Here is a 229,372-nt window from a genome sequence, read left to right as displayed (position 1 = left end):
GAGCACCACCCCGACCGCGGTGACGACCAGCCACAGCAGCCCAACCGTGAGCCGGTGCCGGGTCACCCAGGTTGCCAGTCTTTCCATCAGATCCTCCGTCCGGACACCTCCGGGTGGGTGTCCTCTTCCAGGTCGTTCGAACGGTAGGAAGCGGAAGCTTTCCGATCGCTTTCACCGGTGCCGCCGTACGACGGTGCTGCTGCACGACGCGCACTGCACCTCCGCCACCGGCTCGTGGCGCACCACCCTGGCCGCGCTCCCCGGGCTGCTGGACCACTGCCGCTCTCGGGCCAGGTTGTAATCTGGTCCCTCTACGAGGGGCGGCGATGTGACCAGGCAGGAGGGCGCGACGGCCGGGCGACGCGCACCGGGTGAGCTGGAGAGCGAGGTGCTCGCGGCACTGTGGGCGGCCGGTGAGCCGGTCGGTGCGGGCGCCGTGCGCGAGCAGGTCGCGGGCGATCCCGCCTACACCACCGTGCTCACGATCCTGACCCGGCTGTACGACAAGGGACTGGTCACCAGGAAGCGTGCAGGGCGCGGCTATCTCTACTCACCCGTGCACGACGAGGCCGGGCACGTGGCGGCCGGGATGCGGGATCTGCTGGAACACGGCGGGGATCGTGCCGCGGTGCTGGCACGCTTCGTCTCCTCGTTGCCGGACGAGGACGAGAAGCTGTTGGAAGAGTTGCTGCGGGACCACCTGGTCGATCCGGGCATCTCCGAGGTCGCCACGCGCGTTCCCGGCACGCGGGACTGACCATGACGGGCACGAACGGTCACGCGGCCGGGCGAGGGGTGTTGGGTCGGCGCCGCGGCTGTCCGGGCGGTGCGCCGCCCGTACCGGTGCGGACGGTGCAGACGTGAGCGACATCGGGATCGGCCTGTGCGCGCCTCTGATGGTCGGCGCGCTTCTGGCGCTGATCGCGCCGCGGCTCCGCGACCTGCTGCCGCCCAGGTCCGCGGCGTGGCTGCTGGTGTCGGCCGCCGTCGTCTCGACCGGGGTGTGGGTCGCGGGCCTGGCGATGATCGGCTCCACGATCGTCGGCCAGATCCCCGAGGTGGCCGAGGCGGGGCGCTGGTCCCCGCACACGCTGGCCGCGCACGCCCCCTTCGACCGGCCGGTGGGCACCGCATGCGCCCTGGCCCTGGTCGCCTGCGCCACCGCGCTCGTCGTGGCGTCATGGCGCCGGGTCACCGGTCTGGTCGGCATGTGGCGCGAGTGCCGCGACCTGCCGACCACCGGGGATGTGACAGTCGTGGACGACCCCGCACCGGCCGCCTTCGCCCTGCCCGGGGCTCCCGGCAGGGTCGTGGTCTCCTCCGGGATGCTCCGCGCGCTTGCCCGGGACGAGAGGCAGGCGCTGCTCGCGCACGAGCGCGCCCATCTCCGGCACCACCATCACGTCTTCCTGCTCGTCCTCCAGATCTGCGCGGCGGTCAACCCGATGCTGCGCCCACTGGCAAAGGCGGGCGCCTTCACGCTGGAACGCTGGGCCGACGAGGAGGCCGCCGACATCGTGGGGGGCCGTCCGCTCGTCGCGCGGGCCATCGCCCGGGCGGCCTTGGCGGCCAAACGCCCGCCGAAGCAAACTCTCTCGGCCACCTCCGGCCCGATCCCGCAGCGCGTCACGGCCCTGCTGGCACCGCGCCGGCCCGCCCGACGTCCGCTGGTTGCCACCGTCGCGGTCCTGATGACGGCCTGCTGCGCCAGCACCGCCCTTGCCGCTCAGGACGTCGACGCCCTGTTCGACGCGGCCACCTCGTCATCCCGTCCTGTCGCCGCCCGCCACTCGCCCACTGCGGCGGACCTGCCGGAGACGGCGTACGGGACACCGACCGCGACGTGGACGACGTCGGCGGCCGTCGTGCCGGACACACCCATCCCGGCCTCAGCGGTCCAGTACGGCCACGCCCGGGAGCGCACCTCGTGGAATTGCGCCACCAGGGCGGCGAGGAACGCCGCGAACCCCAGCAGTACAGCGAGCGGCGCGGCCATCATGCCCACCAGGTAGTCGAACACCGACTCGCCCATCGCCGTCGACGGCCCCTTGGCCGGCCGGAACACGGCGGTGATGTGAGGGGCACGCATGACGTCCGTAGCGGTGCGGCTGGGACGGGAGTGGCGTGCGGAGGACATTACGGGGATCCCTCGCGGGGCAGGGCCACGAAGGGGGCCGCCGGTGATCATGCGGTCCGCCGTGATACTACAACTCGTAGGAAATGGTCGCGAACGGGTCGCGCCCGCGTAGTACCGCGGTACCACGGCGGCCGCACGGTTCAGTCTCCGGTACCACGGAATCGCCGCGGCCGGGACCTAGCGTTGCAGGTGAGGCTCCGGACCTGCGGACGCCGAACCCTGACAGGAAGGGCGCCGATGATCGACGCACGGCAGCTGACCAAGCGTTACGGCGAGAAGACCGCCGTCGACAGCCTCGACTTCACCGTCAGGCCCGGCACGGTGACGGGCTTCCTCGGCCCCAACGGCGCGGGCAAGTCCACGACGATGCGCATGATCGTCGGCCTCGACGCCCCCACCGGCGGCTCTGTCACGGTGAACGGCCGGCGCTACGCGCAGCACCGCGCGCCGCTTCAGGAGGTCGGTGCCCTGCTGGAGGCGAAGTCGGTCCACCCGGGACGTTCCGCGTACCGCCACCTCAAGGCGCTGGCGCTGACCCATGGCATCCCGCAGCGCAGGGTCGTGGAGGTCATCGAGATCGCCGGGCTCGGCAGCGTGGCCAGGAAGCGGGCCGGCGCCTTCTCCCTCGGCATGGGCCAGCGGCTCGGCATCGCCGCGGCCCTGCTGGGCGACCCGCAGACGGTGATGCTGGACGAGCCCGTCAACGGTCTCGACCCCGAGGGCGTCCTATGGATCCGCAACCTGCTGACCTCGCTCGCCGCCGAGGGCCGCACCGTCTTCGTCTCCTCGCATCTGATGAGCGAGGTCGCGCTGGTGGCCGACCATCTGATCGTCGTGGGCCGCGGGCGGTTGCTGGCGGACACGACAGTACGGGACCTCGTCCGGGCCGCGGGCGGCGACACCGTGCAGGTGGCCACGCAGGACCCGGCCCGGCTGAGGGACGTACTGGCTGGTCCGGGCGTGGACGTCACCGGGCGGATAGGGTCCGAGGAACTGCAGGTCACGGGGCTGACCGCGCGCGAGATCGGTCTGAAGGCCGCCGAGCACGGGATCGCGCTGTTCGAGCTGAGCAGCCGCCAGGTGTCGCTGGAGCGGGCCTTCATGGATCTGACCAGGGATGCCGTCGAGTACCACGGCTCCACCACCGGCACCGAAGCCGCCGAGTCCCTCGGGAGGACGGCATGACCACCCTCACCGCGACCGAGCGGACGCCCCCTGCGGCTCCTTCCCGCCCCGCATACCGCGTGACCGGGCGCCGGGTGCTGGCCTCGGAGTGGGAAAAGCTCTGGTCTCTGCGTTCGACCTGGATCACCCTTGGGCTCGGCCTGCTGTTCCTCGTCGCGTTCGGGCTGATCGCGGCCGGACGGTACCAGTCCACGTACGGCTCCCCCCACCTGGACCACGACTTCGCCACGTCGACCGCTGTGAGTCTGTCGCTGTTCGGCACCAATTTCGCCCAGCTGGCGCTCGGCGTCCTCGGCGTCCTCGTCACCGCGGGCGAGTACTCGACCGGGATGATCCGCTCCTCGCTGGCGGCGGTGCCGCGCCGGCTGCCGGTCCTGTGGTCCAAGGCCGCCGTGTTCGGCCTGGTGGCCTTGGCCGTCGCCCTGGTGGGCGTTTTCGTCGCCTTCTTCTTCGGTAGCCATATCGTCTCGGGTACGCCCGCGGCCATCGGCTTCTCGCACGCCGGTGTCGTCCGCAGCCTGTTGGGCGCTGCGCTCTACCTGGGCCTGGTCGGGGTGATCGGCACGGCGCTGGGCTCGCTGCTGCGGTCGGTCGCCGGCGGCATCTCCGTGCTCGTTGCCGCGCTCATGCTCGTGCCCGGCCTGGCCTCGCTGCTGCCCTCTTCGTGGCGGGACGACGTCACCCGCTTCCTGCCGAGCAACGCCGGCGAGTCGATGTTCGCCCTGACCCACGACAGCACCAGCCTGTCGCCCGGCGCCGGCCTGCTGGTCTTTCTCGGCTGGACAGCTCTCGCCCTGGCCGGCGCCGCCTACCGGCTGCTGCGCAGCGACGTGTGAGGACCCGCAGGATGAGGAGGTGCCCCTCATGACCTCCCGGGCCGCCCTCACCGGCGCGCTTGCGGCAGATGCCTCCCCGGCCGCTGCCGCCTCCCTTCCCGCCACTTCCGTGGACGTCGGCGTGATGGGGCCGCTGGTCGCACGGCTCTCCCGGGCCGGTCGGTGGCTGCGGCAGGCTGACCGGGCGCACCCGTGGATGCTGGACACCGCGCTGCTGGCGCTGGTCTTCCTCGCGTTCTGCCTGCCCGACCTGCTGCACGGGGACGACGGCGACGGGCCACGCCGCTTCCGGATGGCGTTCGCCCGGCTGCCCATCGCCGGGATGCTCGCCCTCCAGGCCGGGCTGGTCGTACCGCTGCTGTGGCGGCGGCGCCACCCTGCGGTGGCCTTCGCCGCCGTGACCGGCGCCTTTGTCCTCCAGTTCGGGCTGGGCGCCGCGCTGCGCGCGGACGTCGCGCTGTTCATCGCCCTGTACAGCCTGGCTCTGCACGGGCTGTTGCGGCAGCTGCCCTGGGCTTGCGGGGTCACGGCCGCTGCCATGGTGCTGGTCGCGGTACGGTCGTCGGCCGCGGTGTCCATCGGGGACGCGCTGTTCTTCCTGTTCAGCACGGCGACCGCGGCGCTCGCGCTCGGTCTCATGGTGCGGGTCCGGCGGGCCCAGCTCGCCGGGTTGCGCGACCGCGCGGCCAGGCTGGAGATCGAGCGGGACCAGCGCGGCCGCCTCGCCGCCGCAGCCGAACGCGCCCGGGTGGCCCGCGACATGCACGACATCGTCGGCCACAACCTGGCCGTCATCATCACCCTCGCCGACGCCGGCGGCTACGCCGGCGTTACCTCCCCAGAACGCGGCAGGGAGGCCCTCCACCTCATCGGCGAGACCGGCCGGCAGGCGCTCGGCGAGCTGCGGCGCGTGCTCGGCGTCCTGCGGGAGGACTCCAGCGGTCAGCAGGAGGGTCCGGAGCTGCGCCCGCAGCCTGACCTCGGCGACATCGGGGCCCTGTGCGAGGGCGTGCGAGCCGCGGGCCTCGACGTCGTCTACCGCACCGCCGGCGCTGTCGAGGCCCTCGACAGCGGGATGCAGCTCACGGTCTACCGCATCGTCCAGGAGGCCCTGACGAACTCCCTCAAGCACGCCGGAGCCGGCACCCGCGTGAATCTGGCGATCATCGCCGAGCACTCCCGGCTGACCCTCAGGGTCCAGGACACCGGTGGGGGCGGAGACACCCGCGGCCGCGAGCGGGTGAACGAGGAGGGGCACGGCCTGGTGGGCATGCGCGAGCGCGCCGCCCTCTACCGCGGAAGCCTCAGGGCGGGTCCCGACGGGCCGGGCTGGACCGTCGAGGCCGTGCTCGACCTCACCCCGCTGGAGGGCGCCGGATGACCACGGTGCTGGTCGTGGATGACCAGCCGCTGCAGCGCTACGGTTTCCGGCTGCTGCTCGGCTCCGTTGCCGGGACGCAGGTCGTGGGGGAGGCCGGGCACGGTGCCGAGGCGGTCCGCAAAGCGGCCGAACTGCGCCCCGATGTCGTCCTCATGGATGTCCGCATGCCCGGAATGGACGGCATCGAGGCCACCCGCCGGATCACCGCCACCGGCGACCGCTCCCGCGTCCTGGTACTGACCACCTTCGACCTCGACGAATACGTCCACGCGGCCCTGCGCGCCGGCGCCAGCGGCTTCCTCCTGAAGGACGCCCGCCCCGAGGAGCTGCTCTCCGGCATCCGCGCCGTAGCCGCCGGTGACGCGGTGATCGCGCCCGCCCTCACCCGCCGCCTGCTGCGCGAATTCGCCCACCTGGCACCACCCCGCCCCGGCGCCGGCCCGGGGCTGGACTCGCTCACCGCGCGCGAGCGCGAGATCCTCGTCGCCGTGGGCCAGGGCCGGAACAACGCCGAGATCGCGGCCCACTTCGTGCTGTCCGAGTCCACGGTCAAGACGCACGTCGGCCGGGTCCTCGCCAAGATCGGCGCGCGCGACCGCGTCCAGGCCGTGATCTTCGCCTACGACCACGCGCTGGCACGCCCTCATACGGAGTGAGCCGCAGACCCCCGCGCCCCGGGGAGGGTGACGATGAAGTGCGCGCCTCCCAGTGGACCGGCTGCCTTGGACAGGGTGATGTCGCCGCCCGCGTTTCTGGCCAGGCGGCGGGCCAAGGCGAGGCCGAGGCCCGCTCCGTCGTGACCGTCGCCGGGGTCGGCCCGGCACCCGGCCTCGAAGACCGCCGGGCCGAGGTCGGCGGGGACGCCGGGGCCGTCGTCGCTCACGTGGACCTGCGCTCCGCCCGGACCCGACAGGCACTCCACGAGAATGTGGTGCGAGCCGTAGCGGTCGGCGTTGTCGAGCAGCGGGGTCAGGATGCGTTCGACCAGCGCGGCCGGGACGTCGGCGGTGACCGCGTCCCCCTCGACGGTGACCGGGATCGTGTCCGGGGCGGCCTCGGCACGCCGCCGGGCCAGGGACGCCGCGACGTCGCCGGGGGCGCAGCGGCCGGGATCGGCCGACCCCGCGCGCGCGTCGGCGAGCAGGGCCTCGCAGATCTGCGCCATTGCGGCGGCGCTCGCCGTGATGGCCTCGTGGGAGGCCGCCTGCTCGGCCCGGCTGCGTGGGCGAGCGGTCAGCCATTCGGCCTCGGCGGTGATCCGTGCCAGCGGCGTGCGCAGCTCGTGCGACAGCTCGGCGGTGAGCTGCTGCTCGTGGCGGACAAGGGCTGCCAGCCGGTCCAGCAGCCCGTCGAGGTTGCCGGCGAGGTGCGCGAGTTCCCGCGGGCGCTGGTGTGTGCCGAAGCGCCGCGAGACTTCGTGCTCGCTCCACTCGGCCGCCTGGGCGCTCATCGCCCCCACCGGCTGGAGGGCGCGGCCGGCGACTACCCGGGCCACCGGGTAGACGCCGGCCAGCAGCGCGAGTGCGAGCCCTATCGAGCCGAGGAGTACGTACCGGACGGTGGACCGGTACGGGTCGAGCGCGACGGTCGCCACCACGGTGCCCACCTGGCGGCCGCCGGTCGGGGCCATGACGGGCAGGGCATAGAGCCGGTTCGCGGCGGGCTCCGCGGTGTCGGCGAACACCGCGGACCGGCCGGCCAGCCGGTCCGCCTGGCGCTGCAGCGCAACGGGTGCGGCGGGGCGCTCGACGGCGACCCGGCCTTGGTAGATCCACACGCCGATGTCCAGTGCCTGGTCGTCGCTGGGCTCGTGCACGACGATCCGGCCGTCGGCCCGTGCCTCGACCGTGGCCGCCACCGCCGCGGACCGCGTGCGCAGCAGGTCGTTTGCCTGACCGCGCAGTTGGGCGCCCAGGACCAGGTTGGCGGCGACCGTGAGCACCGTCACCCACACCGCGGTGGTAACGAGCGCCAGCAGGGCAAGCCGTCCGCGCAGGGTACGCGGTCGCAGCGCGGGCAGGGACGGCCGCCACGGCCGCCGCCCCGAAGGTCGTGCGGTCAAGGCCGATGCCCGGGGCCAGGGGAGGCGCCTCACGAGAGCCGGTACCCGACGCCCCGTACGGTGCTGATCGCCTGGCCGCCGCCGGCCTCGCGCAGCTTGCGCCGCAGTCGCGCCATGTACTGGTCGAGGGTGTTGTCGCTGACCCGGGCCCCCTCGGGCCAGGCAGCCCTGAGCAGGGCCCGGCGGCGCACCACGGTGCCCGGCGCGGCGGCCATCACGCAGGCCATCAGCCGGAATTCCGTCGGCGTCAGCGGCACGTCCCGCCCGTGCACCCGGAGGATGTGCGCCACCGGGTCGAGCCGGACGCCGGACGACTCGACGGCCGGCTCCCGCCCCGCTCTGCGCAGCGCCGCCCGGACCCTGGCGGCCAGCTCCACCAGGTGGAACGGCTTGGCGAGGAAGTCGTCGCCGCCGGCGGTGAAGCCCGACAGCCGATCCGGCAGCGTGTTGTGCGCGGTCAGGAACACGACGGGGACGTCGATGCCTGCCGCCCGCATCGCATGGCACACGTCCCGCCCGTCGGAGTCGGGCAGTCCGATGTCCAGGACGACGGCGTCCACCCGCGTCTGCGACCGCAGTGCCCGCAGCGCGCCCGCGCCGTCGCCGGCGGTGAGGACATCGAAGTCCTCCTCCCGCAGGCCGCGGGCGAGTATCGCGCGAAGGCCCGGGTCGTCCTCCACGACCAGGACGCGGTGGGACGTCACCGTACGATGGTCACCGATCCCAGCGCTTTCCCGGCGGCCCCTCCTGGGCCCCGGCGCCGATGATGTGCTCGCGCTCGTGGTCGTGCTCATGGGCCGAGGTTGGCACGCGTCACCTGAAAAAAACCTGACTGCGTGCTCCCGTCGTAGCCGCTCCGTGACACCTTGCAGTGGAATCCTTTCTCAAGGCCGTGACCTGCACGCACGTGCCAGGGCAGGTGCGGGCCGACCGGAAGTGGGAGTCCGCACCCGGCCCCCCGTCGCGCTTGTGTGCGCGCCCGCCGTGCGACCAGGGTGGAGCCGATATCCGGGGGCCAGGGCGGTCATGTCGTCGCCGCCGACGCGGGCGAACGCGACCCTTCGGGAGGCACGACAACTCCAGCCGGACCACGCTGCAATGTTAGCGACTACACGCTTGTAGACGCTAGCGTCGCGACATGACGACTCCCACCACTCCTGCCACTCCCGCGACCCGGGAGGGCGCCGCGGGAAGCAGCGCTCTGAACAAGGTGCCCGAGGTCACGCTCTGGTTCTGGATCATCAAGATCCTCTGTACGACGGTCGGCGAGAGTTTCGCCGACTACATCAACACCACACTGGGCTTCGGCCTGACCAACACCATGCTGCTGTTCACCGCGGTGTTCGCGGTCGTGCTGACCATCCAGTTCCGGACCAGGCGCTACAGCCCGTTCCCCTACTGGCTCACCGTGGTCGTGGTCAGTGTCACCGGCACCCTCTACACCGACATGCTCACCGATCAGCGACACGTTCCGCTGTGGCTCAGCACGACGGTGTTCTCGGGCCTGCTGGTCCTCGTCTTCGGGGTCTGGTGGCTGCGCGAGCGGACCCTGTCGATCCACAGCATCACCACCTTCCCGCGCGAGGCGTTCTACTGGCTGACCGTCCTGGTGACCTTCGCGCTGGGCACGGCCACCGGCGACTGGACACTCGAACTGACCAACTGGACGCCCGCCACGTCGGTACTCCTGCCGGTGGGCCTCATCGCGGCGGTCACCGGACTGTGGAAGTTCGGCGCCAACCCGGTGCTCTCCTTCTGGCTTGCCTACATCCTCACCCGCCCGCTCGGCGCCAACATCGGTGACTGGCTCGCCTCCCCGAAGACCGCGACCAGCCCCGGCGAACCCGTCGGGCTGGGCCTGGGTACCTTCGCCACGAGCCTGATCTTCCTCAGCGCCATTCTGGCCACCGTCATCTACCTGGCGATCAGCCGCAGCGACGTCGCCGAAACCTACGAACTGACCCACGGGTTGCCGGTCACCACCAACCCGCGCAAGGAGCGCATCGGGCTGGGAGGATTCGGAACGCTCGCCGTCGCCACCATCGCGCTGCTGGTCTGGGCCCATCACCAGCCGCACGTCACGTGCGACCCGACCGGTCGGAGCGAGACGCTGCCGGCCTGCCCGAAGGCTGCCATGACCGCCGGCCAGACCGCGGCGGCGGTGACGAAGTACGAGAAGCTGGTGCAGACGGCGATCGCGCAGGACAAGGCGGGAAGCGCCGCAGCCTCCCACGCCACCGTGCAGAAGATGCGCGACGACTGGGACGCGGACGCCACCTCGCTCCAGGCGGTGAACACCACCACCTGGACCCTGCTCGACAACCAGATGGACGAGGTCCTCAAGGCGTACGCCATCGACCACGGCAACATCAAGTCCGCTCCGGCAGCCGAGCAGGAAAAGCAACTCGGCGTGCTGCGGGGCGACTTCACCGGTCACCACTTCTGATCAGGCGACTCGCCCGGCGATCTCCCCGCGGGCCGGACAAGGAGCGTCGAAAGTGGAACCGCGACGGCCCGGCGACCTCGCAGAGTTGCTCCGGCAGGCCGAAACCCTGCCGGAGGCCAGCCGGCCTCGGCAGCGGCAGGGCGCGACACCGGCCACCGGCGCTCCGGGCGGCGCCGGAACCTTCCGCACAATCTTCGTCTACATGGCTGTAGACGAAGCTGCTAAGGTTTGCCTAAGCTAACGGATCGGCGTTGCGCTGAACCGGTCCGGGGAGGGCACCTTCATGTGGGACAACATGTTCCCCAACTTCCTGATAGGTCTGCGGGAAGGCCTTGAGGCAGGACTCGTTGTCTCGATCCTCGTGGCCACCCTGGTCCGCGGTGACAACAAGGACCGGCTGCCGCAGGTGTGGGCCGGTGTCGCCGCCGCGGTCGGCCTGTCGCTCAGCTTCGGCGCGGTGCTGACATTCAGCTCGCAGCAGATGGCCACCGCCGCCCAGGAGGCTTTCGGCGGCTGCCTCTCGGTGGTCGCGGTGGCCTTCGTCACCGTGATGATCTTCTGGATGCGCAGGAACGCGCGCAATCTGTCCGGTGAGATCAAGGAGAAGGTAGCCGCCGCGCTCACCATGGGCGCCGGTGCGCTGATCGTCACCAGCTTCCTCGCGGTCGGCCGCGAGGGCCTGGAGACCGCGCTCTTCCTGTGGACCAACGCGCAGACCGCGCACGGTTCCGGCGCGGGGCCGCTGCTCGGCGGGGCCGTCGGGATCGTGCTGGCGACCGGACTGTGCTGGGGGCTCTACCAGCGCGTCCTGAAGATCAATCTGACCAGGTTCTTCACCTGGACGGGCTTCGGGCTGATCGTCATCGCGGCCGGCGTGCTCGGTTACGGCGTGCGCGACCTCCAGGAGGGCAGGCTCCTGCCGGGCGGTGGCGCGTACCTGGTGGACGTCTCGGCGCACGTCGACGCGACCTCGTGGTACGCGCAACTCGTGCAGGGAGTACTGAACCTCACGACACAGATGACGTGGCTTCAGGTCGTGGCGTATGTGGCGTATCTGGCCGTGGTCACGAGTCTGTTCGTGCGGGGGCTGCGGCTCGGCCCGGCGACGAAGCCGGCGGCCACCGCCGCAGCGCCCGCGACCGCGGTCGCCACCCGGCGCGTGCCGCGCTGGACCGTACCGGTGGCCGTCGTCGCCATCCCGGCCGTCGCCGCCGGCGTCGTCATCGCCGCGTCCGGCGGGAAGAAGGCCGCGGCCTCGACCGTGAGCGTGTCGGGGGCGGACTGCGGCAAGGGTTTCACGGCCCCGCGGCCCGGCCGCCAGACGTTCCGCATGCACAACACCGGCACCAAGGCATCCGAGGTCTATCTCATCGACCCGGCCAGCAACGCGGTGTACGGCGAGATCGAGGGCCTGGCCCCCGGCACCACCCGCGACCTGGTCGCCACCGTCGGCAGCGGCGCGTACGCATGGCGCTGCGTGCCAACCGGCGGCAAGGCCGTGACCTCCGCGACGGTACGGGTCAGCGGCGGCGGTTCCGCCAAGCCCGTACTGCCGCTCACCGCCTCGGAGCTGGAGCCGGCGCTCGCGGAGTACAGGAGCTACGTGGACGCCGGGCTCGACAAGCTCCGGACGCAGACCGCCCGGCTCACCGCGGACCTCACGGCCGGCGACCTCCGCGCGGCTCGCACCGACTGGCTGACCGCGCACCTCACGTACTCCTCGCTCGGTGCGGCCTACGGCACCTTCGCCGACTTCGACGCGAAGATCAACGGCCGCAAGGACGGCCTGCCCGGCGGCGTCACCGACCCCGGCTTCACCGGCTTCCACCGCATCGAATACGGCCTGTGGCACGGGCAGTCCGCCGCGACCCTGCGCCCCCTCGCCGACCGGCTCATGAAGGACGTCACCGGGCTGCGCAAGGCGTTCCCCACGCAGCCCTTCGACCCGTCCGACCTGCCGCTGCGCAGCCACGAAATCCTGGAGAACACCCTCCAGTTCGAGCTGACCGGCGACACGGACCAGGGCAGCGGCAGCAACTTGGCCACCGCCGACGCCAACCTGGCAGGCACCCGCGAACTGCTGGATGTGCTGCGCCCGCTGATCACCCGCCGGGCGCCGCAGCAGCTGACCGTCATCGACGCCGACATCGCCCGGCTGCAGGGCCTGCTGGACGCCGCGCACCGCGGCGCCACCTGGACGCCGGTCGAGAGGCTGGACGTACCGGCACGGCAGAAGATCAACGGAGGGACCGGGCAACTGCTGGAGGACCTGGCGCCGGTGCCCGACCTCCTCGAGATCCGGAAGTCCGCGTGATGAGCACGCCCCGTCCGCCCGCTACAACGTCCGTCGGCGCCGAACAGGCGACCGACGAGCAAACCCGCGCTCCTCACGCGCCCACCCGGCAGCACGCCGCCCCCGAAGGGAACCCTCCGATGTCCGCCGACTCCCCTCCCCCCGAGGGCCATGAGGCCCCCTCGGCACCGCAAAGCACCTGCCCGATCGGCGCCGGGCGCAGGTCCGTCGTGAAGACCGTGTTCGGCGCGGGAGTCGGCGCTGCGGCGCTGGCGGGCGGCGGCTTCGCGTTGACGTCGGCGGCCGGCGGCGGCACCGCGCACGCCTCAGACACCGTGGAGCCGGGCCGCGCCCCCGCCGTACCCTTCCACGGCGCGCACCAGGCGGGCATCACCACCCCCGCACCGGCCGCGGCCACCTTCGTCGCGTTCGACGTGATCGCCGACAACCGGGCGGAACTCGCCGGCCTGCTGCGTACGATCACCGATCGGGCCCGTTTCCTGACCGCCGGCGGCACCCCGGCCGACCTCGGCGTCGGGGCCCCGCCCTCCGACAACGGCATCCTGGGCCCGACGGTCCCCGCCGACGCCCTCACCGTGACCGTAGGCGTCGGCGCGTCCCTCTTCGACGACCGCTACGGCCTGGCCGCCGCCAAGCCGCGCCGCCTGAGTCCCATGCGGATCTTCCCCAACGACAACCTCCAGGCAGCCGATTGCCACGGCGACCTCTCGCTGCAGATCTGCGGCGGCAGCACGGACACCGTGCTGCACGCCCTGCGCGACATCGCCCGTCACTCCCGCGGGGCGATGCAGATCAAGTGGCGCATCGACGGCTTCCAGAACGCCCCGCGCCCCACCGGAGCGCAGCGCAACCTGCTCGGTTTCAAGGACGGCATCGTCAACCCCGACGTGTCGTCCACTCGCGAGATGGACCGGCTGGTGTGGGTCACCGACGGCCTCGGCGAACCCTCTTGGGCCACCGGCGGCAGCTACCAGGTCATCCGGATGATCCGGATGCTCGTGGAGTTCTGGGACCGGGTCTCCCTCACCGAGCAGGAGAAGATGTTCGGCCGGCGCAAGGACACCGGCGCCCCCCTGGACGGCGCCGAGGAGACCGATTCCCCCGATTACCCCAAGGACCCCGCCGGCAATGCCATCCCGCTGAACGCCCACATCCGCATGGCCAACCCCCGCACCGCGAAGACGGACGACTCTCGCATCCTGCGCCGCGGCTTCAACTTCGACCGTGGCATCGACTCCGTCGGAAACCTCGACATGGGCCTGGTCTTCTGCTGCTATCAGCAGGACGTCGTGCGGCAGTTCGAGGCGGTGCAGACCCGCCTCGTTGACGAACCACTCGTCGACTACATCTCCCCAGTCGGCGGGGGCTACTTCTTCGTCCTCCCCGGCGTGCGCGACACGCGCGACTGGCTGGGACGAGGGCTGCTCGACGCGGGCTGACGCCGGCTGGCAGTCACGAACCCCTGGTAGCGGGGGCCGCAACGCCCGGGCATTGTCCCGGCCGGGCAGCGTGTCACAGACTCACCAAAAGTCCTGACGAACCGTGAAGACGCCCGCTGACCGACGATCTTCACCAGAGCCGTACGCCCACAACCAGGGCCTGTCCGGCGGCTCTTGTGAGCGTCTCATGATCGGTTCGTTGTGGTGGTCATGGGGCGGGGTGATCTGACGAGCGCGGAGTGGGCCAGGCTGGAGCCGCATCTGCCGGTGGCGGGTCTGCGTGGTGGCCGCTGGAGCGACCACCGGCGGGTGATCGACGGGATCTTGCTCCGGGTGCGGACCGGTGTCCCGTGGCGGGATCTGCCGGAGCGTCCCGGTCCACCGCGCCCTGGGGCAGATCCGGGTTGGCGTACACCGCCTTGCGCCACGCCGGCGGCACCAACTTGTGGCCCTCGGCGGGGTTCTCCTCCACGAGGCGGCGGCACGGCACGGGCTGACTCGTGTCGAACGGGAGCCCGGCCGGCATCCGGCTGAACGGCATCACCCCGGTGGTACCGCCACCGAGATGGTTGACGAATGGGAGGCTGTGACTCCTGGCACGGTCGAGCGGATGAGCGCAAGGATCCCGATGGGCGGGATGGGCGAGCCCCGGGAGATCGCCGAGGCGGCCGCCTGGCTGCTCAGCGACCGTGGGAGGTGTGTGCGTCGAACGGGAGCGCCGGACCGGGGCGGAATAGCGGCCGGTGCGTGACGGTTGTGCCGCCAGTGCGGGGTCAAGGCTCCCCGCATGTCCCCCTGGCCCCTGAGGAAGGACCGCCATGAGCGAGAGGTTCAACCGGTACCGTCCCAACGGCGAGGCCACCGCAGATCGCTGGGCGGGCGCTCTGCACATCTTCGATGACGCGGCCATCCGCGACGGTGGGCCCGTGATACGCGAGGAAACCGCGGCGGACCGCTGGGAGCGGGCCGAGCTGCTCTTCGAGGAGAAGAGCTATGCGGACGCGGCGAAGCTCCTTGTCGGCATCGTCGCCGAGTTCCCCGACCAGGTGGCGCCCCGGCTCCTGCTTTCCCGGGCGTACTACCACTCGGCCCAGTTGCGGCGCGCCGAGGAAGAGCTGCGCGCGGTGCTCGACCGCGATCCGGTCGAGCACTACGCCCACCTGATGCTGGGCCGTACTTTGGAGCGACAGGGCCGGGACGCGGAGGCGGTCCCCTGGCTGCGCATGGCAGGCGCCCTGTCCGGCGAACCCGCCTCGAGGTGAGCCCGATCCGGGTCGGCACGTCGCAGCGGCCGGGTGACTGGTGGACGAGACTCGCGAGTACGGCACGTGGGCCGACTGGCTCGGTGTGCCCCGGCATACCTTCGCCGCCGTGTTCGGTGCGGTCGTCGCGCAGGGCCGTGACTACCGTGACACGTTCCAGGTCTTCCGGCCCGGGTTCGACCTGTCCGAGGAACGCGAGCGGCGGTGCGGGGAGTGAGGTTGACGCGCTGGCTGTCGCTGACGGGCGCGCCGTTCGTGGTCCGTTCCGTCGTGCGGAGTGCGGCCCCTGCACGCCGGCCGATGGCGCCCCGCCCGCTTCCCGACCGGAGGGGGTGGGGGAGCGGACGGGGCGGCGGGGTTCAGATGGCCAGCTGGAGGCGGTTGTCGACGATCTGGGTGAAGTCGGCGTCCTCCGGGATCAGGTCCCAGGCCACCATCCAGTCGTAGGTGCGCTGGAACTCCTCGGCCGGGTAGGGGGCAGGCTCGGCGTAGCGGAGCCGGTCTCGGCGGAAGTCCGAGGGGTCGAGGTGGACGATCTCCTCGGGGACGTCGGCGATCAGGTAGTGGAGGTAGGGCTTCGGGTCTTCGTTGATCTTGTGGACGGCCTTGATGACGGCCCGCTGGATCGCCGTGAAGGTCTCCGGGTCCAGGTTCGGGTCGGCGATCTCGGCGCCGACGTAGTATGCCTCGGCGATCAGCTTGTAGCCGAGCTTCTCTGCCACGGTGATCCACGGCTCCATGACGGCGGCAGCTTCGACCTTGCCGTCGCGCAGCGCCTCGAAGCGCTCCTTCGGGCCGCCGACATGGACCACGTTGATCTCCTCCTTGCGGAGGAAGCCTTCCAGCGTCTGGATGCCGATGTAGTGGGAGCCGTGGTGGAAGTTCACGGCCACGGTGCGGTTCGCGAGATCCTGCGGGTGGTTGGCCGGGTCGTCGGGCCGGACGTAGATCGCCTGGCTGCCGATCGCGGCCCGCTTGCTGACGACCTGGCCGCCGCGCCCGCTGTCGTAGGACCGGCGGATCTGGCCCCATTCGCAGGCCCGGTAGAGTGACGCCTCGCCGTCCTCGAAGGAGGACTTGGCGGTGAACGCGGAGATCAGGTGGTGGTCCTCGACCGGCTTGATCACCACGTCGCGCTGGCCTTTGCGGACCAGCTCGACATCGAGTCCCTCCTCCGCGAAGTAGCCCTCGTCGCGTGCGACGAAGTAGGGCAGGGAGAAGATCGGGCTCGATGTCTCGCTGACGAGCTTCTTCAGCGTCATGGCTGCGTGCCTTTCTCGGATGTTCTCAGGGATGTGTCTCGGGGTGGGCTGACCGGACCGGGCTGGGGCCGGCCGGTGGATGTGGGGCTCAGCGCAGCACCTGCGCGAGCGTGGTGCCCTTGGGCAGGGGGCCGTAGGTCTGCTGGAGTTTCTGGTAGAACCCCTGCTTGTCTAGGGAGTCCACGTAGGAGTTGTCGATCAGGGGGGTCAGGTTCTTCAGCGACTGCCGTTGGGAGGCGGGCTGGTACTTGACGTACGGCGTGAAGTAGTCGGCGGAGCAGCGGCCGACGGGTGCCTGGACGGGCGGTAGGTAGGCGTCGAAGCTCTTGCTGAGAGTGGCCTTGTCCGCGGGCTTGGACGGGTCGAGGCCCAGGAACTTGCCCAGCGACGTCACCGCGTCGTCCTTGTGTGTCTGGTACGACCAGGCGCCGTCGGCCAGGCTCTTGAGGATCGCGGTCACGGAGTCGGGGTGCTGCTTCGCCCACTTGCTGTTCACCAGGTAGGGCGTGGGTGGGCCGGTGGCGTAGCCCAGGTCGGCCAGGTCTGCCTTGTCCGCACGGAAGTTGAAGGGGGTGGACAGCAGGCCGCTGTCGATCTTCCCGCTGGTCAGGGCGGTGAGCACATTCGGTATGGAGCCCAGTGGTACGAACTTGACGGCGTCGGCCTTCAGCCCCTTCGAGACCAGGTACGCCTCCATCGCGACCTGTGGGGCGCCACCCAGCGACGGCACCCCGACGTTCTTTCCGGCCAGTGCCGCCACGGAGGCCGTGCCCTTTTTCGCGTAGAGGTAGTAGCCGGTGGTCGTCGCGGTGCAGCCGATGACCTTGACGCCGACGTGCTTGGCGTACAGGTCGAGGACGTCGCCGCCCGCCAGTTGGTCGAAGTCGACCGACCCGGCCACGAAGGACGCCTTGAGCTGGCCCTCGGCGGACAGCGGAGTCGTCACCGACAGGCCGTTCTTGCGGAAGAAGCCCTGGCTGACGGTGTACTGGAACGCGCCCTGAGCAGCGGACACCGAACCGGCGGGCACGGTCAGCTTGGTGGCCGAGCCGCCGCCGGACGATGCGGAGCCGGACGGCGAACCCGAGCCGCAGGCCGCCAGCAGGACGGCCAGGAGGGCCGTGACGGCGCCCAGTTGCGCCCGCAGGAGGGTGTGGCGGCGGGCGCCGCGCGGGACGGGGGGAAAGCGCCGGCCGCGCGGGCGGTACGGCCCGCGACCGCGGCCGGGAGGCGGGGAGTGCGGGTCACGCATGGGGTTCGTCTCTTCTCGGTGTCGGGGAACCGGCGAAGTCCACCAGTTCCCGGGCGGAGGTGAGTTCGGAGGCATGTGCCTTCTCGTCGCTGCTGCGCAGCCGGTGGTAGACGCGGGCGCTGATCGCGGCCAGTTCCTCGCCGTGCTGGTAGTCCTCGTCCCGCGGGTGGGACCGGGCCACGGTGAAGGTCTCCACGATCCGGCCCGGCCGCTCGCTCATCACGGCGACCCGGTCCGCCAGGAAGACCGCCTCCCTGATGTCGTGGGTGACGATCACCGCCGCGGTCCCCAGGGCGTGCAGGCTGCGGGCCAGCACCCGCTGCAGCCGTTCGCGGGTGAGGGTGTCCACCGCGCTGAACGGCTCGTCCAGCAGCAGCACCGCGGGCTCGACGGCCAGTGCCCTGGCCAGGTTGACCCGTTGCTGCATACCGCCGGACAGCGCCGCCGGCCGGAAGTCGTGGAAGCCGGCCAGGCCGACCAACTCCAGCAGACGATCGGCGTGTTCCCGGCGCTCGGCCGCATCCAGCCGAGGGCGGTGAGCGCGTAGCCGCAGCCCGAACTCGATGTTCTTGCGCACGCTCCACCACGGGAACAGCGAGGGCTGCTGGAATACGTAGCCGGTGCCGGTGCCGGTGCCGCGGCCGGACCGGTCGCCGGGGGCGCGCCCCTGGACGCTGATCGTGCCCGCATCGACGCGCACCAGTCCTTGCAGCGCGCGCAGCATGGTCGTTTTTCCGCAGCCGCTCGGGCCGATGACGGCGACCACCTCGCCGCGGCCGACGGTCAGGTCGACCCCGCCGAGCACCGTCAGCGGTCCGGCGCTGGTCGGGTAGTGGGCGCGGGCCGCGCGTACGTCGATGACGGGCCCGTCGGATTCGGCCGACAGGTTCGGTGACGGGTCAGCGGCCGGGCTCTTCGTGCCTTCGGCCTCCGCCGGCGGGGACGGCTGGTAGGACTTGCCGAGGAAGCTCATCGGGCCTCTCCCCGGGCCGTGCGCGCGCCATGCACCCGGCGTTCGGCATACCCGACCACGGCGGTCAGCAGCAGTCCGATCAGGCTCAGCGTGACCACTCCCACGTAGACGTCGTCGGTCTTGAGGTTTTGCTGGCCGGAGATGATGAGGTACCCCAGGCCCTGGGTGGAGCCGAACAGGTCGGCGGCCACCAGGGCGATCAGGGACCGCCCGATGGCCAGCCGGATGCCGGTCAGGATGTGCGGCACGGTGCCGGGAAGCGTCAGGTAACGCAGCGTTTCGAGGGAGTTGGCGTGGAAGGCCCTGGTCACGTCGCGGAGGCCGCCGTCGATGACCGCGGCGGCTCCGGCCTGCGTGCTGATCACGATCGGGAAGAAGGCCGAGGCGACGACGATGGTGATCTTCGCGGTGTCCCCGAGGCCGAGCCCCACGATGACCAGCGGGGCCACCGCGATGACGGGGATCGTGTAGAGCACTGTCACCCAGGGGCCGATCGCTCCCGCGACCCACTTGCTGGTCCCGAGAAGCAGGCCGACGAGCACGCCGGCGACGACGGCGATGGCCAGTCCGGCGAAAAGCTGCTCCAGACTGGTGCCGATGTCAGGACCGAGGGTGCCGGCACGGAACAACTCCCGGCCGTCGCGGGCGATCTCGACCGGCCCGACCACGGCGAGCTTGTTGGGGTGGAGGACGCTGATCGCGGCCTGCCAAAGCGCCAGACCGCACACGATCGACAGGGGCGGCAGCACCAGCCTGCGGACTCGTCTGCCGCTGGACACACTTCCGTTCTCGACAGAAGCGGGCACGGATCTCCTCCAGTGCTTGGTACGGGGGTGTCACGGGAGCCGAAAGGCGTCGGCCGTGAAGAAGAAGGGGCCGTTCAGCCGGGACCCTGCGCGCCGGGCAGACCACATGCCGGGGAGCACACAGGACAGGTACGCAGTACGGGTCCGGGGCCGGCGGCCGGCTGCAGGGCGCAGGGAGGCAGTCCGGTGCAAGGCACGGCGGACGGCGTAAGAGAAAGAGGCGCGGCCCTCGATCAGGGCCGGTCGTGCGCATTCAGCGACAGACGGCCCCGTTGGTGAAGCAGAAGTCGAGGTACCGCCGCCGCGACAGGAAGTCACCGGCGCAGGTCATGTCGAGAAGTATGCGCACGGCGTTCCGAGGGTGTCAATGCATCGCATTTCATTGACATGGAAGTGTGCGGCACGCCACTGCCTGACGGATACCCAGGTCAGCGCGGAGCGTGGGGAGATGAGGGAGCGGCGGGGGAGGGGCGAGCTGTCGGCGGAGGGGGACCAGCTGCGGCCGACGCGGGCCGACGGAAGCCGGACACCTCCGGCTGGGTTCAGCGCGGGTCGGTGGCAGGAAGCGGTCGGCGGGTGCCGGGCCGGAGGGAACGGAGGCCGCCACGGTCGGCGATGGCGCGCTGCGAACTGACCGGCCGCCCGCCCGTGCGCTCCAGCCAGGCGCAGATCAGGTCGGTCCAGGCGTGGACGCGCGCGACCCCCGAGAGGTCCAGCGCCATCAGGCGCAGCAGCCGGTCCGTCCGTGCCTGGTTGCCGAAGGTGGCACGGCGTGTGCCCAGCCGGACGTCGAATTCGGCCAGCGCGGCGGGCACCGCGCGGCGGGACAGCCGCACTCCCTCCGACCGGACGGCGAACTGTCGTGCCGTCAGCGGCCCAGCCACCGACAGCCACCGGTCGAGTTCCGGCAGGCGGTACCGTCGTGCCTCCGCGGTGAAGCGGTCGAAGTCCTGCGGGGTGCGCCAGGCACGTTGCAGCAGCAGCCACAGCCGCAAGTCGCGCCGGTCCAGCCCCCGGTCGTGGCAGATGCGCCGGGCCTTGTCACGCAGCACGGCCTCGTCGGTCCACACCTGCGGCGCTTCACGGCCCCACACTTCGTCGACCGCGCGGGCCAGAGCCTCGGAGCCGTCGCCGACGATCCGCGCCGGCCGCCCGCGTCGCTCATCGGCCAACCCCTGCAAGAACGCCGTCCAGCACGCTGTCCCGGTGCCGGAGGAGGACCCGATCGCGAAGATCGCCGCACTGCCGTCGGGCCGGTAGGCCATCGCCACGAACACCGCGAAAGCCAACTTGTGGGCGCTTCCCCGGGCGCCCGCGCCTCCCGAACCTCCTGCGGTCAGCGGCAGCGCGCCCACCAGTACCGTCTCCGGCCACGCGTCCGCGTACGGGGCCTGCGCCTGCCACAGCGCCTCCGCGTAGACCTCGACCCAGTCCGACACCAGCGTTCCGTGCCGGCGTGATGCGGTGTCCTGCCCGTCCGTCCCCCAGCGGCGCGCGGCGCGCTCACGCACTTGCTGGCCGGCCCTGGCGTAGCTGGTCCCACGGCTGACCGCCGCCAGGCCGGAGGCGATCTCGTACGCGGTGAACTGGTAGTGCCGAGCGGACCTCAACTCCTCCGCGGCGCCGTCTTCGGGCCCTTCCGCCTCGGCGGACCGCTGCGCGGGCGTGCCCGATGGGGTCAGCGGAGCGGTGAAACGGTGTGTGGGCGCCGAGGAGCCCGGTTTGGCCATCTGGCACACGTACAACTGCCGTTGGCGGCCGGGCTTTCCGTAACGCCCGCCCAGGACGACCCTGCTGTTCTCGTGACCGGGAACCGGGCACCGCGGCATCACCGCCGCGGTCGCGTCGAGCGTCACCACGTCACCGATTACAGGTGGTCGGACCGCGGGCTGTCAAGCGCCGCCCCCGCGGCGCGGGCGTACCCACAAGGCATGATCACGAACGAGCAAGATCCACTTTCGCAACCGACCCTAGCCTCGGGCTTTCACCGCCAGGACAGCCGGGAGCGTGGTCACCGTCGCGAGAAGTACTCCTGGCCTGCAGGATTCGGGCTGGTAGGGGTCCTGGTGGAGTACGAGCACGCGATTTGGCGAGGTGCAGGGCTACGGCGGCAAGCCCCTCGCGGCCCCGCCGATGCTGGCAACTCCCTTGAAACCGCGGGGGCGTGAGCGCTGAGCCGGGGTTCTCTCCGGGATCGTGCTCCGCTCCACAGCGTCGCCGGAGCAGCGTCGGCTCCAAGCGTGCGGGCGGTGGCCACTTCGGCTCGCAAAGCGCGCAGGTCGCTCACGGGATCCGCATCCATGGATTGGCGTGGCGGAGTGCGCCAGGACCGATTCCATGACGCTCCGGCTGCCAACACAGGAGTGGCGACGATGCGACACGCCACCGCTGGACACAGCGAACGGGGCTTCGGGGAACGACCATGGACGGGGTGGGCGGCTCGCCACCGGCACACCCGCGGTCAAGCTCTGTGAGCACCACCTCACGTCATTGGGAGACGCTGTCCATGGCCCTCTCGGCACGACTGTCGGCTCGCTCGCCGGTTCTGTGGACCGCGGTGTTGACGGTCCTGGTGATGGTCATCGGGCCGACCCTGAACCGCGCTCCGGAGTTCGCGGGATTCCTGGTCTTCCTGCCCGCTGCGGCGGCAGGTGTGTGCACGGTCAAGCAGACGGCCTGGATCTCCGCCTGGACCGCCTTCGTCACCGTGTGCGCGATCGTCATCGGGCCCTCACCCGGGTTGGGGGGGAGCGTTGCACTGATCATGGTGGCGATCGGCTTCGGGGCGTTCGCGGTCTATCTCTGCCACTGGCGGCTGAAGCACGTCGCTGCCGCGGTTCGGTTGCAGAAGGCTGCCGACGCGATGCAACGGCACCTGCTCCGTCCTCTTCCGGTCCACGCCGGTCAGGCGACTCTCGCAGGCGTGCACGCTGCCCTGGGCGACGACGTGCTCATCGGTGGCGACATCTACGACATGGTCGAGAGCGCGCACGGAGTCCGAGTGATGGTTGCCGACGTGCAGGGCAAGGGCCTCGGTGCCCTCGGCTCGGCGGTCGCGGCCGTGGCGGCCTTCCGTGACGCCGTTCACGCGCATGACTCACTTGTCGCGGTCTCCGACGCCATGGAAAAGGCCGTGGACCTGCAGAACAGTTACTTCGCCCAGACGGGTGAGCCGGAGCGCTTCGTCACCGCCGTGATCCTGGGCGTGCGCCAGGACGGCGAGATCACCATGGTCAACTGCGGGCACCCTGCCCCCTATCTTCTCGACGCCTCCGGAGTCCGCCAGGCGACCTCCGAGCCGGCAGACGTCCCGTTGGGGCTGGGCGGACTGGCCGGGCCGCGCACGGCGACCCGGTTCTCGATGGACGCCCACCAGACGCTCGTGCTGTTCAGTGACGGACTGAACGAGGCGCGCGATCGCGACGGCGAGTTCTTCCCGCTCAGGGAGCGCCTCTCCACGCTGCTGAACGTCCCCGGCGACGAGGTGGCGGCACGCCTGTGGAGGCAACTGCAGGAGTTCACCGGAGATCGCCAGCAGGACGACACCACCGTCCTCACTCTGCGCACGGAAGGCGCCGCTCCGTCGGACGGCACCAACCGGCCGTGAGCCACGTCAGCGCGAACGTCATCACCGTCGGTCGACGAGCCACGGGTCGGCGTCGAAGATCTCGTCGAGCAGTCGCAGGGCCGGGGCGTCGTCTGCACGGGCGTCGGGCGCGTCACCCTCGAGAGTGACCTCCAGCCAGAGCCGGAACGCCGCGACGGTGCGCACCACCAGCAGGCGCGTCTCCAGCGTGGGCCCGGCGGCACGTCCCTGCCGGCTGGACAACTGCTGTGCCACGCGCAGTTCGTGGGCGGGCAGGTGCCAGAAGGCCGGGTGGCGCAGGGTGGTCGATGTGGTGATGATCCGGCGGTAGAGCTCGAGTTGTGACCGGTGCGTCAGCGTGTAGGTGGCGAGTTCCGTCATGGCGGCGCGCAGCGCCTGGCTGTCCGTGGCCTCGGGCGGCGCACCTTCCAGGGTGGCGGTGAGGCGCTCGCCCATCTCCCGGGCCGGAACCCCGAGCAGGTCTTCCTTGGTCGGGAAGTAGTGGAAGAAGGTGCGTCGGCCGATGTCGGCCGCCGCGCAGATGTCCGCCACGGTGACCTGGTCGTAGCCGCGTTCGTCGAACAGCCGGAAACCGGCCTCCAGGGTGGCGGCACGGGCCTGGGCGCTCTTACGTTCCCGCAATCCGTCGATGGCTGTCTCCCGGCCGCACCGTGTGTTGTTCCGTACTGCTTGCAGCATACCGATCACTCGTGGCACTCTGCGCAACGAGGCACTGAGTGCAACGAACTGGCGTGCTGGGAGCGCGGGATGAGCGAAGGATCCGAAGCGGCGGTCCTCGGGCAGGTGGGCGATGGGGAGGACGCGAAGGGGCGGTGGAATCCGTCGGAGATCGCCGCCTTGAGCGTGGTGGCGATGGCGGGGTTGCTGGCGGCGTTGACCCAGTCGCTGCTGATCCCGGTACTGCCGAAGATCATGCTGGACCTGGGCAGTTCCAGCGGCGGCACGCAGTGGCTGCTGACCTCGACGCTGCTGGTCGCCTCGGTGGCGGTTCCGGTGGCGGGGCGGCTGGGGGACCTGTACGGCAAGAAGACGATGCTGCTGTTCTGCGCCGCCATGCTGGCGGTCGGTTCGCTGATCTCCGCCCTGAGCGACAACCTGGCGCTGATGATCGTCGGCCGCGCCGTGGTCGGGCTGTCGTCGGCGGTGATCCCCCTCGGAATCAGCCTGTTGAGCTCGACGCTGGCGCCCAGGCGCGTCGCCTCGGGGATAGCCCTCGTCAGCGCCATGCTCGGCATCGGCGGAGCGCTCGGTGTTCCGCTGGCGGCCTGGATCGGTGAACACGCCGACTACCACGTGCTGTTCTGGATCACCGTGGTCGGTGGTGCCCTGTCGTTCGTGGGGACGTGGTTCCTGCTCTCCGAGCCCCCGGAGCGCGCGACCGGACGACTCGACCTCCCGGGCACCGTCGTGCTGGCCGTCGCACTGGTCTGCCTGCTGCTGCCGTTGAGCCAGGCGTCGGAGTGGGGATGGGGGTCGGCGTCCACGATCGGGCTGCTGGTCGGTGCCGTCGTGCTGCTGGTCGGATTCGTCGGGTGGGAACGGAGGTCGCCCTCGCCGCTGGTCGACGTCGTGGTCAACGCCCGGCCCGCGTTGCTGCTCACCAACGTCGCCTCGGTGTGTGTCGGCTTCGCCCTCTTCGCCACGTTGATCGGCACGGCCTCCTACGTCGAGGCTCCCGCGCGGACCGGCTACGGATTCGGCTCCTCGGTGGTCGTCGGCGGACTGTGCCTGCTGCCCTCGGGTCTGGCGATGCTGCTGCTCTCCCCGGTGTCGGCGGCGCTCACCAACAGGGTCGGGCCGAAGATCACCCTGGCGATCGGCGCGGTCGTCGTCGCGGCCGGCTTCCTCGTACGCATCGGGTTCGACGACCACCTCTGGGAGATCATCGTCGGGACCAGCATCGCCGGCGCCGGCTCGGGCATCGCCTACGCCGCGATGCCTTCGCTCATCGGTCTGGCCGCGCCGGCGTCCTCCCTCGCCGCGGCCAACGGGCTGAACACCCTGTGCCGTACGGTCGGCAGTTCCCTGGCCAGCGCCGTCGGCGGCACCCTGTTCGCCTCCCAGGTGGTCGATGTCGCAGGCCAGGCGTTCCCTTCGCAGGGCGCCTACCGCGTGCTGTTCGCCCTGTGCGCCGGAGCCGCGGTCGTCGGCGCGGCGATAGCCCTGACGGTGCCCACCCGGTCGGACGAGGACGATGCCGTCGCTGCCGCATGAGCAGGTGTCGTCGTTTCGAACCGGGCGCCTCGCCATGCCCCCGGCACAGCGTCATCGAGGCTCGGGCGAGCGTGGAAAGGCCGCTCCTCCAGCCGGCGTGAGGAGCGCCGTCCTCTCACCGCGATGACGGTGAATCCGTCCGGGTGCCGGGATGGACCAGGCCGGTCTCATAAGCGATCACGACCAGTTGGGCCCGGTCGCGGGCGCCGAGTTTCGTCATGGCCCGGTTGGCGTGTGTCTTGGCCGTGGTCGCGGTGACGAAGAGACGCTCGGCGATCTCCTGGTTGGAGAGACCGGCCGCCACCAGCCGCAGGACTTCGAGTTCGCGTGGAGTCAGCGCGCTGAGCGCCGAGGGGTCGGCCGGGCTGCCGGGCTCGGGCCGGGCCAGGAACCGGGCGATCAGGCCGCGGGTCGCGGCGGGCGACAGCAGGGCCTCGCCCTGGGCCACCAGGCGGATGGCGTCGAGCAGTTGCGCGGGCTCGACGCCCTTGCCCAGGAATCCGCTGGCTCCCGCGCGCAGCGCCTCCACGACGGACTCCTCGACCTCGAACGTGGTCAGGACGAGCACCTTGACCCCGGCCAGATCCTCGTCCTCGCCGATCATGCGGGTGGCGGCGATGCCGTCCATCCCCGGCATGCGGATGTCCATCAGCACGACGTCGGCTCGATGGGTCCGGGCCAGATCGACCGCCTGCCGGCCGTCGGCTGCTTCGCCGACGACCTTCATGTCCTCCTGGGCGTCGATCAGCAGCCGGAACGTGCCGCGCAACAGGGCCTGATCGTCGGCGAGCAGGACGCGGATGATCGTCATCGGGGCCCTTTCGTGTCGTTGGCGTCCCAGACGGTGGAACCGGTGGGTGCGGCGGGAGGAGCGGGTTCCGCCGGTGTCGCGGAGGGGTGGGAGGCCGCGGAGGGCAGGGGCAGTTCGGCCCGGACCCGATACCCTCCGGCGTGATCCGGCCCGGCCGAGACGGTGCCGCCGAGAGCGGTGGCGCGCTCGCGCATGCCGATCAGGCCATGGCCGGTGTGTCTCCCTGCGCCGGGACCGGTTTCCGGGTGGGCGCCCGCAGGCTGCCCGGCGGAGAGCCTGCTTGCCGCGGTCCGCGGGTGGACGCCGTGGGGTGCGTCGTTGGCCACGGTGATGTGCAGCGACCCGGCGCCGTACTCCAGCAGCACGCGGACGTGTGCTCCGGAGGCGTGCCGGCGGGCGTTGGTCAGCGCCTCCTGGACGATCCGGTACGCGGCCAACTGGACTCCCGTCGCGACGGGTACCGCGGTGCCCCGTCGACGCACGTCGACCTGGAAGCCGCTCGCCCGGAACGTACCGAACAGCTCGTCCAGGTCCGCCAGGCCGGGGAGCGGGTGCAACTGCGCGGGGTCGTCGTCCGGCCGGCGCAGCAGCCCGACGGTGGCGCGCAGTTCGTCCAGCGCGGCCCGGCTGGTCTCCTTGATCTGCCCGAGCGCCTGGTACGCGGCGTCGGGATCGGTGCGCATGAGGTGGTGCGCAACTCCGGCCTGGGCATTGACCAGCGTGAGGTGGTGGGCGGTGACGTCGTGCAACTCGCGGGCGATCCGCAGACGTTCTTCGGCGACCGCGCGCTGGGACTCCTGCTCGCGGGTGCGCTCGGCGCGTTCGGCGCGCGCCTCGACCTCGGCCAGGTAGGCGCGCCGGTTGCGTACCGTGTCGCCGAGCGCGGTCGCCAGGATCGGCAGGTCGAACAGGCCCAGGACGACGCCGGACGTCCCGCTCTGCCCGTGGACCACCGCGTAGACGGCGGTGATCAGCGCGGCCGAGGCGATCCCGACCGGCCAGGCCAGCGAGCGCCGCCGGAGCGTGGCCAGGGTGTAGAGCGCGACCACAGCGGCGGCCGGGGCGGTCCCGGCATGTGGCGTGACGATGATGCGCAGCACGTCGAGCGCCAGCGTGGCCAGCAGGACCGCGAGCGGCCACCGGCTGCGCACGACGAGCGGAAGGCAGGAGGCCACGGCGAGGAGCGTCGGGGCGATGTCCGCGCTCGTCCACCCGTGGGGGCCGAAGGCGGGTGCGATCACGAAGAGGAGCGCCAGGAGGACGGCCGGCGCCGCGTCGCGCACGCGGCGGTCGGCGCGCAGCCGCGCCGAGATCGTTCGCGTCGCGTTCATCCCCTCAACGGTACGGCGTCCGTACCGGGGCAGGACGTATCCCGCTCCGGCACGGACTGCGGCGTGTGCGTTCACTTCTCTGCCTCACCTGGTGCGATGCGATGCGAGGGCGGCCGGTCGAGGGGATCGAGGTCAGGGCGGGTGAAGGGGGGTGCGGGGCCCGTTGGCCCGCGGCCCGCGACGCGGAGAGCGCGCCGCGGGCCGCGGCCACGCCTACGACCGGCCGGTGACCGGCTCGTAGGCGGGTTCCGGGATCTCGGCGGCGGGCGGCGCTTCGATGTCGCCCTCGACCGAGAGGGAGGGCAGCGCACGGTCCAGCCATCGCGGCATCCACCAGTTGGCCCGGCCGAACAGGTGCATGAGCGCAGGCACGACCACCATGCGGATCATGAGCGCGTCCAGCACGATGCCCACCGACAGCGCGACACCGAACTCGGCGATCACGCGCGCGCCGCCGAACACGAACGACCCGAACACGAAGAACATGATCGCGGCGGCGACCGCGATCACCCGCCCGGTCTCCCCGTGGCCGACCCGCACGGCGCGGTGGTTGTCGCCGGTGTGCACCCATTCCTCTCGCATCCTGGAGACCAGGAACACCAGGTAGTCCATGGACAGGCCGAACATCACGCCGATGATCATGGGGGGGACGAACGACTCGATCGGTCCGCCCGACCCGGCACCGAGCAGGGAGACGCCGAACCCGTTCTGGAACACCAGCACGGTGGCGCCGAAGGCGACGCCGATGCTCAGCACGTTGAGTACCGCGCCCAGCAGGGGGATGAGCAGGCTGCGGAACGCGACCACCAGGAGCAGCAGCCCCAGCACGGTGATGACCCCGATGAACAGGGGGAGCTTGCCGGTCACCGAGGAGGCGAAGTCGTCGTTGTTCGCGGTGGTGCCGCCGACGTACGCCTTCATCGTGCTGCCCTGCTGGGCCTGCGGGATGACGTCGGCCCGCAGGTGGTCGATCAGGTCGGAGGTCGCCTCCGCCTCGGGCGAGGTCGAGGGCACTGCGACGATCTCGCTGACACCCTGCGCGGCGTTGACCGGCCGCTCGGTGACGCTGACGACACCGGAGGTGTGCTCGAGGGCAGTGACGAGCCGGGTCTCGGCTGCCTGGTCGGATGCGCCGTGCGTCTGCACGGCGATCTGGAGCGGGCCGTTGAAGCCGGGACCGAACCCGTCGGAGAGCAGGTCGTATGCCTGCCGATTGGTCGAACCGGCCGGCAGGTTGCCGTCGTCGGCCGCGCCGAGGCGCAGCGACAGGGCGGGCACGGCCAGCGCGATCAGCACGGCCAGCCCCGCCACCGCCAGCAGCCGGGGTCGGGCCTGAACACGGGCAGCCCAGCGGGGCCAGAACCCGGTCCGCGTGGAGCCGGCGGAGGAAGGATCCGCCAGGCGGCGGCGCTGGGCGCGGCTGAGGACCTTGGGACCGATGAAGCCGAGCAGAGCCGGCAGCAGGGTGACGGCCGCGAGCACCGTGAGCACGACGGTGACGGCGGCACCCTCGGCCATCCCGGTCACCACCCCGAGATCGAGCGTCGTCATTCCGAGCAGCGCGGCCACCACGGTCAGGCCCGCGAAGACCACGGCACGCCCGGAGGTGTTCAGGGAGGCGCCGATCGAGTCGCCCACGCTCATCCCCGCCGTGAGGTTCCCGCGGTGCCGGTTGATGATGAACAGCGCGTAGTCGATCCCCACGCCCAGGCCGATCAGCGCACCGAGGGTCAGCGCGGTGGAGGGGATCGTGACGACGTGGCTGAGCAGCATCACCGTCAGTGCCGCGGTCCCGACCCCGGCGACCGCGGTGATGATCGGGAGTACCGCCACCCACACGGCACGGAAGACCAGCAGCAGGATGGCGAAGGCGAGGACGATGCCGATGACGTCGGACGGACCGCCCGCGGCCGGCTCGGTACCGAACGCCTGCCCTCCCACCGTGACGTGCACGCTCGGGGAGTCGTTCGCCAGGGCCAGGGACTGGACGGCCTTCTGCTGCGGCTTGGTCGCGGCGTGCGAGAACTGCACGTTCGCGTAGGCGATGGTGTGGTCGGAGCTGACCTGTGCGGCCCCGCCGCTGCTGTAGGGGCTGATGACCGAACCCACGCCCGGCTCGTGCGCGATCTTGTCGAGTACCTCGGACATCTCGGCCTTGGCCGATGCGGCCGTGACCTTTCCGTGCGGCGTCTGCCACACGACGTAACCGCTGTTCCCCGACCTACCGGCGGAGGCGTGCTGCAAGAGGGCGGACGCCGTCGCCGACTCGGTGTGCTGCGATGTCTGGCTGCTGGTGAAGTTCGTACCCCCGACCCCCAGCGCCCCGGCGAGTGCGATCAGCAGCACCACCCAACCCAGCAGAACAGCGAGACGGTGCTGATGGCACCATCGGGCAAGGGCCGACATCGAGAGCCTCCAAGGGGCGGACGGAACGGGATGCACCGGGCTACCGGCTCCCTCCAAGGCTTCCCGACCCGCCCTCTGCCGTCGTTGGCCGAGCGCACACACTTGGGTCTACTGCGCTCGCAGTAGACGAGCGGTCCCGCCTACCGCGGACAACCGAGGCGCTCGATCCGCGGGGTCGCCGGTCGGCTCGCAACGCGTGGGCGCCGTAGCCGCTGTCAGCGGTGTCGACGGTCACGGTGGGCGCTGAAGTCGATACGACGTGCGGTCATCGGGACGGTAGCCCGCGCCCAACCCCCGTCGACCTCATTCTGACGACTTGAGCATCTCCTGAAGGATGCGCTGCAGTTCGGTGCGGTCCTGCAGGGTGATCCGTGCCAGCCTGCGGTCGTACTCCGCCGCGAGTGCTGAGAGCGCGCGGTCCCGCGCTTCCTTGCCCTCAGTGGTCGGTACGAGTCGATGGCGGCGCAGGTCCTCGTCGTCGATCTCACGCCTGATGAATCCCTTGGCGACGAGGTTGCGAACGTACACGGTCACGCTCGCTTTGGGGATCATCAACGCCGCCGCGATCTCGGCAGGGTACGGCGACGTGGCCACCTCGGCCAGTACGAAGAACTCCTTCGTCTCCAGGCCGAGGTCGGTCAACTCCCCTGTGCAGGCGTCCATCACGGCACTCAGCAGCTTCTGGTTCAGCGTCCACAGCTGCGCCCCGTCGGCCGTCATGAGCGCTCCGTTCCCTCAAGGTGGTACAGTTCTGAACTAGTTCGATACTGTACTAGCGGAATTTTGAACTGGATAACTACGGAACAAATATCTCACGAAGGGCCACAGCCATGCCTCGCCGCATCACGATCCCGCGCGGACCGATCGACCTGGCCGCAGACCTCTATCTGCCCGACGGCCTCCACGACGCGGCTACGCCGCGCACAGTGGTGCTCTCCACCCCCGGCAGCAGCGTGAAGGGGCAGATCGGTGCGAACTATGCGTTCCGCCTTGCCGCCCGCGGCATCGCGGCTCTCGTGTTCGACCCCGCCCATCAAGGACAGAGCGGCGGCGAACCCCGCGACCTCGAAGACCCCTACCGCCGGGGCGAAGACATCTCCTACGCGATCGACGCACTCACCACGATCTCCGGCATCGACCCGCAGCGCATCGGCGTCCTCGGCATCTGCGCCGGCGGCGGCTACGCAGTGCACACCGCCCGCACGGACCACCGCATCAAGGCGGTCGGCACGGTCGTCCCCAGCAACATCGGCACCTCGTTCCGCGGCTTCCAGCCGGACAGCCCAGCCGCCGCACTGGATGCGCTGGCCGACGCACGCACCGAAGAGTCCCGCTCCGGCGAGCCGACCCGGGTGAAGTGGCTGCCCGACACTTTGGAAGAAGCCGCGGCGGCCGGGCTGACCGACATCGACACCACCCAGGCGGTCACCTACTACCGCACCGAGCGGGGCAGGGACGAACGCTCCACCAACCGCCGCCTCTCCCGCAGCGACTCCCTGCTGCTGGGCTACGACGCGTATCACCTGGTCGATCAGCTCATGACGCAGCCGCTCCAGGTCATCCTCGCCGGACGACTCGGCAACACCGGCTCCTACGAGTCCGGCATGCAGTTGTGGAAGCTCGCCTCCAACCCTGCCGACCTCATGGTGATCGACGGCGCCGGCCACTACGAGATGTACGACGAGCCCGAGTACGTCGACGCCGCCGTCGACCGGCTGGTCAGCTTCTATTCGCGCCACCTCTGAGGTACGTCCCGTTCCAAGGAGTTCTCAGGGAGGGGTCCTCGGATCCGGGGGATGCGGGGCTCTGCGGCCGAGGCCGTGGGAGGCCGGCCCCGCCGATGCCGGCAACTCCCGCGAAGTCGCGGGGTCGTGAGCGCTGAGCGGCTGGTTCGAGCCGGAACCCCTGACCCTGGCGAACTACGAGGTCGCGCAGCTGCCGAAGCCCACCCTGCCGGGCGCCACCCAGACCCACCCGCACCAGGAGCCCGGCCACCGGCCGCACCCGCCCGGCCACTGACCCCCGGCACGCCGACGGTCCGGCCGCCCCATTCGGGCGGCCGGACCGACTCCCGCAACGCCGTGCGTGGCGGGTCCGAACCATTTCCTAGTCGCCGACGAGGGTCTCCCAGGTCTGCGGGCCTATCTGCCCGTCGACGCCCAGCCCGTGCGAGGACTGGAACGCCCGCGCGGCGCTCTCGGTACCCGCGCCGAACTGGCCGTCCACCGACAGGCCGTAGCCGTACTTGTTCAGTTCGAGCTGGGCCGCCTTGACGGCGTCACCGCTGGAACCCTCCTGGATCTGGACGATCAGCGAGCTCCAGGTCTGCGGCCCGACCTGTCCGTCGACGCCCAGACCGTGGGCGGACTGGTAGGCCTTCGTGGCCGCGAGGGTGTCCGCGCCGAACTGGCCGTCGGTGGCGACGGACGCGCCGTGGTCGTCCAGCAGGTACTGCGCGGCCTCGACGTTGGTGCCGGTGTTGCCCTCCACGACGTTCGGCCACGGCGGCACCCCACCGCCGGTGCTGCCGGACTCGTTGTTGTAGCGGTAGGGCTGGTACAGCGACGGCGAGGGGCCGCTGGTGTTCGGCCAGTACGGGTAGGGCATCGTCAGGTGGTGGACGCCGGCGTCACCGGAGTCCTCCCAGGCGTAGTACTGGGTGTGGCCGCTGTCCGCCCAGCTGTCGAAGAGCAGCACGTGGCCGGCGTTGCCACTGGTGCCCGCCCCGAGCACGCCGATGAGGTCGCCGGGCTGCAGGCCGGCCTTGCTGATCGAGTGCACCACGGACGGCAGGCTGACCGTGGTCAGGCTGCTGGACAGGTGCAGTGCCATCGACACGTAGCCGGAGCAGTCGGTGCGGTAGGCGATGTCGCCGCCGGGCCCGTACTTGTAGGCCGTGGTGCTGTACGGGGTCCCGTTCCAGGACGCCGCTCGGGACAGGATCTCCGAAGCCGAGATGCTGCCGTTGACCGACGAGTTGGGCGTGACGACGGCCGACGCCGCCGCCGTGTGGGGCGCGGCGTTCGCGGCGGTCGGCGCCATGGCGACGAGCACCGCGGCGGCGGCCGCGACGAACATCGCGGAACGTCTCTTGAGAGACATGGTCTCTTCCTCTCTGCGGGGAACCTCTGCGTCCGGGCAGGGCGAGGCGCCCCGCAGGACTGTCGTTGCGAGCCTTGGGTGGAGTGGGCGGACCGAGCGGAGCGGGCCGATCGAGCGGAGCGGTGGCCCCTTCCGTCGGGTCCTTCGGGTCCTGCGGGTCCTTCGCCGGCGGTGGCGCCCCGCCGATGCGGGGCGGGGCGCCACCGGTGACCGGGATCAGCAGTAGGTGGGCTGGTTCACCCAGTAGTTGAGCGCGGACCAGGTGTTCGGGCCGATGACGCCGTCGGGGTTGGTGGCGCCCATGCAGTGGATCTGGAAGTTCTTCGTCGCGGCCTCGGTGTTCGAGCCGAAGTCGCCGTCCACGGTGAGGCCGCCGTTCCCGCCGTTGCCGTAGTTGGTGGTGTGGCCGTACGCGTAGGCCCAGTTGAGCTCGCACTGAGCCTGCTTCACCGCGGTGCCCTGGGCGCCGACGGTGATCTCCGGCTGGGAGTTCGTGAAGCCGCAGTGACCCGAACTCGCGGCGTGCGCCGGCACGCTGGCCACCATCGTGAGGCCACCGACGGCAAGGACGCCGACAGCGGCGGCGGCGATGCGCCGGCGGAGCGGCTGAGCGGCTGAGCGATTCGCCATGGTTCTGTTCCCCTCTAGGAATGACGCTGTCTGTGACGCCTGCGAGGACCGTGCTCACGGTGCCGAAGCCGTCACGAAGACCATCCCGGAGCGTCGTGGCACCGCCGTGCGACGGCCGTGCGACGGCTGTGGCAGTCGCGTGGCAGGGAGCGAGCGAGCGGGCGGGCGACCGAAGAGTTCGGCGGACGGACGCGGGGACGCGGCATACGGACGCGGGGTACGAACACCGACGGGAGCGCCCCGGCAGCAGTGGTCCGCCGCCGGGGCGCTCCCGGGCCGTGCGTCGAGAGGATCGTCGAGGACGGTCAGGCCGCGCGGTCGAGACCCGGGTCGTCGCCGGACAGGATGCACTGGTGCACCCGCGCCATTTCCGGCCCGGGCTCGACGCCGAGCTCGTCGATCAGGGTGCGGCGTGCGGAGCGGTAGACCGCGAGCGCCTCGGTGCGGCGCCCGGTCCGTGACAGGGACAGCATCAGCTGGGCGCTGAAGCGTTCGTGCAGGGGATGAACGGTCACCAGGGCCTGGAGCTGTGGTACCAGCGCATGGTGGCGGCCCAGACGGAGTTCCGCGTCGAACCGGAACTCCATCAGCTGGAGCCGCAGTTGCTCCAGGCGCGGCACCACGTTCTCGTGGAGCAGCTGCGACGGCACGTCCAGGAGCGGCTGGGCCCGCCACAGCTGCAGGGCCCGTTCCGCCGTGTCGGACACCGCGGTCCAGGCACCGGCGCGGAAGTGCCCGGCCGCTTCCTGGCCCAGGGACTCGAAGCGGTGCACATCGAGTTCGTGGTGCGTGACCGCCAGCACGTAGCCGGGCGCCCGGGTCCGCAGGCCCACGGCGTCCTCGGGTGCGAGGCTGCGCCGCAGGCGCATGACGTGGCTGCGCAGGGTCTGCGCGTGGCCGGCGGGTGGGGCGCCGTCCCAGACCGCGTCGGCGAGCGTGTCCACGGAGATCGGGGTGTTGGCGTGCAGAAGCAAGGTGGCCAGCAGCACCCGCTGGCGTGGACCGGTGACCGGTCGCCATCTGCCGGCGACGTCGACGCACTCCAAAGGACCAAGAAGCCTGAACCGCATTGCCCACTCCCCCGATCGGGTGCGGGCGCGGCCACGGTGACCGTTCGCCCGCCGCGCAGGCCGTCCGTTGCTCCGCGGCGGCCTGCGACGTCCCGCCGTGCCGATTGTCACGACTTCGGGGGAGAGGGCCAAGCTTCCCCACCCCGCGTGTGACAATCTCACCGAAGTCGCGCCTGTGACCTGCGCAGTGAGACCGCGTCCCAAGCAGGTGGGGACGCCGCCGTAGGAGATGAACCGTGCCGTACTGGGCTTCACTTCCCGATGACCTGGATCCGGCCCATCGGCAACTCATCACCCGATTACGCGCGTTGAAGGACGAGCACCGGCTGACGTACAAGGACATGGGCCGGTTGACCCATTACAGCAAGGCGTCCTGGGAACGCTGGCTCAATGGCAAGCGCATGGTCACCCGCCCGGCGCTGGCCAGCCTCCTGGCGGCGACGGGCAACGACGACGAGCTCCTGCGGCTGCACGACATCGCCGCCGCCCCCGAGTCCGCGCCCGACGTGGCGCCCCCCACCGGCGCCGCCCCCGACCTCCCGGCTGTGGAGTCCTCGGCGGCGGCTTCCTCCCCCCGCGATGCAGCGGGCCGTGACGCAGCCCCGAGCCGGGTGCTGGCTCAATTGCCGCGGGACGTACCGGACTTCACCGGCCGAGAGGCGAGCGTCGCGGGCCTGTGCCGGCTGCTGGAGGAAGGCTCCGCCGACGGCCCGGCCCGGCCGGTGGTGGTGTCGGCCCTCACCGGCACCGGGGGAGTGGGCAAGACCGCGCTGGCCCTGCACGTCGGCCATCGCGTGCGGGGCGACTACCCGGACGGCCAGCTCTACGTCAACCTGCGGGGCACCGGCGACTCCCCGCGCGATCCGGCCGGGGTGCTCGTCGACTTCCTGCGGGACCTCGGCGAGCCGGACCGGTCCCTCCCGCAGGACGCGGCGGCCTGCGCGGCCGGATTCCGCTCGGTGACCGCGGGCCGCCGGCTCCTCATCGTCCTGGACGACGCGCTGGACGCCGCGCAGGTGCGACCGCTGCTGCCGGGAAGCGGCGCCTGCGGCGTCCTGGTCACCAGCCGGCACCGCCTTCCGGGACTGGCCGGCGCCGTGCCGCTGCACCTCGACGTCCTGCCGCCGTCGGAGGCCCGCGCGCTGTTCACCTCGGTGGTCGGCGCCGCGCGGGTCCGCGCCGAACCCGGGGCGGTCGAGGAGGTGCTGGGGTTCTGCGGCGGCCTGCCGCTGGCCGTCCGGATCGCCGCCTCCCGGCTGGCCTCAAGGCCGAACTGGACCGTCGCCGCGCTGGCGGCCCGCCTCGCCGACGAGCACCGCCGCCTCGACGAGCTGCAGGTCGAGGACACCGCGGTGCGAGCCAGCTTCCGGCTGAGCTACGCGAGCCTGCCGGACGCCGACGCTCCGGGCGGGTTCACCCCGGCCCGGGCGTTCCGCCTGCTCGGGCTGGTCCCCGGCCCGGACTTCGGCGCGCGCACCGCCGCCGTGCTCTTCGACCAGCCGCCGCGCCGCACCGAGGACCTGCTGGGAGTCCTCGTCGACGCCAACCTGCTGGAGGAGCCGTCGCCCGGCCGCTACCGCTTCCACGACCTGCTGCGGGTGTACGCCGCCGAGCTCGCCGCCGCCGCGGAGGGCCCGGAGCCGTCCGCCGCCCTGGACAGGCTGCTCGACTGGTACGTCCACACCGCCGCGGCGGCGAGCCGGCGCGCCCGTCCCTACGTCACGAAGCGCACGACGTATCTCGACCGCCCCGAGGTCCCCGGCCATCCGGCCCTCGCCTTCGACTCGTACGACCAGGCGATGGAGTGGTACGAGCAGGAGCGCGCCGGCCTCGTCGCGGCGGTGTCGCTGGCCGGCCGGACCGGACGCCACGAGGTCGCCTGCCAGCTCCCGTACGCGCTGTACGGCCTCCTCTACCTGCGCAACCACACCGCGGACTGGATCGCGACCCACCAGGTCGCCGTCACCGCCGCCCAGGGACTCGGCCACGGGCTCATCGAAGCCGCGACCTGGAACAACCTCAGTAACGCGTACCACACGCTGAAGAGGTTCGACGACGCCCTGGAGTGCTACGAGCGGGCCCTGACGATCTATCAGGACGGCGGCGACCGTCTCGGCGAGGCGAACACCCTGGCCAATCTGGGCATGCTGAACGGCGAACTCGGCCGGTACGACGAGGCGCTCGACTACAACAGGCGCTGCCGGGAGTCGTACGTGGAGCTCGGTGATCTGCAGGGGCAGGCGAGCGCCATGATCAACCTCGCCGAGGCGCTGCGCCTGTCCGGACGGCTGCAGGAAGCGGCGCGGACGGCCGCCGCGTCGCTGGTGTTCGTGCGGGAGCACGGCTTCCGCGGCGACGAGGTGTACATCCTGGTCACGTCCGGTGAGATCCACGGCGCGCTCGGCCGGGACGAGGAGGCGCTCGACGACTTCCGGCAGGCCGCCGAACGCGCGCACGCGGTGGGTGAGCGGCGGCTGGAAGCGATCGCCTCCGACCAGGCCGCCCGGCTGCTGGCCGCGTTCGGGCGGAAGGCCGAGGCCGCCGAGGCGTGGCGGCAGGCGCTGGCCATCATGCGGGAGACCGGCGATCCGGCGGCGGCCGACGTCGCGACCCGGCTGCGCGCGGTCGGCGGCTGAGCCGGGCCCGGCGGCAACTGGGCGCGGCCAGGAGGCAGGTGGAGGCGGGGCGGCGGCAACCGGGCGCGGCCAGGCGGCGACCGGACGCCGTACGGCAGCAACCGGACCCCGCGCGGCACCGGTTGGACAGCACGTGGCGCGGAGGACCGCCCGTTGCCGCTCAACAGGCGGGTCCGGCGCGCCCGGCGCCGAACGCCGGCTCAGGACTCCGCGGGCCGGCGGTACGCGCCGTACCACCAGATCCGGGCGAGCTCGCGGGCCAGCGCCGCGTCACCGGTGCCGTCGTCCACGCGGATGTGATGGGCGATCGCCTGGGCGCCGCCCCAGACGATGATCCTGCTCGCGGCGACGGCGTCGAGATCCGCGGGCGTCGCACCGGCGGCCTGCTCCGAGAGGAGGGTGCGGAGCACCGTCTCGTCGAACCCTTCGAGGTCGGCGGTGTAGAAGTCGCTCACCGCGGGCTCGTAGGCCGCCGCCTCGCGGACCGCGATGAGCACGCCCTGGTGGGCACGGTGGATCTTGATCACCTCCACGAAGAACCCGGCGAACCGGTCGACCCCGCTCCCCTCGCCGGCCGGCTGCCACTGCCGTGCCAGTGCCAGCACCTCTTCCCGCAGGTCGTCGCTGAGCCGGACCAGGACGTCGGCCTTCCCGGGGAAGTGCACGTAGAACGTGGCCCGGGAGACACCCGCCTCCTCCAGGATCCGCTGCACGCTGATCTCGGAGTAGGGCTCGCCGGCGTCGAGCAGCCGCTCCAGGGCGGACATCAGCTGCGCCCGGGTCGCGGCCGAGCGCGCGGCGTGGTGGTCGGCCTGGCGTCGGGTCACCGGTCTCATCGGGCACCTTTTCTCGGTTGTCGTCCGCGGACGGGTCCGCCGCGTCGCGCGGGGGCGGCGGGCAGGGGGCGCGGTCCGCGGCACCAGTTGATCAGAACCGCGCCCCGTTGTCCCCGCTGCCCCCGCCCGCCCCGGCCGTTCCCTCGTCAGTTGACCACCGCGAGGGCCTGGTCCCACAGCCGGTCCGCGGCGGCGGGGTCGACCGACCACTTCGCGACCCCCGCCATCACCTCGGGACCCCCGTCGACGACCTCCGACTCCTGGTTGTCCTCGAAGTACCGCCCGGTCACGCCGTCGAGCAGCGGTGACGCCGCCAGCAGCACGGTGGTGGCAGCCCCCTGGGCCGGCGTCTTGAAGAAGTCGGGGGTGACGAGGTTGCCGTCCGCGTCCATCGCGCCGAGCGCCTGCATCGTCGCCTGGTCGAGGTGGCGGGTGAGGTTGGTGTGGATCCACCCGGGCGCGCATGCGTTGGCGGCGATGCCGTCCTCCGCCCAGCGCCGGCTGATGCCGACCGAGAGCAGCACGTCGGCGGTCTTCGACTGCGCGTAGGCGACGAACGGGTCGTAGGGACGACGCGCGAACTGCGGGTCGTCGAAGTCGAAGCCCGCCCGCAGTTGGGCACCGGAGCTGAGCACGGTCACGCGCGGGTGGTCGGCCTCCCGCAGGGCGGTGTGCAGGCCGACGGCCAGCGCGAAATGGCCGAGGTAGTTGGTGGCGAGCTGCATCTCCCACCCCTCGGCGGTGACCTGCCGGGTGGGGAGCATCATCACGCCGGCGTTGGCGACGAGGCCGTCGAGCGGTCCGCTCCAGGCGTCGCAGAAGGCGCGGACAGAACCCAGGTCGGCAAGGTCGAGCGCGACGGCGCGGGTGCCGGGGAACTCCTCCACCAGCGACCGGGCCGCGGCAGGGTTCCGCGTGGCGACGGTGACCTGCGCCCCGGCCCCGGCGAGCGCGCGGACGGTCTCCACACCGAGACCGGAGGAGCCCCCGGTGACGATCATCCGGCGGCCGGTCAGATCGACTCCGTCGAGGACCTCGGCGGCGGTCGCGCGTATGCCGAACGACGTGGTTGTCAGTGTCATGCCTGCACCTGTCTTCGAAGAGGGGTGGTTCCCGAGAGGGGGTCGTTCCGGAGGGGCGACCTGCCGTGAACCTCCTGTTGCGGAGCCTCCGGGGTCAGCGCCCGCCAGTAACCATACAGCGTGTTCGGACATGACGAACGGACACGATGGACGGGCTCGCGCCCGCCCAGGATTCTGGACTTGCTGGTCCAATTTCATCCGCGCATGATGGCTGGACCACGTAGTCCAGAAAGGCCTGATCATCATGGACACCACCGAGCGCCTCGGCACCGTCGAGGACATCCGCCGCCTGATGGCCCGCTACGTCCGCTACGCCGACCACCAGCGCTGGCACGACCTGGCGGACCTGTTCACGCCGGACGGCACCTTCACCCCGTACAAGCCCGACGGCTCCGTGTGGCTGCGCATGGAGGGCCGGGAGCAGATCGTCGCGACGGTCGGCGCCAGCGGCGGCGCCGGGGTGGTCCTGGTCCACCACCTGTTCTCCGACGAGATCGACGTGGACTCCCCGACCACCGCCCACGGGGTGTGGGCGATGGAGGACATCGTCACCCGGCCCGAGGACGCGCCCGTCTCCGAGGCGGTCTCCTTCACGGGCATGCACGGCTACGGCCATTACCACGCGCGCTTCGTCAGGACCGGCGGGAGCTGGCGCATCGCCGAGCTGAAGCAGACCCGGCTCCGCCTCGACTTCACCTACTGAGCGGCGGCCGGCCGCTCATCCCCTTCACCGCGAGAAGCATCCGCAACGGACCATCCGCAACAGCCACCGGAAAGCAGGGTTGCCGTGACCGACGACAGCAGGACCACCAGCGCGCTGGAGCCGTACACCATCGATGTCCCCCAGGACGTCCTGGACGATCTCAGGGACCGCCTGAGGAAGACCCGGTTCTTCGACGACCTGGACAACGAGGAGGAGTACTACGGCATCAGCACCGCCTACCTCAAGCCGCTCGTGGAGTACTGGGCGGACGGCTTCGACTGGCGCGCCCAGGAGAAGCGGCTGAACACCTACCACCAGCACAAGGTCGAAGTGGGCGGCACGCCGGTGCACTTCGTGCGCGAGCGCGGCAAGGGGCCCGGGGCGATACCGCTCATCATCAACCCCGGGTGGCCCTGGCCCGGCGAGTTCAGCTACGGCCTGATCGGCCCGCTCACCGACCCCGCCGCCCACGGCGGCGACCCGTCGCAGTCGTTCGACGTGATCATCCCGGACCTGCCCGGGTTCGCCTGGTCCACCCCCGTCGGCAGGGGCGACCTCAACTACTGGAAGATCGCCGACATCCTGCACACCCTCATGACCGAGGTCCTCGGCTACGAGAGGTACGCGGTGGCCGGTTCGGACTACGGCGCCCTGGTCACCAGCGCGCTGGGCCACAAGTACGCCGACAGCATCATCGGCCTGCACTACGGCCACGACCTGCCCCCCGGCATGTTCGCCAACGAGCGGTTCTGGGACCTGACCGACGGCGCCAGGGTTCCGGAGGACGCCTCACCGGAACTGCGGGCGGGGCTGGAGAACCTCGTCTCCACCTACGTCTCGCACGTCGCGGTGCACATGCTGGACGGATCCACCCTCGCGCACGGCCTGAACGACTCGCCGGTCGGCATGCTCGCCTGGCTGCTGCGGCGGTGGAAGAAGTGGAGCGACAAGCGCGGCACCTTCGAGGAGGCGTTCCCCCGCGACTTCCTCCTCACCCAGGCGACCGTCTTCTGGGTCACCCAGTCCATCGGCTCGTCCATCCGCATGTACCGCAACGCGGTGCGCTATCCCTGGGTGCCCTCCCACGACCGCACCCCCGTCGTCGAGCCCCCGGCCGGCTTCACCTTCCTGCTCGGTGACGCCTACCCGGTCGCGGTCAACACCGTCGAGGAGCGCATCGCCGCCTTCGAGAACGGTCACACGCGGAGTTCCTTCAATGTCGTGAACGTCAACGCGCACATGAAGGGCGGCCACTTCGTCCACCACGAGAACCCCGAGGCGTTCGCGGCCGACCTGACGGAGACCTTCCGCAAGCTGCGGTGAGCACGCCGGGCGCGTGCCGTTCCGCGCGGCTCTGAGGGCCTGCTTCCGGAGCGAGCCCTCAGAGCTGGGATCCGCCGCCGTCGACGGCGAGTTCGGCGCCGGTGGTGAAGGTGGCGTCGAAGGCGAGGAAGACCACTGCCCTGGCGACTTCCGCGGGGTCGCCCAGGCGCAGCATGGGGTTCTCGGCCGCCATCTGCGCCTTGGTCTGCTCGGCCGCCTCCTTGGTCGTCGCCGAGCATCTGAACTTCGCCCGGGCGGCCGCGGCGCTGCACGTCGCTCAGCCCTCCCTCAGCCGCCAGATGCAGCGGCTGGAGGACAGCCTCGGTGTGCGCCTGCTGGAGCGCACCACCCAGGGCAGCCGTCTCTCCGCGGCCGGAGCGGCCTTCCTCCCGCAGGCGCAGAGCCTCCTGCACACCGCCGACCGGGCGGTGCTCACCGCACGCGCCGCGGCTCCGCCGCGCGCGATCACCGTCGGGTACGTCGAGGACCTCGTCATCACTCCCGCGGTACGCCACCTGCGCCGCCTCCACCCCGACGTCCACGTCCGCACCCGCCACCTGGACGTGGACGAGGCCCGCGCGCTGCCCGACGGAGTCGTCGACGCGCTCGTCCTCCGCACGCCCCTGCCGATCCCGGTCGACGGCCTGGAGGTGACCGCCCTCTACGACGAACCCCGGGTCCTGATCGTGCCCGTGCGGCACCGCCTGGCCGGCAGGGAGGCCGTCACCGTGGACGACTTCGCCGGCGAACCCCTGGTGGCCTGCGCCGGGATGGCCGCGTGGTGGACCGATTTCTGGCGCCTCGATCCCCGTCCGGACGGCAGCCGGGCGCCGCTGGGCCCCCTGCTCGTCGACACCTTCGAGGACAAACTCGAAGCCGTCGCCGACGGCCGGGCGGTCGCCCTCGTCCCCGCAGGCGACCCGCGCGGCGCGCTCCGGGACGACCTCACCACCGTCCCCGTCGAGGGAATCGAGCCCTGCCAGGTGGTGGTCGCCATCCGCAGCGGTGACGCCAACCCGCTCGCCGCCCGGTTCCGCGATGCCGCGAGAGAGCTCCTTGCCCGCGACGCCTGACGCGCTCCGCCGGGAGCCGTCCACGGGCGCCCGGTGGCACGCGTGCCCTGTCGGCCGGGCGGAGCACTCGGCCGGCCCGGGTGCGGCGGCGGGACCCGTAAGCTTTTCGCCGTGAACGTCCCCTCCTCAGGGCCGCTGCCTTCCGCCCGCATGTCGACCGCGGACATCCGCGAGGCCAACGTGGGCGCCGTCTGCCGGCTCCTGCGGGAGCGCGGCGGGCTCACGCGCGCGGAGCTGGGGCGGCTGAGCGGCCTGACCCGACCGACGATCCTGGCCGTGGTGCAGCAGCTCGTCGCGGACGGGCTGGTCGTCGAGGAGGGGCAGGTCAAGGCCGCGTCCGGCGGCGGGCGCCCCGGTTCGCTGCTGCACTTCCGCTCCCGCGCGCGGGTGGTGGCGGCCGTCCGGATGCGAGGCGCCCAGTTCGAGGTCACGATCGCGGACCTGGCCGGCGTGGTCCTGGCCGACAGCCTCGTCCCCGCAGTGGCCAAGACCGCGGACTGGACCGACGTGGTCGCGGCCTTCGCCGCGCAGATCACCGGACTGCGCGCGGCGCGCCCGGACTTCGGCCCGCTGGCCGCGGTCGCCATGACGCTGCCCGGCTCGATCGACCGGGCGCGGGGACTGTGGACGATGGCCCGGCTCGACGACTGGTCCGACCTGCCCGCCGCCGACGCGCTCGCGGCGGCCGTCGGGGTGCCGGTCGGCCTGGTGAACGTCGTCGCCGCCACGCTCATCGGGCAGCTCGCCATGGAGCCGGAGCCGGCCCGGTCGGCCACGCTGGTCTACCTGGGCCGCGGCGTCGGGAGCGCGGCGACCGTCGGCGGACGGCTGATCGACGGGGTGACCGGGAGCGCCGGCGAGCTCGGCCACTGCGTGCTGCCGGGGATCGACGAGCAGTGCCGGTGCGGACGGCGCGGCTGCGTCGAGAGCGTGACGTCGTCGCTCCACCTGAGCCGCGAGTTCGAGCGGATCACCGGCCGGCCCGCGCCGGCCACCCTGGCCGAGATGGAGGCGACCGGCGAGAAGGCGGTCCTCGCCCTGCTCGAACGTGCCGCGTGCCGACTGGCGTTGGCCGCCTCCTGGCAGGTCAACATCATCAACCCGGCCGTCGTCTACTTCGGCGGCAACTCCTTCGCCGACCGCAGCACCTGGTTCTTCGAGCGCTTCGCCGAGGAACTGCGCGCGCTCGCGCACGGGCCGAACTCCGCCGGCCTGGCCGTGCGGCAGCTCTCCTCCACATCGACCGTGCGGGGAGCGATCCAGGTCGCCTCGGAGATGCTCCCCGCGTTCCTGCGGCCGGCCCTGCGCGTGGTGCGCTGACCCGCGCGCGGGGCCGGCCGGCAAGTCAGCCCGCGAGCGGGGGGAAGAACGCCACCCGGGTCAGGAAGTCCCTGACCAGCAGCCGCCAGGCGTACCAGGAGTGGCCGCCGTTGACATAGTCGGGGGAGACCCCGACGCCGACCTGGGTCAGCGTGTTCACCTCGCCGGCGTGGTAGTAGTGGCTCGGGTCCTGCCAGCCGCCGCCCACCATGATGCCGACCTTCTTCATCGCCGCGATCTGCCCGGCGGTGAGCGACGCGGTGTCCGGGAGGGTGAAGTCGCCGTTGATTCCCGGGCTCATGACGCCGTAGTAGGCGAAGTGCGCGGGGTCGTCGAAGAGGAAGGAGTTCGTGATCGACGCGCCGTAGCCCAGACCGCCGATCGCCCGCTGCCCGGCGGAGGTGGACACGCGGTAGTGCGACTCGACGTACGGGATGGCGCTCGCGACGAGGTCGGCGTCGAAGGAGGCGTAGGAGTCCGACGCGGGAAAGCCCTCGGTGTTGGGCATGACCACGACCATCGGCTGGATCTCGCCCGTGCCGATCAGCTGGTCGAGGATGTTGCCGAGGTCGCCCTGGGTGCTCCAGTCCATCTCGTTGCTGCCGCCGCTGTTGAGGTAGACGGTCGGGTAGGGCTTGGCGCGCTTCGGGTCGTAGCCGGGCGGCGTGTAGACGGCGAGGTAGTTCTCTCCGGCCGGCGTGATCGAGGTGGGCGCCGGATACGTCACGTCCCGCAGCGTGCCGTGCTGCTTGCTCGGGCCCTGCCACGCCAGATCGGCGGTCCGGAACGCCGGGTCCGAGGGGACGTAGACCTGGCTGACCGACTCCACGGACCCGGTGGTCCGCGAACCGTGCTGGTTCCAGGGCGGGTCGGCCGGGTCGGACACCTCGGTGCAGCCGCTCTGCGTGGCGCTGCCGCAGTCCACGAAGAAGCCGTAGTTGAAGACGCCCGAGGGCAGCGGGGTCGTGTACGACCAGACCCCGGTGTGCTTGTCCTCCGTCATCGTGGTCACCGGCCAGTTGGCCGCGGAGGAGTTGGGCGAACCGATGGGGATGTCACCGGGCTGCCACTGCGCGGGCGTCGTGCCGGGGGTCTGGACGGTGCTGGTCGACGTGCCGGCGAGTGAGGACAGCTCGTACGGGTTCGCGAAGTACCACTCCCCCTTGATCTGGACGCTCGTGGCGGTGGGCGCCTTGAAGCGGAACGTGACCCGGTAGCCGGTGGGACCCGTCCCCGTGTGCACCACCTGCGGCGCCAGGGCGGTGGCGGCGGCCGGCGCCGAGGAGGACCTGGCGGGCCGCGCCGCCGGGCCGCTCGCCGACGCGTCCTGCGGCGCGAGGCTCAACACCGAGGCCGCGAGCGCGCACAGGCCGATGAGTGTCACACCGGTTCGTCTTCCGTGCCTGGCGTGTTCGGGCATGCCGCATCGTTCCTTTCCTCGGGTCCACGAGCCGCCGGGCGCACGACCCGGGCCGGAACGTGCCCCGGGGAAGAGGGCGGAGCCGCCCGTGACGGCGGCACGGCGGCCACCGGTCGGCGCCGCGCGGCACCGACCGACTGTCGCTACGCACAGTGAGAACTGACGGTCCGTCGGACCATGGTCAACCCCCTTGGTGCTCGTCAATCTAGGGTTACGTAATGAGGTTGTCAATATCCTGGGCCGGGCCGCCGAGGAGGTGTCCGAGACGCCCACCGGCCGTGGCGCCGCCTCCCGCACGGCAGTTGCCGGGGCCGGAGCGGCGGGGCGAGGATGGTGCGGAGGGGTGCCGCGCGAGGCGGTCGCCGATGCCGGAGCCCGGCCGCCGGCGGGTCGTGGGCGCTCGGGGTGCACCGGCAACAGGTCGACATCTCTTGAACGGAGCACGGAGCGCCCCGAGTCGAGCAGCCGCCGAACTTCCTGCCGTGTCCATTGACATACCGAAATCGCGGGCGTTAGATCTGCCGTGGCCGACGGGCCCACCGCCTCCAAGTCATGAACACGGGACGTGATCAGCCCGTTCGCCCCCAGGGAACCGTACGACCGCGCGACCGCATGTCAGGAGTGGTCGACGGCGGTCAGCGAACCCTGCGCCTCCACGCACGATCGTTGCCAGGTCGATCGAAAGGCGAAGCAGTGACTCCATGTCGTGAACTCCCCTCATCGCCCGGGACATCCGCACCGCGCACCGCGAGCCGGACCCGATCGGGGCCGGACCGGGGCAGGGCAGCGGCCTTGCTGGCCGCGACCGCGGTCCTCTCCGTGGCCTCGGCGCTGGCCGCGGGGCCCGCCCAGGCGAGCACCGGCGGCGCCCCGGCCAAGGCCGCCTCCCTGTCCCCGGAGGTGCGGCACACCGGCACCGGGCCCACCGGATACACCGTCACCTTCCGTTACCGCGACCCCGCCGCGACCCGCGTCCAGATCAAGGGCGAGTGGTCCTTCTCGGACGCCGCGCACTCCAGCCCCACCTCGTCCCAGGGCCTGCTGCCCTCGCAGTGGACCAAGGGCGACTTCCCGATCGCGTACCCCAACGCCACCGCCGCCAACTGGCCGGTGCTGGACCTGAAGAAGGGCGGGGCGGGCGTCTGGTCGCTGACCCTCCCGCTGCCGTCGGGCACCTTCACCTACGGCTTCTTCGTGAACTGCGCCAGCGACACGGGAGCCGGCTGCACCGAGCTGGCCGACCCCGCCAACCTGCCCTGGAACGTGGCGAACGGCGCCAGTACGGGATCGGTGGAGCCCGACAGCGAGGTCTACGTGCCCTCCGACCGAAGGTTCGGCAGCGCCGACTTCAGCTGGCAGGCGCCACTGGCCGGGAAGAAGCAGGGCCGGCTGGTCGACGTCTCCTACCCGTCCCCGCAGTCGACCTCGCCCGCGGGCACCCACCCGCTGGTGGTGTACACCCCGCCCGGCTACGACCCCGCGCGCAAGCAGCCCTACCCGACGCTCTACCTCAGCCACGGAGGCGGCGGCCAGGAGGTCGACTGGTCCACGCAGGGCGCGGCCGGGAACATCCTCGACCAGCTCATCTCTTCCGGCCAGGCACAGCAGATGGTCGTCGTCATGACGAACTTCAACGGCCTGGCCGACGGCAACGAGGGCTACGCCGACGACGTCGTCGACAACGTCATCCCCTACGTCCAGTCCCACTACAACGTCTCGCCGAACGCCGCCGACCGGGCCCTCGCCGGCCTGTCCGCGGGCGGTTCACGGGCCAACACCCTGCTCTTCGACCACACCGCCGAGTTCGGCTACTACAGCATCATGAGCACCGGCGGCGGGGTGCCCACCAGCGTCACCGCCGACCAGGTCACCGCCCTGCGCGCGCTGTCGGGAATCCAGATCGGCGGCGGCCTCCAGGACCCGATCCGCGCGAACACCCTCGGGGAGCAGTCCCTCCTCACCTCGGCGGGGGTGCCGTTCACCGACGACTCCGTCAACGGCGGCCACGAATGGTACGTCTGGCGCATCCTGCTGCACGACTTCGTCTCCCAGCAGGCGTTCAAGACCACCACCACCTCCCTGTCGTCCGCGCCCGCCGGGAAGGGCGCGACGGTGACGGCCGCGGTGACGGCCGTGAGCACCGGTCCGGCGGCCACGGGCACGGTCCGCTTCACCGTCGACGGCGTCGCCCGCGGCGGCGCGGTCCGGCTCGTCCACGGCGCCGCGACCCTGCGGGTCGACGGGCTCCAGGGCGGCGGCCACACGGTGACGGCGACCTACTCCGGGGACGCCCTGCACGCCGGCAGCCAGGCCACGACGCACCTGTGACCTGACGTCTCCGAACGGGACGTCCTCGTCCGGGGGTTCGACTCCCGGCGGGGACGTCCCCGCGCCGTCGGTCACGCGGAGGCTCCGATCACGCGGAGGTGCCGGTCACGCGGAGCCGGCCGCTCCGCCGAGGCCCCGGTCACGCCGCCGCGCGGATCAGGTCGACGACCTCCTCGGCCAGGTCGCTCAGCGGGGTGCGGGTACGGCGCAGTACGCCGACCGGCTCGGCGCTCTGCGGGACCGCGACGTCGAGGGGCGCCAGCAGGCCCCGATCGACGTCGAGTTGAGATGCGTGGCGCGAGGTGATCCACACCGCGTCGGACAGCAGGGTCACCGCGCGGGCCAGGGTGAGCGAGGCGGTCTCGGTGCAGCGGGTCGGGGCGTCGGCGCCGACCGACTGCAGGAACGCGTCGGCCTGCAGGCGCGGCGCCGTGCCGGGACCCGGCACGACCAGCGGGTAGTCGAGCAGCGCGGACGCGGGCACGGGCCGGTCCGGGCCGGTGGCCAGGGGGTGCTGCGGCCGTGCGACGACGGCGAGCGACTCGGTGTAGAGGAGCTCGAAGGAGATCCCGCGCATGGCGCCCGGCTCGGCCATGCGGCCGATCGCGCACTCGATCCGCCCGGCGGTGAGCGCCGCCACCAGCTCCGGATTCGACGCGGACAGCACCTGGACCCAGGCGTGCGGCCGCGCGCGGTGCAGCCGCACGAGCGCCCGCGGCAGCAGCCCGCCGGCGACCGTGGGCAGGGCACCGATGCGCAACGGCGCGATGCCCGGGGCGGATTCGCGGGTCAGCGCCTGGGACGCCGATTCCATGGCCCGGGTCACCTCCAGGGCGTGCCGCAGGAAGCGGGACCCGTCCTCGGTGAGGGAGGCCCCCGCGCGTCCGCGGTCGACCAGGCGGCGGCCGGCGACGAGTTCGAGTTCGGCCAGGGTCTTGGACACCGCCGGCTGGCTGAGGCGCAGCCGCGTCGCCGCACCGGCCAGGGTGCGCTCCTCGGCGATGGCCACGAAGCACGTCAGGTGGCGCAGCCGGATACGGGAGAGCGCCGTCGACGGGAGCGGGACCGGCGCGGAGGGCTCTTGCATAACCTGACGTTATGCAAGTGGGCTCATCTCGTCAATTCTCCTCGATTCCCATCACCTCCGTTCATCCCTAGGCTCGACCCGTCCCCAAGGTGAGGAGAGCGCCATGGCGCGCATCATCGGCGGCGTCGCCACGTCGCACACCCCGACCATCGGCTTCGCCCACGACCGGAACACGAAGGACGGCGGCTCGCCGAACCAGGACCAGGACCGGATCCTGGACGCCTTCGCCCCGGTGCGGCAGTGGCTCGCGGAGCAGCGGCCGGACGCGGTGGTCTACGTCTTCAACGATCACATGACCTCCTTCTTCTTCGACCACTACTCGGCGTTCACCCTCGGGGTCGGCACCGAGTACGCGGTCGCCGACGAGGGCGGCGGCGCCCGCGCGCTGCCCCCGGTCCCTGGCGAGCCCGCGCTGGCCCGGCACATGGCCACGAGCCTGGTCACCGACGAGTTCGACATGGCCTGGTTCCAGGACAAGCCGCTGGACCACGGCTTCTTCTCGCCGATGTCCGTGCTGTTCGACCGGGCCGGCGGCGAGTGGCCCGTGCCGGTCGTGCCGCTGCAGATCGGTGTCCTGCAGTTCCCGATCCCCACCGCGGCCCGCTGCTACAAGCTCGGGCAGGCGATCCGGCGCGCGGTGACGAGCTACCCGGAGGACATCTCCGTCGCGGTGATCGCGACCGGCGGGCTCTCCCACCAGGTCCACGGCGAGCGGGCCGGGTTCAACAACCCGGAGTGGGACCACCGGTTCCTCGACGCCCTCACCGCGGAGCCGGAGGCGCTCGCGGAGATGACCCACGCCGAGTACGCCACCCTGGGCGGCCTGGAGGGCGCCGAAGTCATCATGTGGCTGGTGATGCGCGGCGCCCTCGCCTCCAACGTGCGCAGGGTGCACAGCTCGTACGACCTGCCGTCGATGACCGGGATCGCGACGCTCGTGCTGGAGAACCCGGACATCGAGGTGCCCACGGAGGCCACCGAGCGCCACCGGGCGCGGATGGCCGAGCAGTTGGCCGGGATCGAGCGCCTGCCGGGTACCTACCCGTACGACATCGCCACCGGCGTGAAGGCGTACCGGCTCAACAAGTACCTGCACGGCATGGTGCACCGGGAGCACCGCGAGCGTTTCCTCGCCGACCCGGAGACGTCCTTCGAGGAGGCCGGCCTGACCGCGCAGGAACGGGACCTGGTCCGCCGCCGCGACTGGAGCGGCCTGATCCACTACGGCGTCATCTTCTTCATGCTGGAGAAGCTCGGCGCGGTCGTCCGCGTGTCCAACCCCGAGATCTACGCGGCGATGCGGGGGGAGAGCCTGGAGGAGTTCCTCGCCACGCGGAACACGGCGATGCTCTACTCCGTCAGCGGCGAGTGACGGGCTCCCGGCACCCGCGGGGCACGGCTCCTCAACGGCCCTCGTCCGGGCGGCCGTTCCCCTCCCGCGCCTGCTGAGCCTCCTCGGCGGCCCGCTCCAGCGCCGGATCCGCACCGAGCTTGCGGCTGACCGGATCGTGCAGGCGGTTCATCGCCGCGTCCAGGCCGCGGTCGACGTCGGCGTCCGCGCGGCCGCCCACCCGCCGCGCCTTGCGCACCAGCCACGCGAAGACGTATCCGACCGCCACGTCGACACCTGTCATACCGCCCCCTCACGGCCGTGTGATGCTCCGTCAGAGCATCGGCTCGGCCGACCCGCCGCGCCGACCCCGGCAGGCCGGGAGGCGGCCCACCCTTCGGGGCTCCGGCCCGCCAAGGCTCCGGAGAGCATCCGCCGCCCGTCACTCGTACCGGTACTTCAGCGACTCCGCCTCCGCCCGCTCGATGTCCGCGATCGTCAGCTCCGGCCTGCGCAGCTGAGCCAGCGTCACCTCGGCCGAGGCCGGCTGGGCGTCCGCCGGCAGCCACTGCTCCGGCTTCCATGCCGCGCTGCGCAGCAGCGACTTGGGGCAGTGCGGGTAGACCTCCTCGATCCCCAGCACCAGCGCGCTGGCCGGCGGCTTGCCCACGGCGGTCAGCTGCGACAGCAGCTCCTGGCGGGTGGAGACGCAGGCCCGGCCGTTCATCCGCAGCGTCGTGGTGCGACCGGGGATGACGAACAGCAGCCCGGCCCGTCCGGTGGCGATGATGTTCTGCAGGGTGTCCAGGCGCTTGTTGCCGGTCGCGTCCGGTATCGCCACCGTCCGGCTGTCCAGGACGGCGACGAACCCGGCGGGGCCGCCGCGCGGGGAGACGTCGCAGTGGCCCTCGGCGTCCGCGCTGGCGACGAGAACCAGCGAGGAGCAGGCGATCAGCCGCTGGGTCTGCTCGGTCAGTTCGGTCATCTGCTTGCGCACGGCCGCGTCGCTGGGAAGCGCGTAGACCCGGCGCAGCGCCTCCTGGTCGGACACGGCGTCGTGGCGGAGCGAGTCGAAAGCGCTGCCGGCGAGGGATGCTGTCATGCCCCCGACCCTAATGCGGCGGCCGGGGATCGTCCCTGGTCCGCCCGCCCGCGCCGCTCGGAACGGGCGGGTCGGCGCGGCCCGGTCGCTACTTGACGGTCATCGCGGGCTGCACCCCGGCGATGCAGCAGACCGCGAAGTAGAGCAGGATCGGGTGCGTGTACGGGACGTCCTGGTCGGACGCGTGCACCCGGCCGTAGCCGTCGGGGCCGCCGTCCTCGGGGTCGTACGCCGGGACCAGGACCGCCGCGTCGACCAGGTAGCGGGTGGTGGACGGCCACTCCACGTCGATGTCCGAGCCGGTGGGCACGATCCACGACCACCGGCTGCCGCGGGTGAACACGCGGCCTGAGCTGGGCAGGGTCTCGAGGATCCGCAGGCCGTGCTCGGCGGAGGTCTCGACCACGTCGCAGCTGAGCCCCGCGGGGAAGCCGGAGGTGGCCGGCACCCGGATGCGCCGGCGGGTGGCCGGCGGGTCGTCGCCGTAACGGTCCCGGCGGTCGCGGCGGGTGTCCCGGGACGGTGCCACGGCCCAGCGGTCCGCCGGGGGAAGGTGCTTCATCGGGGGACCTCCGCTCGCATGGCCGCTCCGCCCGATGCGGTGCCGTCGGCGGGACCGGGGGCAGCGCCGGACGCGGCGGCGCGGCCAGGCTCGGGCACGGTGCCCGACGCGGGAGCGGGGTGGGTGGCGATCGTGGCCCAGGCCGTCCAGCCGCCACCGGGCGTCGGCACGTCGAACCCCCATGCCGTGCTCAGCGCGTCCACGACGACCAGCCCGCGCCCGCACTCGCCCGGCGCCCGGTCGTCGCCGCCGGGATCGCCGTGCCCCTCGGAGGCGACCTCGACGCGGACCTCGGGGCCGACGCAGCGCAACCGGCAGACCACCAGGTCACCGGCCGCGTGCACGATGGCGTTGGTGACGAGTTCGGAGACCACCAGCACGACGTCGTCGCACACCTCGTCGCGCAGGCTCCAACTCGCCAGTGCCGTACGGACCTCCCGGCGTGCCGCGCTCGCCGAGGTCCGGTCGGCGGTGAGGCGGAACACAGCATCTCCCGTGCCGCTCCGGCGCGGTGAGGGGATCAGTGGGGGTCGGATACCCGCTAAAGCTGCCATGTCCGTCGCCTCTCATGGGGCCGCGTGTGTGGGGTCGCGGTAGTGCGAGCGCCCGGCGGCACCGCTGCCGGGTCCGACCGACGGCGTCCTTCTCCGGGTCGGGGCTTCCGCGATGACGACATGGCGGACGACCGGGCGCTGGAGGGTTTTCTGACAACGTAGTCATGCCGCTGATCGGCTACGCCGTCGCTCCTCACTATGGTGCTGATACCCTCAACTCGCAAGCCGCAAAGTGAAATTCGCAGAATGAGCCGAGAGCACGCGGCGCCGCGTGGCACCGGGGCACACCGCGGCCGCAGGGAACTCGCATACGGGGAGGTAGCGCATGGCGGCCACCGACAACGGATGGAGCGGCGGGCCTCCCACGGTGCTGCGGATGATCCTCGGGCGGCAGTTGGAGGAGTTGCGCTCCCGCGCCGGGGTGTCCTTCGAGCAGGCCGGCGAGGTCATCGGCGTCAGCCACTCCACGATCCGCCGGATGGAGCAGGCCAAGGTCGCCCGCCTGCGGCTGTCCGACGTGGAGAAGCTGCTGCGCACGTACGGCATCGAGGAGACCGCGGAGATCGAGGCGTTCCTCGAACTCGCCCGCGAGGCCAACAAGCACGGCTGGTGGCACACCTACCGCGACGTGATGCCCGACTGGTTCGGCGCGTACCTCAGCCTGGAGCAGGCCGCCGTCCACATCCGCGCGTACGAGGCGCAGTTCATCCCCGGCCTGCTGCAGACCGAGGAGTACGCGCGGGCGTTGATGAGCGCCGGCGACCCGCAGGCGCCGGCCGAGGACATCGAGCGCCGGGTCGCCCTGCGGCTGGGCCGCCAGCGCATCCTCACCCGGGAGCGCCCGCCGCTGCTGTGGGCGGTGATGGACGAGACCGTGCTGCACTGGCCGGTCGGCGGGCCGAAGGTGATGCGCGCGCAGATCGACCACCTGCTGGAGATCGGCAACCTGCCCCACGTACGGCTGCAGTTGATGCCCTTCTCCAACGGTCCGCACCCGGCCACCCGGGCCGGCGCCTTCCAGCTCTTCCGCTTCGAGGCCGCCGAACTCCCGGACGTGGTCTACCTGGGCGGCCTGATCGGGTCGAACTACCTCGACAAGCAGGACGACGTCTCCGCGTACCGCGAGGCCATGGACCGGCTCGCCGCACAGGCCGCGCAGGAGAAGAAGACCAAGGCACTGCTCGGTGCCCTACGCAAGGAGCTCTGACGTGGACCACGTGCGCAACGGTATGAGCGCTGCCGACCTCGGGGCCCACGGCTGGTCCAAGCCGTGGAGCGACGACGCCGGCGGGGCCTGCGTCGAGGCGATGAAGCTGCCCGACGGCCGGGTCGCGCTGCGCCAGTCCACCGACCCCGGCGGTCCGGCGCTGATCTACAACCGCCGTGAGATCGAGAGCTTCATCCAGGGCACCAAGGCAGGCGCCGCCGACTTCCTGCTCCAGCCGTGATCCGCGTTCCGGTGCCACCGCGGCCCGCGCGGCCCCGCGCCTCGACGTACCCGCTCTTATCCCCCCGCACGACGCCGCACCCCTACGAGGAATCCGGAGGACCGCGTGCCTGAGAACGGCTGGTCGGCCGACCGCATCGACACCAAGAACCCGCATCCGGCACGGGTGTACGACTACATCCTTGGTGGCAAGGACTACTACCCGCCCGACCGGGAGGCGGGCGACGCCATGGTGGAGGTGTGGCCCGCGATCGTGCCGCACATGCTGGAGAACCGGAAGTTCATGCACCGCGCCACGCGCTACCTGGCGCAGGAGGTGGGCATCCGCCAGTTCGTCGACATCGGCACCGGCATCCCGACCCGGCCGAACGTGCACGAGGTCGCCCAGTCCATAGCCCCCGACGCGCGGGTGGTGTACGTCGACAACGACCCGATCGTGCTCACCCTCTCGGCGGGCCTGTCCTCCAGCACCCCGGAGGGCAGGACGGAGTACATCGAGGCGGACATGCGGGACCCGGCCGCGATCCTCGAGTCGCCGCAGTTCCGCGAGACCATCGACCTCGGGCAGCCGGTGGGGCTGACGATCATCGCGATCGTCCACCTGATCATGGACGAGGACGACCCGGTCGGCATCGTCCGCCGGCTGCTGGACCCGCTGCCGTCGGGCAGCTACCTGGCGATGTCGATCGGCACCGCGGACTTCGCGCCGGAAGAGGTCGGCCGGGTCAACGCCGAGTACACCGCGCGCGGCATGCCCATGCGGCTGCGTGACCGCACCGAGGCGCAGGGGTACTTCGAGGGACTGGAGCTGGTCGACCCCGGGATCACCCAGGTGCACCGCTGGCGCCCGGACGACGCGGTGGACCCGGAGGTACGGGACGAGCAGATCGCGATGTACGGCGCGGTCGCCCGCAAGCCCTGAGCGGTCGGCCCTCCACCCGGCAACCCGGGCCCCCCGGGCGTCTCGCGGACGGCCCCGGGGGAGCCGGGTGTGCTGGTGAAAGGACTGGGGGTCACCTTCCCGGGCGGGTCGGTTCCCCGTCCACCGGGCGCCACAGGCCGTCCGGGTTCGCCTCGGACAGGGGGTCCGGCAGCGTGCCGGCTCAGCCGGGAACGAGCTGCTGGCCGCCGTCGATGTCGTAGGTCCCGCCGGTGAGGGCTTCGTTGCGCATCAGGTGCACCGCCAGCGCGGCCACGTCGTCGGGGCCCACCACCCGCCGGATGGGGAGCTTCGCGCGCAGCTCCTCGCGCCTGGCCTCGAGCTGGTCGCCCAGGAGCGAGGCCGACAGCGGGGTGTCCACGAAGCCGGCCGCGATGAGGTTCACCCGGACCGGCGCCATCTCCAGCGCCAGGTTCGCGACGAGGGCGGGCAGGGCCGCGGTCATGGCGGACATCACCGACAGCCCGACGCCGGGACGGCGGCCGCCGGTGCCCCCGATGTACAGCAGGGTGCCTCCGGCGCGGACCTTGTCGCGGCTGTGGAGCGCGATGCCGAGGGTCAGCGCCATGCGCTCGTCGAAGCCGTGGACGGCGGCGTCGAGATCCATGCCGTCCAACGGCATGTACGAGGGGCTGCCCGCCGTGCTCAGGACGTGGTCGACCGGTCCGGGCAGCTCCTCGAAGAACGCCCGGAGGCGGTCGGTGTCGGTGGCGTCGAACGCCGCCGTGCTGACGGCGCCGACCTCGTCCGCCGCCTGCCGCAGCCGCTCGGGATTGCGCCCGGCCAGGACGACATCCGCGCCCTGCGCGCGCGCCTGGCGGGCGGTCTCCAGCCCGATTCCTGCGCTGCCGCCGATCAGCACCACCGTCTGGCCCGACAGGTCCGCCGGGCGCGGGTTCTTCGGATCGCCTGCTGTTGCGTTCATCGGGTGCACCGCCTCCAAGGACCTTGCCCGCACGCCCCCTTCCGCCATTGTCACGCTTCGGGCCGGTCCGTGCCTGTCCGTCCCGTGGGGCCCGCTCGGGCCTGCCGGGACCGGTCCACGCGGGCAGTCGGGTCGCCCTGCCGCGATGGTGCGAGGGCGGCCCTACGCGCAGGCGGCCGTCGGGGCCTGCGCCTCCTCCAGCATGTGCCGGCGGGCCGCGGCCATCGCCTCGTCCAGCGACTCGCGGGTCCGGAGCAGCTCCGCGATGTGGGCCGAGAGCTTCTCGCGCTCCTGCTCCATCCGCTCCAGGGCGGCCTGGGCGTTGGCGAGGCTCGGCGAGTCCACGCAGGGCAGCAGCTCCAGGATGGTGCGGCTGGACAGGCCCGCGCTGTAGAGGCGCTGCAGGAACAGCACGCGCTCGACGTCGTGCTCGCGGTAGTGGCGCTGCCCCCGGGGGCTGCGCTCGCTCGTGAGCAGGCGCTGCTCCTCGTAGTAGCGCAGCGACCTGACGCTGACGCCGCTGCGCCGGGCGAGTTCTCCGATGCGCATCGCGCCGACCCCCGTCCTCTTCGGTCCGGCCACTCCGCGTGTGAGCGCCGTCACCCGTTGCGGGCTTGTCTCTGACATGGATGTGAGGTTTTAGCGTAGCAGTCGGGCCCGGAATCCGGGGGCCCGCAACTCATCCGAAGAGCATCTGGAGAGGAGAAGTCCCTGATGACGACACTGCTCAGCGGCTACCGGCTCGGCGACCTGGACCTGCCGAACCGCACCGTGATGGCCCCGATGACCCGGGCGCGCGCCGCCGCCGGCGGGCTGGCCACCGCGTCGATGGCGACGTACTACGCGCAGCGCGCCACGGCCGGGCTGATCGTGAGCGAGGGCGTGCAGCCGAGCCTGATCGGCCAGTCCAACCCGGGCACGCCCGGGCTGCACACCGACGCGCAGGAAGCCTCGTGGCGGCAGGTGACCGACGCCGTGCACGGCAACGGCGGCCGGATCTTCGCGCAGCTGATGCACGGCGGACGCGTCTCGCACCCGGACACCACCGGACTCCAGCCGGTCGGGCCCTCGGCGGTGCCCGCCGCCGGGCAGGTGTTCACCCCGACCGGCCCCCAACCCGCCCCGATGCCCCGCGCGTTGGTCGCGCACGAGATCCCCGGCCACGCCGAGTCGTACGCGCAGGCCGCCCGGCGGGCGGTCGCGGCGGGCTTCGACGGGGTGGAACTGCACGGCGCCAACGGGTACCTGATCTCGCAGTTCCTCTCCTCGAACGCGAACCTGCGCACGGACGGCTACGGCGGCTCGGTGGCCGGCCGGATCCGCTTCGCGGTCGAGGCCGCGGCGGCCACCGCCGACGCGGTCGGCCCGGGCCGTACCGGCATCCGGCTCTCGCCCGGCGGCACCTTCTGGGGGGTGCGGGAGACCGAGGTGACCGCGCTGTACACGGCACTGCTGGCCGAACTCGCCCGGCTCGACCTCGCCTACGTGCACGTCGAGGCCACGGCGGACGAGCCGACCCTGGTCGCGCTGCGCCGCGCGTGGCCCGGCGCGCTCATCGTCAACCCGGTCATGCCGATGGGCCCGAAGCAGACCGACCGCGCGGCCGCCGACCGGTGGCTCGGGCTCGGGGCGGAGCTGATCAGCTTCGGCCGCGCCTTCCTCGCCAATCCCGACCTCGTCGAGCGCCTGCGCACCGGGGCGCCGATCGCCCCGGTCGAGGAGTCGACCTACTACGGGGGCGGCGACGCCGGCTACCTGACCTACCCCACGCTCCAGTACGCGGCCGCCGGCTGATCCGCTCGACCCGGTATTGGCCGCCGAGGAGATCTGACGATACGTCACTATCCCTCGACCTGATCGAGGGTCCTACGGTCGCCGCTCATGGCAGCACCGATCGGCACCCAGTCCCGTCAGCCCCCCTCCCCGCCCGCTTCCTCGCGCACGGCCCTTCCCCGGTCGTACCTGTACTGGCTCGCGGGGACCCGGGCGTCCCTGACCGGGGACGCGGCGCTCTCCTTCGCCCTCGGCTGGGCGGCCAGTGCCCACGGCGGGCGCACCGCCGCGCTGGTGCTCACCGCCATCACGCTGCCCCGGACCGTGCTCCTGCTGCTGGGCGGCGCGGTGGGGGACCGCTTCGGCGCGCGGCGCGTGATGATCGCGGGCGACGTGGTGATGCTCGCGGCCGTGCTCGCCCTGGCCGTTGCGGCGTGCGCCTGGGGGGCGCCGCCGGGGATGCTGCTCGGCTTCGCCGTGGTGGTCGGCACCGTCGACGCCTTCTACCTCCCCGCGACGGGGTCCATGCCGAGCCGCCTGGTCGGGCCCGCGCAACTCCCGAGGGCGATGGCCCTGCGGCAGGCCGGCGGCCAACTGGCCGCCCTGCTCGGGGCCCCGCTGGGGGCGGTCCTGGTGGCGGTGGCGGGCCTGAGCGGCACCGCCCTGGTCGACGCGGCCAGCTTCGGCGCGGTCCTGGCCGTCATGGCGCGGCTCCGCCCGGCGGCCGAGGGGGAACGCCCGCCCGGCAACGAGAGCCTGCTCGCGGGGATCGCCGACGGGGTACGGTGCGCCGCGACCGATCCCGTCCTCCGCTCCGCGCTCCTGCTGACGGCGGCGGCCGCGGCGGGGCTGCTGCCGGCGGTGTCGCTGCTCGGCCCGCTGCTGGCCCGCGGGCACGGGTGGGGGCCGGCGACGGCGGGTCTGGTCGCGGCGGGGCAGGGCGCCGGGATGCTGCTGGCCGCGCTGGCGGCCGCCCGGCTGGGCATCATGCGCCGGATCGGCGTGGGCGCGAGCCTGGGCCTGGTGCTCGCCGCGGCAGGACTGGCCGGGCTCGCGGCGGCGCCGGCCCCTGCCGTGGCCGTGGCGGCGGCAGGGGCGGTGGGCGCGGGGTCGGGCGTCTTCGCGTGCCACCTGGCGCCGCTGGTGCTGGCCGGTACCCCGAGAGCGCACCTCTCGCGGGTCCAGTCGCTGCTGGCGCTCGTGCAGAGCCTGGCGCTGGTGGTGGCGAACAACGTGCTGGGCTGGCTCGCGAGCATGTCCGGCGTCGGGTGCGCGCTCGCGTGCTGCGCCGTGCTCGCCGGTGCGGCCGGCGCCGCGGGGTGGTCCTCGGCCCCGCTGCGGGGGGTGCGGCGGGACGCGGCACAGGCCGGTTCGGCGGAGATTCGGCGGCAATCCGGCGGGCGGGGCTCAGGCGGCACCGGTGGTCCGTGAGCGGTCCTCGTGCTGCACGTCCCGGCTGCCCCGCACCCTCATCGCGCCGGTGGCGGAGGGGAATTCCGCCACGGTACCCATTTCCGCCCGCCGCCGGAACTCCTTCGGCGCCTGCGCCCTGTGAGGGAACGCCGCTGTCCGGCGAACGATAAGTCCGGTTGCCGTGTGCACGCGGTCCCGTCGACAGGACAGGGAAAACCCTGTTCCGTTCCCGGCGGATTGCGCGATCACGTTTTCCCGTCCCGTGCCCCGCTCGGCCGTACGTCGTCCCGGCCTGCACGAGCCGCGTGACCTGCGGCCCTCCCGCGGCGGCACCGATCCTCGCGTACGGGTTCCCGGGGACCACGAATTCCAGCCGGCCGTACGGAATTTCCCCCGCTGCCGTCGGGTCATCGGTGCAACGACCGGGAAACTCTTGCGGGTTGTGGGGAAAGGGCAAATCCTGGACGGGCCCGCACCGGACGTGCGGTGATTCTCCGTGCCCGGGGATTCCACTGGAGGGAATTCTGCCATGAGTGTGACAGCAGCACAGGGCTTCTCCGCCGCGGGGCTCGCGGCGGGGATCAAGGCCGACGGCAGCCCGGATCTGGCGCTGGTGGTCAACGACGGACCCGGCACGGCGGCCGCGGGCGTCTTCACCTCCAACCGGGTGAAGGCCGCCCCCGTGGTGTGGTGCGAGCAGGTGCTCGGCGCCGGCCGGGTGACCGCCGTCGTCCTCAACTCCGGTGGCGCCAATGCCTGTACCGGCCCCGAGGGCTTCCAGGACACGGTGGCCACCGCGCGGCGCGCCGCCGAGGTGCTCGGCGGGCGGGACGCCGGCACCGTCGCCGTCGCCTCCACCGGGCTGATCGGCGTGCGGCTGCCGATGGACCGGCTGCTGGAAGGGGTCGAGCAGGCCGCCGCCGAACTCTCGGCGGACGGCGGCGAGCGCGCCGCCGTCGCCATCAGGACCACCGACACCGTGCACAAGACCGCCGCGGTCACGCGGGACGGCTGGACGGTCGGCGGGATGGCCAAGGGCGCGGGGATGCTCGCGCCGGGTCTGGCCACGATGCTGGTGGTGCTGACCACGGATGCCGATCTCGACGCGGGCACCCTGGACAAGGCGCTGCGGGAGTCGACCCGGCAGACCTTCGACCGGATCGACTCCGACGGCTGCATGTCCACCAACGACACGGTGCTGCTGCTCGCTTCGGGCGCGTCCGGCGTCGTCCCGGAGTACGACGCGTTCGCCGAGGCGGTGCGCGCCGTGTGCGGGGATCTGGCCGGGCAACTCCTCGCCGACGCCGAGGGCTCCTCCAAGGAGATCCGGATCGAGGTGGTGAACGCCGCGACGGAGGACGACGCCGTCGAGGTCGGCAGGGCCGTCGCGCGCAGCAACCTGCTCAAGTGCGCGGTGCACGGGGAGGACCCGAACTGGGGCCGGGTGCTGTCCGCGATCGGCACCACCTCCGCCGCGTTCGACCCGGACCGGCTCGACATCGCCATCAACGGCGTGTGGGTCTGCAGGGAAGGCGCGGTGGGGGAGGACCGGGACACCGTGGACATGCGCGACCGGAAGGTCGTCATCACCGCCGACCTCGCGTCGGGCAGCGCGTCGGCCACCATCTGGACCAACGACCTGACCGCCGCGTACGTCCACGAGAACAGCGCCTACGCGTCATGAGGGGCGTGGAGCACCCCGCGCTGGCCAAGGCGCGGTCCGTCGTCGAGGCACTGCCCTGGCTGATCCGCCTCCAGGGCGAGCTGGCCGTCATCAAGCTCGGCGGCAACGCCATGGTGGACGACGCGCTGAAGGCGGCGTTCGCGCAGGACGTGGTGTTCCTGCGGCACGCCGGGCTGAAGCCGGTGGTGGTGCACGGCGGTGGCCCGCAGATCAGCGCGCAGCTCGCACGCCACGGCCTGGTCAGCGAGTTCAGGGCGGGGCTGCGGGTCACCACGCCCGAGGCGATGGACGTGGTGCGGATGGTGCTGGCCGGGCAGGTGCAGCGCGAGCTGGTCGGCCTGATCAACCGGCACGGACCGTTCGCCGTCGGGATGACGGGCGAGGACGCGGACACCCTCACCGCGGTCCGGCACCTGCCGGAGGTCGACGGCGAGCGGGTGGACATCGGCCGGGTCGGCGAGATCACGGCGGTGAACGGCACGCTCGTCCGCGCGCTGGTCGCGGACGGCCGGATCCCGGTGGTGTCCTCCATCGCCCGCAGCGCCGAGGACGGCGAGGTCCACAACGTCAACGCCGACACCGCCGCGGCCGCGCTCGCCGCCGCCCTCGGCGCCCGGTCGATGGTCATGCTCACCGACGTCGCCGGCCTGTCCGCGACGTGGCCGTGCGGGGACGACGTCATCGGCCGGCTCACGGCGAGCGAGCTGGAGAAGCTGCTGCCGGAACTCGCCGGCGGGATGCTCCCCAAGATGGCGGGCTGCCTGCACGCGGTGCGCCACGGGGTCGGCAGCGCACGGGTGATCGACGGGCGGATCCCGCACTCCGTCCTCCTGGAGATGTTCGGCGACGGGGACATCGGCACCTTGGTCGTGCCGGACGACGACGTCAGGCCGCCCGTCCCCGAGCCCGCCGCCGTCTGGAGCTGAGCGACGAGTCGATCGTCGAACCGGGTGCCGGGTCGGGTGCCGGCCCCGCCGCGTCGGGTGCGGCGCGCGCCGAGGCCCGGGTCGTCACGCCGCGGGCATCGGGTGGCGTACGAGGTAGCCGGCCACGGTCGTCGCCACCACGATCACGCAGGCCACGAAGATCACGCCGGCCGAGCGCAGCCCCACCGCGACCGCCAGCGCGCCGATCCCGACCACCGGCACGGAGATGCCGACGTACGCGACCACGAACAGCCCGGAGATCGTCGCGCCGCGCTGCTCCGCGGGAGCGACCCGGCTGACGTTCGCCACCGAGGAGCGGAAGGCGAGGCCCTGGCCGAGCCCGCTGACCACGGCGCCCACGACGAGCACCGGCAGCGACTCCACCAGCAGCGAGCAGCCGATCAGGACCAGACCCACCGTCAGTACCGCGCAGCCCAGCGGCAGCGCGCGCACCGCTCCGGTGCGGCCCATCAGCATCTGCCCGGCCAGCGACGACAGGAAGACCGTCAGGACGATCAGTCCGGAGACGGCGAGGTCGTCCACGTCCAGGTAGACGGCGACGAAGGTGGGGGAGACCGCGGTGAACAGGCCCAGCACGGAGAAGCCGGCGAAGGCGGACAGCGCCGCGGGGACGAACACGCCCCGCGTCCCGGGGGGCACGACCACGCCCTGCGGGCGCAGCGGCGGCCGGGGGTGCTTGACGGCCACGGTCTCGGGCATCGCCCGGATGATGCCGCCGGCCACCACCAGCAGCGCCAGATGGACCAGGTAGGGCAGGCGCAGCGGGTGCGGTTCGTACTGCGCGAGCAGGCCGGCGATCAGCGGTCCGCAGCCCAGGCCGCCCATGTTGGCCGCGGTCGCCGTGAGCGCCGCCCGGCCGTGCTGCCCGGGCGGCGCGAGTTCGGTGACGGCGGCCGTGGCGGCGCCGCTGAAGAGTCCCGCGGCGAAACCCGACAGCAGGCGCCCGACGAAGAGCGCCGGCAGGCCGCCCTCGAACACGAAGCACACCGCGCTCAGCAGGGAGAGGCCCACCCCCACCAGCAGCACCGGCCGCCGGCCCAGGACGTCGGAGAAGTCCCCGGCGACGAGCAGCGCGGCGATGACCCCGCACGCGTAGACCGCGAAGACGACGGTCACGAGGAACTCGGAGAAACCGATCTCCGCGCGGTACAGCCCGTACAGCGGCGTCGGGATCGTGGTGCCGACCATGACGATGGCGAAGGCCAGCGCCGCCAGGGCGTACCACGGCCGTTGTGTCCCGCCGCGGTCGGACGCCATACGGTCACCCTAGGCGATCCCCGCGCCCGGGTTCCGCTGCCCGGGCCAGGCGTGTCCGGCTGCCGCACGCACCAGGAGGTACGCGGTGGCGGCCGGGTGACGGCCGGTCAGCGGGACGGGGTGCGGCGGGTGCGGGAAGCGTCCGGCCGGGGGCGGTCCTTGGCGGGACGAACGCCGCACTTCCCCGGCCGCGTTGCCCCGGGGCCGCGCCCACCGGATGGCCCCTCCGCCGGAACAGACGACCGGAACGGCCCGCCGCTCACCGGTAGTAGCAGCCGCTCGCGGGATACTCGGCCGGGGTGGGCCCTTGCGGTTCCCAGCCGAGCAGCGCGGGTGGCGTCGGCGGAGGCGGCCATGTTCGCCGCGGAGAACCGGGCGAGCCAGCCGAAGTGCTCGCCGGCCCGGTCGGCCGGGACGGACACGACGGAAAGGCCGAGGCCGTTGCCGATCGCCTCGGCGACAGTGCGGGTGGGTAGGCCCGTCTCAGCGGCCGCATGCAGGGTGATGCCCACAGGGGCCTTCCGGTCGAAGGCGAGCCGCACCAGGTCGCCGGCGTCGCCGCGGTGCACCGCGGCCCAGCGGTCGGCCCCCTCGTCGAGCGGGTACGTCGGCCTGGTCCCGCAGCGTCTCGCCGAGCAGCACGGCGGGGCGCTCGGCCTCCGCTGGTTCGCCGTCCCCGCGGAGCCCGCGGTCGACGTGCGGTTGCTCCGGCACGCGCGGCTCGACGCCGATCCGGCCCAGCGCCGGCTGCGCGAGATGATCCGCGCGGCGCTCGACCGGGGGTGACCGCGGCCTGACCGGCGGCTCCGGGCCGTCAGCCGAGCAGGCGGTCGACCAGGCCCGCCACGTACTCCGGGGTGAGCGGGCCCGCGCCGAACAGGACGCGGATGTACATCGGGGCCATGACGTGGTCGAGGACGGTCAACGCGTCGAGATGCCGCTCGCCGCGCGCGGGCGCCCGGTCGAGCATGGACTGCATCTGCCGGGCGCGTTCGGCGAGGAAACTGTCGCGCAGCCGCAGGCCCTCGGGTCCGGAGCCGGACAGGGCGACGGTCAGGCGGAGCACGGCCAGCCCCTCGGGTCCGCTGATCTCGCGGGCCACGGCGGCCGCGTAGGTGTGCAGGTCCCCGGCCAGGTCCCCGGTGTCGGGCATCGGTGACCGCGCGTTGAGGCGGGTCAGCGTCACGTCGGTGAGCAGCGCTTCGAGGCTGCCCCAGCGGCGGTAGACGGTGGTGTCGGCGACTCCCGCGCGGGCCGCGACCTCGCTGACGGTGAATCCGCCGTAACCGCGCTCGCCCACCAGATCGGTGACGGCCTGATGCACCGCGGCGCCGACGCGGGCGCTGCGTCCGCCGGGCCGCCGGGTGCGCTGTTGCTCGTCCATGCCTCTCACCTTAAAGCAGTCCGCACTTGCGTTTGTGCATCGAGCCCCTCTACGGTCCTCCTTAACGCAGTCGATGGCTGCTTTAAGTGGGAGGGAACGTCATGCTCGTGGTGACCTGTCTGGGGCAGTTCATGGTGCTGCTGGACAACACGATCGTCGGCGCGGCACTGCCCGACATGCAGCACCGCTTGGACGCGGGACTGACCGGCCTGCAGTGGATCGTCGACGCCTACGTCCTGCTGGTCGCCATGCTGCTGCTGTCCGGCGGCGTCCTCGCGGACCGCTTCGGCCGCAAGCGCGTGTACCTGAGCGGTGTCGCGGTCTTCACCGCCGCGTCCGCGCTGTGCAGCGTCGCCCCCTCCGTCGGCTGGCTGGTGGCCGGGCGGGTGCTGCAGGGGGTCGGGGCCGCGGCCGTGAGCCCCGCCTCGCTCGCGCTGCTAGTGGCCGCGCATCCGGCCCCGCAGGAACGGGTCAGGGCGATCGGGCTGTGGGCCGGGCTCAGCGGCACCGGGCTGGCCGCCGGGCCCGTGGCCGGCGGCGTCCTGGCGCAGGCGTTCGGCTGGCCCGCGATCTTCCTGGTCAACGTGCCCATCGGGGTGATCCTGCTGGTGGCCGGGCGGCGCGTCCTGAAGGAGTCCCGCAACCCTGACGCCCGCGCCCTCGACGTTCCGGGCACGACCCTGTCCGTCCTCGGCGTCGGCACCCTGGCCTACGCCCTGATCGAAGGCGGCTCGCGCGGCTGGACCTCACCGGTGATCCTCGGTGGCTTCGCCGCGGCGGCCGTCCTCCTCGCCGCGTTCGTCGCCGTGGAGCGGCGGCACCCCGCACCCATGCTGCCCCTGGGCCTGTTCCGCAGGCGGCTGTTCACCGTCTCCAACGCGGCGATGGTCGTGGTGGGGTTCGCGCTCATGGGCGCGTCGTTCTTCTTCTCGCAGTTCTTCGTGTACGTCCAGGGCAGTTCGATCCTGCGGGCCGGGCTCCAGACCCTGCCCACCACCCTCGCCATGGTCGTCGTCAGCCCCTTCGCGGGCCGCCTCGCCGCCAGGTACGGCTACCGGTCCGTCGTCACCGTCGGCCTGGCACTGGCCGGGCTCGGACTCCTCGCGCTGGGCGGGGTGCACGCCGACACCGGTTACGCGAACGTATGGTGGCGGCTCGCCGCGGCCGGCGTCGGGTTCGCCCTGGCCCTGTCCCCGCTGACCGGCGCCGCGATCCAGGCGGTCGACCCGCGGGAGGGCGGGCTCGCGTCGGGCGTCAGCAGCACCACGCGGCAGATCGGCGCGGTGCTCGGCGTGGCGGTGCTCGGGGCCGTGGTCCGCGGCCGGCAGTCCGGCGGCGCTTCCTTCGGGGCCGGTCTCGACAGCGCCTTCGCCGTGGCCGGAGCCGTCACCCTGGCCGCCGCGGTGGGCACCGGCCTGTGGCTGGTGAAGGGCCGGCCGTCGTCCGCGTCCGCGCAAGCGCTGGAGCGACGCCCCGACCTCAGCGCGCGGCGCACTCCGTGAACCCCCTCCAGGCGCCGGCCGGGCGGGACTTCGCGAAGCCGCACGACAGGCCCTATCCCGGCTGCTCGCCTCGCATGCGTTCCATGGTCGCGCGGTCCTCGGCATCGATCGCGCGGGCCTCCGACAGGACGCGGTCCAGGCTGGCCCCGGGGATCACCACGGCGCCGCTCGCGTCCGCGTACACGTAGTCGCCCGGGGTCACGCACACGCCGCCGACCTCGACGGTGGCGTTCGCGGTGAAGGGCATCGCGGTGTCGCCGCCCCAGTGGGTGGCCTCACCGCGGCACCAGGTCGCGAAGCCGTAGCCGCGCAGCTCGCCGAAGTCCCGCAGCCGCCCGTCGGTCAGCACGCCGGCCAGCCCCTCGTTCGCGACCCGGGACAGCTTGGTGCCGCCGCCGTGCGACGCGTCGGGGTAGCCGCCGCTGGACAGCACCAGCACCTTTCCGGCCGGTGCCGGCCCGGCCGCCTGGTGGAACAGCTCGCCGAAGCCGACGTCGGGCCGCGACAGGTCGTCCCGGTAGGGCACGTACTGCACGGTGACGGCCGGACCGAACAGCGCCCGGGAGGGGTCGGGGCTGGCCAGGGCCAGGATGTGCGCCCGGTGCCGGTGGACGCGGCCCATCGCGTCCACCAGAGCCGCGCACCCCAGTGCCGCGGCCTGCGCCGCGCGGTCCGTGTCGTCGCTGCTGCCCATGGTGCCTCCTGTGGCGTCCGGCAGGTCCGGTCCGGCCCGCTCACCGGGCCCGGCGGGCGTCATCGCATGGTGGTGATCATCCCGGCGTCGATGGTGACGTCCGCGCCGGTGATGTTGGCCGCGCGCTCGCTCGCCAGGAAGGTGATCAGGTCGCCGACCTCCTGCGGGGTGGTGAAGCGGCCGAGCGGCGTGGCCGCGACGGCGGACGCCGCGATGTCCTCGGCGCCCTTGCCGGTGGCCTGCGAGAGGGTCTTCGCCACGCCCGACTCCCCGAGCCACAGGTCGGTGGCCACCGGGCCCGGACTGACCGAGACCACGCGGATACCCTGCGGGCCCAGCTCCTTCGACAGGCTCTTGGCGAAATTGGTCAGGGCCGCCTTGACCGCCGAGTAGTCCATCACCAGCGGGTCGGGCAGGAAGGCGTTGACCGAGCCCGTCATCACGATCACGCCCCTGCCCCGCTCGACCATCGACGGGACCGCGGCCCGCGTGGTGCGCACGGACGCCAGCAGCCCGAGCGTCCACGCGGTGTTCCAGTCCTCGTCGCTGATGCTGAGGAACCCCTCGGTCCGCGGTTTCACCCCGCCGACGTTGTTGAGGAGGATGTCGACGCCGCCGCGCCGCAGCGCCGCCTCGACCAGGGCGACCGGGCCGGCCGCGGTGCTCAGGTCGCCCTCCACGAAGGTGACCTTGCGCGCGTCGACCAGTTCCTCGAGTTCCGGGCCCAGCGTGCGGGCACCGGCGACGACGTGCGCCCCGGCGTCCGTGAGGGAACGGGTGGCGGCCAGCCCGATGCCCTTGCTGGCGCCGGTGACCACCGCGGTCCTGCCGTCCAACTCCATGTCCATCGCGCTACCCACTTCCTCGTGATGACGTCATGTCGCGGTCGCCGCCTCCGTCCGGCGCCACAGGTAGAGGCACGCCAGCGTCCGGTGCGGCCGCCACGGCTCCGCGACGCGCTCCAGGTCGGCGGGGCGGGGCAGCCGCGGCAGGTCGTAGAGGCGCTCGACGGTCTGGCGGATCTCCAGGTCGCCGACCGGCAGGACGTCCGGCCGGTGCAGGTGCCAGATCAGGAACATGTCGGCCGTCCACGCGCCGATGCCCTTCACCGCGGTCAGTTGCGCGACGACCTCCTCGTCCGGCAGGTCGTGCAGCCGGTCGAGCGCGAGTGCGCCGGAGAGGATGTGCTCCGCGAGCGAGCGCAGGGAGACCGTCTTCGCGTGGGACAGCCCGGCGGCGGTCCGCAGCGCGTCGGGGTCCTCATCGAGGATCTGCCGCGGCGTCGGTGGAGCGCCGCCGAAGCGCTCGACCAGTTTCCGGTAGATCGCACGGGAGGACGGCCCCGAGATGTTCTGGCCGGCGATACCGCGGATGAGCACGCCGTAGCAGTCCGTCGGCATCAGCGGATCGTCGGACAGCAGCGGGTCGGGGGGCATCGACGGAAGGATGCCGCCGCTGCGCTCCACCTCGTCGATGACCGCGCCCAGCACCGGGTCGGCGCCGCGCAGGTGGGCCTGCGGTCCCTTGACGCTCTGCCGGGCCATGCACTCAACGTAACGCTCGGCCCGAACGGCCGCGCGCGGAGCGGGCAGGGCCCGCGCGGAGCGTCCGGCGGTGGTCGCCGGCCCCTGCCGGAGCGGCACCCCCGGGTATAATTTCCGGTATGTCCGTTACGGGACTCGCGCCGTCGTCGGTGGCACGCGCGCTGTTCGGCTTCGCTCTGCGGCCCTCCCAGGAGCAGGCCGTGCGCGCGGTCGAGGAGGGCCGCGACGTGCTGGCCGTCCTGCCCACCGGCAGCGGCAAGAGCGCGATCTACCAGGTGGCGGGGATGTCGATCGGCGGACTGACGCTGGTCGTCTCACCGCTGATCGCGCTGCAACGCGACCAGCTCCGCTCGCTGTCCGGACGCCGCTGCGGTGACCGGACCGTCGGGGCCGCGCTGCTCAACTCCTCCCAGCGGGTGCACGAGCGGCGGGACACCCTGGACCGGCTGGCCCGGGGGGAACTCGACTTCCTCCTCGTCGGCCCCGAGCAGCTCACGAACTCCGACACCCGCACCGCGATCCGCGCATCCGCGCGCGCCGTCCGGCTGTTCACCGTCGACGAGGCGCACCTCGTCAGCGAGTGGGGCCAGGACTTCCGGCCCGAGTACCTGCGACTGGTCGACGCCCTCGCCGAGTTCGGCAGGCCACCGGTCCTCGCCCTGACCGCGACGGCCTCCCCGCCGGTCCAGGCGGACATCACCCGCGGGCTGGGCATGCGCTCCCCGCAGGTGGTCGTCGCGGACTTCGACCGCCCGAACATCTCGCTGGCCACGCGGCTCACCGAGCCCTCCGAGCCGGAGCCGGCGGCCGTCGACGACCGCTGCGTCGACGTGGTGATCGCGCACGACACCCCAGCCTTGGTGTACGCCCTCACCCACGCCCGGTGCGAGAGCCTCGCCGACCGCCTGCAACGCGACGCCTTCCGCGCGGCGGCGTACCACGGCGGGCTGTCCGCGCGGACCCGGTCCGACGTCCAGGACGCCTTCTTCGCGGGGCAGTTGGACGTGGTCGTGGCGACCAGCGCGTTCGGCCTGGGTATCGACAAGGCCGACATCCGCGCCGTGGTGCACGCGGGGGTGCCCGCGAGCATCGACGACTACTACCAGGAGATCGGCAGGGCCGGGCGGGACGGGGAGCCGGCCGCCGCCGTCCTGGTGCACGACCCGCGCACCATCCGCATCCCCCGCAGTCTCGCGGCGCGCACCCACCTCGGCGAGACCGTGCTCCACTCGGTCGTCGACGCCATCGAGAACGCCGGGTGCAGCATCGCCGTCGCGGACCTGGTGCGGGCCGCCGCGGTTCCCGCGCATGCCGTCGACCGCGTGGTCAACGAGCTCGCGGAGCTCGGCTTCCTCGTGCTGAGCGGATCGGGCCGCCACCGCGTGGTCCGGCCCCGGCGCCACCTGCCCGGACCGGCCGACCTGACCGACCAGCTCGTGACCCGGGACAAGCGCCGGCAGGCGGTGCTGGCCAGCAAGCTGGACGCGGCACGCGCCTACGCCGAGAGCACCCGCTGCCGCCGGGCCGAACTGCTCGCCTACTTCGGGGAGACCTACCCGGCGCCGTGCGGCAACTGCGACAACGACCGGGTCCCGAAGGAGGCGCCCGCACCCCACCCCTCGATCATCGGCGGCACCCCGGTGCGCCACCGGCTCTGGGGGGAGGGACAGCTCATGAGCCGGGACGACCACGAACTCCTCGTCTACTTCCCCGACGTCGGCTACAAGCACCTCACCGCGTCGACCCTCGCATCCGGCATCCTCCAGCGGTGCTGAGCGCCCGCACGGGCGCCGGTACCCGCGCGTACCCGCCGGCCTCCGACGTGCCCTCGCCGGGCGGCCCCTGACACCTCCACGGGAGGCACCACGTGGCTCAGCAGATCGCCCACCCCACGGCAGCATGGCCCCGCCTGCGGGTCGAGGACTGGTCCGACACCCGCGACACCCTGCACATGTGGACCCAGATCGTCGGCAAGATCCGGCTCAGCCAGGCGCCGCTGATCAACCACTGGTGGCAGGTGCCGCTCTACGTCACCCCGCGCGGCCTGACCACCTCCACCATTCCGTACCGGACGGGCGCCTTCGACATCGAGTTCGACTTCGTCGACCACCAGTTGCACCTGCGCAGCGACAGCGGGGCGGTCCGCCACGTGCGCCTCGAACCGAAACCGGTGGCCCGGTTCCACGAGGAGACCCTGGAGGCGCTGGACGAGATGGGCATCGAGACGACCATCCAGTCCCACCCCAACGAGGTCGAGACCGCGATCCCCTTCGCCGAGGACGATCGGCACGCCTCCTACGACGCCGATGCCGCCCACCTCTTCTGGCGCCAACTCCTCCAGGCCAACCGGGTCATGGGCGAGTTCCGGACCCGGTTCGTCGGCAAGGTCAGCCCCGTGCACCTCTTCTGGGGCTCGCTGGACCTGGCCTGCACCCGCTTCTCCGGACGCACCGCCCCGCTCCACCCGGGCGGGGCCCCGCACGTCGGCGACTGGGTGATGCAGGAGGCGTACTCCCACGAGCTGAGCAGCTGCGGCTTCTGGCCCAGCGAGGGCACCGAGGGCGCCTTCTACGCCTACGCCTACCCGCCGCCCGACGGCTTCGGCGAGTACCCCGTGGGGCCCGCGGAGGCGTTCTACAGCGAGGAGAAGGGCGAGTACCTGCTGCCGTACGAGGCGGTACGCACCGCCGACGATCCCGACCGCGCGCTGCTGCGGTTCCTGCAGACCACCTACGAGGCGGCCGCCGAACCCGGCGGCTGGGACCGGGCGATGCTCGAGGACGATCCCGCACGGTGGAACGACCACACCTAGGACCGTCCGGTACCGCACTGCCGCCTGGCGGGGCCCGCCGGTCCCGCTAACGGTGCTCGGGGTTCTCGCTGTCGCGGTGGCAGCCGGCGTCCCAGGCGGTGCGCTGGTTGCCGTAGGCGGGAACGCCTCCCGCGTCCTTCAGCATCCGGGCCAGGTGCAGCAGGTTCCAGGTCATGAAGGTGGTGTTGCGCTCGGTGAACTCGTTGTCCGGGCCGCCGGAGCCCTCGTCGAGGAAGGACGGGCCGGGACCCGCGGCCCCGACCCAACCGGCGTCCGCCTGCGGGGGAATGGTGTAGCCGAGGTGCTGGAGGCTGTAGAGGACGTTCATCGCGCAGTGCTTGATGCCGTCCTCGTTGCCGGTGATCAGGCAGCCGCCGACCCGGCCGTAATAGGCGTACTGGCCCTGCGGGTTGAGCAGCCCGGAGCCCGCGTAGAGGCGCTCGATCACCTTCTTGGTCACCGAGCTGTTGTCGCCGAGCCAGATCGGGCCCGCGATGACCAGGATGTCCGCGGCCAGCACCTGCCGGTGGACGGCGGGCCAGGCGTCGTGCGGCCAGCCGTGCTCGGTCATGTCCGGCCACACCCCGGTGGCGATGTCGAGGTCGACCGCCCGCACCACGTCGACGGCAACGCCCTGCCCCTCCAGGATCCGCCGGCTGCGGTCGACGAGGCCCTGGGTGTGGCTCCGTTCCGGCGACCGCTTGAGGGTGCAGTTGACGAACAGCGCGCGCAGGTCGTCGTAGCGGGCGGGCGGGGTGTCGGCTCCTGGCGACTGGGCGGTCATGCAACGCTCCCGGTTGTCGGGCCGCCGTGCCGTCTCACGGTGGCGCACCGCCGACCATGGTCCCGAGCCCGGTGCCGCGGGGACCGCGGCGGCGCGAACGTTCGGGCGCGACCACCCGGACGGCCCAGCTCGCCGGGGGAGCGGCCGGTGGTCAGGAGCCGGTGACCGGCCCGGAGCGCGGGTACTCCTTGCCCAGCCCCGCGGCGCGGGCGGCGCGGCGGGCGGTCACGGCGTCCTGGCTCGACGCCATCTCCCGCAGCGCGGATCTGCGTGGCCGGGCGGCGAGCCGGTCGAGGTAGAGGCGGCCGTGCAGGTGGTCGGTCTCGTGCTGGAGGCAGCGGGCGAAGTAGCCGCGGCCCTCGACGGTGACCGGGGCGCCGTCCTTGTCGCGGCCGTGCAGCACCGCGCGGTCCAGCCGGGCCAGTGGCACGTACGGCCCCGGCACCGACAGGCAGCCCTCGGGCTCCTCCACCAGGCGGCGCCGCGCGGCGGGCACCTCGTCGAGCACCGGGTTGGCGATGTGCCCGACGTGCCGCACCCCCCACTCGTCGGTCATGTCCCACACGAACAGCCGCAGGTCCACGCCGACCTGGTTGGCGGCGATGGCCGCGCCCTCGGCGACCTGGTTGGTCGCGAACATGTCGTCGACCAGCCGGGCCAGTTCCGGGCTGCCGAACTCCACCACCTCCCGGCACGGCCGGTGCAGGATCTCCTCGCCGACGACGGTGATCCGGCGCACCGAGCCGCGCTCGGCCTCGGGGGAGACCAGGGGGAAGGAGGCCACGGGACGGCCCTGGACCCGGACCTGCCCCGGCGTCGACCGGCCGTGCTCCGGCCCGCGTTCCCGTTCGCGCGCGGCCTCCCGCGCACCGTCCCGCTCCCGCCCGCTTTCCCGCTTCGGGGAGCCGCCCCCGAGTCCGATCGCCATCGCGCGCACGCCCTTCCGCCCCGCCCGGCCAACTGCTTTGCAAAGTAGCACGCTTTGCAAAGAACAGAGGGCGGAGTGAGCCCGCGCGAGGGCGAGTTGAAGGCGGGTGGAGGGCGGGTCAAGGGCAAGCCGCCAGGGCTGAGGGGGAGCTGAGGCGGTGTGTGGGAAGAGGCCGGCCGGGCGCCGGCGGGGGACTCAGTCGCGGCCCATCCAGGTGGCCACGTCCGCCTCGTTGCCCTCCGGGTCGGCCAGCGTCCACCAGGCCGGCGCGTGCGCGTCCGAGACCAGGCGGCCGCCGGCGGCGAGGGCTGCCGCGATCCGCTCCTCGGCCTGGTCGTGGGGCACGGCGACGTCGATGTGCAGGCGGTTGCGCTCGGTGCGCGCGGTGTCCATCGCCTGGAACCAGAACGGGGGCGCGCTGCCGGCGGGGTCCACCAGGTCCGTCCCGCCCGCCTCGCGGTAACCGAGCAGGGCGCGCCAGAAGGGCATCACCCGGGGGGCGGCGAGCGCGTCGACCGCGACCTGGACGGCCTTGAGCGCGCCCGGGTCGGACGGTACGTCCAGATCCCGCGCCGCCGCGGAGATCGCCCGGGCCAGATCGACATCGCGCTCGCTCAGCCCGCCGACCTCGTGGGTCATCAGACGGACCGTCACCCCGGGGTAGCGCAGGTCCACGTCGGGATGGTGGTTCGCGGCGTCGGCCAGCGCGCCGATCGCGTCCACGAACGCGACGCCGGTCGCGAAGGATCCGGTGCGGAAGTGGGCGCTCGCCGCGCCGAACAGCACCCGCCAGTCGTCGACCCCGACCGTCTCCTGGAACCGCCCCGGTGTGATGCGCTCGACCATGCCCGGCAACGTAGCACCGCGAGGACGCCTCGTCCCGCGTGCTGCGGCGGCGCCGCCCGGCGCCGCCCGGGAATCCACCCGTCCGGCGCCATCACCCACCCGGTGGGGGCTACTTGGCGGCGAGGACGTCCGTGCTGCGGATCTCGGGCTCCGAGGCGAGCAGATCGGGGCCGATCCGGCCGAGCGCCAGCGCGATCTCGCCGGACAGGTGCGCCTGGCGCCCCTCCTCTGTCTCGAACGTGTCGAAGATGCCGAACTCGCGCTCGCCGATCCGGAAGGCGTACCACGTCACGGTCTGCTGCTCCGCGACGGCCAGCGCGCGGCCGCCGCGCAGGAAGTCCGCGAGGGCTTCCTCCTTGCCGGGCTTGGCCTGCAGCCGTACGAGCAGCCCCAGTTCCACCGCCATGCTCACCACTCCTGTCCTGCGCCGCCCCGTTTCCGTACCGGCGCGTCCGGCGCCGTACGGCAGCATCCTGGCCCACGGCGGGGCGCGGGGCGGGGTGCCACGGCCGCAGGTCACCCGACCGCCCGACGGGCGCCCGCCCACCGGTCGCGCCGCGGACCCGGCCCCACCCCGGCGGCATGCTCATCGTCTTGCAATCAACTGCAAGGAATCAACGAAAACGGATGCGGATATTGCGGCCCTGTGGCCAAAGGGTTACGGTCCTCTGCGTCGTGACTGACGCCACACTGTCCCCCCAACTCCCTCTGGTCACTTGCGTCACGCCGCCGCCCGCCGCCCCGAGGCGGGCGCGGTGCGGGCCGGACGGGCCGATCGGGCAGTGTGCTGAAAGGAGCAGGACATGTTCCACCCCTTCCGAAGTCTCCGGCGGGCGGCCGCCATCGGCGGCAGCGCCGCGTTGCTCGCCTCAGCGGGCGCTCTCGCCCTGGCCGCCCCACCCGCGTTCGCGGCGGCCACCGGCGGCAGCGGCGCGAGCCTTCCCTACGTCGAGGTGCAGGCGGAGAGCTCCGCCACCAACGGGACCGTGATCGGACCGAGTTACGCCCAGGGCCGGCTGGCCGACGAGGCGAGCAACCGCAAGGCGGTCACGCTCCAGGGCTCGGGCGCGTACGTGAAGTTCACCACCCCGGTGGCGACGAACTCGATCGACTTCCGCTACAGCATCCCCGACTCCGGCGACGGCTCGGTCTACACCGCGCCGTTGTCGCTGTACGTCGACGGCGCCAAGCAGCCGGACTTCAGCCTCACCAACGCGTACTCCTGGTACTACGGCAGCTACCCCTTCACCAACGCGCCGGGCAGCAACCCGCACCACTTCTACGACGAGGCGCACCGGCTGTTCGACACCACCTATCCGGCGGGCACCACCTTCACACTCCAGGTCGACGCCGGTGACACCGCCTCCTCCTACACCGTCGACCTCGCCGACTTCGAGCAGGTCGCCGCGGCACAGGCCCCGCCCTCGGGATCGGTGTCGGTGGTGGACAAGGGCGCCGACCCGACCGGTGCGGCGGACTCCACCGCCGCCTTCAACGCCGCCATCAGCGCGGCCGGTTCGAGCGGCACCGTGTGGATACCGCCGGGCACCTTCAAGGTCCCGGGCCACATCGCGGTCAACGACGTCACCGTCGCGGGCGCGGGCATGTGGTACTCCACCGTCACCGGCACCGCACCGGGCTTCTACGGCAACTCCGCGCCCTCGCCGAGCAGCAACGTCCACCTGCAGAACTTCGCGATCTTCGGTGACGTCCAGCAGCGTGACGACAATGCGCAGGTGAACGGGATCGGCGGCGCGATGAGCAACTCGTCGGTGTCGAACCTGTGGATCGACCACATGAAGGTCGGGGCCTGGATGGACGGCCCGATGGACAAGCTGACCTTCAGCGGGATGCGCATCCGCGACACCACCGCGGACGGCATCAACTTCCACGGCGGCGTGACCAACTCCACCGTCACCAACAGCGACATCCGCAACACCGGTGACGACGGCATCGCCACCTGGGCGGACTCGTCGCTGGGTGCCGACGCCAACGACACCATCTCCGACAACACCGTGCAGTTGCAGATGCTGGCCAACGGCATCGCGATCTACGGCGGCCACGACAACACCGTCACCGGCAACCTGGTCCAGGACACCGGGCTGACGCAGGGCGGCGGTATCCACGTCGGGCAGCGCTTCACGTCCACGCCGGTCGGCACCACCACCATCAGCGACAACACGCTGGTGCGGGACGGCAGCCTCGACCCGAACTGGCAGTTCGGGGTGGGCGCGCTGTGGTTCGACGGCAGCCAGGGCGCCATCACCGGGCCGATCGACGTCTCCAACGTGCTCATCGAGCAGAGCCCGTACGAGGCCGTGCAGTGGGTCGAGGGCACCATCAGCGGAGTCAGCCTGAGCAACGTGACCATCGCCGGCACCGGCACCTTCGCGCTCCAGGAACAGACCGGCGGCGCCGCCACGTTCACCGGCGTCACGGCCACCGGGATCGGGGCCTCCTCCCCGGTCTACAACTGCGAGGGCGGCAACTTCGCCGTCACCGACGGCGGCGGCAACTCCGGCATCGACGGCACCCCGTACTGCGGCGGCTGGCCCACCCCGGTCCTCCCCTCGTCGTGAGCCGTCCCTGATCCGTCCGCGACCCGCCTCCCCCGGTGCCGCCGGATGCTCCTCGCACCCGGCGGCACCTGCTACGTTCGGATGTCGCCGCACATTACGCATGAGTGCGGACAAACCACCGTGCGCGGAGGGGTGTTCGGACGCGTGCCGGTCATCTGCCGCTCCACGGGAAGTCCTTCGGCGTCCACGCGGCGCCTCTCTCATAAGAAGGCGGGCGCCGGGGTTCCCGGACGGCCCCTGGTTTCTGGAAGGAGCCCGACACGTGACTCCCGACGCATTCCCGAGGCCCGCGGCGCGGCTGGCCCGGCGGCGGTTCCTCACCGTGACCGGCGCGGCGACCGCCCTCGCCTTCGGGGTGGGTGTGGCGCAGGCGCACTCGGCGGGTGCCGCCACCCCGCTGCCCGGGGACCCGTTCACCCTCGGTGTTGCCTCCGGCGACCCGCTGCCCGACGCGGTGGTGATCTGGACCCGGCTCGCGCCGCAGCCGTACGAGCCGCTGGGCGGCATGCCGTACAACGCGGTGCCGGTGCAGTGGCAGGTCGCCACCGACGAGTGGTTCCGGCACGTGGTGCGCTCCGGCAGCGCCACGGCCCAGCCGGAGTACAGCTACAGCGTGCACGTCGACGTCCGCGGGCTCCAGCCCGGCCGGCACTACTGGTACCGGTTCAAGATCGACGGCCACCTCAGCCCGGTCGGCCGCACGAAGACGGCCCCGGCGCCCGGGCAGAAGGTCGACCGGCTCAGCTTCGCCGTCGCCTCCTGCCAGTCCTGGCCCGACGGCTACTACACCGCGCACGCCCACCTCGCCGCCGAGGACGTCGACGCGGTGCTGTTCGTCGGCGACTACATCTACGAGTACGGCATCTCCGCCGCGGGCGGCCTGCGCAACACCACCGACCCGGTGCCGGACCAGTTCCGCACCGAGGCCGACACCCTGGACCGCTACCGGTTGCAGTACGCGCTGTACAAGTCCGACCCGGACCTGCGCGCCGCGCACCAGAACGCGCCGTGGATCGGCACCTGGGACGACCACGAGGTGCAGGACAACTACGCGGGCCTCTACTCCAGGAACCTCGACCCGATCGAGGACTTCACGGTCCGCCGGGCCAGCGCCTACCGCGCCTACTGGGAGCACATGCCGCTGCGCACGCCCGCGCCGCAGGGCCCGGACTACCTGCTCTACCGCCGCTTCACCTTCGGCCGGCTCGCCGAGGTCAACGTGCTGGACACCCGGCAGTACCGCTCCGACCAGGCCGACGGCGACCTGTGGAAGCCCGACAACCCCGGCCGCAACGACCCCGCCCGCACCTTCGCCGGGGCGCAGCAGCAGCGCTGGCTGCTGGACGGGATGGGCCGCTCGCAGTCCACCTGGAACCTGCTCGCCAACCAGGTCGTGATGAGCCGGATGGACCTGGACGCGAGCGGCACCGCCACCTACAACATGGATGCCTGGGACGGCTACACCGCCGAGCAGGGCCGCCTCCTCGACGGGCTGGCCGGGCTGCGCGCCCGCAACCCCGTCGTGGTCACCGGCGACGTGCACGCCGCCTACGCGATGGACATGAAGCGCGACTTCGCCGATCCCGACTCGCAGACCATCGGCGTCGAACTGGTCGGCACCTCCATCAGCAGCGGCGGCAACGGCGTGGACGTCTCCGTCAACGGACAGAACTTCCTGGACCACAACCCGCACCTGAAGCTGGTCAACGAGCGGCGCGGCTACATCGTCGTCGACCTGACCCCGGCCGAACTGCACGCGTCCTACCGCGCGGTGCCGTACATCGACCGCACCGGCGCCCCGATCAGCACCATCCGGAAGTTCGCCGTCGAGGCCGGGAACCCCGGCCTGAACCCGGCGTAGGGGGAGACCATGCCGATCCTGTCCAGCACGGCCGTCGGAGCGCTCGTCCGGGCGCTCCGACGGACCGGTCCCGCCGGCGCGCCGCGGCGCCGCACGCTCGCCGTCATCGCAGCGGTTGTCATGCTCGTGACTCTCGGTGGGGTGGCGCCCGCGCTCGCCGCCGTCCCCGGCAAGGCCGCCCCGGCGCAGCAGCTCACCCTCGGCTCCGACGTCGACCACGTCACCGTCGACCCGGTGCCCTGCGCGGTCCAGGGCTTCCAACTGCGCTTCGGCAACGCGGGCAGCTCCGCGGTGTACGCCGACGCGTTCATCGACGCGCCCGCACCGCTGACGGTGTCCCGGTCGCTGGTCTCCAGCTACCTGCCCTCCGGCTACACCCTCAAGGTCCAGATCGCGGTCGGCGCGCCGCGCTCCACCCCGCCCGGCACGTACACGATCACCGTGCACGCCGGGGACCAGCAGTTGTCGCTGCCGGTCCAGGTCGAGCCCGCGCCGGTGAACGACACCGGCAACCTGGTCCGCTACATGCCGGTCTCGGCGTCCTCGGAGAACCTGCCCAACTACCCTGCCTGCGGCGCGGTCGACGGCGACCGGGACTCCACCCACTGGGGCACCACCACCGGCTGGAACGACGCGACCAAGGGCACCTTCCCCGACTGGCTCCAGGTCTCCTTCGACCAGCCCGTGCCGGTCGGCCGGGTGGACCTCTACACCCTGGACTCGGCGAAGTACCCCGCCGCCGGCTACGGCCTGTCCGCGTGGGACGTGGAACTCCAGGTCGGCGGCTCCTGGCAGACCGTCGCCCAGGTGCGCGGCAACACCGCGGGCGAGGTCAGCTCGACCTTCGCCGCGCAGACCGCGACGGCGCTGCGCGTGGTGACGCTCGGCAGCAACGAGGGCGTCACGTACTCCCGGGTGGTGGAACTGGAGGCCTACACGTCCTGACCCGGGGAGGACGGCGGGAACGCAAAGGGGCGGGGCCGCGTGGCCCCGCCCCTTTCCGTCGGCGTGTGCTGGCGTGTGCGCCGTTTCCGGTGCTCCGGGACCGTGTCCCGTGCCGGCGGGGGTGCCGCCGGCACGGGAGAGTCGGTCAGCTCTTCGCGCGGGCCGGCAGCTTCCAGTTCGGGCGCGGGAAGTGGCAGGTGTACCCGTCGGGGTAGCGCTCCAGGTAGTCCTGGTGCTCGGGCTCGGCCTCCCAGAACGGGCCGACCGGCTCGACCTCGGTGACGACCTTCCCCGGCCACAGGCCGGAGGCCTCCACGTCGGCGATGGTGTCCTCGGCGACCCGCTTCTGCTCGTCGTCCACGGAGTAGATCGCTGAGCGGTAGCTGAGGCCGATGTCGTTGCCCTGGCGGTTCTTCGTGGTGGGGTCGTGGATCTGGAAGAAGAACTCCAGCAGCGCGCGGTAGTCGGTCCGCTCGGGATCGAAGGTGATCTCGATGGCCTCCGCGTGCGTGCCGTGGTTGCGGTAGGTGGCGTTCGGCACGTCGCCACCGGTGTAGCCGACCCGGGTCGCGGTCACGCCCGGCTGCCGGCGGATCAGGTCCTGCATCCCCCAGAAGCATCCGCCGGCCAGTACGGCCCTCTGCGTCTGCGCGGCCATCTCGTTCCTCCCAGTGGTGGTGGTGACGCTCATCCACCCAGCACAACGCTCCGGGACCCGCCACGATTCCATCCCCGGCCCCCGACCGTACGCCGCCTGTACCACATGCTCCCGGCCGGCGGCGGAACCGGAATGCGCCGGAAGGGTGGACCTGACCAGGGGCGGGTGTGCCACGGGCCGGGGGACCGGCCGCGGGAAGCGACGCTGGGATCCCATCGCCACGCCTACGCCTCGGAGCCTTGATGAAGCGCACCGCCAGGGCGGCCACCTGCGCCGCCGCAGTCCTGCTCGCCTCCGCGCTGACCGGATGCGGCAGCAGCGGAAAGTCCGACTCCGGCCACGCGCCGAGCGACGCCACCTCGGCGAGCGCCGCCGCGGCCAAAGCCCACCCCAAGGCGGCCAAGGTGGCGCAGGCCACCGTCGCCACGAAGTCGGTCGGCAACCTCGGCACGATCCTCGTCAACGGCAAGGACCGCACCCTCTACCTGTTCCTCGCCGACAAGAAGAACACGTCGAACTGCACCGGCACCTGCGCTGCCGCCTGGCCGCCCCTGCTCACCAACGGCACCGCCCTCGCCGGCAAGGGCGCGGACTCGAAGCTGCTCGGTACGGCCACCCGCTCCGGCGGCGTCAAGCAGGCCACCTACAACGGCCACCCCCTCTACCTCTACATCGGCGACACCAAGGCCGGGCAGAGCAACGGGCAGGGCCTCAACCAGTTCGGCGCGCTGTGGTACGTGGTGAACGCCAAGGGCAAGCAGGTCACGAGCTGAGCAGGCTCGCCGACGATCCGAAGGAGCAGCGACGTGGGCCCGGCGCCCGCGTCGCGCTCGTCGCGCTCGGTGTCCTGGTGCCCGTCGCGGTCGGTGTCGGGATCTACCTCTTCGGTGACAAGCACACCCCCGACTACAACAGCGCGCTCTACGGGCAGCGCGGCCAGGACGCGGTCGACCTCAAGGCCCGGCTCGGCAGTGCGATGCTCTGCCTCGCGATCATCCAGGTCGGGCTGGCCCTGTGGATGTTCGGCCGCATCCCCAGGGTGCGGGCCGGCGGCCGGCGGGTGCGCATCGGGCACCGGGTGCTGGGGTTCTGCATCTTCCTCTTCTCGCTGCCCATCGCGTTCCACTGCCTGGTCACCTACGGCATCGAGACGACCTCACCGCGTGTCGCGATCCACAGCTTCACCGGCTGCGCCTTCTACGGCGCGTTCGTGGCCAAGGTGATCGTCGTCCGCAGCAGGCGGCTGCCGGGCTGGATGCTGCCGGTGACGGGTTCCCTCCTCTTCCTCGGCATCGCCCTGCTCTGGTACACCGCCCCGCTGTGGGCCCTCAACGGCTTCTCGGTGCCCGGCCTGTCCTCGACCTGAGCCGGCCCGCCCAGGGGGCCCGCCGCGGGCCGGCGCGGCTCACGCCAGCTGGTTCACCACGGCGGCGAAGAGCCCGGGGAACCGCGCCGCCGCGGGCACGATGCGCGCCGCCAGCAGCGGCCGGCCGCGCGCACCCAGCAGCGCCGACGTCAGCGCCCGGTGCCGCCGCGACATCGCCCGCCACGCCCGCTCGTACTCGCCGGGCCGGCCCGCCCGCACGCACCGGACGAGTTCCGCGGCGCCGCGCACGGCGAGCGAGACGCCCTCGCCGGTGAGGGCGTCCACGTATCCGGCCGCGTCGCCGACGAGCAGGACCCGGCCGAGGGCGCGGGCACGGACCGGCTGCCGGAGCGGCCCGGCGCCCCGGGTGGCGGTGGCCGCGATCGCGGGCAGCCGCGCGGCCAGGTCCGGAAAGGCGGCCAGCTGCCGCTCGAAGGGCGCCCGGTCGCTGGTCAGCAGGGCGACGCCGACCAGGTCGGGCCCGACCGGCGTGACGTACGCCTCCGCGCGGGCCGACCAGTGCACCTCGACGCAGTCCGTCCACGGCGCCACCGCGAAGTGCCGGCGCAGGCCGTAGCGGGCCGGCGCGGGTCCGGCCGGGCCCGCCAGGCCGAGGGCGCGCCGGATCGGCGAGTGCAGGCCGTCCGCGGCGGCGAGGTACCGCGCGGTGATCCCCGCGGCGGTCACCCGGTCCTGCTGCTGGCGGACCACGTCGACCCGCAACGGGAGGACGGGCACGCCGAGTCGGGCGGCCCGGCGGGAGAGTGCCGCGTGCAGCTCGGTGCGCCGCACGCCCCGGCCGGGACCGGCCCGGAAATGCGCCTCCGCCTCGTGCCGCGTGTCGACGTAGCGGATGCCGCGCAGCGGCCGCCCCTCGACGGCCACCCCGAGCTCCGCGAGGGCGGCGACGGCCGCGGGCATCAGCCCCTCGCCGCACGCCTTGTCGACCGGCCCCGGCCGCGGCTCGACCACCACCACCTCCAGCCCCTCGCACGCCGCCCGGATCGCCGTGGCCAGTCCGGCCGGACCGCCGCCGGCGACGAGCAGGTCGATCACGGCGCGGCCACCGCGGCCGCGGGACCGGCACCCGGCGCGACGGCCAGCGCCGCGTTCTCGCAGCGCAGCCGGACCGCGAGCAGCGGCACGTTCAGCAGGGTGAAGCCGAGCGCGGTGATCCACGCGCCGTGCACCAGCGGCAGCGCGGCGCCCTCGACGACGACCGCCAGGTAGTTGGGGTGGCTCATCAGGCGGTACGGTCCGGCGTCGACCAGTGGCAGGCCGGGCACCACGATCACCCGGGTGTTCCAGCGCGGCCCGAGCGTGCCGATGCACCACCAACGCAGCGCCTGCGCGGCCAGCGCGAGCACGAGCAGCGGCCAACCGAGGGCGGGCACGAACGGCCGCCCGCCCCACCCGGTCTCCGCCAGGCACCCGGCCAGCAGTCCAGTGTGCAGCAGCACCATCACCGGGTAGTGGCCGCGGCCGTACTCGATGCCGCCGCGCCGCGTGCTCCATGCCGCGTTGCGCCGCGCGGTGACCAGCTCCGCCAGCCGCTCGACGGCGACCAGCAGGACGAGCAGGGTGTACGGGGGGATCGACGACATCGCGGCCTACCAGCGCAGAAGGACGAGTTCGGAACTGAAGCCCGGCCCCATGGAGAGCATCAGGCCGGGCGTCCCGGCCAGCGGCGGGCGCCGGTCCAGGGTGTCGCGCAGGATGTGCAGGACGGACGCCGAGGACAGGTTGCCGACCTCCGCGAGCGAACGCCACGTCAACTCCAGGGCGCGGGCGGGCAGATCGAGGGCCGCCCGGACCGCCTCCAGCACCTTCGGGCCGCCGGGGTGGCAGATCCAGCCCGTGACGTCCTCGGTCTTCAGGTCGTGATCGGCGAGGAACGTCTCCACCTCCGGGCCGAGTCGGCGCAGCACCGTGTCCGGCAGGTCGCTGCCCAGGACGATCCGGAAGCCGCCGTCGCAGATGTCCCAGCCCAGCAGCCGCTCGGTGTCCGGGTACAGCCGGCTGCGGGTCGCCACGATCTCCGGGCCGCGCGCCGCACGCGCCGCCGGGTGCTCGCGGCCGACCGCGACGACCGCGGCCGCGCCGTCCCCGAACAGCGAGCCCGCGACCATGTTCGCCGCGGAGGCGTCGCCGCGCTGCACCGTCAGGGAGCACAACTCCACGCAGAGCAGCACCGCGACCGCCGTCGGCCGCATCTCCAGGTAGTCGTGCACCCGTGCGAGGCCGGCCGCGCCCGCCACGCACCCCAGCCCGAAGACCGGCAGCCGCTTCACATCCGGGCGCAACCCCCAGCGTCCCGCCAGCCGCGCCTCGATCGACGGCACGGCCAGGCCCGTCACGGACGTCGACACCACCAGGTCCACCTCCGAGGGCGCGACCTCCGCGTGCTCCAGCGCCCCCTGGACCGCGTCGTGCGCGAGCTCCATTGCCGCGGTCAGATAGGCGTCGTTGGCCGCACCGAACCCGGCGAGGTGCGCGTAGCGTTCCAGCGGCACCGCCAAGTGCCGGGTCCGCACGGTCGATGCGGCGTGCATACGGTCCAGCAGGCCCCTGCTCTCCGGGGCCATCGCGCCCATCTCTGCGAGGGCGTCCCGGATTTCGTGCTGTTCGTACCGATAGGGCGGCAACACCCCGTGGACGCCCGCGATTCGGCTCATCCCGTCAGCATAGGAACAAACGCCCCCAATCGGGCGTAGCCTGGCCGAGCGAACCCTCCGAGGTGGCCCGTTCCGCCGGTCGAGGGACCACCTGCCGGTGGTGGGCTTGCCGCGCGGTTCTCCCGGAGCGGGGTTCTGCGTGAGTTGGGCGCGTTGTTCGGGGTGGGCGCGCCTAGAGTGCGGGGGTGGCTGGGAGCGGAGTCCGGGCGGTGGGGGGCGGGGGCGTACGGGGGCTGGCGAAGGCGTGCCATCCGGAGCCGACGGTGGCGGTGACCGTGCTGGTGACGGCTCTGGCGGCGGCGTCGGGGCAAGGTGCAGGGGGGTGCCTGCTGGTGGCGGTCGCGGTGCTCAGCGGGCAGGCGTCGATCGGCTGGTGCAACGACGTCCTGGACGTGGAGCGGGACCGGGCGGCGGGCCGTACGGACAAGCCGCTGGTGCGGGGTGCGCCGCAACCGTGGGTCGCGGCAGCGGCGGCGGGCGGTGCGCTCGTGCTGTGCGGGGTGGCGTCGCTGGCGTGCGGGGTGGCGGCGGGCGTCGCGCACCTCGTCGGGGTGGCGGCCGCGTGGGCGTACAACGGGGGCGTGAAGCGGACGGCCCTCTCGTGGCTGCCGTACGCCGTCGGTTTCGGACTGCTGCCCGCGTTCGTGACGCTCGGGCTGCCCGGGCACCCGGGGCCGCCGGCCTGGGCGGTGGCGGCGGGAGCGCTGCTCGGGGTGGGCGCGCACGTCACGAACGTGCTGCCCGACATCGACGCGGACCTGGCCGCCGGCGTGCGGGGGTTGCCGCAGCGGCTCGGGCGGCGCCGCAGCCGGCTGCTGGCTCCCGTGCCGCTGCTGGCCGCGGCCGTGCTTCTCGTCTTCGGCCCACCCGGACGTGCGGGCGCCGCCGGGTGGGCGGGGCTCGCCCTGACCGGGGGGCTTGCCTGTGCGACCATGCGGGCGGCCGGCGCCGGGCCCAGCCGGGTACCGTTCCTCACCACGTTGGCGATGGCCGTGACCGCGGTCACCCTGCTGCTCCTCCACGGCGATGCCCTGTCGGCGCGCTGACCCTCCGGGGTGCCCGGTCCTCCTGCCCGTGACGGGACCTTGCGGTCCGGCTGTGCTTGCTCGCGCAGTTCCCCGCGCCCCTTGGTTTGTGCGGCTTCTTCCGCGAAAAGAGGGTCACCGACCAGGGGGCGCGTGGGGGCACCTCCCAGCCGCCAGGCTGGGGGAGAACTGCGCGAACGGCCACCGCGGACCGCAAGGTCCCTCAACCGGCAGGACGGGGCAGCCGGGAGGGTCAGGGCACCCTAGCGGGAGGGCCGGACGAGGCCACGGACCTCGCCGAGGCCGATACGGGACCCGTTCGGCCCGGTCGCACTCCCGGAGATGACCACCTCATCGCCGTCCTGGAGATAGGACCGCTCCGTGCCGTCGGGGAGCCGCAGCGGCTCCTCCCCGTTCCAGGAGAGTTCGATGAGGGCGCCCCGGGTGTCCCGCTCGGGCCCGCTGACGGTGCCCGAGCCGAGCAGGTCGCCCGCGCGAAGGCTCGCCCCGTTGACGGTGAGGTGCGCCACCATCTGCGCGTACGTCCAGTACATCGTGGCGAAGGGCGGCCGGGAGACGACGTGCCCGTTGAGCCCTACCTCCAGCGCGAGGTCGAGCCCCGAGGGCCGCGCGGCGCTGTCGTCGAGGTAGGGCAGCAGGGCCGGGTCGCGCGGCGGCGGTGACGTACGGGCGTGCCCGAGGGCGTCCAGCGGCACCACCCACGCGGAGACCGACGTGGCGAAGGACTTGCCGAGCATGGGGCCCAGCGGGACGTACTCCCATGCCTGGATGTCGCGCGCCGACCAGTCGTTGAGCAGGCACAGCCCGAAGACGTGGTCGTCGGCGTCGGCGAGGGCGACGCGGTCGCCCTGCGCGGAGGGCGACCCGACCACGAAGCCCACCTCGGCCTCGATGTCCAGCCGTACCGAGGGGCCGTAGGAGGGCGCCTGCTCGCCGGGATCCCGGCGCTGCCCGCACGGCCGCACGACGTCGGTCCCCGACACGACCACGGTGCCGGCCCGGCCGTGGTAGCCGATCGGCAGGTGCTTCCAGTTCGGCGGCAGCGCGGCCGAGTCGGGGCGGAAGATCCGGCCGACGTTCGAGGCGTGGTGCTCTGAGGCGTAGAAGTCGGTGTAGTCCGCCACGTCGAACGGGAGGTGCGCGACCACGTCCGCGAACGGGACCAGGCACGGCGCCACGGCGGCCCGGTACCGCTCCTCGGTCAGCCACGCGGTGACGGCGGCCCGCACCCGGGACCACGCCGGGCGGCCCGCCGCCAGCAGCGGGTTCAGCGACGGCGCGGCCAGCAGCGCCAGGAGGTCGACGGGCGCGCCGGTCGCAGCGGCGGCCGCGCCCGCGTCGAGGACGTGCTCCCCGAAGCGGATGCCGAGCCTGCGCCGCGGGTCGCCTGCCGTGGTGACGACGCCGTACGGCAGGTTGTGCACCCCGAACGGCGCGTCGTGCGGGACGTCGAACGGGTCGGCGGCAGTCAACGGACCTCCACGGCTCGGCGTGATCACGCACACGCCGGTCGCGCGCCGCTCACGCAGACGCCCCGAGAATACCGCCGGGGCCCTGCCCGGCAGCGGTACGTGCGGCGGGAACGGGTTTGGAGCTGCCCGCACCGCAAACGTAAAGTTCGCCCCATGAACGGTCGGGCAGGGCGGGGCCCGGCCACCCACGGGGATCACACGGAGAGCAGCGGTTTCATGACGGCGACCACACAGGACCTGTACGGCACCGGGCCCGACCCGGCCCCCGGCGGCGACGGCCTGCCCTCGGACGCGCTCGACGCTCCCGGTGTTCCCGGGGCTCCGGGCGTTCCCGGTGCTCGCGCCGCGGCCGGACCGCCGGAGGGCCCCGGCATCGACCCCGACCGCCTCGCCCTCTGCCTCGCGGTGCTCGCCGAGCTCGACGACCTCCCCGTCGACCACCCCGACGCCGTCGCCGTGCGCCGCGCCACCGCGGGCGTCTACCGCACGGTCAAGCAGCGCCGCCGCCAGGAGCGCCGGGCCGCCAAGACCGCCAACGACAAGGCGGTCACCGAGGCCACCGCCACCGGCGCCGCCGACCGGATCGACGACGAGACGCTCGGCATACACCTGACCACCTCGGTCACCACCGAGATCGCCGGCATCCTGGCGCGGCCCCGGTCGTGCTACGTCTGCAAGACCCGCTACGTCGAGGTCGACGCGTTCTACCACCAGCTCTGCCCGAGCTGCGCGGCCGAGAACCGGGCCCGCCGCGACGCCCGCACCGACCTCACCGGACGGCGCGCCCTGCTGACCGGCGGCCGCGCCAAGATCGGCATGTACATCGCGCTGCGGCTGCTGCGCGACGGCGCCCACACCACCATCACCACCCGCTTCCCGAACGACGCGATCCGCCGCTTCAAGGCCATGCCGGACAGCGCGGACTGGCTGCACCGGCTCAAGGTCGTCGGCATCGACCTGCGCGACCCCGCCCAGGTCGTCGCCCTCGCCGACTCGGTGGCCGCCGCCGGGCCGCTGGACATCCTCATCAACAACGCGGCCCAGACCGTACGCCGCTCGCCGCGCGCCTACAGCGAGCTGGTCACCGCCGAGAGCGCGCCGCTGCCCGCGGGCGAGCTGCCCGCCGCCGAGGTGTTCGGCGCGTACGGGTCGGGCGCGCAGACGGCCGCCGCGCTGCCCTCGCCGCGCGGCGAGCTGCTCACCCCCGACGAGATCACCGGCCTCGCGCTGGTCAGCGGCTCCGCCTCGCTCGCCCGGATCGAGGCGGGCACGGCCATCGACGCCGGCGGCCTCGTGCCCGACCTGGACCCCAGCAACACCTGGGTGCAGACCGTCGGCGAGGTCGACCCGATCGAACTCCTCGAAGTGCAACTGTGCAACGTCACCGCGCCGTTCGTGCTGATCAGCCGGCTGCGCCCGGCGATGGCGGCCGCCGCGGCACGGCGCAAGTACGTGGTCAACGTCTCCGCGATGGAGGGCCAGTTCAGCCGCGGCTACAAGGGACCCGGCCACCCGCACACCAACATGGCCAAGGCCGCGCTGAACATGCTCACCCGCACCAGCGCGCAGGAGATGCTGGAGACCGACCGCATCCTGATGACGGCCGTCGACACCGGCTGGATCACCGACGAGCGGCCGCACCCCGACAAGGTCCGGCTCGCCGCCGAGGGCTTCCACGCCCCGCTCGACCTGGTCGACGGCGCCGCGCGGGTCTACGACCCCGTGGTGCGCGGCGAGCAGGGCGAGGATCTGTTCGGCTGCTTCCTGAAGGACTACCGCCCCTCGGCATGGTGAGGGGCGGCGCCCCGCGGGGTACGGCTCCGCGGGGCGCGGCTTCGCGGGGCCTGAGCCGCCGGCCCGGTGCGACGTGGGGGCGTTCACCCGGCCGTCACGCAGGGCCTACTTGTCATGTTCGCGATACCCGCTAGCGTATGGGCCTGCCAGGTCAGCACGTTCCGCCTCTCCCTCACCGCAGGAGGCCCCGTGTCCCACCGTCCCCGCAGGTACGCCGTCGCCACTCTCGCCGCGGCCGCCGCGCTCGTGGTCGCGGCCCCGGCCGCGCACGCCAGCGGCACCAAGATGACCCAGTCCGCGGCAGCGGCCAAGCTGTCCGCCGCGGGCATCACCTGGAGTTCGAGCGGAAACTGCACCACCCGCTCCAACTCGACCTGTACGTCCTTCGACCAGATCAACTCCGGCACGGTGAACGCCATGATCACGCTGAAGGGGGCCAGCGGCTGCGCGATCAACATCACCGGCGGCACGGAGGTCGGCCACGCGTCCGGCACCTACAGCCACTACAACGGCTACAAGGTCGACCTGTCGCACAACTCGTGCATCGACAACTACGTGCACAACAGCTTCACGTACATCGGCTACCGCGCCGACGGCTACCCGCAGTGGGAGGCCGCCTCCGGCAACCTGTACTGCGACGAGGGCAACCACTGGGACGTCACGGTCTACTGAGCGCGCGACGGGCGGGGCACGACGTGTGACGGGCGCGGCCGGACCGGCCGCGCCCGTCGCGGCGCTACGGCCGGAGCACGATCTTGCCGTGGGTGTGCTGCCGCTCCAACTCCCGGTAGGCGTCCCGCACCTGCTCCAGCGGGTAGGTGCGGGCGATCGGCACGTCGAGTTCCCCGCGGGCGGCCAGCCGGGCGAGCCGCCCGACCACGACCGCGCACGCCGCGGAACCCTCGCCGTACGTCCGCGCGCCGACCTTGGCCGCGGCCTGCCAGTCGCGGATCGTGTTGATCCGCTCGGGCCGCACGCCCAACTCCACCGCCAGCTCGACGTATCCGTCGCCGAACGTGTCGATGAACGCGTCGACCCGCCCGCCGGCGGCCTGCCGGATCCGCTCGGCCACGCCCTCGCCGTACGCGACCGGGACCACCCCGTGGTCGGCCAGCCAGGCGTGGTTGCGCTCGCTCGCCAGCCCGATCACCGTGGCGCCGTGCCGCCGTGCGAGCTGCACCGCGAGCGATCCGACGCCGCCCGCCGCAGCGGACACCACGACCGTGTCGCCCGGGCCGGGGTCCACCGCGAACACCGTCGCGTACGCGGTCGTGCCGGCCACGTACAGCGAACCGGCGACGTCCCAGGGGAGGTTCTCGGGTCGGGAGACCACGTTCACGTCCTCGACCACGACGAACTCCGCGTGGCTCGCGCGCTGGTGGGTGAAGCCGAGGATGTCGTCGCCGACGGCGAAGCCGCGGACTTCGGGGCCCGTCTCCACCACGACCCCGGCGAGGTCGCTGCCCTGGCCCGTGGGGAAGGTGGCGGGCCAGCGGCCGTGGCGGGCGCCCTCGCGGATCATCACCTCGCCGGGCTGGATTCCCGCGGCGCGTACTTCGATCAGCATCTGCCCGGGGCCGGGCGCGGGCCGTCCCACTTCTTCGACCTGGAGGACATCGATTCCGCCGTACGCGTGGAACCGCACAGCCTTCATGGAGGGGGCCTCTCTTCTGGTACGGGCTTTCTTGTACGGGCTCGCGGGGGTGGTCGTGCTTCGCGTCCAACTGTGCGGTCGGGAAGGGGTATTCCCGGGGGCCCCGACCCACCGGGGTGGTCTCGTCGGCCGGTTGAGGGACCACCTGTCGGTGGTGGGTTGCTCGCGCCGTTCTCCCCCCAGGGCTTCGCCTGGTAGGTGCCCCCACGCCCCCCTGTACGTGCGGGTGCTTCCGGAGGCTTGGGTCAGGGGGGTGGGGCGGTGCTGTCGCGGACGACGAGCTCGCTGGCCACTTCGACGCGGGTGGTCTCGGGGGCTCGGCCGGAAAGGAGTTGGAGGACCATGCGGGTGGCGACCGCGGCCATTTCGGGGAGGGGGGTGCGGACGGTGGTGAGGCGGGGGGTGACCCAGTCCGCGAAGTCGAGGTCGTCGAAACCCACCACGCTGAGGTCGGCGGGCACGCGCAGCCCGAGGTGGTCGGCGGCGCGGTAGGTGCTGAGTGCCTGCTGGTCGCTGCCGGCGAAGATCGCGGTGGGGCGGTCGGGCAGCCGCAGGAGGTCCAGCGCGTGCCGGAAGGCGGGTTCGTGCGAGAAGTCGCCGTAGCGGACCAGTGCCGGGTCGAACGGCAGCCCGGCCTCGTCGAGGGCCGAGCGGTAGCCGTCGACCCGGGCCCGGGAGGCGAGCCGGCCGGGTGGCCCGCCGATCACCGCGACCCGGCGGTGGCCGAGCCGGACCAGGTGCCGGGTCGCGGCGAGGCCGCCCGGCCAGTTGGTGGCGCCCACCCAGGGCACGCCGGGCGGCGGCTCCTCCGCGGGCGCGATCAGCGCGAACGGCAGCCCCAGCCGGCGCAGTTCCTCCCGCTGCGGTTCGGACAGCCCGGGCACGACCAGGACCGCGCCGCGGGTCGGCCGGTTGGCCAGCGCCTCCAGCCAGTGCCGGGACGGCCCGTCCCCGTCGCCCGGGCCGTGCACCGCCGAGACCACCAGCCCCATGCCGACCGCGTGCACGGCCTCCTCCGCCCCGCGGACGAGCTGGACCGCCCACGGGCCGTCCAGTTCCCCGATCACGAAGTCGATCAGCCCGCCGGCCGCCAGCGCGGTCGGCGCGGCCCGCCCGCGCGCCGCGTTCGCGTAGCCGTGCTGCTCCAGCAGCCGCTGCACCCGCGCCCGGGTCCGCGCGGCGACGTCCGAGCGGCCGTGCAGCACCTTCGACACCGTCGACACGGACACGCCCGCCTCGGCGGCCACCCGCGCCAGCCCGCCGGCAGCACCCGTCCCGTCGGGTTCCGTGTCCCGTGCCATCGTCTCCCCGCCCTCCGCCCGCCGTGTCCGTCCGAGAAGTATCGCGAACGCGGGCCGCGGACCGCGCCGGGCGGTCCGGCGCGGCGTGACCGTCGGGGCTGTCGCCGACCGGCCCCGGCCCGGGTCGCGGTGCCCTACCGTGGGGGAGCGGGGTGACGCACGGCGAGCGGGACGGGGTGGGGCGGGTGGAAGCCGAACTGGCCGGGCTGGCGTCCTCGGGGGCGACCGCCCTGGTGGGGTTGATGGTTTCCGACGCGTGGGGCCAGGTGCGCGGGCGGCTGGCCGCGTTCTTCGCCCGGGGCGGTGACCCTGGCGGGATCGACCGCCAACTCCAGGACTCCCACGCTGCGTTGGTGGGGGCGCGGGAGGCGGGTGACGAGGACACCGCCGCCGACGTGGCCGACGAGTGGCGGGCCCGGCTGCGCCGCGTGCTGCGCGCGGACCCGGGCGCCGCCGACGAACTTCGCTCGCTGCTCGCCGAGTTGGCGCCCGGGACGTCGGGTGGCGGGGTCTCCATCGTGAACAACTCGGTCAGCGGCGGCATCCACCACGGGATCATCCAGGGCCGGGACTTCCTCGGTCCCGCCACCGCTCACGACGATCATCCCCCGGCGCCGCCCACGGGGTAGGCCGGCCGGCGCCATCCGGTCGCGTCGTGGCCTGGAGCCGGCCTTGCCGGCAGCCCGAGGCGCCCTTGTCGGCGAGGCGGGTCGGGGCGCAGGGTGGAGGGCACGCGGCGGGTCCCGCGGGGCCCCGCGCGGACGGCAAAGGGGGTCGGCTGCATGACGAACGGCAGTGCGCGGCAGGCGGGTTGGGAGTTCACCGACGACCGGGGCAGCACGGCGTCCGGTGCCGGCGGGACGCCGCGGGTGGTGGCGTACGTACGCGCCGGGGCCGCGCTGTGGGAGCACGGCCTGCGGCCGGTGGCGGTGTACGGCTCGGGCCACGACAGCGGCGCGGAGGCCGACCCGGCGAAGCTCGGCGGGCTCGATCCGGCGCAGGTGGCCTACCTGGGCGGGGGAGCGGACGTCGCCGAGGAGGCGCTGCGCGCGCTGGACCCGGACGTGGTCGTGGACGTGACGTACGACGGGAAGGCGCCGTACGCGCTCGCGGAGTCCGTCGCGGAGGCGGCGGGCGTGCCGGTGCTGGCGCTCGGCGTCGGCGGGGAGGCGTCGCTGCGGACCATACTCGGTCGGTTCGCCGCGCTGGCCGTCGCGCTCGGCGCGCAGATCGGCTCGGCGGGCGCCGAACTCGCTGCGGCCGAGGAGGAGTTGCGGCTGGTCGCGGTCGGTGGCGGTACCGCGCAGGTGGTCGCCCTGTCGCCGGCCGGTCCCGAGCAGGTGCACCTCGCCCGGCCGAGTACCTGGCCGGAGTTGCGGCACCTCGCCGACCTCGGGGTGCGGATGGCCGACCCGGGCCCCGGTCCGGGCGTCAACTGGCGTACCACCGACTGGGACCAGGCGCTCGCGGCGGTCGGCGGCGCAGGAGTGGTCCTCGCCGACACCCGGGCGAACGCCGTCCCCCTGTCCGCACTCGCCGGCGTGCCCGCGTGGGAGCGGCTGTCCCTGACCGCGCAGGTGCTGCCCTGGAACCCCGAACTGCCGCCGGCCCCGGGCGCGTACGCCGGTTTCCTGCGTGCGGTGGCGGGTGCGCTGCGGGCTCAGGGTGCCCGCGCGCGCTGAGCCGGTCGCCCGTGGTCACGGTGCCCGGTCGGCCCCGGTCCACCCGATGACCCGTGCGGGCGCCACCCGTTGGTGAACGGGAGGCGCCCGCCGCCGTGCGGAACCGGGCCGCGGCGCCGGGTGGGTCAGCGGGTGGCCGGCGCCTCCCGCTCGACGCCGTCCCCGCCCGAACGGCCGACCGCAGCGGTGTCGTCGGGGCCGTTGCCCCCGTCCTCACCCGCGGCCGGCGGCCGGGCCCGGCCGAGCGCGCCCGGCGCCCACAGCCGCCGCCCCAGCAGCATCGACGCCGAGGTCACCAGGAAGGTGCGGACCACGAACGTGTCCAGCAGCACCCCGACGGCGATCACGAAGCCCAGCTCGGCCAGTTGCACCAGCGGCATGTTCACCAGCACCGAGAACGTCGCGGCCAGCACGATGCCCGCCGAGGTGATCACGCCGCCGGTGGTGCGCAGCGCGCTCAGCGTGGCCTGCCGCGGCGGCGCGCCGTTCAGCGCCTCCTCCCGCATGCGGTGCATCAGGAAGATGCCGTAGTCGACCCCCAGCGCGACCAGGAACACGAAACTGAGCAGCCCCAGCCCGGGGTCGGTGCCGTGGAAGCCGAGCACCGGACCGAAGACCAGGCCGCCGACGCCCAGCGCGGAGCCCCACACCGCGATCACCGCGGCGGCCAGCAGCAGCGGGGCGACCAGGCTGCGCAGCAGCAGGATCAGGATCAGCACGATCGCGGCCAGCGTGATCGGCACCACGATCTCGCGGTCCCGGCTGTTGGTGGACCGGAGGTCGATCTGCTGAGCGCTCGGGCCGCCGACGTAGGAGCCGTGCAGTTCCGCGCGCAGCCGCCTGATGGTCGCGGTCTCCGCGGCGGACTGCGGCGGGCCGGCCGCGGTGACGAAGAACTCGCTCCAGCCGCCGCCGGTCCGGCCCGGCCGGACCGTGACCACACCGACGGTGCCGCGGGCGGTGCGCTCGGCGGCGCTCGCGGCACCGGTGTGCGAGACCACCGTGATCGGCTGGCCGGACCGGTCCGGATACGCGGCGCCGAGGAGTTGCGCCGCCGCGATCGAGTCCGGCTTCGTGGCGAAGCTGTCCTGCTGCTTCAGGCTGCCGGGCAGATGCAGCACGCCCAGCGCCAGCGCGCCGAGCAGCACCACCCCGGACATCAGCACCGCCACCGGGCGGCGGCCGACGAGGCGGCCGATCGCGTCGAAGCCGCCGCGGCGCGGTGGCCTCGGCTCGCTGCCGGGCTCGGGGACCAGCGGCCAGAACACCCGCCGGCCCAGCAGCACCAGCAGCGCGGGCAGCAGCGTCACCATCGCGGCCAGCGCACTGGCCACCCCGACCGCGGCCGCCGGTCCCATGCCGTGGCTGCTGTTGAGGTCCGCCGCCAGCAGGCACAGCATCCCCGCGGCCACCGTGCCCGCGGACGCCGTGATCGCCGGCGCGCACCTGCGCAGCGCGGTGCGCATCGCGTCGTACGGCCGTGCGGTGCCGCGGAGTTCCTCGCGGTAGCGGGCCACCAGCAGCAGCGCGTAGTCGGTGCCGACGCCGAAGACGAGGATCGTCATCACGCCCGAGCTCTGGCCGCTGACGGTGATCCCGAACGCCCGGTTGAGCAGGTAGGTGACCGCCATCGACAGCACGTCCGCGGCGCCGGCGGCGAACAGCGGCACCAGCCACAGCGCGGGGCTGCGGTAGATCAGGATCAGCAGCACCGCCACCACCAGCACGGTGGTGTAGAGCAGCGGGCCGCCCAGCGAGCTGTAGACCTCCGACGCGTCGGCGTCCAGGCCGCCGGGGCCGCCGACCTTCACGGTCAGCCCGTGCCCGCCGGTGGCGATGTCCCGCACCCCGTCGACGAACGTCGTCTTCGCGTCGGAGTCCTCCCCGGGCTGGGTGCTGGAGACCGGGTACATCAGCGTGGTGCCGTCCTTCGACGGCACGCCCTCGGGCGCGGCGGCGCCACCGGTCAGCCGGAAGGTGCGGGCCAGGTCGGCGGTCTGCCCCGCCGCCGTGCGGCGGTCCGCGGCGGTGAGGCCGCCGTCACGGTGGTAGACGACCACCAGGTCGGTCGACTCGCCGCCCGGCAGCTCCTGCTGCACCTTCGCGACCTGGGTGGAGTCGGCGCTCGCCGGCAGGTAGTCCACGACGCTGTCGCGCTGCACGTCGCCCAGCCGCCCGGCCAGCGGCACCGCCACCGCCAGCACCCCGATCCACAGCGCCAGCACCAGCCACGGCAGGCCGCGTGCCCCTCGGCGGCCCCCCGCCGGTCCACCGGCCCGCGGCCCGGCACCCGCCTCCCACTTCGCTGCCCTCATCGTGGCCTCCTTCCGGCAGCGGTCGCTGCGTCCCTCGCCCGGGCTCCTGCCGCCCGCGTCTCCGGTCCCGTCCATCGTCTGCGGGCCGGACGCCCCGCTCGTCGCGCCGGGGACCGAATTCGCGCCGCCTCCCCAGCGCGTACCGGCGCCCGGATTACCCCCGCGGGAGTACGCCCGCGGGTGGCATCTGCTGCCCCACCTCCCGCCCCACCCGCGGACCCGGCGGGTGCCCCCACCTCGGCTCCTTGCCCCTCCGGGAGGTCTGTGTAAGCATACGAACATGAGTGAGCATGCTGATATGGACCCGGACCAGGACGAGGTGCTGCGCCACCGCGTCGGGTATGTCGCGCGCCGGTTCAACCAGGCGATCCGCACCCGGGTCGACGAGGGGCTGCGCCCGCTCGGCCTGACCGCCAGCCAGTACGCGGTCCTCGCGATACTCGACTCCTTCAGCGGCAGCACCAACGCGCAGCTCGCCCGCGCCCTGTCGGTGACCCCGCAGACGATGACCCGCATCCTCGGCGGCCTCGTCGGCAGCGGCCTGGTCGAGCGCGGGACGAGCACCCACCACGCCCGGGTCCGGCCGGCCCGGCTCACCGCGAGCGGCCGCGACCTGGTCACCCGCGCCCACTCCGTGGTCGACGCGGCCGAGGACCTGCTGTTCGCGCCGCTGAGCGCCGAGCAGCGCGCCCAGCTCCTCGACCACCTGTGGGCCTGCGCGGAGGCATCCCCGCGCTCCGCCGTCTTCGAAGGCTTCTAGCCGGCCCCGGCACGTCCCGGCCTCGGCTCGCCGGGGCCAGGCATGCCGGACCCGGCCCGGCCCCGCGGCTGAACTCCCTTACCCTCCAGCGACGTTGCGAAGGACCACCCATGCCCGCGACTCCCACCACCCCGCCACCCGTGGACACGCGGCGGCCCCATCCCTTCGCCGCCTCCCGCCCCGTCGGCCGGGTCGCGGTCCTGCGGCCCGTGGTCGTCGGGCTCGCCGTCGCCGCGGCGTTCGTGACCGTGTTCCTGGCCGCGCTGCACCATCCGCAGCCGCACGGCCTGCCGATAGCCGTGACCGGGCCGCGCCCGGCCGTCACCGCCGTCGAGCAGGGGCTCGACCGGCAGCAGCCGGGCGGCTTCCGGTTCACCCACTACGCCGACCCCGCGGCGGCGGTCACCGCCGTCCAGCACCGGGACATCTACGGTGCGCTGGACCTCAGCCACCCCGGCGCCGCGCACATCACCCTGGCCGGCGCGAACGGCCCCGGGGTGACGCAGACCCTGACCACCGCGTTCACCGGCTCGGCCCACCACGTCGGCGCCGCCGCGACCGTCACCGACACCACGCCGCTGCCGTCCGGCGACAGCCGCGGACTGGCCGTCTTCTACTACGTGTTCGGCGTCGCGCTCAGCGCCTTCCTGTTCGCGATGGCCTTCCACCAGGGCGCGGCCGGCGCCTCCCTGCTGGTCCGGGTGACCGTCCCGCTCGCGTTCGCCGTCGTCACCGGGGCGCTGCTGACCGCGGTCGCCGACGCCGGGTTCGACGCCGTCGCCGGCCACCCGTGGCAGGTCGCGGCGATCTCCGCGGCGATCTCGTACGCCGTCGCCACCGCGACCATGGCCCTCACCCGGGTCCTGCACGGCCTCGGGATCGGCGTGGCCGGCCTGATCTTCATCGTGATCGGGAACGCCACCAGCGGCGGCGCTCTGAACTGGCACTACCTGCCGGGCGGTTGGCGCTGGATCAGCCAGCTGCTGCCCGGCGGGGCGGGGGTGGGCGCGCTGGTCGACGTGGAGTACTTCGGCGCCCGGCACCTCGGGCCGCTGTTGCTGGCGCTCGGGGTGTGGATCGCGGCGGCGCTGCTGCTGCTCATCGCGCTGCCCGCGCTGCGGCTGGACGTGGTGCACCGCCGCCACGCCGCCGAACGCCGGGCCGCCGAACGCCGGGCCGCCGAGCACGCCGCCGCCGAGCGCGGTGCCGTACCCGGCCCCGTGCTCGGCGCCGGGTCCGTCCCGGCGGCGGGCGGCACGTCCTGACGGCCGGCGCACGCCCCGGCGACGGCTCAGCCGACCCAGCGCCAGTCGGCCACCTCGGGCAGGTCGACGCCGTGCGCGCGGATCCAGTCGTGGTGCCGTAGCCGGGCGTCCTCCATCAACTGCCGTACGGGGGCGGCCCGGACCGCGAGGCCCGGCACCCGGTCGATGACGTCCATGACCAGGCGGAAGCGGTCCAGGTCGTTGCGGACGACCATGTCGAACGGCGTGGTCGTGGTGCCGATCTCCTTGTAGCCGCGCACGTGCAGGTCGCGGTGGCCGGAGCGGCGGTAGGCGAGCCGGTGGACCAGCCACGGGTAGCCGTGGTACGCGAAGATGACCGGCTTGTCGGGCGTGAACAGGGCGTCGTACTGCGCGTCCGACATGCCGTGCGGGTGCTCCTTCTCCGGCAGCAGGCGGGCGAGGTCGACCACGTTGACCACGCGCACGGCGAGCTCGGGGAGATGGTGGCGGACCAACTGGGCCGCGGCCAGGACCTCCTGGGTGGGCACGTCGCCCGCGCAGGCGAGAACGACGTCCGGCTCGCGGCTGCCGTCCTCGGTGCCGGCCCACTCCCAGATGCCGGCGCCGCGGGCGCAGTGCGCGCGTGCGGCGTCCATGTCCAGCCAGGAGAAGGTGGGTTGCTTGCCGGCGACGATGACGTTGACGTAGTCCCGTGACCGTAGGACGTGGTCGGCGACGGACAGCAGCGTGTTGGCGTCCGGCGGGAAGTAGACGCGGACGACCTCCGGCGACTTGTTGAGGACGTGGTCGACGAAACCGGGGTCCTGGTGCGAGAAGCCGTTGTGGTCCTGGCGCCAGACGTGCGAGGTGAGCAGGTAGTTGAGGGAGGCGATCGGACGGCGCCAGGGCAGGGCGCGCGTGGTGCGCAGCCACTTGATGTGCTGGTTGACCATGGAGTCGACGATGTGCACGAACGCCTCGTAGCAGGAGAACAGGCCGTGCCTGCCGGTGAGCAGGTAGCCCTCCAGCCAGCCCTGGCAGGTGTGTTCGGAGAGGATCTCCATCACCCGGCCGTGCCGGTCCAGGTCCTCGTCGGTGGCCAGGGTGCGCTCCTGCCACGCCTTGCCCGAGGCGGCGTAGACGGCGTCGAGCCGGTTGGAGGCGGTCTCGTCCGGGCCGACCATCCGGAAGTCGCGGCGCTCCTCCGTGTCGGCCATCACCCGTTCCAGCAACCGGGCCAGCACCCGGGTCGGTTCGTGCGTCTCGGTGCCGGGCGCGTCGACCCGCACCGCGAAGCCGTCCAGGTCCGGGACGGGCAGGTCGCGCAGCAGCAGCCCGCCGTTGGTGTGCGGGTTCGCGCCGAGCCGGCGGTCCCCGGACGGCACGCAGGCGAGCACCTGCTCCCGCGGGCGGCCGGTGTCGTCGAAGAGTTCGGCAGGACGGTAGGACAGCAGCCACTCCTCCAACTGCCGCAGGTGGTCGGGATTGGTGCGCACTTCGGGCAGCGGCACCTGGTGGGCACGCCAGGTGCCCTCGACGGGAAGGCCGTCGACCTCGGCCGGACCGGTCCAGCCCTTGGGAGTGCGCAGCACGATCATCGGCCAGCGCGGGCGGCGGGCGCCGTCCGCCGAGGTGCCGGCGCCCTCCGCGCGGGCGGCCTGCTGGATCGCGGCGATCCGGTCCAGCGCGGCGTCCATGGCCGCGGCCATCGCGCGGTGCACGTCGGCGGGTTCGTCGCCCGCGACGTGGATCGGGTCGTGGCCGTAGCCGCGCAGCAGCGCGTCCAGCTCGTCCGACGGGAGCCGGGCCAGCACGGTCGGGTTGGCGATCTTGTAGCCGTTCAGGTGCAGGATCGGCAGGACCGCGCCGTCGTGGAGCGGGTCGAGGAACTTGTTGCCGTGCCACGAGGCGGCCAGCGGGCCGGTCTCGGCCTCGCCGTCGCCGATCACGCACGCGACGAGCAGGCCGGGGTTGTCGAACGCGGCGCCGTAGGCGTGCGAGAGGGCGTAGCCCAGCTCGCCGCCCTCGTGGATGGAGCCCGGGGTCTCCGGTGCGACGTGGCTCGGGACGCCGCCGGGGAACGAGAACTGGCGGAACAGCCGGCCCATGCCCGGGGCGTCCCGCGTGATGTCGGGGTACGTCCGGGTGTAACTGCCCTCCAGCCACGAGTTGGCCAGCACCGCGGGGCCGCCGTGCCCCGGGCCCCACACGCAGATCGCGTCCACGTCGCGGGCCTTCACCACGCGGTTGAGATGCGTGTGGACCAGGTTCAGGCCCGGGGAGGTACCCCAGTGGCCCAGCAGGCGCGGCTTCACGTGCTCGGGGCGGAGGGGTTCCGTGAGGAGGGGGTTGCCGTCGAGCAGGTAGATCTGGCCCACGGCCAGATAGTTCGCTGCGCGCCAGTGGGCGTCCAGCGCGGAGAGTTCCTCGTCGTTCAGACCGTTGGGCATGGGTGTCCTTCGGGGGGCGGCGTGGGGCTCGGGCACGTCAGCCTTACCCGCTCCGCGGGGGGTGGGCCGCCGACGTGCGCGCACTCCCTCCTTCCGGGTGCAGGTCCCTTCGGGGGGTCCTGGCCTCGCCGCGAGGGTTGCGGTGCGTTGCCGGCCGCGGGTCGGTGGGGGGCCTGTCGCTCGCCGCGACGGGTGCGGTGCGTTGCCGGCCGCGGGCCGGTGGGTGGCTTGTCGCGCAGTTCCCCGCGCCCCTGTGGGGCGCCGTGCTTGGTTGTGGTGTTCTTGTGCATGCGCGCTGTGCTTCGTGGGGGCTGGTCGCGCAGGTCACCGCGATTCGCTCGCTGCGAGGGTTGCGGTGCGTTGCCGGCTGGGGGTCGGTGGGTGGCTGGTCGCGCAGTTCCCCGCGCCCCTGTGGGGTGCTGTGCTTGGTTGTGGTGCTCTTGCGCATGCGCGCCTGACCACGCCGGAACTCGGTCGGCCCCGGAGGTCCCGATGTCCCAGCGGGCCCGCCCGACCGGCGCGGCCTGCTGGCCGCCGGAGCCGCCGGCGCCACGCTCGTCCGGCTCGCAGCCTGCGGCTACGAGGACGCGATCGCCGCGCTCGACGACTTCGAGAAGGCGCTCGCGTCGCTGTGAGGCCGCGGGTCGGCGCGGCGCGGAAACCCGGGCCCGCACGGGGTGGTCAGCGCGCGGTGAAGTAGGCGCCGGGGGTGCGGCCGGTCTCCTGGCGGAAGGCGGCGATGAAGGAACTCGGCGTGGTGTAGCCGACGTGGTGGGCGACCGCCGCGAGCGGGCGGTTGGCCGCCATGTGTTCCAGCCCCGCGCGCAGCCGGGCCCGGGTGCGCCACCGGCCGAAGGACATCCCGGTCTCCGCGCTGAACAGCCGGGCCAGCGTGCGGGCGCTGGCCCCGACCTCCCGGCCCCACTCCTCCAGCGGGCGGTGGTCGGCCGGGTGGGCGAGCAGCGACTCCGCGACCTGGCGGGCGCGCCCGTCCGCGGGCATCGGCAGCTCGATGGTGGTCACCGCCACCGGGCGCACCAGGTCGAACAGCACGGCCTCCGCCCGGGCGCGCGGCTCGGCGCCGAGGCCGGGGTCGGCCAGGTGCGTGATCAACTCGCGCAGCAGCGGCGGCACTCCGACCACCGTCGGCTGCGTCCAGCGGACCGGGCAGCGCTCCGGCAGCAGGTAGACGCTGCGCATCCGGGCCGGACGGGTCGCGCCGGTGCTGTGCCGCACTCCGGCCGGTATCCACAGCGCCAGCGTCGGCGGCAGCACCCACGAGTGGTCGCCGATGTCCACGGTGAGCACGCTCGCCGGGGACCACACCAACTGGTGGGTGGGGTGTTCGTGTTCGCCGAACCGCTGGCCGCGTGCCAGGTCGAAGTTGATCACCCGCAGGGCCTCGGCGGGCGCGGGCGCGGGGGGTGCGGAGTGCTGGCCGTTCGGCGACATGGTCATCGAACGTAGCGCATGACGGCCACGGCGGAAGGAGCGGACTCCCGCCGCGTGCGGGGCGGGAACCGGGGCACACGGTCGGCAAGGAGGTTGATGACCATGGGACCGTTGCTCGTCGTACTGTTGCTCGCACTGCTGCTGTTCGGAATCGGATTCGCCGTGAAGATCCTCTGGTGGGTCGCGGTGGTGGTGCTGGTGCTCTGGTTGCTGGGATTCCTGATCCGCCCGGGTTCCGGCTCCGGGAGAGGTCGCTGGTATCGGTGGTGACCCGCGCGAGACCGCGCCGGGCCCGGCCCCGACGGCACGGCCCGGTGCGGGTCGGGCCGCCGGGGCCCGGCCTTTACGGGGTCGGCCGGTGCGTACCCGGCCGGGTCGGGGCCGGTCATGCCGGCAGCCGTTCCCGGAGCCGGGCCAGCGCCTGGACCCGGTCGGCCACGGTGGCCACCGGGCAGCACCAGAAGCGGTTGCCCGCCTCGGCCGCGTCCGCGGGCGCGGCCGGGGCGGGCGGCGCCGCGGGGATCACGAACGCCAGGCCGCGGCAGCGTGCGACCAGTCGGGGCCTCAACTCCTTGATCGCACGCGCCTGATCGGCGGTTTTCGCGTCCTTCTCCCCGGTCGGCGCCGCGGTGCGGCTCATGTCGACCAGCGCGGCGAAGGGTTCCTGCCGGGCCGGCCCCTCCCGCAGCAGCCGAAGGATCGCGTCGCGTGCCTCGGAGGCCGTGACGTCTCCCACGTCGAGTACGGCCGGCGGCCACGCAGAGAGGTCCGCCGGATCCGCCAGGTCCGCGCCCGATGCCTCGGCTGCGTCGTGCGGGTCGGCTGTCTCGATCGGATGGGCCGCCATGTTCGCATCTGCCGCCTCGTTCGGATCCGCCGGCTCCGGCGCCCCTCGCGGGTCCGTCGCGTGCGCGTCCACAGGTCCGGGCCGCCTCTGCGGTCGTCGACTCCCGTGCGCGGCCGCCCGGTTCAGGCCCGCGGGGCCCGAGGGGGACGCACCCTCCCGATCGGAAAGTAAGGGTAGCCTAACCTACGCGCGGTTGGCGGTGGCAGCCCCGCGGGGAGCCCGCTCCTCGTGGGCCTCGGCGACGTCGAACGGCACGATCGTGGCGACGACGTCGGGCAGCCGCCCGACGGCGCGCGCGATGTGGTCGGCGGTGCGCCGGTGCAGCAGGCGGCCCAGGACGGGGGAGTAGTTGCGCTCCGGGATCAGCAGCGTGACCTGGGCGCGCTGCTCGCGGATGCGCCGGTCGACCAGTTCGAGCACCGACCGGCTGATCCGGCGGTCGGGGCACTCCACCATCTCCAGCGGCAGGTCGCCGACCTCGGTGCGGTTCCACTGCGCCGCCAGTCGCTTCGCCTCCTGGGCGTCCACCATGACGTGCACGGCGCGGATCTCGTGCGGCCGCAGCGCGCGGGCGTACCGGATCGCCTTGAGCACGGCGAGGTCGACCCGGTCCACCAGGATGTACATCACCTGGCTGGTCGAGCGCGGCTGCGTGGCGTCGGCGGGCGCTGCCGCGAGCGCGGCGGCCTCCTCGCGGTAGCGCTTGTTCACCTTGATCAGGGCCCACACCCCGATCGGGAAGACCAGGACCACCACCCACGCGCCCTCGGTGAACTTGGTGACCGCGAAGATCAACGCGACCAGCAGCGAGACGCCGCAGGCCAGCCCGTTGAGGGCGACCTTCGCGCGCCACTTGCCGTCCCGCCGGGTCCAGTGGTGCCTGACCAGGCCGGCGCCGGCCATCGTGAACCCGGAGAACACCCCGATCGCGTACAGCCCGACCAGCGCGTTCAGGCTGCCCTTCGTGGCGATCAGCAGCGTCAGGGACACCACCGTCAGCACCACGATGCCGTTGGAGAACGCCAGCCGGTGGCCGCGCCGGGTGAGCTGGCGGGGCAGGAAGGAGTCCTCGGCGACGAAGCTGGCCAGGAACGGGAAGCCGTTGAAGGACGTGTTGGCGCCGGTGTAGAGGATCAGCGCGGTCGCGAGCTGGACGAAGACCAGGCCCGCGGTGCCGTACCAGTTGCCGCCGAAGGCCCAGCTCGCCTCCTGCGAGACGACGGTCGGGGTCTGCGCGACGTACGGCGTGGCGTGGGTGATGTGCGCGAGCAGGGACACCCCGAGGACGCCGGTGCCCAGGATGCAGGACATCGCGACCATGGTGCGGCGGGCGTTGGGGCCCTGCGGGCTGCGGAAGGCGCTGACGCCGTTGGAGATCGCCTCCAGGCCGGTCAGCGACGAGCCGCCGTTGGCGAACGCGCGCAGCAGGATCAGCAGCGAGGCACCGTAGAAGAAGCCGTGGGTGTCGGTACCGAGACCGACCATGCCGGGGGTGTGGACGTCGATGCGGGAGTGGTCGCCGAGCAGGAAGCGGGTGAAGCCGGTGACGATCAGCAGCGCCATCGCGGCGATGAACAGGTAGGCGGGCAGCGCGAAGGAGCGGCCCGCCTCGCGGATGCCCCGCAGGTTGCCCCAGCACAGCAGCAGCACCACGGCGACGGTGATGAACAGCTTGTTGTCGTCCAGGGCGGTCAGGCGGGCGTCCCCCCACATCAGGTGGATCAGGGACACCAGGGCGTCGGTGCCGGCCGCCGCCTGGACCGCGACCGTGACGATGTAGTCGATCAGCAAAGCCACCGCGGCGACCTGGGCTATTCGCGGTCCGAAGTTCTCCCGGGCCACCACGTAGGACCCGCCGGCCCGGGTGTAGGCCATGACCACGTCCCGGTAGGACAGCGTCAGCAGGAGCAGCACGCACAGGATCGCCGCGGTCAGCGGGATCAGGGCGGTGAACGCGGCGACGCCGATCGCCGGGATGAGCACCACCAGCATCTGCTCGGAGCCGTACGCCATCGAGGAGATGCAGTCCGAGGCGAGCACGCCCAGCGCGATCGGGTTGGACAGCCGCTCGCCGCCCAGCTGCTCGGTGACCAGTGGCCTCCCCAGGAGGTGCTTCTTCACCCGGTAGCCGTAGCTCTCAGGGAGTGCCGCGGGCGCGGGTCGGGTGGAAGTCGACACCATGGGAGTCCGTTTCGGGAGAAGGGCGAGCCCCCATATCACTACTGCACGGAGTCGGGGCGAATCGGACATTCGGTGGCGCGGGGCGGGGATCTTAGCGCGTCCTTAACGCTTTCCGGTGTCGCGCTCCCCCACGGGCCCGGGTAGACCCCCGACATTGCCGTAGCCTCGCTGGTCGCAGGCGATGACGGGGTGATCGGCGCCCTATGCTCGATGGTGTCCACGACCGTCGGACACGAGGCCGGCGGACACGCGTACCGAGCGCGAGGGTGGTGTGACGGGAGAGGGAGAGGAACGGTGGCCACGCACGGCAGTCTGCGGATCTACCTGGGTGCCGCGCCTGGAGTGGGGAAGACCTACGCGATGCTCTGCGAGGCCCACCGCCGGGCCGACCGCGGCGCCGACGTGGTCGTCGCGTACGTCGAGGACCACGGCCGCCCCCGCACCCGCGAACTGCTCGACGGGCTGGAGATCCTCCCCCGGCGCACCCTCACCCACCGCGGCGCCGAGTTCACCGAGATGGACCTCGACACGGTGCTGGCCCGCAAGCCCCGGATCGCGCTGGTCGACGAACTCGCCCACACCAACGTGCCCGGCAGCCGCCACGCCAAGCGCTGGCAGGACGTCGACGAGCTGCTGCGGGCCGGCATCGACGTGGTCTCCACCGTCAACGTCCAGCACCTGGAGTCCCTGGGCGACGTGGTCGAGGGCATCACCGGCGTGCGGCAGCAGGAGACCGTGCCCGACGAAGTGGTCCGCCGGGCCGCCCAGATCGAGCTGGTCGACATGGACCCCGACGCGCTGCGCCGCCGCCTGGCACACGGCAACGTCTACACCCCGGAGAAGGTCGACGCGGCCCTGTCGCACTACTTCCGGCCGGGCAACCTGACCGCGCTGCGCGAGCTGGCCCTGCTGTGGACCGCCGACCGCGTCGACGAGTACCTGCTGCGCTACCGCGCCGAGCACGGCATCGCCGACACCTGGCAGACCCGCGAGCGGATCGTGGTCGGCCTCACCGGCGGCCCCGAGGGCGCCACCCTGATCCGGCGGGCCGCCCGGATCGCCGCGAAGGGCTCCGGCAGCGAACTGCTCGCGGTGCACGTGGTGCGTTCCGACGGCCTGGTCGGCGCGTCCGCCGGCGACCTCGGCACCCAGCGCAGGCTGGTCGAGGACCTGGGCGGCAGCTACCACTCCGTGCTCGGCGCCGACGTCCCCGCCGCGATGCTCGACTTCGCCCGCGGCGTCGACGCCACCCAGATCGTGCTCGGCTCCAGCCGCCGCAAGGCGTGGCAGTACTTCCTCGGACCGGGCGTCGGGGCCACCGTGGCCCGCGAGTCCGGTGACATCGACGTGCACATCGTGACCCACGAGCACGCCGCCGCCGGCCGCCCCCGGGTGCCCGGCCGGCTGCCGATCAGCCTGGGCCGGGCCCGCACCATCGGCGGCTGGCTGCTCGGTGTCGCCGGCCCGCCGCTGCTCACCCTGATCCTGCGCTCGGGCACCGACAGCCACGGCATCACCACGCCGCTGCTGCTCTTCCTCACCCTCACCGTCGTCGCGGCCCTCGTCGGCGGGGTCTTCCCGGCGATCGCCGCCGCCCTGCTCGGCACGCTCCTGCTCAACTACTTCTTCGCGCCGCCCACCCACACCTTCACCATCTCCGACCCGCAGAACCTGCTCTCGCTGGTGATCTTCGTCGCGGTCGGCATCGCGGTCGCCTCGGTCGTCGACCTCGCGGCCCGCCGCGCGCAGCAGGCCGCGCGCAGCCGCGCCGAGACCGAGATCCTCAGCTACCTCGCCGGTACCGTCCTGCGCGGGGAGGACGGCACCGACAGCATCGTCTCCCTGCTCGACCGGGTGCGGGAGACCTTCGCCATGGAATCCGCGGCGCTCCTGGAGGTCGCCTCGCCGGACACCTCCGAGGAGGGCGGAGCCGCCGCGACGGAGGGCGACGAGGGCGACGCCGACGCAGGCGACACGGACGCACGCGGCACGGACGAGCGCGGCACCGGCGCGGCGGGCGACAGCGGGCGGGTCCGTCCCGCGCAGGCGGGCGGCTGGCACACCGCGGCCTCGGTCGGGCCCGACCCCGCCACCGAGCCGGAGAACGCCGACGTGGAGGTGCCCGCCGGCGACCGGCTGGTGCTCGCGCTGAACGGTCGCGTGCTGCCGGCCCAGGACCGCCGGGTGCTGGTCGCGTTCGCCGCGCAGACCGCCGGGCTGCTGGAGCGCCGGCGGCTGTCCGAGCAGGCCACCCGGGCCCGCCGCCTCGCCGAGGGCAACCGCATCCGCACCGCGCTGCTGGCCGCGGTCTCGCACGACCTGCGCACCCCGCTGGCCGGGATCAAGGCCGCGGTCACCTCGCTGCGTTCCGACGAGGTCGACTGGAGCCCCGAGGACGAGGCGGAACTCCTCGCCGGCATCGAGACCGGCGCCGACCGGCTCAACCACCTCATCGGCAACCTGCTCGACATGAGCCGGCTGCGCACCGGCGCGGTCAACGCCCTGCTGCGCGACATCGCGCTGGAGGAGGCGGTGCCCGCCGCGCTCGCCGAGGTGCCGGCCGACGCCGTACGGCTCGAACTGCCCGAGGCGCTGCCGCTGGTGCACGCCGACACCGGACTGCTGGAACGGGCCGTCGCCAACGTGGTGGAGAACGCCGTGAAGTACAGCCCGCCCGGCCAGCCGGTGGTGATCAGGGCCGACCCGCTGCCGCTGCCGGACGGCACCCGCGTCGAGGTCCGGGTGATCGACCGCGGGCCCGGCGTGCCCGAGGACGCCAAGGACCTCGTCTTCGAACCGTTTCAGCGCTACGGCGACGCGCCCCCCGCCGGCACCGGGGTGGGCCTCGGCCTCGCCGTCGCCCGCGGCTTCACCGAGGCGATGGGCGGCACCCTCACCGCGGAGGACACCCCGGGCGGCGGCCTGAGCATGGTCTTCACCCTTCCCACCGCCCCCGGCGGCACCGCCGACCCCGACGTGCGAAAGGCAGTGCCCGAACGATGACCCGGGTCCTGGTAGTCGACGACGAACCCCAGCTCGTCCGAGCGCTGGTGATCAACCTGCGGGCCCGTCACTACGACGTCGACGCCGCCCCGGACGGCGCGAGCGCGCTGCGGCTGGCCGCCACCCACAACCCCGACGTGGTGCTGCTCGACCTGAGCCTGCCCGACATGGACGGCGCCCAGGTCATCCGCGGCCTGCGCGGCTGGACCCGGGTGCCGATCATCGTGCTGTCCGCCCGGCATGCCTCCAAGGAGAAGGTCCAGGCGCTCGACGCGGGCGCGGACGACTACGTCACCAAGCCGTTCGGCATGGACGAACTCCTGGCCCGGCTGCGCGCCGCGCTCCGCCGGGTCGAACCCGGCGGAGCGGGCGCCGACGACCAGGCCGTGGTCGTCACCGACTCCTTCACCGTGGACCTCGCCGCGAAGAAGGTGCACACCAGCGCCGGGTCCGACGTACGCCTCACGCCCACCGAGTGGCACCTGCTCGAGATCCTGGTCCGCAACCCGGGCCGGCTGGTCACCCAGACGCAGCTCCTCCAGGAGGTGTGGGGGCCGTCCTACCGCTCGGAGACCAACTACCTGCGGGTGTACCTCGCGCAGTTGCGCCGCAAGCTCGAACCCGACCCGGCCCGGCCGCGCCACCTCATCACCGAGCCGGGGATGGGCTACCGCTTCGAGCCGTAGCCGCGGCCTCCTGCACGTGGGTGCGCCCGGGCGCGCCCGCGGTCGTGGCGGCGAGGGCCCGCGCGAACCGGGTGTCCGGGGCGAGCGCGGCCACCGCCCGCGCGTCGGCCGCGGTGTCGACGTCCCGCAGCAGCGGGAGTTCGCCCACCCGCAGGCCCGCCGCGCGCAGCCGGTCGCGCTGGGCCCGCCCGGTCCAGGGCTTCGACATCGGTACCCCGCGCAGCAGTTCGGGGTCCGGGGCGGCCAGGCCGAGCGCCCAGAAACCGCCGTCCGCCGCGGGCCCGAACCACGCCGAGCACTCCCGCCACGCGAAGGCGTCCACCGCCGGCCCCAGCAACTCCGGGGTGAGCTGCGGGGTGTCCATCCCCACCAGCACCGCCGGACCGCGGCACATCCCGAACGCCGCGGCCAGCCGCTCGTCCAGCCCGCCCGCCACCTGCGGCACCACCTCGAACCCCGGTGGCAGCCAGGGCCCGGGCGCCCCCTCCAGGACCAGCACCCGGCGCCGCGCGGGCGTGCGCCGCACGGCGGCCAGCGTGTCGGCGAGCGCGGCCCGCGCCAACTCCGCTGCTTCGTACGGAGTATGAGGTGGCGTCAGCCGTGTCTTGACCCGCCCGGGCACGGGCTCCTTGGCGATCACCAGCAGGGTCGTCATCGCGCGCCCGCCCGCCGTTCCACCGGGCGGGCCGTGCCCGGTGCCTGGCCGCGGAGCCCGGCATGCGCGAACTCCCTCACCCCGGCGTGGAATTCCACCTCCGGGCGCCAGCCGAGCTCGTCCCGCAGCCGGGCCGAGGACGCGGTGATGTGGCGGACGTCGCCGAGCCGGAACCCGCCGGTGACCACGGGCGCCGGGCCGCCGTGCGCGTCCGCGAGGGCCGCGGCCATCTCACCGACGGTGTGCGGGGTGCCGCTGCCGGTGTTGAAGGCGCGGAAGGTACCCGGCGCCCGGGCCGAAACGGACTCCAGCGCCAGCACGTTGGCCGCCGCCACGTCGCGCACGTGCACGAAGTCGCGGCGCTGGCCGCCGTCCTCGAAGACCCGGGGCGCCTCGCCACGGGCGAGCGAGGAGCGGAAGAAGGAGGCCACACCGGCGTAGGGGGTGTCCCGTGGCATGCCGGGCCCGTACACGTTGTGGTAGCGCAGCGCGACCGCCCGGCCGCCGGTGGCACGCGCCCAGGACGAGGCCAGGTGCTCCTGGGCGAGCTTGGTCGACGCGTAGACGTTGCGCGGGTCGGCCGGCGCGTCCTCGTCGACCAGCCCGGGGGCCAGCGGCGCGCCGCAGGCCGGGCAGGGGGGTTCGAAGCGGCCCGCGGCCAGGTCCTCGGCCGCGCGGGGCCCCGGCACGACCCGGCCGTGCCGGGCGCAGTCGTACCGGCCCTCGCCGTAGACCACCATCGACCCGGCGAGGACCAGGTCGCGCACCCCCGCCGCGGCCATCGCGGCGAGCAGCACCGCGGTGCCGAAGTCGTTGCAGTCGGTGTAGGCGGGCGCGTCCGCGAAGTCCTTGCCGAGGCCGACCATCGCCGCCTGGTGGCACACCGCGTCGACGCCCCGCAGGGCCGCCGCGACGGCGGCGCCGTCCCGCACGTCGGCATGCAGCCGGTCCGGGCCGGGGAAGGACGGCGGCGGTACGGGGTGGGCGGAGGGCAGCAGGGCGTCGAGGACGACCGGCTCGTGCCCGCGGGCGGTGAGTGCGGCGACGATGGGGGAGCCGATGAAGCCCGCGCCGCCGGTGACGAGTACGCGCATGCCGCCGACCCTAGGGTCGGCGGCGGGCCGCGGCACGGCGCCGTACGGCGACGTCACCGGTCCGTAAGGCCCTTGCGCCCCGGCCGCCGGGTCATCCGCCACCAGCGCACGGCGAAGAGCAGCGCGGAGGCGCCGAGCAGCCCGGCGGTGATCAGCACCCAACGCCCCAGGAACACCCCGGGGTCGAGCCCGGTCGCCTGCGCGTAGTGCGTCCTGACCCGGCTGATCAGCGGCCAGTACACGAGCAGGAGCAGCAGCGAGAGGAAGACGGGGACCCGGATGTGGTGGACGGCGGCGATCCGCAGGGCGGTACGGTCCCGGGCGGGCGGGTCCTCGGTCGCCCCCGATGGCTTGTGCGGTGCGGGGGGCGCCGACGGTCCGGGGCCCGGGGTGCGCAGTGCCCTGTGCAGGACCCAGTCCGCCACCGCGTAGAGCGGGACCAGGACCAGGTCGTGCAGCAGTGCCGCGCCCACCACCCACTTCGCGACGTCGAACCAGTCCCGTTGCAGCAGCCGCGCGGCCGCGTACCCGCACACCGCGAAGGACGCGAGAAGGACGAGGAGGTGCGCGGGGGAGGCCCCGTACACCACGCGGAACCGGGCGGCCGGGGAGCGGGTGCGCGGGGAGCGGGTGTCCCGCGAGCCGGGGGTGGGCGTGCGGGAGGACGGTGTACGGGCGTGCGGCGGGCGGTCGTTCACGTGTCGGCTCCGAACGTGGTCGCTCCGAAGGTGAGCCGGTGCACCCACTTGGTGTTCATCACCCCGGGCGCGTCCGGCACGATCACCCGGGCCGGGTAACCGTGGTCGTGCGACAACTCCGCGCCGTTGACCCGCAGCGCCAGCAGCGAGCGCGCGTCGCGGACCTGGTTGGCGCGCAGCGCGACCGCGCGGAAGGAACCGGACAGCTGCGCGGACTCCACGAACACCCCGGGCGGATCGGCGTGATGGCCGACCAGCGCCGCGAGGTCGGCCAGCCGCACCCCCTCCCAGTGCTGGTTGTCCGTCGACCAGCCCTCCACGCACGCGATCGGCAGCGCCGAGCCGTGCTGGGCCAGCGCGCGGACGTCGGCGAGGGTCAGCGACACCCGCCGGCCGTTGCCGTCGCCGTGTACTACCAACCGCCAGCCCTCGCCCACGTCCTGCGCCCTGATGTGCGCCAGGGCCGCGGTCTTGTTGATCGGGAAGCCGTTCGGGCCGGAGCCGGGGTCCCGCCCGTGCGGGGCGAGCAGCGCGGTCCTGCGCAGCGGCCCGCCGATGCTCTGCCCGGCCGTCACCACGAACAGGGCCACCGAGCCGAGCCCGACCATGCCGAGCGCCCCGCGCCGCGACATCGTCGGCCGCGCCGGGTGCGTGGACACCAGGCCGCTGTCGTCGGCGGGTTCGGGCACCGTCCGCGAGGTGGAGGTGCGCAGCTCCGCCCGGAAGTCCCGGCTGCGCAGGGCCCGTACGGTCCTCGGCAGCCGCAGCGCGACATGCGCGGCCACCGCGCCGAAGAACACCCAGGCGCCGTAGAAGTGCAGCGGGTAGAACGACCCCGGGAAGACGTAGTCCAGCTGGACGTTGAGCGCGCCGGTGACGAACTCGAACAGGCCGCCGCCCACCAGCAGGAGCAGCGACAACCGGTCCAGCGCGTGCGCGGGGGAGCGGACCGGCGGCAGCGCGAACAGCTTCGGTACCACCGACCACAGCTTCGCCAGCAGCACCGGCACCAGCACGATCCCGAGCGTCACGTGCACGCCCTGGTCGACGCGGTACAGCCAGTACGGACGGGTCGGCCACGCGAAGAGGTAGAAGCCCAGCAGCCCCTTCCCCGGCGTCTTGTCGTTGATCGGGGACAGGTTCGGGTTGTAGGCGGCGTACGACAGCAGGCCGGTGACGAACAGGACGGGGATGCCGACCAGCAGCACCAGCCCGAACACCGAGGTGAGCCACGGGCCGCGCAGGGGGCTGCGCCACGGACCCGCGGGGAGGCGGGAGACGAGGCCGGCGAGGCGGGGAGGGGCTGCGCGGGCGGCCGGCGCTCGCCCGAACGCGGCTCCGCGGTGGGGTGGTTGCTCCGGCGGCGGCCCGGCGGGCGGATGCGGGCCCGACGGCTCGGGAGGGGGGTTGGGGGGGACGTCCATGGCCCGGACCCTAGATCCGTACCGGGCCGGAACCACGGCTGCGACGTATGACGAAAGTCTGACGTCGCGGTGCGGGACCGGACCGGCGCCGGTGTGCCTCCCTAGGGTGAGCCGGGTGACCCTCACGCCCTCCCCGCTGCATCCGCCCGACGCCGAGCCGGAGCCGGAACCTGCCGTGCCGCCCCGCGCCGGGCGGCGCCGGGACCTGGCCGCCGCCGCTGCCGGGCTCGTGCTCTTCGCCGTCGTCGCGGTGGTCGGGACGCGGATCGAGCACCGGACCGGGAAGCTGCACGCCCCCTGGCCACCCCTGCTCGCCACCTGGCACCCGCACACCGGCCCGGGCACCCCCGCCGCGGTCGCGGTGGCCGTCCTCGCCGTCGCCTACGGGCCCCGGCTCGCCGAGCGCCTGCCGTGGCGGGCCCTGCCGTGGGCGGCCTGGGGCGCCGCGATGGCCTGGACGTGGTCGCTGGCCCTCGTCGACGGCTGGCGGCGCGGGGTGGCGAACCGGCTCACCACGCGCAACGAGTACCTGGTCGAGGTGCCCCGGTTCCGGCACGCGGGCGCCGCGCTCCGCGACTACACCCATCACATCCTGATCGACTCGCCCGGCCACTGGAACGCCCACGTCGCCGGGCACCCGGCCGCCGCGGTGTTGACGTTCGTCGGGCTGGACCGGATCGGGCTGGGCGGCGGGGCCTGGGCGGGCGCGTTCGTGATCACGGCGGGCGGCTCGGTGGCCGCCGCCGTCCTGGTCGCGCTGCGCGCGCTCGGCGCGGAGCGCGCCGCCCGCGCCGCCGCGCCCTTCCTCGTACTGACTCCCGGTGCGGTGTGGGTGGGTGCGTCCGCCGACGGGTACTTCGCCGCGGTCTCCGCGTGGGCGCTGGCGCTGCTGGCGCTCGCCGTCACCGCCCGGTCGCGGCCCGGGCGGGCCGGCGCCGCCGTAGGGAGCGGGCTGCTGCTCGGGCTCGCGCTCTACCTCTCCTACGGGCTGACCCTGCTGGTCGTGCCGGTCCTCGCGCTCCTCTGGTACGCCCGTACGCTGCGGCCCGTCCCGCTGCTCCTGCTCGGCCTCCTCGTCGCCCCGGTCTGCTTCACCCTCGCCGGCTTCGACTGGTGGGAGGCCTACCGGTTGCTCAAGGTCCGCTACTACCAGGGGGCGGGTGGTGATCGGCCGTACTCCTACTGGTTCTTCGGCGATCCGGCGACGGTGCTGGCGGCGGCGGGGTTCGCCTCGTTCGCGGGGGTAGGGCGCGCGGTGGGGGCCTGGGCGTCCTCCGCGAAAGTTGGGTTCCGAGGGGTGCTTCGGGGTGGGCCGGGGGAAGTGGGTTCACGTGCCCCGTTTCCGGGTGGGCCGGGGGAAGTGGGTTCACGTGCCGTGCTTCCGGGTGGGCCGGGGGGAGTTGGTTCGGGCGCCGTGCTTCCGGGTGCGCTGAGGAAGGTCCTCGCCCGCCTGCCGTTCTCGTTCCCGTCCCGCCCCGACCCCGCGGTCCTCCTGCCGTGCGCGATGCTCCTCGCCCTCCTCGCGGCCGACCTCTCCGGCATGAGCAAGGCCGAGACCGAGCGGATCTGGCTCCCCTTCACCCTCTGGCTCCCCGCGACCGCGGCGCTCCTGCCCGCCCCGGACCGCCGCGCCTGGCTCGCCGCGCAGGCCGCCCTCGCCCTCCTCCTCAACCACCTCCTCCTCACCTACTGGTAGGAGGGCGGTGCCGCTGTAGCGTTTCGACTGTCGACGTCGAGACGAACGGGGTGGCCATGCCTCATCCCACCGGCAGCAGCATCGGAGCGCGGCTCCGGGAGACCCGGAAGCGCCGGGGGCTGTCCCAGCGTGAGCTGGCCGGGCGGTCCGGTGTCTCCCTCTCGCTGATCAGGAAACTGGAGCAGGGCGAGCGAGCCGACACCCGGGTGGAAACCGCCCGCGCGCTCGCGGCCGCCTTGGGCGTACCGACCACCCGACTCCTCGGAGGGGAGCGCGAGACTCCTGGTGCGGCTCCGGCGGTGGCCGACCGGTGGGCGCCGGTCCGCGCCGCCCTGGAAGCCCCGTCCCCGGGCCCGAGCGACGATGCTCCGACGGTGGCCGGTGTCCGGAGGGCGGTGGCCGCCGCGGTGCCACTCGCCGCAGCCGATCGGCTCGACCAGCTCGGCGCGGTGCTGCCGGGGCTCCTGCGGGACGCCGCGGCGGTGGCCGACTCCCCGGCGGGACGCCGGGTGCAGGCCGATCTGCTCGGGCTGACCGGCTGGTTGTTCACGCAGACGCGGCAGTTCGATGCCGCCGACGTCGCGCTCACCCGGGCGCTGGACGGCGCCGGGGACGATCTCGACGTCGCCGCCGCGGTGAGTACGAGTTGCTGGCTGCTGCTTCGTCGTGGCCGGATCGGCGCGGCCGGTCACCTCGCCGAGACGTGGGCCGACCGGATCGAGCCCCGCATGTCCCGTGCGACGCCCGGCGAGTTGGCGGCCTGGGGCTGGCTGCTGCTGAGAGCCGCTGCCGCGGCCGACCGGGACGCCCGTTCCGATGACGCGGAAAGGCTGCTCCGCCTGGCGGGATCGGCGGCCTCGGCAGTGGGCGACCTGCCGGTCCCGGGCGGATTCCTCCGGGCCTTCGACGCGCGGACCGTCCAGCTCAAGGACGCCGAGCATGCCATGATCTCGGATCGGCCCGACCGGGTGCTCCAGCTGTCGGAGACCATTTCCTGGCAGGGCATGCGCCCGACCAGCAACAACCTGAACCGGAACCGGTTGGACCAGGCAGCGGCCCGGGTACGGCTGCGGAGGTACGCCGAGGCCGTCGACACGCTCGAACTCGTCCGGCACGCGGCGCCTCAGTGGTTGCCGCACCAGCGCTACGCGCAGGACATCCTCGGCCAGGTGATCGCGCGCCGCCGCACCCTGACGCCCCGCATGCGGCTGCTCGCCGACGCGGTGGGCGTTCCGTTGTGAGTGGCAGTTTTCGCTGACGCTCCGTCAAAGTGCCATTGCTGCAGACCCGCACGGATCCCTACGGTCGGTGAACGGATCGTCACGGATCAAGGAGCCGCCATGCCGCAACCGAAGTCGCCTGCCGGGAAAGGCCAACCGGGCCGACCCGGATCACCCGGCCGCCGGGACGGTGAGTGGCCGTCGGCGAGGGCCGTCTACGCCTCGGAACTGGCCTCGCGTCGCGAACAGTCGGGGATGAGCCTCGTGCAACTCGCCCACGTGTGCAGGTACGAACAGTCCTACCTGCACCGCCTGGAGCGAGGCTCGCGGCTCGGCACCGTCGAGGCCGCGCGGATGCTGGACAAGGTGTACGGCACCGGCACCCTGCTGGTGAAGCTGTGGCAGCTGGCCAAACGAGAGGCGAAGGACCGTCCGTTCACCGGGCTCGCCCCCCTGGAGGCAACTGCGACCAGCATCCAGGAGTACGACATCAGTGCCGTGCCGCACCTCCTCCAGACCCCGGCATACGCCGAGGAGCAGTTGCGCACCACCAGGCCAGGCAGCGTGGAGCAGTTGAGCGCGCGGGTCGCCGCGCGGCTGGAGCGTCAGGAACGCCTCACGGGTCCGAACCCCTTGCACTACCGGGCGCTGGTCGACGAGTCGGTGCTGTGGAGGGGAGCGCGTGACGCGGAGACGTGGCGGGGCCAGGTGGAGCATATCGTCGAGACGGCCTGCCTTCCCGATGTCTCCCTGCACGTCGTGCCGTTCGGGACCGGACCGCATCACGTTCGTGGCTCCCTCGAACTGATCTTCTGCCACGACGGGCACACCGTCGCGTACACGCGGAGCAGTTGGAGCGGGCACCTCGTCGAGGAACCCGAAGAGATCGAGCCGCTCCGGCTCGCGTACGACCTGCTCCGTGACATCGCTCTCACGCCCGCGGATTCCCTGACGCTCCTGCACACGGTGCTGGAACGCGGGAAGCCGTAGCGGCCGCCTCACCGCCCGGTCGGCGGGACCTTCAGGCGAACGCGCGGCGGAGGTGGGGGAGGAGGGCGCGCAGGGCGGGGGGAGGGGAGGGGCGCCAGACGAGGGTGAGGTGGGCCGGGGCGGCGGCGCCCTCGATCGTGTGGGCGACCAGCTTCTCGCCGAAGCGGTCGGCCATGGACGCGCTGAGCACCCCCACCCCGAGCCCGCGCGCGGCCAGATCCGCGATGGCGTCGGCCGCGCTTGCCTGGAAGGCGATCGTCGGCCGGAGGCCGGCCGCGGCGCAGGCGCGGTCGAGGACGGTGCGCAGCCCGGTGCCGGGCGGCATGCAGACGAGCGGGTGCGCGGCGACGTCCCGCAGGGTGACCCGGCGCCGGCCGGCCAGCGGATGATCCGCGGCGGTGACGGCGACGATCCGCTCGCTGATGACGGTCAGCGACTCCAGCCCGTCCGGCGCCGCACTCGCCGTCCCGACCAGCGCGAGGTCGAGCGCACCGGCCCGCACGTGCTCCACCAGCCGCTCGGAGTTCTCCTCCAGCAGCGCGATCTCGACGCCCGGGTGCGCGCGGTGGAACCCGGCGAGTGCTTCGAACAGGGGCGTGAGGGTGCAGCCGATGACCATGCCGAGGGCCAGCCGCCCCCGGATCACCTCGGCGACCTCGCCGACGGCCTGCCGCACCGCGCCGACCGCCGCGAGCGCGGCCCGCGCGTGTTCGAGCGCTGCCTTGCCCGCGACCGTGAGGGTGGTGGTGCGGGCCGAACGGTCGAACAGCTCGGTGCCGAGCTCCTGTTCGAGCCGGCGGACCTGCGCGCTGACCCCGGACTGGCTGATGTGCACGCGCTCCGCGGCCCGCGTGAAGTTGCGCTCCTCCGCGACCGCGACGAAGTACTCCAGCTGCCTCAGGTCCATGACTCACCATTCTAGCTCTCATCAGAACCATCTGTTGGACTTCTGATCACCGCCGGACCACCCTGGGAGGTGGGCAAGGAGGCGACCCGCGCAGCCCAGCCTGACAGCGCAGCCCGACAGCCGAGCCCGAGGAGAGAGACCATGACGGAGTACGCCCAGGCCATGCGGCCCGAGGACCTCACCCGCCTGTTCGTCGAGCGGTCCAACGCCGGTGACGCCGCCGGGGTCGCCGCGCTCTACGAGGAGGACGCGGTGCTCGCCTACCCGCCCGGCGGCCGGACCGTCGGCCGCGCGGCGATCCGCGCCCTGTGGGAGAACGTGCTCGCCAACCGGCCGCACTTCGAGCCCGAGGAGCCGCTGCCGACGCTGATCAGCGGGGACATCGCGCTCACCTCCACCCCGCCGCGCGACGGAGCCGGCGCCCGCGCGCAGGTGGTCCGCCGCCAGTCCGACGGAAGCTGGCTGCGCGTCCTGGACCAGCCCGAGTTCGTCACCCCGTCCGCGTGAGCCACTCGGTGGGTGCCGGCGCGGGCTCCCCGGCTGCGCCGCTCCGGCCGGCGGCCCGACCGGCCATCGCCGCTCGCTGGCCCGCGTGACGCGCCGGGAACGTCAGCCGTCGAGCCGCCGAGGTGACGGGCGCACTCTGACTCCTGCCGCCCGTGCCCGGTCGGTCCAGGGCCCGGGCGGGTCGCCGGCCACGGTCACGCGCACGTCCTGTGCCACGAACTGCTGGATCAGCGGCCAGGCGAGGTCCGCCAGGATCCCGGGACTGCCGTCGAGCGCGCGGGCCCAGGCGTCGAGATCGATCGTGACGTCGCCCTGGGCCGGGTCGCCGCCCGGGAGCGGGCCCTCCCCGCCGCCGCTCCCGAGCATGAGGCGCCGGTTGGCCTCGAGGAAGTCGACGGGACGCGTCGGGCCGCTGCCGTCGCCGGCGGTGAGGGCCCCCGCGACCGCGCGGGCGGCGCTCCGGGTGACGCGGGCCAGGTCGTCGATGGTCGGTGCCATGAAGTACCCGTCGATGTCACTGGCGAGGATGCGGCTGATGGGCCCGCGGAAGTCGGCGCCGTAACCGTCGTCGGTGAACTCGGTGGCGAGCAGGCGGGCTTCGGGGAACTGCTGCCGCAGCAGGCCGAGCAGCATCGCGCCAGCGGGCGGCACGAGCACGATGTCGGCGTCGGGTTCGGCCTCGCGGATGTCCTGGACGACGTGACCGGGGCCGAGGCGCTGGGCGAGGGCCTCGCGGGCGGGCTCGTCAAGGGCGATGGCGGTGACGACGACGATCGGCCGGCTGCGCGTGGCGTCACCCACCAGCGCCTCGCCCGGCGCTTCCTCCCGGTCCGCGGGGACGGGAAGAGCGGGCTCGCCGGTCGGGGCGGGCCGCGCCGACCGCGGGGGCTCGGGCCCACGATGGTGCCGCGTGTCGGAAGCCATGGCAGGCAAGACGCGCGGCGGGAGGATCCGGTTCCTGACCGGCGGTCCTGCGGATGCCCTGGCCCCCGGCGGCCCCTTCGCTGCCCCTGTCGCGACCTCTGCCCATGGGGTGCGGCACCTTGCGGTCAGCGGTGGCTCGTGGCGCAGTTCCCCGCGCCCCTTGTCAGTGCGGCTCGCAGGGGTACCCAGGTGGGCCGGGGCCAGCGCGCGGCGAGCCGCACCCACCTGCGGTCCGACCCGTCCGGGTACCGATGCCGCCCGGGCGGCAGGCGAACGCCCCGCTCAGTAGTACTCCTTGAGGCCCCGGACCCCCCGCGGCCACGCCAACTCCACGCCGTCGGCGGCCAGAAGGCGCTGGAAGTCCGCGAGCCGGTCCGGCCGGGAACGTATCTGACGGGGTATCAACCCGGTGTCGAGGCAGTGCGCCGCGAGCGTGCCCGCGACCTCGCCGATGTTCCATTCGATCGGGTGCAGCCGGTAGCAGCCGTTGGTGATGTGGGTGGTGCCGATGTTCTTCGCCGCGGGCAGGAGGTTGTCCACCCGGACCGGCAGCAGGGCGCCGAGCGGGATCTGGAACGGCCAGGTCTCTATGTCGACGAAGGTACGCGGGCCGCGCTTGCCGCCGGTGCTGGGGTGCAGGTCGATCCGGTACGAGCCGATGCCGACGGTGTCGGCGAACTCGGCGGCGAACTCCCCGTCGTGCTGCCCCCCGACGATCGAGCCGGAGGTCCCGCCGGACCTCCCGCCGAACCGCGCCGCCCCGGCTCGGCGTTCACGGGCCTGCGACCCGACGTGGTTCTCGGTGACGGTGAACTCCGCCTGGATGCGCCGTGCTTCGCGGACGTAGGGCGCCTTGGCCAGACCGTCGGAGGTGCCCAGCACGTCAGGACGCAGCCGCAGCCCGGGAAAGCCGGTGCCGCCACGGGAATTGGGCGCCTCGGTCTGCATCCAGTGCAGGAACGACAGGCTCAGCTGCCGCGCGCCGGCCAGGTGCCGGTCGCGCTCCTCCGGGAGCACCCCGACGATCGGGCCGAGCCAGTAGTCGATGTGCGCCCAGTTGACCAGGGTGACGTCACCGATCCCCGCGGACTCCGCGAAGTTGGCGCGGGACAGGACGCGCCGGAAGTCCCACAGCCCGAACCCGTCGGGCCGCCCGCTGCCGTCCTCGAAGAGCGCCCGGCGGTGCTCGGTGAGGTCCCACGGGTCGACCTCCGCCCAGTTCAGCTGCGGGCCGGGCCAGAACCCGTCGCGGCGGTCGCGCCAGAAGGCGTACTCGCGCGGCCGGTCGACGGTGTGGTCCTCGCCGGGCCGGTACTCCAGCGCGAAGCACCAGCTCACCGCCTGCTGGTCCAGCGGCTCCGGCTCGCCGTCGAGGGCGTGCGGCTCGCCCGTGACGGCCGCGGACTCCGCCCCGGTGACGTGCTCCACCGCGCCGAGTTCGAGCAGCTCGCCCAGTTCGGTGGCGTCGATCGTGTACGGCGCGGCGATCTCGGTGTCCCGGCCGTTTGCGTCCTGCAGCGTCACCGAGGTGATCCGGTCGCCGTCGCGGGCCACCGCGACCGGCGTCCGGCCGGTGAGCAGCCGGATGCGGCCCGCGGCGCGGTACGGCGCGAGCATCTCCTCCAGTACCGCCACGGCGACCCGCGGCTCGTGACAGATCCGGCTGACCCGCCCCGCGCCCGGGTTGAGCCGGGGTGCGGCCGCGGCGGCCGCGCTCAGCGGGTAGTTGCGCCGGTAGTAGGCCCGGATGCCGTCGCGCAGCGCCCGGTAGCCGCGGGTGCAGCCGAACTCCTCGATCCACGGGTGCTCGTCGGGCGGCACGCCCTGGGTGGTGAGCTGGCCGCCGATCCAGTCGGTGGCCTCGGTCAGGACGACGTCGCGGCCGCGCCGGGCGGCGGCGAGCGCGGCGGCGACCCCGCCGAGTCCGCCGCCGACCACCAGCACGTCGCATCGGTCCTCGCGCATGGAACTCCTCAGGTCATCGGGGGCGGCGGGCGGGCGGTGCCTGGAGGGTCTGGCCGGTGCGGACGCCGCAGGTAGCGGTGGCCCGGCGCGGTGCGGTGTCCTGCGGCCTGGCCAGCAGGTCGGCGAGCAGCCGGACCGCCTGCCCGCCCATCTCCTGGCGTGGCGTGAGCAGCGAGGTGATCGTCGGGTCGTCCGGGCGGCTGCCCGCGAAGTCGCCGAGTGCGACCACCGACAGGTCCTCCGGCACCCGCAGGCCCAGCCGGGTGGCGCCGGAGCGCACGCTGGCCGCGTGGTTGGAGTCGTCGGTCACCACGCAGGTGACGCCCTGGTCGACGAGGGTGGTGAGCAGGTCGGTGGCGACCGCGTCCGGATCGACCAGGTGGACCGCGCCGGACTCGATCCCCGCATGGGCGCGGCACGCCTCGAAGTACCCGGCCTCGCGCTCCAGTACGGCCTCGGAGGCGATCGCGCTGCGCAGCAGTGCCAGCCGGCGGTGGCCGAGGTCGGCGATCCTGTCGACCATGCCGCGGGTGGCGGAGGCGTAGTCCGCGGTGACGTACGACATCTCGCCCGAACCGAGCTCCCTGCGGCCGATGTAGACGAACGGGAAGCCGGAGCCGACCAGCGCGGCCAGCTCCTCGCGGTCCTCGTCCTGGCCGAGCAGGACCGCGCCGTCGGTGACCTGGAGGGTGTTGACGCCGTCCTTGTAGATCGACCTTCGGCGCCGGCCGCCGTCCTGGCCCCGGCCGCGCGAACCGGTGAACAGCAGCAGGTGGCAGTCGAGTTCCTCGGCGGCCTCCTCGATGCCGATCAGCGAGTCGTGGAAGAAGCTGAGCCGGTCGGTGGGGAAGACCGCCTCGTAGGTGAACACGCCGACGATGTTGTTGCGGCCGCCGGCCAGGCTCCGGGCCGCCAGGTTGGGGGAGTAGCCGAGCCGGCGGACCGCCTCCCACACCCGTTGCACGGTCTGCTCGCTGGCGCGCACCGCGCCGTCGTGCCGCCCGTTGACGACGGCGGAGACCACCGACGGCGACACCTCGGCGAGACGTGCGACATCGGCCTGGGTGGGCCGGCGCGGTGATCGGGGACTAGCCATGGGCCACGCTTCTCCCTCGCTTCTCACGTTCCTTGATATTGCGCATCATCAAAGGTCTACCACGCGCTGACGGTTTCTCAACCCCCGCCTGCCGGACACGCAATCGCAACGTCAGCGTACACGCTTGTTGACACCTGTGTGGCGCAGCTCATACCTTGAGCCCGCCGTTGATGTAGCGCATCATCACGACATTCCCATGTCGGTGCAGCAGCACGGCAGTCCCCGGCGCGGGGACCCACTCGGGAAGAGGTGACAGCAGTGAGCGGACCGGGATCGGACCGGCGCGATCTGGGAGGCGTCAGCAGACGCCGGGTACTCGGCATGACCGGCGCCGCCGTGGGCGCGGCCGCCCTCGCGGCCTGCTCGGGCAAGACCGGCGCCGCGGTGCCGCACGGCGACGTCAAGGACCTGAAACTGCCCGCGCACCTCGACCCGAGCCCGGTGCCCGGGCAGGTGGTCAGCAGCACCGCGGGCGTCCCGGTCGCCTTCACCCGCTACCCCGCGCCGTACAGGACCGTGACGGAGCCGCCCGGGCACGGCGGCACCGTCACCACGTTCCAGATCACCTACACCCCGCCGCCGCCCGCGAACAACCGGTGGGCCGACGAGCTCGACAAGCGGCTCGGCGTGCACATCAAGCCGACCCTGGTCTCCGCGGCGGACCTGGCGCAGAAGACCGCGACCGTCATCGCGGGCGGCGACATACCCGACCTCTTCTACCTCAACACCGCCACCGGGCAGGCCCCCGCGGCCGCGCAGTCCGTCCTCCAGGGCGCGTTCACCGACCTGACCGAGTACCTGTCGGGCGACGCGGTCCGCGACTACCCGAACCTGGCGCTGTTCCCGTCCTACGCCTGGAAGAACGCCTCGATCGAGGGCCGGATCTACGGCGTGCCGCGCCCCGAACCGCTGCTCCAGAGCGGCATCCCCACCCTGCGGCTGGACTGGCTGCGCAAGCTCGGCATGACCGGTCAACCCGCCGACGCCGACGAGATGTTCGCGATGCTCACCGGGTTCCGCGGCCAGGACCCGGACGGCAACGGCAAGAAGGACACCTGGGCGCTGTCGTCCCTCCAGATCTACTGGCAGTCCACCCCGATCCTCAACATGTTCGGCGTGCCGAACAACTGGCGGCTGGAGAAGGACGGCACGCTCACCAAGGACATCGAGACCGACGAGTTCGAGGCCGCCACCGAGTACATCGTCAAGCTCTGGAAGGCCGGCGCCTTCCACCCCAACGCGGCCGCCAACACCTACGACCAGCAGATGGCGCTGTGGAACGCCGGGAAGATCGGCATGTCGGGCGCCGCGCTGAACACCACCTACATCCCGGACGTGCCGCCGATCCCCGGCGTGAAGAACTGGGCCACCGACCTCGGGCCGCTCATCCCGCCCGGCCACGACGGCGGCGTCGCCTCGCTGTACCAGTCCAGCGGCATCTTCGGCATGTTCGCCATCCCCGCCAAGGTCGGCAAATCCGCCAAGGGCAAGGAGCGGGTCAAGGAACTGCTGAGCATCCTCAACTACCTCGGCGCGCCCTTCGGCAGCGAGGAGAACACCTTCCTCACCTACGGCGTCGAGGGCTGGAACTACGACCTCACGCACGGCGTGCCCGTGAAGTCCACCGACACCTCCCGCCGCGCGGAACTGGCCGGACAGTACTTCTGCGAGCCCACCGAGACCGTGCTGTACCTGCCCGGTCCGCCCACCATGTCGGTCACCGCGCAGAAGCAGGCCGAGAAGCTCATCCCGCACACCATCGCCGACCCCACCGTCAACCTGGTCTCGCAGAGCTCGGTCTCCCGGGGGCCCGCGCTCCAGCAGAACCTCAACGACGCCTTCGTCGGCATCGTCACCGGCCGCAAACCGGTCAGCGCGCTGAAGCAACTGCGCGGCCAGTGGGCCGGGCAGGGCGGCGACACCATCCGCCGCGAGTTCCAGCAGTCCCTGGCGAAGAGCCGGTAGGGGCGGAGCGACCGTGACCGTGCACAGCACCGACCGTCCGGCCCGCCGTCCCCGGGCGCCGCGCAGCACACCGCCGGCGGCCCCCCGCAGCGCTCGACAGCCCACGGCCAGACGGCCGTTGCGGGTCCGGATCTGGCGCGAACGATGGATGTACGCCTTCTTCCTGCCCGGCGTGGTGTTCTTCGTCGTCTTCGCGTACGTGCCGCTGCTCGGGAACGCCGCCGCCTTCCAGGACTACTCGCCCTTCCTCGGCTTCCGCGGCTCGCCCTGGGTCGGCCTGGCCAACTTCCACGAGCTGTTCTCCGACCCGCAGGCGCTCGCCGCGATCCGCAACACCCTGATCATCAGCCTGCTCCAGGTCGTGTTCGCCTTCCCCGCCCCCATCGCGCTCGCGCTGCTGCTCAACAGCCTGATCTCGCCGCGGATCAAGCGCATCGTCCAGTCGATCGTCTACCTGCCGCACTTCATCGGCTGGGTGATCGTGATCTCGATCTGGCAGAACGTCCTGGGCGACACCGGCGGGGTCAACCAGCTCTTCTCGCACGTCGGGATGAGCACCGCCCACCTGATGACCGACGCGAGCACCTTCAAGGGGCTGCTCACCGCGCAGGTGATCTGGAAGGAGACCGGCTGGGGCACCATCATCTTCTTCGCCGCGATCTCCCACATCAGCACCGACCTGTACGAGGCGGCCGTGGTCGACGGCGCCGGACCGTGGCGCCGCACCTGGCACATCACGCTGCCCGGCATCGCCAACGTGATCGCGCTGCTGCTGATCCTGCGGATGGGCGACGTGCTCACCGTCGGCTTCGAGCAGATCCTCCTCCAGCAGAACGCGGTCGGGAACGACGCGGCGCAGGTGGTCGACACCTTCGTCTACTACAACGGCGTGCTCGGCGGGAACTGGGGCCTGGCCACCGCCGCCGGGATCTTCAAGGGCGTGGTCGGCACCGTCCTCGTCGTCGTCGCCAACAGGACCGCCAAGCGGTTCGGAACGTCAGGGGTGTTCTAGAGATGGCAGAGGTGTACCGGACCGGCCGCAGGGCCGAACTCCCGGCCTGGCGCGAACGGCCCTCCGCCGGCACCCAGTTCGCCAAGGCGCTGGTGATCGCGGTGATCGTGACGGTGATGCTCTACCCGTTCCTGTACGTCGTCGCGTCCAGCTTCGCCACCCCCGCGGCCGCCAACTCCGGCGGGCTGCTGCCCACGTCCTTCTCGCTGGACGCCTACCGCAGCATCTTCGCCGGGGACGTGGTCACCCGCGCGCTGCTGGTGTCGGTGGGGGTGACCGTCGCGGGCACGGTGCTGTCGGTGCTGTTCACGGTGAGCACCGCCTACGGGCTGTCCCGCACCAAGGACGTGCCCGGGTCCAAGGCCGCCCTCTACCTGATCCTGCTCACGATGCTGTTCGGCGCGGGCATCATCCCGCAGTACCTGCTGATCAGGAACCTCGGACTGGTCGACTCCTACTGGTCGTTGATCCTGCCCGGCATGGTCAGCGCCTTCAACCTCGTCGTGGTGCGCAACTTCTTCATGGACATCCCGGCCGAACTCCTGGAGTCCGCCCGGATCGACGGCGCCGGCGAACTGCGCATCCTGCTGCGGATCGTGCTGCCGCTGTCCCGCGCGGTGATCGCGGTGATCGCGCTGTTCTACGCCGTCGGCTACTGGAACAACTTCTTCAACGCGATGCTCTACCTCAACGACAGCACCAAGTGGCCGATGCCGCAGGTGCTCAACGAGTACGTCCTGCAAGGCGGCCAGCTCTCGACGGTCACCGACCTCCACCAGGCCGCGCCCCCCTCGCAGACCGTGCAGATGGCCGTGGTGGTCATCGCCACGGTGCCGATCCTCGCCGTCTACCCCTTCGCGCAGCGCTACTTCACCAAGGGAGTCCTCACCGGAGCCATCAAGGGCTGACGCCGCCGCGCGCCGCCCCCCACCGCAAGGAGCCGCACGATGAACGACGACCCCACCTCCTCCCGTACCTCTTCCGACGCCGCCTCCTCCGTCCCGCGCCGCCGCCTGGTCAGCCGGCGTGCCGCACTCGGCATGGCCGCGGGCGCGGGCCTCGCCGCCGTGGGCGTGGCGGCCGGCCCCGCCTCCGCCCGCTCCCGCGCATCCGCCGGGGCCGCCCCGTCCGCAGTCGCCCAGCCCGCGCGGACCGGCGTCCCGCACCTGGGTGCCTACCGGTGGGGCTCGCCCACCGGGCCCGCGAACGTCACCGCGTTCGCCGACTGGGTCGGTGACCCCGTCGTGTGGGGACAGGACTTCCTGGCCACCGACACCTGGGACAACATCGCCGACCCGAGCTGGCAGATGCCCGCGTGGGGCAGCTGGGTCGCCGCGCAGGCGGGCCGCAACCTGGTGCTGTCGGTGCCGATGCTGGCCGGCGCCTGGGACCTCAGCGGCCCGGTCAAGGGCACCGCCGCGGGGCAGGCCGTCTCGCTGAGCGCGGGCGCGGCCGGCGCCTACGACGGCTACTTCCAGTCGCTCGCCCGGATCCTCGTCGACAACGGCCTGGGCAACGCCTGGCTGCGCGTCGGCTGGGAGTTCAACGGCGGCTGGTACACCTGGCGGGCCTCCTCCGACACCGCCCACTGGCCGATCTTCTTCCAGGCGATCGTCGGCTCGATGCGCGGCGTGGCCGGCTCGAACTTCCGCTTCATCTGGAACCCGACCATCGGCTACCAGCAGGAACCCGCCGACCAGCTCTACCCGGGCGACTCCTACGTCGACTTCGTGGGCGTCGACGTCTACGACCAGTCCTGGGTCACCGGCAGCTACCCCTGGCCCGCGGGGTCGACGGCCGCGCAGATCGCCGCGGCCCGGCAGACCGCGTGGGACAAGGACATCCACGGCGGCGACCACGGACTGGCGTACTGGCAGTCCTTCGCGAACGCGCACGGCAAGTACCTGGTGATCCCCGAATGGGGCGTGTGCGACCGCACCGACACCCACGGCGGGATGGACAACCCCGCGTTCGTGCAGAACATGTACGACTTCATGGTGGCCGCCGACGTGCCGTACGCGTCGTACTTCGACGTCAACGCGTCCGACGGGGCCCACCAGTTGTCGCCGGGCGCGGGCGGCAACGGCCAGCCCGTCACCACCGAGTTCCCGCAGTCGGCCGCGACCTTCCTGTCCCTGTTCGGAGGTCCCAGTGCCTGACCGCGACCCCGCGCCGCGCCGGGGCAGACCCGCGGCGGACGCACACCCGGCGGCACCCGGCCCCGGCCGGCGGCGGTTCGTCGGCCTAGCCGGAGCCACGGCCGGCCTGGGCGCGCTCTCCGCGCTCTCCGCGCACCCGGCGCTCGCCGCGCCGCCGGCCGGGCCGGCTCCGCACGGTCCGCACCCGGTGCCCGCCCGCCGGATCGGCGCTTACCACTGGGACCGGCAGCCCGGCCAGATCGGCGACTTCGCCGAGTGGATCAACAGCCCGGTGTACTACGCCGAGGACTTCCTGCTCAGGGACAGTTGGGCGTCCCTGGCCGGGGCCGGCCGCCTCTCGTCCTGGCAGGACACACCGTGGGCGCGGCGGATGGTGTGGGCCGCCTACCCGTTCCCCGACGGCCAGGGCGACCTGGTGCAGGCCGCCGCCGGCGTCTACAACAGCCACTACGCCGACCTGGCCGGCAACCTCGTCCGGGCCGGGATGGGCAACGCGGTCCTGCGCTTCGGCCACGAGTTCAACGGCAACTGGTACCCCTGGTCACCGGCGAACGACCCGAACGGCGTCGCCGCGGGCGAGACCGACTTCGCCGCGGCATTCCGCCAGTTCGCCACCACCGTACGGGCGGTGCCCGGCGCGCACTTCACGCTGGTCTGGAACCCGGTGCCCGGCCAGTCGGGCATCGACCTCACCCGCTGCTACCCGGGCGACGCCTACGTCGACCTCGTCGGCATCGACATCTACGACCAGGACTGGAACGTCTACAGCCCGGGCGTGCCGCCGACCGAGGCGCTGCGCGAGCGGGCGTGGCAGGACCTGCGCACCGACCCGCACTGGGGCATCGACATGATCGCCGCCTTCGCCGCGTCCAGGAACAAGCGGCTGGCGGTGCCCGAATGGGGCGTCTGGTGGGACAAGGTCGGGCACGGTGGCGTGGACAACGCATACTTCGTGCAGCAGATGTTCGACTGGATGAACGCCAACGACGTCGCCTGGAACGTGTACTTCAACGTGTACGCCAGCGACGGCAACCACGACCTGTACGACACGTACCTCTTCCCGGAGGCGTCCGCACGCTTCCAGCGGCTGTGGAACCCGTCCGGCCGGCTGCCCCGCCCGCGCCCGGTGAGCGCCGGCACGCTCCATCCCTCCGGCGCGCCCGGCCCGACGGCGTACCCGCCCGGCACCGCCGTCGTCGCCGCACACACCGGCAGTTTCAGCCAGCCGTCCGGGACCCGGGCCCGGCCGTACGGCGACCCCTGGGCGGAGGAAGGGACGCTCGCCTCGCTGATCCGCGCCGGCGCGGGCACGCCGCCCGAGGTGTCCTACCCGGACGCCCCGGCCGCCGAGGTGCTCATGCTGCGCTACGAGTGCCCGGTCGACGGCGACGTCTACCTGTCCGTGTACGTCGACGGGGTCAAGGCCGCGGGCCAGGTCAGGATGCCCGCCGTCGACCGGACCCGGCCCACGGAGTACGCCATGGTGACCGTGCCGGTGCACGTCCCGGCCGGTGCGACCGTCACCGTCCGGATCGACCCCGACGACGACCACACGGTGTCGGGCGGTGTCTGGGACTACGTCAACCTCGACACGATCGGGTTCGCCGCGCAGGGCGCCGCCGGCTGACCACACGCGGGCCGCGCCCGAACCCCGGGTCCGGGCGCGGCCCGCGGCCACCCGCGCCATCCGACCCTCCCCCCGACGACCCCGGACACCGGAAGAGGCCACGGTGCAGCTGTTCTCCGTCCCCTGCGGCGACATGACCGCCCGCTACGACCACGACGAGGCGACCGGCGCGGTCGGGTTCGTGCTGCTCCCGGCCGGCGCCGCCCGCGAGCCGGCGCCCGACGCGGGAGTGGAACCGCTGGTGCAGCTGTCCGTCACCGGGGACCGCTCGGTGGACCTCTGGTCGCAGGGCGCCACCCTGCGCAACCGCTCCACGACCCGCGATCTCGCTCTGATCGGCCACAGTTGGGAGAAGCACGATGGTGGAGTCACCGCCACCGTCGAACTCGCCACCCCCGGCGGGATCCGCGCGACCCACCTGCTGCGCTGGCGCGAGGGTGAGCCCTGCGTCGAGATCGGGACCAGCGCGGCCAACGACACCGGAGACCCCGTCACCCTCCAACTCCTCAGCGGCTTCTGCCTGTCCGGCATCCCCGCCGCGGGCGTGCCCGCCGACACCGTCGTGCACCGGCTGCGCAGCGGCTGGTCCAGCGAGGGCCGGCTGGTCAGCCAGGACCTGCGCGACCTGCACCTGGAGGGCTGGCCCCGGGAGGCGCTCGGCGTGGAGCGGTTCGGGCAGCTCGGCACCATGCCGGTGCGCGGGTTCGCCCCCGCCGTGGTGATCGAGGACCGCACCGCGGGAGCCGTGTGGGGCGCCCAACTGTGCTGGCCCGGGACCTGGCAGATCGAGCTGTACCGGCACGGCGGCGCCCTGTCGGTGGCCGGCGGCCTCGGCGACGGCGACTTCGGGCACTGGCGCAAGACCCTCGCGCCCGGCGAGGAGTTCACCGCGCCCCCGGTCTGGGTCACCACCGCCGCCGTCGAGCCGCCCGGCCCCCGCGACCGCTCCGACCGCCCCGACCGCACGGCCGTGGACGGCTGCTTCCGGCGGCTGGTGGCCATGCAGGACGCCCGCGCGCCGCGCGACCGCGCCACCGAGCGCGAACTGCCCGCCGTGGCCAACGAGTTCGCCACCACCTGGGGCCGCCCCACGCACGCCCGGCTGGTCGCGATGGCGGAGCGGCTGGCCGGCACACCGGTCACGTACCTGGTCGCGGACGCCGGCTGGTACGACGGAGGACACGGCGACTGGACCCGGGTGAAGCAGGACGCCTTCCCCGACGGCCTGGCCGCCACCGCGAAGGCGGTCCGCGACCACGGACTCGTGCTCGGCCTGTGGGTCGAGGCCGAGACCTGCGACGAGGAGTCCACCGCCTTCTCCCTCACCGAGCACCTGCTGCACCGCGACGGCGCCCCCGTCACCGCCGGGCGCCGCCGCTTCTGGGACCTGCGCCGGCCGCGGACCGCCCAACTGCTGCTGGACCGGATCACCTCCCTCGTCACCGACCACGGCATCGGCTACCTGAAGATCGACTACAACGAGCCGCTGGGCGCCGGCTGCGACGGCGCCGAGTCCCCCGGCGAGGGGCTGCGCCAACAGGTCGCCGCCACCCTCGACTTCTACGCGAAGCTGCGCGAGCGGCTGCCCGACGTCGTGATCGAGAACTGCGCGTCCGGCGGCTACCGGCTGGAGCCCGCCAGCATGTCCGTCAGCGACGTGGCGTCCTTCTCCGACGCGATGGAGGGCGCGCACCTGCCGATCGTCGCCGCCGACACGAACCGGCTGGTCTCCGGGGCCCGTTCGCTGGTGTGGGCGGTGCCACGGGCCGGCGACGACGCCCGCGCGCTGGTCTACAAGCTGGCGTCGGGGCTGCTCGGGCGGTTCTGCCTGTCCGGGGATTTCCTCGAACTCGACGAGGAGCAATGGAGGTTGGCGGCCACCGCGCTCGACCTCTACGGACGGGCCCGGCCCGCCCTCGCCACCGGGGAGTGGCGCCGCCACGGCCCTCCGGTCGGCGGGTACCGCAACCCCGAGGGATGGCAGGCGCTGGTGCGGACGACCGCCGACGGCACCGGGGCGCTCGCGGTCCTGCACGCGTTCGCCGACCCGCCGGCCGCCCCGATCGTCCTCCCGCTCCCGCCCGGCGCCCGGTTCGCCGCGGCCGCCACCCTCGCCGACGGCCCGCCGCCCCGCGTCAACGGGGCCGCGCTGCGCTGGCTCGCGCCGGGGCCCTTCTCGGCGGCGGCGGTGTGGTTGGAGCGCCCGGGCGGCGCGCCGGCCTGAACCGCCGGACCGGCCCCGCGTACCGCCGTACCTGTGAACCGCCGACCCGTGCACGCCGGACGGCGCCCCGCACCGTACCGGCGGGTAGGCTCCGCGGGAGGCGTACGTGTCGATCCTGGAGGAAGCCCATGCCGCTCATGCCCGACGGCTGGCAGGACGGATTGCTGCCCCGGCTCACCGAGCTCTACAAGGACCTGCACGCGCACCCGGAGCTGTCCTTCCAGGAGCAGCGGACCGCGGCCAAGGCGGCGGAGCTCCTGGTGGCCGCGGGGTACGACGTCACGACCGGCGTCGGCGGCCACGGCGTGGTGGGGGTGCTGGCCAAGGGCGCCGGGCCGACCGTGATGCTGCGGGCGGACATGGACGCGCTGCCGGTGCGGGAGGAGACCGGGCTGCCGTACGCGAGCACGGTGCGGTCCCAGGGCGAGGACGGCGAGCAGGTGCCGGTGATGCACGCCTGCGGCCACGACATGCACACCGCGTGCCTCGCGGGCGCCGCGACCGTACTGGCCGGGGCGCGGGCGGAGTGGTCCGGCACGCTGCTGGTGGTCTTCCAGCCCGCCGAGGAGCGGATGCGCGGCGCCGAGGCGATGATCGAGGACGGGCTGTTCGAGCGCTTCCCGCGGCCCGACATCGTGCTCGGCCAGCACGTCGGCCCGCTCCCGGCGGGCTGGCTCGGCTACCGCGAGGGCGTCGTGATGGCCGGCGCCGACTCCGCCACGGTCCGGCTGTTCGGCCGGGGCGGCCACGGATCCCGCCCGGAGAGCACCGTCGACCCGGTGGTGACGGCCGCCGCGACCGTGCTGCGCCTGCAGGGCATCGTCGCGCGCGAGGTGCCGCCGCAGGAGTCGGCGGTGGTCACCGTGGGGCGGCTGCAGGCCGGCACCAAGGAGAACGTCATTCCCGACACCGCGGAACTCGGCATCAGCCTGCGCTCGTACGACGAGCGGACGAGGCAGCTGCTGCGCAGCGCCGTCGAGCGCGTCGTGCGCGGGGAGGCGCTGGCCGGCGGCGCCACCCGCGACCCGGAGATCACCTGGGACCGGCCGGCGCCCGTCCTGGTCAGCGACCCGGACGCGACCCGCGCGGTGGTCGCGGATCTGGCCGGGCACTTCGGCAGCGACCGCATCCTGCCGATGCCGCTGGTCACCGCGAGCGAGGACGTCGGCCGCTTCGGCACGGCCGCGCAGGTGCCCACGGTCTTCTGGTTCTGGGGCGGCCTGGAGACGGCGACGGTACTGAAGGCGCTCGACGCGGGCACCCTCGACCAGCTCCCCGGCAACCACTCCCCGCTGTTCGCCCCGCTGATCGACCCGACCCTCGGCACCGGCGTGGAGGCCCTGACGGTCGCCGCCCTCGGACGCTTCGCCGCCGCGCAGTCCTGACCGGTCCTGACCACAGCCCCGACCACAGCCCTGACCGCAGAACCGACCCTGGACCCGACCGCAGTTCGTGACCGCGAAGTCCCGTACCCGACCCGGCCGATAGGCTGCGCGGGTGAACTCCGGACAAGCCCCATTCAGCACCGCCGTCGCCGACTTCGAGGCAGCCGTGCGGGCCCGTGACTCCCAGGCGTCGGGCGACGCGTTCGCGCTCCTCCAGCAGACCTTCCAGGGCGCGGACGACACCGAACTGGCCGCTGTCGCGCCCCGGCTGGCCGCCCTGCTGCCCGAAGTCCCGGCGGGGCCGCGGTCGGTGGTCGCGGTCGTGGTCGGCGCGGCCGTCGAGCGCGGCGCCGACCCGGTCGGCTGCGCGCCCACGGTGCTGGCCGCGCTGGGCGAAGCACTCGCGGGCGCCGAGGAGTTCGTGGCCCGCTGGGAGGCCACCGGCGGTGGCGACCTGCCCGACCCGGAGAAGTCCGACCCGCAGGACGAGGTCTTCGACCGGGTCGGCCAGCCCGCCACCGAGGCGTGGTGGACCCTCCCGCAATGGGAGATGGCCGCGGTCGCGGTGCTCAACCACAAGGCGGTACGGCTGGCCGTCGCCGACCGCGCCGCCCTCGTCGACGCCGCCGAGCGGGTCGGCGATGCCACCGGCGGCGGGCTGAAGTACCTGCGCTACATGCTGGCCGTCCTCGACGACGAGCCGCTGGTCGTCCTGCACCGCGAGACCGGCACCGGCTACCGGGTGCGGATCAGCGGCCTCGGCGACAACTTCCAGCTGCACACCCTGCTGGCCGGCGAGCTGGTCGGGGGCGGCCACGTCCCAGGGGTCGCGCCGAGCGAGCAGGCCGTGGCCGTGTGCCGCTCGGCGACGGGCGACACCGACACCACCGGCTCGTTCAACCTCGTCGCCCCCGACGGCACCTGGATCTGGAACGAGGGCATCCCCGCGGACATCCCCGTCGTCGACGGGGTCCGGCTGCTCGTGCTCGACCCCCCGCCCTACGAGCGCGCCTGGCCGGCGGGCCGGCTCTTCTCCCAGATGCCGGGCGAGCTGGTGCTCGAAGGGCCGCTCGGCTCCGACGAGGCGGCGTCCTGGCTGGCGCGGACCTCGCCCGCCAAGGAGGGGTGAACGGCCCGGTACGGCCGGTGACGGGCCGGGCCGGGCGGGAGCCGGGCCCGGCTCCCGCGGACTCCCCGGGGTGATGATCCGGGCGGACGGGGCCTGTCGGGCGATTCGGCCGCACGGGCGTCGTTCGGGAGGGCCCGGGACGGCCATACTGGGGTGCACAGGCAGGTCCGGTACGGTCGTCGGCCCGGTGAGGGCGACGGGGACCGCACTCCCGCGGGGGACCGCGGGGGCGGAACGGCACAAAGGGGACTGGGACAGGAGTGAGGCCGGTGCAGCGCATCAACTTCGACGATCCGGACGTCGGCAAGGACGAGGACCTGCGCGTCGTGTATCGGGACGAGTTGTTCACCGGAGAGGTGGAGGAGTTCGCCGGGGACGCCCGGGTCGCGCTGAGCACCTACCGCGACGGGGTGCCGGACGGGCCGACCATCGAGTGGTACCCCGACGGCACGCTCCGCTCGAAGGGCTCGCTGCGGATGGGACAGGTCGTGGGCGAGTTCAAGGACTGGCACCCCAACGGCGTGCTCGCGGTCAGCCGGATCTTCGACGAGCGCACCACGCTCGTCGAGCACTACGAGTGGGACCGCAACGGCCTGCCCACCCTGACCTGGCGCTTCGCCGACGAGGAAGCGGCCCACTCCGCCTGGTAGCGGAGCCCGGCGACCGGAGTCGCGGGACGCACGAGCGGTGCCGGTCGGGATCCGACCGGCACCGCTCGCGTCTTTCTCCGGCCCTGCGGCCGGCGCGGTCACCGTGCGGCGGGCCGCCGCCCGCCGCACGGTGACCGCGGCTCCTCACTGCACGGTGACCGCCAGCGTGTCCTGCTGCGCCGGCGTGCCCGTCGGGTCCTGCGCGCTCGCCGTCAGGGTGTGCGCGCCCGCCGCGAGGGCCTGGGCCGGGGTGCAGGTCCAGGTGCCGTCGTCGGCCGCGGTGGCGGTGCAGACCGGGGCGGAGCCCTCGGTGACCGTCACCGCGGCGTCCGGCTCGCTCGTGCCGGCCAGCGCCGGGGTGGAGCCGACGGTCGCGCCCGCGGCGGGGGAGGTGAAGGCGACCGGCGGGGCGAAGTCGGTGGCGTCGGGCACCCCGTCGCCGCTGATCTTCACCGCGACGCTGTGCACGGTGACCTGGCCGCCGCCGTTGCGCAGCCGGAAGTCGGCCGCGGAGTGCTGCTGGCCGCCGAAGTAGGCGTCCGAGACGGTCACCGTCGCGGTCTTCCAGGTGTTCGTACCGGTCAGCGAGATGGCCGGCGCCGACTTGTAGGGGTTGGTGGTGCCGTCGTCGTACTGCACGTTGAACGAGCCGGAACCCTGGTCGTAGTAGGAGACGGTGAACACCGCCGTGTAGAAGCCGGCGTGGGCCACCGAGTCGTCGATGTCGAAGTAGATGTTGGATTCGGTGCTGGTGCGGGCGCTGAGGCCGGCGACGGTCCCGGCCGTGGTCGGCCCGTCGAACCCGCCGGACGGGGTCTCGTCCTCGCTCATCCCGTAGGCGTGGTTGTCCGTACCGACCACCGTGCCGACCACGGCGGTGCCGGGCGGCAGGTCCGAGGCGTCGAAGCCGACGGCGGCCGAGGCGTCACCGACGAGCCCGGTCGGGTCGGTGACCGTCGCGGTGACGGTCTGCCGCCCGGGGGTCAGCCCGCCGTCGGGGGCGCAGCTCCACGCGCCGGTGTCGTCGGCGGTGGCCGAGCACAGCGCACCGCTGCCCTCGTGCACGGTCACGGTGCCGCCGGGGAGGGCCGTGCCGGCGATGGCGGCGGCGAGCTTGACCGTCGCCCCGCTGCGCGGGGTGGTGATGGCGGGGGCGGGCGGGAATGCCTTCCGGTCCGGCACCCACGCACCGGTCACGGCAACCGCCGCGCTGTGCACGGTGATCGGGTCGGCGGAGTGCAGCCGCAGGTCGGCGCCGGCGTTCTCCAGCCCGCCGAAGTACGCGCCGGTCACGCTGAATTCGGCCGTCTTCCAGGTCTTCGTGTCGTGCAGTGCGACGGTGGTCGCCGCCTGCTGGTAGGGGTGGCCGGGTCCCGCGTCGTACTGCAGCGCGAGGGTGCCGGTGCCGGAGTCGTAGTAGGAGACGGTCACCTTCGCGTCGTAGTCGCCGGTGGCGGCGGTGTCGTCGCCGATGCCGAAGTACAGGTCGCTGCCCGCGCCGCCGGTCCCGGTGCCGGTGGTGCGCGCGGTCAGGCCGGCCACGGTGGCGGCCTGCGTGGTGGCGCCGGTGGAGCCGGCGTAGTCGAGCTGGGTGAGGCCGTCGTCGGTGTTGGTGCCGCCGAGCACCGTGCCGACCGTGGAGGTACCGGACTGCGCGGTCGCGTCGAGGCCGATGCGTACGCCGCCGAGGTGGCGTGCGGCCGTCGGGGCGCTGCCGGTGACCGGCGCGTACGGCAGGGCCTTGGTGGGCGCGGCGACCTGCTGGACGAGGTACGAACCGCCCTTGCGGACCGGCACGTTGATCAGGTCCGCGGTGCCGGGGGCGACCACGGTGCGGCCGCTGCGGCCGTCCACCACCTCGACCCGCTGTCCGGGCCAGGGGTTCTTCACCTTCAGGGTGCCGGTGCTGCCCGCCTCGATCGCGGCGGTGACCAGCTTGCCGCCCTGCACCTGCACGTCGACCTTGTCATTGTGCTGGACGTAGACGCTGCCGCTGCCGTCCCAGTCGCTCGGCCAGGCCGGTGCGAAGCGGACGATGCCGTCGTAGTCCTGCGCGAGCGCCTCGCCGACCGCGGTGGCCACGCCCGACTCCTGCTCGATGTAGGGCTGGTAGCCCACGGTGTTGCCGAGGTCGGCGAAGCCGTTCGGGTAGACCTGGTGGCCTTCGGTGATCGAGACGAGGTCGGCGCGCACCTCGGCCGGGTCCTGCAGCCGGGCCGCGTCGATCGCGTCCATCGACCAGTCGTTACCGCCCTTGTTGGGCCGGTGGTCGTAGGAACGCTGCTCCAGCGAGAAGAGGTTGCTGTCCTGGTCGCTGACCGTGTTCCACGGCCACAGCGGTTCCAGTTCGATGTTCTCGCCGTTGCGGCGCTGGGCGGCCGGCTCGTACGAGATCGCGATCATGTCGGTCCCGGTGGCGTCCGCGGCCTGCGTCTCGGCCTGCGTGTAGTCCGGGTTGAGCAGCTGGGTGCGGGTGGCCTGGTCGGTGCGCGGGTACGGCGGGATCTCCGTCTCGGCCTTGGCGACCTGCTTCAGGAGCGCCGCGTCGGAGGTGTGCGCGGTGCCGAGCACCTGCGCGGCCTGCGTGATGATCGGGAACAGGGTCCGGTCGACCGCGATGTCGGTGGTCGGGTCCTGCACCGCCCACTGCGTCTCGTGCGCGTTGGCGTTCGCGTGCAGCAGGCCGTCCTTGCCGACGCTCTGGTACGCCAGCTGGAAGGCGAGGGTGGACTTCATGAAGGGGAAGTACTTCGCCAGCGCGGCCTTGTCCCCGGTGGCCTGGTACTGCTCCCACATGTACAGCGCGACCTCGGGGCCGCTGGAGATGTCCAGCGCGTTCCAGTTCGGCGAGCTGGCCTCGCTGCAGTTGCCGGTGGGGATGTCCAGCCCGTTGCCGTTGAAGCGCATCGTCTCGGGCACGCAGGAGCCGGGCAGCCCGCCCATGGCGAGCTTCGTCCAGGCCTCGATCTGCGGGGTGTCGTCGGCGTACATGTCGAAGACGGGGGTGTTCAGGGCGTAGTTGCCCGAGGACATGTTCGCCGCGATCTGGGTGCGCAGGTTCCACAGCCAGTACGCCGAGGGGGTCCAGGTCTGGGTGTCCTTGTCCCAGGCGAACATGTCGGCCTCGCCGGCCTGGCTGCCCGGGTAGATGCCCTTCTTCATCGACGCCGCCTCCTCGTAGAGGTACAGCGTGCGCAGGTTCTCGATGTAGGCGGCGCTGCCGTCGGCGGAGTTCATCTCGACCAGGCCGGAGTGCGTCCAGAACTGCTTCCACCAGCGGTCCTGCGCGGACAGCAGCGAGGTCTCGCCGGCGGTCGCGTCGTGGCCGATCACCTGCGCCGCGGTCTTCGCGGCGTCACCGCCCTTCCAGCCGGGGGAGGCGACCACGACGCGGAAGGTGCCGTCGGCCTTCGGCTTGAAGGTGGTCCTGACCTGGGTCGGGCTCGCCACGGTGGTGCTGACCTGGCGGCCGCCCGCGGTGATCGCGGCGAGCGAGCCGAAGGTCTGGCCGCTGCCGATCGGCGGGCCGCCGTCGGTCCACGTCTCGGCCAGGGTGCCGGTGGTGCCGGAGACGGCCGCGACGGGCTTGCGACCGGACCACAGGTTGATCGTCGCGGTCTGCGCGATCGACGGGTCGGCGCCGGAGACGTCGACGACCAGCTCGTCCTTGCCGGTGGCGACCCACGCCTTCAGCGACATGCCGCCGCCGGACTCGCGCAGTACGCCGTCGGTGAGGTCGAGCCGCCCGCTGAAGTCCGCGGCGTGCGAGATCACGGACAGGCCGGGGATGGTGAGCTGCCCGGGCGACTTGCGGTCCGGCATGGTGTCGGAGCGGTTGAGCTGCGCGGTGAAGCCGCCGGCCGCCCAGGCGGCCACGCCCAGCGACCCGTTGCCCAGCGGCATCGACGCGGTCGGGTCGCTGTTCGGCGCGCCGAGCACGATGTCGGAGCGGGCCGCCACCGCGGTCGGGTCGAGCTGGAACGCCCCGTTCCGCCATGCGGTGGTGGCGCCGGTGGGAGTCCCGGCGGGGGCCGCGCCGGTGGCCGCCCGCGCCGCGCCGGAGCCGGCCAGGACGAAGGTCGCCAGCGCGGCGAGCAGCGCCGACCAGAGCGCGAGAGCCCGCCGCAGCGGAGCTCTTCGACTACGGGAGATGACGTGCACGATGCCTCCAGGCTGAACGACGCTCGACCGGGTTCCCGCCGGAACGCCTACCGCGCTCCGGCTAGTGCTCCGATGAATACGCCGTTCCCCGGGCGCAGTTGACGCACGTCACGCGCGTACCTCGTGACGCCGCCATTTAACATCGGATGACTGCCGTTGTAATGCATCGGAAGTGCCGCCGTAAAGACCCCGGCTCGGGCGGACTTGGCCCGTTCCCGCCGGGCCGGTCGGCACTTCGGTCGGATCCCTTGACTTCACCCGGGTGCGGCAGTGTCATGTTCACGCGCTTGGTTCTGCTGACTTCTGATCAGCTCGGCAACGTATCCGAACGTTTCCCCACAGGTGCTCCGCCGATGTGCTCCGTTCTGCTCCCTTTCGCCCGTACCCGAAAGGAACCCCCCATGCGCAGACACGCCCTGTCCGGCTCCTCACGCCGGACGGTGGTCGCCGCCGTCATCCTCGCCGTGCTCGCCGCCCTCGGCCTCGGTGCGGCCGCGGCCCCGGCCGGTGCGGCCACCACCACCACGATCTCCGTCGACGGCACCAGCGGCGGCCGCACCTTCGACGGCATCGGGGCGATCAGCGGCGGTGGCGGCAACAGCCGGCTGCTGGCCGACTACCCGGCCGCCCAGCAGCAGCAGATCCTCGACTACCTCTTCAAGCCCGGCTCCGGCGCGGACCTGCAGATCTTCAAGGTCGAGATCGGCGGAGACACCAACTCCACCGACGGCTCGGAGTCGAGCCACGAGCACACCGCGGGCACCGTCGACTGCAGCACCGGCTACGAGTGGTGGCTGATGGAGCAGGCCAAGGCCCGCAATCCCGCGATCAAGCTCTACGGCCTGGCGTGGGGCGCTCCCGGCTACCTCGGCGGCGGCAACTTCTGGTCCACCGACACCGTCAACTACCTGGTCAGCTGGCTCGGTTGCGCCAAGTCCCACGGCCTGACCATCGACTACCTCGGCGGCTGGAACGAGCGGGGCTACAACATCGCCTGGTACGAGCAGTTGCGCGCCGCCCTGAACAGCAACGGCTACTCCGGCACCCAGATCGTCGGCGCCGACAGCGACTGGTCGGTGGCCAACGACGTCGCGTCCAACTCCGCGTTCGCCGCCAGCGTCTCCGTCATCGGCGCCCACTACCCGTGCGCGGGCGGTGACGGCGGCAGCGCCGACACGTGCCCGAGCACCAGCACCGCGGTCGGCACCGGCAAGCCGCTGTGGGCCAGCGAGAACGGCTCCCAGGACCGCGACTCCGGCGCCCCCGCCCTGATCCGCTCCTTCACCCGCGGCTACATCGACGGGAAGCTCACCGCCTACGTCAACTGGCCGATCGCCGCCGCCGTCTACCCGAACCTGCCGTACGACACCGACGGACTGGTCCTCGCCAACCAGCCCTACTCCGGGGCCTACAGCGTCGGGAAGAACCTGTGGGCCACCGCCCAGATCACCCAGTTCACCTCGCCCGGCTGGAAGTTCGTCGACGCCGGCTCCGGCTACCTCGGCGGCAGCGAGTCCAACGGCAGCTACGTCACGCTGAAGTCGGCAAGCGGCAGCGACTACTCCACGGTCATCGAGGCCACCACCGCCACCGCGGCGCAGACCGTCAACGTCCACGTCTCCGGCGGGCTGTCCACCGGGGCGGTGCACGTGTGGGCCACCAACGTGAACAGCGCAACCTCCGGGGACAACCTGGTCCAGCAGTCCACCCTGACCCCGTCCGGCGGCGCCTACTCGCTCACCGTCCAGCCCGGCTACGTCTACACGCTGACCACGACCACCGGGCAGGGCAGGAGCACCGCCCAGGGGCCGGCCGCCACGTCGCAGCCGCTGCCGTACTCCGACAGCTTCGACAGCGACCACGCCGGCCAGCAGCCCACCTACCTCTCCCAGATGCAGGGCGCCTTCGAGGTCACCGGCTGCGCCGGCGGGCGCTCCGGACAGTGCGTCACCCAGCAGGCCGCGACCAAGCCGATCGAATGGGACGGCGACTCCGCCCCCTACACCTTCGGCGGCGGGCCGGGATGGGCGAACTACACCGTGGCCGCGGACACGCTGATCCGGCAGGCCGGCGCGGTGCAGCTCCTGGCCCGGGTCGGCAACCAGCGCGGCTTCGACCCCGCCGACATCGACGCCTACTACCTCCAGGTCTCCAACACCGGCGCCTGGTCGATCCTGCGGAACAGCTCCGGCGGCACCCAGAGCACGCTGGCCTCCGGCACCACCACCGCGCTCGGCACCGGCTCCTGGCACCACCTCGCGCTGACCGTCAACGGCACCCAGCTCACCGCGGCGGTCGACGGGACCACCGTCGGCTCGGCCACCGACTCCTCGTACGCCAGCGGCATGGTCGGCCTGGGCACCAGCGGCTACCAGACCGACCAGTTCGACAACCTCACCGTCACCCCGGTCGGCTCCACCGGTACACCCACCGGCCCGATCGTCTCCGGCGCGGGCAGCAACAAGTGCCTGGACGACGACAACGGTTCGTCCGCCAACGGCACCGCGGTGCAGATCTGGGACTGCAACGGCACCGGCGCGCAGAACTGGACGGTGGGGTCCGACAGCACGGTCCGGATCAACGGCAAGTGCCTGGACGCCACCGGCGCCGGCACCGCCAACGGCACCCTGACCGAGCTGTGGGACTGCAACGGTGGCGGCAACCAGCAGTGGCTCCCGCAGATCGGCACCCTCTACAACCCGGCCAGCGGGCGCTGCCTGGACGATCCCGCCTCCAACACCACCAACGGCACCCAGCTCGAGCTGTGGGACTGCAACGGCGGCGCGAACCAGCAGTGGAAGCTGCCCTCCTGACGCACTGTCAGGTCGATGGGAATCACGGTCAGCCGTGGGGCCCGGGCGCGTCTTGTCCGCGCGCCCGGGCCCCACGGCCGTACCGCCGTCCTCACCGCGCCGCCGGAGCGTCCCCGGCCAGCAGCGTCCTCGCCACGTGGTGGGTGTCGGCGTACTCGCGGACCTCGACGATCCGGCCGTCGCGGACGGTGTAGGTGCCGCTGCAGCGGTTGTCGTACGCGTCACCGGCGGCCGTGGTGCCCTTCGACGACCACTCGGCCACCACCTGGTCGCCCTCGGCCACGACGTTGGTCAGCTCGATGACCAGCGGCGCGCCCTCCTTCAGCCGGGTGCCCATGCCGCCGAGGAAGTCGTCGACGATGTGGTCGCGGCCCTCCCAGCGGCCCGAGATCGACAGCTCGCCCGGGTAGATCCAGACCGCGTCCTCGGCGAAGCTGTCACGGATGACCGCGAGGTCGCCGTCGCGGACCGCCTCGACGTAGCGGACGACGACGGCCTTGGCCTCGGCGGTGCGGGTGTTCGTGCTGTTCGTGGTGCTCATCGTGTGCTCCTCAGGGGCAAGTGCTGTGCGGGAGTAGGGAAGCAGGGGAGGGAACGGCCCGGAACGCCGGGGGTGTCAGCCGACGGTGAGGACCGCGTTGCCGCGCACCTGCCGCTCGCGCAGCCGGTCCAGCACCGAGGCCGTGTCGGCCCAGTCGGCGACCAGGCCGATCTCCGGGTGCAGGCGGCCGCGGTCGACCAGGTCCACGAGCGTCGCCAGGTCCTGGCCGAACGGCGTGTCGAAGTGCTCGTAGTGGAAGTGCCGCAGCACCGCCGACTCCGGCCCGGAGAAGAAGTCGAAGAAGTCGAGGGTGACCGGGACGCGGGAGGCCTGGCCGAACCAGACCAGCGTGCCGCGCGGCGCCAGCCGGGCCAGCGCCGTCGGCAGGCTCTTCCCGCCGACGGACTCCAGCACCAGGTCGAACGGCCCCTCCGCGTCCGCCACTTCGTGCACGATCTCCCGCGCACCCAGCTCCAGCAGGCGCCGCCCGCGCTCGGCGGAGCCGGTGACGGCAGTGACCCGGGCGCCGGCCGCCGCGGCCAGCTCCACCACGTAGTGGCCGACCCCGCCCGACGCGCCGGTCAGCAGCAACCGCCGCCCGACCAGCGGCCCGGCGGTGCGGACCAGCCGCAGCGCGGTCAGCCCGGCCAGCGGGAGGGCCGCCGCCGTCGTCGCGGTCACCGGCTCCGGAAGCGCGGCGAGCGACGCGGTCGGCACCGCCGCCAGCTCCGCCCACCCCGCCTGCGGCGGGTGCCCGACCACCCGGGTGCCGGCGCCCGGACCCGAGCCGTCCCGCGCCGCCCGCACCACCACCCCGGCGACGTCCTTGCCGGGCCGCCACCCCGCCCTGGGCCGCTCCAGCTGGAAGGTCTCCCCGCGGTTGACCGAGAACGCGGCCACCCGCACCAGGGCTACGTCCGGGCCCGGCCGCGGCTCGGGCACCTCCTCGACGACCACGGACCGCTGTGCGTCCCCCGTTGCGACGAGCGCCTTCATGTCGCTGCCTCCTCTGCCGATCCGTCGCCCGCCGACCTCGTGTCCGGCGGGCGTACGACCAGCAAAGCGGCACGCCCCGACCCCCGTCCAACAGCCATCGGTCCCGCTCGACAACCGACGGTTGTCGGCGAAGGTGGGAGGTGTTCCCGCAGGTCCGCGGTGTGGGGGGCCTGCGGTCGGCGAGCGGCCGGTGCGTTGTCGGCTCGGGCGCGGCGCAGGCGGCGGGCAGCGGAAAAGCCGGTGCGGAGCGTGCGGGCGCGGTCGTAGCGTGGCCGGTATGGACGTGACGTTCACGAAGCTCGGCGGGCGGCGGTACCGGATGGCGGTGGTCCGCGAGCACGGCCCGGAGCTGGCGCCGCGGCAGGGCCCGGGATACCACGACCATCTGCCGCACGACGCCGTGCACTTCCTGGTCGAGGCCGAGGCGGGACTGTCCGGGGGCGTCTTCGGCCGGATCGCCGCCGGGTGGAACAACCTGTTCTGGCCCGCCGACCCGGCGCTCAAACGGCGCCAGGCCCGTCGTGAGGCGAAGCGCTCGCCGACCGCGGCCGAGCACGCCGACATGGCCCGCTCCGAAAACCTCGCGTCCTACTGCCTTCCGCTGTGGGAACTGCGCGCGGGACTCGTCGCCGAACTCCCGCACTGGGTCGCCGAGATGGAGGCCACCCAGCCCGGCCTGCGCGAGTCCCCCCTCGTGGCGCGGATCCTCGCCCGGCTGGACGACTTCGCCGCCCGCTGGCACGCCCTCCCCGACGGCGCTGGCCTCACCCTCACCTGGCTCCCCACCCCCTCCCGCCCCCATCTCCGACGGACCACCCGCGGGAGCGGTCGACGTCTCGGGTGAAGGACCGGACAGTCGGAAGCTCGTCTGATCGTCGCGCAGGTCCCTGACCCCCGGGTCGCCGCTGCCCGGCACCCTTCCGCCACGTGACCCGTCCCGATGAGCCGTGCCCGATGAACCGCGGTGTTGCGTGAACGTTACCAAGCAGCGGGCAGTGTCAGGGGGTTGGATGCGTGGTGTCAAGATGCGTGCGGGGGTGCGGTGGAGGCGTTGGCGGGCAAGGGGAAAGCGCGTATTCCGCTTCGTGCGCGATCTCTTGACACCTCGTCAGGGCGCGCCCACACTCTGCGGAAACTCTGAGAACGTTACCAAGGGCGTGGAGGCAGTCCCCCGATGACAGACCCTCTGCTCGAAGCGAGAAAGGTGACGAAGCGCTATGGGCACGTCCACGCGCTCCAGGGCGCGGACTTCACCGCGTACCCCGGCGAGGTCGTCGCGCTGATCGGTGACAACGGCGCCGGCAAGAGCACGCTCGTGAAGACCCTCTCCGGCACCATCCGGCCGGACGAGGGCGAGGTGCTGGTGGACGGGAAGCCGGTGCAGCTCGGCAGCCCACTGGACGCCCGGAAGTACGGCATCGAGACGGTCTACCAGGACCTCGCGCTCGCGCAGGACCTGGACGCGGCCGCCAACCTGCACCTCGGCCGCGAGCTGTACCGCGGCGGCCTGCTGGGCCGGCTCGGGGTGCTGGACCGGGCCGCGATGCGCCGCTCGGCGGTCGCCGCGTTCCGCGAACTCGGCGTCGACCTGCGGGACGTGGGCGTCCCGGTGGCCGCACTGTCCGGCGGCCAGAAGCAGTCCGTGGCCGTCGCCCGCGCCGTGGTCTTCGCCAACCGGATCATCTTCATGGACGAGCCGACCGCCGCGCTGGGCGTGGTGCAGCGCGGCCGGGTGCTGGACACCATCAAGCGGGTCAGGGACCGGGGCATCGCCGTGGTCCTGATCAGCCACAACATGCCCGAAGTCCTGTCCGTGGCCGACCGGGTGGAGGTGCTGCGGCTGGGCAGCCGGGTGGCCCGGCTGACCGCCGCGGACACCACCGTGGAGGAGTTGGTCGGGGCGATGACCGGCGCGCTGGACGCGGCGGGGAAGGAGGGCGCGGCATGAGCGCGGACACCCCCGTCAAGGACGACCCCGCGGCCGCCACCGGCGGGCCGCGCGGCCGGAGCATACCGCCGTGGCTGCGGCGGCTGGCCGACGTCAACGAGGTGTGGACCTTCGGCGTTCTGGTCCTGCTGGTGGTGTTCTTCACCGCGGCCCGCCCCAGCACCTTCCTGACGAGTTACGACGTCACCCAGATCGCCACCAACGCGGCGATCTACCTGGTGCTCGCGGTCGGGATGACCTACGTGATCATCGTGGCCGGCATCGACCTGTCGGTCGGCTCCGTGCTGGTGCTGTCCGCGGTGCTCTCGGCGGAGTACACCATCCACCACGGTGGCGCGAAGGCCGGATGGGGCACCATCGCGGTGAGCACCGTGATCGCCCTCGTCACCGGCCTGGTGTGGGGCGCGATGCAGGGCTGGCTGGTGGCCAAGGCGAAGGTGCCGCCGCTGATCGTCACCCTCGGCGGGTTCGGCGCCGCACTCGGCATCGCCGAGATCATCACCGGCGGCCAGGACCCCACCGGCGCCGTGTCCAACCACCTCCAGCACGCCATCGGCTTCGGCAAGCTCTTCGGCCAGATCCCCTGGCTCGTGGTGATCGCCTTCGCCACCACGCTCGTCTTCGGCCTGGTGCTCGCCTTCACCCGCTTCGGCCGCTACACGTACGCCATCGGCTCCAACCCGGAGGCCGCCCGCCGCGTCGGCATCAACGTCGACCGGCACCTGGTCAAGGTCTACGCCCTGGTCGGACTGCTCTCCGGGCTCGGCAGCGTGATGTGGCTGGCCTACTTCGGCACCACCTCCATCGCCGGGCACGCCACCGACAACCTCACCGTGATCACCGCGGTCGTGCTCGGCGGCGCCAGCCTCTTCGGCGGGCGCGGCAGCGTCCTGGGCACCCTGATCGGCGTCTTCATCCCGGCCGTGCTGAGCACCGGGCTGATCATCATGGGCGTCCAGCAGTACTGGCAGGACGTCGCGATCGGAGTAGTGCTGGTCGCCGCGGTCTACCTCGACCAGTTCCGCCGGCGCGGCCGCGAACGCGCCTGACCGACCGTCAGTCCGAAGGCCAACCGTTCACCCCTCCCGCGAGAACCCTTCCGCACACCTCGCGAACACCCCCGTACCCGCACGCGCCCACCCTCGGAGTCCCTCGGCACGACCACCCTCGCCCACGCACAGAAAGAGGTCCACCATGCGGCACATCAGCAGACCCACGACCCTCGTGGGGACCTGCGCGGTCCTCGCCCTCGTGGCCGCGACCACCGCGGCCTGCGGCGGCGGGTCCTCCGGCTCGGGCAGCAAGTCGCTGGAGATGATCACCGGGGTCAAGAGCGACCCGTTCTACATCACGATGGCCTGCGCCGCCCAGCAGGAGGCGAAGAAGCGCGGCGTGAAGCTGACCGTCAACGGGTCGGCGCAGTGGGACGTGGCCGTGCAGCGCCCGATCATCGACTCGGTCGCCGCCAAGCACCCCTCCGGCCTGCTCATCTCGCCGGTGGACACCGCCGCCCTGACCCCGTCGCTGAACCAGATGCAGAACGCCGGCACCAAGATCGTGCTGGTCGACACCACCGTCAGCGACGCGTCGATCGGGGTGTCCCGGATCTCCTCGGACAACGTGGCCGGCGGTCGCGCCGCCGCGAAGGCGCTGGCGAAGCTGATGGGCGACAAGGGCTCCGCGATCGTGATCAGCGTCAAACCGGGGGTGTCCACCACCGATGAGCGCACCAAGGGCTTCGACGAGGAGATGAAGGCCAACCATCCGAACATCACCCTGCTGCCGGTGCTCTACGACAACGACCTGCCGGCCACCGCCGCCTCGCAGATCCAGTCCACGCTCGCCGCGCACCCCGACCTCGGCGGCGTCTTCGCGGGCAACACCAACACCGCGCAGGGCATCTCCACCGGGCTGCAGGCCGCGGGCAAGCAGGGCAAGGTCAAGGTCGCGGCGTTCGACGCCGAGCCGGACGAGGTGACCTCCCTGAAGACGGGCACCCTGGACGTGCTGGTCGCGCAGGACCCGGCGAGGATCGGCACCGAGGGCGTCGACCAGGCGCTCGCCGCCATCGACAAGAAGAAGGTGACCGCGTCCATCGGCACCGACATGGTCGCCATCACCAAGGCCAACCTGGACTCGGCGTCGGTCGGCAAGTACCTCTACAAGGACGCCTGCTGACCGGACGTCCGGTACGGCGGCGCCGTCCGGCCGGGACGTCCCCCAGCGGGGCGCCCCGGCGCGGGGGGAGCCGATCGGCCCGCGGAAGTGCCCTGTCATGATGGCGCGTCGGGCAGGAACCGCTGCCCGCGCCACCACCGCCGGCCCCGGGCCAGGGCCCGCGCGCCCGGGAGCGTCCGATGAGGAGACCCGTGAAGCGCCCGACGATGAAGGACGTGGCCCGTGCCGCCGGAGTGAGCCCGATGACGGTCTCCCGTGTCGTCTCCGGCGAGCCCGGAGTGGCGCCGTCCACCGCTGCCCGGGTCGAGCAGGCCGTCCGCAAGCTCGGCTACCAGCGCAACGACAACGCCCGCCACCTGCGGCAGAAGAACCTCGGCACCTCCACCATCGGGCTGGTCGTCGACGACCTCGCCAACCCCTTCTACGCCCTGATGGCCCGCTCGGTCGAGGACGAGGCGCACCGGCGCGGCTACGTCGTGCTCGTCGGGAGCACCAACGACGAGCCGCGCCGCGAGCGCGAGGTGATCGCCGCGTTCACCGCCCGCCAGGTCGACGGCCTCATCCTGGTGCCCACCAACGGCGGCCACGGCTTCCTCAAGCAGCCGATGGCCGCCGGCACCCGGGTGGTGTGCGTGGACCGCCCGGGCAAGGGCCTGGACGTCGACACCGTCACCGTCGACAACCGGGCCGGCGCCCAGCGCGCGGTCACCCACCTGCTGGGGCACGGCCACACCCGGATCGCCTACCTCGGCGACCGCTTCGACATATGGACCCAGGCCGAGCGGTTCAGCGGCTACCGCGACGCGCTCGCCGCCCACGGGGTGCCGGTCGACGAGGACCTGGTACGGCACGGGCTGCGCACGCGGGAGTCGGCCGGCGCGGCCATCGGCTCGCTGCGGGAGCTGCCCGACCCGCCCACCGCGCTGTTCACCAGCAACGACCTGATCACCCTCGGAGCGCTCGACGCCGCCGACCGCACGGCGCCGCTGGCCCTGGTCGGCTTCGACGACCTGCCGCTCGCCGAACGCCTCGACCCCCCGCTGACGGTGGTCAGCCAGGACCCGGTGGCGCTCGGCGGCACCGCGGCCAACGTGCTCTTCTCCCGTATCGGCGGCGACAGTTCGGCGCCCCGCTCGGTGGTGCTGCTCACCCGCTTCCTGGTCCGCGCCTCGGGCGAGAGCGGCGCGCGGGCGCCGGGACGCTGAGGCGGGGGCGTCCCGGCCGGGCGGGGCGCGGCCCCCGCCGACGACCCTGCGGCTACGGCCGCGCGGGAGCCAGCCGCAGCGTCATGATCTGGAACGGCCGCAACGCCAGCTGTACTTCGGAGCCCTCCGCCGTGCAGCTGCCGAGCTCCGCCGCCTCCCGCTCCAGCAGGTCGGTGACCGCCACGGAGGCGACGTCGAAGGACGCCGCGAGCGCGGCCCGCGCCCTGCGGCCGTGCGCCTCGTGCAGGCGCACCACCACGTCGCCCGACCGGTCGTCGGCGAGCTTGACCGCGGTCACCACCACGCCCGCGTGGTCCACGGTCACCAGCGGGGCGACGGTGGCGGAGCCCGGCACCGCGCGCTCCGGAAGGTTCATCCGGTAGCCCGCCCGGATCGCGTCGGGGACCTGCGCGCCGAGCACCAGGGCGTAGCGCAGCCGGTGCCGGCCCTGGTCCTGCTGCGGGTCGGGGAAGCGGGCCGAGCGCAGCAGCGACAGCCGGACCGTGGTCGTGGTGCCGCCGTCCGCCCGCACGTCGCGGCTGATGTCGTGGCCGTAGGTGGAGTCGTTGACCAGCGCGGCACCCCAGTCGGGCTCGCCGACGTGCAGGTAGCGGTGCGCGCACACCTCGAATTTGGCCGCGTCCCAGCTGGTATTGCCGTGGGTGGGCCGCTGGACGTGGCCGAACGGGATCTCCGCGGTGGAGTGCGCGGCCCGTACGTCCAGCGGGAAGGCCGCCTTGAGCAGCTTCTCCCGCTCGTGCCAGTCGACCACGGTGTCGATGTCGACCTGCCGGCTCCGCTCGCGCAGCGTCAGCACTTGCTCCACCCGGGAGTCGCCGAAGCTGCGGACCACCCGCACCCCGCCGCCGGTCCCGGACCCGGACCCGCCCTTCGGGTCGCCCTCGAAGGCGGTGACCGAGTCGGCCGCGGTCAGGTCGCGCACGGTGTTGCGGTAGAAGGAGTCGAGGTCCCAGGCGTCCCACCGGTTCGGGAAGTCCTGGTGCAACTGCAGCAGGTTCGCGGCGGATCCGGGCGGCAGCGCCTCGCGGTCCGCGTCGAGGTCGTACGCGGAGGTGATGAGGCCGCGGCCGTCGACGGTGATCCGCACCAGACCGTTGTCGAGGACGAAGCCGTCGTCCGACCGCACCGGCCGCACCGTACCCGCCGCGCTCCCGCGGGGTGCGCCGCCCATCGCCGGTACGCCGTCACGCGCGTGCGGCGCCGCGTTGAAGACGACCTCGCCCCCATCCGCGCCCTCGCCCGCCCCGGCCAGCGCCCGCTGCGCGGAGCCGACCAGTCCCTCCAGCTCGCGCGCCACCTCCGCGTGCGTCCGCTCCGCCTCCCGGTGCACCCACGCGATCGAGGTGCCCGGCAGGATGTCGTGGAACTGGTGCAGCAGCACCGTCTTCCACAACCGGTCCAGCGCGTCGTACGGGTAGGGCGCCCCGGTCCGCAGCGCCGCCGTCGCCGACCACAACTCGGCCTCGGCCAGCAGGTGTTCACAGCGCCGGTTGCCCTGCTTGGTGGCGAGCTGGCTGGTCAGGGTGCCGCGGTGGAACTCCAGGTACAGCTCGCCCACCCACACCGGGGCGTCGGGGTACTCCGCCAGCGCCTTCGGGAAGAACTCCGCCGGCCCCTCCACGCTCACCCGCGGCGACCCCTCCAGGCTGGCCAGCCGCGCGGCCCGGGCCAGCATCTCCCGGGTGGGACCGCCGCCGCCGTCCCCGTAGCCGAACGGCACCAGCGAGCGGTGGGTGCGCGCCTTGTCCCGGAAGTTGCGCTCCGCATGCGCGACCTCGGCCCCGGTCAGCCCGCTGTTGTACGAGTCGACCGGCGGGAAGTGGCTGAAGATCCGGGTGCCGTCGATGCCCTCCCAGAAGAACGAGTGGTGCGGGAAGGCGTTGGTGGTGTTCCAGGAGATCTTCTGGGTGAGGAACCAGCGCACCCCGGCCAGCTTCATCAGCTGGGGCAGCGCCGCGTTGTAGCCGAAGGTGTCCGGCAGCCACATGTCCTCGGTCTCGACCCCGAACTCCTCGAGGTAGAACCGCTTGCCGTGCACGAACTGCCGTACCAGCGACTCGCCGCCGGTGATGTTGGTGTCCGGCTCCACCCACAGGCTGCCGGTCGGCAGGAACTGCCCCGTCTTCGCCTTCTCCTGCGCTCGCGCGTACACCTCCGGGCGGTGCTCCTTCAGCCACGCCAGCTGCTGCGCCTGGCTCATCACGAACCGGAACTCCGGGTGCGAGTCCATCAGTTCGGTGACGTTGGAGACAGTGCGCGCGACCTTGCGCACCGTCTCGCGCAGCGGCCACAGCCAGGCCGAGTCGATGTGCGCGTGGCCGACCGCCGAGATCCGGTGCGCGCCGGTACTGGCCGGCGCGGCCAGCGCGGGGATGAGCGCCTTGCGCGCGGCGGCCGCGGTGCCGCCGACGTCCTGCAGGTCGACCAGGTCCAGTGCGTCCTCCACCGCCCGCAGGATCTGCCAGCGCCGGGTGGACTGCTCCGGCAGCTCCCGCATCAACTCCCCGAGCACGTCCAGGTCCTGGACCAGCTCGAAGACCCCCGCGTCGAACACCGCGAGGTCCAGCCGGCGCAGCCGGTACAGCGGCTCGCCGGCCGGCGTGCGGTCGGCGGCGCCCGTACCGCCACGGTCTGCGTCGTCGGCGCCGTCATGGCCACCGCCGTCGTCCAGCCAGCCGGCCCGGTCGCCCGCGGACGTGACCCCGAAGGTCAGCTGGTCCGGGCCGGTGTGCATCACCACGGGGTTCGCCGCGGCCTCGACGTAGAACCGCACCTCCTCGCCGCCGCGGGCGGGGGCGGCCACCGGCAGGTGGGTGTTGCGCGGGTTGAGCGCCTTCACCGCGGAGCCGTCCGCCCGGTAGGCCAGGCCCTCCGCCGAGAAGCCGGGCTCGGTCGTGCCGAAGCCCAGGTCCACGACCGCCTCCACCGCCAGCCCGGCCCACTCCTCCGGCACCCGGCCGCTGAGCCTGAACCAGCTCGTCGACCACGCCGGCCCCCACCGGTCACCCACCCGCGCCGGGCTGTACTCCGCTGCCAGCCCGGCACTGACCGGCACCGGTTCGCCCGCCACGTGCCAGACCTCGACGGTGAGGGGCAGCGTCCGGGCGTGGACGGCGGGGCGCAGTCGCTGGTCGAGCACGCGTTGCAGCCGCTCCTCCGTGCTGGCGGGGTCGCTGTGCATGGGGAAGGGGCCCTCCCTGTCGGTGGGCGCCCGGGGTCGACCGGGCGGGGTACGGGTTCGCGTGGGTTCGCGTGGCTGCGGGTGGGTGCGGGTGGGCAGGGACGGGCGTCAGCCCTTCAGCGCGCCGCCCAGGGCGAAGCCGCCACCCAGCCGGCGGGCGAGGATCAGGTAGAGCATCACCACGGGGATCGAGTAGAGGATCGAGAACGCGGAGAGCTGCCCGTACTGCGTCTGGTCGTGCGCGCTGAGGAAGTTGAAGACGCTCACCGAGGCGGGCAGCTTCTCCGGCGACAGCAGCAGGATGAAGGGGACGAAGAAGTTCCCCCACATGCTGATGAAGGTGAAGATCGTCACGACGATCACGCCCGGCCACATCAGCGGCAGCACGATCCGCCACAGCACCTGCATGGAGTTGGCGCCGTCGATCCGGGCCGCCTCCTCCAGCACCACGGGCACGCCGTCCATGAAGTTCTTCATCAGCCAGATCCCGAACGGCAGCGCGGACGCGGCCAGGAAGAGCGTCGTGGCCGGCATCGAGTCGATCAGGTTGACCTGCACGAACATGCTGTAGACCGGGATCATCACCGCGGTGATCGGCAGCCCGGTGGTGAACAGGATGGTGTAGAGGAACGGCCGGCGCAGCCGCGAGCGGAACCGCGAGAGCGGGTACGCGGCCAGGATCGAGCACACCACGCAGACCAGGGTGCCGCCGCCGCACAGCAGCAGGCCGTTGAGCATCGGCCGGAAGGTCGTGTCGTAGGTGAGCACGTGGTGGAAGTTGGCGGTGGTCGGGGACGGCACGTTCAGCTTGAAGGAGGCGTGCGCGTTGAACGAGGCCAGCACCATCCACAGCAGCGGCACCAGGTAGAGCACGGAGAACAGCAGCAGGACGACGTTGATGGTGCCCCGGCTGGCCCGCACCCGGCTCCGCCGGGAGCGGCCGGTGCGGTCGCGGGACGCCGCCGGCCTGGCCGCCGCCATCCGCGGACTGTCGGTCACGGCCATCAGTACTCCCTGATCATGGTCGGTCTCCTGGTCGTTCCCCGCACGGGCGGCGCGCCGCTCACGCGTCCTCCACCTTCAGCAGCCGGATGTACACCACCGAGAACAGCGCGCCGACCACCAGCAGCACGAGGGCGATCGCCGTCCCGTACCCGATCAGGCTGTTCTGGAAGGCCTGCTGGTACATGAAGATCGGCAGCGTCTCGGTCTTGTTGCCCGGGCCGCCCCGGGTCATGGTGTAGATCAGGCCGAACACCGACAGCGTCTGCAGCGTGATCAGCATCAGGTTGGTCAGGATCGACCGCCGGATCACCGGCAGCGTCACCCGCCACAGCCGCTGCCACGCGTTCGCGCCGTCGACCTCCGCCGCCTCGACCAGCTCGCGCGGCACGTCGCTGAGCGCCGCGGAGAACACCAGCATCGAAAAGGCCGTGCCGCGCCACACGTTGGCGAGGCACACCGCCAGGATCGGCAGCGTGTACAGCCAGTTCTGCTGCGGCAGGTGCAGGAAGTGCAGGATCGCGTTGAGCGAGCCCTCCTGGTAGAAGAACGCGTACATCAGGTACCCGGCGACCACTTCGGGCAGTACCCACGCGGAGATCACCACGGTGCTGGTGAGCGACCGCACCGGCTTGGACGCCTTCTCCATCAGCACGGCCAGCGCGAGCCCGAGGGTGTTCTGCCCGATCACCGCGGAGCCGACCACGAACAGCAGCGTCAGCTCGACCGCGTTGGTGAAGTCGGAGTCCCCGAACGCCCGGGTGAAGTTGTGCAGCCCGGTGAAGTGGGTGCCGGACGCGCCGGTGAGCTGCATGTCCGTGAAGGCGTAGTAGATGCAGTAGCCGATCGGCCCGGCGAGGAACACCGCCAGCAGCACCACCGCGGGCAGCAGCGGCAGGCCGCGCAGCAGGGCGGCCAGCGAGGCCGGCAGGGGTGTCCGCTCGGCCTTGCCGCCGCCGGCCCCCCTGCGGCCGGCGGCGGGAGCGACGGACGAGGTCACTGCGTGCCCTGCATCGTGTTGTCCGCACCGACGGCGGACTTGACATCGTTATCGAACGTACTTGCCGCCTTGTCGACGCTCGCCTGACCGGTCGTCACCGACTCCATGGCCTTCTGGATGGCGCTGGAGACCTGGGTGTAGGCAGGCACTCCCGGCCGGTAGTAGGTGTCGGCGACCAGCCCGCTGAAGAACTGGTTGGTGGGCAGCGCCTTGAGGTAGGTGGGGTCGGCCGCGACGTCCTGCCGGGTGGGGATGGTCGCGTTGACGTTGTTCCACTGCGCCGAGGCGGTCTCGGTCTCCAGCGACTGGAGGAACTTCCAGGCCAGGTCGGTGTTCTTCGCCTTGGCCGGGATCGACCAGGCCCAGCCGCCGGACATGCTGACCTTGCCCTTGTCCTGCCCGTTCTGGGTGGGCATCGCGGCCTCGCCCATCGTCGTCTCCCACTGGGGCCACGGCTTGGGCCCGGTGCGGATCCAGTTGTTGGGCATCCACGAGCCGTCGAGGTCGATGGCGAGCTTGCCCTGCGGGATCATCTCCGTGCCCACCTGGGCGCCGATGTTGACGCCGAGTGCCGTCTGCACCTTCGGGCCGAGGCCCTGGCTGTAGACGGTGTGCAGGAAGTTGAGCGCGTCCTTGAAGCCGGGGCTGCCCACCACCCACTTCTGCTGCGCCGCGTTGTAGAGGGAGTCGCCGCCGGCCGCCGTGCCGTACAGCAGCATCTCGAAGCCCTGCATGGAGGACTGCTCGCCGCCGGCGGTGCCGGTGTACACGTTCAGCGGGGTGACGCCGGGCACCTTGGCCTTGATCGCGTTGGCCGCCGCGAGCACGTCGGCCCAGGTCTTCGGCTGCCAGGGCAGCGCTATCCCGGCCTGCTTGAGCAGCGTCTTGTTGTACCAGATCCCGCGGGTGTCGGTATTGTCCGGAACGCCGTAGGTCTTGCCGTCCTTGGCGTACTTCATCGCGGCCTTCGACGCGGTGGCGTACCGGCTCCAGTCCTTCCACGTGGACAGGTAGCTGTCCAGTGGCTTCAAGTACCCGCTCGCCACGTCGGAGTTGATGGTCGCGGTGTCCTCGTAGACCAGGTCCGGCGCGGTCACGGGGGAGCGCATCATCAGCTGGATCTTGGTGTAGTAGTCGTTCTCGCTGGCGGTGACGGGCACGAGCTTGACGGTGGTGCCGGGGTTCGCCTTCTCGAACTCCTTGACCTGGGCGGCCAGGAAGTCCGGTTGCACCGTATTACTGCTGTTCAGCTGTTTCTGGTAGACGACCTTGATCGTCTTGCCGGAGCTTCCGGAACCGGAACCGCAACCTGACACGGTCGCGGCCAGCACGGTGGTGATGACGGCGATGCCGGTCGCGACGGTGAATCTCGTGCGCACGCTCAACCTCCGGGGGTGTACCCGACGGGGCCCGCCGCCGGGATGGACCGAGGGCAGGTCAGGTACGGGATGCGGGAACGCCAGGGCTGCCCGCGTGGGACACCCCCATGGCTGCCAGGGCGGGCGGCGCCCTGACATGTCCGGGAAGCTAAATCCAATGGATGGAGTAAGTCAACGCTTCTGACATGTAAACTTCCCGGCGGCAGGGGGGCGTGAAACGCGGGCCGGGGGCGGGCGGTTGGGCGGTAGCCGCGCGCGGCGGGCCGGCCGGCACCGGAACGCGGGAAGCAGCAGGCGCGGCGGGCGGAGGGCAACGGGAGTGCGGGCGGACCGGGTTCTCACCGCGCTGCCGTCCTGGTGACCTGACGTTCCGGCGTCCTTGCGGGGAGGGGTCGCAGGGAGCCGGGGGAGTCGGGTGACCCGGGGGCCGGGGGCTCGGGGGAGCGGCACACCGGAGACGGGCGGGGGCCCGGATCCGAGCCCGGAACGGGTCATTGGGCGGGCTGTTCCGGGCCGTGATCCGAGCATCGGGTCGGGCCCGGAGCGGAATCGCCCGCGCTCCCGGGCCGACCCGCGACGCGGCCCCCGGCGCGGGAATCCGGGCGGGCGCGGTCACGGACAGCAGACGTGACACGGTGAGGAGAGGAACGTGACACGGTGACGCAGGGTGGAACGAACCTGCCCCGGGTGGGGGGCTACAACCAGGCCGTGATCCTCGACGCGATCCGGACCGCGGGCCAGGTCAGCCGGGTCGAACTGGCCCCGCTCACCGGCCTGACCAGCCAGACCGTCTCGAACGTCGTGCGCCGGCTGCTGGCGGCCGGCCTGATCACGGAGTCCGGCCACGCCCCGTCCAGCGGCGGCAAGCGCCGCACCCTGCTCTCCCCGCGCGCCGACGGGGCCTTCGCGGTCGGGGTGCAACTCGACCCGGACGCCGCGGTGATCGTGGTGGTCGACCTGTCCGGCGAGGTGCTCGCCTCGCGCCGGGTCAGGCTCACCGACCTCGGCGACCCGGCGCGGGTGGTGGCCCGGGTCGCGGCAGCGGCACGGCGGCTCACCGCCAGGACCCGGGTGGACCCGGCCCGGCTGCTGGGCACCGGCATTGCCACGCCCGGGCCGATCGACGGCACCGCCGGCGAGGTGGTGCTCCCGCCGAACTTCCCCGGCTGGGGCCGGGTGCCGCTCCTGGAGATGTTCGGCGCCGCCACCGGCATGCCGGTGGCGATGGACAACGACGCGACCGTCGCCGCGATCGGCGAGCGATGGATCGGCGGCCGCGCCCGCGCCGGCAGCTTCCTCTTCATCTACCTCGGTACCGGCATCGGCGCCGGCATCGTGCTCAACAACACGGTCCTGCACGGCGATTCGAGCAACGCCGGAGAGTTCGGGCACATGACGGTCGAGCCCGGCGACCGGACCTGCCACTGCGGAGGCACCAACTGCCTCGGCCCGTACGTCAGTCCTGCCGCCGTACTGGCCGACCTGACGGCGCGGCACGGCCGTTCGGCCGCGGAGCGGATCGGTCTGGCCGGCACCGACGAGGCCGTGCACGCCGACTGGAAGGTGCTGTGCCGCGCCGCGCGCCGCGGCGAGCCCGCGGCGCGCGACGTCATCCGTACGGCGGCCGCCCGCATCGGCCAGGCCGCCCGGGGCGCGGTCGCGCTGCTCGACGTCGACCGGGTGGTGCTGGGCGGGGAGGCGCTGCGCGGGATCGAGGCGATCATGTGCGAGGAGGTCGACGCGGCCGTCAACACCACATCGGTGGCGCGCGCGATCCGCCGCGTCTCGGTGGAACGCAGCGTGATCGGCGAGGCGGTGGGCGCGGTCGGCGCGGCGTCGCTGATCCTGCACGGGAGGTACGCCCCGGGGTGGCGGATGCTGACGCAGCCGTCGCCGTGAGGCGGGCCCGCGGGTTCCCGACGTCCGGTCCCTGTGCCTTTGCCGGGGCGGCGTCACCCCTGCCGGGGCCGCGTCACTCCTGCCCGGCGTCCCGGGCCGCCTGCTCGAGCCGGTCGTGGTGCTTCTCCCACCACCCGGACGCCACCGGCGGGATGCTGGTGTTGTTCTCGTTCATGCCCACGGCGCCGTCGAGGAGTTCGCGGAGGATGTCGGCGTGACCGGCGTGCCGGTGGGTGTCGGCGATCACGCGGACCGCGGCATGGTGCAGGGTCACGTCGTCCCTGCCGTCGGGCCACCACGGCACCCGGCCGACCGTGTCGAGCGCCAGCGCCTCGATCGTCGCGTCGGCGTGCGCCCAGGCGCGCCGGTAGCGCGTCACGATGTGCTCGCGTGACTCGTCGGGGCCGGCCCACATGTCCGCGTTGGGCTCGGCGGTGTCGTCCCCCCACTGGGGCCGCTCGCCCGACGGCCGCCCGAAGGTGTCGCCGAGGTAGCCGAACTCCGCGCCGGCCGCGTGCTTGACCAGGCCCAGCAGGTTGGTGCCGGTCGGTGTCATCGGACGGCGGATGTCGTACTCCGACATCCCGTCCAGCTTCCACAGCAGGGCGTCACGCGCGGTCTGGAGATAGCGCCGGAGGTCGTCCTTGGCGTCGGTCGCGGTCATGGCGGCAAGTCTGTCGCGTACGCGCCCGCTGTCCACCGGATTTCGCGGGGCGCAGCTCGGGAGGGGACCGGGGGCGGTACGTACCGGGAGCGGCGGCGGGCGCGGTGCCCGCCGCCGCCCCGTGGGCGTCGCCGCCGGTCAGTGCTTGCCGGCGGTGGCGATCCGTCCGGCGTAGCGCTGCGTCCACGCGGTGTCGGTGTCGACGGTGAGGACCACGTCGTAGGAGCCGTTCTGCGTCGGCCACGTGACGACCGTCGTGCGGCCGTGGTCCACCGTCACCTCCCGGGTGCCGCCGAGGTGGTCGTGCGCGGTCAGCGTGTACCGCACCGGCCGGGTGCCGTCGTTGTGCAGGGTGAGCTTCACCTGAGCCTCGTGCGAGCCGTGACCCTCCAGCAGGTCGGCCTCCACCCGGGGGAGCCCGCCGTCCTTCTTCCCGGCGGGCACGACCTGGCCGGCGAAGGACCGGACGAAGCCGTCGTTGGAGTAGATCGAGAACGCGTACCGGCCGTCGGTGTCCGCGGTGTCCCAGCGGTACTCGCGCGGGCCGCGGGCGGTGACGGTGAACGGCGTGCTGGAGAACGGCCGGTAGGCGTCCGGGAAGACCTGGAAGCTCAGGGCCTTGCCCTTCGGGCCCCCGGTCAGCGCCATCCGTGCGGTGACCGTCCCGCTCGCCCGGTCCTCCACGAGCGTCGCGTGCGGGTGGAAGCTCAGCGGGCGCGCCTTCATGTGGTCGGCGGCGATGGACACCGGCTGCTCGGCCGCCGGGTCCGGGAAGGCGGCCGGACCGGGCTGCGGGTGGCCGAAGTCGAGCGCGCTGGTCAGGTCGCCCGCGATCGAGCGGCGCCAGTCGCTGATGTTGGGGCAGTGGAACGGCTTGCCCAGGTGCGTCGCCCAGGTCTCCAGGAACGCGATCGTCGAGGTGTGGTCGAAGACCTCCGAGGCGACGTACCCGCCGCGGGACCACGGCGAGACCAGCAGCATCGGCACCCGCGGGCCGAAGCCGAGCGGGTAGTCCCCGGCGTACTCGGCCGCGGTGCCGGGCTCGGGCCACGGCGGCAGCACGTGGTCGAACTTCCCGTCGTTCTCGTCGTAGTTGAGGATGAAGAGCGTGTGGTTCCAGATGTCGTCGTTGCTCTGCAGGATGTCGAGCACCTTCTTGACGTAGCGCTCGCCGTGCAGGGTGTCGGCGCTCGGGTGCTCCGACCAGCCGTACGGCGCGACGATCCAGGAGACGGCCGGCAGCGGGTGCTCCGCGCCGGGCACGCAGGCGTCACGCAGGTCCTTCAGGACCGCGTCGAGGTTCTGGTCGGAGTCGTCGCTCGGCGAGGTCATGCCCGCGTAGTAGGTCGCGTTGCCGCGCCAGATCAGCCCGGTGCCGGGCTGGAGCTTCGGGTCGTCGGCGCTCAGCCCGGCCGGATCGAAGCCCTTGAAGTACTTGAGCTCGTTGTCGCCGTAGTCCCCGACCCAGCTGCTGACGTAACCCTGGCGCCCGTCACCGCTGTTGTCGGAGTAGAGCCGCCAGTCGATACCGGCCTGCTGGAGTTGCTCGGCGACGGTGGTCCACGGGCGGGAGTAGTTGGACTCGTCGGTGTTGCCGGTCTCGGTGTTGGAGGTGCCGCTCCACAGGTACTTCCGGTTGGGGTCGGTCGGCCCGAACTCGGAGCAGAAGTACTGGTCGGCGATGGTGTACTGGGCGGCCACCGAGTGGTAGAAGCCCATGTAGGCGTCGCTGTGGTGGTTCATGCAGCTGGCGCCGTTGTGCTTCACCCACTGGTCCCACGTGCGGTGGGCCACGTCGCCCCAGGCCCCGTGGTCGTTCCCCCAGGCGCCGTCGTCGACCTGCGGGGTGACGACGGCGCCGTTGGCGTCCTTCTGCTGGAAGACGCCGGTGCCGTCCTGGAACCGCAGCGCCTGCTTGTCGTCGAAGCCGCGGACGCCCGGGAGCGTGCCGAAGTAGTGGTCCAGGGACCGGTTCTCCTGCATGAGGATCACGACGTGCTTCAGGTCGGAGATGTCGCCCTTGAAGCCCTTGGGGAGGACGTAGCGCGGCTTCGACGCGGCGTGCGCGGCGCCCGTCCCGGCGGTCCCGCCGAGCACCAGCGCCCCGGCGGCGGCCCCCGCGCCCTGGATGAACCGGCGCCTGCTGGTGCCGCTCGTGATCTCGGGTCCGTCCCCGAGCGGCGGCTCGGGTGTCGGGATGATCGGATCGGGGGCCATGGACGCTCCTCGCGTGGGATGGGCGGACGGTCGGGGGACGCGTGCCGCGACTCCTCATCGAAGCGAGCGCACACCAACTGCGCGTGAACGGCACCCGAGCGATGATCAGCGGGACGTCGACCGCGGGTCGCCCCCGCCCACGGATTTGCGCGGATTCGCCCCCTTCTCCCGGTCGCGCCCACCCGGCGGAGGCGGTGCCCGTCCCTTCGGGTGTCAGACGAGGCGGTGTTCCCAGCGCAGCGACGAGCTGCCCGCGATCCAGTACGTGTGGGTGCGGGCGGTGATCCGGAGCCGCACGGCGTCGATGTCCGGACGGCCCGCGGCCTGCCAGGCGAGAAGGGCCTCCTCGACGGTGTCCCAGAGCGCCGTGGGGCCGCCCTGCCGGACCTGCCAGCCACCGTCGCGGGGAGTGAACTGGGCGAAGGACTCCCGCTCCTGGTCGAAGAGAAAGAGCAGCCTCGTCCCGTCGCTCCGCGTGGCGCGTACGAGTTGGGCGCCAGGCGCCGCGAGTTGGGCGAGGAAGGCCGGCATCCAGTCGTCCAGGCAGGCAGGAGGAACCTTCGCCTCCCTCACGCTGTCCGCGTACGCGGTCCGGGCGGACAGGTCGCCGGCCACCGGCACGACGGCCTGCGCGCGCGCCTGCATGAACGACGATCGGCCGATGATCCGGCCCTCGGCGCCGTCGTCGTCCCCGACGACGACCCTGGCCAGGCCGGTTCCGTACGGCCAGGACCCGAGAGTGGCGAGCACGATGCCACCGGACCTGGTCTGCCGGACCCAGGTGTAGGGGATGCGGCGGACCGCGCAGGTGGCGATCACCCGGTCGTACGGGGCGTTCGACGGATACCCGAGAAGCCCGTCGCCGGTGACCGTCCACGCGGAGAAGCCGAGCGTCTCCAGCGCGGCGTCCGCGCGTGCCGCGACGCCCGGGTCCACCTCGACGGTGGTCACGTTGTCCGCACCGAGGAGATGACACATCAGGGCGGCGGAGTAGCCGGTTCCCGTACCGATCTCCAGGACCCGGCCGCCCGCCTCCACGTCGAGGTGCTCGATCATGCCGACCACCGTGGACGGCATGGTGGACGAGGACGTGGGCACCCCTCTGACGGGTTCGCGGACCTGTTCGGCGGTGAGGTGGCCGTCGAGTTGGGTGGTGAGGGTGTCGTACCGGTACGCGATCTCCAGCCATCCGGAAGGGCTGGTGCCGTCCGGTGTGATCGGCCGCCAGACGCCTCCTTCGTCGAGGAACACGCCCGGGTGGAGGAAGAGCTCGCGCGGTACGGCCTCGACGGCGTCGCGCAGCCGCGGGGAGGTGAGAACACCGTCGCGGGTCAGCAGTTCGACGAGGTGCCGGCGCTGCGATGCGGAGTCGTTCACGCGTCGGCCCCTTCCGTGAGCAGATCGGCGAAGGCGGCGGACATCGGGAGGCCGGTCTCGGCCTCCAACCACCCCCACTGGCCATTGGGGTTCAGCTCCAGCCACCAGTGCTTGCCCGCCCGGTCCACGGCGAGGTCGAAGCTCCCGGACACGAGCCCCAGGCGGCGCAGGTAGGAGTGAAGCGCGGCATTCACCCGGTCGGGCAGGTGCGCCACGGAGTAGTCGAGCGCAGCGTAGTCCCTGCGCCAGTCGAGCAGCTCGGACTCGATCCGCACGGCGAAGGTGCGCCGCCCGACCACCAGCACCCGCAGGTCGGCGACCTTGTCCACCCGGACCTGGAACAGATGCGGCGCCACCCGTACGCTCTCGTCGATCTCAGCGGCGGTGACCAGCTCAGCCCACCCCGTCACCGGGATGCCGTCACGCGTGTAAGGCGTCCACCGCAGAGTCTTGTGGAGCACTTGATCGTGGGCATCGATGAAGTCCCGCGCCTCGTCGGGGTCACTGGTCACAAGAGTGGGTGGCACGACGAGGCCGAGTTGCTGCGCGAGGGCGAGCTGAGCCGGTTTGTAGTCGGCGGCCGCGGCGCGCAGGGGGTGATTGACCCAGAGCGGGCAGCCGGTTGCGTAGAGGCTGCCGCCGAGGCCGTAGCGGACCTGGGCAGCCGCGAACCGGGCTTCGTCCGGCTCCAGATGAGAGAAGGAGGGCCATTCCGGGCGGCGCCAGTACACCGACCGGACGCGAGCCAGATCGGCGGTCCTCGACGGCGTGCGCAGCAGCCCGACGACGGAGGTCGAAGTGCTGCCGAACCGAGCCGAGAGGGTCAGGCCCGTGCCCATGTCCGCCGGATTGAACCTGACGACCGGCACCCTCCGCAGGTTGAGGTGGGTGATCACCATGTCCGCTGTCAGGTCGTCCGCCTCGGTGGCCACCAGGACCGGCCTTTCCTCGTTCATGGCGTCAGTCCTGCTCGGAGTCCTGGTCGTGGCCCTGATCGTTCCTGGAGTCCGAGTTCGTGGTCGTAGAGGTCTCCGTGCCCTTGCTGGTGCCGTGTGCGCCCATGGTGACCACGTGGCCGGCGGTGTCGCGGAAGACACCGAGCTGCGTCGCGGGATCGATGGTGACCGAGGCATGCGGGCGCTGCACGGTGGTCGGATAGGGGGCCAGGCGGCCGGTGCCCCACGGCGGGCCGACGAAGGGTTGTTGCACGACGGGCATGACGAGGTCTCCTCGGGTTTGACGGCGCGGCGATGAGCAGCGCGGCGCGATCCGGTCGCGGGTGAGTGAGGTCTGCCGACCGGCGGATCACGGACGCTTCTGCCCTACGGAACCGTGTCCGGGCTGAGAGCGGAACTACGAGGAAGGGCCGAGAGCATGAAAGCCATGAAAGTGCGGTCCTGGTTGTCCGCCCCGATCCTCCTAAGCGGCTGTTCCCTTGACTGCTGCCACGCGCCTTACGCGTTCCGCCAGTTCACGGACGGAGCGGGATGTGCGATGACTGCGAAGCATTCTCCGCATGCCGTCGAAGTGTTCGTCGCCACGAGAGGAGGAGACCTGCTCGTAGTCACTGAGGAAGGTCGACCACGTCGCGCATGCCGCGTCCAGGTGGCCGAGTTCCAGTTGCCGTTGTGCAAGGAGGCCGAGGGCGTGGACGCGTCCTTGCCGCTCCTGCTCGGGCTGAGCACGGAGGCAGTCCTGCATGGCCTCGACGGAGCCGGGGAGGTCGCCGAGGCTGCAGAGGACGGCGCTGGTGTGGAAGAGGAACGCGGACAGGTCGTATCCGCCCACGGCATCCTTGCGGGAGTCCGCCTTGGACAGTGCCTTCTCGGTCTCGGCGAGCCGGGTGAAGGCCGTGCCCCGGTCCCCCGTCATCGCCGCGGACGCAGCTTGTTGTCCGGCGAGGAACGCGTGCAGCCGAGGGCCTGCCTTGGGGGATGCTTCGGCGGCCGCGTCCGCCAGCCCGAGCGCCTTGCTGCCGTACCCGAGGTTGCCCGCCTGAAGACTCATCCCTCGCAGCGTCCGGCAGTACGTGACATGGTCCTCGGCCGCTCCGGCGAGGCTCAGGGCTTTGACGTAGTAGCGCTGGCCGAGGCCGTGCTCGCGCTCGTACATCGCCATCCAACCGGTCAGGTAGACCAGGTCGGAGGCAGCCGAGAGCATGTTCGCGCGGACGGCGGACGTGGCGTCTGCCCGCAGGTACGGCGAGACGGTGTTGACGAGGAACGCCGCCGCCATGGGCCGGGCGTGTCCGCCGCCGAAGATGTCGAGTATGTCGGCGATCCGCTCCGTCATCGACCGGACGACCGCCACCTCTCCGGCTCCGACGCGTGTGGTCGGGCGGGCGCTCGCCGTCCGGTCCGTGCCCGCCAGTTCCGGATATCCCGGCGCGACGAGTGCCGCGGAGTACAACGCCTTGGTCAGTACACCCCTGCGGGAAGGATCCATGTCCGCCTTTCCGAGTTCGAGGAGATCGTCAACGGACTCTCTCCGTTCGGTGCACGTGGCAGGGCCGTCGACCGCCAACCCGGCTTCCTGCAGAGTGACAGGGCGCCGGAGTTTTCGGGCGAACGCCTCCACGATGAGCGGCCGTACCTTGGCCCGCGGCATCGTGCCGCCCACCCAGTGGCTCACCGCGCTCTGGTCGTAGTGCAGTGACATGCCGGCCTCCTGACCGGCGCGGTTGACCGCGCGGGCGCACTGGGTCATCGACCAGTCCGCCTCGTGGAGCAGTGCCGCAAGACCGGCGTTGCGCGGAGTCCGGTGGGCCATCCTGGTCAACTCCCGCGAGGTCCAAGGATTTCCGAGGGTCCGGTGCTCGCCCTCCGTCTTCACGGTACCGCTCAGAGTAGCGACGTGGCCGGTGCGATGTACTGCCCCGCACGATGGTCGACGCTGAAGTGGAGCCGTGCCACCGCGGCGGACTCGAGCCGTACTTCCTCCGTGCCGAGCAGACCTCCGACCATCCTCCGGTGGCCGCGCCCCCGCCCCCGCGCGGGCGTCATGAGCGCGGCGCGTCCGGTCCACCCGGAGCGCGGCTCGGGTGCCCCGCGTGCATGCCCCCGCCCGCCGCCCGCCGCGGCGCCCCCGCCTCCTCCCCGTACCCCCCGCGTCGCCAGCGTATCTCCGGGAAAGAAGCGACCCCTGGTGCGGCTGTGAACGGAGAGCGTGGCGCGATCCCGCGCCGCCCGTACCGGCACGATCCCGGCCGGCCCGGCCCCGCACCGGCCCACCCCGTTCACCGCCTGCCCCGACGCCACCCCCGCCCCCCGGGACGGCCCCTCACCCCGAGTGATCCGACCACCCGCCCAGGTTATTGACGCGCCGTCACCCGCTGGCTAGCTTCCGATGAGAGCGCTCTCCCCCCCAGCGGCGCGCCCGGTGCGCCAGGTCAAGGTTCAGGAGCCCCCCATGCGTGCAATGAGACCCCTGCGCATCGCTGTCCTCGCGGCAGTTCTGACAACGATGTCAACCGCCGTGGCCCAAGGTGCCGCGGCGCCCTCGGCCAGCGCGGCCACCACGATCTGCAACAAGTACTGCGACACCCGCGACCCGGCCCTGAGTCCGGGGGACCGGCAGCCGGTGAGCACCACGATCTCCTCCCGCTCGATCGTGCTGCACTTCGACGACACGGACGCGATGGCGTGGGGGTCGATCGGCAACGGCGGCGCGGGCGACGAGGTGTGGCTCGACCGTTCGATGGACGGCGGCCGGACCTGGAGCGACGGCAGCAAGCTCGGCGACACCACGGTGCCGTCCGGGCAGGGCGGTTGGCGCACCCTGATGTACAACGTCGACGACTGGAACACCGAGGGTGTCGGGGCGGTGCGCGCGTGCGGGATGGCCGCCGGCTCGTCCGCCATCGCCTGCACCTCCTGGGCCCGCACCACCTGGAACGCCGGTGACAGGCGCACCGCCGCCGCGACCGCGCTGATGATGTCCTACGACCGCGGCACCAAGCTGTTCGGCGGCAACGGCTGGTGGACCAGCGCCAACGCGCTGACCGCGATCATCGACAACGCCCGCGTGTCGGGCATGGGCAGCTACAAGTACGCGATCAACGAGACGTACGACGCGAACATCAACGCGCAGGGCGGCAACTTCACCAACGGCTATCTGGACGACACCGGTTGGTGGGGCCTGGCCTGGGTGGACGCGTACGACATGACCGGTGACAGCCGCTACCTGAACACCGCCCGTGCCGACGCGGACCACATGTACGACAACTGGAACAGCACCTGCGGCGGCGGCGTGCGGTGGAGCACGGACGGCGAGTACAAGAACGCCATCACCAACGAGCTGTTCCTCTACCTGACCGCCGCGCTGCACAACCGGATCTCCGGTGACACCACCTACCTCAGCCGGGCGAACACCGAGTGGTCGTGGTTCCAGAACAGCGGGATGATCAACGGCAGCCACATGATCAACGACGGGCTCAGCGACGCCTGCGTCAACAACGGCCAGACCACATGGACGTACAACCAGGGCGTGGTGCTGGGCGGGTTGACCGAGCTGTACAAGGCGACAGGCAACTCCGGCCTGCTGGACACCGCCCGCACCCTCGCCAACGCGTCCACCAGCACGCTCCAGTCCGGCGGTGTGCTGCGCGAGCCGGGCGAGGGGGACTCCTGCACCGGCGACGGGCCCAGCTTCAAGGGCGCCTACGTACGGGGGCTGGGCAAGCTGAACACCCAGCTCTCCGACCACCCGTACGCCGCCGACCTGAGCGCGTGGGCCAACTCGGCATACACCAAGGACCGCAACTCCCTGGACCAGTACGGGCCGCACTGGGCCGGCGGTGCCGGCACCAGTGACTACGGCTGCCAGCAGAGTGTGCTCGATCTGCTCAACGCGGCTGGCTGACACGGCCGTTCGACGTCCGCACGCCCTCCCCCCACCCGTACAAGGAGCGTGGAACGAAGATGAGACGACCTCCCGCACTTCTCGCGATGGCGCTCGCCGCCGCCTTGGGCATCGCCGCGGGCGCCGCGGTGCCGGCCGCCGCCGCCGGCAGCGGCAGCGGTCACGACCGCGGGGCCGCCCCGGCCGCGACCGCCTCCAGCCTGCGCGTCATGCCGCTGGGCGACTCGATCACCTGGGGCGTCGGCAGCAGCACCGGTGACAGCTACCGGGGCGACCTGTGGAACGAACTGGCCGCCGAGGGGCACGCGTTGGACTTCGTCGGGTCCGGGCGCGACGGCACGATGTCCGACCCCGACAACGAAGGGCACTCCGGCTGGCGGATCGACCAGATCGCCGGCATCGCGGACAGCGTGCTTGCCCGCTACCGGCCGAACGTCGTCACGCTGGAGATCGGGACCAACGACCTCAACCAGAACTACGAGGTGTCCACGGCCACCGACCGGCTGCACGCGCTGATCGACCAGATCACCGCGGACGTGCCGGACGCCACGGTGCTGGTCGGTTCGCTGATCGTGTCCACCAATCCGGTGGAGGAGCCCAACCGGCCGGCCTTCAACCAGGCGGTGCCCGGCATCGTCCAGTCCGAGCAGGCCGCGGGCAAGCACGTGCGGTTCGTGGACATGAGCGCGCTGACCGCCGCGGACCTGTCCGACCAGCTCCACCCCAACGACGGCGGCTACCAGAAGATGGCCGACGCCTTCAACGCGGGCATCCAGGCCGCCGACGCCGCCGGGTGGATCACGCCGCCGGTGCCCACCGGCGGCGTGGTGTACTCCGGCATCTCCGGCAAGTGCCTGGACGACAACGGCGACAGCAGCACGAACGGCACCGCCGTGCAGCTGTGGACGTGCAACTACAGTGACGCCCAGTGGTGGACGCTCCACAGCGACAACACGCTGCGCGCCGTGGGCAAGTGCCTCGACGCCACCGGCGCGGGCACCGCCAACGGCACGAAGGTGGAGATCTGGGACTGCAACGGCGGGGCCAACCAGGTCTGGCAGCCTTACAACGGCGGCTACCGCAACCCGGTCTCCGGACGCTGCCTGGACGACCCCAGCTCCTCGACCACGGACGGCACGCAGCTCCAGCTGTGGGACTGCAACGGCACCGGCGCCCAGCAGTGGACGACCCTGCCCGCCGTCTAGTGCCGTGCCGGGCGCCGCGAAACGGTGAACCTTTCCGGCCACGGTATTGGCCGCACACGGCAAACGGCACGCGCCGGCCACGGGGCACCCTCCCGTGGCCGGCGCGTGCGCGCTTCGGACCTGCCTCAGACCCGGTCGGCCACGATCAGCAGGTACTGGAAACTGCCGTTCCGGTACGCCGTGATGAACGGCTCCTCGATCCCGGTGACCAGGTGTTCGGCGTCCTTGCGCAGCTCCCAGTACGGGAGGGCGGCCTCGGTGAGGTCCTCGACGTGCACGGGGACGAGCCGGTTGGCCGCCATCGCCCGGAAGTACGCCGACCGCGGGTGGATGTCGCAGATGTAGTGCGCGTTGATGAGGGACACCTCGCGCGACGCCTGCCCGTAGGTGTCGTTGTAGCAGCCGGTGATCACCACGTAGCGCCCGCCGCGGCGCAGCAGCCGGGCGTGCTCGGCGAAGAGCAGGTCCAACTCGACGTACATCGTGGACTCGTTGTTCCAGGAGGCCGCGTAGCCCCCGGTCGAGAAGCCGGTGTCGAGCATGTTGCGGTGGTGGTAGCGCACCTTGCCGTCGACGCCGCGGGCGCGCGCCTGCTCGTTGGCGAAGTCCGCCTGCTTGGAGGAGATCGTCACGCCGTCGGCGGAGCAGCCGTACCGCAGGTTCGCCACGACGCTGCCGCCGCCGCGCCCGCACCCGGCGTCGAAGACCCGGTCGGCGGAGGTCAGCGGGCCGAGGTGGGAGGCGAGCAGTTCGGCCTGGGCGTGCTCCAGCCGGTGCAGTTCGGCGGTGATGCGGTCCCGGCGAAGGGCGGGGTCGGTCTCGTCGAGTACCGACCAGTCGGCCTCGCCGATGCCGTAGTGGTGGTGGTAGAGGTCGTCGATCTTTCCGAGTTCGAGGTTGACCGGGTTCTCCTCGGCGTTCCAGTAGTCCGCGACACGCGTCTGGTACGTGGACTGGGTCGGTACCGGTGCGGTGCTGGTACCGGGGTGCTGAATGGTCAACGCTGACTCCTCTGGTGCTCGGGTGCTGTTCCTTGTGCCGGTGAAGCGTGGTGCGCCTACCAGTAGTTCGGCAGGTGGTAGCGGTGGGTGTTGGTCGCGTGCCACTCGTGGTTGCCGGCCACCCAGTCCGACAGGCCGCGCGCGTAGCGCCCGATGACGGGCGAGGCCGCCGACAGCGCGGCGGCCTCCTCCTCGAAGGAGTCCATGATCCGGTTGTGGATCTCGACGCTGCGCAGGTAGGCCGCCTTCAGCCCGTGCCCCTCGTTGGCGGCGACCACCTGCGGCAGGTTGAGGTGCGTGGGGTCCCCGGCCAGTTCCTTGGTGAAGGAGTACAGGTCGTTGACGATGGTCGTCGCGTTGCAGGCGAGGGCGGTGATGCGCTGGATCTCCGGGCGGGCGTGGACGGCCTCGGGCAGCTCGTAGCCGTCGACCGCGTCCACGATGGACAGGCAGGGACGGAAGTTGTTGAACTGCCGCATCACCAGGTACTCCCAGACCGTGGGCGTGTACCGGGTCTCGGCCCAGGCCGCCTCGGCGAGGTAGCCCAGGTGCAGGCGGGCGATGTCGTGCACGAAGCGCAGGGACTGGCTCGGCGTGGCGAAGCCGGCGTAGTCCGCCATCGCCCAGTGGTACGAGCGCAGCGGCCCGTCGGCCTGCATGCCGCGCCGCCACTCCTCCTCCAGCTCGGGCGTGCCGTGGTACGGGTCGATCGCGGACTGGGCCATGATCAGCGGGCCGCCCAGCCCGCGGTGCGATCCGCCCCGGTCCTCCTCCTCCTCGCAGTAGCAGGAGTCGACGAGGTTCTCGGCGAGCAGGAGTTCGCCCGCGACGGTGAGGCGTTCCAGGTCCGCGGCGGCCGGGTGCTGGAGCACCACCGCCCGGCCGAACTGGAACCCGGAGAAGTCGCCCTGCCACGCGGTGGGGAACAGGTCGAGGTCGTGCGCCCACGCCTCCAGCCGGCGGTCGACCTCCTTGACCTTCTCCGGGTCGGCGGGGGCGACGGGCCGGTACCGGAGCCCGGGGACCGCCCCGGTGCGGCGGGCGGGCGCGGGGCGGGGGATGCCCGCCGGGCCCGGCGGCACCCAGCGCGCGGGCCCGGTCCCGGCGCCCGGGTCCGGCTCTGCGGCCGCAGCCGGCTCCGTGGCGGGGTCCTGCTCCATGGCCGCAACCGGCTCCGAATCCGGAACGGTGTCCGAGGCCGTACTCGTACTCGGGGGCGCGCTCATGCCGTACTCCGCTCGGTCGCTCGGCGCGGTCACTCGACCGTCCGGCCGAGCTGGACGTTCTCCAGGATGCCGACGGCGTCGGGGACGAGGATCGCCATCGAGTAATAGGCGGTGACGAGGTAGCTGATCACCGCAGCAGTGTTGACGCCCATGAAGCGGACGTTCAGGCCGGGTTGGTGCTCGTCGGGGATGCCGGTGGCGTGCAGCCCGACGACGCCTTGGTCCGCCTCCCCGGTGCGCAGCGCGATGATGCTGCTGGTGTGCTGCGGGCCGATGGGGATCTTCCCGCAGGGGAACAGCGGGACGCCGCGCCAGGCAGGGACCTCGTGCCCGTCGACGTTCGCGGTGCCTGGCACCAGGCCGCGCTTGTTGCACTGCCGGAAGAAGGCGGCGATCGCCTTCGGGTGGGCGAGGAAGAGCCGGGTCTTGCGGCGCATCGCGAGCAGGTCGTCGAGGTCGTCCGGGGTGGGCGGGCCCGAGTAGGTGCTGATGCGCTGGCCGTAGTCGGTGTTGTGCAGCAACCCGAACTCGCGGTTGTTGACCAGCTCCCACTCCTGGCGCTCGCGGATCTCCTCGATGGTCAGCCGGAGTTGCTGCTGCGTCTGGTCCATCGGGTGGTTGTAGAGATCCGAGACCCTGCTGTGGACCTTGAGCACGGTCTGGGTGAGCGACAACTCGTACTCGCGCGGCGCCAGTTCGTAGTCCACGTAGCCGCTGGGGATGGGGGGTTCGCCCCGGTGGCCGGCCTGCAGCGGGATGTCGGCCTCGCCCCTGCGGTTCGCGGGCAGCCGCTGCTGCTCGGCGTACGCCGCCAGGTGCGCGGCCAGCGACGGCACGCGGTCGGTGAACTCCCGCAGCGCCTGCCACGGCAGTGCCAGCAGCACGCCCGCGGTGTCGGCGCGCACCGAAGTGGTCCACCGCGGCACGGCCTGGCCGACGGCCTCGTCGCCGACCTGGTCGCCGTCGGTGACGACCCCGACGAGGCCCTCCTCGCCGTACTTCCCGGTGGCGTACCGGGTGAGCCGGCCGTGCACCACCAGGTAGGTCTCGGTGACCGGTTGCCCGGCTTCGCACAGCACCTCGCCCGGGCGCACCTCGCGGAGCCGGAAGCGCGCGGCGATCTCGGTGAGGACACCGGTGTCGGAGTAGCCGCGCAGCGCCGGCAGTTCGGCCAGGGTCTCCGGGACGACCCTGACGTCGTCGGCGCCGTTCTGCTCGAACTGCACCCGGCCGCGGCCGACGCGGAGTTGGAGGCGCCGGTTGACGCGGTAGGTGCCACCGCGCACGTCCAGCCAGGGCAGCATCCTGATCAGCCAGCGGGAGCTGATGCCCTGCATCTGGGGTTCGGACTTGGTGGTGGTCGCCAGCTGGCGCGCCGCGCGGGTGCCGAGGCTGGTGGGCCGACCGCCGGCTCCCGGTCCGGCGGGTGGATCGTCGGTGGCGGCGCCGATGGTGCTTTCCGATGCGGGCACGTTCTCTCTCCCGGAAGGTGAGCTGGGCAGGCAGCGTGAGGCGACGTGAACGGGCGCGGATCGGCGTGGGCGGAGCTGAACGCAGCGGGGTGGTGGGGGTGTTGGCGGGCAGGGGGCCGAATTCCGCGCAGGACAAGCCAAACAGCCCGGGGGCGTGGCCCGGTAGCCCCGCCGGGGGGCGGCTTCGCGCCCCCGGTGGTGCAAACCCCCCAGGTGAGGCGGGTGGCGGGAGGGTGCCCGCGTGCGCCCCGCCTTCTCGCTCCCGCACTCCGGCGCGCGGGGGCGCGCGTAGGGGCGCGAGGTTCGGTTTCACGCCGGGTAGGGTCGCGGCGCCGGCGCGCTGACCAGGGCGGGGCCGGCCCGGCGAGCGCAGCGGCGGGCCCCGGTCCCGTGCGCCCTCAAACCCCGGGTGCGGCGGGTGCGTACGGTGGACGCCGCCGCACGCACACACGTGCGGCAGTTCGCCGCCTCATACCCCCGGCGCGTGGCGCCGCTCGGTCCACCGCACCGCGAAGGGCATCGCCGCGCCGGCCACGGCGAACAGGGCGGCGAGCAGCGCCCATCCCGCGAGGCCGTGGTCGAGGGCGGTCACCGTCACCAGGCCGGGGCCGAGCATCATCGCCGCCGCCGAGCCCGCGTTGAACAGCCCCTGGTAGGCGCCCATCGCCTCCTCCCGCGCCAGTGCGTAGCTCAGGGCCCAGCCGCCGGCCTGCGACAGCACCTCGCCGAGCGACTGGAGCACCGCTGCGGCCAGCAGGACGAGGCAGGCCGCCGTGGCCGCGAGCCCGTGCGCCGTCGCGGCGACCAGGCAGCAGGCCGCGACCAGCAGGGCGCCGCGCCGGAACGCGACCGCCGCCGCGCGCAGTTCGCCCGTACCGCGGGTGGCGCGGACCTGCAGCAGCACCACGAGCACCGTGTTGACGATCAGCAGCGGCGCGACCAGCACCCGCGGCGCGTGCGTCGACTGCACCAGCCACAGCGGCATCCCCACCTCGATCACGCCGAACTGGAGGGTCAGCACCGAGTTGAGCACCGTCACGACGAGGAAGGGCAGGTCGCGCAACGCACTCCGGGGCCGCGGGGGTTCACCGGCGCGCCCGGTGCCGGCGGCTACCGGGGCCGGCGCCCGTCCGGCGGCGGGCGGGATCGGGATGGAGGGCAGCATGACCGCGACGGCGGCGAAGGTGGCCGCGTCGACCAGGATCGCCGTCACGTACGCCTGGCGGCTGTCGGCCTGGAGGGCCAGCGCGGCGAGCGACGCGCCCGCGCCGATCGCGACGTTGGTGACGGCCCGCAGGTAGGCGCGGCCCTCCACCCGGGCCTGCTTCGGCAGCGCCTGCGCGTACAGGGTGTTGCGTACGGCGGACGACGCCCGGTCGACGGCCGTCACCAGGCAGGCCAGCAGCACGAAGACCGGGAAGCTGTGCACCAGGCCGTAGCAGGCCATGCCCGCACCCTCCGCGATCACCAGCGCCATCAGCACCGGCTTGGTGCCCCAGCGGTCGGCGGCCCGCCCGCCCGGCATGCTGGCCAGCACCCCGCACAGCCCGGCCAGGGTGAGCCCGAGACCGACCCCGGCGGCGCTGAAGTGCAGGGCCCGCGTGAAGAACAGCACGCCGACGGTCATGAACAGGCCGTTGCCGAAGGCGTTGACCAGCGTGAGCCAGGCGAGCCGCCGGATCACCGGGTCCGGGTGGAGCAGGCGGGAGCGCCGCGTGCCGGCGGCGGGCGGATCGGGAGGGGCCGGGGAGGGCGGGACGGGCTGCGTGGCGGCGGGCGTGGTCATGACCACAAGCTGACCGGGCGGTGGCCCCCGTGCGAACTGATTTAGCATGGGGCTCAATGATCCGCTTCCACCTGGACCTCGCCGACCTCGCGGCGACCTCCTTCGCCTGCTCCGCCCTCCACCAGGCGGTGCTGAGCCTGCGGATGTGGACCCACCCCGGCCACTACGCCGAGCAGATGCCGCTGTTCCGGCGGATGCGCCCGGACTTCGAGCGGCTGGACACCGGGATGCTGACCTCGCTGGTCGCCACGAACCGCTGGGTGCCGGACTTCCTGACGCCGCGGCCCACCACGCCCTGGCCGGACTTCCGCGCCGAGCTGGCCGCGCTGCGCGCCACCGATCCCGCGACGGTGCCGGCCGACCTGGAGCGCACGTTCCTGCCGCACGACCGGGTGCTGCCCGCCCGGCTGGCCCGCGGCACCACCGACCCGGAGGGCGTGCTGGCCGAGATCGCCGACGCGCTGGAGGAGTACTGGTGGCAGTGCCTGGCCCCGCACTGGTGGCCGCGGGCCCGCTCGGTGCTGGAGTCGGACATCGTGTACCGGGCGCGCACCCTCGCCGAGCGCGGCGCCGACGGGCTGTTCGGCGAGCTGAGCAACCGGCTGCACTGGACCGAGGGCGTCCTGACCATCAGGTGGGACCGGCCGATGATGCTGCCCGACGCGGAGGTGCACGTGGCGGGCCGGGGACTGGTGCTGGCCCCCACCTGCTTCGCGCGCGGTGCGGTCACCACGATCGACGCGAACGCCCTGCCCTGGATCAGCTATCCCGCGCGCGGCCGCGCGACGATGACCGAGAACCTGGACCCGCCGCCGTCCGGACCCGCCCTGGAGGCGCTGCTCGGCCGGCCGCGGGCCCGGCTGCTCACGCTGCTCGCCGAACCCGCCTCCACCACCGAGCTGGCGCACCGCCTCCACGTCAGCCCGAGCGCGGTCAGCCAGCACCTCGCGGTGCTGCACGCGGCCCGGCTCACCACCCGCGCGCGGCACGGCCGGATGGTGCTGTACGCCCGCAGCCCGCTCGGCGACGAGCTGTGCGAATGACCCTGTGCCGAGGGGGTGTTGACGGTCGCCGAGGCGTTCGCGGCCCCGCCGGGGCACGGCCGCTGGGCGAGTCCGGTGGGGGCGCCGGTACGGCCCGCGGACGACGACCCTGACGAGCCGTTGATCATGCGATCATCTGACGCGCGGCCGAGGGGCGCGCAGGGTCGACCGGCGGGGCCGGCCGAGGGGGACCGGGCCGGTGGCGGGCCGGCGGACGAGTGTGGGGGCGGGACAATGGACGCTGCGGCGTCGCGGGCCGTGTGGGCGGCCGGCGTGATCTTCATGGCGGGGACCCTCGGGGCGTGCGGGGGTGGGGCGGGAAGCACGCGGCCGAACCCTTCCGCCCCGGCCCCGACATCGGCCACCGCCCCGGCCTCGACTCCCGGCTCCGCCGCGGCCCCGCCGACGTCCTCGACACGAGTGCTCGGTCAGGCCGATCTGGAACGGGCCGTCGTCGGGCCGAAGGACGTTCCGGGCTGGGACACGGGCACGCTGGTCGGACGCGGCGGGGACGGTCTGCGGATCGGGCAGAGCATCCCCGACGTCTCCCGGTTCCCGAAACCCCGCCCCGCCGCGTGCGGGCCGCTCAACTCCGCGGCCGGCATGGTCGGCGACCGGCAGTACCACGCGCTCGTCGAGCAGACCGTCAGCCGGTCGTCCGCGAAGGACCCCGAGGGCGAGCAGACCGTCACCATGTCCCTGACGGCGTACTCCGCCGCCGACGCGCCCCGGGTGATGGCGGACCTGCGCACCTCCCTGCGGACCTGCACGTCGTTCCGGACGCCGCTGGAGCCCGACATGGGTTACTCCGATCCCCGTCCCCTCGCGGAACCGAAGCTGGGCGACGACGCCGTCTCGTACCGGATCACCCAGAGCAACCCGAGCGTCGACCGCTCCGGCAACGACGACGGCGGCCCGCGGGTCGACGCCCACTTCCACTACGTGGTCGTCCGCTGCGGTACGGGAATCGCGGTGTTCTCCGCCATGGCCTTTCCGCAGGACACCCGGCCTCCCCAGGTGCCGATGGACCTCGTCGCGGCCCAGGTCGACAAACTCCGGAAGGTCGTGACGGGGCGTTGAAACCGCTCCCGGCCGGTGGCCCGAGTGACCGGGCCGTTCACGATGCCGCGTGGAACGGGCCGCCGGCCCCGAACGCGAGGCGGGCGAAGTTCTCGGCGATCCGGCGGTGCCCCGCGGGGTCGGGGTGCACCCCGTCGGGCAGCGGCAGTTCGGCGTGGTCCGCCTCGCCGTACAGCTCCCGGCCGTCGAGGTAGTGCAGGTGCGGGTCGTCGGCCGCGCGCTCCTCGACGATCCGGGCGAGCGCGTCGCGCACGACCGTCAGCGTCAGGCGGCCGAAGGCGCGTTCCGCCGGGTCGCCGGTGGCCTTGAACCGCAGGGTGCCGCCGTCGAGATCGGGCGCGAGCGGGCCGGGCGTGTCCTCCTGGACCGGGCACAGGACGGAGGACACCACCAGCAGCGGCGTGGCCGGGTGCCCCTCGCGCAGGGTGTCGAGGAAGCCGTGGACGGCCGGGGTGAAGGCGCGCAGGCGCATCGTGTCGCCGTTGACGATGTTGATGCCGATCTTGACGCTGATCAGGTCCGCGGGGAGGTCCCGCATGGCGCGCGCGGTGAACGGGTCGAGCAGCGCGCCGCCGCCGAACCCCAGGTTGACCAGGTCGACGTCGCCGCGCGCGGCGGCCAGGACCGGCCAGATCGCCGTCGGGTGGGCCGCGTTGGAGCCGTGGCTGATCGAACTGCCGTGATGCAGCCACACCCGGCGCCCGCCGGCCGGCGCGGGCTCCACCGGGGCGTCGGTGCGCAGCGCGATCACCTCGGTGGTCTCGCTGTGGGGGAGCCAGATCTCGACGTCCTTGTCGCGCGCCGGAAGGCCGGTGAACCGGGCGGTGCCCGGGAGGCCCTCGCGCACGTCCACCGACCCGGTGCCCATGTCGATCGTGCGGACCCGCCCGCCGGGGACCGTGGCCTGCCCGGCGAGGTCGCCGTCGACCAGCAGGTCGTAGACGCCGTCGGCCGGCGCGGGCAGCCCGGCGTACGCCCGCTTGGTGGGCAGGGCGTCCAGCTCGACGACGGTGGCCCGGGTGCGGAAGGCCAGCCGCACTCCGGACGGCTGGGACTCGGCGACGGTCAGTTGGGCGTCGGGGATCTGCCGGCGGGCCGCGGCCGGCAGCCGGTGCGGCAGCAGGCCGTGCGCGGTGCGCTCGATGTCGACCGCGCCGCGCAGCATGCCGGCGGTGACGGGCGTCGTGGTCAGGTGGGGCTCGGTGCTCATGGTTCCCGTCCGGTGTTCAGGGGGTGCGAAAGGGCGCGAGGGGAGGGGGAGGAGGCTGACTCAGGGGTGGGGGCGGCCGCGTACGAGGAGACGGCCGGGGCGGTCAGGAGGCGGCCCGGGCGCGCAGCATCGCGTCGAGGGAGTCCACCATCCAGGACCACGACACCTGCGGGTCGACCGCGGTGTGGGCGAAGCCCCCGCCCGACTCCAGGCTGATATAGCCGTGGAAGACGCTGCCCAGCATCCGGACGGCGTGGGTCTGCTCCGGCTCCGGCAGGTCGTACCCGCGCAGCAGCGCCCGCGTCATCTGCGCGTGCCGGACACCGGCGCTGCTCGCTGCCGTCTCCGGGTCGAGCCGCAACTGGGCCGCGGCGTACCGGCCCGGGTGCTGCCGGGCGTAGTCCCGGTAGGCGTCGGCGAACGCGGCCAGCGCGTCCTTGCCGGACCGCCCGGCCAGCGCGTCGGCGACCCGGTCGGCCATCTCGGCCAGCGCGAACAGGGCGATCCGGGTCCGGAGGTCCTGCGAACCCTTCACGTGGGAGTACAGGCTCGCCACCTTGACGTCGAACCGCCGGGCGAGCGCCGACACCGTCACCTCGTCGAAGCCCACCTCGTCGGCCAGCTCGGCGCCCGCACGGGTCAGGCGCTCCGCGGTCAGTCCCACACGAACCATGACCGTCCTCCTCTTCGGCGAAACCCATTATGTTCATACCTAATGGCTTTAGGCAAATGGGTAAGCCGTGGAGGAGGACGGTCCGCGCCTCAGAAGGTGGTGGCGGGGTTGAGCTGGGAGGCGGTGATACCGGTGCCGGGCACCCCCCACTTCGCGAAGATCCGCGCGTAGGAGCCGTCGGCGATCAGCTGGTTGACCGCGTCGCTCAGCGCCTTGGCGAGGGGCGAGTTCCGCGCGGTGACGAACCCGACCGGGGTGGTGCTGATCTGGCCGAGGAACCGGGTGCCGGGGATACGGGCCGCGTCGTACTTCAGCCCGAGCGTCGGGCCGAAGAAGACGTCCACCTTGCCGTTCGCCAGGCCGAGGAAGATCGGTGCGGTGTCGGCGAAGTACTGCACCTTGTACGGCTTCTTGCCGATCTTCGCGCACTTCCCGGCGCCGTCGGTGAGGATCTGCTGGAACGTCGAGCCCGGCGTGGTGGCGATGGTCAGGCCGCAGAGATCGGTGAGCTGCTTGACGGAGGTGACCTGCACGTCCTTGGAGCCGAGGAACGCCTGGCCGTCGTTGAGGTAGGTGGCGAAGTCCACCACCTGCTCGCGGGCCTTCGTGGCACCGAAGTTGTCCTGCCCGACGTCGTAACGGCCGTTCTGCACGCCGGGGATGACCGTCGGGAAGGTGCCGTACTGCACGTTCCAGGTGATGCCGAGCACCTTGGCGACGGCGTTGCGCAGGTCGACGTCGAGGCCGACGGCGGTGCCGTTCTGCTCGCCCACGTGGGGCAGGCCCTGGACGCCGGGGGAGCGGGTGGTGCCCAGGGTCAGGGTGCCGCCACTGCGGATCTTCGCCGGCAGTTCCGCCTCCAGTTTCGGGTCGGCGGTGATCGCGGAGACCACGTCCTGGGTGGGGACCGCGGTCGCGGCCGCGGCGTCCGCGCCGGGCTTGGCGGCGCCCGCGGGGTTCGACCCGGCGTTCGTGCCGGCGGAGTCGTCGGAGGAACCGCCGCAGGCGACGAGCAGGGCCAGCCCGGCAGTGGCGGCGGCGGTCGCGACGGCCAGTCTCGGGGCGCGTCGGCGGGAACGGCTTTCGGTGGTCACGGGAGTGCCTTTCACCAGGTGGGAGCTGCGAGGAGGGCGCGCGGCGGCGCGCGCGGGCGGAGCGGGGGGCGAGGGGGGCGAAGGGAAAGGGGAGCGCCGGGGGCCGCGGCTAGAGCACCGCGGAGAGGAAGGAGCGGGCGCGTTCGTGGCGCGGCGCCGCCAGCACGTCGGCGGGAGCACCGGACTCGATGATCTTTCCGCCGTCGAGGAAGACCACCGTGTCGGCCACCTTGCGGGCGAAGCCGATCTCGTGCGTGACGACGATCATCGTCATGCCGCTGAGTGCCAGGTCCTGCATCACCGCGAGGACCTCGCCGACGAGTTCGGGGTCGAGCGCGCTGGTCGGCTCGTCGAACAGCAGCAGCCGGGGCTCCATGGCCAGCGCGCGGGCGATCGCCACCCGCTGCTGCTGGCCGCCGGACAGCTGCCGCGGGTAGGAGTCCTCCCGGCCGGCGAGACCGACCCGCGCGAGCAGTTCGCGGGCCCGCTCGGCGGCCTGCCGGCGCGGGACGCCGCGCACCGCCGCCGGCGCCTCGGTGATGTTGTCGAGCACGCTCAGGTGCGGGAAGAGGTTGAACTGCTGGAAGACCATGCCCACATGGGCCCGCTGCCGGGTGATCGCCCGGGTCCGCAGCTCGTGCAGCCGGTCGCCGTCATGGCGGTAGCCGACCAGCTCGCCGCCGATCTCGACGAACCCCGCGTCCGGTTTCTCCAGGTGGTTGACGCAGCGCAGCAGCGTGGACTTGCCCGAGCCGGACGGGCCGAGCAGGACCGTCACCTCGCCCTCGCGCACGTCGAGGTCGATGCCGTCCAGCACCAGGTGGGTGCCGAACGCCTTGCGCAGGCCCCGGATCCGTACCAGCGGCCGCTCGTCGGTGCCCGTCACAGTCCCACCGCCGCGGACCGGGCCGGACCGAACAGCGGGATGTTGGACCGGGTCACCTGCCAGAAGCCGCGCGGCGGCTTCCCGGCGCCGCGGTCGCTGCCGCGGGCGTAGAAGCGCTCGACGTAGAACTGTCCGATGGACAGCAGCGTGGTCAGGATGACGTACCAGAGGGTCGCGACCAGCAGCAGCGGCATGATCAGGAAGTTCTGGTTGTAGATCAACTGGCTGGAGTACAGCAGGTCCTGGACCGCGATGACGCTGACGATCGAGGTCGCCTTGAGCATCCCGATCAGCAGGTTGCCCGAGGAGGGGATGATCGCCGGCATCGCCTGCGGCAGGACGATCCGGCGGAAGATCCGCCCCTCGCTCAGCCCCAGCGCCCGCGCCGCCTCGCGCTGCCCGGGGTCGACGGACAGGATGCCGCCCCGGACGATCTCCGCGGAGAGCGCGGCCACGTCGAGGGTGAGCCCGACGTACGCGGCCAGGATGCCGCTGAACAGGTGCGCGGTCCGCACCCCGGCGAACTCCGGCCCGAACGGCACGCCCACCGACAACCGCGGGTACAGCGAGGCGAGTTCGTACCAGAAGAGCAGCTGGACGAGCGGCGGGACCGAGCGCACCAGCCAGACGTAGCCGAAACTCAGCGAGCGCAGCACCGGGTTGCGGGACAGCCGCATCGCGGCGACCCCGATGCCGAGCAGGTAGCCGCTGGCCATGACGGCACCGGTCAGCCACAGGGTGAGTTCGAGCCCGTGCAGGATCGAGGCGCGCAGGAAGTAGTGGCCGACGACGTGCCACTGGAACCGGGGGTTGGTCACCACCGTGTGGACGAGCATCGCGAACAGGACGAGCAGGACGGCCGCGGAGATCCACTGGCCCGGGCGGCGCAGCGGTACGAGCCTGGCGGCCAGCAACTCCTGGTCCGTGGCGCGGATGTCCAGGGGGCGCGGCCCCGGGGCGGAGCCGTCCGGCTCGGGGCGTGCGGGCGGGGGATGGCCGGGGGCGGCGGTGGCCGCCGCGGGACTGTCGTGCTGGGGCATCGTCGGTGTTCCCGTCTGGTCGGGGACCGCGGTGGCGGCACGCGGGCAGGGCGGCCCCGTGCGAGGGCCGGTCTGCCGCGGCGGACCACCGGGAGGACAGCGGAATGAGGCGTGACGGCGCACGGTCCGGCCGCGGCCGCCGGTGTCCGGCGCCGCGCCGACCGGTGTGCGGCAGGCGTCAGTCGGGGGAGGAGTGGGGAGGGCGGGAAGAGCCGGCGCGCCGGGGCCGGACGCGCGAATCCACGGGTGGAACCGCGGGGACGTCAGGCAGGCGGGCAGGTCCTCGGACGGTCGCGGACGCCGCGCACGGTCGGCGGCGCCGCGCCCAGGCGGTCAGTTCAGCGGACCGCGGGCGTTTCCGGACACAGGGCGCTGCTGACCCGGAGCAGGTCGACATGCCGCCGGACCACGCGGGTCTGCACGAGGCCGTGGGGACACAGCGCGTGGTCGCGTTCGACAGCGTCCATGCCCGTTCCCTTCGCTCGCTTCGCGGTGCCACCGGCCCGGTCGGGCCCGGCGGTCGGGTCGCTCTCGCCGGACCTGCCGGGAGGACCCTTGCCCACAGCACGTTAACCGCAGGGGGACGGTCAGACAATCCCCCTTCGTGTCCGGCGCCTTGGGAAGCGACGCAGCTCACTCCCGGCGGGAGGGGATTGTGTTCGGCCGCGCGACGGAGTTACCGTGCTTGCAGGTCATGAGCGTCAGCATGCAAGGCCCTGGCCGGCTGACCGGCAACCCTCCGACGCGGTGGGGTGCTCCAGGTGACGACCCGGCGGAGCCGATGACGGCTCGGCAAGCGCGAGCTCGAACAGGCGGCAGCCGATCGAGGCGGGGAGGTGGCGAAGTGCGCGAACACCGTGAGCAGTTGACGCCCGGCCTGGCCCGCGGCGTCGTCACGTTCTCGCGGCGGCACATCGACCTCCAGCGCGTCGCCGGGGCCCTGTGTCCGGGCACACCGAGCGCATCCGCGGCCGTGACCGGCCGTCCGGGCCACCGGACCGCCGCGCCGACGCGTACCGCCGCCTGAGCCCCCCTCTTTCTCCGCTTTTTCTTCCTCCCTTTCTCTCCCTCCGCTCGTCACGAGCCGTCCCCTCCGCCGGCCTCCCGGTGCGCGGGCCCGGTGCGGGCGCCCGCCGGCTGTCTCCGGCCGGACCCCTGCCGTGCCCGGCCCGTGCCTGCGCGGGTACGGCCCCGTGTCCGCGACCCGTCCGAGCAGGAAGCGGTACCGCCATGTCCCGACCTCCCGTCCCCCTCCACCTCGCCGTCGCCCTCGAAGGCGCCGGCTGGCACCCCGCGGCCTGGCGCGAGCCCGACGCCCGGCCCGCCGACCTGTTCACCGCGCGGTACTGGGCCGACCTGGTCGCCGAGGCCGAGCGCGGCCTGCTGGACCTCGTCACCCTGGAGGACTCGCTCGGCCTGCAGTCCTCCGTGCGGACCGGCCCGGACGGGCGCACCGACCAGGTGCGCGGCCGGCTGGACGCCGTCCTGACCGCCGCCCGGATCGCGCCGCTGACCCGGCACATCGGACTGGTCCCGGTCGCGGTGGTCACCCACACCGAGCCCTTCCACCTCTCCAAGGCCGTCGCCACCCTCGACCACGTGAGCAGCGGCCGGGCCGGGGTGCAGGTCCGGGTCTCGGCCACCCCGGACGAGGCCGCGCACTTCGGCCGCCGCGACGTGCCGCGGCTGCCGATCGCCGAACTCGACTCGCCGGCCGGACGCGCCCTGCTGGACGAGCTGTTCGGCGAGGCGGCCGACTACGTCGAGGTGGTGCGGCGGCTGTGGGACAGCTGGGAGGACGACGCGGAGATCCGCGACGTCGCCACCGGCCGCTTCATCGACCGCGAGAAGCTGCACTACATCGACTTCGAGGGCCGGCACTTCAAGGTCAAGGGCCCCTCGATCACCCCGCGGCCGCCGCAGGGCCAGCCCGTCGTCGCCGCCCTCGCGCACCGCACCGAGCCGTTCCGGCTGGTCGCCGGATCCGCCGACCTCGGCTTCACCACCCCGCACGACACCGCGCAGGCGGCGTCGATCGTCGCGGAGATCAGGTCGGAGCAGGAGCGGGCCGGGCGGGGCGGGGAGACCGTGCACGTCTTCGGCGACCTGGTGGTGTTCCTCGACGAGGAGCCCGGTCGGGCCGCCGAGCGCCGGGCCCGGCTCGACGCGGCACTGGCCGCGCCGCACACCGGCGACGCCCAGGTCTTCGCCGGCACCGCCGCCGAACTCGCCGACCTGCTCGCGGACTTCGCGCAGGCCGGGCTGACCGGCTTCCGGCTGCGGCCGGCCACCTTGCCCTACGACCTGGCCCGGATCACCCGGGACCTGGTGCCCGAACTCCAGCGGCGCGGGCTGTTCCGCGCGTCGTACCAGGCCGACACCCTGCGCGGGCTGCTCGGACTGCCGCGTCCGGCCAACCGCTACACCCCCGCCTGAGCGATCCCGCGCGAAGCCCCAGGAGGCAGACCCCGCATGAGCAAGCCCGTCAAGCAGATCCATCTCGCCGCGCACTTCCCCGGCGTCAACAACACCACCGTGTGGAGCGACCCGGCGGCCGGCAGCCAGATCGACTTCAGCTCCTTCGTCCACCTCGCCCGCACCGCCGAACGCGCCAAGTTCGACTTCCTCTTCCTGGCCGAGGGGCTGCGGCTGCGCGAGCAGCGGGGCCGCATCCACGACCTGGACGTCGTCGGCCGCCCGGACACCTTCACCGTGCTCGCCGCGCTGGCCGGCGTCACCGACCGGCTGGGCCTGGCCGGCACCATCAACTCCACCTTCAACGAACCGTACGAGGTGGCACGGCAGTTCGCCTCGCTCGACCACCTCTCGGACGGGCGCGCGGCATGGAACGTCGTCACCTCGTGGGACGAGTTCACCGGGGAGAACTTCCGCCGCGGCGGCTACCTCGCCCGGGAGGACCGGTACGCGCGGGCCCAGCAGTTCCTCGCCGCGGTCCGGGCGCTGCTGGACTCCTGGCACGGCGACGAGATCGTCGCGGACCGGGCGTCCGGCACCTTCCTGGACGCGCCCGGTCCCGGCCGGTTCGACCACCACGTCGACCAGTTCGACATCAGCGGCCACTTCAACGTGCCGCGCAGCCCGCAGGGCCACCCCGTCATCTTCCAGGCCGGCGACTCCGAGCAGGGGCGGGAGTTCGCGGCGTCCGCGGCCGACGCCATCTTCACCCGGCACGGCACGCTGGACGCCGGCAAGGCGTTCTACGCCGACGTCAAGGGGCGGTTGGCGAAGTACGGCCGTACCCCGGAGCAGTTGCTGATCCTGCCCGGCGTCACCTTCGTCCTCGGCGACACCGAGGCCGACGCCCGGGAGAAGGCGGACGTGATCCGGCACCAGCAGGTCAGCGGGGCGACGGCGATCACCTTCGTGGAGCGCCTGTGGAACCGCGACCTGACCGCGTACGACCCGGACGGCCCGCTGCCGGACGTGGAGCCGCTCGACGACGCCGATCCGATCGTGCGCGGCCGGGCCGACGCCAACCGCCAGGACCGGGCGGAGACCCTCGCGCAGTGGCGGGCGGTCGCCGAGGAGAAGAAGCTCTCCATCCGTGAACTCGTCATCGAGCTGACCGGACGGCAGTCCTTCATCGGCACCCCCGCGCAGGTCGCCCAGGAACTCGACGACTTCGTGCAGGCCGACGCGAGCGACGGCTTCATCCTCGCGCCCCACCTGACCCCCGGCGGCCTGGACGAGTTCGTCGACACCGTGGTGCCGCTGCTCCAGGAACGCGGCGTCTTCCGCACCGAGTACGAGGGCACGACGCTGCGCGACCACCTCGGCCTCGCGCACCCCGACCACCCCCGGACTGCGGCCGGAGCCGGCGGGGCGAGGGCCGCCTCGTGAGATTCCTCGCCATCACCCTCATCGTGCACGCCCCCCACCCGGTCACCGGCGAGCAGAAGTCCACCCGCGACCGGTTCCGCGAGGTCATCGACAACGCCCTGCTGGCCGAGGAGTTGGGCTTCGACGGCTTCGGCGTGGGGGAGCGGCACGAGCGCCCCTTCATCTCCTCCTCCCCGCCGGTGGTGCTCAGCCACCTCGCCGCCCTCACCTCCCGGATCCGGCTGTTCACCGCCGTCACCACGCTCAGCCTGCTCGACCCGGTGCGCGCCTACGAGGACTACGCCACGCTCGATCATCTGTCCGGCGGGCGACTGGAGTTGATCGTCGGCAAGGGCAACGGCACCGCCCAGCGCGAACTGTTCGACGTCACCACCGACGACCAGTGGGACCGCAACGCCGAGAGCTACGAGCTGTTCCGCACCTTGTGGCGGCAGGACCGCACCACCGCCCGTCCCAGGTTCCGTCCCGAGCTGACCGACGCGGAGGTGTGGCCCCGCCCGCTCCAGCGCCCGATCCGGGTCTGGCACGGCAGCGCCACCAGCCGGGAGTCCGTCGACCTGGCCGCCCGCTACGGCGACCCGCTCTTCTCCGCCAACGTCACCAACCCCATCGAGCCCTACGCGGAGCTGATCCGCCACTACCGCGGGCGGTGGGAGCACTACGGGCACGACCCGGCACTGGCCACCGTCGGCGCCGGCAGCGCCGGCTACTACGCGGCCCGCACCTCGCAGGAGGCCGTCGCGGCGTACCGCCCGGTCTTCGAGGGCCACCTCGCCTTCCAGCGGCGGCTGGGCGCGGAACCGGTCTTCCCGACCCTGGAGGACTTCGTCGAGCGCAGCTCCGCGCTGATCGGCAGCCCGCAGCAGATCATCGACAAGGTGCACCGCTACCACGAGCAGTTCGGGCACCGCGTGCTGCACCTGCACGCCGACGCGGGCGGCCTCACCGACGCCCAGCACCGCGCCTCCATGGAACTCTTCCAGTCCGCCGTCGCGCCCACCCTGCGCAGGGACATCCCGGACCCGCCCTGGACGTGGGGACCCGCCGGTACGGACCCGGTCGGTACGGAGCCCGCCGGTACGGACCCGGTCGGCGCCGGCCCGCATCCCGCCGGCGCCGCGAGCACCCCGGCCGAGGCGACCGCCCCGGCCTCCGCAGCCACCGCGACCTCCGCAGCCACCGCCTGACAAGGAGCACCACCGTGGCACACACCCCGCTCGCGGTCCTGGACCTCGTGCCGATCTCCTCCGGATCCACCGCCGGCCAGGCGCTGCGCAACAGCATCGACCTGGCCCGGCACGCCGAACGCCTCGGCTACGCCCGGTACTGGTTCGCCGAGCACCACCTCAACCCCGGGGTCGCCGGCACGTCCCCGGCCGTCGTCCTCGCGCTGACCGCCGCCGCCACCCGCACCATCCGGCTCGGCGCGGGCGCCGTCCAGCTCGGGCACCGCACCGCGCTGTCCACCGTCGAGGAGTTCGGGCTGCTCGACGCCCTGCACCCGGGACGGTTCGATCTCGGCCTCGGCCGCTCCGGCGGGAAGACGCCCGCGGGCGCCGACCGGCAGCCGGCGCTGACCGCCGCCACCCCGGTGGTCGACGGCCGCACCCCGAACGGGCTGCGCATACCCGCCCGGTTCTCCTTCGAGCAGGTGCTGAAGTCGCCGCGCTTCGCCCTGCACCGGCAGCTGCTCACCCAGCCCGGCGCCGAACCGCAGCCGTACGACGAGCAGATCGCCGACATCCTCGCCCTGATCGCGGGCAACTACCGCACCGCCGACGGCATCGACGCCCACATCGTCCCCGGCGAGGGCGCCGACCTCCAGATATGGATCCTCGGCAGCAGCGCCGGGATCAGCGCCCAGGTCGCCGGCGCCCGCGGCCTGCGGTTCGCGGCGAACTACCACGTCAGTCCGGCCACCGTGCTGGAGGCCGCCGAAGCCTACCGGGCCGCGTTCGTGCCTTCCGCGGAACTCGACCGCCCCTACGTCAGCGTCTCGGCCGACGTGGTGGTCGCCGAGGACGAGGCCACCGCGAAGGAACTGGCCGCCGGCTACGGGCCGTGGGTGCACAGCATCCGCAGCGGCGCCGGCGCCATCCGGTTCCCGACCCCCGACGAGGCCCGCGCGCACGCCTGGAGCGAGCAGGACCGGGCGCTGGTGGCCGACCGCGTCGAGACCCAGTTCACCGGGACACCGGCCCAGGTCGCCGACCAGCTGGAGACGCTGCGCGACGCCACCGGCGCCGACGAGCTGGTGATCACCACCATCACCCACGACCACGCCGACCGGGTCCGCTCCTACGAGCTGCTGGCCGGCGAATGGAAGCGGCGATGACCGCGACCGGGGCGCAGCGGCGCAGGGACGCCCGGTGCGCCGGACACGCGCCGCCGCCGCTGCGGCCGACGGCCACAGCGCTCCACGGCGGCAACGGCGCCGCCATGCCGGATCCCGTCCGCCCCGAGCGGCAACTGCCCGCGGAGGACGGGGCGTTCACCTCGACCGCGCTGCGCGGGGTGTTCGGCGCGTTCCCGACCGGCGTGACCGCGATCGCCGCGCTCGTCGACGGGGTCCCCGTCGGCCTGGCGGCCAGCTCCTTCACCTCGGTGTCCCTCGACCCGCCCCTGCTGTCGGTGTGCGTGGCGCACACCTCGACCACCTGGCCCACCCTCGCCCACCGCGCCCGGCTCGGCGTCACGGTGCTCGGCGCCGACCAGGACCGCGCCTGCGCCCGGCTCGCCGCCCGCGACGGCGACCGCTTCGAGGGCCTCGAGTGGCGGGCCACCGCCGACGGGGCGGTCCTGCTCGACGGCGGCAGCGCCTGGTTCGACTGCTCCGTCGAGCGGCACGTCCCGGCCGGGGACCACGACATCGTCCTGCTGCGGATCCACGCGCTGGACGCCGACCACGCGACCGCGCCACTCGTCTTCCACGCCGGCCGGTTCCGGCGGCTCGAAGAGGCCGCCGGCCGCCGGACCACCCCCGCCCGCGGCACGGGCGGCGCCCCTGCCGCGCGCACCATCGAACCCGAGGAGCAGTCATGACCGCACAGGCCGAAGAGACCGGCCGCACGACCTTCACCGAGGAATGGGAGCAGTGGCACGCCCGCCACGAGGAGGCGCTCGCCGACCCGCACGGCTTCCTCGCCGTCACCAGCCTGCGCTGGCTGGACGCGACCCCGACCCGCTTCCCCGACGCGCCCGGCGCCTGGTCCAGCACGGATGCGGGGGTGGTGGTGGACCTCGACGAGGGCGAGGAGCTGACCCTCGACGGCCAGGTGCTGCGCGGCCGGCACGACTTCGGGGTCGTCGCCGAGCGGGGCGGCCTGTTCCCGGCCGCCGGCGACGCGGTGATCGAGATCGCCAAGCGCGGCGGCCACGACATCCTGCGCCCCCGCCACCCGGAGAACGAACTGCGGCTCGCCTTCACCGGGACGCCCGCCTACGCCCCGGACCCGCGCTGGGCCGTCACCGGCCGCTACCTGCCCTTCGACGCACCGCGCCCGACCACGGTGGGCGCGGCGGTCGAGGGTCTCCAGCACGTCTACGACGCCCCGGGCGAGGTCGAGTTCGAGCTGGACGGGACCACCCACCGGCTGACCGCCTTCAACGGGCACGCCCCGGGCAGCCTGCTCGTGCTGTTCACCGACGCCACCTCGGGCGTGACGACGTACGCGGCCAACCGCTCGTTGTCGCTCCCCGCGCCGGACGCCGAGGGCAGCGTGCCGGTCGACTTCAACCGCGCCTCCAACCTGCCTTGCGCCTACACCGACCTGGCCACCTGCCCGCTGCCGCCGGCCGGGAACCGGCTGCCGGTCGCGATCGAGGCGGGCGAGAAGATCCCGAGCGGCCGGTAGGACCCGGGCGGGCGGTGGGACCCGGGCGTGGAAGCGGGGGAAGCCGGGGAAGCGCCGGAAAAGGGAGCCGCCCGGACCCGTCGGGCCGAGAGGCCGACGGGTCCGGGCGGAGCGAGCCGGATGAGCGGAGTGAACGGGGTGAGCGGGATGGCCGCTCACCCCGTGCGGGTCAGCCCGCGCAGGTCAACTGGGGGTTCGCCCAGTCGCCGTGGTCGTAGGCGTTGCCGTCCCCCGCGTCACCGACGACGAGGTCGAGGGTCTGCACGCCGGTGAGGTCCGCGGTGAGCTGCTGCGCCGGATCGCCGCCCTTGACGGTCTTGGTGGCGGCCAGCGTCTTGCCGTCACCGAGCACGCTGAACGTCTCCGAGCCCGAGGTGCCCGCGTCGTCGTCGTTGCCGACCGTCGTGACGAGCTTCGAGCAGTTGCCGCCGAGGTAGATCGTCACGTCACTGACCGAGTTGGTGCCGAGCCCCTTCGGGTACACGGTGCCGTCGATGGTGAGCGGACCGCCGTCACCGGCGTTGGTGCCGCCCACCGACTCGTCCCGCTCGACCGGGCCCCAGCCGTTGGTCGACGCGACGAAGTCCAGGTCGCTGACGTCCGTGACACCCGTCGGCGGCGGCGGGTTGGACACCTGGACCTGGGCGTCCTGCCGCAGGATCTGGGCCACGTCGTGCTGGGCGTAGGTGGCGGTCGCGGTGAGCGTCGCGGTCGAGGCCGCGGCGCTCGGCGCCGTCAGGGTCCAGGTCGCCACCGCGCTCTGCCCGGGCATGACGGCCCCGAACACCTGCGGCTGCGCGTCGTAGACGAACCCGCTGGGTGCGGCGAGCGTCATGTTGATGCCCTCCGCGGTGGTGCCGTGCGCCGGAACCGTGAGCGTGGTGGTGACGGTCAGGTCCTTGCCGCGCTGCACGGACTTCACCGACGGGGTCACCGCCAGCGTCGCCCCGGGTGCGGCCGCCTTCTCCTTGGTGAACGAGAGGTTGTCGAACTGGTCCAGGTCGTACGAGGTCAGGCCGAGCCCGCCCTGACCGGCGGTGTAGGAACTGTCCTGCACCGAGCCGACCTTCCGGCCGTCGACGGACGCGGTGATCACCGGGCCGCTGAAGGACAGCGCCAGCTTGTGCCAGCGGCCGGTGCCGAGCGGGGTGGTGGCCGAGCGCATCAGCGTGGTGCGGGTGCCGTTCGCGTCGCTCTTGAAGAGCGTCCACGCCCCGGTGTCGCTGATCTGGAAGAAGTAGCCCTGCTGGTGGGACTGCGGCCGGTTCTGGGTGCCCGCCCGTCCGATCAGCTCCAAGGTGCCGGGCTTGGCGAGTTCGGCGTCCGTCTGGAGCGTGTAGTCCGTCCAGGTCGGATCGCCGACGAGGGTGAAGGCGTCGCTGTCGTCCTGCCATTCGATCGGCTTGACCGGCGCCATCTGCTGGAGGCACTTGCCGGAGCGGCCGGCGGCGCACTTCTGGACCTCGAAGGAGCCCTGCATGTCCGAGAGGTAGCGGGCCTCACCGCCGATGACATCGTTGTCGAAGTTGTCGGAGTAAGGCAGCGCGAGGGCGTGGGCGGCCGGGGCGGTGGCGGTGCCCTTGCCCTGGCCGGTGGTGGTGGAGACGGTGTAGATGTAACCGGGCTGCATGGTCAGGGAGTACGTCCCGTCGGCGGCCGGGGTGATGTCCTGGGTGTGGACGAAGTCCGTTGCGGCGCCCGGGTGGTTGACGTCGGTGGCCCAGACGTGGACGGCTCCGGTGCTCAGGCCGCCCTGGACGGTGAAGGTCGCGGTCTGGGCGGCGGTGGCGGTGGTGGTCTCCAGGACGGTGGAGTAGTCCTTGCCGTTGGGTGACTTCAGCGTCACGTAACTGCCGTTGGACTCGGCTCCGTTGAGGTAGCCGGAGGCGGAGTCGATGAACGTCCAGCCGGGCTGGGCGAACTGCGTGACCTGGGCGGTGGCCCAGGTGTTCTCGCCGATGCTGTAGTTGCCCGACCAGGGGGAGCCCGCGGTGGCCAGGCCCACCGTGGAATAGGGCAGGTTCGGGTAGATCGCCGCGATGAGCGGCCAGTTGAAGTAACTGGTCATCTTCGCGTCGACGTAGCCCCGGGTGATGGAGCGGATCAGGGCCGGAGCGCCGGTGTTCATGTCCTGCGAGCCGTTCTCGCTGGCCCACAGCGGCTTGCCGTTGTCCTGCGCGGTCTGCGTGCTGGAGCAGCTCGTCGCCGGGCCGCCGTCGCCCTGGCAGGGGTAGTGCGCTCCGATGATGGACACCGCGTCGTTGAACGCCTTGTCCTTGGCCATGTCGTCGGCAACGTCCCAACCGCTGTCGTCGGCGACGATCTGCACCTTGCCGTATCCGGCCTTGTCCAGCGCGGCGCGCAACTGCACGTACCAGGCGTCGTCGTGGCCGCGCTCGTTCCAGCCGCCGAGGTACTTGATCGGCAGGCCGTGCTGCTTGGCGCAACCGAGCCAGGAGATGAGGTAGTTGATGGTGTCGGTCGACCAGAACCCGCCGTCGATCCAGCCCGGCGCCGCCCAGGCCAGGCCGTACAGCCCGATGTTCGGGTTGCGCTTGACGGCCTGCTCGGCGAGCCAGAACTCGTAGCCGGCGTTGCAGTTGACGACGCCCTTGCTGTGTTCGATGGACGGCTCGGAACCGTCGGTGGAGTTGGCGTCGCCGCCGATCTCCAGCTTCAGCAACTGGAGGTCGGCGCCGTAGCCCGGCTTGAACAGGTAGTCCAGGATCTGCGACTGCTGCTGGGGCGGATAGTCGGTCAGCAGGCGGGAGTTGCCGCCACCGCCGCTGATCGCGCCGATCCCGTCGAAGGTCCGCCCGCCCTTGCCGCCGTCCACGGTGATGGAGGTGGTAGCGGCCTGTGCGGGGGCGCTGCTGACCGCGAGTATCGCGGCCAGCAGCGCCAGTATCCACAACGGGGAGAGTCTCAGCACGCGTTGCACGTAGGGCACCCTTCGTGTCGAGGACAGCTTTGAGGGCGCCCCGGGTGCGGTCACCCCAACGGGCGCGCGAGAAGGCCGTCTTGGAAGATGGGGCACAGTGTGTCTTCGTGTGCGTTTGGTGGTCAACCCTCGCGCCAAGAGAAAACATATTCACACATTTCTGCAAACGGCCGATCCACTCCCGTATCGGCACCCGCGCACGTCACACGGCGGGGGTATCGGGCGCCCCTCAGGCGTGCTTCCGGGTCGGCGCGGCCCGGCCGCGCGGTCCGGTCGGCGTGGCCCGGGATGGCGTGCGGGTTCTGCCGCGGGCGGGCCACCGGGCTTGGTACGCCCGACCGTTGGCGCGGAGCGGTCGGCCCGCAGGCTCCCGCGGCACCGCCCCGGCGCGGCCCGGGCGGTGGCCGGAACCGTCCCGTCGAACCTGTCCCTGTCACATCTGTTGACAGCCAGACTGTGAGCGCTAACAATTCGAGCTGCTGTGATGCAGTCCACCTCGTCATCCTCTCGTCATCCCCTCGGGGCCATGCCGGCCCCTGCGCTCTGCTGCCCGCGACACCGCACTGAACTGCACATTCGTCGCCCTGGAGCGCACCAAGCGCGAGAACGGAAGGTCCTATGACCCCTCGTCACTTGCCCAGACGGAACTTCCTCAAGGTCGTCGGAGCCACCGGCATCGGCGGATCGGCGGCCGTTTTTGCGAGCGAGAACATTGCGGAGGCCGCGTCCCCGACCCCGGCGGACTCCCCGGCGGACACCTCGACGGCCGCTGTGTCGGACAGGCCGGGAGCGCCGCCCGCCGCCCTCCCGTACCCGACCCTCAGGCGGCCGTTCGCCATGCCCGGGGTCAAGGAACAGGACTGGACCGGGGCGCTGTTCGTCGGCGAGGGCGAGTCGCGCTTCGCGGTGCGCGTCGTGCTCCTCACCAAGGCGAACAAGGTCATCCGGGAGAAGATGACCAACAACCTCTGGCGGATCGGCCCGATGGCGCCGGACGGCAGTTTCAAGCAGGTCCAGATCAGCACCGACGACCGCTCGGTCATGCCGGCGCACCTGGACGCGCTGAAGGAGGTGATCGCGCACCCGGACCAGTGGTCCGCCGCCGAGGTCACGAACGCCACCACCGAACTCCCCGTGCTGCAGGCGAAGTACGACCTGGCGCAGGAGCAGCGGCGCAACCTCCTGGTCCGCTACAGCCGGACCGGGGACGGCAGTTCGCTGGTCGCCACGGTCACCGCGCTGGACGACGACACCACCGTCTTCCTGGAGGTCGGCACGCCGTGGGGCGCGGTCGCGGGCGAGACCGCGGTGTTCGCGCTGGACGGGCGCGACGTGACCGGCAGCGCGCCCGGGCTGGTGGACACCGGTGCGACCGGCCACATCCGGCTGATCCCCAGCGAGCCGCCGGACGACGCCGCGCTCTACGCCTCGGTCGCGGACATGACCGCGGCGATGACCGGTGGCACCGGCGCGCCGGGCACGGCGACCGCGGCGCTGCGCTACCAGCTCGACCAGGGCGAGAGCATCACGTTCGCGGCCGCGATCGGCTCCCGGCCGCCGAAGCTCGCGGTGCCCGAGCCGCACGAGGTGGAGCACCGGCTCGCCACCGCCCAGGGCGCGATACGCGACGCCCACCTCACCGGCTCCGGCCCGGTCGGGCAGGCCGCCGACGCGGTGCGCGACGCGCTGTCGCTGAACACCAACTACGACAGGACCTTCCACCGCAACTACGTGCTGTGGGGATGGGGCGGCGGAGGCGGCCTGTTCACCGGCTGGGACTCCTCCTTCGACTGCATCGACGCCGCCCTGGTCGACCAGAACCTCGCCACGCAGCACGAGTCGGACATCTTCGACCAGCCCGCGCCGCCCAACCAGGTGAACCTGGTGGGCCCGCGCTACGACCAGGAGAACTCCGGGCCGATGCACGCCTACGCGGTGTGGCGGCTGTACACGAAGTTCGGCGACCGCACGGTGCTGGAGAAGGCCTACCCGCACCTGGTCACCTTCCACGACCTGATGCCGGAGTGGGACGCCGACGGCGACGGGCTGCTGGAGACACCGTACTTCGGCGACCGGGTCGGCGGGCGCGGCAACCACCTCGGCCTGGACGACCTGCCGGTCTACGCGGACTACCAGCGCATCACGAAGGTCGGCGGCAGCGGCGACTCCCGCGACAACACCAACCTCACCGACGTCGCGCTGAACTCGTACTACGCGCTGTTCGCCGAGACGCTGGCGAAGATGGCCCGGGTCCTGGGGCGTTCCGCGGACGCCCGCCGGTTCGCCGATCAGCACGCCACGCTGCGGCGGCTGCTGAACGACCGGCTGTGGCACCCGGACAAGGGCATGTACCTCAGCCGCTACCTCGACGGCACCTGGAACGAGGTGGTCACGCCGACCGTCTTCTACCCGCTGTTCGCCGGCATCGCGACACCGCAGCGGGCCGCGACCCTGATGGACCACCTGCTGGATCCGGAGGTCTTCTGGGGCGACTACGTGGTGCCGAGCGTCGCGCGCAACGACCCGACGTACTGCTCCGGCGGCCCGGTGCACCCGGACTCCGAGCACTTCAGGTTCTTCGACCGCTACGGCGAGGGCACCGCCCCCGAGCAGTGGAAGGGCGCGGTGTGGCCGCCGATGAACGCCACCGTCTACGACGGCGTCAAGCGCTACGGCTTCGACGACATCGCCGGGATGTTCGCGGCGCGCAGTACCGCGATGTACCTCGACACGTGGACGAAGGACGGCTGGTTCCCCGAGTCGTTCGACCCGGAGCCGGGCCAGTCGATCATGGACGCGGCGGTCGACACCGCCTGGCGCACGTACTCCTGGTCCAACGCGATGCCGGTGCAGGGCCTGCACGAGCTGATCTCCGACAACCCGTGGGACGGTGACGCGTCGGCCCTGATGTTCGGCTCGCTGACGCTGCCCGGCACCAACAGCGTCGCCAACGTCACGATGCGCGGCCACCGTTACGACGTGTCGGCCGGGCCGGACCGCACCACGCTGTCCCGGGACGGCCGGGTGGTCTTCCGTGCCACCGGCGCTCGCGTCGCCGTGCGCAACTTCGTACTCGGCGACACCGGCGCGACCTTCGACCTCAACGCCGACGGCGCCACGCACCTCGAGGTCTTCCCCGCACACGGCCGGCCGCGCACCACCAGGGCGCCCAAGGGCCGTTCCCGCATCACGCTCTGACCCCGCCCCGACCCCGGAGCCCGAGGAGGGCACACTCATGCTCCGCACCAGGACAGAGCGGTCCGGCCGGTGGTGGGGACTGCCGCGGCGCGCCGCGTGGGCGCTCGGCAGCGTGATCACCGCCTGCGTGGCGCTGCTCGCTCCACTGCCGCCGGCCGGCGCCGCGACACCCGCGTCCGTCCAGCAGATCCAGGCCGACAGCAGCGGCACCGGCCGTACCTTCGACGGCGTCGGCGCGATCAGCGGCGGCGGCGGGACGTCCCGGCTGCTGACGGACTACCCCGAACCCGAACGCAGCCGGATCCTCGACTACCTGTTCAAGCCGGGCTACGGCGCCTCGCTGCAGATCCTCAAGGTGGAGATCGGCTCGGACACCAATTCCAGCAACGGCGCCGAGCAGAGCCACATGCGCACCGCGACCGACGTCGACTGCGACCGCGGCTACGAGTGGTGGCTGATGGAGCAGGCGCAGCAGCGCAACCCGCGGATCGAGTTCTACGGCCTGGAGTGGGGCGCGCCCGGCTGGTTCGACGGCGGTTTCTGGTCCGCCGACAACATCCGCTACCTCACCAGCTGGCTCGGTTGCGCGCGGCAGCACGGCCTGCACGTCGACTACCTCGGCGGCTGGAACGAGAAGGGCTGGGACGCCGCCTGGTACGAGCAGCTCAAGTCCACGACGGTTACGGTGCGGTGAAGGTCGTCGCCGCGGACAACGCGGGCTGGCAGGTCGCCACCGACATGAAGAACGACCCGGCCTTCGACGCCGCCACCGACGTCGTCGGCGTGCACTACCCCTGCACCGCGGTGCACTGCTCCAGCACGCCCGACGCGCTGAGCCTGGGCAAACCGCTGTTCGCCAGCGAGTCGGGCTGGAACGACTACCTGACCGGCGCGGACCGGCTCGCCGCGGAGATGAACCACGAGTACGTCGACGCGGGCATCACCGGGTTCATCAACTGGCCCGCGGCGTACGCCTGGTACCCCACCGTGCAGATGCAGGGCAGCGGGTTGCTGCGCGCGAACGAGCCGTGGAGCGGCAACTACCAGCTGGGCCCGACGTTGTGGACCGTCGCCCAGACCGCTCAGTTCACCCGCCCGGGATGGCAGTACGTCGACTCCGCCAGCGGCTACCTCGACGGCGGGGGCACGTACGTGACGCTCAAGTCACCAGGTCCGCGGCCGCAGTTCACCACGGTGTTCGAGACGACCGGCGCGACCGCCGCGCAGCAGGTGTCGCTGGCGCCGACCGGCGCGCTGCCGCGCGGACCGCTGCACCGGTGGACGACCACGCTGGACTCGACGGACCCGGCGGACTGGTTCGTGCACGGCGCCGACGTACGGCCCGGCGCGCACGGCGCCCACACCGTCACGCTGCAACCGGGCACCGTCACCACGCTCACCACGATGCCGGGCGGGAAGGGCCCGGCCGCCGACGCGGCACCCGCCTCGCGGCCGATGCCGCTGCCCTACCGGGAGGACTTCGACGGCTACCGCTCCGGGGCGACCCCGCGGTACGTCTCCGACATGGAGGGGGCGTTCCAGGTCGAGCCCTGCGCCGCCGGGCCGCGCGGTGCCGCGGGCAACGGCGGTACCGGAAAGTGCCTGCGGCAGATGATCGGGCAGCAGCCGATCCAGTGGGCCCGGGTGCCCAGCCCGCTCACCTTGGTGGGCGATGCCACCTGGGCCGACTACACGGCGTCGGTCGAGGCCCGGATCGCCCCGGGCTCCGCCTCCACGCTCCTGGGCCGGGTGAGCGGCCAGCTCAACAACGTCGGGACCGGCAGGATCACCGCGTGGGAGGGCTACTCGCTGCGACTGGCGGACTCCGGTGCCTGGTCGCTCCAGGTGCTCGACCCGGACAGGACCACCCGGGTGCTGGCCTCCGGCACGCTCGACGGGACCTTCGCCGGAAGCTGGGCGCACCTCCAACTCAGCTTCTCCGGCGCGCGGATCACCGCCCGGGTGAACGGTTCGGTGCTGGCGGAGGTGGAGGACGCCACCTACGCCCGGGGGCAGGTCGGGCTGGAGACGTCCACGTACAGCACGGCCGCGCAGTTCGACGCGCTGAGCGCGACCGCGGTCCGGCCGAGCCGGTAGCCCGCGGCCGCCCGTCCGCACGTTCTCCCGCCCCGCCCGGTGCGACCCGCGCCGGGCGGGGCGGTGGCGGGGGCGCGGCGCGGCCGGAGGTCCGGCCTGCCTCAAGGCCGGGCCCGTTTCCGCCGATGATCAGCCCAGACCGTGCGGGACCCAGGACCCTCCCGCACCCGAGGCGAAGGAGACCGGTCATGACGGCGGCATGGACGAAGGACGAGCTGTCCCGGATCGAGCAGGCCGACGAGCTCCGGATCGCCCCGCTGCGCGGCGACGGCACGTCGCGCGACGAGACGACGATCTGGGTGGTCCGCGACGGCGACGACCTCTACGTCCGCGCCTACCGCGGCCGCGAGGGGGCCTGGTACCGCGACGCGACGGACCGCCACCAGGGGCGGATCAGCTCGGGCGGCGTCACCAAGGACGTCACGCTCGCGGAGGCGGGCGACGCGGCGCTGGCCGAGCGGCTGGACGCGGCCTACCGCTCCAAGTACGGCCACTACAGCGCCACTTACGTCGACCCGATGGTCGCGGACGGCGCGCGGAACGCGACGTTGAAGCTCGTGCCGCGCTGATCGGAGCGATCATGGAGCCCTGGTACCGGACCACCGACTCCTGAAGGAGCCGCATGACCACCATCGCCATCGTCGGAGCCGGCACGGGCATCGGCGCGGCCGTCGCACGCCGCTTCGGCCGCGAGGGCTTCGACGTCGCCCTGCTCTCCCGCACCCAGGCGCACCTCGACGATCTCGCTTCCGCCCTCGGCGGCGCGGGGGTGAACGCGCGGGGGTTCGCCGCCGACGTGCTCGACCCCGCCGCCCTCACGGCCGCCCTGGACACCGCGGCCCGTGAGCTCGGCCCGATCGAGGTCCTCGAGTACAGCCCGCTGCCGCACCAGGACTTCATGAAGCACATCGGCGAGACCACCCCCGACGACCTGCGGGGCCCGCTGGACTTCTCCCTCTACGGACCGATGGCGGCCGTCCGCCAGGTCCTGCCCGGCATGCGCGCCCTGGGCCGCGGCACGCTGCTGTTCGTCAACGGCGGCAGCGCGGTGCGCCCCCATCCGGAGCGGGCCGGCACCTCCATCGCCTTCGCGGCCGAGAGTGCGTACGCCCACATGCTGTACGAATCCCTCGCGCCCGAGGGCATCCATGTCGGGCAGCTGATCATTCCGGGCGCCATCACCCCCGAGGATCCCCGTAAACACCCGGACGTACTGGCCGAGACCCTGTGGAGCATGCACCGGAGCCGCGCGGAGTTCCGCCACTTCGCCGAGCCGTTGGAGGTCTGAGCTCACCGAAGAGCGGGGTGCCCCCATGGATGGGGCACCCCGCTCGGAGGGGTCAGGTCACTGGACGGTGATCCGGGTGGTGCCCGTGACGCCGCCGGCACTGACCGAGAGGGTGGTCGTGCCGGTGCGGTGGGCGGTCAGGAGGCCGGTGGAAGCGTCCACCGAGGCGACCTTGGGATTGCTCGAGGTCCAGACGTGGGACACGGGGTCCGCGATCGGGACGGTGAGCGGTGCGATGTTGTCGCCGGCCGTCTGGTCGCCCGTCGCGGTCATGGTGACCTGCTGACCGGTGGTGACCGGCGCGGACGGCGCCTGGACCGTGATCGAGGCGAGCGCGGCCTCGACGGAGAACTGCAGGTTGCCGTCGGTGCCGATGCGGATCAGGCCGTAGTGGTAGAAGCCGCCCTGGTCGGCCGGCGCGTAGGCCGGCATCCCGAGGTCGGCGAAGGTCAGCTGCGGGATGCCGCCCTGCGCGGTGGTCACGCTCCGGCCCTCGGGGTCGAGGATCTGCTCGGAGAAGCCGCGGGCGTGACCGTAGAGCATGATCACGTGCTGCTTGGGGTGCGTCTGCTGGTAGCGCTGGACCAGGCGCAGGTACATCTGCGCCTCCCAGCGGTCGGTGAACTGGCTGTTCGCGGCCGGGTGCGGGTCGTAGGCCGGCATGTGCGTGGTGACCAGGACGTCCTTGGCGGTGGCGTCCGTCAACTGCTGGACGAGCCAGGGGTACTGCTCGCCCGTCGGGTCCTGGTACGGGTCGGAGGACTGCAGGCTGCCGTGCGAGTTGTCGGTGACGATGACGTTCGCGGCGCCCTCGGTGTACGTGTAGTGGGTGGCGCCGAAGACGTCGGAGTAGTTGCCGTTCTCCGGGGCCGCCCCCTGGGTGATCTCGTGGTTGCCCACGATGTCGCGCTCGGGGATGCCGAGCCCGTCCATCTTGGACTTGGCGTACTGCAGGTCCGCCTGCGCGCCGTCGTCGGACATGTCGCCGAGGAACTGCGCGGCGTCCGGCCTGGCCTGCGGGGTGAGGGTGGGCAGCCGCTCGGCGATGGAGTCCATCACGTTGCTGCTGACCGAGCCCGGGTCGCTCGCGAGCATGTGCGCGTCGTCACCGGTGAGCAGGGTGCTGCCGTGCTTGGCGAAGTCGGCCGAGTCCTCCTCGTACGACAGCCAGTCCGGGTTCTGCGGGACGGCCTGGTACGTGGGCGTGGTGACCGGTCGGGGCGAGTACAGCGCCTGCAGGCCGGCGAAGTTGAGCGTGCCGGTGTAGGAGCTGCTGGAGTTGATGCCGAGGAAGTCGATCCAGTTGACGGTCAGCGGGAACTTCAGGCCCGCCGGCAGCTGGGTGACGGCCAGGCGCCAGCCGTCGGAGGTGACGCCGGTCAGGTAGATCGGCGTGTTCACGCTGCCGTCGACGTTGATGTACGACTCGGCGAGCTCCAGGCTGCTGGGGCCGCCGTCCTTGACCCACATGCCGATGCCGGTGGGGACCTGGCCGTTGTTCGTGTCGGTGGCGATCTTCGTCTTGGGCGCGATCACCAGCTGCTTGACGCCCGCGCCGGCCGGCATCGTGTAACTGAGCTTCAGCGAGCCGGAGTCGGTCGAGCCCGGCGGGACGACCCCGGGGTCGTCGGAGACCGTGGCCGCGTAGCCCGTGGTGTTGTTGGACAGGTGCCAGACGTCGGTGTCGTCCATCGGGTCGATGGTCTTGGAGACCCGGCCGACGGCTATCGACGTGGTCGCCGTCGCGCCGCCGACCTTCGCCGCGACGTCGGCCAGACCGCCCTTGTCGGTGCTCGCGGTGAACAGGCCGTGCGCGTCGACGGTGCCCAGGTCGTCCGGGACGGTCCAGGTGGCCGCCTCGGCGGGGATCTCCACCGGGCCGCCGCCCTTGACCGTGCCGGACAGGGTGAGCTGCTGGGTGGCGCCGTTGTCGAGGTCGGCCTGGTCCGGCGAGACGCTCAGGCTCGCGAGCCTGTCGACGACCTGGAGCTTCTCGGAGGTGGTGACCCGTCCGTCGGTGGCGATGATCCGCCCGGTGCCGGTCCGCCGCGGCGTGAGCTGCCCGTCGGCGTAGCCGGCCAGCGACGAGGGCTCGACGCGGACCGTGACCTGGCCGGCCGCCGGGTTGGCGAACCGGTCGGTGGCGTGGACCGGCAGCGGGATGGTGCCGCCGGCGACGGTGGTGACGCTCTTGCCGCCGTTCACCACGACCTTGACGGCCGGTCCGGCCTGGGCCTCGGTGCTGTAGAAGAAGATGCCGTTGGCGACCTTGCGCTCGGTGTTTCCGGGCAGGTCGGAGGGCGTGTTGACGACCTGGGCCTGGCTGTCGCCGGGCGCCCGGCTGACCATCGTGGTGGAGCCGCCGCCGTCGAACAGCTCGGCGGTGTAGGCGCCGTGGGCGAGCATGTAGCCGGCCGCCTGGTCGGGCGTCACGCCGAAGGCCCCGGAGGCGCCCTGCTCACCGTCGATCGCGACGAGGACGGCGTGCTTGCCGTCCTTGCTGATACCGACCGCGGTCTCGGGGTGGGCGCCGGTCGGCGGGGTGCCGGTCGGGTCCTTGTACGCCTTGCCGTCCTTCACCAGGATGTCGACACCGCTGATCATCTGGGTCAGGTCGTTGTCGGGCGACAGCTCGGATGCGATGCCCACCGTGTCGCCCGCGTGCAGGTTCGCGGTCAGCCACTGGCCGCCGTCGCCGCCGCCGAGCAGCCCCAGCTGGCCGGCAAGCAGCTGCGGCACCGCGGTGACGTTCGCCTGCACGCTGTCGACGACGAAGCCGCCGGTGGCGGTGTGGCCCAGCACCAGGGTGGACTTGGCGACCGTGGCCTGGCCGAGGTCGGGGGTGACCTCGGTGACGCCCCCGGAGGCCACGTCGCTCACGGTGTTCAGCGACGTGAGCGCGCGGGAGGCGGAGCCGTCGGTGATCGTGCCGGAGAAGGTCTCCTGGCCCATCACCATGCTGCCGTCGGGCTTGACGCCCAGCTGGGAGGCGTAGTTCGGCTGCGGGCTCTTCAGCAGCCGGCCGTCGGTCATGATGCCGCCGTCGGGCACGCCGCTGGCGTTGATCGCGAAGTAGCCGCCGTTGACGCCCGCCACCGCGTTCGTGCGGTGGGCCATCGACGACGAGGTCTCGTCGGCCGGGTCGGTGAGGGTGTCACCGGCCTCGACCATGCCGACCCGCAGGTTCTTGTTGCCCAGGTCGGCGGTGAGCACCTGGATGTGCTGGCGGCCGCCGACGGTGTCGTAGGTCTCGCTGTAGTGCTGCAGGCCGCTGGTGACGGTCTCCGTCGGCGTGGTGATGCGGTCCACCACCAGGGGCCAGTTGTCGGGCGTCTTCGGCAGCCAGTCGGACGTGTCCTTGGCCCCGGCGACCGCGGCCGTTCCCGGGGAGGAGTGGTCCGCGGCGGCACCCCAGGCGGCGCCGCCGCCGACGGTGCCGGCGACCGCCAGCGCCAGTGCGGTGGCCACGGTGGTCCGGCGCGCGCCGGACCCCGCGAGTCTCATTCCGCGTAGTGTCATTGGTGCAATTCCTTATGGTTGCGCACCGATTGGTGCATGTGCGCCGCCCATTCGACACCTGCCGGGCAACGCGAAAATGACCGTGACAACAACCTTTGGCGTGTCCGCCCTGGAGAACTCACCTCGCGCACCTCGCAGCACCTGTAACCACGGGTACAGCGGCGCCCCGCCGGTCAGGGGCGGCCGGTCAGCAGCTCGGTGAGCGCCCTCGCGGTCGGCAGGGACTCCCCGTACGTGAACACCGCGTTCCGCGCGGCCGGCAGGCTGTCCGCGGTGGCGGCCCAGCCGAGGCAGACGACGACGGCATCGGGTGCGCGCTCCAACTGGAGGGCCAGCGCGGCGTCCTGCGCCGGGTCGCTGCCGGGCGTGCCGGCGAGGACGACGTCGGCCGGTTCGCCGGGAGTGACGGTCCCGCCCTGCTCGTCCGCGAGGTCCGCCCGGGTGGCGCGGCCCTCGACGGTCGCGGTGCGGGCGAAGACCGCCTCGACGGTCGACCCCGGCAGCCGCGCCAGCAGGGCGTCCGCGACCAGGTCCGACAGGCGCCCGCTCGCGACGTTCCGCCGCCTGCGCACGTCGACGATGCGGACCGGGCCGCCCAGCACGCCGGCCACCTCGCCGCGGACGCGCAGCGCCCGCGCCGCCACCGCGTCGTTCGCGGCGGTGGTGTCGGGGATGTCCTCGGCTGCCGGGGCAGGCCCGCCCTCGCGGCGGGTACGGGTCCACTCCGCGAGGGCGTGCACGCGGGACGCCGCCTCCTCGATCCGGGCGAGCGGCAGGCGGCCGGCGGCGACCGCCGCGACCACGGCGTCGACCGCCGTGCGGAACTCCTCCTCGTCCGTGGGCGCGTCACCGGTCAGCGGGATGCCCGGGTTGCCCAGGCACACCAGATCGACGCCCGCGGCCAGCGCCTGCACCACGCCCTCGGCGAAGCCGACCGTCTCGACGACGGCCAGCATGCTGACCGCGTCGGAGACGATCACCCCGTCGAATCCGAGGTCGTCGCGGAGCAGGCCGAGGACGGCGGGGCTGATCGTCGCCATCCGGGAGTCCAGCGCCGGGAAGACGATGTGCGAGGTCATCACGCACCGCACTCCCGCTTCCACCGCGGCCGCGAACGGCACCATCTCCCGCGCCCGCAGGGTCTCCAGCTCGACCTCGACCACGGGCAGGCCCACGTGCGAGTCGACCCGCGTGTCGCCGTGGCCGGGGAAGTGCTTGGCGCAGGCCGCGACTCCCTCGTCCTGCACCGCGCCGACCCACGCGGCCGCGTGCCGGCCGACCGGTTCCGGCTCCGCGCCGAAGGACCGCACCCCGATCACCGGGTTCGCCGGGTCGGAGTTGACGTCCGCCACCGGGGCGAGCGCGAGGTCGATGCCCGCGGCGCGGACGTCCCGGGCGATCCCGCGCGCGACCACCGCGGTCAGCGCCAGGTCGTCGGCCCGGCCGAGCACCGCGGCGCCGACGTGCGGCGAACCGTCCGCGACGTGCAGCCGGGTGACGCCGCCGCCCTCCTCGTCCATCGCGATGACCACCGGGCCGGCGTCGTGGATGCGCGCCGACAGTTCCGCGGTCTGCTCGGGCGACCGGAGGTTGTGCCCGAAGTAGCAGACCGAGCCGAGGCCTTCGTGCAGCGCCTCGATCAGCCACTTCGGCGCCGACGTGCCGGTGAACCCCGGCATCAGGACGGCGTGGGCCAGCCGCCGGACCGGGTCGTGCACGGGTGTCATCGCGTCCTCACTTCACCGCGCCGGCCACCAGGCCGACGGTCAGCCGTCGTTGGGCAAGCACGAAGACGACCACGACGGGGATCGTCACGAGCGTGGACGCCGCCATCAACCCGCCCCAGTCGTTGGTGTTCTGGCCGAGGAACTCGGCGAGGCCGACGCCGACGGTCATCCTGCCCTGGTCGGACAGGAAGGTCAGCGCGAAGGTGAACTCCTCCCAGGCCAGTACGAAGGCGAAGGCGCTGGTGGCGATGAGCCCGGGCACGACCAGCGGCAGCAGGATCGAGCGGAACATCCGCCACCACGAGCAGCCGTCGAGGTAGGCCGCCTCCTCCAGCTCGACCGGCACCGCGGCCACGAAGCCGCGCAGGTTCCAGATCGCGAACGGCAGCGCGAACGCGGTGTAGACGATCGCCAGCCCCAGCAGCGAGTTGAGCATCCGCAGGTCCTTCATCTGCAGGAACAGCGGGATGACCAGCGCCTCGGCGGGCAGCATCTGCACCACGAGGATGAGCACCAGCACCGTCGTGCGCAGCCGGAAGCGGAACCGCGCCATGGCGACCGCGCCGAGCAGCGCGAGCACCCCCGAGGCCACCACCACGATCACCGTGACGATCGCGGAGTTGAGCATGTAGCGGCCGAAGCCGCCGGAGGCCCCCGAGGACAGCGCCTTCGAGAAGTGCCGCATCGTGAAGTGGCTGGGGAACAGGCTGTCGGTACCCGAACCCGCCCGGCCGTTGAAGGCCGTGGAGAGCATGAAGTACACCGGGAACAGCGTGAAGAGCAGCACCAGCGCGGTGGCCGTGAACTTGCCGGCCCGGGCCCGGGCGGAGGATCTGGCGGTCATCGGATCTCATCCTCTTTGAACAGCACCCGCAGGTACACCGCGGTGATCGCCAGCAGCACGACGGTGAGCAGCACGGCGATCGCCGCGCCCAGCCCGTACTGGTTCTGGTTGATCGCCTTCATGTAGGACCACACACCGAGGTTGAGCACGTCGGGGTTGGAGCCCGCGCCACCCGGCATCAGGTAGATCTGGGTGAAGACCTTGAAGTCCCAGATCGTGGAGAGCACGGTGACCACGGCGAACACCGGCCGCAGCACCGGCACCGTGACGTTCCAGAACCGCTGCCAGGCGCTCGCGCCGTCCAGCCGGGCCGCCTCGTGCAGTTCCTGGGGCACCGTGGTCAGCCCGGCGAAGACGGTGATCGCGACGAACGGGTAGCTGTGGTGGATCACGTTCAGCTCGGCGATCCCGTAGAAGGACAGCCGGTCGGTGAACCAGTTGTAGCCGTTCGGGCCGAGCAGCCCGAGATCCTGCAGCAGCCGGCGGACCAGGCCCGAGTCGGGGTCGAAGATCCACACCCAGACGTAGGTGCCGGTGACCGCCGGCAGCGCCCACGCGACGAGCGCGGAGGCGATGACGGCGGCCCGGGACTTCGGGCCGAGGTGCTGCAGCAGCAGCGCCACCAGCGTGCCGAACACGACGGTGCCGCCGACGGCGACCAGCGCGAAGAGCACCGTGTTCGGCAGTACGGTGTGCCACAGGTACGAACCGGACAGCGCCTCACGGTAGTTGTCGAGCCCGACGTAGGTCGGGTGGCCGGAGATGATCTCCTTGAGGCCGTACCGCTGGAAGGACAGGTACGTGACGCGCCCGATCGGGTAGAGCAGCAGGGCCGCGATCACCGCGAGGGGTGCGGCGAGCAGCAGCCACGGCCTGAGCCGGACCACCAGCGGCGGCCTGCGCCGGACCGGGCGGCGCGCGTCCGCCGCCGGTGCGGGGGCGGTGCGCACGCCGCCGGTCACGGTGACGTCCTCCACGTCAGTTCTCCTGGAGCGTCTTGGTGATGGCGTCCGAGGCGGTTTTGGTGGCCTTCTGCACCGAGGTGCCGGTGAGGATCGCCTGCAGCATCTGGGTCACCGTCTGGTCGCCCTCGACCGCACCCCACTGCGGGGCGCTCGGCACGTTCTTGCCCGCGTCGAGCATCGTCCTGGCGAACGGCGCCACCAGCGGGTCGGTGCTGTTGGCGTACTGCTTGAGCTGCGTGGTGGTGCTCGGGAAGTACCCGGCCTGGTCGGCCCACTTCTTGCTCAGGTCGCCGGTGGTCATCATCTTGATGAACTTCCAGGCGAGGTCGGGGTTCTTGCTGGTCTTGAGCACCGCGAGGTTCGAGCCGCCGAGGAACGCGGGCGCGATGCCGCCGTTCTTGCCGGGGATCGGGAAGGCGCCGATCCTGCCCTTGAGCGAGGGGTCGGTGGCCACCGCGGTCTTCGGGGTCCAGTTGCCCTGGATGACCATGGCCGCCTTGCCCTTGACGAAGGAGTCGAGCAGGTCGGTCTCCTTCCAGGTCGAGGCGCCGACGCTGGACGAGCCGTCCTTCAGGGCGAGGTCGGTGTAGAACTTCAGGCCGGCCTGGGCCTGCGGCGAGTCGAGGGAGCCGGTCCACTTGCCGCCGCTGTCGGTCGCGAAGTCGCCGCCGGCACCCCAGATGAAGGGCGCGGAGGCGTAGGAGCTCTCGCCTGCGATCGGCATGGGCATCATGCCGGGCTTCTTCTGCTTGAGCGTCTTGACGGTCTGCTCCAGCTCGGCCCAGGTGGTCGGGGTCTTCAGACCGAGCTGGTCGAACACGTCCTTGCGGTAGACGATCGCCCGCACGCCGGCGTACCAGCCGACGCCGTACTGCTTGCCGTCGTAGGTCGCGGAGTCCTTCAGGGCCGGGATCAGGTCCTTGGAGATCCCCGAGGAGTTGATCTGCTGGGTGAGGTCGTCGAGGCCGCCCGCGGCGGCGAACTCCGGGGTCCAGGTGGTGCCGATCTCGGACACGTCGGGGCCGTCACCGCCGGCGAAGGCGCGGACCAGCTTGTCGTGGGCGTCGGCCCACTGGACCTCCTGGACCTTCAGGGTGGCGCCGGTCTCGGCCTTGAACTCCTTCTTCGCGGCGGCGTAGAAGGCGGTGGCGTCCGGGTTGGTGCCCTTCATGACCCACCAGGTCAGCGTCTTGCCACCGGAGGAGGAGCCCGACGAGGAGGAGGACGAGCCGTCGTTCCCGCACGCGGTGAGCAGGAAGACGGCCGCGGTGAGTCCGGCCAGACCTGTCTTGAACATCGATCTCATCGAGTGGTGTCTCCTTTGCGCGGCGGTGGCGGCGGTGTCGCACAGGGGACCTCGGCCGGCCGGCGCCGTCCCTCCCCGTACGCGCAGCTCTGCCCGATGGGCATGCGGCATGACCGGACGGCCCGCCTGTGGACCGTCTTTGAGCTGCGGCGATTCGGCAAGTATGGGGATGGCACCCTGCTGCGTCAATAACTGCCGCGAAGCTCGTTCAGGATGTTGTTTTTTAACATCGACGCTCGGCTACGCTGTCGCCAACGCCGTCAGGAGGAAGCCATGGCCAAGCGCGCACTGCCGGTCGCGCCCACCGCCGCGTCCGCGCCCAACGGAGCGGGCGGTGCGGCGTTCGCGGGTGACGTGCTGGTCCGGATCCGCGGCGCGATGCCCTCCCTCCAGCCGGCCGAACGGCGGGTGGCCGCCGCCGTGCTGAGCGACCCGGCCGCCGCGGCGCGGCTGTCGAGCACCGCGCTGGCCGTGCAGGCGGAGACCTCGGTGACGACCGTGATGCGGTTCTGCCGGACCATCGGCCTGCGCAACTACCCGCAGCTGCGGGTGACGCTGGCCGGCGCGGCGGCGCGCGAGGACGCGCAGAGCGCCGAACGGCTGCGCGCCAGCGGCGACATCAGCGAGGGGGACACCCTCGCCCAGGTCGTCGACAAGATCATCTACAACGAGGCGCGCGCGCTGGAGGAGACCGGCGCCAACCTCGACCTGGACATCCTGGAGCTCGCCGTGCGGGCGATATCCCAGGCCCGGCGGATCGACATCTTCGGTGTCGGCGCGAGCGGTTTCGTCGGCCAGGACCTGCACCAGAAGCTGCACCGCATCGGCCTCATGGCGTTCATCTGGACCGACGCCCACGCGGCACTGACCGCCGCCGCCCTGCTGGGCAAGAACGACGTGGCGGTCGGCATCTCCCACTCCGGCGCCACGGCCGACACCGTCGACCCGCTGCAGGCCGCCGCCGAGCGCGGCGCGACCACGATCGCCCTCACCAACTTCGCGGGCTCGCTGCTCACCCGGTGCGCCGACCTGGTGCTCACCACCGCGGTCCGCGAGATGCCGCTGCGATCCGGTTCGACCGCCAGCCGGATCGCCCAACTCGCCGTCGTGGACTGCCTGTTCGTCGGCATCGCGCAGAGCTCCTACGACCGGGCGACCGCCGCGCTCGCGCAGACCTACGGGGTGGTGCACCAGCGCCGGCCGCACCCGCACAGCGGGCGCCGCGCGCCGGCCGACAGCCAGTAGCGGAAGGCACGGCTCCGCCCCGCACCGGTCAACGGGTGGAGCCGTGCCGTGCCGGCGGACCCGTTGCCGGCCGGTCCGGCTCCGCCGTACCGCTCAGGCCGGCGGGAGGATGTCGAGGCGGCGCGGGCGCGGTGCCGGCTCCGGCAGCCGGAGCGGGGCGTCGCCCGGGGTGATCCGGCCCAGCACCCGTGGTGTCGCGGACCCGGTCGCGCCGGGCACCACACCGGGAATCCCGTACCAGCTCAGGAAGCCCAGCAGCGCCATCAGGTACGCCTCCTTCTCCCCGGCGGGCAGCCCGCGGTCGTCGCTGATGACGAGGGGGACCGGGTGCAGCCGCGCGCGCAGCGCCTCCATCAGCGCCGGGTTGCGCACCCCGCCGCCGGAGGCGACGACCTCGGCGAGCCCGTACGGGCGGCAGGCGTCCGCGACCGTGACGGCGCTGAGTTCGGTCAGCGTCGCCATCAGGTCCTGGTCGGTCACCGCGGGCAGCCCGGCGCAGCGGCTCTCGACGTAATCGGCGCGGAAGAGCTCGCGGCCGGTGGACTTGGGCGCCGGCAGCAGGTAGTACGGCTCCTCCAGCAGCCGGGCCAGCAGATCCCCGCGGACGGTCCCGGCCCGCGCCATCCGCCCGTCGATGTCGCTGCCGGCCCTGCCGCCGGTGAGGCGGTGGGCGGCCGCGTCGAGCAGGCAGTTGGCCGGGCCGGTGTCGAAGGCGGTGACGGGCTCGGCCGGGCCGCCGACCACCGTCACGTTGGCGATGCCGCCGAGGTTCAGGGCGGCGCGGCGGGCCGGGGCGCCGCCGCCCGGTCCGTCGCCGGCGAGCCAGAGGGCGTCCAGGGTGCTGGCGAGCGGGGCGCCTTGGCCGCCGGCCGCGATGTCGCGGGCCCTGATGTCGGAGACCACCGGCAGCCCGGTCGCCTCGGTGATCCAGGCGGGCTGGCCGAGTTGCAGGGTGCCGCGGGCCCGCCCGTCGGTGACCCAGTGGTACACGGTCTGCCCGTGCGAGGCCACCAGATCGGCCCGGCCGCCGGCGAACCGCTCGATCGCGCGCACGGCCGCGTCCGCGCTCGCCTGCCCGACCAGCGTGTCCAGCGCGCAGACCTCGGCCAGCCCGACCTCGGCCGGGGGTAGCAGCCCAAGCAGGCGCTCCCGGGTCTCCGGCGGCCAGGCGTACTCCTCGGCACCGAGCAGCCGGAGCGTCAGCACCCCCTCGGCGAGGCCGAACTCGCCGACGGCGACGTCCAGGCCGTCCATCGAGGTACCGGACATGAGGCCGACGACGATCACGTGTGTTCTCCCGGGGAGCGAGGCTGCGGTCGGCCCAGTATGGGTGGACCCGCCGCCGCGGCTCACCACGGGGGGACGCCCGCCACGCAGCCGGTGCGGCGCACGCGCGCCCCCGACGGCGTGACCGGGACCTGGCCTCAGGACAGGGCGGCGGCCCAGACGTCGTCGGTCGACAACTGCACCGCGCCGGAGACCACCGAGTCCTCGGCCAGCTCGGAGAGGGTCACCTGCGGGCACACCAGGGCGCGTTCGCCGAGGTGCTCGGCGATGGCGCGGGCCAGCACCGGGCCCGCCCGCGCCACCCCGCCGCCGATCACCAGCGCGTCCGGGGCAAGGGCCAGCACCACGGGCGCGACGGCCCGGGCGAAGGTGGCCGCGACCTCGTCGACGACGGCGAGCGCCGCGCGGTCGCGCCGGGTGGCCGCGCTGAAGACAGCGGCGGCCGGGTCGGCGCCGGCGGCGATGCGCGTGGCCAGGTCCGAGCGCGGGTGCAGCGCGGCCGCCTCGATGCCGCGCCGCCCGATCGCCTCGGAGGAAAGCCTGCTCTCCAACTCGCCGCGCCCGCCCTCGGTGACCAGCCGGGCGCCGTCGCCGATGAACCCGATCTCGCCCGCGGCGTTCCGTGCCCCCCGGTGCAGCCGGCCGTCGATGACGATCCCGGCCCCCAGGCGCTCGCCCCACTGCACGGCGAGCAGCGTCCCGTGCGGGTCGCCCTGCGCGCGGGCCAGGGCGAGCGCGGCGAGGTTGGCGTCGTTCTCCAGGCGTACCCGGCAGGGCACGACGGCCGAGACGTGCTCGACGATCGCCAGCGACGGCCAGCCCCCGACGCTCGGCGCGAGCGTCACCGTGCCCGATCCGGCGTCGATCAGGCCAGGTGAGGCGGCGGTGGCCGCGGCCACCGAATCCGGCGCGACCCTCGCCTCCTCCAGCGCGGAACGCACGGCGGCGTCCATCGCCGACAGGACGTCCTGCGCCCGAGACCGGCCGACGGCCTTGCGCACGACCGCGAGGTACCTGCCGCCGACCTCGGCGACGACGGCGGTGACCCGGTGCGGCCCCACGTCGACGCCCAGCACCGGACGGGACCGTCCGTCGAGCGCGAACCGGGTGGCCGGGCGGCCCACCGACCGGTCGTCCGGGCCCGGCACGGCCACCAGCCAGTCCTGCTCGATCAGCAGGTCGACGGCCTGGCGCACGGTGGGCCGGGCCAGCCCGGTGCGGTCGGCGATCTCGGTGATCCGCAGCGGAACCGGCGCGGCCCGCCGTACCACGTCGAGCACCGCGATGCGGTTCAGCTCGCGCAGTACGGCGGTGCCGCTGGCGCCGGCGCCGTTCGCCACTCCGTGCCCTCCCGGGTCCCGGCGCCCGCGCAGGTCCGCGGCCTCAGCCGGCGGCGGCCCGCACGGTCACCTCGCTCAGGTGAAACGTACCGTTGGCCGAGTTGGACAGGCCCACCACCCGCACGTAGCGGGCCCGGGCGTCCATTCCGTACGTGTCCCCGGCGTCGGTGGCCGGCGCGGTGCCGAGCTTACCGCCGAGGGTGAACCAGTGGGTGCCGTCGGTGCTCCCCTCCAACCGGTAGGTGTAGTACCGCTTTCCGTCGACGTAGGTGCGCACGTTCACCGACGACAGCTGCCGGTCCGAACCGAGGTCGACCTGCCACCAGGTGTTGTCGGCGCCGATCACCCCGCCCCAGTACTGCTTGTTGGTCCGGTCCCCGTCGTCGGCCGCCGACGGCGGGCTGCCCGCCTCGGAGGACAGCGCGGTCGCGGGCTGCCCGACGCTCACCACCGGGTCGCCGGTGGTGTCCCGGGGCGTGTAGGCGCCCACCGCCAGGTCGCGGAAGACGGCATACCCGCCGAGGTGGGTGTCCCGGTCGACGGCCGAGAAGTCCACGCCCGCGTCCTCGACCGCGCTCATGCCCGGTACGGTCGCCGATCCGACGACCGCCCAGTTCGTGCCGTCGATGCTGCACGCGCCGGTGATGGTGTCGCCGGTCCGGCTGAGCCGGAGGTGGGCGGGCGCGCTGAATCCGTCGTCCTCGGCGTAGTGGTCCAGCCGCCCGTCCCCGTCGGAGTCCCAGCTCAGCATGCAGCCGTGCGCCGGGGTGACCGCCAGCGTGGCGTAGCCGCCCGAACCCGGCGTGCCCAGGTCGGAGGCGATCACCAGGCCGGCCCGGGCGTAGGGCCCGCTGTCGCCCTGGGCGAGCACCTGCGTCGTCACCGACGTGCCGTCGGCGAGCAGTTGGGGCCGGTAGATCGTGCCGTACTCGTTGCTGCCCACGTACTGGTCGGCGCCGCCCCCGGCGAGCGACAGCGTCGACCCGTTCCGGGCCACCGTCACCGGCGTGGTGGAAGCGGTGCGGTACGGCGCGGACACGGTGCCGGCGACGACCGCGCCCGCCGCGGCGGTAGCCGCACCGCGGGCGCTGCCCGAGGTCCAGGTGACCCGCCCCGACAGCGGGACCACCGTGGTGGGTGCGGCGTCGCGGGGCACGGTCACGTCCCAACTCCGGCTCGCCGTCCCGTTCGGGGAGATGTCCCCGGGCGGCGGCGAGGCCACCGGAGTGACCCGGTACCCGGCCGGCGCCGTCAGCGTGAAGGACGGCTGCCGGGCGGCCCGCACCGGGTTGCGGTCGGTGAACGTCGCCGTCACCCGCACCGTGCCGCCGGGCTTCGCGCCGGGCGTCTCGGCGTTGAGCGACAGCCCGCCCGCGGGAACCGCGGCGACCTGCTCGGCGAGCGCGTGCGCGTCACCGGCCGGAGCGCTGCGGTAGCGGGTCGTCTTCGCGTCCCACTGCGTCGCGACGGCGATCCAGTCGACCGCCGGCGCCGGGGTGCCGGTGCGCAGGGCCTGGTCGAGACCGCTGAAGTACGTCTGCCAGCGCGGCAGGTAGTAGTCGCCGACCAGGCCGTTCCACTCCCGCGCGGCGTAGTCCTGGATCACGCCGGTCGCGGACCACTGGGTGAGCAGCGAGCGGGCGTCGTACTCCAGTGCCGCGGCCTCGGCCGGCGAGCCGGCCTGGGCGGCGGCCTCCGCCTGCCAGGCGCCGAACAGGAAGTTGCTGTCGCTGCCCAGCAGCCGGTCCAGCAGTTGTATCTCGCCGGTGAAGGTCCCGGTCAGCTGCTCGAACAGCGCCCGGTCGCGGGCCGCGTAGGCGGCGCGGATCTGCGGCAGCAGGGTGCGCCCGTCGTTGGCGAGCACCTGCCGGGCGAGGTCGACGACGTCGTAGCGGTACGCGGTGCTCGTCCGCAGCGAGGGACGCACCGCGAGCAGGTCGCTGAGCGCCAGGCGGAGTTGGGCCGGGTCGTAGTTCACGGTGCCGCCGGTGGCGGTCAGCGACGGCTGGAGCTCGTAGACACCGGTGACGTGCTTGGTGTCGTTGGTCGGGGGCCAGGCGTAGACGGTGTCGGCGAGGATGCGCCAGGCGGCGTCGGCGTTCGGGTCCTGCCCGCCGTACCGGGCGGTGGCGTAGTCGGTGAACCACTGGTGCACGTCCACCGCCGCCGGCTCCCAGGCCAGGCCGGCGAAGAACTCGACGGCGGCCGGATTGTTGTCGATCGCCTCGGGCATCATGGCGATCCCGTTCAGCGCCGTTCCCGGGCGCGCCAGCCACTGGTGGAACTTGGTGTTCCAAGTGGTCAGGCTGGTGCCGAGGTTGGTGTGGCCGCCGAAGTTCCAGATGGTGCCGAAGGCGTAGGGCACCCCGTCGAAGTCGTGGTCGCGGTCGGTGGTGCTCGGTTGGTCGGAGTTGCCGTCGACGACGAGCATTCTCGACTTGTCGACTGCCGTGAGAGTGGCCTGGAGCGGGTTGTTCTCCCAGCCCAGGATGGCCCAGATCGCGTCCGGGTGGGCCTTCTCCAGCGCGTCCTGCACGGCGCGGGAGGCGTCGGGGATGTTCACGTCGCCGGCCTGCCCGCCCTCGTGCAGCAGGTCCATCTTGTACATCGAGCTGGACCCGAACAGCCGGGTCTGGACCTGGTAGAACTCCGCGGCCACGGCGGCGAAGTCCTGGCCGGTGGGGTCGAGCCAGTCGGGCCGCTGCAGGTGGTTCCAGGTGCCCTGCGCGATGGTGTGCGCGCCGGGGTTCTTCTGCGCGAAGTCCGGTGGCACGGTGCCGTAGTAGCCGGGCAGTACGGGCGTCATGCCGAGCGCGCGCAGCCGCGAGGTGATCTGCCGGGCGAGCGCGACCCGGGTGTCGATCAACTGCTGGGGCACCGGACCGCCGAGGCAGCACAGGTTCTGCAGCATCCACCAGGACTGGTGGCCGGGTTGCGGGATCCAGGCGCGCATCTCGGCCGCGGTGTAGCCGAACTGCTCGAACGCCTGCTCGTACACCGCCTCCTGGCCCTCGTAGACCAGTACCTCGTTGATCCCGTCGAGCGCGAGGACGTCGATCCGGTGCTGCCACTGGCCCCAGGCCAGGTACGGCCCGCTGTACCCCTCGTTCGTGTCGTTGAGGGCGAAGCGGTGGGCCACCGCCGCGTCACCGGCGATCGGGTCCTTCGGCAGCGGGAGTACGGCCGGGAGGTGCGCCTGGTCGCCGTTCAGCGAGAAGTCCGCGTGCACGACGTCGTGCAGGTACACCCCGAAGCCGCGCAGCGCGGTGGCCGGGGTCGTGCCGCTGACGGTCAGCCGACCGTCCTCCGCCTGGACCTGGTAGCGATCCGCGCCGCCGCCGGGGAGTTGGCGCAGGTCGACCTGGCGTGCGTGGGCGGCTCCGACCAGGCGGACGAGCGCGTCGTGGGCCGGTTCCATCGCCGCGGCCGGTGCGGGGATGCCGGCGGTGGAGGTGGTGGTGGTCGCGTGGGTGGTGGGGGTCGTGGTGGTGGCGGACCGGACGGCAGGTGCGGTGCCGGCCAGGGCCGTGCCGGGCACGGCGACGAGTGCCGCGGTCGCGGCGAGCACGGACAGGGCGGCGAGCGCCCGGCGCCAGGGGCGGCGCACGCCGCCGGTCACGGTGTGTCTCTCCTTATGAAGTGTCTCTTCGTATTCATGGCGCCAGTTGAGCGGTACACGCCATTTAGCGTCAAGAGAGCGCACACAAGTGGGAGACAGGATCCGGTCAACGTGCCGTCGGCGCACCGGCGTTGCCGTGGTCGGCGCGGGGGGAGGGGAGAATTCGGACCGAATCGGTGAACGCTGCGAAATCTGTGCGCTTCTTACTCATTCGGCGCAACGCGGCGATTTATCGGAGGTATTGGGGAAGGGGCGACGTAATTTCTCCTCATGCCCAATGAATGTCATTGCGCATCAGGAACAGGAGAGATCCCTTGGCGACAACCGCTGCTCTTCGTCCCCTCCGAGCTCGCGTCATCGCCGGCGTGGGCGCGCTGACCACCGCCGCGGCCCTCGGGACCGCGCTGCTCGCCGCGGTGCCGGCCCAGGCCGCCACCCCGGCACGTCCGTACGGCACGGTCGTCGCCGGTGACGGCGTCGTCCAGCGGCAGTACCCGAGCACGGACTCCTCCGTGCGGGGTTCGCTGGCCTACCACCAGCAGGTCGGCCTGCGCTGCAAGGTCCGCGCCCAGAACATCGCGGGCAACGACATCTGGTACCTGCTCCGGGACAACTCGAACTGGGTCTCGGCGAAGTACGTGGACAACACCGGCACCGTGTCCTACTGCAAGGACGTCCTGCGCACGGGTGCCCGCACGATGCGCATGGTGCCCGGTGGCGCCAAGGGCTGACCGGTCCGCCGGCCCGCGGCCGTGAACACCCGCCGTCCCAGGAGGTGGAGGGTGCGTTACGGCCGCGGTTCGGGGCCGGCCGGCCGGTAGCCGCTCAGCGGCGACGTGCCACAGGCGGACAGCGTCCGCCGCCTCGTGGCGAGTGCCGTCGCCGCGGCGTGCGGCGCCAGTTCGACGCCGAACTCCTCGCGGGCGGTCCGGCAGACGTCGTCCGCCGTCGCCTCCTCGTCGCTGCCGAGGGCGAGGTCGGCGGCACCGAGGGCGAGCTGATGGAGCGCCCCCGGGGCCTGGGGGTTGTGGAGCGCGGACAGAACGGATCTCCAGAGTGTGGGCATCGGTTGTCGTCCCTTCCCGCTGCTGAACGGAATCCGGCGCTCGCCTGACGGTCGTTACGGCTTGATGCCCACGCCGGCCCAGAGGCTGACCGTCGCGTCGGTCAGTTCCTCGCCCTCGCGGCCGGAGTCCGGGTCCGGACGCCAGCGGTGGCCGACCGAGATCCCCGGCTCGAGCAGGTCGAGGCCGGTGAAGAACCGCTCGACGTCCACCCTGGACCGGAACTGCACGGGCGTCCCGCTGTCCACGTAGATCCTGGTGACCTTCTCCCAGGTGGCGGGGTCGAAGTCGGGGGTGCAGTGGCTGATGGCCAGGGCGCTGCCCGAGGGGAGCGCCTCCATGAGGCGGCCGACCAGCCCGTACGGATCCTGCGCGTCGGTGATGAAGTGCAGCAGCGCGTTGAGGGACAGCGCCACCGGCTGGCTGAGGTCCAGCACCTCGCTGAGTTCCGGGGCGCTCAGCAGCGCGTCCGCGTCGTTGGCGTCCGCGTGGATGTAGGTGGTGCGGCCCTCGGGCGCGCTGCGCATCAGGGTCTCGGCGTACTTCAGGACCAGCGGGTCGTTGTCGGCGTAGACCACCCTGGCCTGCGGCACGATCGCCTGGGCGACCTGGTGCAGGTTGGGCTCGGTCGGGATGCCGGTGCCGATGTCCAGCCACTGCCGGATGCCGTGCTCGCGGGCGAGCACGCGGGTGGCCCGGTGCATGAACGCCCGGTTCTCGGTGGCACACGCGAAGATCCCGGGATACGCCTCGGCCACCTTCTCCGCCGCGTGCTTGTCCACCTCGAAGTGGTCCTTGCCACCGAGGTAGTAGTCGTACATCCGGGCGGAATGCGGCTTGCTGGTGTCGATGCCCCGTGCGGCCTGGGAGCCGGTCATCGCGTCCCTCCTGTCCTGTGCGTCGTTCATGCGTCGATGTGCTGGCACTGCTCGGCGGCCGGGACCGTCCACACGGTCCCCGTGGCCTAGCGCATGCGGTTGTGCGTCTTGTCGCCGGGGCGGTTCGGCGGTCGGTTGTCGGCGGGCTGGGCCGCCGTCATGTGGTCGGCGAGGCCGTTCTTGACGCCGGCGAGGAAGGCCCCGATCTCCTCGGGGGTGTAGATGAGCGCGGGCCCGGCCGGGTCCGTCGACTGGCGGACGGCGACCCGGCCGTCGTTCAGCCGCTTCATCTCCACGCACTGCCCACCGCTGGTCCCGCTCCAGGGGCGTTCCCAGCCCCACTCGCCGAGTTCGGAGGCCGGCATCCCGTTGTAGATGCCGCCTTCGGTGGTGGTCATGCGTACTCCTTCCGCATGCGGTTCAAGAGCGCCTTGCTGTCACTGGTCGACGCCAGAAGGGACATCCGGTTGTGCGCTTCCAGGTGGGCGACCACGTCGGGCCGCTGATCGAAGTAGACCGATCCCGAGAGGAGTTCGGTGTAGACGACGTCGGGCAGTTCCGGTGCGTCGAACCGGAAGTAGGTGAAGGGGGCGAAGGCGCCCACGTGGGCGCCCACCGAGAACGGCACGACGTCGATGGTGACGGTGGGCAGCTCGGACGCCTCCAGCAGCCGGTCGATCTGCTCGCGCATCACCTCCGGGCCGCCGATGACGCGGTGCAGCACCGCCTCCTCCATCACGACCCACAGGGTGGGGGTGTCCGGCCGGTCCAGCAGGCTCTGCCGGCGCAGCCTCAGGTCCACCCGCCGTTCGAGGTCCTCGTCGCTCTCGTTGGGGAACCCCGCCCGCAGGACGCCGAGGGCGTAGCCGTGCGTCTGCAACAGCCCCGTGACGTAGTGCGGTTCATAGGTGCGCAGGGTCCGGGCGTCGCTCTCCAGGCTCACGTAGGCGGTGAACCAGCCGGGCAGCACATCGCGGTAGCTGTGCCACCAGCCCGGTCGGCCGGCCTGCTCGGCCAGGTCGAGGAATTCGGCGGTCTCCTGCGCGTCGGCGCCGTACGTCTGGAGGAGCTTCTCCACGTACGGCACCTTCAGGCCGACCTCGGCCTTCTCCATCCGGCGGATCGTCAGGGGCGCCACACGCAGCGCCCTCGCCGCGTCCTCCAGCGAGACCCCCACGCTCTCCCGCAGGTCCTTCAGCCGCCGGCCGAGGATCATGCGTAGCACGGTGGGAGCGCTCGTGCCGCCGCCGGGACGGGCTTCGCTCACGACCAACCTCCTGAGTGACTGTCACTGACACGGAACCCTACGGGAGTTGACCGAAGACGACAGTCGGAATTCAACGAGTTGAAAGTATCAGAGAGATGGTTGCGGCATGAAGGTGTCAACGAGCATAGTGTCAGGATGATCGGCTCCGGCGGCCACGCGTGTCCTTGCCCCCACCGCGCAACTCCTCCCGGAATTGGGGATATTGCGCGACCGGGTCAGTCGGCGGCCCATTCCGGGCCCCGTGCTCCGCACGCCCGCCCGTCGACGGAAGGCGACCCCGTGCCCCTTGCCACGTCCTATCCCTCCCCCCAACTCCTCGGCGGAGCAGCGCCCGACAGAGTCCACTGGCCCGAACTACCCCTCGGACTACCGGGTGTTGCCGCCGCGCGCTCGGCGACCGCCGCGTGGTTACGCGGGCAGGGGCTGGCCGGGGACGGCTGCGACGACGCGATCCTGGTGCTGTCCGAACTGGCCACCAACGCCCTCCTGCACACCGGGGAGGAGCGCTTCATGTGCTGTGTCGGGCTCACCGAGGACCGGTCGATCCACCTGGAGGTCCACGACCACGGCACCGCCGCGCGCCCGACCCCCGGACGTCCGGGGCTGGACGACGAGGGCGGGCGCGGGCTGGTGCTCATCCAGCTCGTCGCGAAGCGCTGGGGGGTGGAGCAGTCCGTCTTCACCAGCGGGAACGCGGTGTGGGCGAGGGTCGCCACCTGCTGATGCGCCGGACCCGGTGGACGGGGTCTCCACCGGGTCCGGGCGCCCGCGCGGGCATGGGGGTCCCGCGCGGGCGGGCCGCCGGGCCGGCCCACGGGGGAGCCGGCCGGGGGGCCGGCCGGGCCGGTCCGGCGTGCGAACCACCGGGCCGGCCCCGACGGGCGGCCGGGTCGGCCGGTACCGGCCGGGGGAAGTGCCGCCGCGTCAGCCGGTGAAGCTGTAGTGGGGTGTGGTGATCTGGCTGGTCTGCCGGTCTGCTGCCCGGTGTCGACGGTGATCACTTCGGGTGCGGCGGCGGCCGCGGACGCGGCGGGCGCCGACCGCGGCGGGGCGGGCGACCAGCCGAGCGCCGGCGCGGCGCAGGCCGCGACGCCCGCGGCACGGAACAGGGCACGCACGGCACCTCCTCTGCCGTCGGCCGTCCCTCGCCGTGCGCGCGGCTGCGGACGGGGGAACGCGTGGGGGCGTGCGGGCACGCGGGCGCGGCGGGAGGGACGTGCGGGTGGGGGGACGGAGGTGCGGGAACGGCTCGACCGCGCGGTCCTCGGGGGCCGGGCGGTGTTCCGTCACCGGTATGAATCCACGCCGGGCGAAGGGCCGTCACGACGGAAGGACGGCGTGAAGAGGTGCGGCCACCGGCCCGGCCGACCGCCCGCCGATGCCGTCACGCCTGCTCAACGCCGCGAAATCCGAGGGAAACCGCCGCGCACCCGGCGCCGTGCCGCGCCCCCGCGCTCCTACGCCGAGCCTGCGGCGCCGCCGCCGCCATACAGCCGCCCCCGGACAGCAGAACGTCCGGGTCGCAGTGGATCTCGACCCGGACGGGAGTGGAGCGATGATGTGTGTCCGAGGGGGGACTTGAACCCCCACGCCCGATAAAGGGCACTAGCACCTCAAGCTAGCGCGTCTGCCATTCCGCCACCCGGACGGGGTGTGTCACCACGGCGACGAGGCCGGGGCGACGAGGTAAACCATAGCAAAGATCCAGACCGGGAAATCACGGCCGCGGTCGCGGGCGGAGCAGGGCGGACGGCCGGTCCGGGCGGGGGCGGCGACGCGGGACCGGGGGCCGGCAGGGGTGGGAAGAGACGGGGTGACGAGGGAGGATGGGTGGGCATCGGTCGCGGTCGCCGCGGCGGGGAACCAGCGAGGAGACAGTGTGAGTGAGTCGGGGCCCGGAAGGGCGGAGAGCGGGAGGATCGCGGGCGAGGACGAGGTCGTCGACCTGTGCAGCGAACTGATCCGGATCGACACCAGCAACTACGGCGACCACTCCGGCCCGGGGGAGCGGGCCGCGGCGGAGTACGTCGCGGAGAAGCTCGCCGACGTGGGCCTCGCCCCGGAGATCTTCGAGTCGCACCCGGGCCGTGCGTCGACGGTGGTGCGGATCGAGGGCGAGGACCGCAGCAGGCCCGGGCTGCTCATCCACGGCCACCTGGACGTGGTCCCGGCGAACGCCGACGACTGGAGCCAGAATCCGTTCGGCGGGGAGGTGGTCGACGGCTGTGTATGGGGTCGCGGCGCGGTCGACATGAAGGACATGGACGCGATGACGCTCGCCGTGATCCGCGACCGGGTGCGCAGCGGGCGCAAGCCGCCGCGGGACGTCGTGCTGGCGTTCCTCGCCGACGAGGAGGCGGGCGGCACCTACGGCGCGCGGCACCTGGTGGACAACCACCCCGGGCTGTTCGAGGGCGTCACCGAGGCGATCGGCGAGGTGGGCGGCTTCTCCTTCACCGTCAACGAGAACCTGCGGCTGTACCTGGTGGAGACCGCAGAGAAGGGCATGCACTGGATGCGGCTCACCGTGGACGGCACGGCGGGCCACGGTTCGATGACCAACAAGGACAACGCGATCACCGAGCTGTGCGAGGCGGTCGGGCGGCTGGGCCGGCACCAGTTCCCGGTGCGGCTGACCAAGTCGGTGCGCGGCTTCCTCGACGAGTTGTCCGACGCGTTCGGGGTCGAGCTGGACCCGGAGGACATGGACGAGACGCTGGCCAGGCTCGGCGGCATCGCGCGCATGATCGGCACCACCCTGCGCAACACCGCCGCCCCGACCATGCTCGGTGCCGGCTACAAGGTGAACGTCATCCCCGGCCAGGCCACCGCGCACGTCGACGGGCGCTTCCTGCCCGGGTACGAGGAGGAGTTCCTGGCCGACCTGGACCGGGTGCTCGGCCCCCGGGTCAAGCGCGAGACGCTGCACTCCGACAAGGCGCTGGAGACCGACTTCGACGGTTCGCTGGTCGACGCGATGCGGGCCGCCCTGAAGGCGGAGGACCCGATCTCGCACACGGTGCCCTACATGCTCTCCGGCGGCACCGACGCCAAGTCCTTCTCCGACCTGGGTATCCGCTGCTTCGGGTTCGCCCCGCTGCAGCTGCCGCCCGAACTGGACTTCGCGGGGATGTTCCACGGGGTGGACGAGCGGGTGCCGGTGGACGGCCTGACGTTCGGGGTGCGCGTGCTGGACCACTTCCTCGACAACTGCTGAGCGTCACCCCCTTCGCCAGAGGTACGGCCGCGGACGTCAACTGCCCGCGGCCGTACTGCTGTCGAACGCTCGCTCGCCTGTGCCCGTGACGGTGTCCGGGATCGCCGGTACGAGTGAATGATCCGGAACATTCGTAGCTCTTTTCTCCTCCGGGCCGTTACGAGGGGTGTGGCCCGCGGCTTTGGGCCCACATTGGTCCCATTCAGGAGGAAATACATGATCAAGAAGGTCGTGGCCGCTGCGGCTGCCACCGGCGGCCTGCTGCTCGCCGGCGCGGGTCTGGCGTTCGCCGACTCCGGCGCCGAGGGTGCCGCCGTGGACTCTCCCGGCGTGGTCTCGGGCAACGTCATCGAGGTTCCGGTGCACGTGCCGGTGGACGTCTGCGGCGACACGGTGGACGTCATCGGGCTGCTCAACCCGGCCTTCGGGGACGGCTGCGCCAACGACTAAGAGCCGCCGCGGCCGTCTCTCGGCCGTGACGGCGGATCCCTCCCGCGCCCTGCCGCGGGAGAGGCCGGCCCCGGACGCCGACGGCGCTCCGGGGCCGCTCGCCATTTCCGGGGAAGGCGCGGGGCATGGGTGTTCCTGGCCGCTCTCCGGTGCACAGTCGCAACACATCTAGGGGAACGAAACTATGCGACAGGTTGCGAAGAAGAGCCTGCTCACCGTGGTGGCCGCCGGTGGAGTGCTGGCCGCCACCGGCGGTCTCGCCCATGCGGACGCGGGGGCGGCGGGGACCGCCTCCGGTTCGCCCGGCGTGGCGTCGGGCAACACCATCCAGGTCCCGCTGAACGTGCCGGTGAACGTCTGCGGCAACACCGTGGACGCGCTGGCCCTGCTGAACCCGGCGTTCGGCGACCGGTGCGGGAACGACTCGGGCCCGGGTACGCCGGTCACCACCGGCAACCCGGGCACGCCCGGGCACCCCGGAACGCCGGGTCACCCGGGCAAGCCCAGCCACCCGGGGAAGCCCAGCCACCCCGGGAAGCCGAGCCACCCGGGCAAGCCGAGCCACCCCGGGAAGCCGGGCCACCCGGGGAAGCCCGGTCACCCCGGGAAGCCCGGAAAGCCCTGTCACCCGGGCCACGGCGGCACCCCCGGCACCCCCGGCAATCCGGGCACGCCGAGCACTCCGAGTACGCCGAGCACTCCGTCCACCCCCGGATCCCCGAGCACCCCGGCCACCCCGGGAACGGGCACCACGGGCACCACCCCGAGCGGAGCCACCCCCGTCTCCCAGACGGGCACCACCGCTGACACCACCCCCACCCTCGCCCACACCGGCGCGGACGACATGGGGATGGTCGCGGGCGCGGCCGGCGCGCTGCTGCTCGGCGGCGCCCTGCTCTACCGCCGCGGGCGGGCCGCCCAGCGCTGAGCGCGGGCGGACACGGTCCCGCGGGAAGCCGGCCTGCCGGCCCCGCGGGGCACCACGCACCGCCGTGATCGCCGACGGGCCCGCAGCCGAACCGGCCGGGCCCGTCACCACGACCGCCCCGCGGCCGTGTCCCTCACCCCGTCGCGGCCGTGCCGTCAGGACACCCGCAGCGGCCCGGCGGGGCACCCGGATCGGGCAACGCGGGCCCCATCCGTCCCACCCGCAGGGTGGCCTTCCTCACCAGGTGGCCCGCATCTGGCGGATGATCCGGCGGCGCAGCCGCACCCGGCGGCTGCCGTCCGGGTACAGCCGGACCCGGTCCAGTTCCCAGTGCCTGTACTCCGCCTCGTCGGTCAGCAGGCGTGCCGCGTCCTTGCGCGAGGTTCCGCGCGGCACGTACATCTCTCTGAATTCGTATTCCGGCATCGCAATCTATTGTGCGGGCAACGCCCCTGTACGGATAGCGTCTGCTCCATGTCTGATGACGTGCAGCCCACCGTTGCCGAGGTCCGTGCCGCGGTAGAAGCGCTCAAAGCCGCGCTCGACCGCCACCTCGACGCGATCGAGAACCGTGCCGGGGACGACGACCCGTCCGTTTACACGGCCTTCGAAGCTCTGGCCTCGGCCGCCGAGTCGTACGACGAGCTGCTGTACGACAGGTACGACGAGGTGACGCCGTTCGAGGTGCCCGCGGGCGACGGGGCGCCGGAGTACGCCGGTCCCGAGGACCCCGAGGCGATCAGCGTGCTGATCCGCCGCGACTACACCGTGGTCGAGCCGGACCGGCTGTTCGCGCAGGCCAGAAGGGCCAGCGAGGGCGACGCGGAGGCCGGCGAGTCGATCAACGCGGCGGTCGCGGCGGTCTTCGGGGAGTACGAACCCGACGAGATCGCCCAACGGCACAAGGAGTTCGGCCTGGAGGAGGGCGACTCCACGCTGTGGGTCTGCGCGGCCGAGCCCACCGAGCCGGGGGAGTGGCTGGAGGCACCCTTCGACCAGGCCGACCCGCAGCTCGCGGTGTGCCGCTTCGACATGAGCGTGGTCTTCGAGGACGAGCTGAGCGCGCTCGACCCGGACTGAGCCGGCAGCGGACGGGGGACCCGACAGCGGCCGGGCGGGGGCGGGAGAGCCCGGCAGCCCCCCGCCGCCCGCCCGCGGCTACTCCGCCGCCAGCTCCCGCAGCACCGCCGCCAGCCGGGTCGTCCGCTCCTTCGCGACCGGCCCGGCCACGGCCGCGGCCAGCGCCTGGTCCGCGCCCTGGACCACCGACAGGTGCCGCTCACCGCGGCCGAAGGCGGTGTACACCCAGCCGCGGGTGAGCAGCGGGCCGGCGTCCCCCGGCACCACCACGACCGCCGCGGGCCAGCGGATGCCCGCCGCCTGGTGCCCGGTGACCGCCCAGCCGTGCCGCACCGTCCGCGCGACCTGCGCGCGGGGCACCAGGACCTGGCCGTCCTCGCCCGCCAGCCGCAGTCCGTCCGGCTCCGCGCCGACCACCGTGGCCGGATGCGTACGGCCCGGCGCCGGCACGTGCACCACCCGGTCGCCCGGGTCGAACCCGCCGAACCGGCCGGGGCCGGGGTTCAGCCGCTCCTTGAGCGCCGCGTTGAGCGCGCGGGTGCCGACCGGACCGCCGTGCGCGAGCGTGATCACCTGGGTCTGCTCCGGCGGCACCCCGAACGCCCGCGGCACCGAGTCCGCGACGAGCTGCACCGCGCGGTGCACGGCCTCGCCCGGGTCGCGGACCGGGACCACCACGACCTCCTTGCCCGGCGCGTCGACAGCAGCGAGCTCGCCGACAGCCACGCAGGAGGTCAACTCCCCGATGGGGCCCGGGTCGGGGGTGCGCGAGGTGACCCGCGGGCACGCCTTCGCGGCCAGCAGGTCGGCGAACGCGCGGCCCGGCCCGGCCGACCACAGGGTGTGCGGATCACCGCTGAGCACCAGCCGGGCGCCGTCCGGCACCGCCTCCACCAGGGTCGCGGCCTCCTCCACCGACAACTGCGGGGCGTCCAGCACCGCGAGCAGGTCGAGCGGGAGACTGCCGTCGGGGGCCCGGCCGCCCGCCAGCAGCCCCGCGACGGTCACCGCGCCCTCCTCGCCGATCCCCTCGGCCCGAGCCAGCCGGTGCCTGCCGCTGTCGGTGTACGCGGCCGCGTACGCGCGCAGGCCCGCCGCACGCGCTGCCGCGACCAGCGCGACCGGCTCCGCGCGGGCCGCCTCGCCGCCGGTGTGCAGCACCAGCCCGTTGGCGGTGGCGGCCCGGATCAGCTCGGCGGCGGACGGGGACGGCGCGGCGCCCGCGGCGGCCTCCCAGTCGGGCGAGACGTCCTCCGGGTCGCCCTCGAAGGAGCGCACCAGCCGCACGCAGCCGTCCGCCAGGCTCTCCTCGGCCAGGGCGTAGCGGTCCAGGCCGAACAGCAGCGGTACCGGCGCCTCCTCGGCGTCGGCGTCCTCGGCGTCCTCGGCCGGCTCCCGCGCCCCTTCGGGCTCCGCGCGGAAGACCAGCACCCGGCCCTCCTCGACGGCCGCGGCGAGCGCGGCGTCCGGCTCCGGGACGGCGTGGCGGGCCAGCGCCGCCCGCAGCGCGTCCCCGTCGAGCGCGGTGTGGCCCTGCTCGGCGGCCCGCTCCAGCACGTGGCCCACCAGGGCGCGCACCCGCCGCTCGTCGCCCGGCCCGACCTCCCCGCCCAGTACCGCCCGCGCGAAGGCGTCCACCTGCTCGACCGCCACCCGCACCCCGGGCAGGCCGAGCACGCCCCACGGGTCCTCCCGCACCAGGTCCGCGGCGCCCTCGCCCAGGGCCCGCACGACCGGCTCCGCGAGTTCCGCGGGCGCCCCGCCGCCGGCGAGCACCTGCCGGGCCGCCTCCACGGCGGCCGCGTCGAGCGGCGCCTGCCGCGCGGCGTCCTCGCGCCCGCGCCCGGGGGCGGCGCTGCCGCCCGTCCCGGCCGGTGGACGCGGGCCGCCCGCCGCGCCGTTCGCCGCCGAGGGGGTCCGCGCCGTCCTGGGGCGCGCTTCCGGGGCGGCCGGCTCGGGAGCGGCCCCGGCCTGGTCGCCCGCCTCCTTCCCCGGGTCCTCCTGCGCGTCCTCGGAGTCGGAGCCCGAGCCGGCTGCCTGCCCGTCGGCCGCGCGTGCGGCCGCGTCCGTGTCGCTGGAGCCGTCCTCCGCGGCCGTACCGGCCTCGTCCGCGGCCGTCTCCACCTCCGCGGTGACGGGCGCCGTCCCCGCCGCCTCGGCCGCTTCCAGGGCCTGGAGGCGCGCCGCCTCCTCGGCCATCGCCTCGCGGCGCTTGCGGCGGGCCTCGGCCGCGTCCCCGCGCGGCGCGGGCGCCGCGGGGTTGTCGCCCCGCTCGATGGACCGCATCGCGGCCGCCAGGCTCGCCAGGTCCGGCTTCCCGGCCGGGGCGGGGCGGGCGGCGGGCACCGCACCGCCTTCCGCGGATGCGGCGGGCCCGGCCGGCTCGGCAGGTGCGGCGGGCGCGGTCGGGCCGTCGGACGGGGTGGGGGTGGTCACGCTGGAAGCCTCCGTGGAGCGGATCGGCCGCGACTCGCGGAACTCAGAGAGTGGTCCAGTCGTGGTCCGGGTAGCGGTGCAGCGGCGCCGAGACGTCGTCAAGGGCCAGGCAGATCTCTTCCGGCAGCGTAAGGCCCTCCACCGACAGAGCGGCGGCGAGCTGCGCGGCGTTGCGCGCGCCGAGGATGGGAGCGGTCACCCCGGGCCGGTCGCGGACCCAGGCCAGGGCGACCTGCAGCGGCGAGACGGCCAGCCCGTCGGCCGCTATGGTCAGCGCGTCCACGATCAGCGCCGCGGTCTCGTCGAGGTACGGAGCGACGAACGCGGACATCTCGGCCGAACCGCCGCGGGAGTCCGCGGGCGTGCCGTTGCGGTACTTCCCGGTGAGCACGCCGCGCCCGAGCGGCGACGACGGCAGCAGTCCCACGCCGAGGTCGATCGCCGCGGGCAGCACCTCGCGCTCCACGCCGCGCTGGAGCAGCGAGTACTCCATCTGCGTGCTGGCCAGCGGGGTGCGCCCGGACGCCGCCAGCTGCCAGGAGGCGGCCTTGGCGAGCTGCCAGCCGCAGAAGTTGGACACCCCGACGTAGCGGGCCCGGCCGCTGCTGACCGCGACGTCGAGGGCGTGCAGCGTCTCCTCCATGGGGGTGCCCGCGTCGTACGCGTGCACCTGCCACAGGTCGACGTGGTCGGTGCCGAGCCGCTGGAGCGAGGCGTCGAGCGCGGCCAGCAGGTGGCCGCGGGAGGTGTCGAAGCGCCGGTCGGGGTCGGGCACACTGCCCGCCTTCGTGGCGATCACCAGGTCGGAGCGCGGCACCAGGTCCTCGATCAGCCGCCCGAGCAGGTACTCCGCGCCGCCGTCCGCGTAGACGTCCGCGGTGTCCACCAGCGACCCGCCCGCCTCCCAGAAGGACTTGAGCTGGTCGGCGGCGTCCCGCTCGCCCGTGTCGCGCCCCCAGGTGAGCGTGCCGAGTCCGAGCCGGGACACGCGCAGGCCGGTGCGGCCGAGATGCCTGTGCTCCATGACCGCTGAGGCTAGCGCCCGGCCCCGCAAATGGGGAGCAGTGACGTACCCGACAGGCGCGTTCGCCCGGACGAGGCGCTACAGTCCGGGGGGACAACGACGTTACTCGCCAGTACAAAGGGGAGCGGTATGCGGCTCGGGATCAACCTCGGCTACTGGGGCGCCGGCATGGACGCGGACAACCTCGCCGTCGCGCAGGAGGCCGACCGGCTCGGCTACTCCGTCTGCTGGGCCGCCGAGGCGTACGGCTCGGACGCCGCGACCGTGCTGGCGTGGGTGGCCGCGAAGACCGAGCGGATCGACGTCGGTTCGGCGATCTTCCAGATCCCGGCCCGCACCCCGGCCATGACCGCGATGACCGCCGCGACCCTGGACTCCCTGACCAAGGGCCGGTTCCGGCTGGGCATCGGCGTGTCCGGCCCGCAGGTCTCCGAGGGCTGGTACGGCGTCAAGTTCGACAAGCCGCTGGCCCGCACCCGCGAGTACGTCGAGATCGTCCGCAAGGCCATGTCCCGCGAGCGGCTGTCCTACGAGGGCGAGCACTGGACGCTGCCGCTGCCCGGCGGCCCCGGCAAGCCGCTGCGGCTGACCGTGCACCCGGAACGCCCGCACATCCCGCTCTACATCGCGGCGATCGGCCCGAAGAACCTGGAGCAGACCGGGGAGATCGCCGACGGCGCGCTGCTGATCTTCCCGTCCGCCGCGCACCTGGCGGACACCGCGATCCGCCCGCTGCGGGCCGGCCGGGAGAAGGCGGGGCTGACGATGGAGGGCTTCGACGTGTGCCCGACGCTGCCGCTGGCGCTCGGCTCCACCGCGGACCTGCCGAAACTGGCCGACGCCTTCCGGCCGTACACCGCGCTGTACGTCGGCGGGATGGGCAGCCGCAAGCAGAACTTCTACAACCAGCTGGCCGGGCGGATGGGGTACGAAGCGCAGGCCGCGGACATCCAGGAGAAGTACCTCGCCGGGGACAAGGACGCGGCCGCCGCCGCGGTGCCCCAGGAACTCATCGACTCCACCAGCCTGTTGGGTCCGGTGGAGCGGATCGCGGACCGGATGGCGGAGTACGCCGCCGCCGGCGTCACCACGCTCACCCTCGCGCCCTCCGGCTTCACCCTGGAGGAGCGGGTCGCCGGACTGCGGGCGGGAGTCGAGGCGCTCACGAAGGCGGGCCTGGGCTGACACCGGGCCCCTGGGCCCCTGGGCGTGCCGGCCCTGCCGGGCCGCCGCCCCGCCGGATCAGCCGGCGGGAACGAGGCGGCCCAGCAGGCGGCCGAAGTCGATCAGACGCGCTATCTGGCCGGGTCCGCCGTCGTCGAGGGACTTGCTGAACCGGAAGGACTCGGGCTTGAACTTGGCCGAGGCCACGGGCAGCGGCGCCTCGGGATCGGCCTGGACCGCGGTGAGTTCGTGCGGCATCGCGGTGGCCAGGACGAGGTAGACCCCGCGGTCGATGCGGCGCCCGCGCTCGTCGCGCCCGACGAGCGTGCGCATGCCGACATGGCCGATCGAGTCCAGCGGCAGCACTTGCACGGAGGAGTCCAGCACGGTGCCGCCGGGAGCCTTCGCGTCGGCCAACTCCTCGCTGTGCCACAGGATCAGCCGCCGCCCGTCGCAGATCGCCGCCTCCTGCCACACCGACGCCCCGGCCTCCGTCAGGTCGACCACCCGCTCCAGCGTGAAGCCCCGCACCCGGCGGCGCCCGAGCACCCCCTCGATCGCGTCCATCGCGATGTCCGGGTGCAGGAAGTACACCCCCGCGGCGTCCTCCAGCCGGGCGTAAGGAGACCAGTCCGCTCCCGCGGCACCCGCGCCCGTCTCCGTCATCGGGCGGCTCCTCGTCGCCTTGCTGAACATCTCCACCTGCTTCACGGTCCCGGCATTACCGGGCCGTCTCGACCCGACCCCTGCTGCACCTTACCCACGGGGAGTGACAGGCAGGGACCTGACCGCGAGGACAAGCAAACCGTAAGAGACGCCCGGACGCACGACCCGTGCACGGCATGGGAGCCGGCGGGCAACTCGCCGCCAGGGACCGGCAAACCACCGGCGGCCGGGGGCAAAAAGCAGCGAAACGGCTGAGATCTCGCCACGCCGGCCCGCCATTGGTCCGGCGCCGGTCCGGCACCGGTCTGTACTGGGTCGCCTCTCGTCTCCTCGGACCCCGCCCCGATCGACCCCGACCCGCGCCGGCGGGCGTGACCCGCCACCCGCCCGCAGGCAGAAAAACAGCGGCCGTGGTGGGGGCTCGGGGGGATCCTCCCCGCCACGGCCGTCACCCAGCACAACGCGCGTTCCCGCGAGGGGTTACGGTGGCGGGCATGCCCACCGTGATCCTCGTCCGGCACGGCCGTTCGACCGCCAACACCGACGGAGTACTGGCCGGCTGGAGCCCCGGTGTCGCCCTCGACGACACCGGCCGCGCCCAGGCCACCGCCCTCGCCGCCCGGCTCGCCGCCCTCCCGCTGGCCGCCGTCGTCTGCAGCCCGCTGCAGCGCTGCCAGGAGACCGTCGGCCCGCTGCTCGCCACCCGGCCCGAACTCCCGCTGCACACCGACGAGCGGGTCGGCGAGTGCCACTACGGCGACTGGACCGGTCGGAAGATCAGCGAGCTGGCCGAGGAACCGCTGTGGGCCACGGTGCAACGGCACCCGGCCGCCGCGGTCTTCCCCGGCGCCGAGGGCGAGTCGCTGCGCGCGATGCAGGCGCGCGCGGTCGACGCGGTACGGGACTGGAACGACCGGATCGAGGCCGAGCACGGCCCGGACGCGCTCTACGTGATCTGCTCGCACGGCGACGTCATCAAGGCGCTGGCCGCCGACGCGCTCGGCATGCACCTCGACCTCTTCCAGCGGATCAGCACCGACCCCTGCTCGGTCACCGTCGTCCGCTACACCCCGCACCGCCCGTTCCTGCTGCGGCTCGGTGACACCGGCGACCTCACCGCGCTGATCCCGCCGCCGCCGTCCAAGGACGCCGACGCCGAGGCCGCCGGTCCGGCCGGAGCCGCCGACGCGGCGCGTTCGAAGGGCGGGCTGGACGCGGGGGACGCGGTGGTCGGCGGTTCGACCGGCACTCCGTGATCAGCTTCCGCAGTAGGGTGGATGACCGGCGGCCCGTGCCCTGAACACCGCCCGCGGCGCGGTCCGGCCGCGACACCAGCCCAGCAGCAGCCAAGCACCAGTTCAATCGATCGAGTCGAGCAAACGGAGCAAGACGTGCCCCGTCAGGTCTTCTTCTACGAACACCCGGAACGCTTCGTCGCCGGGACCGTCGGCCAGCCGGGCCAGCGGACGTTCTTCCTTCAGGCCACGGCCCTGGGCCGGACCACCAGCGTGGCGCTGGAGAAGACCCAGGTGGCCGCGCTCGCCGAGCGGGTCGACGAGCTCCTCGACGAGGTGGTGCGCCGGACCGGCGGGAACGCCCCGGTGCCCGCCGTCGCCCCTACCGAGCTGTTCGACACCGCCCCGCTGGAGGTGCCGGTCGAGGAGGAGTTCCGGGTCGGCACCATGGCGCTGGCCTGGGACGGCGCCCGCGAGCGGATGGTGATCGAGGCGCAGGCCCTGGTCGAGCTGGTCGGCGAGGACGAGGAGGACCTCGAGGCCGCCGAGGAGGAGCTGCTCCAGGACGACGAGAACGGCCCGCCGCTGCTGCGGGTGCTGCTGTCCGGGGCCCAGGCCCGCTCGTTCGCCAAGCGCGCGCTCGACGTGGTCTCCGCCGGTCGCCCGCCCTGCCCGCTGTGCAGCCTGCCCCTGGACCCGGAAGGACACGTATGCCCGCGCCAGAACGGGTACCGGAGGTCGGCCTGACCACCGGGACGCAGCCGGCGGCGGACCCGCGCGACATCGAGGCGCTGCTGCACGGCGAGCTGACCGTGCGCGGCCAGATCCGTGATGCGTCCAACGCCGTGCTGTACTGCGAGAGCACCCACCAGGGCCGCACCGTCACCTGCGTCTACAAGCCGGTCCGGGGCGAGCGCCCGCTGTGGGACTTCCCCGACGGCACCCTCGCCGAGCGGGAGGTCGCCGCGTACCTCGTCTCCGAGGCCACCGGCTGGGGCCTGGTGCCGCCCACCGTGCTCCGCGACGGGCCGTACGGCGAGGGCATGGTGCAGCTGTGGATCGAGTCGGCGGAGTCCGTCGAGGATGACGACGGCGATGACGCTTCCGCCGGCAACGGCGACTCCGGCGACAACGGCAACGACGACGCTGCCGGCAACGACGCCGACTCCGCCGGGGAGGGCCCGGGTGCGCTGCTCGCGCTGACCGAGGACACCGAGCCCGCGCCGGGCTGGAAGGCCGTCGTCGAGGCCCAACTCGAAGGCGGCGGCCGGGCCTTGCTCGTCCACGCCGACGACATACGCCTGCGGCGGCTCGCGGTCCTCGACGCCGTGCTGAACAACGCCGACCGCAAGGGCGGCCACTTCCTCCCCACCGCCGACGGACGGCTCTACGGCATCGACCACGGGGTGACCTTCCACACCGACGACAAGCTGCGCACGCTGCTGTGGGGGTGGGCGGGCGAGCCCCTTCCCGACGACGCCGTCGCGGTCCTCGGCAAGCTGGCCGCCGACCTGTCCGGTGCTCTCGGCGAGCAACTGGCCGGCCTGCTCACGCCGGCCGAGACGTCCGCCCTGCGGGCCCGCGTGCAGCGGCTCCTGGAGGGCGGCGTGCACCCGGCCCCCTCCGGCGACTGGCCCTCCATCCCCTGGCCCCCGGTCTGACGGGAGCCGGTCAGGAAGCCGCCCGCAGGGCCCTCGGAAGGCCCGCCCGCGCGGCCGACCCCGCCCACCGGGAGTGGGCACCCACCAGCCCGGTTACCCTCATCTCATGCATGCCTGGCCAGCTTCCGACGTCCCCGCCCTCCCGGGCACCGGACGCCCCCTCCGTCTGCACGACACGTCGACCGGTGGACCGGTGTCCATCGACCCCGGTCCGGTCGCCCGCATCTACGTCTGCGGGATCACGCCGTACGACGCCACCCACATGGGGCACGCGGCGACGTACAACGCGTTCGATCTCGTGCAGCGGGTGTGGCTCGACACCAAGCGCCAGGTCCAGTACGTGCAGAACGTGACGGACGTCGACGACCCGCTGCTGGAGCGCGCGGCGGACACCGGCGAGGACTGGACGGCGCTCGCCGAGCGCGAGACCGCCCTGTTCCGCGAGGACATGACCGCGCTGCGGCTGCTTCCGCCGGCCCACTACATCGGCGCCGTCGAGGCCATACCCGGGATCGTGCCGCTGATCGAGCGGCTGCGGGAGATGGGCGCGGCGTACGACGTCGAGGGCGACGTGTACTTCTCGGTCGAGACCGACCCGCACTTCGGCGCGGTGTCCGGGCTGGACGCGGCGGCGATGCGGCTGCTCGCCGCCGAGCGGGGCGGCGACCCGGAGCGCCCGGGCAAGAAGAACCCGCTCGACCCGATGCTGTGGCGCACCCGGCGGGAGGGGGAGCCGAGCTGGGACGGCGCGTCCCTCGGGCCCGGCCGGCCCGGCTGGCACATCGAGTGCGTCGCGATCGCCCTCGACCACCTCGGGATGGGCTTCGACGTCCAGGGCGGCGGCTCCGACCTCGCCTTCCCGCACCACGAGATGGGCGCGTCGCACGCGCAGGTGCTCACGGGGGAGTACCCGTACGCGAAGGCGTACGTCCACGCGGGGATGGTCGCGCTCGACGGCGAGAAGATGTCCAAGTCGCGGGGCAACCTGGTGTTCGTCTCCACGCTGCGGCGGGAGGGGGTCGACCCGGCGGCCATCCGGCTGGCGCTTCTCGCGCACCACTACCGGGCGGACTGGGAGTGGACCGACGCGGTGCTCTCCGAGGCGGTGGAGCGGCTCGGGCGTTGGCGCGCCGCCGTCTCGCGGCCCGACGGGCCGTCCGCGGAGGGGCTTCTCGCGGAGGTTCGGGAGGCGCTCGCGGATGATCTTGATGCGCCTCGCGCGCTTGCTGCGGTCGACGCGTGGGTGGCCTTGCAGGCGGCTGACGGGGGGACGGACACCGGTGCGCCCGGGTTGGTCTCCCGCACCGTCGACGCCCTCCTCGGCGTAGCCCTCTAGCGGGCGGCGGTCCCCTCCCCGGGGCGGGGTGCCCTCACGGGCGGAGGGTGCGCATCCCTGGGCGGGGTGCCCTTGCGGGCGGAGGGTGCGTCGCCACCGGCCGGTGGTTCGTGGACTTCGCCGCGAGGGCTGGGCGTGCGGGTCCGTGGCTGCGCCGTGCTGGTTGGCCGCGCAGTTCCCCGCGCCCCCAAGGGGGCACCCCTCAGCGGTGAGGGTGCCCTGTCCCCGGGGCGGGGTTGCCCTTGCGGGCGGAGGGTGCGCATCCCTGGGCGGGGTGCCCTTGCGTGCGACGGCACCCATCAGGGGCGCGGGGAACTGCGCGAGCAACCGGCCACCGGCCGGTCGTCCGAGCACTCGCCGCAGGGGCTGGGCCTGCGGGCCCCTGGCTGCGCCGCGAGGGCTGAGCGCGCAGTTCCCCGCGCCCCCAAGGGGGCACCCCTCAGCGGTGAGGGTGCCCTGTCCCCGGGGCGGGGTTGCCCTTGCGGGCGGAGGGTGCGCATCCCTGGGCGGGGTGCCCTTGCGTGCGACGGCACCCATCAGGGGCGCGGGGAACTGCGCGAGCAACCGGCCACCGGCCGGTCGTCCGAGCACTCGCCGCAGGGGCTGGGCCTGCGGGCCCCTGGCTGCGCCGCGAGGGCTGAGCGCGCAGTTCCCCGCGCCCCCAAGGGGGCACCC

The 229,372-nt window shown here is 72.9% G+C and carries 189 protein-coding genes, 1 tRNA gene, 4 pseudogenes and 1 riboswitch (1 of these 195 running past the window's edge); of the genes and pseudogenes, 97 read left to right on the top strand and 97 right to left on the bottom strand.

The annotated features are described in order from the left end of the window. On the bottom strand, window positions 1-87 hold the 5' end (the start) of the coding sequence (locus C4U44_RS16885; protein ID WP_103886615.1) for an MMPL family transporter. 2,094 nt of this gene lie to the left of the window's left edge; only the first 87 of its 2,181 coding nucleotides appear in the window; it begins with the start codon at window positions 85-87; the stop codon falls past the left edge of the window. A gap of 241 nt (window positions 88-328) precedes the next feature. Between C4U44_RS16885 and C4U44_RS16875 the strand changes: the two genes are divergently transcribed. From C4U44_RS16875 to C4U44_RS16850, 6 genes are all read left to right on the top strand, one after another. Further along, a complete protein-coding gene (locus C4U44_RS16875; RefSeq protein WP_235032141.1) occupies window positions 329-757 on the top strand; it encodes a BlaI/MecI/CopY family transcriptional regulator in 429 nt (142 codons plus the stop codon). 103 nt (window positions 758-860) lie between these two features. Continuing rightward, the gene (locus C4U44_RS16870) at window positions 861-2,012 is read left to right on the top strand and encodes a M56 family metallopeptidase (protein ID WP_103886614.1); all 1,152 of its coding nucleotides are present in this window, start codon (window positions 861-863) and stop codon (window positions 2,010-2,012) included. A gap of 362 nt (window positions 2,013-2,374) precedes the next feature. Beyond that, entirely contained in the window at window positions 2,375-3,322 is a 948-nt protein-coding gene (locus C4U44_RS16865; protein WP_103886613.1) for an ABC transporter ATP-binding protein, read from the top strand. Then, window positions 3,319-4,158 carry an ABC-2 transporter permease gene (locus C4U44_RS16860; protein WP_103886612.1) on the top strand — a complete coding sequence of 280 codons (840 nt, stop codon included), beginning with the start codon at window positions 3,319-3,321 and terminating at the stop codon, window positions 4,156-4,158. Before C4U44_RS16865 ends, C4U44_RS16860 begins: the two co-directional genes overlap by 4 nt. A gap of 124 nt (window positions 4,159-4,282) precedes the next feature. Further along, window positions 4,283-5,539 carry a sensor histidine kinase gene (locus C4U44_RS16855; RefSeq protein ID WP_235032154.1) on the top strand — a complete coding sequence of 419 codons (1,257 nt, stop codon included), beginning with the start codon at window positions 4,283-4,285 and terminating at the stop codon, window positions 5,537-5,539. Beyond that, the gene (locus C4U44_RS16850) at window positions 5,536-6,195 is read left to right on the top strand and encodes a response regulator (RefSeq protein ID WP_103886610.1); all 660 of its coding nucleotides are present in this window, start codon (window positions 5,536-5,538) and stop codon (window positions 6,193-6,195) included. Before C4U44_RS16855 ends, C4U44_RS16850 begins: the two co-directional genes overlap by 4 nt. Here the strand turns inward: C4U44_RS16850 and C4U44_RS16845 are convergent. Both C4U44_RS16845 and C4U44_RS16840 read right to left on the bottom strand, forming a co-directional pair. Further along, window positions 6,183-7,601, bottom strand: coding sequence for an ATP-binding protein (locus C4U44_RS16845; protein WP_235032140.1), 1,419 nt, complete (start codon window positions 7,599-7,601; stop codon window positions 6,183-6,185). The two genes, C4U44_RS16850 and C4U44_RS16845, sit on opposite strands and share 13 nt — an antisense overlap. Before the next feature lie 29 nt (window positions 7,602-7,630). Then, the gene (locus C4U44_RS16840) at window positions 7,631-8,305 is read right to left on the bottom strand and encodes a response regulator transcription factor (RefSeq protein ID WP_235032139.1); all 675 of its coding nucleotides are present in this window, start codon (window positions 8,303-8,305) and stop codon (window positions 7,631-7,633) included. A 434-nt stretch (window positions 8,306-8,739) separates the two neighbouring features. On the opposite strand from C4U44_RS16840, the gene C4U44_RS16835 reads away from it, so the two are divergent. The 7 genes and pseudogenes from C4U44_RS16835 to C4U44_RS16805 all read left to right on the top strand — a co-directional run. Beyond that, on the top strand, window positions 8,740-10,047 hold the full coding sequence (locus tag C4U44_RS16835; RefSeq protein ID WP_103886608.1) for a COG4705 family protein: 1,308 nt from the start codon (window positions 8,740-8,742) through the stop codon (window positions 10,045-10,047). Between the two features lie 283 nt (window positions 10,048-10,330). Then, window positions 10,331-12,361, top strand: a complete 2,031-nt coding sequence (gene efeU / locus C4U44_RS16830) for an iron uptake transporter permease EfeU (protein WP_103886607.1) — start codon at window positions 10,331-10,333, stop codon at window positions 12,359-12,361. 119 nt (window positions 12,362-12,480) lie between these two features. Then, a complete protein-coding gene (gene efeB / locus C4U44_RS16825; protein ID WP_103886606.1) occupies window positions 12,481-13,800 on the top strand; it encodes an iron uptake transporter deferrochelatase/peroxidase subunit in 1,320 nt (439 codons plus the stop codon). Between the two features lie 210 nt (window positions 13,801-14,010). Continuing rightward, window positions 14,011-14,178, top strand: a pseudogene (locus C4U44_RS16820) (transposase); the annotation flags it as partial. Between the two features lie 187 nt (window positions 14,179-14,365). Continuing rightward, complete coding sequence (locus tag C4U44_RS16815) at window positions 14,366-14,551, top strand: hypothetical protein (protein WP_107503990.1); 186 nt, start codon at window positions 14,366-14,368, stop codon at window positions 14,549-14,551. Window positions 14,552-14,618: 67 nt separating this feature from the next. Continuing rightward, window positions 14,619-15,062, top strand: coding sequence for a tetratricopeptide repeat protein (locus C4U44_RS16810; RefSeq protein WP_103886605.1), 444 nt, complete (start codon window positions 14,619-14,621; stop codon window positions 15,060-15,062). Between the two features lie 37 nt (window positions 15,063-15,099). After that, window positions 15,100-15,267, top strand: a pseudogene (locus C4U44_RS16805) (haloacid dehalogenase); the annotation flags it as partial. Window positions 15,268-15,421: 154 nt separating this feature from the next. Here C4U44_RS16805 and C4U44_RS16800 read toward each other — a convergent pair. The 5 genes from C4U44_RS16800 to C4U44_RS16780 all read right to left on the bottom strand — a co-directional run bounded on the left by C4U44_RS16800 (window position 15,422) and on the right by C4U44_RS16780 (window position 21,214). Beyond that, window positions 15,422-16,324, bottom strand: a complete 903-nt coding sequence (locus tag C4U44_RS16800) for an ABC transporter substrate-binding protein (protein WP_103886604.1) — start codon at window positions 16,322-16,324, stop codon at window positions 15,422-15,424. An 88-nt stretch (window positions 16,325-16,412) separates the two neighbouring features. After that, complete coding sequence (locus tag C4U44_RS16795) at window positions 16,413-17,576, bottom strand: ABC transporter substrate-binding protein (RefSeq protein ID WP_160145050.1); 1,164 nt, start codon at window positions 17,574-17,576, stop codon at window positions 16,413-16,415. Then, complete coding sequence (locus C4U44_RS16790; RefSeq protein ID WP_103886602.1) at window positions 17,569-18,549, bottom strand: ABC transporter ATP-binding protein; 981 nt, start codon at window positions 18,547-18,549, stop codon at window positions 17,569-17,571. Before C4U44_RS16790 ends, C4U44_RS16795 begins: the two co-directional genes overlap by 8 nt. Continuing rightward, a complete protein-coding gene (locus tag C4U44_RS16785) occupies window positions 18,546-19,355 on the bottom strand; it encodes an ABC transporter permease (protein WP_103886601.1) in 810 nt (269 codons plus the stop codon). Before C4U44_RS16785 ends, C4U44_RS16790 begins: the two co-directional genes overlap by 4 nt. 542 nt (window positions 19,356-19,897) lie before the next feature. Then, window positions 19,898-21,214: a hypothetical protein gene (locus C4U44_RS16780; RefSeq protein WP_103886600.1), complete on the bottom strand. Its 1,317-nt coding sequence runs from the start codon at window positions 21,212-21,214 to the stop codon at window positions 19,898-19,900. 611 nt (window positions 21,215-21,825) lie between these two features. On the opposite strand from C4U44_RS16780, the gene C4U44_RS16770 reads away from it, so the two are divergent. Further along, window positions 21,826-22,962 carry a PP2C family protein-serine/threonine phosphatase gene (locus tag C4U44_RS16770; RefSeq protein WP_160145049.1) on the top strand — a complete coding sequence of 379 codons (1,137 nt, stop codon included), beginning with the start codon at window positions 21,826-21,828 and terminating at the stop codon, window positions 22,960-22,962. Window positions 22,963-22,983: 21 nt separating this feature from the next. Here C4U44_RS16770 and C4U44_RS16765 read toward each other — a convergent pair whose 3' ends face one another. Beyond that, entirely contained in the window at window positions 22,984-23,583 is a 600-nt protein-coding gene (locus C4U44_RS16765; protein ID WP_235032138.1) for a TetR/AcrR family transcriptional regulator, read from the bottom strand. A 126-nt stretch (window positions 23,584-23,709) separates the two neighbouring features. On the opposite strand from C4U44_RS16765, the gene C4U44_RS16760 reads away from it, so the two are divergent. Beyond that, window positions 23,710-25,176, top strand: a complete 1,467-nt coding sequence (locus C4U44_RS16760) for an MFS transporter (protein ID WP_103886597.1) — start codon at window positions 23,710-23,712, stop codon at window positions 25,174-25,176. 115 nt (window positions 25,177-25,291) lie between these two features. On the opposite strand, the gene C4U44_RS16755 is transcribed toward C4U44_RS16760, so the two are convergent. The 4 genes from C4U44_RS16755 to C4U44_RS16740 all read right to left on the bottom strand — a co-directional run bounded on the left by C4U44_RS16755 (window position 25,292) and on the right by C4U44_RS16740 (window position 30,444). Beyond that, on the bottom strand, window positions 25,292-25,987 hold the full coding sequence (locus C4U44_RS16755; protein ID WP_103886596.1) for a response regulator: 696 nt from the start codon (window positions 25,985-25,987) through the stop codon (window positions 25,292-25,294). Continuing rightward, entirely contained in the window at window positions 25,984-27,318 is a 1,335-nt protein-coding gene (locus C4U44_RS16750) for a sensor histidine kinase (RefSeq protein WP_103886595.1), read from the bottom strand. The genes C4U44_RS16755 and C4U44_RS16750 overlap by 4 nt, the downstream gene beginning before the upstream one ends. 213 nt (window positions 27,319-27,531) lie before the next feature. Continuing rightward, entirely contained in the window at window positions 27,532-29,667 is a 2,136-nt protein-coding gene (locus C4U44_RS16745; protein WP_235032137.1) for an MMPL family transporter, read from the bottom strand. Between the two features lie 360 nt (window positions 29,668-30,027). Further along, a complete protein-coding gene (locus C4U44_RS16740; RefSeq protein ID WP_103886593.1) occupies window positions 30,028-30,444 on the bottom strand; it encodes a MarR family winged helix-turn-helix transcriptional regulator in 417 nt (138 codons plus the stop codon). Window positions 30,445-30,554: 110 nt separating this feature from the next. On the opposite strand from C4U44_RS16740, the gene C4U44_RS16735 reads away from it, so the two are divergent. Further along, window positions 30,555-31,469 (top strand): alpha/beta hydrolase, encoded by a 915-nt coding sequence (locus tag C4U44_RS16735; RefSeq protein ID WP_103886592.1) that lies wholly within the window; start codon window positions 30,555-30,557, stop codon window positions 31,467-31,469. Between the two features lie 361 nt (window positions 31,470-31,830). On the opposite strand, the gene C4U44_RS16730 is transcribed toward C4U44_RS16735, so the two are convergent. The 3 genes from C4U44_RS16730 to C4U44_RS16720 form a co-directional block, all read right to left on the bottom strand. Next, on the bottom strand, window positions 31,831-32,826 hold the full coding sequence (locus C4U44_RS16730) for a C40 family peptidase (RefSeq protein ID WP_103886591.1): 996 nt from the start codon (window positions 32,824-32,826) through the stop codon (window positions 31,831-31,833). 216 nt (window positions 32,827-33,042) lie between these two features. Further along, entirely contained in the window at window positions 33,043-33,456 is a 414-nt protein-coding gene (locus tag C4U44_RS16725; RefSeq protein ID WP_103886590.1) for a peptidoglycan-binding domain-containing protein, read from the bottom strand. A 305-nt stretch (window positions 33,457-33,761) separates the two neighbouring features. Beyond that, a complete protein-coding gene (locus C4U44_RS16720; protein ID WP_103886589.1) occupies window positions 33,762-34,526 on the bottom strand; it encodes an AfsR/SARP family transcriptional regulator in 765 nt (254 codons plus the stop codon). Window positions 34,527-34,762: 236 nt separating this feature from the next. Here C4U44_RS16720 and C4U44_RS16715 point away from each other — a divergent pair, with 236 nt between their 5' ends. Then, on the top strand, window positions 34,763-37,162 hold the full coding sequence (locus tag C4U44_RS16715) for a helix-turn-helix domain-containing protein (protein WP_146088278.1): 2,400 nt from the start codon (window positions 34,763-34,765) through the stop codon (window positions 37,160-37,162). Between the two features lie 200 nt (window positions 37,163-37,362). Here the strand turns inward: C4U44_RS16715 and C4U44_RS16710 are convergent, their stop codons facing one another. Both C4U44_RS16710 and C4U44_RS16705 read right to left on the bottom strand, forming a co-directional pair. After that, the gene (locus C4U44_RS16710; RefSeq protein ID WP_200823276.1) at window positions 37,363-37,998 is read right to left on the bottom strand and encodes a TetR/AcrR family transcriptional regulator; all 636 of its coding nucleotides are present in this window, start codon (window positions 37,996-37,998) and stop codon (window positions 37,363-37,365) included. A 146-nt stretch (window positions 37,999-38,144) separates the two neighbouring features. Next, entirely contained in the window at window positions 38,145-39,080 is a 936-nt protein-coding gene (locus tag C4U44_RS16705; protein ID WP_103886586.1) for an SDR family NAD(P)-dependent oxidoreductase, read from the bottom strand. A 244-nt stretch (window positions 39,081-39,324) separates the two neighbouring features. Here C4U44_RS16705 and C4U44_RS16700 point away from each other — a divergent pair, with 244 nt between their 5' ends. Continuing rightward, window positions 39,325-39,783 carry a nuclear transport factor 2 family protein gene (locus C4U44_RS16700; protein WP_103886585.1) on the top strand — a complete coding sequence of 153 codons (459 nt, stop codon included), beginning with the start codon at window positions 39,325-39,327 and terminating at the stop codon, window positions 39,781-39,783. A gap of 84 nt (window positions 39,784-39,867) precedes the next feature. Continuing rightward, the gene (locus tag C4U44_RS16695) at window positions 39,868-41,106 is read left to right on the top strand and encodes an epoxide hydrolase family protein (protein WP_200823275.1); all 1,239 of its coding nucleotides are present in this window, start codon (window positions 39,868-39,870) and stop codon (window positions 41,104-41,106) included. 58 nt (window positions 41,107-41,164) lie between these two features. Here C4U44_RS16695 and C4U44_RS16690 read toward each other — a convergent pair. Continuing rightward, window positions 41,165-41,332 (bottom strand): annotated as a pseudogene (locus C4U44_RS16690) (SDR family oxidoreductase); the annotation flags it as partial. On the opposite strand from C4U44_RS16690, the gene C4U44_RS16685 reads away from it, so the two are divergent. Further along, entirely contained in the window at window positions 41,280-42,179 is a 900-nt protein-coding gene (locus C4U44_RS16685) for a LysR family transcriptional regulator (protein ID WP_103886584.1), read from the top strand. The pseudogene C4U44_RS16690 and the gene C4U44_RS16685 sit on opposite strands and share 53 nt — an antisense overlap. A 111-nt stretch (window positions 42,180-42,290) precedes the next feature. Continuing rightward, window positions 42,291-43,499 (top strand): ROK family transcriptional regulator, encoded by a 1,209-nt coding sequence (locus C4U44_RS16680; RefSeq protein WP_146088277.1) that lies wholly within the window; start codon window positions 42,291-42,293, stop codon window positions 43,497-43,499. Window positions 43,500-43,524: 25 nt separating this feature from the next. Here the strand turns inward: C4U44_RS16680 and C4U44_RS16675 are convergent, their stop codons facing one another. After that, window positions 43,525-44,883: an alpha/beta hydrolase-fold protein gene (locus C4U44_RS16675; protein WP_103886582.1), complete on the bottom strand. Its 1,359-nt coding sequence runs from the start codon at window positions 44,881-44,883 to the stop codon at window positions 43,525-43,527. An 828-nt stretch (window positions 44,884-45,711) separates the two neighbouring features. On the opposite strand from C4U44_RS16675, the gene C4U44_RS16670 reads away from it, so the two are divergent. Then, the gene (locus C4U44_RS16670) at window positions 45,712-47,247 is read left to right on the top strand and encodes an alpha/beta hydrolase-fold protein (RefSeq protein WP_160145048.1); all 1,536 of its coding nucleotides are present in this window, start codon (window positions 45,712-45,714) and stop codon (window positions 47,245-47,247) included. Between the two features lie 139 nt (window positions 47,248-47,386). Here C4U44_RS16670 and C4U44_RS16665 read toward each other — a convergent pair whose 3' ends face one another. Then, window positions 47,387-48,334, bottom strand: coding sequence for a LysR substrate-binding domain-containing protein (locus tag C4U44_RS16665; RefSeq protein WP_103886580.1), 948 nt, complete (start codon window positions 48,332-48,334; stop codon window positions 47,387-47,389). 103 nt (window positions 48,335-48,437) lie between these two features. Here C4U44_RS16665 and C4U44_RS16660 point away from each other — a divergent pair, with 103 nt between their 5' ends. Then, window positions 48,438-49,706, top strand: coding sequence for a gallate dioxygenase (locus C4U44_RS16660; protein WP_103886579.1), 1,269 nt, complete (start codon window positions 48,438-48,440; stop codon window positions 49,704-49,706). Window positions 49,707-49,737: 31 nt separating this feature from the next. Here C4U44_RS16660 and C4U44_RS16655 read toward each other — a convergent pair whose 3' ends face one another. The 4 genes from C4U44_RS16655 to C4U44_RS16640 all read right to left on the bottom strand — a co-directional run bounded on the left by C4U44_RS16655 (window position 49,738) and on the right by C4U44_RS16640 (window position 51,813). Continuing rightward, entirely contained in the window at window positions 49,738-49,968 is a 231-nt protein-coding gene (locus C4U44_RS16655) for a hypothetical protein (RefSeq protein ID WP_103886578.1), read from the bottom strand. A 138-nt stretch (window positions 49,969-50,106) separates the two neighbouring features. Continuing rightward, window positions 50,107-50,766, bottom strand: a complete 660-nt coding sequence (locus C4U44_RS16650) for an MSMEG_1061 family FMN-dependent PPOX-type flavoprotein (RefSeq protein WP_103886577.1) — start codon at window positions 50,764-50,766, stop codon at window positions 50,107-50,109. A gap of 88 nt (window positions 50,767-50,854) precedes the next feature. Then, window positions 50,855-51,328 carry a hypothetical protein gene (locus C4U44_RS16645; protein WP_103886576.1) on the bottom strand — a complete coding sequence of 158 codons (474 nt, stop codon included), beginning with the start codon at window positions 51,326-51,328 and terminating at the stop codon, window positions 50,855-50,857. After that, entirely contained in the window at window positions 51,325-51,813 is a 489-nt protein-coding gene (locus tag C4U44_RS16640) for an ATP-binding protein (protein ID WP_160145047.1), read from the bottom strand. Before C4U44_RS16640 ends, C4U44_RS16645 begins: the two co-directional genes overlap by 4 nt. Before the next feature lie 394 nt (window positions 51,814-52,207). Here C4U44_RS16640 and C4U44_RS16635 point away from each other — a divergent pair, with 394 nt between their 5' ends. From C4U44_RS16635 to C4U44_RS16625, 3 genes are all read left to right on the top strand, one after another. Then, window positions 52,208-53,089 (top strand): helix-turn-helix domain-containing protein, encoded by an 882-nt coding sequence (locus C4U44_RS16635; RefSeq protein ID WP_103886574.1) that lies wholly within the window; start codon window positions 52,208-52,210, stop codon window positions 53,087-53,089. A gap of 1 nt (window position 53,090) precedes the next feature. Next, complete coding sequence (locus tag C4U44_RS16630) at window positions 53,091-53,330, top strand: DUF397 domain-containing protein (RefSeq protein WP_235032136.1); 240 nt, start codon at window positions 53,091-53,093, stop codon at window positions 53,328-53,330. 105 nt (window positions 53,331-53,435) lie between these two features. Beyond that, window positions 53,436-54,251 carry an SAM-dependent methyltransferase gene (locus tag C4U44_RS16625; protein ID WP_103886573.1) on the top strand — a complete coding sequence of 272 codons (816 nt, stop codon included), beginning with the start codon at window positions 53,436-53,438 and terminating at the stop codon, window positions 54,249-54,251. Between the two features lie 181 nt (window positions 54,252-54,432). Here the strand turns inward: C4U44_RS16625 and C4U44_RS16620 are convergent, their stop codons facing one another. Further along, on the bottom strand, window positions 54,433-55,194 hold the full coding sequence (locus C4U44_RS16620; protein WP_103886743.1) for an SDR family oxidoreductase: 762 nt from the start codon (window positions 55,192-55,194) through the stop codon (window positions 54,433-54,435). A 162-nt stretch (window positions 55,195-55,356) separates the two neighbouring features. Further along, window positions 55,357-55,743 carry a MerR family transcriptional regulator gene (locus C4U44_RS16615; RefSeq protein WP_103886572.1) on the bottom strand — a complete coding sequence of 129 codons (387 nt, stop codon included), beginning with the start codon at window positions 55,741-55,743 and terminating at the stop codon, window positions 55,357-55,359. A 165-nt stretch (window positions 55,744-55,908) separates the two neighbouring features. Between C4U44_RS16615 and C4U44_RS16610 the strand changes: the two genes are divergently transcribed. The 4 genes from C4U44_RS16610 (at window position 55,909) to argB (ending at window position 60,990) form a co-directional block, all read left to right on the top strand. Continuing rightward, on the top strand, window positions 55,909-56,988 hold the full coding sequence (locus tag C4U44_RS16610) for an alkene reductase (protein WP_103886571.1): 1,080 nt from the start codon (window positions 55,909-55,911) through the stop codon (window positions 56,986-56,988). 87 nt (window positions 56,989-57,075) lie between these two features. After that, the gene (locus C4U44_RS16605) at window positions 57,076-58,398 is read left to right on the top strand and encodes an MFS transporter (protein ID WP_103886570.1); all 1,323 of its coding nucleotides are present in this window, start codon (window positions 57,076-57,078) and stop codon (window positions 58,396-58,398) included. A gap of 511 nt (window positions 58,399-58,909) precedes the next feature. After that, entirely contained in the window at window positions 58,910-60,064 is a 1,155-nt protein-coding gene (argJ, locus tag C4U44_RS16600) for a bifunctional glutamate N-acetyltransferase/amino-acid acetyltransferase ArgJ (RefSeq protein ID WP_103886569.1), read from the top strand. After that, window positions 60,061-60,990: an acetylglutamate kinase gene (gene argB, locus C4U44_RS16595; RefSeq protein ID WP_103886568.1), complete on the top strand. Its 930-nt coding sequence runs from the start codon at window positions 60,061-60,063 to the stop codon at window positions 60,988-60,990. The genes argJ and argB overlap by 4 nt, the downstream gene beginning before the upstream one ends. 84 nt (window positions 60,991-61,074) lie before the next feature. Here the strand turns inward: argB and C4U44_RS16590 are convergent, their stop codons facing one another. Then, on the bottom strand, window positions 61,075-62,268 hold the full coding sequence (locus C4U44_RS16590; protein ID WP_103886567.1) for an MFS transporter: 1,194 nt from the start codon (window positions 62,266-62,268) through the stop codon (window positions 61,075-61,077). Window positions 62,269-62,772: 504 nt separating this feature from the next. On the opposite strand from C4U44_RS16590, the gene C4U44_RS16585 reads away from it, so the two are divergent. After that, a complete protein-coding gene (locus C4U44_RS16585) occupies window positions 62,773-63,054 on the top strand; it encodes a type 2 periplasmic-binding domain-containing protein (protein ID WP_200823274.1) in 282 nt (93 codons plus the stop codon). Window positions 63,055-63,082: 28 nt separating this feature from the next. Here C4U44_RS16585 and C4U44_RS16580 read toward each other — a convergent pair whose 3' ends face one another. Further along, window positions 63,083-63,652, bottom strand: coding sequence for a TetR/AcrR family transcriptional regulator (locus C4U44_RS16580; RefSeq protein WP_103886566.1), 570 nt, complete (start codon window positions 63,650-63,652; stop codon window positions 63,083-63,085). A gap of 101 nt (window positions 63,653-63,753) precedes the next feature. Here C4U44_RS16580 and C4U44_RS16575 point away from each other — a divergent pair, with 101 nt between their 5' ends. Then, window positions 63,754-65,154 (top strand): MFS transporter, encoded by a 1,401-nt coding sequence (locus C4U44_RS16575; protein WP_103886565.1) that lies wholly within the window; start codon window positions 63,754-63,756, stop codon window positions 65,152-65,154. 52 nt (window positions 65,155-65,206) lie between these two features. Here the strand turns inward: C4U44_RS16575 and C4U44_RS16570 are convergent, their stop codons facing one another. Genes C4U44_RS16570 through C4U44_RS16560 form a run of 3 tightly spaced genes read right to left on the bottom strand, consistent with a single transcriptional unit; the run spans window position 65,207 to window position 67,392 of the window. Next, window positions 65,207-65,848: an RraA family protein gene (locus C4U44_RS16570; protein WP_103886564.1), complete on the bottom strand. Its 642-nt coding sequence runs from the start codon at window positions 65,846-65,848 to the stop codon at window positions 65,207-65,209. Between the two features lie 59 nt (window positions 65,849-65,907). Next, complete coding sequence (locus C4U44_RS16565) at window positions 65,908-66,696, bottom strand: oxidoreductase (protein WP_103886563.1); 789 nt, start codon at window positions 66,694-66,696, stop codon at window positions 65,908-65,910. A 27-nt stretch (window positions 66,697-66,723) separates the two neighbouring features. Beyond that, complete coding sequence (locus tag C4U44_RS16560; protein WP_103886562.1) at window positions 66,724-67,392, bottom strand: DNA-3-methyladenine glycosylase family protein; 669 nt, start codon at window positions 67,390-67,392, stop codon at window positions 66,724-66,726. A gap of 119 nt (window positions 67,393-67,511) precedes the next feature. Here C4U44_RS16560 and C4U44_RS42525 point away from each other — a divergent pair, with 119 nt between their 5' ends. Both C4U44_RS42525 and C4U44_RS16550 read left to right on the top strand, forming a co-directional pair. Beyond that, window positions 67,512-69,167 carry a RecQ family ATP-dependent DNA helicase gene (locus C4U44_RS42525; protein ID WP_103886561.1) on the top strand — a complete coding sequence of 552 codons (1,656 nt, stop codon included), beginning with the start codon at window positions 67,512-67,514 and terminating at the stop codon, window positions 69,165-69,167. A gap of 92 nt (window positions 69,168-69,259) precedes the next feature. Then, complete coding sequence (locus tag C4U44_RS16550) at window positions 69,260-70,204, top strand: DUF5996 family protein (RefSeq protein WP_235032135.1); 945 nt, start codon at window positions 69,260-69,262, stop codon at window positions 70,202-70,204. Window positions 70,205-70,250: 46 nt separating this feature from the next. Here C4U44_RS16550 and C4U44_RS16545 read toward each other — a convergent pair whose 3' ends face one another. The 4 genes from C4U44_RS16545 to C4U44_RS16530 form a co-directional block, all read right to left on the bottom strand. Next, window positions 70,251-70,988, bottom strand: a complete 738-nt coding sequence (locus C4U44_RS16545; RefSeq protein WP_103886560.1) for a flavodoxin family protein — start codon at window positions 70,986-70,988, stop codon at window positions 70,251-70,253. A gap of 151 nt (window positions 70,989-71,139) precedes the next feature. Continuing rightward, complete coding sequence (locus tag C4U44_RS16540) at window positions 71,140-71,916, bottom strand: peptide deformylase (RefSeq protein WP_103886559.1); 777 nt, start codon at window positions 71,914-71,916, stop codon at window positions 71,140-71,142. 195 nt (window positions 71,917-72,111) lie between these two features. Next, complete coding sequence (locus tag C4U44_RS16535; RefSeq protein ID WP_103886558.1) at window positions 72,112-72,762, bottom strand: VOC family protein; 651 nt, start codon at window positions 72,760-72,762, stop codon at window positions 72,112-72,114. A 109-nt stretch (window positions 72,763-72,871) separates the two neighbouring features. Next, window positions 72,872-73,168 (bottom strand): putative quinol monooxygenase, encoded by a 297-nt coding sequence (locus tag C4U44_RS16530; RefSeq protein ID WP_103886557.1) that lies wholly within the window; start codon window positions 73,166-73,168, stop codon window positions 72,872-72,874. A 397-nt stretch (window positions 73,169-73,565) separates the two neighbouring features. Here C4U44_RS16530 and C4U44_RS16525 point away from each other — a divergent pair, with 397 nt between their 5' ends. From C4U44_RS16525 to C4U44_RS16515, 3 genes are all read left to right on the top strand, one after another. Beyond that, window positions 73,566-75,341 carry a glycosyl hydrolase family 28-related protein gene (locus C4U44_RS16525; RefSeq protein ID WP_235032134.1) on the top strand — a complete coding sequence of 592 codons (1,776 nt, stop codon included), beginning with the start codon at window positions 73,566-73,568 and terminating at the stop codon, window positions 75,339-75,341. A gap of 262 nt (window positions 75,342-75,603) precedes the next feature. Further along, window positions 75,604-77,202, top strand: coding sequence for an alkaline phosphatase D family protein (locus C4U44_RS16520; protein ID WP_235032133.1), 1,599 nt, complete (start codon window positions 75,604-75,606; stop codon window positions 77,200-77,202). 9 nt (window positions 77,203-77,211) lie between these two features. After that, on the top strand, window positions 77,212-78,147 hold the full coding sequence (locus tag C4U44_RS16515) for a discoidin domain-containing protein (protein WP_103886555.1): 936 nt from the start codon (window positions 77,212-77,214) through the stop codon (window positions 78,145-78,147). 145 nt (window positions 78,148-78,292) lie between these two features. Here the strand turns inward: C4U44_RS16515 and msrA are convergent, their stop codons facing one another. Further along, window positions 78,293-78,805 (bottom strand): peptide-methionine (S)-S-oxide reductase MsrA, encoded by a 513-nt coding sequence (msrA, locus tag C4U44_RS16510; RefSeq protein WP_103886554.1) that lies wholly within the window; start codon window positions 78,803-78,805, stop codon window positions 78,293-78,295. Window positions 78,806-79,047: 242 nt separating this feature from the next. Here msrA and C4U44_RS16505 point away from each other — a divergent pair, with 242 nt between their 5' ends. Both C4U44_RS16505 and C4U44_RS16500 read left to right on the top strand, forming a co-directional pair. Continuing rightward, window positions 79,048-79,578: a COG4315 family predicted lipoprotein gene (locus C4U44_RS16505; RefSeq protein WP_103886553.1), complete on the top strand. Its 531-nt coding sequence runs from the start codon at window positions 79,048-79,050 to the stop codon at window positions 79,576-79,578. Between the two features lie 74 nt (window positions 79,579-79,652). Further along, a complete protein-coding gene (locus tag C4U44_RS16500; protein WP_103886741.1) occupies window positions 79,653-80,171 on the top strand; it encodes a DUF6529 family protein in 519 nt (172 codons plus the stop codon). A 39-nt stretch (window positions 80,172-80,210) separates the two neighbouring features. Here the strand turns inward: C4U44_RS16500 and C4U44_RS16495 are convergent, their stop codons facing one another. From C4U44_RS16495 to C4U44_RS16485, 3 genes are read right to left on the bottom strand one after another with little or no spacing between them, the layout of a single operon-like run. After that, window positions 80,211-81,227 (bottom strand): NAD(P)/FAD-dependent oxidoreductase, encoded by a 1,017-nt coding sequence (locus C4U44_RS16495; RefSeq protein ID WP_103886552.1) that lies wholly within the window; start codon window positions 81,225-81,227, stop codon window positions 80,211-80,213. Continuing rightward, window positions 81,224-81,775: an isoprenylcysteine carboxyl methyltransferase family protein gene (locus C4U44_RS16490; RefSeq protein ID WP_407642843.1), complete on the bottom strand. Its 552-nt coding sequence runs from the start codon at window positions 81,773-81,775 to the stop codon at window positions 81,224-81,226. Before C4U44_RS16490 ends, C4U44_RS16495 begins: the two co-directional genes overlap by 4 nt. 6 nt (window positions 81,776-81,781) lie before the next feature. Continuing rightward, the gene (locus C4U44_RS16485) at window positions 81,782-82,846 is read right to left on the bottom strand and encodes a type III polyketide synthase (RefSeq protein ID WP_103886551.1); all 1,065 of its coding nucleotides are present in this window, start codon (window positions 82,844-82,846) and stop codon (window positions 81,782-81,784) included. Between the two features lie 185 nt (window positions 82,847-83,031). Here C4U44_RS16485 and C4U44_RS16480 point away from each other — a divergent pair, with 185 nt between their 5' ends. Beyond that, complete coding sequence (locus C4U44_RS16480) at window positions 83,032-83,892, top strand: UbiA family prenyltransferase (RefSeq protein ID WP_235032131.1); 861 nt, start codon at window positions 83,032-83,034, stop codon at window positions 83,890-83,892. A gap of 242 nt (window positions 83,893-84,134) precedes the next feature. Here C4U44_RS16480 and fahA read toward each other — a convergent pair whose 3' ends face one another. After that, on the bottom strand, window positions 84,135-85,364 hold the full coding sequence (fahA, locus tag C4U44_RS16475; RefSeq protein ID WP_103886550.1) for a fumarylacetoacetase: 1,230 nt from the start codon (window positions 85,362-85,364) through the stop codon (window positions 84,135-84,137). A 216-nt stretch (window positions 85,365-85,580) separates the two neighbouring features. On the opposite strand from fahA, the gene C4U44_RS16470 reads away from it, so the two are divergent. Both C4U44_RS16470 and C4U44_RS16465 read left to right on the top strand, forming a co-directional pair. Beyond that, window positions 85,581-87,158: an SDR family NAD(P)-dependent oxidoreductase gene (locus tag C4U44_RS16470; protein WP_103886549.1), complete on the top strand. Its 1,578-nt coding sequence runs from the start codon at window positions 85,581-85,583 to the stop codon at window positions 87,156-87,158. 189 nt (window positions 87,159-87,347) lie between these two features. Then, window positions 87,348-87,830 carry a hypothetical protein gene (locus C4U44_RS16465; protein WP_407642842.1) on the top strand — a complete coding sequence of 161 codons (483 nt, stop codon included), beginning with the start codon at window positions 87,348-87,350 and terminating at the stop codon, window positions 87,828-87,830. A gap of 64 nt (window positions 87,831-87,894) precedes the next feature. Here the strand turns inward: C4U44_RS16465 and C4U44_RS16460 are convergent, their stop codons facing one another. Together C4U44_RS16460 and C4U44_RS16455 are read right to left on the bottom strand one after the other, a co-directional pair. After that, window positions 87,895-88,812 (bottom strand): NADP-dependent oxidoreductase, encoded by a 918-nt coding sequence (locus C4U44_RS16460; RefSeq protein ID WP_103886548.1) that lies wholly within the window; start codon window positions 88,810-88,812, stop codon window positions 87,895-87,897. A 245-nt stretch (window positions 88,813-89,057) separates the two neighbouring features. Next, window positions 89,058-90,113, bottom strand: coding sequence for a LacI family DNA-binding transcriptional regulator (locus C4U44_RS16455; RefSeq protein ID WP_103886547.1), 1,056 nt, complete (start codon window positions 90,111-90,113; stop codon window positions 89,058-89,060). A gap of 152 nt (window positions 90,114-90,265) precedes the next feature. On the opposite strand from C4U44_RS16455, the gene C4U44_RS16450 reads away from it, so the two are divergent. Next, window positions 90,266-90,742 (top strand): hypothetical protein, encoded by a 477-nt coding sequence (locus tag C4U44_RS16450; RefSeq protein WP_322973628.1) that lies wholly within the window; start codon window positions 90,266-90,268, stop codon window positions 90,740-90,742. A 153-nt stretch (window positions 90,743-90,895) separates the two neighbouring features. Continuing rightward, window positions 90,896-91,795 carry a TroA family protein gene (locus C4U44_RS16445; RefSeq protein WP_103886546.1) on the top strand — a complete coding sequence of 300 codons (900 nt, stop codon included), beginning with the start codon at window positions 90,896-90,898 and terminating at the stop codon, window positions 91,793-91,795. Window positions 91,796-91,920: 125 nt separating this feature from the next. Here the strand turns inward: C4U44_RS16445 and C4U44_RS16440 are convergent, their stop codons facing one another. Then, window positions 91,921-94,110, bottom strand: a complete 2,190-nt coding sequence (locus C4U44_RS16440; RefSeq protein WP_103886545.1) for an MMPL family transporter — start codon at window positions 94,108-94,110, stop codon at window positions 91,921-91,923. A gap of 280 nt (window positions 94,111-94,390) precedes the next feature. On the opposite strand from C4U44_RS16440, the gene C4U44_RS16435 reads away from it, so the two are divergent. Both C4U44_RS16435 and C4U44_RS16430 read left to right on the top strand, forming a co-directional pair. Continuing rightward, window positions 94,391-94,870: a MarR family winged helix-turn-helix transcriptional regulator gene (locus C4U44_RS16435; RefSeq protein ID WP_103886544.1), complete on the top strand. Its 480-nt coding sequence runs from the start codon at window positions 94,391-94,393 to the stop codon at window positions 94,868-94,870. A gap of 110 nt (window positions 94,871-94,980) precedes the next feature. Next, entirely contained in the window at window positions 94,981-96,135 is a 1,155-nt protein-coding gene (locus tag C4U44_RS16430; RefSeq protein WP_103886543.1) for a hypothetical protein, read from the top strand. 26 nt (window positions 96,136-96,161) lie between these two features. Here C4U44_RS16430 and C4U44_RS16425 read toward each other — a convergent pair whose 3' ends face one another. Both C4U44_RS16425 and C4U44_RS16420 read right to left on the bottom strand, forming a co-directional pair. Next, entirely contained in the window at window positions 96,162-98,546 is a 2,385-nt protein-coding gene (locus tag C4U44_RS16425; protein ID WP_103886542.1) for a phosphoketolase family protein, read from the bottom strand. A 681-nt stretch (window positions 98,547-99,227) separates the two neighbouring features. Further along, a complete protein-coding gene (locus C4U44_RS16420; RefSeq protein WP_103886541.1) occupies window positions 99,228-99,998 on the bottom strand; it encodes an AraC family transcriptional regulator in 771 nt (256 codons plus the stop codon). 102 nt (window positions 99,999-100,100) lie between these two features. Between C4U44_RS16420 and C4U44_RS16415 the strand changes: the two genes are divergently transcribed. After that, window positions 100,101-100,268, top strand: a complete 168-nt coding sequence (locus tag C4U44_RS16415) for a hydrophobic protein (RefSeq protein WP_200823292.1) — start codon at window positions 100,101-100,103, stop codon at window positions 100,266-100,268. Window positions 100,269-100,383: 115 nt separating this feature from the next. Here the strand turns inward: C4U44_RS16415 and C4U44_RS16410 are convergent, their stop codons facing one another. Next, a complete protein-coding gene (locus tag C4U44_RS16410) occupies window positions 100,384-100,845 on the bottom strand; it encodes a hypothetical protein (protein ID WP_103886540.1) in 462 nt (153 codons plus the stop codon). Between the two features lie 183 nt (window positions 100,846-101,028). Then, window positions 101,029-103,026 carry an APC family permease gene (locus tag C4U44_RS16405; protein ID WP_103886539.1) on the bottom strand — a complete coding sequence of 666 codons (1,998 nt, stop codon included), beginning with the start codon at window positions 103,024-103,026 and terminating at the stop codon, window positions 101,029-101,031. 294 nt (window positions 103,027-103,320) lie between these two features. Here C4U44_RS16405 and C4U44_RS16400 point away from each other — a divergent pair, with 294 nt between their 5' ends. Together C4U44_RS16400 and C4U44_RS16395 are read left to right on the top strand one after the other, a co-directional pair. Continuing rightward, the gene (locus tag C4U44_RS16400) at window positions 103,321-106,029 is read left to right on the top strand and encodes a sensor histidine kinase (RefSeq protein ID WP_235032130.1); all 2,709 of its coding nucleotides are present in this window, start codon (window positions 103,321-103,323) and stop codon (window positions 106,027-106,029) included. After that, window positions 106,026-106,715, top strand: coding sequence for a response regulator (locus tag C4U44_RS16395; protein WP_103886537.1), 690 nt, complete (start codon window positions 106,026-106,028; stop codon window positions 106,713-106,715). The genes C4U44_RS16400 and C4U44_RS16395 overlap by 4 nt, the downstream gene beginning before the upstream one ends. Here C4U44_RS16395 and C4U44_RS16390 read toward each other — a convergent pair. Genes C4U44_RS16390 through C4U44_RS16375 form a run of 4 tightly spaced genes read right to left on the bottom strand, consistent with a single transcriptional unit; the run spans window position 106,678 to window position 110,586 of the window. Beyond that, entirely contained in the window at window positions 106,678-107,370 is a 693-nt protein-coding gene (locus C4U44_RS16390) for a TIGR04282 family arsenosugar biosynthesis glycosyltransferase (protein ID WP_103886536.1), read from the bottom strand. The genes C4U44_RS16395 and C4U44_RS16390 overlap by 38 nt on opposite strands. Beyond that, window positions 107,367-108,464: an NAD-dependent epimerase/dehydratase family protein gene (locus tag C4U44_RS16385; RefSeq protein WP_103886735.1), complete on the bottom strand. Its 1,098-nt coding sequence runs from the start codon at window positions 108,462-108,464 to the stop codon at window positions 107,367-107,369. The genes C4U44_RS16390 and C4U44_RS16385 overlap by 4 nt, the downstream gene beginning before the upstream one ends. A gap of 53 nt (window positions 108,465-108,517) precedes the next feature. After that, window positions 108,518-109,162, bottom strand: a complete 645-nt coding sequence (locus C4U44_RS16380) for a hypothetical protein (RefSeq protein ID WP_407642841.1) — start codon at window positions 109,160-109,162, stop codon at window positions 108,518-108,520. Further along, window positions 109,159-110,586 carry a molybdopterin-dependent oxidoreductase gene (locus tag C4U44_RS16375; RefSeq protein WP_103886535.1) on the bottom strand — a complete coding sequence of 476 codons (1,428 nt, stop codon included), beginning with the start codon at window positions 110,584-110,586 and terminating at the stop codon, window positions 109,159-109,161. The genes C4U44_RS16380 and C4U44_RS16375 overlap by 4 nt, the downstream gene beginning before the upstream one ends. A gap of 106 nt (window positions 110,587-110,692) precedes the next feature. On the opposite strand from C4U44_RS16375, the gene C4U44_RS42520 reads away from it, so the two are divergent. The 3 genes from C4U44_RS42520 to C4U44_RS16360 all read left to right on the top strand — a co-directional run bounded on the left by C4U44_RS42520 (window position 110,693) and on the right by C4U44_RS16360 (window position 114,492). Beyond that, on the top strand, window positions 110,693-112,282 hold the full coding sequence (locus C4U44_RS42520) for a hypothetical protein (RefSeq protein WP_407642840.1): 1,590 nt from the start codon (window positions 110,693-110,695) through the stop codon (window positions 112,280-112,282). Between the two features lie 56 nt (window positions 112,283-112,338). Further along, entirely contained in the window at window positions 112,339-113,523 is a 1,185-nt protein-coding gene (locus C4U44_RS16365) for a helix-turn-helix domain-containing protein (RefSeq protein ID WP_103886534.1), read from the top strand. Window positions 113,524-113,622: 99 nt separating this feature from the next. After that, window positions 113,623-114,492, top strand: coding sequence for a helix-turn-helix domain-containing protein (locus C4U44_RS16360; RefSeq protein WP_103886533.1), 870 nt, complete (start codon window positions 113,623-113,625; stop codon window positions 114,490-114,492). Between the two features lie 31 nt (window positions 114,493-114,523). Here C4U44_RS16360 and C4U44_RS16355 read toward each other — a convergent pair whose 3' ends face one another. Next, window positions 114,524-115,399: a LysR family transcriptional regulator gene (locus C4U44_RS16355; RefSeq protein ID WP_103886532.1), complete on the bottom strand. Its 876-nt coding sequence runs from the start codon at window positions 115,397-115,399 to the stop codon at window positions 114,524-114,526. A gap of 141 nt (window positions 115,400-115,540) precedes the next feature. Here C4U44_RS16355 and C4U44_RS16350 point away from each other — a divergent pair, with 141 nt between their 5' ends. Further along, a complete protein-coding gene (locus C4U44_RS16350; RefSeq protein ID WP_103886531.1) occupies window positions 115,541-115,906 on the top strand; it encodes a YybH family protein in 366 nt (121 codons plus the stop codon). Window positions 115,907-116,008: 102 nt separating this feature from the next. Here C4U44_RS16350 and C4U44_RS16345 read toward each other — a convergent pair whose 3' ends face one another. The 3 genes from C4U44_RS16345 to C4U44_RS16335 all read right to left on the bottom strand — a co-directional run bounded on the left by C4U44_RS16345 (window position 116,009) and on the right by C4U44_RS16335 (window position 119,891). Beyond that, window positions 116,009-116,830: a hypothetical protein gene (locus tag C4U44_RS16345; RefSeq protein ID WP_103886530.1), complete on the bottom strand. Its 822-nt coding sequence runs from the start codon at window positions 116,828-116,830 to the stop codon at window positions 116,009-116,011. A 282-nt stretch (window positions 116,831-117,112) separates the two neighbouring features. Further along, the gene (locus tag C4U44_RS16340) at window positions 117,113-118,795 is read right to left on the bottom strand and encodes an FAD-dependent oxidoreductase (protein ID WP_103886529.1); all 1,683 of its coding nucleotides are present in this window, start codon (window positions 118,793-118,795) and stop codon (window positions 117,113-117,115) included. A gap of 13 nt (window positions 118,796-118,808) precedes the next feature. Continuing rightward, a complete protein-coding gene (locus C4U44_RS16335; RefSeq protein WP_103886528.1) occupies window positions 118,809-119,891 on the bottom strand; it encodes a LacI family DNA-binding transcriptional regulator in 1,083 nt (360 codons plus the stop codon). A gap of 258 nt (window positions 119,892-120,149) precedes the next feature. On the opposite strand from C4U44_RS16335, the gene C4U44_RS16330 reads away from it, so the two are divergent. From C4U44_RS16330 to C4U44_RS16290, 9 genes are all read left to right on the top strand, one after another. After that, complete coding sequence (locus tag C4U44_RS16330; RefSeq protein ID WP_146088276.1) at window positions 120,150-121,856, top strand: extracellular solute-binding protein; 1,707 nt, start codon at window positions 120,150-120,152, stop codon at window positions 121,854-121,856. Window positions 121,857-122,004: 148 nt separating this feature from the next. Beyond that, a complete protein-coding gene (locus C4U44_RS16325; protein ID WP_103886526.1) occupies window positions 122,005-122,868 on the top strand; it encodes an ABC transporter permease in 864 nt (287 codons plus the stop codon). Between the two features lie 2 nt (window positions 122,869-122,870). Continuing rightward, entirely contained in the window at window positions 122,871-123,776 is a 906-nt protein-coding gene (locus C4U44_RS16320) for a carbohydrate ABC transporter permease (protein WP_103886525.1), read from the top strand. Between the two features lie 39 nt (window positions 123,777-123,815). After that, a complete protein-coding gene (locus tag C4U44_RS16315; RefSeq protein ID WP_103886524.1) occupies window positions 123,816-125,027 on the top strand; it encodes a glycosyl hydrolase in 1,212 nt (403 codons plus the stop codon). Then, a complete protein-coding gene (locus C4U44_RS16310; protein WP_103886523.1) occupies window positions 125,020-126,654 on the top strand; it encodes a glycoside hydrolase family 26 protein in 1,635 nt (544 codons plus the stop codon). The genes C4U44_RS16315 and C4U44_RS16310 overlap by 8 nt, the downstream gene beginning before the upstream one ends. Window positions 126,655-126,757: 103 nt before the next feature. Continuing rightward, window positions 126,758-128,878, top strand: a complete 2,121-nt coding sequence (locus C4U44_RS16305) for a glycoside hydrolase family 36 protein (protein ID WP_103886522.1) — start codon at window positions 126,758-126,760, stop codon at window positions 128,876-128,878. Between the two features lie 128 nt (window positions 128,879-129,006). Next, complete coding sequence (locus C4U44_RS16300) at window positions 129,007-130,263, top strand: amidohydrolase (RefSeq protein ID WP_103886521.1); 1,257 nt, start codon at window positions 129,007-129,009, stop codon at window positions 130,261-130,263. 112 nt (window positions 130,264-130,375) lie between these two features. Next, window positions 130,376-131,392: a hypothetical protein gene (locus C4U44_RS16295; protein WP_103886520.1), complete on the top strand. Its 1,017-nt coding sequence runs from the start codon at window positions 130,376-130,378 to the stop codon at window positions 131,390-131,392. A 269-nt stretch (window positions 131,393-131,661) separates the two neighbouring features. Further along, on the top strand, window positions 131,662-132,042 hold the full coding sequence (locus tag C4U44_RS16290) for a toxin-antitoxin system YwqK family antitoxin (RefSeq protein WP_103886519.1): 381 nt from the start codon (window positions 131,662-131,664) through the stop codon (window positions 132,040-132,042). 144 nt (window positions 132,043-132,186) lie between these two features. Here C4U44_RS16290 and C4U44_RS16285 read toward each other — a convergent pair whose 3' ends face one another. Then, window positions 132,187-136,203, bottom strand: a complete 4,017-nt coding sequence (locus C4U44_RS16285; protein WP_103886518.1) for an Ig-like domain-containing protein — start codon at window positions 136,201-136,203, stop codon at window positions 132,187-132,189. 401 nt (window positions 136,204-136,604) lie between these two features. Between C4U44_RS16285 and C4U44_RS16280 the strand changes: the two genes are divergently transcribed. Continuing rightward, window positions 136,605-139,016 carry a ricin-type beta-trefoil lectin domain protein gene (locus C4U44_RS16280; RefSeq protein WP_103886517.1) on the top strand — a complete coding sequence of 804 codons (2,412 nt, stop codon included), beginning with the start codon at window positions 136,605-136,607 and terminating at the stop codon, window positions 139,014-139,016. A 91-nt stretch (window positions 139,017-139,107) separates the two neighbouring features. Here C4U44_RS16280 and C4U44_RS16275 read toward each other — a convergent pair whose 3' ends face one another. Continuing rightward, a complete protein-coding gene (locus C4U44_RS16275; RefSeq protein WP_103886516.1) occupies window positions 139,108-139,557 on the bottom strand; it encodes a nuclear transport factor 2 family protein in 450 nt (149 codons plus the stop codon). 75 nt (window positions 139,558-139,632) lie between these two features. Further along, window positions 139,633-140,553, bottom strand: coding sequence for a zinc-binding dehydrogenase (locus tag C4U44_RS16270; protein WP_103886515.1), 921 nt, complete (start codon window positions 140,551-140,553; stop codon window positions 139,633-139,635). Between the two features lie 277 nt (window positions 140,554-140,830). Here C4U44_RS16270 and C4U44_RS16265 point away from each other — a divergent pair, with 277 nt between their 5' ends. The 5 genes from C4U44_RS16265 to C4U44_RS16245 all read left to right on the top strand — a co-directional run bounded on the left by C4U44_RS16265 (window position 140,831) and on the right by C4U44_RS16245 (window position 145,884). Further along, on the top strand, window positions 140,831-141,397 hold the full coding sequence (locus C4U44_RS16265) for a hypothetical protein (RefSeq protein ID WP_103886514.1): 567 nt from the start codon (window positions 140,831-140,833) through the stop codon (window positions 141,395-141,397). A gap of 360 nt (window positions 141,398-141,757) precedes the next feature. Further along, on the top strand, window positions 141,758-142,501 hold the full coding sequence (locus tag C4U44_RS16260; protein ID WP_235032129.1) for an ATP-binding cassette domain-containing protein: 744 nt from the start codon (window positions 141,758-141,760) through the stop codon (window positions 142,499-142,501). After that, a complete protein-coding gene (locus tag C4U44_RS16255) occupies window positions 142,498-143,550 on the top strand; it encodes an ABC transporter permease (RefSeq protein WP_103886512.1) in 1,053 nt (350 codons plus the stop codon). Before C4U44_RS16260 ends, C4U44_RS16255 begins: the two co-directional genes overlap by 4 nt. 145 nt (window positions 143,551-143,695) lie before the next feature. Then, the gene (locus C4U44_RS16250) at window positions 143,696-144,679 is read left to right on the top strand and encodes an ABC transporter substrate-binding protein (RefSeq protein WP_103886511.1); all 984 of its coding nucleotides are present in this window, start codon (window positions 143,696-143,698) and stop codon (window positions 144,677-144,679) included. A gap of 179 nt (window positions 144,680-144,858) precedes the next feature. Then, the gene (locus C4U44_RS16245; protein WP_235032128.1) at window positions 144,859-145,884 is read left to right on the top strand and encodes a LacI family DNA-binding transcriptional regulator; all 1,026 of its coding nucleotides are present in this window, start codon (window positions 144,859-144,861) and stop codon (window positions 145,882-145,884) included. Between the two features lie 52 nt (window positions 145,885-145,936). Here the strand turns inward: C4U44_RS16245 and C4U44_RS16240 are convergent, their stop codons facing one another. The 4 genes from C4U44_RS16240 to C4U44_RS16225 form a co-directional block, all read right to left on the bottom strand. After that, on the bottom strand, window positions 145,937-149,086 hold the full coding sequence (locus C4U44_RS16240; protein WP_103886509.1) for an alpha-mannosidase: 3,150 nt from the start codon (window positions 149,084-149,086) through the stop codon (window positions 145,937-145,939). A 108-nt stretch (window positions 149,087-149,194) separates the two neighbouring features. After that, on the bottom strand, window positions 149,195-150,091 hold the full coding sequence (locus C4U44_RS16235; RefSeq protein ID WP_103886508.1) for a carbohydrate ABC transporter permease: 897 nt from the start codon (window positions 150,089-150,091) through the stop codon (window positions 149,195-149,197). A gap of 58 nt (window positions 150,092-150,149) precedes the next feature. Continuing rightward, a complete protein-coding gene (locus C4U44_RS16230; protein ID WP_103886507.1) occupies window positions 150,150-151,088 on the bottom strand; it encodes a carbohydrate ABC transporter permease in 939 nt (312 codons plus the stop codon). After that, window positions 151,085-152,467, bottom strand: coding sequence for an extracellular solute-binding protein (locus C4U44_RS16225; protein WP_235032127.1), 1,383 nt, complete (start codon window positions 152,465-152,467; stop codon window positions 151,085-151,087). The genes C4U44_RS16230 and C4U44_RS16225 overlap by 4 nt, the downstream gene beginning before the upstream one ends. Before the next feature lie 657 nt (window positions 152,468-153,124). Here C4U44_RS16225 and C4U44_RS16220 point away from each other — a divergent pair. Continuing rightward, window positions 153,125-154,366 (top strand): ROK family transcriptional regulator, encoded by a 1,242-nt coding sequence (locus tag C4U44_RS16220; protein ID WP_235032126.1) that lies wholly within the window; start codon window positions 153,125-153,127, stop codon window positions 154,364-154,366. A 73-nt stretch (window positions 154,367-154,439) separates the two neighbouring features. On the opposite strand, the gene C4U44_RS16215 is transcribed toward C4U44_RS16220, so the two are convergent. The 6 genes from C4U44_RS16215 to C4U44_RS16190 all read right to left on the bottom strand — a co-directional run bounded on the left by C4U44_RS16215 (window position 154,440) and on the right by C4U44_RS16190 (window position 161,393). Next, the gene (locus C4U44_RS16215) at window positions 154,440-155,030 is read right to left on the bottom strand and encodes a DinB family protein (protein ID WP_103886504.1); all 591 of its coding nucleotides are present in this window, start codon (window positions 155,028-155,030) and stop codon (window positions 154,440-154,442) included. 138 nt (window positions 155,031-155,168) lie between these two features. Then, complete coding sequence (locus C4U44_RS16210) at window positions 155,169-157,247, bottom strand: alkaline phosphatase family protein (protein ID WP_103886503.1); 2,079 nt, start codon at window positions 157,245-157,247, stop codon at window positions 155,169-155,171. Between the two features lie 213 nt (window positions 157,248-157,460). Beyond that, window positions 157,461-158,624, bottom strand: a complete 1,164-nt coding sequence (gene tgmC / locus C4U44_RS16205; protein WP_103886502.1) for an ATP-grasp peptide maturase system methyltransferase — start codon at window positions 158,622-158,624, stop codon at window positions 157,461-157,463. Further along, window positions 158,621-159,580 carry an ATP-grasp ribosomal peptide maturase gene (gene tgmB, locus C4U44_RS16200; RefSeq protein ID WP_103886501.1) on the bottom strand — a complete coding sequence of 320 codons (960 nt, stop codon included), beginning with the start codon at window positions 159,578-159,580 and terminating at the stop codon, window positions 158,621-158,623. Before tgmB ends, tgmC begins: the two co-directional genes overlap by 4 nt. 4 nt (window positions 159,581-159,584) lie before the next feature. After that, window positions 159,585-159,842 carry a putative ATP-grasp-modified RiPP gene (tgmA, locus tag C4U44_RS16195; RefSeq protein ID WP_103886500.1) on the bottom strand — a complete coding sequence of 86 codons (258 nt, stop codon included), beginning with the start codon at window positions 159,840-159,842 and terminating at the stop codon, window positions 159,585-159,587. Window positions 159,843-160,043: 201 nt separating this feature from the next. Beyond that, window positions 160,044-161,393 carry a hypothetical protein gene (locus C4U44_RS16190; protein ID WP_103886499.1) on the bottom strand — a complete coding sequence of 450 codons (1,350 nt, stop codon included), beginning with the start codon at window positions 161,391-161,393 and terminating at the stop codon, window positions 160,044-160,046. Window positions 161,394-162,086: 693 nt separating this feature from the next. On the opposite strand from C4U44_RS16190, the gene C4U44_RS16185 reads away from it, so the two are divergent. Both C4U44_RS16185 and C4U44_RS16180 read left to right on the top strand, forming a co-directional pair. After that, a complete protein-coding gene (locus C4U44_RS16185) occupies window positions 162,087-163,484 on the top strand; it encodes a glycoside hydrolase family 76 protein (RefSeq protein ID WP_235032125.1) in 1,398 nt (465 codons plus the stop codon). A 59-nt stretch (window positions 163,485-163,543) separates the two neighbouring features. Continuing rightward, window positions 163,544-164,689 carry an SGNH/GDSL hydrolase family protein gene (locus C4U44_RS16180; RefSeq protein ID WP_103886497.1) on the top strand — a complete coding sequence of 382 codons (1,146 nt, stop codon included), beginning with the start codon at window positions 163,544-163,546 and terminating at the stop codon, window positions 164,687-164,689. Between the two features lie 125 nt (window positions 164,690-164,814). Here C4U44_RS16180 and C4U44_RS16175 read toward each other — a convergent pair whose 3' ends face one another. The 4 genes from C4U44_RS16175 to C4U44_RS16160 form a co-directional block, all read right to left on the bottom strand. After that, a complete protein-coding gene (locus C4U44_RS16175) occupies window positions 164,815-165,690 on the bottom strand; it encodes a geranyl diphosphate 2-C-methyltransferase (RefSeq protein ID WP_103886496.1) in 876 nt (291 codons plus the stop codon). Between the two features lie 56 nt (window positions 165,691-165,746). After that, on the bottom strand, window positions 165,747-166,850 hold the full coding sequence (locus C4U44_RS16170; RefSeq protein WP_235032124.1) for a family 2 encapsulin nanocompartment cargo protein terpene cyclase: 1,104 nt from the start codon (window positions 166,848-166,850) through the stop codon (window positions 165,747-165,749). Between the two features lie 95 nt (window positions 166,851-166,945). Then, window positions 166,946-168,367, bottom strand: coding sequence for a family 2B encapsulin nanocompartment shell protein (locus C4U44_RS16165; protein WP_235032150.1), 1,422 nt, complete (start codon window positions 168,365-168,367; stop codon window positions 166,946-166,948). A gap of 490 nt (window positions 168,368-168,857) precedes the next feature. Further along, complete coding sequence (locus C4U44_RS16160; protein ID WP_146088274.1) at window positions 168,858-170,174, bottom strand: MFS transporter; 1,317 nt, start codon at window positions 170,172-170,174, stop codon at window positions 168,858-168,860. A gap of 56 nt (window positions 170,175-170,230) precedes the next feature. Between C4U44_RS16160 and C4U44_RS16155 the strand changes: the two genes are divergently transcribed. Together C4U44_RS16155 and C4U44_RS16150 are read left to right on the top strand one after the other, a co-directional pair. Next, window positions 170,231-171,217 carry an ArsR/SmtB family transcription factor gene (locus C4U44_RS16155; protein WP_103886493.1) on the top strand — a complete coding sequence of 329 codons (987 nt, stop codon included), beginning with the start codon at window positions 170,231-170,233 and terminating at the stop codon, window positions 171,215-171,217. Window positions 171,218-171,637: 420 nt separating this feature from the next. Continuing rightward, window positions 171,638-172,297, top strand: coding sequence for a hypothetical protein (locus C4U44_RS16150; RefSeq protein WP_103886492.1), 660 nt, complete (start codon window positions 171,638-171,640; stop codon window positions 172,295-172,297). A gap of 37 nt (window positions 172,298-172,334) precedes the next feature. Here C4U44_RS16150 and C4U44_RS16145 read toward each other — a convergent pair whose 3' ends face one another. The 6 genes from C4U44_RS16145 to C4U44_RS43250 form a co-directional block, all read right to left on the bottom strand. Next, window positions 172,335-173,507: a GDSL-type esterase/lipase family protein gene (locus C4U44_RS16145; protein ID WP_103886491.1), complete on the bottom strand. Its 1,173-nt coding sequence runs from the start codon at window positions 173,505-173,507 to the stop codon at window positions 172,335-172,337. A 103-nt stretch (window positions 173,508-173,610) separates the two neighbouring features. Further along, a complete protein-coding gene (locus C4U44_RS16140) occupies window positions 173,611-174,180 on the bottom strand; it encodes a TetR/AcrR family transcriptional regulator (protein WP_103886490.1) in 570 nt (189 codons plus the stop codon). A gap of 89 nt (window positions 174,181-174,269) precedes the next feature. Beyond that, window positions 174,270-175,274 (bottom strand): transporter substrate-binding domain-containing protein, encoded by a 1,005-nt coding sequence (locus C4U44_RS16135; protein ID WP_103886489.1) that lies wholly within the window; start codon window positions 175,272-175,274, stop codon window positions 174,270-174,272. A gap of 109 nt (window positions 175,275-175,383) precedes the next feature. Beyond that, a complete protein-coding gene (locus C4U44_RS16130; RefSeq protein WP_103886488.1) occupies window positions 175,384-176,160 on the bottom strand; it encodes an amino acid ABC transporter ATP-binding protein in 777 nt (258 codons plus the stop codon). Further along, entirely contained in the window at window positions 176,157-177,200 is a 1,044-nt protein-coding gene (locus C4U44_RS16125; protein ID WP_103886487.1) for an amino acid ABC transporter permease, read from the bottom strand. Before C4U44_RS16125 ends, C4U44_RS16130 begins: the two co-directional genes overlap by 4 nt. A gap of 338 nt (window positions 177,201-177,538) precedes the next feature. Beyond that, on the bottom strand, window positions 177,539-177,667 hold the full coding sequence (locus C4U44_RS43250) for a putative leader peptide (protein WP_265737329.1): 129 nt from the start codon (window positions 177,665-177,667) through the stop codon (window positions 177,539-177,541). Between the two features lie 223 nt (window positions 177,668-177,890). Continuing rightward, window positions 177,891-178,005: riboswitch (SAM riboswitch) on the top strand. 39 nt (window positions 178,006-178,044) lie between these two features. On the opposite strand from C4U44_RS43250, the gene C4U44_RS16120 reads away from it, so the two are divergent. From C4U44_RS16120 to C4U44_RS16090, 7 genes are all read left to right on the top strand, one after another. Continuing rightward, complete coding sequence (locus C4U44_RS16120) at window positions 178,045-178,227, top strand: putative leader peptide (protein ID WP_103886486.1); 183 nt, start codon at window positions 178,045-178,047, stop codon at window positions 178,225-178,227. 203 nt (window positions 178,228-178,430) lie between these two features. After that, on the top strand, window positions 178,431-179,636 hold the full coding sequence (locus tag C4U44_RS16115) for an LLM class flavin-dependent oxidoreductase (RefSeq protein ID WP_103886485.1): 1,206 nt from the start codon (window positions 178,431-178,433) through the stop codon (window positions 179,634-179,636). A gap of 36 nt (window positions 179,637-179,672) precedes the next feature. Further along, entirely contained in the window at window positions 179,673-181,061 is a 1,389-nt protein-coding gene (locus C4U44_RS16110) for an NtaA/DmoA family FMN-dependent monooxygenase (protein WP_103886484.1), read from the top strand. After that, window positions 181,058-182,248, top strand: coding sequence for an LLM class flavin-dependent oxidoreductase (locus tag C4U44_RS16105; protein WP_103886483.1), 1,191 nt, complete (start codon window positions 181,058-181,060; stop codon window positions 182,246-182,248). Before C4U44_RS16110 ends, C4U44_RS16105 begins: the two co-directional genes overlap by 4 nt. 14 nt (window positions 182,249-182,262) lie before the next feature. Continuing rightward, window positions 182,263-183,396, top strand: a complete 1,134-nt coding sequence (locus C4U44_RS16100; protein WP_103886482.1) for an LLM class flavin-dependent oxidoreductase — start codon at window positions 182,263-182,265, stop codon at window positions 183,394-183,396. Next, complete coding sequence (locus C4U44_RS16095) at window positions 183,393-184,103, top strand: flavin reductase family protein (protein ID WP_235032123.1); 711 nt, start codon at window positions 183,393-183,395, stop codon at window positions 184,101-184,103. Before C4U44_RS16100 ends, C4U44_RS16095 begins: the two co-directional genes overlap by 4 nt. Then, the gene (locus C4U44_RS16090; RefSeq protein ID WP_103886481.1) at window positions 184,100-184,915 is read left to right on the top strand and encodes a DUF1684 domain-containing protein; all 816 of its coding nucleotides are present in this window, start codon (window positions 184,100-184,102) and stop codon (window positions 184,913-184,915) included. Before C4U44_RS16095 ends, C4U44_RS16090 begins: the two co-directional genes overlap by 4 nt. A gap of 169 nt (window positions 184,916-185,084) precedes the next feature. Here the strand turns inward: C4U44_RS16090 and C4U44_RS16085 are convergent, their stop codons facing one another. Continuing rightward, window positions 185,085-187,847 carry an NPCBM/NEW2 domain-containing protein gene (locus C4U44_RS16085; protein WP_146088273.1) on the bottom strand — a complete coding sequence of 921 codons (2,763 nt, stop codon included), beginning with the start codon at window positions 187,845-187,847 and terminating at the stop codon, window positions 185,085-185,087. 846 nt (window positions 187,848-188,693) lie between these two features. Between C4U44_RS16085 and C4U44_RS16075 the strand changes: the two genes are divergently transcribed. From C4U44_RS16075 to C4U44_RS16060, 5 genes and pseudogenes are all read left to right on the top strand, one after another. Beyond that, window positions 188,694-191,054 carry an MGH1-like glycoside hydrolase domain-containing protein gene (locus C4U44_RS16075; RefSeq protein ID WP_103886478.1) on the top strand — a complete coding sequence of 787 codons (2,361 nt, stop codon included), beginning with the start codon at window positions 188,694-188,696 and terminating at the stop codon, window positions 191,052-191,054. A gap of 37 nt (window positions 191,055-191,091) precedes the next feature. Then, window positions 191,092-192,080: pseudogene (locus C4U44_RS41540) on the top strand (galactosylceramidase); the annotation flags it as partial. A gap of 378 nt (window positions 192,081-192,458) precedes the next feature. Then, the gene (locus C4U44_RS43615) at window positions 192,459-193,151 is read left to right on the top strand and encodes a hypothetical protein (RefSeq protein WP_407642848.1); all 693 of its coding nucleotides are present in this window, start codon (window positions 192,459-192,461) and stop codon (window positions 193,149-193,151) included. A gap of 188 nt (window positions 193,152-193,339) precedes the next feature. Then, a complete protein-coding gene (locus tag C4U44_RS16065) occupies window positions 193,340-193,720 on the top strand; it encodes a DUF2255 family protein (RefSeq protein WP_103886476.1) in 381 nt (126 codons plus the stop codon). A 53-nt stretch (window positions 193,721-193,773) separates the two neighbouring features. Next, window positions 193,774-194,439 carry an SDR family NAD(P)-dependent oxidoreductase gene (locus C4U44_RS16060; RefSeq protein WP_103886475.1) on the top strand — a complete coding sequence of 222 codons (666 nt, stop codon included), beginning with the start codon at window positions 193,774-193,776 and terminating at the stop codon, window positions 194,437-194,439. Window positions 194,440-194,496: 57 nt separating this feature from the next. Here the strand turns inward: C4U44_RS16060 and C4U44_RS16055 are convergent, their stop codons facing one another. From C4U44_RS16055 to C4U44_RS16035, 5 genes are all read right to left on the bottom strand, one after another. Next, window positions 194,497-197,943, bottom strand: a complete 3,447-nt coding sequence (locus tag C4U44_RS16055; RefSeq protein WP_160145043.1) for a phosphodiester glycosidase family protein — start codon at window positions 197,941-197,943, stop codon at window positions 194,497-194,499. 188 nt (window positions 197,944-198,131) lie between these two features. Then, window positions 198,132-199,685, bottom strand: coding sequence for a glycoside hydrolase family 3 N-terminal domain-containing protein (locus C4U44_RS16050; RefSeq protein WP_103886473.1), 1,554 nt, complete (start codon window positions 199,683-199,685; stop codon window positions 198,132-198,134). 7 nt (window positions 199,686-199,692) lie between these two features. After that, on the bottom strand, window positions 199,693-200,529 hold the full coding sequence (locus C4U44_RS16045; RefSeq protein ID WP_103886472.1) for a carbohydrate ABC transporter permease: 837 nt from the start codon (window positions 200,527-200,529) through the stop codon (window positions 199,693-199,695). Then, window positions 200,526-201,506 carry a carbohydrate ABC transporter permease gene (locus tag C4U44_RS16040; protein ID WP_200823273.1) on the bottom strand — a complete coding sequence of 327 codons (981 nt, stop codon included), beginning with the start codon at window positions 201,504-201,506 and terminating at the stop codon, window positions 200,526-200,528. The genes C4U44_RS16045 and C4U44_RS16040 overlap by 4 nt, the downstream gene beginning before the upstream one ends. 1 nt (window position 201,507) lies before the next feature. After that, window positions 201,508-202,800, bottom strand: coding sequence for a sugar ABC transporter substrate-binding protein (locus tag C4U44_RS16035; RefSeq protein ID WP_103886471.1), 1,293 nt, complete (start codon window positions 202,798-202,800; stop codon window positions 201,508-201,510). A 273-nt stretch (window positions 202,801-203,073) separates the two neighbouring features. Between C4U44_RS16035 and C4U44_RS16030 the strand changes: the two genes are divergently transcribed. Further along, window positions 203,074-204,045 carry a MurR/RpiR family transcriptional regulator gene (locus tag C4U44_RS16030; RefSeq protein ID WP_103886470.1) on the top strand — a complete coding sequence of 324 codons (972 nt, stop codon included), beginning with the start codon at window positions 203,074-203,076 and terminating at the stop codon, window positions 204,043-204,045. Window positions 204,046-204,138: 93 nt separating this feature from the next. On the opposite strand, the gene C4U44_RS16025 is transcribed toward C4U44_RS16030, so the two are convergent. From C4U44_RS16025 to C4U44_RS16015, 3 genes are all read right to left on the bottom strand, one after another. After that, entirely contained in the window at window positions 204,139-205,332 is a 1,194-nt protein-coding gene (locus tag C4U44_RS16025) for an anhydro-N-acetylmuramic acid kinase (protein ID WP_235032122.1), read from the bottom strand. 137 nt (window positions 205,333-205,469) lie between these two features. Next, window positions 205,470-206,672 carry an ROK family transcriptional regulator gene (locus tag C4U44_RS16020; protein ID WP_103886469.1) on the bottom strand — a complete coding sequence of 401 codons (1,203 nt, stop codon included), beginning with the start codon at window positions 206,670-206,672 and terminating at the stop codon, window positions 205,470-205,472. Between the two features lie 43 nt (window positions 206,673-206,715). Then, window positions 206,716-210,291 carry an alpha-N-acetylglucosaminidase TIM-barrel domain-containing protein gene (locus C4U44_RS16015; protein ID WP_103886468.1) on the bottom strand — a complete coding sequence of 1,192 codons (3,576 nt, stop codon included), beginning with the start codon at window positions 210,289-210,291 and terminating at the stop codon, window positions 206,716-206,718. Between the two features lie 365 nt (window positions 210,292-210,656). Between C4U44_RS16015 and C4U44_RS16010 the strand changes: the two genes are divergently transcribed. Continuing rightward, complete coding sequence (locus C4U44_RS16010) at window positions 210,657-211,022, top strand: SH3 domain-containing protein (protein WP_235032121.1); 366 nt, start codon at window positions 210,657-210,659, stop codon at window positions 211,020-211,022. A gap of 56 nt (window positions 211,023-211,078) precedes the next feature. Here C4U44_RS16010 and C4U44_RS16005 read toward each other — a convergent pair whose 3' ends face one another. The 4 genes from C4U44_RS16005 to C4U44_RS15990 form a co-directional block, all read right to left on the bottom strand. Further along, complete coding sequence (locus C4U44_RS16005; protein ID WP_103886467.1) at window positions 211,079-211,357, bottom strand: hypothetical protein; 279 nt, start codon at window positions 211,355-211,357, stop codon at window positions 211,079-211,081. A 54-nt stretch (window positions 211,358-211,411) separates the two neighbouring features. After that, window positions 211,412-212,233 carry an SAM-dependent methyltransferase gene (locus C4U44_RS16000; RefSeq protein ID WP_103886466.1) on the bottom strand — a complete coding sequence of 274 codons (822 nt, stop codon included), beginning with the start codon at window positions 212,231-212,233 and terminating at the stop codon, window positions 211,412-211,414. An 86-nt stretch (window positions 212,234-212,319) separates the two neighbouring features. Then, on the bottom strand, window positions 212,320-212,631 hold the full coding sequence (locus C4U44_RS15995) for a DUF397 domain-containing protein (RefSeq protein ID WP_103886465.1): 312 nt from the start codon (window positions 212,629-212,631) through the stop codon (window positions 212,320-212,322). Then, window positions 212,628-213,500 (bottom strand): helix-turn-helix domain-containing protein, encoded by an 873-nt coding sequence (locus tag C4U44_RS15990; RefSeq protein ID WP_103886464.1) that lies wholly within the window; start codon window positions 213,498-213,500, stop codon window positions 212,628-212,630. The genes C4U44_RS15995 and C4U44_RS15990 overlap by 4 nt, the downstream gene beginning before the upstream one ends. A 279-nt stretch (window positions 213,501-213,779) precedes the next feature. Here C4U44_RS15990 and C4U44_RS15985 point away from each other — a divergent pair, with 279 nt between their 5' ends. Next, entirely contained in the window at window positions 213,780-214,223 is a 444-nt protein-coding gene (locus tag C4U44_RS15985; protein WP_160145042.1) for an ATP-binding protein, read from the top strand. A gap of 840 nt (window positions 214,224-215,063) precedes the next feature. On the opposite strand, the gene C4U44_RS15980 is transcribed toward C4U44_RS15985, so the two are convergent. Continuing rightward, a tRNA-Leu gene (locus tag C4U44_RS15980) sits at window positions 215,064-215,148 on the bottom strand. Window positions 215,149-215,379: 231 nt separating this feature from the next. On the opposite strand from C4U44_RS15980, the gene C4U44_RS15970 reads away from it, so the two are divergent. From C4U44_RS15970 to C4U44_RS15960, 3 genes are all read left to right on the top strand, one after another. After that, a complete protein-coding gene (locus C4U44_RS15970; protein WP_103886461.1) occupies window positions 215,380-216,717 on the top strand; it encodes a M20/M25/M40 family metallo-hydrolase in 1,338 nt (445 codons plus the stop codon). Between the two features lie 216 nt (window positions 216,718-216,933). After that, entirely contained in the window at window positions 216,934-217,167 is a 234-nt protein-coding gene (locus C4U44_RS15965) for a chaplin (RefSeq protein ID WP_103886460.1), read from the top strand. Between the two features lie 184 nt (window positions 217,168-217,351). Next, entirely contained in the window at window positions 217,352-218,095 is a 744-nt protein-coding gene (locus tag C4U44_RS15960; protein ID WP_103886459.1) for a chaplin, read from the top strand. Window positions 218,096-218,332: 237 nt separating this feature from the next. Here C4U44_RS15960 and C4U44_RS15955 read toward each other — a convergent pair whose 3' ends face one another. After that, window positions 218,333-218,521 carry a DUF5703 family protein gene (locus C4U44_RS15955; protein ID WP_103886458.1) on the bottom strand — a complete coding sequence of 63 codons (189 nt, stop codon included), beginning with the start codon at window positions 218,519-218,521 and terminating at the stop codon, window positions 218,333-218,335. Between the two features lie 48 nt (window positions 218,522-218,569). Here C4U44_RS15955 and C4U44_RS15950 point away from each other — a divergent pair, with 48 nt between their 5' ends. Further along, complete coding sequence (locus C4U44_RS15950) at window positions 218,570-219,175, top strand: hypothetical protein (RefSeq protein WP_103886457.1); 606 nt, start codon at window positions 218,570-218,572, stop codon at window positions 219,173-219,175. Window positions 219,176-219,253: 78 nt separating this feature from the next. Here the strand turns inward: C4U44_RS15950 and C4U44_RS15945 are convergent, their stop codons facing one another. Together C4U44_RS15945 and C4U44_RS15940 are read right to left on the bottom strand one after the other, a co-directional pair. Continuing rightward, window positions 219,254-221,611, bottom strand: a complete 2,358-nt coding sequence (locus tag C4U44_RS15945) for a helix-hairpin-helix domain-containing protein (protein WP_407642839.1) — start codon at window positions 221,609-221,611, stop codon at window positions 219,254-219,256. Between the two features lie 43 nt (window positions 221,612-221,654). Then, window positions 221,655-222,635 (bottom strand): aldo/keto reductase, encoded by a 981-nt coding sequence (locus tag C4U44_RS15940; RefSeq protein WP_103886456.1) that lies wholly within the window; start codon window positions 222,633-222,635, stop codon window positions 221,655-221,657. Between the two features lie 129 nt (window positions 222,636-222,764). Here C4U44_RS15940 and C4U44_RS15935 point away from each other — a divergent pair, with 129 nt between their 5' ends. Next, entirely contained in the window at window positions 222,765-223,820 is a 1,056-nt protein-coding gene (locus tag C4U44_RS15935) for an LLM class F420-dependent oxidoreductase (RefSeq protein WP_103886455.1), read from the top strand. Between the two features lie 57 nt (window positions 223,821-223,877). Here C4U44_RS15935 and C4U44_RS15930 read toward each other — a convergent pair whose 3' ends face one another. Continuing rightward, window positions 223,878-224,465 carry a hypothetical protein gene (locus tag C4U44_RS15930; RefSeq protein ID WP_235032120.1) on the bottom strand — a complete coding sequence of 196 codons (588 nt, stop codon included), beginning with the start codon at window positions 224,463-224,465 and terminating at the stop codon, window positions 223,878-223,880. Window positions 224,466-224,959: 494 nt separating this feature from the next. Between C4U44_RS15930 and C4U44_RS15925 the strand changes: the two genes are divergently transcribed. The 4 genes from C4U44_RS15925 (at window position 224,960) to mshC (ending at window position 228,697) form a co-directional block, all read left to right on the top strand. Continuing rightward, window positions 224,960-225,721 carry a histidine phosphatase family protein gene (locus tag C4U44_RS15925; RefSeq protein WP_103886454.1) on the top strand — a complete coding sequence of 254 codons (762 nt, stop codon included), beginning with the start codon at window positions 224,960-224,962 and terminating at the stop codon, window positions 225,719-225,721. Window positions 225,722-225,856: 135 nt separating this feature from the next. Next, window positions 225,857-226,447 carry a DUF3090 domain-containing protein gene (locus tag C4U44_RS15920; protein ID WP_103886453.1) on the top strand — a complete coding sequence of 197 codons (591 nt, stop codon included), beginning with the start codon at window positions 225,857-225,859 and terminating at the stop codon, window positions 226,445-226,447. Beyond that, window positions 226,411-227,361: an SCO1664 family protein gene (locus tag C4U44_RS15915; RefSeq protein WP_103886452.1), complete on the top strand. Its 951-nt coding sequence runs from the start codon at window positions 226,411-226,413 to the stop codon at window positions 227,359-227,361. Before C4U44_RS15920 ends, C4U44_RS15915 begins: the two co-directional genes overlap by 37 nt. A 106-nt stretch (window positions 227,362-227,467) precedes the next feature. Continuing rightward, the gene (mshC, locus tag C4U44_RS15910) at window positions 227,468-228,697 is read left to right on the top strand and encodes a cysteine--1-D-myo-inosityl 2-amino-2-deoxy-alpha-D-glucopyranoside ligase (RefSeq protein ID WP_103886451.1); all 1,230 of its coding nucleotides are present in this window, start codon (window positions 227,468-227,470) and stop codon (window positions 228,695-228,697) included. Window positions 228,698-229,372: the final 675 nt, after the last annotated feature.

The sequence above is a fragment of the Actinacidiphila yanglinensis genome (assembly GCF_900107965.1).
GTDB lineage: Bacteria > Actinomycetota > Actinomycetes > Streptomycetales > Streptomycetaceae > Actinacidiphila > Actinacidiphila yanglinensis.
This window is presented reverse-complemented; position numbering and strand designations above follow the sequence as displayed.

What these genes read in the sequence shown, in the direction of transcription:
- C4U44_RS16170 (WP_235032124.1), bottom strand. Translation starts at nt 166,850, where the DNA reads ATGGAGCAGGACCCCGCCACGGAGCCGGCTGCGGCCGCAGAGCCGGAC.
- C4U44_RS16430 (WP_103886543.1), top strand. Translation starts at nt 94,981, where the DNA reads ATGCCCGCGACTCCCACCACCCCGCCACCCGTGGACACGCGGCGGCCC.
- C4U44_RS16700 (WP_103886585.1), top strand. Translation starts at nt 39,325, where the DNA reads ATGGACACCACCGAGCGCCTCGGCACCGTCGAGGACATCCGCCGCCTG.
- C4U44_RS16355 (WP_103886532.1), bottom strand. Translation starts at nt 115,399, where the DNA reads ATGGACCTGAGGCAGCTGGAGTACTTCGTCGCGGTCGCGGAGGAGCGC.
- mshC (WP_103886451.1), top strand. Translation starts at nt 227,468, where the DNA reads ATGCATGCCTGGCCAGCTTCCGACGTCCCCGCCCTCCCGGGCACCGGA.
- C4U44_RS16005 (WP_103886467.1), bottom strand. Translation starts at nt 211,357, where the DNA reads ATGCCCACACTCTGGAGATCCGTTCTGTCCGCGCTCCACAACCCCCAG.
- C4U44_RS16235 (WP_103886508.1), bottom strand. Translation starts at nt 150,091, where the DNA reads ATGGCCGTGACCGACAGTCCGCGGATGGCGGCGGCCAGGCCGGCGGCG.
- C4U44_RS16375 (WP_103886535.1), bottom strand. Translation starts at nt 110,586, where the DNA reads ATGGACGTCCCCCCCAACCCCCCTCCCGAGCCGTCGGGCCCGCATCCG.
- C4U44_RS16505 (WP_103886553.1), top strand. Translation starts at nt 79,048, where the DNA reads ATGAAGCGCACCGCCAGGGCGGCCACCTGCGCCGCCGCAGTCCTGCTC.
- C4U44_RS16580 (WP_103886566.1), bottom strand. Translation starts at nt 63,652, where the DNA reads ATGGACGAGCAACAGCGCACCCGGCGGCCCGGCGGACGCAGCGCCCGC.
- C4U44_RS16705 (WP_103886586.1), bottom strand. Translation starts at nt 39,080, where the DNA reads ATGACACTGACAACCACGTCGTTCGGCATACGCGCGACCGCCGCCGAG.
- C4U44_RS16800 (WP_103886604.1), bottom strand. Translation starts at nt 16,324, where the DNA reads ATGACGCTGAAGAAGCTCGTCAGCGAGACATCGAGCCCGATCTTCTCC.
- C4U44_RS16275 (WP_103886516.1), bottom strand. Translation starts at nt 139,557, where the DNA reads ATGAGCACCACGAACAGCACGAACACCCGCACCGCCGAGGCCAAGGCC.
- C4U44_RS16125 (WP_103886487.1), bottom strand. Translation starts at nt 177,200, where the DNA reads ATGCCCCAGCACGACAGTCCCGCGGCGGCCACCGCCGCCCCCGGCCAT.
- msrA (WP_103886554.1), bottom strand. Translation starts at nt 78,805, where the DNA reads ATGGCCGCGCAGACGCAGAGGGCCGTACTGGCCGGCGGATGCTTCTGG.
- C4U44_RS15955 (WP_103886458.1), bottom strand. Translation starts at nt 218,521, where the DNA reads ATGCCGGAATACGAATTCAGAGAGATGTACGTGCCGCGCGGAACCTCG.
- C4U44_RS16750 (WP_103886595.1), bottom strand. Translation starts at nt 27,318, where the DNA reads ATGAACGCGACGCGAACGATCTCGGCGCGGCTGCGCGCCGACCGCCGC.
- C4U44_RS16710 (WP_200823276.1), bottom strand. Translation starts at nt 37,998, where the DNA reads ATGAGACCGGTGACCCGACGCCAGGCCGACCACCACGCCGCGCGCTCG.
- C4U44_RS16180 (WP_103886497.1), top strand. Translation starts at nt 163,544, where the DNA reads ATGAGACGACCTCCCGCACTTCTCGCGATGGCGCTCGCCGCCGCCTTG.
- C4U44_RS16395 (WP_103886537.1), top strand. Translation starts at nt 106,026, where the DNA reads ATGACCCGGGTCCTGGTAGTCGACGACGAACCCCAGCTCGTCCGAGCG.
- C4U44_RS16265 (WP_103886514.1), top strand. Translation starts at nt 140,831, where the DNA reads ATGGACGTGACGTTCACGAAGCTCGGCGGGCGGCGGTACCGGATGGCG.
- C4U44_RS16790 (WP_103886602.1), bottom strand. Translation starts at nt 18,549, where the DNA reads ATGAGCTTCCTCGGCAAGTCCTACCAGCCGTCCCCGCCGGCGGAGGCC.
- C4U44_RS16565 (WP_103886563.1), bottom strand. Translation starts at nt 66,696, where the DNA reads ATGGACATGGAGTTGGACGGCAGGACCGCGGTGGTCACCGGCGCCAGC.
- argJ (WP_103886569.1), top strand. Translation starts at nt 58,910, where the DNA reads ATGAGTGTGACAGCAGCACAGGGCTTCTCCGCCGCGGGGCTCGCGGCG.
- C4U44_RS16050 (WP_103886473.1), bottom strand. Translation starts at nt 199,685, where the DNA reads ATGACACCCGTGCACGACCCGGTCCGGCGGCTGGCCCACGCCGTCCTG.
- C4U44_RS16590 (WP_103886567.1), bottom strand. Translation starts at nt 62,268, where the DNA reads ATGGCGTCCGACCGCGGCGGGACACAACGGCCGTGGTACGCCCTGGCG.
- C4U44_RS16860 (WP_103886612.1), top strand. Translation starts at nt 3,319, where the DNA reads ATGACCACCCTCACCGCGACCGAGCGGACGCCCCCTGCGGCTCCTTCC.
- C4U44_RS16795 (WP_160145050.1), bottom strand. Translation starts at nt 17,576, where the DNA reads ATGCGTGACCCGCACTCCCCGCCTCCCGGCCGCGGTCGCGGGCCGTAC.
- C4U44_RS16615 (WP_103886572.1), bottom strand. Translation starts at nt 55,743, where the DNA reads ATGCGCATCGGAGAACTCGCCCGGCGCAGCGGCGTCAGCGTCAGGTCG.
- C4U44_RS16605 (WP_103886570.1), top strand. Translation starts at nt 57,076, where the DNA reads ATGGCAGCACCGATCGGCACCCAGTCCCGTCAGCCCCCCTCCCCGCCC.
- C4U44_RS15960 (WP_103886459.1), top strand. Translation starts at nt 217,352, where the DNA reads ATGCGACAGGTTGCGAAGAAGAGCCTGCTCACCGTGGTGGCCGCCGGT.
- C4U44_RS15950 (WP_103886457.1), top strand. Translation starts at nt 218,570, where the DNA reads ATGTCTGATGACGTGCAGCCCACCGTTGCCGAGGTCCGTGCCGCGGTA.
- C4U44_RS15965 (WP_103886460.1), top strand. Translation starts at nt 216,934, where the DNA reads ATGATCAAGAAGGTCGTGGCCGCTGCGGCTGCCACCGGCGGCCTGCTG.
- efeB (WP_103886606.1), top strand. Translation starts at nt 12,481, where the DNA reads ATGTCCGCCGACTCCCCTCCCCCCGAGGGCCATGAGGCCCCCTCGGCA.
- C4U44_RS16060 (WP_103886475.1), top strand. Translation starts at nt 193,774, where the DNA reads ATGACCACCATCGCCATCGTCGGAGCCGGCACGGGCATCGGCGCGGCC.
- C4U44_RS16610 (WP_103886571.1), top strand. Translation starts at nt 55,909, where the DNA reads ATGACGACACTGCTCAGCGGCTACCGGCTCGGCGACCTGGACCTGCCG.
- C4U44_RS16315 (WP_103886524.1), top strand. Translation starts at nt 123,816, where the DNA reads ATGAACGACGACCCCACCTCCTCCCGTACCTCTTCCGACGCCGCCTCC.
- C4U44_RS16245 (WP_235032128.1), top strand. Translation starts at nt 144,859, where the DNA reads ATGAGGAGACCCGTGAAGCGCCCGACGATGAAGGACGTGGCCCGTGCC.
- C4U44_RS16280 (WP_103886517.1), top strand. Translation starts at nt 136,605, where the DNA reads ATGCGCAGACACGCCCTGTCCGGCTCCTCACGCCGGACGGTGGTCGCC.
- C4U44_RS16055 (WP_160145043.1), bottom strand. Translation starts at nt 197,943, where the DNA reads ATGAGACTCGCGGGGTCCGGCGCGCGCCGGACCACCGTGGCCACCGCA.
- C4U44_RS16530 (WP_103886557.1), bottom strand. Translation starts at nt 73,168, where the DNA reads ATGGCGGTGGAACTGGGGCTGCTCGTACGGCTGCAGGCCAAGCCCGGC.
- C4U44_RS16210 (WP_103886503.1), bottom strand. Translation starts at nt 157,247, where the DNA reads ATGGCCCCCGATCCGATCATCCCGACACCCGAGCCGCCGCTCGGGGAC.
- C4U44_RS16460 (WP_103886548.1), bottom strand. Translation starts at nt 88,812, where the DNA reads ATGAAGGCTGTGCGGTTCCACGCGTACGGCGGAATCGATGTCCTCCAG.
- C4U44_RS16145 (WP_103886491.1), bottom strand. Translation starts at nt 173,507, where the DNA reads ATGAGCACCGAGCCCCACCTGACCACGACGCCCGTCACCGCCGGCATG.
- C4U44_RS15925 (WP_103886454.1), top strand. Translation starts at nt 224,960, where the DNA reads ATGCCCACCGTGATCCTCGTCCGGCACGGCCGTTCGACCGCCAACACC.
- C4U44_RS16815 (WP_107503990.1), top strand. Translation starts at nt 14,366, where the DNA reads ATGGTTGACGAATGGGAGGCTGTGACTCCTGGCACGGTCGAGCGGATG.
- C4U44_RS16250 (WP_103886511.1), top strand. Translation starts at nt 143,696, where the DNA reads ATGCGGCACATCAGCAGACCCACGACCCTCGTGGGGACCTGCGCGGTC.
- C4U44_RS16155 (WP_103886493.1), top strand. Translation starts at nt 170,231, where the DNA reads ATGATCCGCTTCCACCTGGACCTCGCCGACCTCGCGGCGACCTCCTTC.
- C4U44_RS16415 (WP_200823292.1), top strand. Translation starts at nt 100,101, where the DNA reads ATGGGACCGTTGCTCGTCGTACTGTTGCTCGCACTGCTGCTGTTCGGA.
- C4U44_RS16455 (WP_103886547.1), bottom strand. Translation starts at nt 90,113, where the DNA reads ATGGCACGGGACACGGAACCCGACGGGACGGGTGCTGCCGGCGGGCTG.
- C4U44_RS16115 (WP_103886485.1), top strand. Translation starts at nt 178,431, where the DNA reads ATGTCCCGACCTCCCGTCCCCCTCCACCTCGCCGTCGCCCTCGAAGGC.
- C4U44_RS16240 (WP_103886509.1), bottom strand. Translation starts at nt 149,086, where the DNA reads ATGCACAGCGACCCCGCCAGCACGGAGGAGCGGCTGCAACGCGTGCTC.
- C4U44_RS16585 (WP_200823274.1), top strand. Translation starts at nt 62,773, where the DNA reads ATGCCCACAGGGGCCTTCCGGTCGAAGGCGAGCCGCACCAGGTCGCCG.
- C4U44_RS16650 (WP_103886577.1), bottom strand. Translation starts at nt 50,766, where the DNA reads ATGACAGCATCCCTCGCCGGCAGCGCTTTCGACTCGCTCCGCCACGAC.
- C4U44_RS16760 (WP_103886597.1), top strand. Translation starts at nt 23,710, where the DNA reads ATGAGCGAAGGATCCGAAGCGGCGGTCCTCGGGCAGGTGGGCGATGGG.
- C4U44_RS16755 (WP_103886596.1), bottom strand. Translation starts at nt 25,987, where the DNA reads ATGACGATCATCCGCGTCCTGCTCGCCGACGATCAGGCCCTGTTGCGC.
- C4U44_RS16045 (WP_103886472.1), bottom strand. Translation starts at nt 200,529, where the DNA reads ATGACCGCCAGATCCTCCGCCCGGGCCCGGGCCGGCAAGTTCACGGCC.
- C4U44_RS16420 (WP_103886541.1), bottom strand. Translation starts at nt 99,998, where the DNA reads ATGTCGCCGAACGGCCAGCACTCCGCACCCCCCGCGCCCGCGCCCGCC.
- C4U44_RS16655 (WP_103886578.1), bottom strand. Translation starts at nt 49,968, where the DNA reads ATGACAGGTGTCGACGTGGCGGTCGGATACGTCTTCGCGTGGCTGGTG.
- C4U44_RS16535 (WP_103886558.1), bottom strand. Translation starts at nt 72,762, where the DNA reads ATGGTCGAGCGCATCACACCGGGGCGGTTCCAGGAGACGGTCGGGGTC.
- C4U44_RS16660 (WP_103886579.1), top strand. Translation starts at nt 48,438, where the DNA reads ATGGCGCGCATCATCGGCGGCGTCGCCACGTCGCACACCCCGACCATC.
- C4U44_RS16095 (WP_235032123.1), top strand. Translation starts at nt 183,393, where the DNA reads ATGACCGCGACCGGGGCGCAGCGGCGCAGGGACGCCCGGTGCGCCGGA.
- C4U44_RS16185 (WP_235032125.1), top strand. Translation starts at nt 162,087, where the DNA reads ATGTCAACCGCCGTGGCCCAAGGTGCCGCGGCGCCCTCGGCCAGCGCG.
- C4U44_RS16730 (WP_103886591.1), bottom strand. Translation starts at nt 32,826, where the DNA reads ATGTCTCTCAAGAGACGTTCCGCGATGTTCGTCGCGGCCGCCGCCGCG.
- C4U44_RS16575 (WP_103886565.1), top strand. Translation starts at nt 63,754, where the DNA reads ATGCTCGTGGTGACCTGTCTGGGGCAGTTCATGGTGCTGCTGGACAAC.
- C4U44_RS16865 (WP_103886613.1), top strand. Translation starts at nt 2,375, where the DNA reads ATGATCGACGCACGGCAGCTGACCAAGCGTTACGGCGAGAAGACCGCC.
- C4U44_RS16735 (WP_103886592.1), top strand. Translation starts at nt 30,555, where the DNA reads ATGCCTCGCCGCATCACGATCCCGCGCGGACCGATCGACCTGGCCGCA.
- C4U44_RS16160 (WP_146088274.1), bottom strand. Translation starts at nt 170,174, where the DNA reads ATGACCACGCCCGCCGCCACGCAGCCCGTCCCGCCCTCCCCGGCCCCT.
- C4U44_RS16435 (WP_103886544.1), top strand. Translation starts at nt 94,391, where the DNA reads ATGAGTGAGCATGCTGATATGGACCCGGACCAGGACGAGGTGCTGCGC.
- C4U44_RS16470 (WP_103886549.1), top strand. Translation starts at nt 85,581, where the DNA reads ATGACGGCGACCACACAGGACCTGTACGGCACCGGGCCCGACCCGGCC.
- C4U44_RS16410 (WP_103886540.1), bottom strand. Translation starts at nt 100,845, where the DNA reads ATGGCGGCCCATCCGATCGAGACAGCCGACCCGCACGACGCAGCCGAG.
- C4U44_RS16255 (WP_103886512.1), top strand. Translation starts at nt 142,498, where the DNA reads ATGAGCGCGGACACCCCCGTCAAGGACGACCCCGCGGCCGCCACCGGC.
- C4U44_RS16270 (WP_103886515.1), bottom strand. Translation starts at nt 140,553, where the DNA reads ATGAAGGCGCTCGTCGCAACGGGGGACGCACAGCGGTCCGTGGTCGTC.
- C4U44_RS16320 (WP_103886525.1), top strand. Translation starts at nt 122,871, where the DNA reads ATGGCAGAGGTGTACCGGACCGGCCGCAGGGCCGAACTCCCGGCCTGG.
- C4U44_RS16140 (WP_103886490.1), bottom strand. Translation starts at nt 174,180, where the DNA reads ATGGTTCGTGTGGGACTGACCGCGGAGCGCCTGACCCGTGCGGGCGCC.
- C4U44_RS15940 (WP_103886456.1), bottom strand. Translation starts at nt 222,635, where the DNA reads ATGGAGCACAGGCATCTCGGCCGCACCGGCCTGCGCGTGTCCCGGCTC.
- C4U44_RS16065 (WP_103886476.1), top strand. Translation starts at nt 193,340, where the DNA reads ATGACGGCGGCATGGACGAAGGACGAGCTGTCCCGGATCGAGCAGGCC.
- C4U44_RS16850 (WP_103886610.1), top strand. Translation starts at nt 5,536, where the DNA reads ATGACCACGGTGCTGGTCGTGGATGACCAGCCGCTGCAGCGCTACGGT.
- C4U44_RS16740 (WP_103886593.1), bottom strand. Translation starts at nt 30,444, where the DNA reads ATGACGGCCGACGGGGCGCAGCTGTGGACGCTGAACCAGAAGCTGCTG.
- C4U44_RS16090 (WP_103886481.1), top strand. Translation starts at nt 184,100, where the DNA reads ATGACCGCACAGGCCGAAGAGACCGGCCGCACGACCTTCACCGAGGAA.
- C4U44_RS16620 (WP_103886743.1), bottom strand. Translation starts at nt 55,194, where the DNA reads ATGAACGCAACAGCAGGCGATCCGAAGAACCCGCGCCCGGCGGACCTG.
- tgmA (WP_103886500.1), bottom strand. Translation starts at nt 159,842, where the DNA reads ATGCCCGTCGTGCAACAACCCTTCGTCGGCCCGCCGTGGGGCACCGGC.
- C4U44_RS16855 (WP_235032154.1), top strand. Translation starts at nt 4,283, where the DNA reads ATGGGGCCGCTGGTCGCACGGCTCTCCCGGGCCGGTCGGTGGCTGCGG.
- C4U44_RS16490 (WP_407642843.1), bottom strand. Translation starts at nt 81,775, where the DNA reads ATGTCGTCGATCCCCCCGTACACCCTGCTCGTCCTGCTGGTCGCCGTC.
- C4U44_RS16360 (WP_103886533.1), top strand. Translation starts at nt 113,623, where the DNA reads ATGCCGCAACCGAAGTCGCCTGCCGGGAAAGGCCAACCGGGCCGACCC.
- C4U44_RS16000 (WP_103886466.1), bottom strand. Translation starts at nt 212,233, where the DNA reads ATGACCGGCTCCCAGGCCGCACGGGGCATCGACACCAGCAAGCCGCAT.
- C4U44_RS16405 (WP_103886539.1), bottom strand. Translation starts at nt 103,026, where the DNA reads ATGGTGTCGACTTCCACCCGACCCGCGCCCGCGGCACTCCCTGAGAGC.
- C4U44_RS43615 (WP_407642848.1), top strand. Translation starts at nt 192,459, where the DNA reads ATGCCGGGCGGGAAGGGCCCGGCCGCCGACGCGGCACCCGCCTCGCGG.
- C4U44_RS16540 (WP_103886559.1), bottom strand. Translation starts at nt 71,916, where the DNA reads ATGGCGATCGGACTCGGGGGCGGCTCCCCGAAGCGGGAAAGCGGGCGG.
- tgmB (WP_103886501.1), bottom strand. Translation starts at nt 159,580, where the DNA reads ATGAACGAGGAAAGGCCGGTCCTGGTGGCCACCGAGGCGGACGACCTG.
- C4U44_RS16300 (WP_103886521.1), top strand. Translation starts at nt 129,007, where the DNA reads ATGCCGCTCATGCCCGACGGCTGGCAGGACGGATTGCTGCCCCGGCTC.
- C4U44_RS16685 (WP_103886584.1), top strand. Translation starts at nt 41,280, where the DNA reads ATGGGGTTCTCGGCCGCCATCTGCGCCTTGGTCTGCTCGGCCGCCTCC.
- C4U44_RS16345 (WP_103886530.1), bottom strand. Translation starts at nt 116,830, where the DNA reads ATGGCTTCCGACACGCGGCACCATCGTGGGCCCGAGCCCCCGCGGTCG.
- C4U44_RS16560 (WP_103886562.1), bottom strand. Translation starts at nt 67,392, where the DNA reads ATGGCCCGGCAGAGCGTCAAGGGACCGCAGGCCCACCTGCGCGGCGCC.
- C4U44_RS16325 (WP_103886526.1), top strand. Translation starts at nt 122,005, where the DNA reads ATGTACGCCTTCTTCCTGCCCGGCGTGGTGTTCTTCGTCGTCTTCGCG.
- C4U44_RS16385 (WP_103886735.1), bottom strand. Translation starts at nt 108,464, where the DNA reads ATGCGCGTACTCGTCACCGGCGGCGCGGGCTTCATCGGCTCCCCCATC.
- C4U44_RS16720 (WP_103886589.1), bottom strand. Translation starts at nt 34,526, where the DNA reads ATGCGGTTCAGGCTTCTTGGTCCTTTGGAGTGCGTCGACGTCGCCGGC.
- C4U44_RS15930 (WP_235032120.1), bottom strand. Translation starts at nt 224,465, where the DNA reads ATGACGGAGACGGGCGCGGGTGCCGCGGGAGCGGACTGGTCTCCTTAC.
- C4U44_RS16545 (WP_103886560.1), bottom strand. Translation starts at nt 70,988, where the DNA reads ATGACCGCCCAGTCGCCAGGAGCCGACACCCCGCCCGCCCGCTACGAC.
- C4U44_RS16030 (WP_103886470.1), top strand. Translation starts at nt 203,074, where the DNA reads ATGGCCAAGCGCGCACTGCCGGTCGCGCCCACCGCCGCGTCCGCGCCC.
- C4U44_RS16515 (WP_103886555.1), top strand. Translation starts at nt 77,212, where the DNA reads ATGCCGATCCTGTCCAGCACGGCCGTCGGAGCGCTCGTCCGGGCGCTC.
- C4U44_RS16215 (WP_103886504.1), bottom strand. Translation starts at nt 155,030, where the DNA reads ATGACCGCGACCGACGCCAAGGACGACCTCCGGCGCTATCTCCAGACC.
- C4U44_RS43250 (WP_265737329.1), bottom strand. Translation starts at nt 177,667, where the DNA reads ATGGACGCTGTCGAACGCGACCACGCGCTGTGTCCCCACGGCCTCGTG.
- C4U44_RS16350 (WP_103886531.1), top strand. Translation starts at nt 115,541, where the DNA reads ATGACGGAGTACGCCCAGGCCATGCGGCCCGAGGACCTCACCCGCCTG.
- C4U44_RS15935 (WP_103886455.1), top strand. Translation starts at nt 222,765, where the DNA reads ATGCGGCTCGGGATCAACCTCGGCTACTGGGGCGCCGGCATGGACGCG.
- C4U44_RS16035 (WP_103886471.1), bottom strand. Translation starts at nt 202,800, where the DNA reads ATGAGATCGATGTTCAAGACAGGTCTGGCCGGACTCACCGCGGCCGTC.
- C4U44_RS16340 (WP_103886529.1), bottom strand. Translation starts at nt 118,795, where the DNA reads ATGCGCGAGGACCGATGCGACGTGCTGGTGGTCGGCGGCGGACTCGGC.
- C4U44_RS16635 (WP_103886574.1), top strand. Translation starts at nt 52,208, where the DNA reads ATGGCGGCCACCGACAACGGATGGAGCGGCGGGCCTCCCACGGTGCTG.
- C4U44_RS16810 (WP_103886605.1), top strand. Translation starts at nt 14,619, where the DNA reads ATGAGCGAGAGGTTCAACCGGTACCGTCCCAACGGCGAGGCCACCGCA.
- C4U44_RS16645 (WP_103886576.1), bottom strand. Translation starts at nt 51,328, where the DNA reads ATGAAGCACCTTCCCCCGGCGGACCGCTGGGCCGTGGCACCGTCCCGG.
- C4U44_RS16445 (WP_103886546.1), top strand. Translation starts at nt 90,896, where the DNA reads ATGACGAACGGCAGTGCGCGGCAGGCGGGTTGGGAGTTCACCGACGAC.
- C4U44_RS16835 (WP_103886608.1), top strand. Translation starts at nt 8,740, where the DNA reads ATGACGACTCCCACCACTCCTGCCACTCCCGCGACCCGGGAGGGCGCC.
- C4U44_RS16725 (WP_103886590.1), bottom strand. Translation starts at nt 33,456, where the DNA reads ATGGCGAATCGCTCAGCCGCTCAGCCGCTCCGCCGGCGCATCGCCGCC.
- C4U44_RS16190 (WP_103886499.1), bottom strand. Translation starts at nt 161,393, where the DNA reads ATGGCCCACCGGACTCCGCGCAACGCCGGTCTTGCGGCACTGCTCCAC.
- C4U44_RS16335 (WP_103886528.1), bottom strand. Translation starts at nt 119,891, where the DNA reads ATGGCTAGTCCCCGATCACCGCGCCGGCCCACCCAGGCCGATGTCGCA.
- C4U44_RS16075 (WP_103886478.1), top strand. Translation starts at nt 188,694, where the DNA reads ATGCCCGGGGTCAAGGAACAGGACTGGACCGGGGCGCTGTTCGTCGGC.
- C4U44_RS16440 (WP_103886545.1), bottom strand. Translation starts at nt 94,110, where the DNA reads ATGAGGGCAGCGAAGTGGGAGGCGGGTGCCGGGCCGCGGGCCGGTGGA.
- C4U44_RS16110 (WP_103886484.1), top strand. Translation starts at nt 179,673, where the DNA reads ATGAGCAAGCCCGTCAAGCAGATCCATCTCGCCGCGCACTTCCCCGGC.
- C4U44_RS15915 (WP_103886452.1), top strand. Translation starts at nt 226,411, where the DNA reads ATGCCCGCGCCAGAACGGGTACCGGAGGTCGGCCTGACCACCGGGACG.
- argB (WP_103886568.1), top strand. Translation starts at nt 60,061, where the DNA reads ATGAGGGGCGTGGAGCACCCCGCGCTGGCCAAGGCGCGGTCCGTCGTC.
- C4U44_RS16665 (WP_103886580.1), bottom strand. Translation starts at nt 48,334, where the DNA reads ATGCAAGAGCCCTCCGCGCCGGTCCCGCTCCCGTCGACGGCGCTCTCC.
- C4U44_RS42525 (WP_103886561.1), top strand. Translation starts at nt 67,512, where the DNA reads ATGTCCGTTACGGGACTCGCGCCGTCGTCGGTGGCACGCGCGCTGTTC.
- C4U44_RS16365 (WP_103886534.1), top strand. Translation starts at nt 112,339, where the DNA reads ATGCCTCATCCCACCGGCAGCAGCATCGGAGCGCGGCTCCGGGAGACC.
- C4U44_RS16485 (WP_103886551.1), bottom strand. Translation starts at nt 82,846, where the DNA reads ATGAGCCGAATCGCGGGCGTCCACGGGGTGTTGCCGCCCTATCGGTAC.
- C4U44_RS16425 (WP_103886542.1), bottom strand. Translation starts at nt 98,546, where the DNA reads ATGCCCAACGGTCTGAACGACGAGGAACTCTCCGCGCTGGACGCCCAC.
- C4U44_RS15995 (WP_103886465.1), bottom strand. Translation starts at nt 212,631, where the DNA reads ATGACCACCACCGAAGGCGGCATCTACAACGGGATGCCGGCCTCCGAA.
- C4U44_RS16570 (WP_103886564.1), bottom strand. Translation starts at nt 65,848, where the DNA reads ATGGGCAGCAGCGACGACACGGACCGCGCGGCGCAGGCCGCGGCACTG.
- C4U44_RS16525 (WP_235032134.1), top strand. Translation starts at nt 73,566, where the DNA reads ATGTTCCACCCCTTCCGAAGTCTCCGGCGGGCGGCCGCCATCGGCGGC.
- C4U44_RS16390 (WP_103886536.1), bottom strand. Translation starts at nt 107,370, where the DNA reads ATGACGACCCTGCTGGTGATCGCCAAGGAGCCCGTGCCCGGGCGGGTC.
- efeU (WP_103886607.1), top strand. Translation starts at nt 10,331, where the DNA reads ATGTGGGACAACATGTTCCCCAACTTCCTGATAGGTCTGCGGGAAGGC.